Origin of the sequence: Trichococcus sp. K1Tr (assembly GCF_028309625.1) — a bacterium.
In the GTDB taxonomy this organism is placed as follows: domain Bacteria; phylum Bacillota; class Bacilli; order Lactobacillales; family Aerococcaceae; genus Trichococcus.
Map to the genome: position 1 here is coordinate 1 of NZ_JAQMHR010000004.1, position 203,360 is coordinate 203,360.

The 203,360-nt window shown below is 46.5% G+C and carries 181 protein-coding genes, 1 tRNA gene, 2 rRNA genes, 2 pseudogenes, 2 riboswitches and 3 other annotated features; of the genes and pseudogenes, 109 read left to right on the forward strand and 77 right to left on the reverse strand.

Translation table 11 applies throughout. The features are described 5' to 3' along the window. The 20 genes from PH235_RS08395 to PH235_RS08490 all read right to left on the reverse strand — a co-directional run. Nucleotides 1-80: ribosomal RNA gene (locus PH235_RS08395) — 16S ribosomal RNA — on the reverse strand; the annotation flags it as partial. A gap of 524 nt (nt 81-604) precedes the next feature. Continuing rightward, nucleotides 605-1,138 (reverse strand): peptide-methionine (S)-S-oxide reductase MsrA, encoded by a 534-nt coding sequence (gene msrA / locus PH235_RS08400; protein WP_272161917.1) that lies wholly within the window; start codon nt 1,136-1,138, stop codon nt 605-607. Between the two features lie 83 nt (nt 1,139-1,221). After that, nucleotides 1,222-2,523 carry a serine--tRNA ligase gene (gene serS, locus PH235_RS08405; RefSeq protein WP_272161918.1) on the reverse strand — a complete coding sequence of 434 codons (1,302 nt, stop codon included), beginning with the start codon at nt 2,521-2,523 and terminating at the stop codon, nt 1,222-1,224. Nucleotides 2,524-2,575: 52 nt separating this feature from the next. Beyond that, nucleotides 2,576-2,808: a binding site (T-box leader), on the reverse strand. 98 nt (nt 2,809-2,906) lie between these two features. Further along, complete coding sequence (locus tag PH235_RS08410; protein WP_272161919.1) at nt 2,907-4,250, reverse strand: serine hydrolase; 1,344 nt, start codon at nt 4,248-4,250, stop codon at nt 2,907-2,909. A gap of 116 nt (nt 4,251-4,366) precedes the next feature. Then, nucleotides 4,367-5,506: a sensor histidine kinase gene (locus PH235_RS08415; protein ID WP_272161920.1), complete on the reverse strand. Its 1,140-nt coding sequence runs from the start codon at nt 5,504-5,506 to the stop codon at nt 4,367-4,369. A 56-nt stretch (nt 5,507-5,562) separates the two neighbouring features. Continuing rightward, on the reverse strand, nt 5,563-6,255 hold the full coding sequence (locus PH235_RS08420; RefSeq protein ID WP_106450527.1) for a response regulator transcription factor: 693 nt from the start codon (nt 6,253-6,255) through the stop codon (nt 5,563-5,565). A 180-nt stretch (nt 6,256-6,435) separates the two neighbouring features. After that, entirely contained in the window at nt 6,436-7,920 is a 1,485-nt protein-coding gene (gene guaB, locus PH235_RS08425) for an IMP dehydrogenase (protein WP_272161921.1), read from the reverse strand. Between the two features lie 270 nt (nt 7,921-8,190). Beyond that, on the reverse strand, nt 8,191-8,877 hold the full coding sequence (locus PH235_RS08430) for a DUF1129 domain-containing protein (RefSeq protein WP_272161922.1): 687 nt from the start codon (nt 8,875-8,877) through the stop codon (nt 8,191-8,193). Nucleotides 8,878-9,053: 176 nt separating this feature from the next. Further along, nucleotides 9,054-10,154 (reverse strand): redox-regulated ATPase YchF, encoded by a 1,101-nt coding sequence (gene ychF, locus PH235_RS08435; protein WP_272161923.1) that lies wholly within the window; start codon nt 10,152-10,154, stop codon nt 9,054-9,056. Between the two features lie 51 nt (nt 10,155-10,205). Beyond that, nucleotides 10,206-10,412, reverse strand: a complete 207-nt coding sequence (locus PH235_RS08440) for a DUF951 domain-containing protein (protein ID WP_086628836.1) — start codon at nt 10,410-10,412, stop codon at nt 10,206-10,208. A 37-nt stretch (nt 10,413-10,449) separates the two neighbouring features. After that, the gene (locus tag PH235_RS08445) at nt 10,450-11,343 is read right to left on the reverse strand and encodes a ParB/RepB/Spo0J family partition protein (protein WP_086986306.1); all 894 of its coding nucleotides are present in this window, start codon (nt 11,341-11,343) and stop codon (nt 10,450-10,452) included. Next, nucleotides 11,333-12,097: a ParA family protein gene (locus PH235_RS08450; RefSeq protein WP_086628685.1), complete on the reverse strand. Its 765-nt coding sequence runs from the start codon at nt 12,095-12,097 to the stop codon at nt 11,333-11,335. Before PH235_RS08450 ends, PH235_RS08445 begins: the two co-directional genes overlap by 11 nt. A gap of 315 nt (nt 12,098-12,412) precedes the next feature. Continuing rightward, nucleotides 12,413-13,129 (reverse strand): 16S rRNA (guanine(527)-N(7))-methyltransferase RsmG, encoded by a 717-nt coding sequence (rsmG, locus tag PH235_RS08455; RefSeq protein ID WP_272161924.1) that lies wholly within the window; start codon nt 13,127-13,129, stop codon nt 12,413-12,415. 135 nt (nt 13,130-13,264) lie between these two features. Further along, nucleotides 13,265-13,927 carry an HAD family hydrolase gene (locus tag PH235_RS08460; protein ID WP_272161925.1) on the reverse strand — a complete coding sequence of 221 codons (663 nt, stop codon included), beginning with the start codon at nt 13,925-13,927 and terminating at the stop codon, nt 13,265-13,267. Nucleotides 13,928-14,282: 355 nt separating this feature from the next. Beyond that, on the reverse strand, nt 14,283-15,065 hold the full coding sequence (gene thiD / locus PH235_RS08465) for a bifunctional hydroxymethylpyrimidine kinase/phosphomethylpyrimidine kinase (protein ID WP_272161926.1): 783 nt from the start codon (nt 15,063-15,065) through the stop codon (nt 14,283-14,285). A gap of 8 nt (nt 15,066-15,073) precedes the next feature. Further along, entirely contained in the window at nt 15,074-15,715 is a 642-nt protein-coding gene (locus PH235_RS08470) for an HAD family hydrolase (protein ID WP_272161927.1), read from the reverse strand. Next, complete coding sequence (gene thiE, locus PH235_RS08475) at nt 15,712-16,353, reverse strand: thiamine phosphate synthase (RefSeq protein WP_272161928.1); 642 nt, start codon at nt 16,351-16,353, stop codon at nt 15,712-15,714. The genes PH235_RS08470 and thiE overlap by 4 nt, the downstream gene beginning before the upstream one ends. Further along, a complete protein-coding gene (gene thiM, locus PH235_RS08480) occupies nt 16,340-17,164 on the reverse strand; it encodes a hydroxyethylthiazole kinase (protein WP_272161929.1) in 825 nt (274 codons plus the stop codon). Before thiM ends, thiE begins: the two co-directional genes overlap by 14 nt. A gap of 75 nt (nt 17,165-17,239) precedes the next feature. After that, nucleotides 17,240-17,346, reverse strand: a riboswitch (TPP riboswitch). A gap of 53 nt (nt 17,347-17,399) precedes the next feature. Further along, nucleotides 17,400-18,947: a prolyl oligopeptidase family serine peptidase gene (locus PH235_RS08485; protein WP_272161930.1), complete on the reverse strand. Its 1,548-nt coding sequence runs from the start codon at nt 18,945-18,947 to the stop codon at nt 17,400-17,402. Between the two features lie 166 nt (nt 18,948-19,113). Beyond that, entirely contained in the window at nt 19,114-19,962 is an 849-nt protein-coding gene (locus PH235_RS08490; protein ID WP_272161931.1) for a helix-turn-helix domain-containing protein, read from the reverse strand. A gap of 252 nt (nt 19,963-20,214) precedes the next feature. On the opposite strand from PH235_RS08490, the gene PH235_RS08495 reads away from it, so the two are divergent. Next, on the forward strand, nt 20,215-20,619 hold the full coding sequence (locus tag PH235_RS08495; RefSeq protein WP_272161933.1) for a hypothetical protein: 405 nt from the start codon (nt 20,215-20,217) through the stop codon (nt 20,617-20,619). A 72-nt stretch (nt 20,620-20,691) separates the two neighbouring features. Here PH235_RS08495 and mnmG read toward each other — a convergent pair whose 3' ends face one another. From mnmG to purE, 16 genes are all read right to left on the reverse strand, one after another. Beyond that, on the reverse strand, nt 20,692-22,587 hold the full coding sequence (gene mnmG, locus PH235_RS08500) for a tRNA uridine-5-carboxymethylaminomethyl(34) synthesis enzyme MnmG (RefSeq protein ID WP_272161934.1): 1,896 nt from the start codon (nt 22,585-22,587) through the stop codon (nt 20,692-20,694). 166 nt (nt 22,588-22,753) lie between these two features. Next, entirely contained in the window at nt 22,754-24,145 is a 1,392-nt protein-coding gene (mnmE, locus tag PH235_RS08505; RefSeq protein WP_272161935.1) for a tRNA uridine-5-carboxymethylaminomethyl(34) synthesis GTPase MnmE, read from the reverse strand. A gap of 189 nt (nt 24,146-24,334) precedes the next feature. Continuing rightward, on the reverse strand, nt 24,335-24,544 hold the full coding sequence (locus PH235_RS08510; RefSeq protein ID WP_272161936.1) for a hypothetical protein: 210 nt from the start codon (nt 24,542-24,544) through the stop codon (nt 24,335-24,337). 117 nt (nt 24,545-24,661) lie between these two features. Then, the gene (locus tag PH235_RS08515) at nt 24,662-25,651 is read right to left on the reverse strand and encodes a zinc-binding dehydrogenase (protein WP_272161937.1); all 990 of its coding nucleotides are present in this window, start codon (nt 25,649-25,651) and stop codon (nt 24,662-24,664) included. Between the two features lie 97 nt (nt 25,652-25,748). Beyond that, nucleotides 25,749-27,023 (reverse strand): phosphoribosylamine--glycine ligase, encoded by a 1,275-nt coding sequence (purD, locus tag PH235_RS08520; protein ID WP_272161938.1) that lies wholly within the window; start codon nt 27,021-27,023, stop codon nt 25,749-25,751. 202 nt (nt 27,024-27,225) lie between these two features. Next, entirely contained in the window at nt 27,226-28,767 is a 1,542-nt protein-coding gene (purH, locus tag PH235_RS08525; protein WP_272161939.1) for a bifunctional phosphoribosylaminoimidazolecarboxamide formyltransferase/IMP cyclohydrolase, read from the reverse strand. Between the two features lie 88 nt (nt 28,768-28,855). After that, nucleotides 28,856-29,428, reverse strand: a complete 573-nt coding sequence (gene purN, locus PH235_RS08530; RefSeq protein ID WP_272161940.1) for a phosphoribosylglycinamide formyltransferase — start codon at nt 29,426-29,428, stop codon at nt 28,856-28,858. Next, nucleotides 29,425-30,474 carry a phosphoribosylformylglycinamidine cyclo-ligase gene (purM, locus tag PH235_RS08535; RefSeq protein WP_272161941.1) on the reverse strand — a complete coding sequence of 350 codons (1,050 nt, stop codon included), beginning with the start codon at nt 30,472-30,474 and terminating at the stop codon, nt 29,425-29,427. Before purM ends, purN begins: the two co-directional genes overlap by 4 nt. Beyond that, entirely contained in the window at nt 30,474-31,934 is a 1,461-nt protein-coding gene (gene purF / locus PH235_RS08540) for an amidophosphoribosyltransferase (protein WP_272161942.1), read from the reverse strand. The genes purM and purF overlap by 1 nt, the downstream gene beginning before the upstream one ends. After that, the gene (gene purL / locus PH235_RS08545; protein WP_272161943.1) at nt 31,910-34,138 is read right to left on the reverse strand and encodes a phosphoribosylformylglycinamidine synthase subunit PurL; all 2,229 of its coding nucleotides are present in this window, start codon (nt 34,136-34,138) and stop codon (nt 31,910-31,912) included. The genes purF and purL overlap by 25 nt, the downstream gene beginning before the upstream one ends. After that, nucleotides 34,138-34,818 carry a phosphoribosylformylglycinamidine synthase subunit PurQ gene (purQ, locus tag PH235_RS08550; protein WP_086628702.1) on the reverse strand — a complete coding sequence of 227 codons (681 nt, stop codon included), beginning with the start codon at nt 34,816-34,818 and terminating at the stop codon, nt 34,138-34,140. The genes purL and purQ overlap by 1 nt, the downstream gene beginning before the upstream one ends. Then, on the reverse strand, nt 34,818-35,069 hold the full coding sequence (gene purS, locus PH235_RS08555) for a phosphoribosylformylglycinamidine synthase subunit PurS (protein ID WP_068562113.1): 252 nt from the start codon (nt 35,067-35,069) through the stop codon (nt 34,818-34,820). The genes purQ and purS overlap by 1 nt, the downstream gene beginning before the upstream one ends. Before the next feature lie 77 nt (nt 35,070-35,146). Further along, nucleotides 35,147-35,857 carry a phosphoribosylaminoimidazolesuccinocarboxamide synthase gene (purC, locus tag PH235_RS08560; protein WP_086986326.1) on the reverse strand — a complete coding sequence of 237 codons (711 nt, stop codon included), beginning with the start codon at nt 35,855-35,857 and terminating at the stop codon, nt 35,147-35,149. Between the two features lie 192 nt (nt 35,858-36,049). Then, entirely contained in the window at nt 36,050-37,348 is a 1,299-nt protein-coding gene (purB, locus tag PH235_RS08565; RefSeq protein ID WP_086986327.1) for an adenylosuccinate lyase, read from the reverse strand. A 1-nt stretch (nt 37,349) separates the two neighbouring features. Further along, nucleotides 37,350-38,492, reverse strand: coding sequence for a 5-(carboxyamino)imidazole ribonucleotide synthase (gene purK / locus PH235_RS08570; protein ID WP_443080860.1), 1,143 nt, complete (start codon nt 38,490-38,492; stop codon nt 37,350-37,352). Beyond that, nucleotides 38,476-38,964 carry a 5-(carboxyamino)imidazole ribonucleotide mutase gene (gene purE, locus PH235_RS08575; RefSeq protein WP_119092472.1) on the reverse strand — a complete coding sequence of 163 codons (489 nt, stop codon included), beginning with the start codon at nt 38,962-38,964 and terminating at the stop codon, nt 38,476-38,478. The genes purK and purE overlap by 17 nt, the downstream gene beginning before the upstream one ends. Nucleotides 38,965-39,343: 379 nt before the next feature. Here purE and treR point away from each other — a divergent pair, with 379 nt between their 5' ends. After that, a complete protein-coding gene (treR, locus tag PH235_RS08580) occupies nt 39,344-40,060 on the forward strand; it encodes a trehalose operon repressor (protein ID WP_272162077.1) in 717 nt (238 codons plus the stop codon). Between the two features lie 53 nt (nt 40,061-40,113). Here the strand turns inward: treR and PH235_RS08585 are convergent, their stop codons facing one another. Beyond that, the gene (locus PH235_RS08585) at nt 40,114-41,244 is read right to left on the reverse strand and encodes a GerMN domain-containing protein (protein ID WP_272161945.1); all 1,131 of its coding nucleotides are present in this window, start codon (nt 41,242-41,244) and stop codon (nt 40,114-40,116) included. Between the two features lie 182 nt (nt 41,245-41,426). Between PH235_RS08585 and PH235_RS08590 the strand changes: the two genes are divergently transcribed. After that, complete coding sequence (locus tag PH235_RS08590) at nt 41,427-42,935, forward strand: DUF438 domain-containing protein (protein WP_272161946.1); 1,509 nt, start codon at nt 41,427-41,429, stop codon at nt 42,933-42,935. A gap of 358 nt (nt 42,936-43,293) precedes the next feature. On the opposite strand, the gene treC is transcribed toward PH235_RS08590, so the two are convergent. The 7 genes from treC to rpmH all read right to left on the reverse strand — a co-directional run bounded on the left by treC (nt 43,294) and on the right by rpmH (nt 50,276). Further along, a complete protein-coding gene (gene treC, locus PH235_RS08595; RefSeq protein WP_272161947.1) occupies nt 43,294-44,949 on the reverse strand; it encodes an alpha,alpha-phosphotrehalase in 1,656 nt (551 codons plus the stop codon). A 79-nt stretch (nt 44,950-45,028) separates the two neighbouring features. Continuing rightward, entirely contained in the window at nt 45,029-46,474 is a 1,446-nt protein-coding gene (gene treP / locus PH235_RS08600) for a PTS system trehalose-specific EIIBC component (protein ID WP_272161948.1), read from the reverse strand. A 230-nt stretch (nt 46,475-46,704) separates the two neighbouring features. Continuing rightward, the gene (locus tag PH235_RS08605; RefSeq protein ID WP_272161949.1) at nt 46,705-47,712 is read right to left on the reverse strand and encodes an oxidoreductase; all 1,008 of its coding nucleotides are present in this window, start codon (nt 47,710-47,712) and stop codon (nt 46,705-46,707) included. 158 nt (nt 47,713-47,870) lie between these two features. Next, a complete protein-coding gene (gene jag, locus PH235_RS08610) occupies nt 47,871-48,674 on the reverse strand; it encodes an RNA-binding cell elongation regulator Jag/EloR (RefSeq protein WP_272161951.1) in 804 nt (267 codons plus the stop codon). Nucleotides 48,675-48,709: 35 nt separating this feature from the next. Further along, nucleotides 48,710-49,540 (reverse strand): membrane protein insertase YidC, encoded by an 831-nt coding sequence (gene yidC, locus PH235_RS08615; protein WP_086986337.1) that lies wholly within the window; start codon nt 49,538-49,540, stop codon nt 48,710-48,712. A gap of 31 nt (nt 49,541-49,571) precedes the next feature. Next, a complete protein-coding gene (gene rnpA, locus PH235_RS08620; protein ID WP_272161952.1) occupies nt 49,572-49,916 on the reverse strand; it encodes a ribonuclease P protein component in 345 nt (114 codons plus the stop codon). A gap of 225 nt (nt 49,917-50,141) precedes the next feature. Continuing rightward, a complete protein-coding gene (gene rpmH / locus PH235_RS08625; protein ID WP_072763781.1) occupies nt 50,142-50,276 on the reverse strand; it encodes a 50S ribosomal protein L34 in 135 nt (44 codons plus the stop codon). Nucleotides 50,277-50,846: 570 nt separating this feature from the next. Between rpmH and dnaA the strand changes: the two genes are divergently transcribed. From dnaA to PH235_RS08695, 14 genes are all read left to right on the forward strand, one after another. After that, nucleotides 50,847-52,178: a chromosomal replication initiator protein DnaA gene (gene dnaA / locus PH235_RS08630; protein WP_068562126.1), complete on the forward strand. Its 1,332-nt coding sequence runs from the start codon at nt 50,847-50,849 to the stop codon at nt 52,176-52,178. 177 nt (nt 52,179-52,355) lie between these two features. Continuing rightward, nucleotides 52,356-53,507, forward strand: coding sequence for a DNA polymerase III subunit beta (dnaN, locus tag PH235_RS08635; protein ID WP_272161955.1), 1,152 nt, complete (start codon nt 52,356-52,358; stop codon nt 53,505-53,507). 363 nt (nt 53,508-53,870) lie between these two features. After that, a complete protein-coding gene (gene yaaA / locus PH235_RS08640; protein WP_272161956.1) occupies nt 53,871-54,137 on the forward strand; it encodes a S4 domain-containing protein YaaA in 267 nt (88 codons plus the stop codon). Further along, nucleotides 54,134-55,255: a DNA replication/repair protein RecF gene (gene recF / locus PH235_RS08645; RefSeq protein WP_086628716.1), complete on the forward strand. Its 1,122-nt coding sequence runs from the start codon at nt 54,134-54,136 to the stop codon at nt 55,253-55,255. The genes yaaA and recF overlap by 4 nt, the downstream gene beginning before the upstream one ends. Before the next feature lie 4 nt (nt 55,256-55,259). Then, complete coding sequence (gene gyrB, locus PH235_RS08650) at nt 55,260-57,197, forward strand: DNA topoisomerase (ATP-hydrolyzing) subunit B (RefSeq protein ID WP_272161958.1); 1,938 nt, start codon at nt 55,260-55,262, stop codon at nt 57,195-57,197. Between the two features lie 54 nt (nt 57,198-57,251). Then, nucleotides 57,252-59,843 (forward strand): DNA gyrase subunit A, encoded by a 2,592-nt coding sequence (gene gyrA, locus PH235_RS08655; RefSeq protein ID WP_272162078.1) that lies wholly within the window; start codon nt 57,252-57,254, stop codon nt 59,841-59,843. Between the two features lie 215 nt (nt 59,844-60,058). After that, nucleotides 60,059-60,352, forward strand: a complete 294-nt coding sequence (gene rpsF / locus PH235_RS08660) for a 30S ribosomal protein S6 (protein ID WP_086628719.1) — start codon at nt 60,059-60,061, stop codon at nt 60,350-60,352. A 38-nt stretch (nt 60,353-60,390) separates the two neighbouring features. Continuing rightward, a complete protein-coding gene (gene ssb, locus PH235_RS08665; RefSeq protein WP_086628720.1) occupies nt 60,391-60,942 on the forward strand; it encodes a single-stranded DNA-binding protein in 552 nt (183 codons plus the stop codon). Between the two features lie 43 nt (nt 60,943-60,985). Then, nucleotides 60,986-61,228 carry a 30S ribosomal protein S18 gene (rpsR, locus tag PH235_RS08670; protein WP_068562133.1) on the forward strand — a complete coding sequence of 81 codons (243 nt, stop codon included), beginning with the start codon at nt 60,986-60,988 and terminating at the stop codon, nt 61,226-61,228. Between the two features lie 3,095 nt (nt 61,229-64,323). Beyond that, nucleotides 64,324-66,342: a DHH family phosphoesterase gene (locus PH235_RS08675; protein ID WP_086628722.1), complete on the forward strand. Its 2,019-nt coding sequence runs from the start codon at nt 64,324-64,326 to the stop codon at nt 66,340-66,342. 3 nt (nt 66,343-66,345) lie between these two features. Next, nucleotides 66,346-66,795, forward strand: coding sequence for a 50S ribosomal protein L9 (rplI, locus tag PH235_RS08680; protein WP_272161959.1), 450 nt, complete (start codon nt 66,346-66,348; stop codon nt 66,793-66,795). 280 nt (nt 66,796-67,075) lie between these two features. Continuing rightward, nucleotides 67,076-68,443, forward strand: a complete 1,368-nt coding sequence (gene dnaB, locus PH235_RS08685) for a replicative DNA helicase (RefSeq protein WP_086628724.1) — start codon at nt 67,076-67,078, stop codon at nt 68,441-68,443. A 119-nt stretch (nt 68,444-68,562) separates the two neighbouring features. After that, complete coding sequence (locus PH235_RS08690; RefSeq protein ID WP_272161960.1) at nt 68,563-69,858, forward strand: adenylosuccinate synthase; 1,296 nt, start codon at nt 68,563-68,565, stop codon at nt 69,856-69,858. 134 nt (nt 69,859-69,992) lie between these two features. Next, nucleotides 69,993-70,065 (forward strand) — tRNA-Lys (locus PH235_RS08695). A gap of 114 nt (nt 70,066-70,179) precedes the next feature. On the opposite strand, the gene PH235_RS08700 is transcribed toward PH235_RS08695, so the two are convergent. Both PH235_RS08700 and PH235_RS08705 read right to left on the reverse strand, forming a co-directional pair. Further along, the gene (locus PH235_RS08700) at nt 70,180-71,334 is read right to left on the reverse strand and encodes a site-specific integrase (RefSeq protein WP_272161961.1); all 1,155 of its coding nucleotides are present in this window, start codon (nt 71,332-71,334) and stop codon (nt 70,180-70,182) included. A gap of 63 nt (nt 71,335-71,397) precedes the next feature. Beyond that, complete coding sequence (locus PH235_RS08705; RefSeq protein ID WP_272161962.1) at nt 71,398-71,997, reverse strand: helix-turn-helix domain-containing protein; 600 nt, start codon at nt 71,995-71,997, stop codon at nt 71,398-71,400. Nucleotides 71,998-72,149: 152 nt separating this feature from the next. Here PH235_RS08705 and PH235_RS08710 point away from each other — a divergent pair, with 152 nt between their 5' ends. From PH235_RS08710 to PH235_RS08770, 13 genes are all read left to right on the forward strand, one after another. After that, nucleotides 72,150-72,341 carry a hypothetical protein gene (locus tag PH235_RS08710; RefSeq protein ID WP_272161963.1) on the forward strand — a complete coding sequence of 64 codons (192 nt, stop codon included), beginning with the start codon at nt 72,150-72,152 and terminating at the stop codon, nt 72,339-72,341. Nucleotides 72,342-72,355: 14 nt separating this feature from the next. After that, nucleotides 72,356-72,631, forward strand: coding sequence for a helix-turn-helix domain-containing protein (locus PH235_RS08715; protein ID WP_272161964.1), 276 nt, complete (start codon nt 72,356-72,358; stop codon nt 72,629-72,631). Between the two features lie 206 nt (nt 72,632-72,837). Then, on the forward strand, nt 72,838-72,975 hold the full coding sequence (locus tag PH235_RS08720; protein WP_272161965.1) for a hypothetical protein: 138 nt from the start codon (nt 72,838-72,840) through the stop codon (nt 72,973-72,975). Nucleotides 72,976-73,161: 186 nt separating this feature from the next. Further along, nucleotides 73,162-74,061: a DUF4373 domain-containing protein gene (locus tag PH235_RS08725; protein ID WP_272161966.1), complete on the forward strand. Its 900-nt coding sequence runs from the start codon at nt 73,162-73,164 to the stop codon at nt 74,059-74,061. A gap of 13 nt (nt 74,062-74,074) precedes the next feature. Then, on the forward strand, nt 74,075-74,950 hold the full coding sequence (locus tag PH235_RS08730; RefSeq protein WP_272161967.1) for an ATP-binding protein: 876 nt from the start codon (nt 74,075-74,077) through the stop codon (nt 74,948-74,950). A 159-nt stretch (nt 74,951-75,109) separates the two neighbouring features. Beyond that, on the forward strand, nt 75,110-75,913 hold the full coding sequence (locus PH235_RS08735) for a hypothetical protein (protein WP_272161968.1): 804 nt from the start codon (nt 75,110-75,112) through the stop codon (nt 75,911-75,913). An 86-nt stretch (nt 75,914-75,999) separates the two neighbouring features. Then, nucleotides 76,000-76,527: a hypothetical protein gene (locus PH235_RS08740; RefSeq protein ID WP_272161970.1), complete on the forward strand. Its 528-nt coding sequence runs from the start codon at nt 76,000-76,002 to the stop codon at nt 76,525-76,527. 332 nt (nt 76,528-76,859) lie between these two features. Continuing rightward, entirely contained in the window at nt 76,860-77,069 is a 210-nt protein-coding gene (locus tag PH235_RS08745) for a hypothetical protein (protein ID WP_272161971.1), read from the forward strand. A 66-nt stretch (nt 77,070-77,135) separates the two neighbouring features. Next, nucleotides 77,136-77,351, forward strand: coding sequence for a hypothetical protein (locus PH235_RS08750; protein WP_272161973.1), 216 nt, complete (start codon nt 77,136-77,138; stop codon nt 77,349-77,351). Between the two features lie 598 nt (nt 77,352-77,949). Further along, entirely contained in the window at nt 77,950-79,461 is a 1,512-nt protein-coding gene (locus PH235_RS08755) for a class I SAM-dependent DNA methyltransferase (protein ID WP_272161974.1), read from the forward strand. Then, nucleotides 79,451-80,719: a restriction endonuclease subunit S gene (locus tag PH235_RS08760; protein ID WP_272161975.1), complete on the forward strand. Its 1,269-nt coding sequence runs from the start codon at nt 79,451-79,453 to the stop codon at nt 80,717-80,719. The genes PH235_RS08755 and PH235_RS08760 overlap by 11 nt, the downstream gene beginning before the upstream one ends. Then, a complete protein-coding gene (locus PH235_RS08765; RefSeq protein ID WP_272161976.1) occupies nt 80,716-83,820 on the forward strand; it encodes a type I restriction endonuclease subunit R in 3,105 nt (1,034 codons plus the stop codon). The genes PH235_RS08760 and PH235_RS08765 overlap by 4 nt, the downstream gene beginning before the upstream one ends. 292 nt (nt 83,821-84,112) lie before the next feature. Beyond that, on the forward strand, nt 84,113-86,596 hold the full coding sequence (locus PH235_RS08770) for a hypothetical protein (protein ID WP_272161977.1): 2,484 nt from the start codon (nt 84,113-84,115) through the stop codon (nt 86,594-86,596). Nucleotides 86,597-86,923: 327 nt separating this feature from the next. On the opposite strand, the pseudogene PH235_RS08775 reads toward PH235_RS08770, so the two are convergent. Then, nucleotides 86,924-87,106, reverse strand: a pseudogene (locus tag PH235_RS08775) (Hsp20 family protein); the annotation flags it as partial. A 98-nt stretch (nt 87,107-87,204) separates the two neighbouring features. On the opposite strand from PH235_RS08775, the gene PH235_RS08780 reads away from it, so the two are divergent. Together PH235_RS08780 and PH235_RS08785 are read left to right on the forward strand one after the other, a co-directional pair. Beyond that, a complete protein-coding gene (locus tag PH235_RS08780) occupies nt 87,205-87,504 on the forward strand; it encodes a hypothetical protein (RefSeq protein WP_272161978.1) in 300 nt (99 codons plus the stop codon). Between the two features lie 158 nt (nt 87,505-87,662). Continuing rightward, complete coding sequence (locus PH235_RS08785) at nt 87,663-88,517, forward strand: hypothetical protein (protein WP_272161979.1); 855 nt, start codon at nt 87,663-87,665, stop codon at nt 88,515-88,517. Here the strand turns inward: PH235_RS08785 and PH235_RS08790 are convergent. From PH235_RS08790 to PH235_RS08800, 3 genes are read right to left on the reverse strand one after another with little or no spacing between them, the layout of a single operon-like run. Continuing rightward, nucleotides 88,494-89,525 (reverse strand): tyrosine-type recombinase/integrase, encoded by a 1,032-nt coding sequence (locus PH235_RS08790; protein ID WP_272161980.1) that lies wholly within the window; start codon nt 89,523-89,525, stop codon nt 88,494-88,496. The two genes, PH235_RS08785 and PH235_RS08790, sit on opposite strands and share 24 nt — an antisense overlap. After that, on the reverse strand, nt 89,515-90,489 hold the full coding sequence (locus tag PH235_RS08795; RefSeq protein ID WP_272161981.1) for a tyrosine-type recombinase/integrase: 975 nt from the start codon (nt 90,487-90,489) through the stop codon (nt 89,515-89,517). Before PH235_RS08795 ends, PH235_RS08790 begins: the two co-directional genes overlap by 11 nt. Further along, nucleotides 90,482-92,059, reverse strand: coding sequence for a tyrosine-type recombinase/integrase (locus tag PH235_RS08800; RefSeq protein WP_272161983.1), 1,578 nt, complete (start codon nt 92,057-92,059; stop codon nt 90,482-90,484). Before PH235_RS08800 ends, PH235_RS08795 begins: the two co-directional genes overlap by 8 nt. Nucleotides 92,060-92,201: 142 nt before the next feature. Here PH235_RS08800 and PH235_RS08805 point away from each other — a divergent pair, with 142 nt between their 5' ends. From PH235_RS08805 to PH235_RS08845, 9 genes are all read left to right on the forward strand, one after another. Further along, entirely contained in the window at nt 92,202-93,026 is an 825-nt protein-coding gene (locus PH235_RS08805) for a Mu transposase domain-containing protein (protein ID WP_272161984.1), read from the forward strand. A 3-nt stretch (nt 93,027-93,029) separates the two neighbouring features. Continuing rightward, entirely contained in the window at nt 93,030-93,779 is a 750-nt protein-coding gene (istB, locus tag PH235_RS08810; RefSeq protein ID WP_272161986.1) for an IS21-like element helper ATPase IstB, read from the forward strand. A gap of 28 nt (nt 93,780-93,807) precedes the next feature. Beyond that, nucleotides 93,808-94,116, forward strand: coding sequence for a hypothetical protein (locus PH235_RS08815; protein WP_272161987.1), 309 nt, complete (start codon nt 93,808-93,810; stop codon nt 94,114-94,116). 212 nt (nt 94,117-94,328) lie between these two features. Next, on the forward strand, nt 94,329-96,815 hold the full coding sequence (locus PH235_RS08820) for a sigma 54-interacting transcriptional regulator (protein WP_272161988.1): 2,487 nt from the start codon (nt 94,329-94,331) through the stop codon (nt 96,813-96,815). A 141-nt stretch (nt 96,816-96,956) separates the two neighbouring features. After that, on the forward strand, nt 96,957-97,304 hold the full coding sequence (locus PH235_RS08825) for a PTS lactose/cellobiose transporter subunit IIA (protein ID WP_272161990.1): 348 nt from the start codon (nt 96,957-96,959) through the stop codon (nt 97,302-97,304). After that, nucleotides 97,301-97,609, forward strand: coding sequence for a PTS sugar transporter subunit IIB (locus PH235_RS08830; protein WP_272161991.1), 309 nt, complete (start codon nt 97,301-97,303; stop codon nt 97,607-97,609). Before PH235_RS08825 ends, PH235_RS08830 begins: the two co-directional genes overlap by 4 nt. Before the next feature lie 16 nt (nt 97,610-97,625). Further along, nucleotides 97,626-98,930 carry a PTS sugar transporter subunit IIC gene (locus PH235_RS08835; protein WP_272161993.1) on the forward strand — a complete coding sequence of 435 codons (1,305 nt, stop codon included), beginning with the start codon at nt 97,626-97,628 and terminating at the stop codon, nt 98,928-98,930. A 179-nt stretch (nt 98,931-99,109) separates the two neighbouring features. Further along, nucleotides 99,110-100,435 carry a prolyl oligopeptidase family serine peptidase gene (locus tag PH235_RS08840; RefSeq protein WP_272161994.1) on the forward strand — a complete coding sequence of 442 codons (1,326 nt, stop codon included), beginning with the start codon at nt 99,110-99,112 and terminating at the stop codon, nt 100,433-100,435. A 182-nt stretch (nt 100,436-100,617) separates the two neighbouring features. Beyond that, nucleotides 100,618-100,797, forward strand: coding sequence for a hypothetical protein (locus PH235_RS08845; RefSeq protein WP_272161996.1), 180 nt, complete (start codon nt 100,618-100,620; stop codon nt 100,795-100,797). Nucleotides 100,798-100,803: 6 nt separating this feature from the next. On the opposite strand, the gene PH235_RS08850 is transcribed toward PH235_RS08845, so the two are convergent. Then, the gene (locus PH235_RS08850) at nt 100,804-101,112 is read right to left on the reverse strand and encodes a hypothetical protein (RefSeq protein ID WP_086628732.1); all 309 of its coding nucleotides are present in this window, start codon (nt 101,110-101,112) and stop codon (nt 100,804-100,806) included. 157 nt (nt 101,113-101,269) lie between these two features. Here PH235_RS08850 and PH235_RS08855 point away from each other — a divergent pair, with 157 nt between their 5' ends. Next, nucleotides 101,270-101,947: a type 1 glutamine amidotransferase gene (locus PH235_RS08855; protein WP_272161998.1), complete on the forward strand. Its 678-nt coding sequence runs from the start codon at nt 101,270-101,272 to the stop codon at nt 101,945-101,947. A 245-nt stretch (nt 101,948-102,192) separates the two neighbouring features. Continuing rightward, a complete protein-coding gene (locus tag PH235_RS08860) occupies nt 102,193-102,636 on the forward strand; it encodes a GNAT family N-acetyltransferase (protein ID WP_272161999.1) in 444 nt (147 codons plus the stop codon). Between the two features lie 95 nt (nt 102,637-102,731). Here the strand turns inward: PH235_RS08860 and PH235_RS08865 are convergent, their stop codons facing one another. Genes PH235_RS08865 through ribD form a run of 5 tightly spaced genes read right to left on the reverse strand, consistent with a single transcriptional unit; the run spans nt 102,732 to nt 106,895 of the window. Then, nucleotides 102,732-103,397 carry an HAD family hydrolase gene (locus PH235_RS08865; RefSeq protein ID WP_272162001.1) on the reverse strand — a complete coding sequence of 222 codons (666 nt, stop codon included), beginning with the start codon at nt 103,395-103,397 and terminating at the stop codon, nt 102,732-102,734. Between the two features lie 6 nt (nt 103,398-103,403). Further along, nucleotides 103,404-103,865: a 6,7-dimethyl-8-ribityllumazine synthase gene (gene ribH / locus PH235_RS08870; protein ID WP_086942839.1), complete on the reverse strand. Its 462-nt coding sequence runs from the start codon at nt 103,863-103,865 to the stop codon at nt 103,404-103,406. 29 nt (nt 103,866-103,894) lie between these two features. Beyond that, entirely contained in the window at nt 103,895-105,091 is a 1,197-nt protein-coding gene (locus tag PH235_RS08875; RefSeq protein ID WP_272162004.1) for a bifunctional 3,4-dihydroxy-2-butanone-4-phosphate synthase/GTP cyclohydrolase II, read from the reverse strand. A gap of 23 nt (nt 105,092-105,114) precedes the next feature. After that, nucleotides 105,115-105,768, reverse strand: coding sequence for a riboflavin synthase (locus PH235_RS08880; protein ID WP_272162006.1), 654 nt, complete (start codon nt 105,766-105,768; stop codon nt 105,115-105,117). Between the two features lie 23 nt (nt 105,769-105,791). Beyond that, nucleotides 105,792-106,895: a bifunctional diaminohydroxyphosphoribosylaminopyrimidine deaminase/5-amino-6-(5-phosphoribosylamino)uracil reductase RibD gene (gene ribD / locus PH235_RS08885; RefSeq protein ID WP_272162007.1), complete on the reverse strand. Its 1,104-nt coding sequence runs from the start codon at nt 106,893-106,895 to the stop codon at nt 105,792-105,794. Between the two features lie 201 nt (nt 106,896-107,096). After that, nucleotides 107,097-107,212, reverse strand: a riboswitch (FMN riboswitch). A 219-nt stretch (nt 107,213-107,431) separates the two neighbouring features. Between ribD and argF the strand changes: the two genes are divergently transcribed. From argF to carB, 6 genes are all read left to right on the forward strand, one after another. Further along, the gene (gene argF, locus PH235_RS08890) at nt 107,432-108,499 is read left to right on the forward strand and encodes an ornithine carbamoyltransferase (protein ID WP_443080866.1); all 1,068 of its coding nucleotides are present in this window, start codon (nt 107,432-107,434) and stop codon (nt 108,497-108,499) included. A 60-nt stretch (nt 108,500-108,559) separates the two neighbouring features. Then, nucleotides 108,560-108,786: a binding site (T-box leader), on the forward strand. Nucleotides 108,787-108,897: 111 nt separating this feature from the next. Beyond that, the gene (argC, locus tag PH235_RS08895) at nt 108,898-109,938 is read left to right on the forward strand and encodes an N-acetyl-gamma-glutamyl-phosphate reductase (RefSeq protein WP_272162010.1); all 1,041 of its coding nucleotides are present in this window, start codon (nt 108,898-108,900) and stop codon (nt 109,936-109,938) included. A gap of 31 nt (nt 109,939-109,969) precedes the next feature. After that, nucleotides 109,970-111,196, forward strand: a complete 1,227-nt coding sequence (gene argJ / locus PH235_RS08900) for a bifunctional glutamate N-acetyltransferase/amino-acid acetyltransferase ArgJ (RefSeq protein ID WP_272162011.1) — start codon at nt 109,970-109,972, stop codon at nt 111,194-111,196. Between the two features lie 7 nt (nt 111,197-111,203). Beyond that, nucleotides 111,204-112,106, forward strand: a complete 903-nt coding sequence (gene argB / locus PH235_RS08905; RefSeq protein ID WP_272162012.1) for an acetylglutamate kinase — start codon at nt 111,204-111,206, stop codon at nt 112,104-112,106. Continuing rightward, on the forward strand, nt 112,106-113,299 hold the full coding sequence (locus tag PH235_RS08910; protein ID WP_272162013.1) for an acetylornithine transaminase: 1,194 nt from the start codon (nt 112,106-112,108) through the stop codon (nt 113,297-113,299). The genes argB and PH235_RS08910 overlap by 1 nt, the downstream gene beginning before the upstream one ends. Nucleotides 113,300-113,316: 17 nt before the next feature. Further along, nucleotides 113,317-116,520: a carbamoyl-phosphate synthase large subunit gene (carB, locus tag PH235_RS08915; RefSeq protein WP_272162014.1), complete on the forward strand. Its 3,204-nt coding sequence runs from the start codon at nt 113,317-113,319 to the stop codon at nt 116,518-116,520. 75 nt (nt 116,521-116,595) lie between these two features. Here the strand turns inward: carB and PH235_RS08920 are convergent, their stop codons facing one another. Next, nucleotides 116,596-117,474, reverse strand: coding sequence for a fumarylacetoacetate hydrolase family protein (locus tag PH235_RS08920; protein WP_272162015.1), 879 nt, complete (start codon nt 117,472-117,474; stop codon nt 116,596-116,598). Between the two features lie 291 nt (nt 117,475-117,765). Between PH235_RS08920 and PH235_RS08925 the strand changes: the two genes are divergently transcribed. Together PH235_RS08925 and PH235_RS08930 are read left to right on the forward strand one after the other, a co-directional pair. Next, a complete protein-coding gene (locus PH235_RS08925) occupies nt 117,766-118,035 on the forward strand; it encodes an ACT domain-containing protein (RefSeq protein WP_272162016.1) in 270 nt (89 codons plus the stop codon). Nucleotides 118,036-118,047: 12 nt separating this feature from the next. Next, entirely contained in the window at nt 118,048-119,406 is a 1,359-nt protein-coding gene (locus PH235_RS08930; RefSeq protein ID WP_086628746.1) for a PFL family protein, read from the forward strand. Between the two features lie 325 nt (nt 119,407-119,731). Here the strand turns inward: PH235_RS08930 and PH235_RS08935 are convergent, their stop codons facing one another. Both PH235_RS08935 and PH235_RS08940 read right to left on the reverse strand, forming a co-directional pair. After that, nucleotides 119,732-121,072, reverse strand: a complete 1,341-nt coding sequence (locus PH235_RS08935) for an APC family permease (RefSeq protein ID WP_272162017.1) — start codon at nt 121,070-121,072, stop codon at nt 119,732-119,734. Between the two features lie 141 nt (nt 121,073-121,213). After that, nucleotides 121,214-122,086: a cation diffusion facilitator family transporter gene (locus PH235_RS08940; protein ID WP_272162018.1), complete on the reverse strand. Its 873-nt coding sequence runs from the start codon at nt 122,084-122,086 to the stop codon at nt 121,214-121,216. A gap of 255 nt (nt 122,087-122,341) precedes the next feature. Here PH235_RS08940 and PH235_RS08945 point away from each other — a divergent pair, with 255 nt between their 5' ends. The 5 genes from PH235_RS08945 to PH235_RS08965 all read left to right on the forward strand — a co-directional run bounded on the left by PH235_RS08945 (nt 122,342) and on the right by PH235_RS08965 (nt 127,935). After that, the gene (locus tag PH235_RS08945; RefSeq protein WP_272162019.1) at nt 122,342-123,796 is read left to right on the forward strand and encodes an amidase; all 1,455 of its coding nucleotides are present in this window, start codon (nt 122,342-122,344) and stop codon (nt 123,794-123,796) included. Between the two features lie 385 nt (nt 123,797-124,181). Continuing rightward, the gene (locus tag PH235_RS08950) at nt 124,182-124,571 is read left to right on the forward strand and encodes a MerR family transcriptional regulator (protein ID WP_272162020.1); all 390 of its coding nucleotides are present in this window, start codon (nt 124,182-124,184) and stop codon (nt 124,569-124,571) included. Nucleotides 124,572-124,616: 45 nt separating this feature from the next. Continuing rightward, complete coding sequence (gene glnA, locus PH235_RS08955) at nt 124,617-125,951, forward strand: type I glutamate--ammonia ligase (protein WP_272162021.1); 1,335 nt, start codon at nt 124,617-124,619, stop codon at nt 125,949-125,951. Between the two features lie 279 nt (nt 125,952-126,230). Further along, nucleotides 126,231-127,121 carry an ABC transporter ATP-binding protein gene (locus tag PH235_RS08960; RefSeq protein WP_272162022.1) on the forward strand — a complete coding sequence of 297 codons (891 nt, stop codon included), beginning with the start codon at nt 126,231-126,233 and terminating at the stop codon, nt 127,119-127,121. Then, nucleotides 127,114-127,935, forward strand: a complete 822-nt coding sequence (locus tag PH235_RS08965) for an ABC transporter permease subunit (protein WP_272162023.1) — start codon at nt 127,114-127,116, stop codon at nt 127,933-127,935. The genes PH235_RS08960 and PH235_RS08965 overlap by 8 nt, the downstream gene beginning before the upstream one ends. A 72-nt stretch (nt 127,936-128,007) precedes the next feature. On the opposite strand, the gene PH235_RS08970 is transcribed toward PH235_RS08965, so the two are convergent. The 4 genes from PH235_RS08970 to PH235_RS08985 form a co-directional block, all read right to left on the reverse strand. Further along, a complete protein-coding gene (locus PH235_RS08970) occupies nt 128,008-128,181 on the reverse strand; it encodes a hypothetical protein (protein ID WP_157080403.1) in 174 nt (57 codons plus the stop codon). Then, nucleotides 128,174-128,653 carry a GNAT family N-acetyltransferase gene (locus tag PH235_RS08975; RefSeq protein ID WP_272162024.1) on the reverse strand — a complete coding sequence of 160 codons (480 nt, stop codon included), beginning with the start codon at nt 128,651-128,653 and terminating at the stop codon, nt 128,174-128,176. The genes PH235_RS08970 and PH235_RS08975 overlap by 8 nt, the downstream gene beginning before the upstream one ends. 170 nt (nt 128,654-128,823) lie before the next feature. Next, on the reverse strand, nt 128,824-130,503 hold the full coding sequence (locus tag PH235_RS08980) for an ammonium transporter (RefSeq protein WP_272162025.1): 1,680 nt from the start codon (nt 130,501-130,503) through the stop codon (nt 128,824-128,826). Between the two features lie 388 nt (nt 130,504-130,891). Further along, the gene (locus tag PH235_RS08985; protein ID WP_153060389.1) at nt 130,892-131,251 is read right to left on the reverse strand and encodes a hypothetical protein; all 360 of its coding nucleotides are present in this window, start codon (nt 131,249-131,251) and stop codon (nt 130,892-130,894) included. Between the two features lie 574 nt (nt 131,252-131,825). Between PH235_RS08985 and nrdD the strand changes: the two genes are divergently transcribed. The 3 genes from nrdD (at nt 131,826) to PH235_RS09000 (ending at nt 135,901) form a co-directional block, all read left to right on the forward strand. Continuing rightward, a complete protein-coding gene (gene nrdD / locus PH235_RS08990) occupies nt 131,826-134,048 on the forward strand; it encodes an anaerobic ribonucleoside-triphosphate reductase (protein WP_272162026.1) in 2,223 nt (740 codons plus the stop codon). A 23-nt stretch (nt 134,049-134,071) separates the two neighbouring features. Then, complete coding sequence (nrdG, locus tag PH235_RS08995; RefSeq protein WP_272162027.1) at nt 134,072-134,632, forward strand: anaerobic ribonucleoside-triphosphate reductase activating protein; 561 nt, start codon at nt 134,072-134,074, stop codon at nt 134,630-134,632. A 345-nt stretch (nt 134,633-134,977) separates the two neighbouring features. Next, nucleotides 134,978-135,901, forward strand: a complete 924-nt coding sequence (locus PH235_RS09000; RefSeq protein ID WP_272162028.1) for an aldo/keto reductase — start codon at nt 134,978-134,980, stop codon at nt 135,899-135,901. Between the two features lie 75 nt (nt 135,902-135,976). On the opposite strand, the gene PH235_RS09005 is transcribed toward PH235_RS09000, so the two are convergent. From PH235_RS09005 to PH235_RS09025, 5 genes are all read right to left on the reverse strand, one after another. After that, on the reverse strand, nt 135,977-137,149 hold the full coding sequence (locus PH235_RS09005) for a hypothetical protein (RefSeq protein WP_272162029.1): 1,173 nt from the start codon (nt 137,147-137,149) through the stop codon (nt 135,977-135,979). Between the two features lie 13 nt (nt 137,150-137,162). After that, nucleotides 137,163-137,990 carry a hypothetical protein gene (locus PH235_RS09010; RefSeq protein ID WP_272162030.1) on the reverse strand — a complete coding sequence of 276 codons (828 nt, stop codon included), beginning with the start codon at nt 137,988-137,990 and terminating at the stop codon, nt 137,163-137,165. After that, entirely contained in the window at nt 137,987-138,676 is a 690-nt protein-coding gene (locus PH235_RS09015) for an ABC transporter ATP-binding protein (RefSeq protein WP_272162031.1), read from the reverse strand. Before PH235_RS09015 ends, PH235_RS09010 begins: the two co-directional genes overlap by 4 nt. After that, nucleotides 138,669-139,040 (reverse strand): GntR family transcriptional regulator, encoded by a 372-nt coding sequence (locus PH235_RS09020; RefSeq protein WP_272162032.1) that lies wholly within the window; start codon nt 139,038-139,040, stop codon nt 138,669-138,671. Before PH235_RS09020 ends, PH235_RS09015 begins: the two co-directional genes overlap by 8 nt. Nucleotides 139,041-139,195: 155 nt before the next feature. Continuing rightward, the gene (locus PH235_RS09025; protein ID WP_272162033.1) at nt 139,196-139,960 is read right to left on the reverse strand and encodes a DUF6612 family protein; all 765 of its coding nucleotides are present in this window, start codon (nt 139,958-139,960) and stop codon (nt 139,196-139,198) included. 223 nt (nt 139,961-140,183) lie between these two features. On the opposite strand from PH235_RS09025, the gene PH235_RS09030 reads away from it, so the two are divergent. From PH235_RS09030 to PH235_RS09055, 6 genes are all read left to right on the forward strand, one after another. Continuing rightward, complete coding sequence (locus tag PH235_RS09030; RefSeq protein WP_272162079.1) at nt 140,184-141,026, forward strand: AraC family transcriptional regulator; 843 nt, start codon at nt 140,184-140,186, stop codon at nt 141,024-141,026. 325 nt (nt 141,027-141,351) lie between these two features. Continuing rightward, a complete protein-coding gene (locus PH235_RS09035; protein WP_272162034.1) occupies nt 141,352-142,626 on the forward strand; it encodes an ABC transporter substrate-binding protein in 1,275 nt (424 codons plus the stop codon). Nucleotides 142,627-142,766: 140 nt separating this feature from the next. Then, nucleotides 142,767-143,633, forward strand: coding sequence for a carbohydrate ABC transporter permease (locus PH235_RS09040; RefSeq protein WP_272162080.1), 867 nt, complete (start codon nt 142,767-142,769; stop codon nt 143,631-143,633). A gap of 12 nt (nt 143,634-143,645) precedes the next feature. Beyond that, nucleotides 143,646-144,470 (forward strand): carbohydrate ABC transporter permease, encoded by an 825-nt coding sequence (locus tag PH235_RS09045; protein WP_272162035.1) that lies wholly within the window; start codon nt 143,646-143,648, stop codon nt 144,468-144,470. Nucleotides 144,471-144,647: 177 nt separating this feature from the next. Beyond that, complete coding sequence (gene gtfA / locus PH235_RS09050) at nt 144,648-146,087, forward strand: sucrose phosphorylase (RefSeq protein WP_272162036.1); 1,440 nt, start codon at nt 144,648-144,650, stop codon at nt 146,085-146,087. 25 nt (nt 146,088-146,112) lie between these two features. Beyond that, nucleotides 146,113-148,320, forward strand: coding sequence for an alpha-galactosidase (locus PH235_RS09055; RefSeq protein ID WP_272162037.1), 2,208 nt, complete (start codon nt 146,113-146,115; stop codon nt 148,318-148,320). Between the two features lie 56 nt (nt 148,321-148,376). Here PH235_RS09055 and PH235_RS09060 read toward each other — a convergent pair whose 3' ends face one another. Next, nucleotides 148,377-149,366, reverse strand: coding sequence for a VOC family protein (locus PH235_RS09060; RefSeq protein WP_272162038.1), 990 nt, complete (start codon nt 149,364-149,366; stop codon nt 148,377-148,379). Nucleotides 149,367-149,660: 294 nt separating this feature from the next. Here PH235_RS09060 and PH235_RS09065 point away from each other — a divergent pair, with 294 nt between their 5' ends. Then, on the forward strand, nt 149,661-151,142 hold the full coding sequence (locus PH235_RS09065) for an alpha-amylase (RefSeq protein ID WP_272162039.1): 1,482 nt from the start codon (nt 149,661-149,663) through the stop codon (nt 151,140-151,142). A 405-nt stretch (nt 151,143-151,547) separates the two neighbouring features. On the opposite strand, the gene PH235_RS09070 is transcribed toward PH235_RS09065, so the two are convergent. After that, a complete protein-coding gene (locus PH235_RS09070) occupies nt 151,548-152,657 on the reverse strand; it encodes an ABC transporter ATP-binding protein (RefSeq protein ID WP_272162040.1) in 1,110 nt (369 codons plus the stop codon). 346 nt (nt 152,658-153,003) lie between these two features. On the opposite strand from PH235_RS09070, the gene PH235_RS09075 reads away from it, so the two are divergent. The 11 genes from PH235_RS09075 (at nt 153,004) to PH235_RS09125 (ending at nt 162,509) form a co-directional block, all read left to right on the forward strand. Next, complete coding sequence (locus PH235_RS09075; protein WP_272162041.1) at nt 153,004-153,549, forward strand: dUTP diphosphatase; 546 nt, start codon at nt 153,004-153,006, stop codon at nt 153,547-153,549. Nucleotides 153,550-153,652: 103 nt separating this feature from the next. Continuing rightward, a complete protein-coding gene (gene radA, locus PH235_RS09080) occupies nt 153,653-155,035 on the forward strand; it encodes a DNA repair protein RadA (protein WP_272162042.1) in 1,383 nt (460 codons plus the stop codon). 26 nt (nt 155,036-155,061) lie between these two features. Next, nucleotides 155,062-156,156 (forward strand): PIN/TRAM domain-containing protein, encoded by a 1,095-nt coding sequence (locus PH235_RS09085; RefSeq protein WP_272162043.1) that lies wholly within the window; start codon nt 155,062-155,064, stop codon nt 156,154-156,156. A 48-nt stretch (nt 156,157-156,204) separates the two neighbouring features. Continuing rightward, nucleotides 156,205-157,674, forward strand: coding sequence for a glutamate--tRNA ligase (gltX, locus tag PH235_RS09090; protein WP_272162044.1), 1,470 nt, complete (start codon nt 156,205-156,207; stop codon nt 157,672-157,674). A 77-nt stretch (nt 157,675-157,751) separates the two neighbouring features. After that, a complete protein-coding gene (gene epsC / locus PH235_RS09095) occupies nt 157,752-158,270 on the forward strand; it encodes a serine O-acetyltransferase EpsC (protein WP_086628782.1) in 519 nt (172 codons plus the stop codon). Between the two features lie 87 nt (nt 158,271-158,357). Continuing rightward, complete coding sequence (cysS, locus tag PH235_RS09100) at nt 158,358-159,770, forward strand: cysteine--tRNA ligase (RefSeq protein ID WP_272162045.1); 1,413 nt, start codon at nt 158,358-158,360, stop codon at nt 159,768-159,770. After that, entirely contained in the window at nt 159,755-160,180 is a 426-nt protein-coding gene (locus tag PH235_RS09105; RefSeq protein ID WP_272162046.1) for a Mini-ribonuclease 3, read from the forward strand. Before cysS ends, PH235_RS09105 begins: the two co-directional genes overlap by 16 nt. 115 nt (nt 160,181-160,295) lie before the next feature. Then, nucleotides 160,296-161,012: a 23S rRNA (guanosine(2251)-2'-O)-methyltransferase RlmB gene (rlmB, locus tag PH235_RS09110; protein ID WP_272162081.1), complete on the forward strand. Its 717-nt coding sequence runs from the start codon at nt 160,296-160,298 to the stop codon at nt 161,010-161,012. A 43-nt stretch (nt 161,013-161,055) separates the two neighbouring features. Continuing rightward, nucleotides 161,056-161,571 (forward strand): NYN domain-containing protein, encoded by a 516-nt coding sequence (locus PH235_RS09115; RefSeq protein ID WP_272162082.1) that lies wholly within the window; start codon nt 161,056-161,058, stop codon nt 161,569-161,571. A 412-nt stretch (nt 161,572-161,983) separates the two neighbouring features. Next, on the forward strand, nt 161,984-162,217 hold the full coding sequence (locus PH235_RS09120) for a hypothetical protein (RefSeq protein ID WP_272162047.1): 234 nt from the start codon (nt 161,984-161,986) through the stop codon (nt 162,215-162,217). Then, complete coding sequence (locus PH235_RS09125; protein ID WP_272162048.1) at nt 162,198-162,509, forward strand: YbjQ family protein; 312 nt, start codon at nt 162,198-162,200, stop codon at nt 162,507-162,509. The genes PH235_RS09120 and PH235_RS09125 overlap by 20 nt, the downstream gene beginning before the upstream one ends. A gap of 379 nt (nt 162,510-162,888) precedes the next feature. On the opposite strand, the gene PH235_RS09130 is transcribed toward PH235_RS09125, so the two are convergent. Further along, nucleotides 162,889-164,040 carry an MFS transporter gene (locus PH235_RS09130; protein WP_272162049.1) on the reverse strand — a complete coding sequence of 384 codons (1,152 nt, stop codon included), beginning with the start codon at nt 164,038-164,040 and terminating at the stop codon, nt 162,889-162,891. 392 nt (nt 164,041-164,432) lie between these two features. On the opposite strand from PH235_RS09130, the gene PH235_RS09135 reads away from it, so the two are divergent. Next, the gene (locus PH235_RS09135; protein WP_272162050.1) at nt 164,433-164,867 is read left to right on the forward strand and encodes a DMT family transporter; all 435 of its coding nucleotides are present in this window, start codon (nt 164,433-164,435) and stop codon (nt 164,865-164,867) included. 233 nt (nt 164,868-165,100) lie between these two features. Further along, entirely contained in the window at nt 165,101-165,445 is a 345-nt protein-coding gene (locus PH235_RS09140; protein ID WP_272162083.1) for a DUF4143 domain-containing protein, read from the forward strand. 184 nt (nt 165,446-165,629) lie between these two features. Here the strand turns inward: PH235_RS09140 and PH235_RS09145 are convergent, their stop codons facing one another. Then, nucleotides 165,630-166,484, reverse strand: coding sequence for an aldo/keto reductase (locus PH235_RS09145; protein WP_272162051.1), 855 nt, complete (start codon nt 166,482-166,484; stop codon nt 165,630-165,632). Nucleotides 166,485-166,645: 161 nt separating this feature from the next. Continuing rightward, nucleotides 166,646-167,032, reverse strand: coding sequence for a nuclear transport factor 2 family protein (locus PH235_RS09150; RefSeq protein ID WP_272162052.1), 387 nt, complete (start codon nt 167,030-167,032; stop codon nt 166,646-166,648). 257 nt (nt 167,033-167,289) lie between these two features. Here PH235_RS09150 and PH235_RS09155 point away from each other — a divergent pair, with 257 nt between their 5' ends. Beyond that, nucleotides 167,290-167,610, forward strand: a complete 321-nt coding sequence (locus tag PH235_RS09155) for a helix-turn-helix domain-containing protein (protein WP_272162053.1) — start codon at nt 167,290-167,292, stop codon at nt 167,608-167,610. A 438-nt stretch (nt 167,611-168,048) separates the two neighbouring features. Here PH235_RS09155 and PH235_RS09160 read toward each other — a convergent pair whose 3' ends face one another. Then, nucleotides 168,049-169,002: a 1-phosphofructokinase family hexose kinase gene (locus tag PH235_RS09160; protein ID WP_272162054.1), complete on the reverse strand. Its 954-nt coding sequence runs from the start codon at nt 169,000-169,002 to the stop codon at nt 168,049-168,051. Next, nucleotides 168,999-169,760, reverse strand: coding sequence for a DeoR/GlpR family DNA-binding transcription regulator (locus PH235_RS09165; protein ID WP_272162055.1), 762 nt, complete (start codon nt 169,758-169,760; stop codon nt 168,999-169,001). The genes PH235_RS09160 and PH235_RS09165 overlap by 4 nt, the downstream gene beginning before the upstream one ends. A 357-nt stretch (nt 169,761-170,117) precedes the next feature. On the opposite strand from PH235_RS09165, the gene PH235_RS09170 reads away from it, so the two are divergent. From PH235_RS09170 to PH235_RS09195, 6 genes and pseudogenes are all read left to right on the forward strand, one after another. Then, nucleotides 170,118-170,576, forward strand: a complete 459-nt coding sequence (locus PH235_RS09170; protein ID WP_272162056.1) for a PTS sugar transporter subunit IIA — start codon at nt 170,118-170,120, stop codon at nt 170,574-170,576. 19 nt (nt 170,577-170,595) lie between these two features. Beyond that, nucleotides 170,596-170,895 carry a PTS sugar transporter subunit IIB gene (locus PH235_RS09175; RefSeq protein ID WP_272162057.1) on the forward strand — a complete coding sequence of 100 codons (300 nt, stop codon included), beginning with the start codon at nt 170,596-170,598 and terminating at the stop codon, nt 170,893-170,895. A gap of 43 nt (nt 170,896-170,938) precedes the next feature. Beyond that, nucleotides 170,939-172,330, forward strand: coding sequence for a PTS galactitol transporter subunit IIC (locus PH235_RS09180; protein WP_272162084.1), 1,392 nt, complete (start codon nt 170,939-170,941; stop codon nt 172,328-172,330). A 33-nt stretch (nt 172,331-172,363) separates the two neighbouring features. Beyond that, nucleotides 172,364-172,639 carry a hypothetical protein gene (locus PH235_RS09185; RefSeq protein WP_272162058.1) on the forward strand — a complete coding sequence of 92 codons (276 nt, stop codon included), beginning with the start codon at nt 172,364-172,366 and terminating at the stop codon, nt 172,637-172,639. 2 nt (nt 172,640-172,641) lie between these two features. Further along, on the forward strand, nt 172,642-173,394 hold the full coding sequence (locus PH235_RS09190; RefSeq protein ID WP_272162059.1) for a class II aldolase/adducin family protein: 753 nt from the start codon (nt 172,642-172,644) through the stop codon (nt 173,392-173,394). Nucleotides 173,395-173,604: 210 nt separating this feature from the next. Next, nucleotides 173,605-173,994 (forward strand): annotated as a pseudogene (locus PH235_RS09195) (kinase); the annotation flags it as partial. Between the two features lie 371 nt (nt 173,995-174,365). Here the strand turns inward: PH235_RS09195 and tnpB are convergent. Beyond that, the gene (tnpB, locus tag PH235_RS09200; RefSeq protein WP_272162060.1) at nt 174,366-175,547 is read right to left on the reverse strand and encodes an IS200/IS605 family element RNA-guided endonuclease TnpB; all 1,182 of its coding nucleotides are present in this window, start codon (nt 175,545-175,547) and stop codon (nt 174,366-174,368) included. Between the two features lie 182 nt (nt 175,548-175,729). On the opposite strand from tnpB, the gene tkt reads away from it, so the two are divergent. The 22 genes from tkt to rpoC all read left to right on the forward strand — a co-directional run bounded on the left by tkt (nt 175,730) and on the right by rpoC (nt 201,797). Beyond that, nucleotides 175,730-177,703, forward strand: a complete 1,974-nt coding sequence (gene tkt, locus PH235_RS09205) for a transketolase (protein WP_272162061.1) — start codon at nt 175,730-175,732, stop codon at nt 177,701-177,703. A gap of 92 nt (nt 177,704-177,795) precedes the next feature. Further along, a complete protein-coding gene (locus PH235_RS09210; RefSeq protein ID WP_272162062.1) occupies nt 177,796-178,512 on the forward strand; it encodes an HAD family hydrolase in 717 nt (238 codons plus the stop codon). 233 nt (nt 178,513-178,745) lie between these two features. Next, on the forward strand, nt 178,746-179,351 hold the full coding sequence (locus PH235_RS09215) for a sigma factor (protein WP_272162063.1): 606 nt from the start codon (nt 178,746-178,748) through the stop codon (nt 179,349-179,351). A 138-nt stretch (nt 179,352-179,489) separates the two neighbouring features. Beyond that, entirely contained in the window at nt 179,490-180,077 is a 588-nt protein-coding gene (locus tag PH235_RS09220) for a Gx transporter family protein (RefSeq protein WP_272162064.1), read from the forward strand. Nucleotides 180,078-180,305: 228 nt separating this feature from the next. After that, nucleotides 180,306-182,180, forward strand: coding sequence for an NAD(P)/FAD-dependent oxidoreductase (locus tag PH235_RS09225; protein WP_272162065.1), 1,875 nt, complete (start codon nt 180,306-180,308; stop codon nt 182,178-182,180). Nucleotides 182,181-182,251: 71 nt separating this feature from the next. Continuing rightward, nucleotides 182,252-182,674: a NusG domain II-containing protein gene (locus PH235_RS09230; RefSeq protein WP_272162066.1), complete on the forward strand. Its 423-nt coding sequence runs from the start codon at nt 182,252-182,254 to the stop codon at nt 182,672-182,674. Nucleotides 182,675-182,708: 34 nt separating this feature from the next. After that, on the forward strand, nt 182,709-183,689 hold the full coding sequence (locus PH235_RS09235) for a polyprenyl synthetase family protein (RefSeq protein WP_272162067.1): 981 nt from the start codon (nt 182,709-182,711) through the stop codon (nt 183,687-183,689). A gap of 209 nt (nt 183,690-183,898) precedes the next feature. Next, nucleotides 183,899-184,426: an FMN-binding protein gene (locus PH235_RS09240; protein ID WP_272162068.1), complete on the forward strand. Its 528-nt coding sequence runs from the start codon at nt 183,899-183,901 to the stop codon at nt 184,424-184,426. Nucleotides 184,427-184,540: 114 nt separating this feature from the next. Beyond that, nucleotides 184,541-185,608: an FAD:protein FMN transferase gene (locus PH235_RS09245; RefSeq protein WP_443080865.1), complete on the forward strand. Its 1,068-nt coding sequence runs from the start codon at nt 184,541-184,543 to the stop codon at nt 185,606-185,608. Between the two features lie 11 nt (nt 185,609-185,619). Beyond that, nucleotides 185,620-186,561, forward strand: coding sequence for a 1,4-dihydroxy-2-naphthoate polyprenyltransferase (gene menA, locus PH235_RS09250; RefSeq protein ID WP_272162069.1), 942 nt, complete (start codon nt 185,620-185,622; stop codon nt 186,559-186,561). Beyond that, entirely contained in the window at nt 186,558-187,040 is a 483-nt protein-coding gene (locus tag PH235_RS09255; protein ID WP_272162070.1) for a GNAT family N-acetyltransferase, read from the forward strand. The genes menA and PH235_RS09255 overlap by 4 nt, the downstream gene beginning before the upstream one ends. A 282-nt stretch (nt 187,041-187,322) precedes the next feature. Continuing rightward, nucleotides 187,323-189,497, forward strand: coding sequence for a PTS transporter subunit IIABC (locus PH235_RS09260; protein WP_272162071.1), 2,175 nt, complete (start codon nt 187,323-187,325; stop codon nt 189,495-189,497). 192 nt (nt 189,498-189,689) lie between these two features. Continuing rightward, entirely contained in the window at nt 189,690-189,842 is a 153-nt protein-coding gene (gene rpmG, locus PH235_RS09265) for a 50S ribosomal protein L33 (protein WP_072763840.1), read from the forward strand. Between the two features lie 35 nt (nt 189,843-189,877). Then, on the forward strand, nt 189,878-190,048 hold the full coding sequence (secE, locus tag PH235_RS09270) for a preprotein translocase subunit SecE (RefSeq protein WP_272162072.1): 171 nt from the start codon (nt 189,878-189,880) through the stop codon (nt 190,046-190,048). Nucleotides 190,049-190,187: 139 nt separating this feature from the next. Next, nucleotides 190,188-190,736: a transcription termination/antitermination protein NusG gene (gene nusG / locus PH235_RS09275; protein WP_086628827.1), complete on the forward strand. Its 549-nt coding sequence runs from the start codon at nt 190,188-190,190 to the stop codon at nt 190,734-190,736. 338 nt (nt 190,737-191,074) lie between these two features. Then, nucleotides 191,075-191,500, forward strand: a complete 426-nt coding sequence (gene rplK, locus PH235_RS09280; RefSeq protein WP_068562458.1) for a 50S ribosomal protein L11 — start codon at nt 191,075-191,077, stop codon at nt 191,498-191,500. 104 nt (nt 191,501-191,604) lie between these two features. Further along, nucleotides 191,605-192,294, forward strand: a complete 690-nt coding sequence (rplA, locus tag PH235_RS09285) for a 50S ribosomal protein L1 (protein ID WP_086628828.1) — start codon at nt 191,605-191,607, stop codon at nt 192,292-192,294. A 40-nt stretch (nt 192,295-192,334) separates the two neighbouring features. After that, nucleotides 192,335-192,461, forward strand: a sequence feature (ribosomal protein L10 leader region). A gap of 37 nt (nt 192,462-192,498) precedes the next feature. Continuing rightward, entirely contained in the window at nt 192,499-192,999 is a 501-nt protein-coding gene (gene rplJ, locus PH235_RS09290; protein WP_272162073.1) for a 50S ribosomal protein L10, read from the forward strand. Nucleotides 193,000-193,081: 82 nt separating this feature from the next. Then, the gene (rplL, locus tag PH235_RS09295) at nt 193,082-193,447 is read left to right on the forward strand and encodes a 50S ribosomal protein L7/L12 (RefSeq protein WP_086986651.1); all 366 of its coding nucleotides are present in this window, start codon (nt 193,082-193,084) and stop codon (nt 193,445-193,447) included. Between the two features lie 135 nt (nt 193,448-193,582). Next, complete coding sequence (locus PH235_RS09300; RefSeq protein WP_272162074.1) at nt 193,583-194,191, forward strand: class I SAM-dependent methyltransferase; 609 nt, start codon at nt 193,583-193,585, stop codon at nt 194,189-194,191. A gap of 314 nt (nt 194,192-194,505) precedes the next feature. Next, entirely contained in the window at nt 194,506-198,033 is a 3,528-nt protein-coding gene (gene rpoB / locus PH235_RS09305) for a DNA-directed RNA polymerase subunit beta (protein WP_176974279.1), read from the forward strand. 119 nt (nt 198,034-198,152) lie between these two features. Continuing rightward, complete coding sequence (rpoC, locus tag PH235_RS09310; protein ID WP_272162075.1) at nt 198,153-201,797, forward strand: DNA-directed RNA polymerase subunit beta'; 3,645 nt, start codon at nt 198,153-198,155, stop codon at nt 201,795-201,797. 233 nt (nt 201,798-202,030) lie between these two features. Here rpoC and PH235_RS09315 read toward each other — a convergent pair whose 3' ends face one another. After that, nucleotides 202,031-202,768 carry a prepilin peptidase gene (locus PH235_RS09315; RefSeq protein ID WP_272162076.1) on the reverse strand — a complete coding sequence of 246 codons (738 nt, stop codon included), beginning with the start codon at nt 202,766-202,768 and terminating at the stop codon, nt 202,031-202,033. A 512-nt stretch (nt 202,769-203,280) separates the two neighbouring features. On the opposite strand from PH235_RS09315, the gene PH235_RS09320 reads away from it, so the two are divergent. After that, nucleotides 203,281-203,360 (forward strand): 16S ribosomal RNA (locus tag PH235_RS09320); the annotation flags it as partial.

The following is a 203,360-nucleotide window of genomic DNA, read 5'->3' on the forward strand; positions in this document are numbered from 1 at the left end:
CATAGAAAAGACCGTTCGACTTGCATGTATTAGGCACGCCGCCAGCGTTCGTCCTGAGCCAGGATCAAACTCTCATGTAAATGTGGACTCTTGTACAGAAATCCTACACGTTAAGCTGATTGCTCTTAATTTTTTGCTGACTTTATGTTTGCGATACAAAGTATCGTCTTCGTTTGCTTCGACCGAAGTCTAAGCTCCTTGCACATTTGGTTCGTTCATTCTTCATTCAGTTTTCAAAGGTCTAATTGTGTCGCACGTTCTCACGTGACAACTTCTATATAATACCACTTGCGGAACCAATTTGTCAACAACTTTTTCAAAAAATGTTATTTTTGTGAATTGGCCTGAAAGTTCATACGTGCGTCAACAGCTATGGATACTTTTTACGGTTGTCCGTTTGGCCTGTCAACGAATATCAATCATACCTGTGCTAGGGCTTTTTGGCAAGTCTTTTTTGATTATTTATATTTTTTGTCGCATGCTGAAAATAAAAGGTTGCGGTAATAAGCCAATCCTGCCATTCGCAGCATAAAAAAGAAGAGCCCTACCAAAGAAATTTCTTCGGAAGGACTCTTCTTTACTATTTGTTGCCTCGGAAAGCTTTCTACTTTTTCCAATGCGATTCGATATACGAATCTCTGCCTGAATGGGAACGATACCCGTGATAATGCGCACTGCTTTTTTTGTAGAAATCCTGATGATATTCCTCCGCAGCATAAAACGGTTGAGCCGGTTCAATGGAAGTCACGATTGGTTTAGTGAATTTCCCGCTGTCCTGCAGCGCTTGTTTGGAAGCTTCTGCTATCTCTTTTTGTTCCGGTGAATGATAAAAAATAACCGGCCGATAAGAAGCACCGCGATCTACGAACTGACCCATGGCATCAGTGGGATCTGTCTGCTGCCAGTATACCTCCACTAAATCTTTGTACGGAAACAAAGCTGGATCAAATGTGATTTGGACAGCTTCCGTATGCCCGGTTGTTCCGGAACATACTTCTTCATAAGTGGGATTTTCTGTGTGGCCACCCGTGTAGCCGGAAACGACTGATTCGATGCCCGGAAGGCTATCGAACGGTTTGACCATACACCAAAAACATCCTCCGGCAAAAGTAGCTTTTTCCAATCTTGGTTCTGTCACTTTTATCATTCCTTTCGTACGCATTTTCGTCTGAAATGATTGTATCACATGACCGAAAGCTTACTCGCATATCTTGCTTGCAATCAGCGTTTGTTGCTTGCGTTTTCTTTGGTTATTTTCGTGATGCCGCCCATGTACGGAACAAGTGCATCAGGGATCGTGACGGATCCGTCTTCGTTTTGGTAATTTTCCAGAATGGCAGTCACTGTGCGGCCGACAGCCAGCCCTGAGCCATTTAACGTGTGCACAAATTCCAGTTTCCCTGTTTCTTCGTTGCGGTAACGGATTTTCGCGCGGCGGGCTTGGAATGCTTCCGTATTTGAACAAGAACTGATTTCCCGGTAGGTATCTTGAGCTGGGATAAAGACTTCTATGTCATAAGTTTTGGCTGCGGAGAAGCCCATGTCACCCGTACACAAAGTGATGGTGCGGTGCGGCAAGTTCAAGCCTCTCAGTACAGATTCAGCATCGTCCGTCATTTTTTCCAATTCTTCATAGGAAGTTTCCGGTTTGCTGAATTTCACCATCTCCACTTTATGGAACTGGTGCATCCTGATCAAGCCTCTTGTGTCGCGTCCTGCGCTTCCGGCTTCAGAACGGAATGATGGACTCATCGCCGTGAAATAGACAGGCAGTTCCGCTTCATTCATGATTTCATCGCGGTAATAGTTCGTCAAAGGAACTTCAGCTGTCGGGATCAGCGTGAAATTGCGTTCATCCGTCAACTGGAAGACATCCTCTTTGAATTTAGGGAATTGTCCGGTACCGAACATGGATGCTTCATTCGCCATGTAGGGAGGGATGATTTCCGTATAGCCATGTTCTTCGGTATGCAAGTCCAGCATATAGTTGTAGCAAGCGCGCTCCAGGCGAGCTCCCAGGCCTTTATAGAAGACAAAACGGCTTCCGGTCACTTTAGCGCCGCGTTCAAAATCCAGGATGTCCAACGCCTCGGCGATATCATAGTGGGCTTTCGGTTCGAAATCGAACGCACGTGGCGCCCCCCATCTTCTTACTTCGACGTTATCCTCTTCGTCCGCACCGACAGGAACGGAGGCATGCGGCAAGTTAGGCAATCTTGTTGCTATGTAGGTCGTCTTCTCTTCGATTTCATTCAGTTCTTCATCCAGCGCTTTGATTTTATCGCCGACTTCTTTCATTTCGGCAATCTTATCGTCGGCATTCTCTTTGTTGCGTTTCAATTGCGCAATTTCCTGGGAAACGCCATTGCGGTATTGCTTCAGGTTTTCCGTCTCAACGATTTTCTCCCGGCGTTGCGCATCCAATTCCTTGAACGTCACCAACTCTTCCGTTTTAACGCCACGCGCAGCCAACTTGTCTGCAGTGTCTTCAAATCCATCCCTCAAAAATTTTACATCCAACATACTCTTTCCTCCTCATTATGTGTACAAAAATAGCCACTCCATCCCTAGAATAATCTGGGACGAAATGGCTTTAACGTTCGCGGTACCACCCAACTTCAGCCAATCCCACATAGGTCTGGCTGCGCTTCATTGCGTTAACGGACGGATCCGGAACAATTTAGTCAATTTCTTGTTTTCATTGTTCGCTTCATGTGGGGATTCAACAGGTGAAGGGTCAGTTCTCACCGAACCACTGACTCTCTGGGGCGCTTCACATCATCTACTGGTCACATGCATGGCTTTCTCTATTCAATTAGGCTAAGATTCGATACCCTCATTTTACTGAACAAACCTTATGCTGTCAACAAAGCGACCGGTCCAAATTAGCCTGCAACTATTCCGGATCAGTCAAAAAATCCTCCGACAAAATCGGATACTGTTTGCCAAGCTTTACCAAACAGATCTCCGACAACGCGGCCGCCGCGCACAAAGATATTGGCTTTCTCCACGCTGCTTGCCACCGCGACTTTGACATCCTCGGAAGTCGTTCCGTCCAAATAGCCCAACTCGTCGCCTTCAACCGTCACAGCGACGGATCCGACTTCTGTGCCTTTTTCGATAGGCGCTTCAATCTCGCCGTCTTCATTCAGGCTCTCTTCAGCCGGTGTAAAAACAGTTGTGAGCGCCAGCTCTTCTGCGCCTTTTTCGGTAACAGTCACAAGGTCTTCGTTGTAGACTAGCCCGACTTCAGTTTGCTTCCCTTTGGCTACGGTAATCGGCTCTTGCGTGGAAACGGCATCGCCTTTCGCCGCTATAGTCGTCTTCTCGAAGGTCGAGAAGGCATAGTCCATCAAACGATCGGTTTCCGTGAAACGCTTGGTGCTCTCATCAGCGCCAATGACCACAGTGATGATCCGCATTTCATCTTGCATTGCGGTACCAGTAAAGGATGCACCGGATTCCAGCGTCGTGCCGGTCTTCAGACCGTCCACACCTTCACGGTAATAAAACATGCCAGGCAACATCACGTTGTAGCTGTGCATCATGATTTCGTCGGACGTTCCCGCTTGGAAAGCCAACTCCGGAATGGAAGTCGTCTCCAAAACTTCAGGGTAATCATCGATCAGATGATCCGCGACCATCGCGACGCCACGCGCTGTCATTTTGTTGTAGCCGTCAGCCGGAGCACCCGGATAAAGGTTTTCTTCCGCGACATCGCTGTTAGACAAGCCGGTTGCATTATAGAGCTCATAGTTTTCTACGCCCCACTCATCCAACTGGGCCTTCATCAGATCGACGAATTTCGCTTCGGAACCAGCCAAAGCTTCCGCCAACGCGATCGTCGAGCCGTTTGCGGAATAGATCAATGCGGATTGGTACAGCTCTTCCACAGAATACGTGATGTCCTGGCGCAAAGGCACATTCGAAAAATTGTAGTTCTGGCTGACTTCATAGACGTAGTCACTGACTGTGATTTGCTTGTTCCAAGTCAACTTACCTTCTTCGATGGCTTCCAGTATCAAATAGATGCTCAGCATCTTTGTCATTGAGGCTATGCCCAGCGCTTCTTCCCCGTTTTGGTTGACCAGCACTTTGTCGGTCTCGTCTTCGATAACGAAAGCGGCTTTCGCATCGACAGAAGGTTGTTCAGCAGCCAAAGCAACCGGTGCAGCAAACAGGCTGTTCGCCAATACAGCAGCAGCCGATAGTGTTCCCATAATCATTTTTTGGTTTTTTATAGTTATCATTGTTTGTAGTTATCTCCAATCAGTCATATCGTTCGCTTCATATACCCTTCTATGTTAGCGGAAATATTGGAAAAAGACAACCAAAAAAAGGAACGTACACAGAAAGCGTACGTTCCTTATTCATTGACAGGCGGAGTCTGTCTCAACGGGAGATGCAGCACGAATTTGGTTTCCGCCTCATCCGATTCCGCATAGATATACCCGCCATGAAGCGTGACGATGCTTTGGGCGATCGCCAGCCCCAACCCGGTCCCGCCGGTCTCCTTCGAACGGGAGTTTTCCACCCGATAAAAACGCCCGAACAATTCCTGCAGCGATTCCTCAGGGATGCGCTCCCCATTGTTTTTCACGGCAACGATCACCTCAGAACCGATCTTTTCCGCTTCGATGTGTACCCAAGTGCCGCCATGCGCATACTTCAGCGCATTGGAAATCAGATTGTTGAACACACGGGCCATTTTATCGACATCCATTTCGATCATCAACGGATCCGTCTTCATGATAACCTCAGTCTCCATATGGCGTTTGCGCGACTCCAGTTCATAATCCGCGACGATCTGCTCCAAAAAATTGCCGATGTTGATCGTCTTCAACAGCAGCGGAGTCGTCGGTTGACGCACTTTCGTGTATTCGAAAAGATCATCGACAAGCACCTTCATCTGCAGTGCCTTTGTGTAAGCGATATGGATATAACGCAAAGCATCCTCTTCACTCGTAAATTGCTTGTCCTCTATCAATCCCAGGTAGCCGATGATGGAAGTCAAAGGGGTGCGGATATCATGGCTGACGTTCGTGATCAATTCATCCTTCGATTGTTCAATTTTCCGTTCCTCTGCCATCGCTTGGACCGTGCTTTCCACCAGCGTATTGATGCTGTCGACAACATCAACATAGCTGCCGGCATTGTTCGTATCGATCCGATGATCAAAGTGCCCCGCTGCGATATAATGCAACTCGTCCAGAATATGCGTCAACTGCATCTGCTTGTATCTTCTGGCCAAACGCCAACCGGTGAATATGGCCGCAAAAATCGCCGCTATCCATTGGAAAACATCATCGTATATGGTCAGAAACGCATCAACTACCATCACGAATCGCCTTAATGAGGGGATTTCCCTCAAAAATGAGGGAGGGGTCGCGACCAGTCGGTTGAACATCAGCTCCATCCCGATGTAGAGCAGATAGACGATGCCGAGGGTCAAGGCCCCTTCAAAAACGAGTTCACTCAGTTCTTTTTTCTTCAACTTGTTAAACAAAGCTGCACCCTCCCGACTCAGCTGATTTTTTCAGGCCCGCCCTTATGCAGGCATGCCTACTCCCCAATCTTATAGCCTACACCCCATACTGTCTGGATGACTTTCTCGCCGCCTGTAGCCTCTTCAATTTTATCGCGAAGATGACTCACATGCACCATGACAGTTTTGGCGGATACGATGCTTTCCTGTTGCCAAACGCGTTCAAATATTTCATCGGCACTGAAGACGCGATTCGGATGGCTCGCCAATAAATGTAGGATACCGAATTCCAACGCGGTCAATTGGATGCTCTTTCCGTTCAGCGTCTTGACTTCATGGGAATCCTTCTTGATGATCAGCGGACCTATTTCGATCGAGTCCACTTCTGAAGCATCCACCTGCATATTGGTCCGGCGCAAGAGCGACTTGATGCGGGCCATTACTTCCAGTGGGTTGAATGGCTTGGAAACATAGTCGTCCGCACCTGTCGTCAAGCCTTGGATCTTATCCATGTCCGTGGATTTTGCGCTCAACATCAGAATCGGGATCGGATTATTCTGTTCCCGAAGCTCCTTCACTACCGATATGCCGTCCTTCTTCGGCATCATCACATCCAAAATGATCAGTTGGATGTCCGCGTTCTCCTCAAGTTTACGGAAAGCATCGGTTCCGTCATAGGCTTTTATCGGATCGTAGCCTTCATTTTTGCAATAGATGCTCAATAAATCCACGATTTCCCTGTCGTCATCGACGATCAACACTTTATTCATATAGGACAACCCTTTCCCCAAAATATATATTTTCTCTCATCGTACCAAATTGTTCTAAATTTTTGCTTAAGGAAGCATAAAGAAATTCCATTTTAATTATATCAGAAAGCTCCAGCAAACCGTGAACATAAGAAAAAAAGCCCGGGAACAGTGTCCCGGACATTTTGATTTCTTGCATTTTTATCTTTGGATGGAGTAGTTTGGTGCTTCTTTTGTGATTTGGATGTCATGCGGATGGGATTCGATCAATCCGGCACCGGACATCTTGATGAATTGCGCATTATCACGAAGCTCTTGCAAATTAGCTGCACCGACATAACCCATACCAGAACGGACACCGCCGAGCAATTGGAAGATGATATCGCTGGCTGCGCCTTTATAGGCTACACGACCTTCGATACCTTCCGGCACCATTTTCTTCGCTTCATTCACGCCGCCTTGGAAGTAACGGTCGCTTGAGCCTTTTTCCATCGCTGCCAGACTGCCCATACCACGGTAAGTCTTGAAACGACGGCCCTGGAAGATTTCGAATTCGCCCGGAGACTCATCCGTACCAGCCAACATGCTGCCCAGCATGACTGCGTGTCCACCGGCAGCCATCGCTTTGACGATGTCTCCCGAATACTTGATTCCGCCGTCAGCGATGATTGCTCTGCCATATTCTCTTGCTACGCTTGCAGCATCATAGATGGCTGTTATCTGAGGAACGCCGACACCAGCTACCACACGAGTCGTACAGATGGAGCCCGGTCCGATTCCGACTTTGACTACGTCGACCCCGACGTCAAAAAGTGCGCGGGTTCCTTCTGCAGTCGCTACGTTTCCGGCAATCAGGGTCGCTTCAGGGAACTGTTCGCGGATTTCTTTAATTTTGCGGATAACGCCGGCGCTGTGGCCATGCGCTGTATCAATGACGATTGCATCTGCACCTGCGTCCAATAACGCTTGGGCGCGTTCGAATGTGTCACTTGTCACACCCACTGCAGCCGCAACGATCAAACGGCCGTGTGCATCTTTTGCGGAGTTGGGAAACTCGATTACTTTTTCGATATCCTTGATCGTGATCAGGCCAGCCAAACGGCCAGTTTCATCGACTAGAGGCAGTTTTTCGATTTTGTATTTTTGCAGGATTGATTCAGCATCCTTCAAAGAAGTCCCTACAGGAGCGGTAACCAAATGTTCTTTGGTCATGACATCGCCGATCGGAACTTGGTAATCTGCGATGAAGCGCAGATCGCGGTTCGTCAAAATCCCTACCAATTTGCGCTCTTCCATATCATTAACGATAGGCACGCCGCTGATGCGGTATTTGCTCATCAGATTCTCTGCTTCCGAAACCAAGTGATCAGGAGTCAGGAAGAATGGGTCGATGATGACGCCACTTTCGGAACGTTTTACTTTGTGCACTTCTTCAGCCTGCGCTTCGATGGTCATGTTCTTGTGGATGACGCCCAAACCGCCTTGGCGAGCCATTGCGATTGCCATTGCTGCATCGGTTACAGTGTCCATACTTGCGCTCATTATAGGAATATTCAAGTGTAAATTTTTAGCTAAATCAATCGATAAATCCACATCGTTAGGTAATACATGGCTTTCAGCCGGGACTAATAATACATCATCAAAAGTAAAACCTTCTTTAGCGAATTTTGTTTCCCAATTTGACATTTTCGATGAACACTCCTTTTTATTTGTGCTGATTTTTATCATCTAAAATACCACCACCAACAACCTACGTCAAGCGCAAAGCTCCCTTTATCATACAATTCTCATATAGAAGCGTTTTTATCGAATGCTGTTGATTCACAACTGCCATAACGTTCGGAATTGGCACTTACGTTTGCATTCAGGGATTCATATACAGTTTTTTTCTGTCAATATACGAAAATAGCCGAGATACAAGTTTTATTTGCATCTCGGCCTCCACCGCTTGACGGCCTACAAAATGCCGCCCACGATATGATATTTTTTCTTCAGATATACTTTTGCGCCAAAACCTACACCAGCGATCCCAAGGTACAACCATGCAGGCAAAGCGATATTGATTGTGGCTGGAATAAGCATCATGGAAACAGTCATGATGAGCATCCAAAGCAACATAGCGGCCGTCGTCGCAAAGATGTATTTCCCGAAGCCTTTTTCACCTTTTGGTGCATCTGGATTCGGTGTGTATTTGGAGATGATGAGCATAGCGATGCCGCCTACGATAAAGTTCAGGATCAAACTGATCAGACCCATTCCGATTACGTCTTCTCCACTGTTGGTCAGCAAGGAAACGCCTGAAATCATCGCGAAAAGAGACCCCAGCAATAAGCCGCCATCCAAAGCGATCAACCAATCAGTCGAACGCACTTTCACTTCGTTGTCTGTCGGATTGACCAGAATGTTTGATGCGCACTCAGACACTGTGCCGTATAATTGGCGGGCAGTTTTACCGGTTTTTTGGGCGTCCAGCAATTCCCGCATCATTTTGCTGTAGATTTCCTCTCTGCGCCCCTCTTCCAGGTTTGCAGCTCTCAAGGTTCTGTCCAGTCCCAGCATGTATTGTTCATTTCTTTTTGTCAAACTCTGCCATAAGGCTTTGTTTTCGACCTTCATTTGTGCAACGCTCTTCGTTTCTTCCAATGGTAAATCCTCCCTTGATTACATGCGGCATCCTTTATAGAACGGTTCTGAATCCTTATAGTTGAACTCTGAAATGCAGGGGATTCCGCCTAAGTTGACATTACGTCACGGCCAAACTGCGGCCGTTCTCGTAATGTCCTCTTAGTGCTCATCCCCTCCCGCATTTCATCGTATCCTTACACGTTGAATCTGAATTCCATTACGTCGCCGTCTTGGACTACGTAGTCTTTTCCTTCAAGTCTTACTTTTCCTGCTTCTTTGGCTGCTTGCATACTGCCGTAAGCCAACAGGTCATTGTAGGAAACTGTTTCGGCACGGATGAAGCCGCGTTCGAAGTCGGAATGGATGATACCGGCTGTCTGTGGTGCTTTCATCCCTAATCTGAATGTCCAGGCACGGACTTCTTTTTCGCCTGCTGTGAAGTAAGTTCCCAGTCCAAGCAGCGTGTACGCTTTTTGGATCAGTTGATCAAGCCCGGATTGTTCGATGCCCAACTCCGCCAGGAATTCAGCTTTTTCTTCATCATCCAATTCGGCCACTTCTTCTTCGATACGGGCACAGACGGTAACGACCTCTGCGCCTTCTGTCGCTGCAAAATCACGGACAATTTTCACCATTTCATTGTCTCCGCCGGCTATTACGTCCTCTTCGGAGATGTTTGCGACATAAAGGACAGGTTTTGTCGTCAATAGGAACAGGTTTTTCACGTACACTTCTTCTTCAGGTGTGAATTCGATTGTGCGCGCGGATTTACCGGCTTCCAGCGTTTCTTTGATTTTATCCAATATCGCCAATTCGTAAACAGCATCTTTATCCTTCGTACGCGCAATTTTGCTGATGCGTGTATAGCGTTTCTCGATGGATTCCAAATCCGCGAAAATCAGTTCCAAGTTGATGGTTTCGACATCATCCAACGGATCCACTTTACCGCTGACGTGTGTGATGTTATCGTCTTCGAAACAACGCACAACATGACAGATGGCATCCACTTGACGGATGTTGGCCAAGAATTTGTTTCCTAGACCTTCCCCTTTGCTGGCGCCTTTTACGATTCCGGCGATATCCGTGAATTCAAAAGTTGTCGGGACGGTTTTTTTGGGTTTCACCAATTCTGTTAATTTATTCAAACGTTCATCGGGAACTTCGACTACTCCGACATTTGGGTCGATCGTCGCGAATGGGTAGTTTGCCGCTTCCACTCCCGCTTTGGTGATGGCGTTGAACAAAGTGGATTTCCCGACGTTCGGTAATCCTACGATTCCTGCTGTTAATGACATTTTTTCACACTCTTTCCACTTAATATTGCTAATATTTATTCCTTCAAAGACCTATTCGACAGTTTCTTCTGCCTTAGTCAGTACTTTTTTCATTTTTTTCTCGAATTCGCGGCGCGGCATCATGACCATCTGCCCGCATTTCAGGCATTTGATCCGGATATCCATACCCATTCGGATGATTTCCCATGAGTTGTTTTTGCAGGGATGCGGTTTTTTCATTTCCACCACATCATGCAATCCATAATCTTGTTGTACCAAGGCTAGATGCACCTCTTTCTGATGTCTTCGTCTATTCTTAATCGTCCAGGGAAATTTGCAGGATATCCAAAATCCGGGTCAGGTCGGCTGGAGAAAGGTATTCGATCTCGATCTTGCCTTTTTCGCCCTTGCTGGATATTTGTACGGATGTCCCGAATTTGTCCATCAAGCGTTCTTCGCTCTCTTTGATGTATACTGGCTTCGTTTCTTTTTTCTTCTTGGTTGTCTTTTTGGCGACGTCTCCGGGATTGTTCAGTTGTTGGACCAGCAATTCCAGATGTCGGACAGTGATGCCTTCTTCGGCAGCACGTTTCGCCAATTCACTGATCAACGATTCATCGTTCAAGCCTAAAAGCGTACGGGCTTGCCCCATGGAGACCAATCCCTCTTGCAGCATCCGTTTAACGTCCTGCGGCAGATTCAACAGGCGCAGGTGGTTGGCAATGTACGGACGGCTCTTGCCTAATCTTTGGGCTACATCCACTTGCGTAAGATTCAGCTTGTTCATCAATGTTTGATAGCCCTCTGCCTCTTCCAGCGGAGTCAGATCTTCCCGCTGCAGATTTTCCAGAATGGCGACTTCTATCATAGCTGTTTCGTCAAATTCACGGACGATTGCCGGGATCGTTGTTTTGCCGGCCAAACGGGACGCGCGGACGCGGCGTTCGCCTGCAATGATTTCATAGCCTTTCACGCTGGATTGGCGCAGAATGACCGGTTGGATGACGCCGTTCAGCATGATTGAGTCAGCCAATTCCCGCAAAGTCGAGTCATCGAAGGTTTTCCGCGGCTGATAAGGATTGGGACGGATCTCGTCTAAAGGGATCTCCTGTACCTTCTCTGTCTTTTCATCGATCTTCTCGATATCTTCAAAGTTGCTGAAGAGCGCATCGATGCCGCGTCCTAGCCCTTTGCTGTTTTTATTCGCCATCTGCTAACACTTCCTTTGCCAACTCAAGATAAACTTCCGCTCCTTTTGAACGGATATCATAGTCAACGATCGATTGTCCATAGCTTGGCGCTTCCGATAAGCGGACATTTCGTGGAATGATTGTCTTGTATACTTTTTCTTTGAAATATTTTTTGACCTCATCAACGACTTCGAAGCCGAGGTTCGTCCGGGCATCCAGCATCGTCAATAAGACCCCTTCCAATTTCAGGTCCTTATTGAAATGCTTCTGAACCAAGCGGAAGGTGTTCAACAGTTGGCTTAGCCCTTCCAAGGCATAGTACTCGCACTGGACCGGAATCAATACCGAATCGCTGGCGGTGAAAGCATTGATCGTCAAATGCCCCAGTGATGGCGGGCAATCGATGAAAATGAAGTCGTATTCGTCACGCAACGACTGCACTGCATCATAAAGGCGCGCCTCACGATGCGGTTGATTCGTCAACTCGATTTCAGCCCCTGCCAATTGGATGGTTGCAGGCACGACCCATAGATTTTCCCGCGAGGATTCTCTGATGACATTCTCGATGGGCTCTTGGTTCACTAATACATCATATATATCTTTTTCAACATCTGCTTTTGAAATGCCTAGTCCGCTGGTGGCGTTCCCTTGGGCATCACTATCTATCAATAACACTTTTTTGCCTAAATAGGCCAAAGAAGCTGCTAAATTGACGGTGGTCGTCGTTTTTCCGACGCCGCCTTTCTGATTTGCGACTGCAATAATCCGTGCCATCTGTTCTCCTCCACTTTCTGTCGTTCATTTGAAGCTGCTGTGCCGCCGTTCTACTTTTTTGCCTAAAAAAAGAGAAAAAACGATACCTGCGCTTTTTCTCCTACGCATTTCTTCAAAATGAATCATCATTTATCGCTCAGTATGTCTATTTATAAAAAAGGCTATAACTTTACCAGACTATTGTAACAAAAAAATTTGGAAAAATATAGGATAGATAAAACCGATGCCATAAAATCACTTTATGATCGCATCTCAAACCCAAAAAGCCCGGCCTGCCTGCAAAGAAGCAGACGGTCGGGCCGTTCCTTTTCCGACTTACAATGGATTTTTGTTCGGTGTCCCGGCTTTTCTCGGGTAGGTCTTCGGTGTTTCTTTCGTTTTCTTGATCTTCACGATGTGTCGTTCGCCTGCATCGTTCGGCAGTTCAAAAAAGATATCCTCCTCGAGTTTGCCGCCCAGAGTTGCGATGGCGCGCTCTGCATCGCGGAGCTCTTCTTCCGTACTGGCTGCTTTCATCGCGACAAAAGTACCGCCTTTTTTGGCCAAAGGCAGACACAGTTCGCTCAGGACGCTCAAGCGCGCGACCGCACGCGCCGTCACCACATCGAATTGGGCACGGAATTTCTTGTTTTGTCCAAAAGTCTCCGCACGGTCATGGAAGCAGGAAACACCCGTCAAACCCAGTTCGGCAACCAACGTTTCCAGGAAAGTGATTCGTTTGTTTAATGAGTCCACGATCGTCACCTGCAATTTAGGGAAGGCGATCTTGAGGGGGATGCTCGGGAAACCGGCACCAGCACCCACATCGCAAAGCGTGACTTCTTCTTCAGTGAAATCCATATGGAATCCCAATGAAATGGAGTCATAGAAATGCTTCAGATAGACTTCGTCCGGCTCGGTGATGGCCGTCAGGTTGATTTTTTCGTTCCATTCGCGCAATAGGCGCAAATAGGTTGCGTATTGTTCGAGTTGCGTTTCATTCAAAAGGATCCCTTTTTCGGCAAGGGCCTCGGCAAATTGTTCTGGATTCATAATGTTTCCTTTCATCATTGGCTTCGTCTGTTTTTCTACCTCTCTACTTTATCCTGAAAGAGCGGTCTGTACAAGGGCTAAATCAACTTTAAAGCCGCCGTCCCGAATGAAGGACAGCGGCTTTTTCCAATCTATTTAAGCATCCAGCAAGTTTGCAAGAATGATTTCCAGTTCGACGAAGGAGTTGGCGATACGATCTGGATGTTCCGCGCGCAAGGTTTGGGCGGAACTTCCTCCCCAGGTGATGCCGACTGTCTTTATGCCTGCCATTTTACCCATCTGCATGTCATAGATGGTATCACCGATCATCACGGTTTCTTCTTTAGCCATCGGGATTTTCTCCCAAGCGGTGAAGATGCCTTCCGGATTCGGTTTGTGCTGGTTCATGTTGTCCAGTCCGATGACGACTTCCATCAGATCCAAAAGGTCCACTGCAGCAAGACTCCTCAGCAAAGCTTTGGTTGCTTTGTTGGAAATCACGCCGAGATGGTGTCCGTTCCCTTTCAGTTCCATTAAGGACTCCCGCGATAAATCGTATGGTTCCAACAGCATATTTTCATATTTTTCGTATTTGTCCCAAAAGACTTCCATCAGCTTATCCAGCTCGACCGGAGAGAGTGCATGTTTCTTCAGATAGCCGATAAACTTCACAAAATGGGGCTTTCCTCTATCCTCACGCAGTTGCTCAGGGGTTGGAACGGGATAGCCGAAATGTTCAAATGTATCCATTGTAGCCATTTCGCTAATTTTGCATGTTTCCGCCAAGGTACCGTCAAAATCGAATAATAGTAATCCCATCTTCCATCTTCCCTTCGATCGCAAATATGAACCGGATGCGGACAATAGAGTGTACTCTACTTTTGGCGCAGGAGTTCAAAAATTCCGAATGTTCACTATAATCAAAATTATAGCAAACAAAAACGACAGAATAATGAGGTTTTATTTAGAATTTGGAAAGAATTCCCTAGTTTTCGTTTTGTTTATTCCTCTATTTCCGAACGTTAGGATATAAAACCTTTGTTAATGTACTTGATTTTACCATCCAGTTTTTATCCATTGCTGTCTCTCCCTTTGGATAATGGCAATTGACGGAATATCAAAATTTGCGAAAGCCTAAAAAAGAAAACAAGCGCACTCGCGCCTGTTTTCTTTTTTAGTTGATGCGGTAAGCGTGATTGAGAGGGCCGCTGCCCTTGCCCAGGTCCAGTCCGTCACGCAGCGCGCCGGTGATGTAGGCTTTGGCTTGGCGGATGCTCTCTTCCATTCCGTGGCCTAAAGCCAGATTCGCTGCGATGGCTGAGGAAAGTGTGCAGCCGGTGCCGTGCGTATTCGGGTTTTCGATCCGTTCCGACTTGAACCAACTCACTTTTCCATCCATAAAGAGCAGATCGTCGGCGCTGTCCCTCAGATGGCCGCCTTTCAGGAGCACACTGGTTCCCGCTACTGAAGCGATGCGCTCCGCTGCAGCCAGCATGTCCGCCTTCGTCTCGATTTTGACGCCGCTCAGCACCTCTCCTTCCGGCACATTCGGGGTGATCACATCAGCCAACGGCAACAACAGCGTCCGCAAAGCCTGACTGGCATCGTCCTGCATTAGGCTACTGCCGCTTGTGGCCACCATGACCGGATCCACGACGATGTTTTCTGCTTTGTATTCGACCAGCTTCTCCGCGATGACTTTGATGATCGCGGCATTCGACACCATGCCGATCTTCACCGCATCCGGCCGGATATCCTTGAAGACGCAATCCAACTGCTGCGCCACAAATTCGGGCGTCACTTCCATGATTCCGGCCACGCCTGTCGTATTCTGCGCCGTCAGCGCCGTGATCACGCTCATCCCATAGACTTTATGCGCCATCATCGTCTTCAGGTCCGCTTGGATCCCCGCTCCGCCGCTGCTGTCCGACCCGGCGATCGTCAATACTGTTTTCATGTTTTTGCTCATCCTTTCCAATCCGAAAATGAATAGATGTACTGCTCCGTCAATGCTTCGATGCGCTCCCTATCCTGTGCCGCCGTCTCATCATAGACGCCGACTACCCGGAAACCGGCTGATGTTGCCGTTTCAATGGCATGCAGGGCATCCTCAAAGATGACGGTCTTCGTGAGGGGAGCCCCGAGATGTTCGAACGCCCGCTGAAAAATGAGCGGATTGTCTTTGCCCGTCTTTACTTCACTGCTGGTCAGGATAGTGCTGAAATATTCCCGGATGCCCAAACGCTCCAAGGCGCTCTCGGCCAAATTTCTTTCGGTAGCGGTGGCGATGCACATTTTCACATTCTGCTCCTGCAATGTCTGCAGGCATTCCGCTGCGCCGGCTTTAAGTGGGACTTCATAACGGTAAAGATCCGCAATCAGCGTTTCAATTTCCCCAATGATTGTCTCTTCATCTTCGTGCAATCCGTAGGCCGTTCGAAAATGTTGTGCGGTTTGCTGCAGGCTCATCGTCTTCAACGCATCCTGCAGACCCGGAGCCGGCTGCACCTTTTTCTGAAGCAAATAATTTTCTCCCAATCCTTGCCAAATCGGCATGGAATCCAGCAACGTCCCGTCCAGATCGAAGATGGCTGCTTCCAGTTTCATGGTTGCACCATCGCTTCGGCTAACGGGCGCAGCCTCTTCACTGCCGCGGTTATGTCAGGCTGCGCAAAGATGGCGGATACGACGGCAACCCCATCGATACCGCTGCCTTTCAGGTTGAGGATATTCCCTTCAGCAATGCCTCCGATCCCAACAACGGGTATGCTCACCGCTTGGCAGATCTGTTGCAGCGTTTCGATCGACAGCGTGTTGACATCCAGCTTCGTCGCTGTACCGTAGATGGCACCGACACCCAGATAATCGGCCCCGTTCCGTTCCGCCGTCAGCGCCTCTTCAACAGAATGGGCAGAAACGCCCAAGATTTTCCCCTCGCCGATCCGGCTGCGGACGTCTCCCGCCTGCATATCGCTCTGCCCCACATGAACGCCGTCCGCATCCAGCGCCAAGGCTACATCGACCGCATCATTGATGATGAAAGGAACGCGGTGGCGTTTGGCCACGGCCTGCAGTTCCTTGCCTAGGGATACAAAGGCATCGAAATCCAATTCCTTCTCGCGCAATTGCACAACGGTAACGCCCGCCTGGATGGCTTCTTCAAGCTGTTCCGCCAAGGACGCGTTCCCCAGCCATTGGCGATCGGTCACCGCGTAAAGCAGCAAATCGTTCTTATCTACTCTCAATTTTAGCGCCCCCTTCCAGTATTTCGGCCGACATGTTGCTGATTTCATCGATAATGTAGCTGCGGTAGGATGAAGTCCCTGCGGCATTGCGGATCATCCTTTCGTAAGCCAGCTCGCCGCTGACCCCCATCAGGCATACCGCTGCCGCGGTGGCATCCAGCAACTGCTCCGGGTTGGCTCCGCAATAGGCTGCAATCAATGCTGACAGCATGCAGCCGGTTCCGGACACCTTCGCCATCTGCGGATGCCCGTTGCGGATGATATAGGCTTTGTCCCGATCCGCGACGATATCGATCGCTCCGGTGATCGCGACGACCGCATCATTCCGGTAGGCCAATCGTTTGGCGAACGCGACCGTTGCCTCGAGCGTCTCCTCGGTCACGGCATCGCTGATGTCGGCATCGACGCCTTTCGTTGTGCCGCTGCCGGAATGGATCGTCTTCATTTCCGAAATGTTCCCTTTAATCACGGTGAAGGCAATGTCCTCCAGCAACCTGAATGTCGCTGCGGTCCTGAAAGGGGATGCCCCCGCACCGACCGGATCCAAAACGACAGGATGGGAGAACGCATTGGCTTGGCGCCCCGCCAGCAGCATGGACTCCACGGCTCGGCTGTTCAGTGTCCCGATGTTCAGATTCAAGGCGGCGCAGATGCTTGTGATGTCCGCGACTTCCTCGGGGGCATCCGCCATGATCGGGGACCCTCCGGCTGCCAAGAGGACATTGGCGACATCATTGACGGTGACATAATTGGTGATGCAGTGGACCAGCGGTGTCTGTCGCTGGACATTTTCGAATAGCGTTTTGAACATGGGGTACCTCCAAATAGTTTGTTTGATGCGACAAAAAAGCGGGAAATGTCCGAATAGGCATTTCCCGCTGAATAGAATCATTCAATGTTATTTCCCTACGTTGGCATTATCCAAATCAGGTAATAGGTCGAAGTTGATTACTTCCTCTCAGCCTGCTGACACAAGCTCCCTTTTTTCGTATGCAGTTATGCCATCATCTTAGCATATGCGCCATCCTTACTCAAGGATGATTTTTTTATTTCGATTGATCGTTCAGCCATTCAAAAATATTTGTATAAGTGGTTTCGCCGACTGTCGCTGCCGCCGCGCCGCCTCCGTTAGCATTGCTTGCTTCGAAGCCAAACGTTTCAGCGTCAGTCGAAGCAACGATCGCCTCTTTGTCCTGAACGCCCGTCACTTGGTTGTTGAACAAGTAGATCCAGGAGAAGTGGCCTAAGTAAGTAGTGCCCGGGCTGTCCGTTCCTTCAACCGTTTCAAAGTAGGAAACCCAAGTGTTTTCCGCTCCGGCTTTGACTAGTGCCTGGTAAGTAGGCAGCATGTAATTCATAGGCACGACAACCGGATCATCCGCGGATTGGACCAACCAGATCGGCAGGTCTTTGATCGCCTGGATTTTTTCTTCTGTGAACCAAACTTGCTCGGTCTTCACAAAACTCGATGTTCCGGTAGCTTCAGCATTCATTTTCACGTAGGTGCCATCGCTGTTGCGCTCGTATTCATAATAAGCATACGCCTCGCAGACGGGATAAGCTGCAGCAAAATAGGCAGGGTATTGGATGACCATGTTCATGGTCATGTAGCCGCCGTTCGAGCAACCGCCCAGATAGATGCGGTCGGTATCGACATCCGGATGCGCAGCGACATAATCATCGATCGTATCCATCAAGATTTCGGTGTATCGGGAGATGCCGCTACCGTTCCCGTTCGTTCCATCCCCTTCATCCATCCAATAGGTAGGCGCTTGGACAGCCAGAACGTACGCACCAGTCACGTCATCGGTTTGGAAGTAGGACTGGATTTCCTCTTTTGCCAATGCGGACACTTCATTTCCAAGGATGGCGATGTCGGGATCGGTTCCGCCTTCACCTTGACCGTGCAGCCAAATGACCAACGGATTCGCTTCCCCTTCGGCAAGTTCTTCCGGCTCATAAGCAGCTGTCGAAAGTATCAATTCCTCTTCTTGATCTGTCATCGGATTCACGTAGGTGCCGCTGAAAGTCCCTCTGGCCGTAAATAAGTCGGTATCAGGGGAGATGCGGTTGTTAACGGCATCCTCCGTGATGCTCAAAGAGTAGTCCTCATCCTCGATCGTGATCGAAGGCGCAGCGATTGCGACTTCATAAGCTGGGGACCACTCATTCATCGATGTCGTCGTATTGTAGGTGAACGGGGATCCGACCACGCTGAAGGTTTCATCATTAAACCCGGTCTCCATATCGATTGCGATGAAGTTTGAATTTTCCTGCGGGTTCCCGTTCTCATCGGATGTGTAGACGTCCGTAACCGTGCGTTCCGCCCCCGCTGTCATGACCTGCCAGCCCCTAGGATCAACACTGTCGACCGCATCCTCCAACTCGATGATGAGCTTCGGTACACCCGGCCCTCCTTCATACCCCTTCACATAGATGCTGGTCTTCACGACGCCAGCGTAAGCAGCGGCCGCTTGTACACTTTCTTGTTGGGCTGAATCCTGTTGATCCGCCGATTCTCCGGAACCGCAACTGGCAAGCAAGCCTGCCGTTATCCCTAATGTTAAAATCGTGCTGAATGTCTTACGTCTCATTCCCTAATCCCTCCATATCCCTTTTTTCGTCCAAACAGGCAATACCCCACCCATCATAAAGCGGTTTCATTCCAATCAGAGCTAAACGGGTAGCGCTTCCCCTACTTGTTATTTTAGGGAATTTCCGGCAGAAAAAGGGGCGATTTGTGCCAGCATTATGGGCAGTTTATACCTTGTTCTCATCCCGATAACGTTTCGGCGTCATGCCATATTTGTTTTTGAAAGCCGACGAAAAGGATTTTTGATTCGGGAATCCACAGGCGTCTACGACATAGCGGATATTTTTGTCGGTGAACATCAACAGTTTCACCGCTTTATTCAGGCGTTGTTCGACAATATAGCTGTGGATGGTGCTGCCGGTTTCCTTTTTGAACAATCTGCACAGATGCGTATAAGAGAGATGGAAGGCCGCTGCCAATTTATCGACCGCCAGATCTTTGTCCAGATTCTCGTCGATGTGTTCTGTTATGGCAGAAATCAGCGGCAACGAAGCGATGCCTCTGCTCTTATCCGTTTTCGGGACAGAAAAGTACCTATCCAGAAGAAAGAGGATCTGGTACAACATCCCTTTCAGCAAAAGCGTGGCTTTGACGGCGCCGGCGCTTTCCATAACGACAAAATACCGGTCCAGCAAGCCGCGCAGTTCAGCCAGCTTCTCTCTTTGCAGCTCCGTATAGCCAGTCCGATTCGTCAAACGGAAGCTTTTGTTATCGTAATCGGGTATCTCGGATTTGATGAAGGCATACGGGAAAATGAGCGACAAAGCCTTCGTCTTGTTGTGATCATCCCAGATGGAATGGACTTCATTCGAATTTACGACGAGGATGTCGCCGGCATTCGTTTCGTGGACGGTCCCATCGATCGTGAATTCGCTGATCTTGCCGGACATCGTGTAGCTGATTTCCAATGATTTGTGCCAATGGGCAAGGACACCGGAATCCGTTCTTTCATTGTGAAAAATATAGAACACGGGGAGTTCCGGATCCGATTCGATGATTTCATGATGATAACGCATCTGCTGCCTCCTATCCTTCTTGATTCGTTTCCAGAAGACGCTTGCACTTCTAAAACTCAAGCTCCATTATACTATATTTTTTAATGGGCAATTTGCCAATCTAATTCATTATCCATTCTCAACGGGCATTTTATTGAGAGTATTTCATAAAAAAATACACTGGAAACTGTCATCATACATATCACGTTAATAAACATGTTGTGATATAGTAAACATATATCATTAGAAACAGAGGTAAGGGGCTGATTGGAAATGAATTTTTTTAAAAATAATGTAGTTTCCGTAATGTATGTATTTTTGTTGAGCACTCTATTTATGCCTTGGATTCTGGTTCCAGATCCAGTAACGTTAACCGTTCTGCCTGTAACAGGTTTTCGCTTCCTTTCAGATAATTTTCTGATGCTGATATTTGTGTTTTTAATTATCTTTACCTATATTTTTTCACTCAAATCTAAAGGTCTGAACATCCTGATTTTGTTAGAACTAGAACTCATCTTTCTGGCAGCACTTTTGTCGGCACCTGCTGTTACCCAGGGATTGGCCTTTTTTTCAGGAGTGAAATATGGATATTTTATCATGTTAATCATTTTGATCACTCTTTCTTTTTACAACTACCTATTCATTACAAAACATATTCAGAAAAGAGCGAATGGTTAGTCCATCCTTTTTAGATCAGAGCAAAAAAAGAAGCAGAACGCCTGTTGCTATAGGCTTTCTGCTTCTTTAATTTTACTCTGAAACTTTAGCGATTTTCCCTTGGGTCACGTAGACCATCAAAACGGAAATGTCGGCTGGGTTGACGCCGCTGATCCGGCTTGCTTGGGCAATCGTTTCCGGTTGGATTTTCTTCAAGTTCTGTTTGGCTTCGTTGGCGATTCCGTTGATCGCATCGTAATCGATGTTCGCAGGGATGCGCTTTTCTTCCATTTTCTTCAGTTTGTCCACTTTTTCGGCGGCTTTCTTGATGTAGCCTGCATATTTGATCTGCACTTCCACTTGTTTGATGACTTCTTTCGGCAATGCTACTTCAAACGGTGCAAAAGCGATCAGACCTTCATACTTCAATTCAGGACGCTTCAAAATATCCGCAAACAAAATGCCGTCCTTCAGAGGAGCGGAGTTTTGTTCCGCAAGGAAAGCCTGCAGTTCTTCAGTCGGTTTCAGGCGGGTGCTTTCAAGGCGAGCGATTTCTTTTTCGACGGCCTGTTTTTTCTTCAGGAATGACTCATAGCGTTCTTCCGTCACCAAACCGATTTCACGGCTCATTTCGGTCAAGCGGAAGTCGGCATTGTCATGGCGAAGCAACAGACGGTACTCGGCGCGTGAAGTCAACAGGCGATACGGTTCCATTGTTCCTTTGGTGACCAAATCATCGATCATGACGCCAATGTAGCCATCGCTGCGTTTCAGGATCATTGGTTCTTTCCCTTGCACAGCCAAAGCGGCATTGATGCCGGCGACGATGCCTTGTCCGGCAGCTTCTTCATAACCGGATGTGCCGTTCGTTTGGCCGGCAGTAAACAAGTTCTTCACCAATTTTGTCTCCAAGGAAAGACGCAACTGATGCGGTTTTACAACATCGTATTCGATGGCATAGCCTGTCCGCATCATTTGGGCATTTTCCATCCCCGGTACAGAACGGATCAAATCAAGCTGAACATCCTCCGGCAATGAGGTGGACAAGCCCTGCACATAAACTTCTTCGTTTTCGCGGCCTTCAGGCTCAAGGAAGAGCTGATGGCGCGGCTTGTCGCTGAAACGGACGATTTTATCTTCGATTGATGGGCAATAACGTGCCCCTACACCTTCCACGATACCCGTGAACATCGGCGCGCGGTGGAGATTATCGCGGATTATTTCATGGCTTTCCGGACTCGTATAAGTCAGCCAGCAGGATAATTGATCTTTCAGATAGTCTTCATCTTTGGAAAGGAAGCTGAAATGGTTCGGTTCAAGGTCACCAGGTTGTTCCTCAGTTTTGGAATAATCGATGCTCGAAGCCATCACCCGCGGCGGCGTGCCGGTTTTGAAGCGCGCCAATTCAAATCCCAGATCAAGTAGATTTTCGGATAACTTAATGGATGGCTGCGAGTTGTTCGGTCCGGATGAATAAACCAAATCCCCGATGATGATTTTGCCTCGGGAAGAGGTTCCAGCTGTGATGACGACAGCCCCGGCGCGGTAAACAGCGCCCGTATGCGTCACTACGCCCTTGACTTCACCGTCTTCCACGATCAATTCCTCAACGATGGCTTGCTTCAACAGCAGGTTCTCCTGTTTTTCAATGGTGTGCTTCATGTGGTGGGCATAGTCATCCTTATCCGCTTGTGCGCGCAACGCTTGGACGGCAGGACCTTTCCCTGTGTTCAGCATACGCATTTGGATATACGTTTTATCGATATTGCGTCCCATTTCGCCGCCTAATGCATCGATTTCTCTCACGACGACACCTTTCGCAGGCCCGCCGATGGATGGGTTGCAGGGCATAAAGGCAACCATGTTCAAATCGATCGTAACCAGCATCGTGCTGCATCCCATCCGCGCAGCGGCAAGCGCCGCTTCGGATCCGGCATGTCCGGCTCCTACAACAATCACATCAAAACTTCCAGCTTCAAATCTGTTCATTTTTCCATTCCTTTCGTTTGTGCTATCTATTTGTTATTATCGTTTTAGTTGAACTCTGAATTCCAGAAATCTCCGCCTAAGTTGCTAACCACACACGGACAAAAAGCGTCCGCTTTGTGGTTAGCCTCTTAGTGCTCGATTTCTACCCGGGATTCATCGTATCCTGTTATTTTCCTAAGCAGAATTGTGTGAATAGTTGGGTGAGGAGTTCGTCCTGGACGCTGTCGCCGGTGATTTCTCCGAGGAGGTCCCAGCAACGGGTAAAGTCGATTTGGACGAGGTCGATCGGCATGCCTGATTCGATGCCGCTCAGCACTTCATCCAGCGAATCCATCGCATCGTTCAAGAGCGCGATGTGGCGTACGTTGGATACATAGGTTGCATCCTTCTCGCCGGTTTCCCCTGAGAAGAACATCTTCGTGATCTGGTTTTCCAGTTGGTCCAGGCCGGTTTCGCTCAGCATCGATGTTTCGATGATTCTTTCAGGATCGCTCCAAGGTTCCAACTCACCGGTTGTCATCTTGGCTTCCAGATCCATTTTGTTCATAAGGATGATGCGGTTCATGTCCTTCGTGTCTTCCAGAAGCTGCTTGTCCTCTTCCGTCAGCCCTTCGTTCTGGTTGATCAACAGAAGAATCAGATCGGCTTCGGCCAAGGCTTTGCGGCTGCGTTCGACTCCGATCTTTTCCACGACATCATCCGTTTCGCGGATGCCCGCAGTGTCGATCAGCTTCAAAGGAACGCCTCTGACGTTTACGTATTCCTCGATCGTATCGCGGGTGGTACCGGCGATGTCGGTCACGATGGCTTTCTCTTCGCGCAACAGGCGGTTCAGCAGACTGGATTTGCCTACGTTCGGGCGACCGATGATGGCTGTCTGAAGGCCTTCGCGCAGGATTTTCCCTTGCTTAGCGGTATCCAACAAGTGCTGGATGTGTCCGCGCACTTCAATGGTACGTTCCTTCAACAGCTTCGTCGTCACTTCCTCGACGTCATCGTATTCCGGGTAGTCGATATTCACTTCGACTTCAGCCAATGTGTTCAGGATGATCTGACGGATATCCCGGATCATGCCGGACAATTTGCCGTCCAACTGATGCAGGGCCACATTCATTGCACGATCGGTTTTGGCACGGATTAAGTCCATGACCGCTTCGGCCTGCGACAAATCGATCCGGCCGTTCAGGAAGGCGCGCTTCGTAAATTCCCCGGGCTCCGCCATGCGGGCGCCGTTCTGGAGGATTGTCTGCAGAATCCGGTTGACGCTCACGACACCGCCGTGGCAGTTGATTTCCACGACATCTTCGCGGGTGAACGTCTTCGGTCCATGCATGACGGAAACCATGACCTCGTCGATCATGTCGCCTGTGCGCGGATCATAAAGGTGACCGTAATTGATGGTGTGTGTGGAGACGTCAGCCAAGTGCTTCGTACCGGATCGGTATAAGGCATCGGCTATCTGGATTGCTTGATCTCCGCTCAAACGTACGATTCCGATGGCCCCTTCTCCAGGCGGCGTCGAAATGGCGGCGATGGTATCAAATTCATTTGTAATCATTCATTGTCGTCCTTTCTTGGTTGTTTCAGCGTACAAAAAAAGCGCCCACTCCTCCCCTTCGTTCTAGCGGGAGGAAAAGCACTTTGACTGCAGTTCACTTTGGATATTCTTTTCAGCTTACTATAAATAGATTTCTAGCCGATTATACAAGCAATGCTGGCGCAATGCAAGCATTTAATCAACGGCTATTTATTTCATCATCAGGTAGGCCGTACTCAACAAACCTCCGACCACCAACAGGATGATGACGTTACGGATGTATTTTTTCCTGTCTACCTGGACGCGTAAATGGATATGCATCAAATCCATCAGACCCAACACAATGATCATCACCACACCCACAAATCCTACGATCAAAGTAATCATCGATGCAATGAACAACAACTCACTGACGTTCATGGAGAGCCTCCTCAAATAATAAGCGATAAACTTCTGAAACAGCATACCAAGTATAGCATAGCGTTTTGAGGAGATGCTGCTTACCCGCCGGAATTATTTTGTACGTTTTGTTGCAATTCAACCGATCTGCAAGGCGATTTTCCCCGTCTGTTCGGCATTTTCCAGCCGCAGGAAGGCCGCTTTGAACTCTTCTGCCGGATAAACGGCGTCCACTACCGGATGGAGATCATGTTCCTCAACAAAACGGATCATCGCTTCATATTCTTCAAAACTGCCCATCGTCGAACCTTTGAGCGTGTACTGTCCGTAAAAGAATTTCCGCAGATCGAAGGTGACCAGATCACCCGTCGATGAGCCGAAAGTCACGATAGTGCCGCCTCTGCGCACCGCATCCAGCGATTTGTCGAAAGTGGCTGCTCCGACCGATTCGATGACCACGTCCACTTTTCCGCCGATTCCTTCGACCCAATCCTCATCGTGCAGCAAGCCTTTTTCGGCTCCGTGCTGCAGCGACATTCCCAATTTTTCTTGGGAACGGGAAGTGACGTACACTATCGCTCCAGCTGCCTTGGCGAATTGCAGCAGATAGTTGGCTACTCCGCCGCCGATGCCTGGGATCAGGACTTTCATGCCTTCCGATACTCCGCCTTTTGTGAATAAGGCGCGGTAAGCTGTCAAAGCGGACAGGGACAGGACGCCTGCTTCTTCCCAAGACAGATGGGCCGGTTTATGGACAGCATTCTCTTCGGAAACAACGATTTCCTCCGCCATCGCCCCCTGCTCCGAACTCCCGAGGATCGTGAAGGTTTCAGGAGCCGTGTCGCTGTTCTTGCGCCAACCGCTGCCGGGATAAAGCATCACTTCATCACCGATTTTGAAACGCGTCACCTCTGCTCCGACAGCCACAACGACACCGGCAGCATCCGAGCCGATGACAACCGGATGCTTCTCATGGACTTGGCTCAAGGCAAAAAGGTCGCGATGATTCAGTCCGGCCGCCTTGACCTTTATTTTTATCTCGGAAGATCCTGCCGGTTGTTCCGCACGCTCTTCCCATTTCAAACCTTCCAAACCAACTTTTCCGCTGTGAATCAATGTTTTCACCATATCGATCACTCCTCAAATGGATAGTTCTGTCAGATTCAGTATAACTTTTCAGGGCAGAAATACAAAGAGGGAGACCCGAAGCCTCCCCCTCACCTTGCTATTTTTCCGTAAAACGGATCGCTTTTGCTCCGATATCGGAACGATAGAACGTATGCGCAATCGGATTTTCACTCAAGTAACGGTAAGCTTTGTCCTGCGCGGCCTGCAGCGTTTCGCCTTGGCCAGCGATCAACAGGATACGACCGCCGTTTGACAATAGTCCTTGTTCGCCAGCCTTCACGCCTGCTGCATAGACGATGCAATCCCCATTTTCCGTATCCAGATCAGGCAACGGGATGTCTTTCATCGGCGCTTCCGGATAGCCTTCAGCGGCAACAACAACACCTAAAGTGTAACGATCGGTATACATTTCGATGACCGGATCTTTTCCGTTCAGGATGTCATCGATGACTTGCGCCAAATCGGATGCCATCTGATTCATGATCACCTGTGTTTCCGGATCGCCGAAACGGGCATTGAATTCGATGACGCGCAACCCTTTGGCGGTGATCATCAAGCCGGCATACACAACTCCCTTGAACGGGATGCCCTCAGCCACCATCGCCTCTACAGTCGGTTTTACGACCGTATCCAGCACTTCTTGAATCATAGCTTCGGATACTTGCGGTACTGGGGAATAAGCGCCCATGCCGCCCGTATTAGGTCCTTTATCGCCATCATAGGCGCGTTTGTGGTCTTGTGCGACGCCTGAATAGTAATACTTCGCACCATTCGCCAGCGCGAACAACGAGAATTCTTCCCCTTCAAGATACTCTTCAATGACGACTTTCGGCTTGCCGGCTGCATATTTACCCTGCAGGAGCATGTCGTTCAGCGCATCAAGAGCCTCCGTCATCGTCATCGCGACAACGACGCCTTTTCCGGCTGCCAGACCGTCCGCCTTGATGACGATTGGAACACCATTGGCTTCCACGTAAGCAACCGCTGCTTCATAGTCTTCGAATGTCTCATAGGCTGCAGTTGGGATGCCGTATTTTTTCATCAGGTCTTTTGCGAACTGCTTGGAGCATTCCAAGTCGGCCGCTTTTTTGCTGGGTCCGAAGACTTTCAGGCCAGCCGCTTCAAATACATCCGTTACCCCTTCAAACAAAGGAATTTCCGGTCCGACGAAAGTCCAAGCGATGTTGTTGTCTTTGACGAATTGAACCAATCCTTGATGGTCGTTTTCCGCAATGTCGACTAACGTGATGCCGTCCTGGGACATCCCTGGGTTGCCTTTGGCGCAGTAAACAGTCTCCACCAACGGGCTTTGAGTTAATTTTTTAGCGATGGCATGCTCGCGTCCGCCACTGCCGATTACAAGAAGTTTCATCTTTGAGATCCTCCAACCTTTTATATGAAGCTTGATATTGCTGAACTGGTGCTTTTTTAATCGAGTTCTGAATCACATCTTTTTAGTCGAGTTCTGAATCCCAGAAATCTCCGCCTAAGCTGTCAACTGCACACGGGCAAAAAGCGCCCGCTTTGCAGTTGCCTTCTTAGTGCTCGATTTCTACCATGGGATTCATCACATCTTAGTGTCTGAAGTGTCTTACGCTTGTTTTCAGCATCGTGATGCCGTATTTGTTTGCCATTTCGATCGAATCTTGGTCCTTGATGCTGCCGCCTGGTTGGACGATCGCTTTGATGCCATGTTTGGCAGCATATTCCACGCTGTCGTTCATCGGGAAGAAAGCGTCACTCGCCAATACAGCGCCTTCGATGGCGTTGGCTGCTTCAGCTTGCTCGATTGCGATTTTGACGGATCCGACACGGTTCATCTGGCCTGCGCCGATGCCGACTGTCTGTTTGCTGTTTGCCAATACGATGGCATTGCTCTTCACGTGTTTAACGACTTTCCAGGCGAAATCCATTGCTTTCATTTCGTCTTCAGTCGGTTGACGTTCGGTCATGACTTCCCAATTAGCAGGTACGTCTTCAGTGTTGATGTCCTGCGTCTGTTCCAACATGCCGCCCAATACGGAGACGAATTCTTTTCCGCCTGCTTTTGCAGCCGAGAAATCCAAAGTCATGATGCGGACATTTTTCTTCTTGAATAAAATGGCTAGAGCCGCTTCCGTAAAGCTAGGTGCCAAAACGATTTCCAGGAACATGCTGTTCAGTTTTTCAGCAGTCGCCACATCCAAAGGACGGTTCGCAACCACAATGCCGCCGAATATGGAGACAGGATCAGCTGCATAGCAACGATCGAAGGCTGCATCGATGTCGTCTGCGATACCGACGCCGCATGGATTCATGTGCTTGACGGCAACCACAGCGGGCTCATCGAATTCGCGGGCGATACGGATGGCCGCATCAGCATCTTTGATGTTGTTGTAGGACAATTCTTTTCCGTGCAATTGGATTGCGCTCGCGATCGAGAATGGTACAGCCAATGGTTCTTGGTAGAAAGTCGCCGTTTGGTGGCCGTTTTCTCCGTAACGTAGGCTCTGCTTCAGATCATAAGTCAAAGTCAATTTTTCAGGTTCGGTTTCGCCGACCACATTGGTCAAGTATTGCGCGATCAAAGCATCGTAGCTGGCTGTATGACGGAACACTTTTGCAGCCAAAGCTTGGCGCGTCTCGAAAGTTGTTTCGCCTGCAGCTTCCAATTCGGCAAGGACTTTTGCATAGTCGATCGGATCGGTCAAAACAGTTACGCTCGCGTAGTTCTTAGCCGCGCTGCGGAGCATGCTTGGGCCGCCGATATCGATGTTTTCAATGGCATCAGCCAAAGTCACGTCGTTTTTGCTGATTGTTTCTTTGAATGGGTACAGGTTGACGACAACGAAATCGATTGGTGCAATATTGTGCTCTTTCATGGCTTCCATATGGTCCGCAAGATCACGTCTGCCCAAAAGTCCGCCATGGATCAGTGGGTGCAACGTTTTTACGCGGCCGTCCATCATTTCAGGAAAGCCGGTTACATCCTCTACGGAAATAGTAGGTACGCCTGCCTCTTCCAAAGCCTTCTTCGTTCCGCCAGTTGAGATGATTTCGATTCCTTTTGCTGCTAATGCCTGCGCAAATGCTACAACGCCTGTTTTATCTGAAACACTGATCAATGCTCTTGTCACTGTGTGTCACTCCTTAAATTTATGATGGATTAATGCGGTTCTAACAAAAGGAAGGACTTCCGCAATCGCGGAGTCCTCATCCATTTTGTTAGCCTTTATTCTTTTGAGCCAATTGCTGGATCACTTGCGGGAAAATCCGGTGCTCCACTTGATGGATACGGGTCTCCAAAGTCTCCAGCGTATCCTCCGGAAGGATCGCCACTTTTTCTTGAGCGATGATTGGGCCGGTATCGACCCCTTCATCAACGAAATGGACAGTGACGCCGGTCTCCGGAACGCCTGCTTCGAAAGCGTCCTGGATGCCATGCCGACCCGGGAAATCCGGCAGCAAGGACGGGTGGATGTTGACGATGCGGTCGGCGTAGGCCGTCAATAAAGTCGGTCCAACAATCCGCATATAGCCGGCCAGTACGACCAAGTCGACCTTTTCTTCAGCCAGATGCTTCAAAATTTCATTTTCGTAGGCGACCCGATCCTCGAAGCCTTTCGGCGTAAAGGAGATCACCGGGATATTGTATTGTTTGGCGCGCTCGATCGCATAGGCTTTCGGCTTGTCGCAGAACAGGAAAGCGATTGTCGCATCCACTTCGCCTGACACGATGGCTTCGGCGATGGCTTGAAAATTCGAGCCGTTTCCTGAAGCAAAGACAGCTATCCTCATGCTTGAGCCTCTTTCAGGATAACCTCTTTTTCTGATGTTTTTGCAGCCACGGATCCGATCACGTAGGCTTTTTCATCGTTCTCAGTCAGAACGCCCAGCACTTCCGTCAAGTTTTCGGGAGCGACCGCCAACACCATGCCGATGCCCATGTTGAAGATTTCGTACATTTCAAGAGCCGGAATCTTGCCGATTCTTTCCATCACTTGGAAGATCGGCAAGACAGGCCAGCTGCCTAATTGGATTTCCGCTTGGACGTTCTCAGGAAGCATACGCGGCACGTTTTCGACGAAGCCGCCGCCTGTGATGTGGGCAACGCCATGCAACAGCTTTTTTTTGATCAACGGCAATAGAGCATTCACGTAGATTCTTGTAGGCGTCAATAAAACGTCGCCCAATTCTTGGTCTTCGATGCCTTCCACTTTGTCGGCCAATTTGTAGTCATTGTCCTTGAAGAAGATTTTGCGCACCAAAGAGTAGCCGTTCGAATGGATACCTGATGAAGGCAACCCAACCAACACATCGCCTTCTTTGATCAAGGCAGGTGTCAACAAAGCATCTTTTTCCGCAATCCCTACCGTAAACCCAGCCAGATCGAAATCTTCCGGATCGTACATATCAGGCATTTCAGCTGTTTCTCCGCCGATCAGGGCAGCACCGGCTTGGACGCAGCCTTCAGCTACGCCAGCAACGATCTGCTCCAATTTTTCCGGACGGTTTTTGCCGACAGCTACATAATCCAAGAAATAAAGAGGTTCTGCACCTTGCGCTACGACATCGTTGACGCACATTGCGACACAATCGATCCCGATTGTATCGAATTTTCCGGCTTCGATGGCCAGCATCAGCTTCGTGCCGACACCGTCCGTACCCGATACAAGCACAGGTTTTTTGTAGTTCAATTCAGAAAGGTCAAAGTTTCCGCCGAATCCGCCGACTTCGCCAAAAACGCCTGGACGTTTCGTGCGGTCGATGTGTTTCTTGATGCGGCTTACTGTTTCATAACCGGCTGTGACATCCACACCCGCTTTTGCATATGCGTTTTCCATCAAACTTGTCCTCCCTTTAGATTCTCTTTTTGAATAGCTGTCATATTGTTCACGTAATCCGCTTCATAGTCATAAAGCCCAGTCGGGTAGACCCCGTTGAAACTGTCCATGCACAAGCCTGAATACGGCATATCAAATTTCAAACCGATTGAATCGATCAGACCTTCTTGGCTAAGGAAAGCCAAGCTGTCCGCACCGATATATTCACAGATTTCATCGACCGTCATTTTGGCAGCGATCAGTTCGGCTGACTTGCTGATGTCGATTCCGTAGAAACTTGGGTAGATCAAAGGCGGGGAAGAGATGCGGACATGCACTTCTTTCGCTCCCGCTTCTTTCAACAAAGTCACGATGCGTTTGCTGGTCGTCCCGCGCACGATGGAATCGTCCACCATGACTACGCTCTTGCCTTGGACAACCCCTTTTACGGCGGACAACTTCATTTTTACGCCCAATTCGCGCAGCTCCTGCGTCGGTTGGATAAACGTTCGTCCGACATACTGATTCTTGATCAATCCCATTTCGTAAGGTGTTCCGCTCTCTTCCGCGAATCCGCTCGCTGCTGACAAGGAAGAGTTGGGCACACCGATGACGATATCGGCTGTCACTGCAGGTGCTTCGATGGCTAAACGCGTTCCCATCCGTTTGCGCGCAGTATGCACGTTCACGCCGGCAATATTGGAATCCGGACGCGCGAAGTAGATATACTCCATCGCAGCGATGGAGATGGTTGTATCGTCGGTATATTTTTCGATCGTCAAGCCATTGTCGTCAATGATCGCCAGTTCGCCGGCGTTGACGTTGCGGACAAAATCAGCGCCGATCGTATCGATGGCACACGTTTCGCTGGCCATCACATACGCGCCATTCGGCAATTGGCCGATGACAAGCGGACGGAATGAATTCGGATCGACGGCACCGAACATTTTCTCTTCGGTCAAAAGGATATAAGTGAACCCGCCTTTAACCTGATTCAAGCTCTCTTTGATTTTTTCGATCAAGCTGTCTTTCTGGCTGCGTCTGATCAGATGCATCAGAACTTCCGTATCCGAAGTCGAATGGAAGATGGCGCCATTTTCCTCAAGATTGCGGCGCAATGATTTGGCATTGACCAAGTTGCCGTTGTGGCAAATGGCGATGTCCATATCATAGAAATGGTACAAAAACGGCTGCACATTCTCTATGCTGTTCTGTCCGGAAGTGGAGTAACGCACATGCCCGATGGCACGGTTACCGGTTAACCTCTGCAGATCATTTTCGTCCTTGAACACTTCGCTGATCAGACCAAGATTGCGGTGCACCAACAGTTTTCCTTCATCACATGAAACTATCCCTGCACCCTCTTGTCCGCGGTGCTGCAAGCTGTGCAAACCGAAGTAAGTCAACTGGCTGGCATTGTCGTCTCCCCAAATGCCGAATACGCCACATTCTTCGTTTAAGCTTTTTGTTTCAGCAAGCATGGAATAGCCTCCTCCCATTTCGTTTGTACTTCTTTCACGTCTAAATTGATTGTTTCGTTCTCGGCAGCGATTTTTGCGACAGCGTCAGCAGTCACTGTTCCGATTTGTGCAGCAGCTGATCCGAAGATCGCTTCCACAGCGGCAACATTTTCAGGTTTCACGGTCAGGATGAAGCGTGATTGCGTTTCGCTGAACAACAACGTTTTATCCATGGCAACCGTTACGTCAAAACCTAGGCCAGTGTCAAAGACGCTCTCCATCAAGCCGACAGCCAAGCCGCCTTCTGATAAGTCATGCGCGCTTGCGATCAGACCAGCTTTGATTGCTTTCAGCACATTCGCTTGGTTCTCTTTTTCGACAGCCAAATCAAAGTCCATCAGTTTTCCTTCGATTTTGCCCAATTCCATTTTTTGCAGTTCGGAACCGTTGAAGTCCGCTTTTGTAGCGCCGATCAGGACAATGCGGTCGCTGGCAGTTTTGAAGGCTTGCGTTGTGATGTGCGCAAGATCCTCGATCAGACCGACCATACCGATCATCGGTGTCGGATAAACGGCCACGCCATCGGTTTCATTGTAAAGGGAAACGTTCCCTGAGATGACAGGCGTATCCAATTGGCGGCAAGCTTCAGAGATACCGTCTGCGGAAGTGCTTAATTCCCAGAAAATTTCTGGCTTATCAGGATTTCCGTAGTTCAAGCAGTCTGTGATCGCCAATGGTTTTCCGCCGCTGGCAACGATATTGCGGGCAGCTTCAGCGACAGCGATCTGTCCGCCGATTTCCGGATTCAAATACAGGTAACGGCCATTGCAGTCCGTTGTCATTGCGATCGCTTTTTTTGTGCCGCGGACGCGGACAACTGCAGCATCGCTTCCTGGTCCTACGACCGTGCTGGTGCGGACCATGGAATCATATGTGTCATAGACGCTCTTCTTGGAAGCCAGCGTCGCTTGTTGCAATAAAGCCACTAAGGTGTCCTGCGCTGATGTGAAGACAGGTTTGTAGTCTTCCATAGCTGCGAATTCAGCGATGCGGGCAGGCACTGCAGTCGGTTTGTAGTAGACCGGTGCATCTTCAGCCAAAGCATCAACCGGAAGTTCAGCCACCACTTTGCCTGCATGGGATAGACGGTACATGCCATCATCGGTAACTTCACCGATCACGACTGCATCCAATTCATATTTTTTGAACAGGTCGACGATGCGTTGCTCTTCGCCCTTCTTGATGCACAACAGCATACGCTCCTGCGACTCGGAAAGCATCATTTCGTAAGGTGTCATTTCTGTTTCGCGCTGCGGAACATCATCAAGGTTCAAAAGCAAGCCGCTGCCTGCTTTTGAAGCCATTTCCGAGCTGGAAGAGACCAAACCGGCAGCACCCATATCCTGGATACCGATCAAAGCGTCGGAGTAGTCATAAATGCATTCCAAACAAGCTTCCATCAATAATTTTTCCATGAACGGATCGCCTACTTGGACAGCCGAACGTTGCGCTTCTTCCTCTTCCTTGAATTCTTCGGAAGCGAAAGTGGCGCCATGGATACCATCGCGGCCAGTTTTTGCACCCACGTACATGATCGAGTTGCCGACTCCGGCAGCTTGACCTTTTTGCATATCTTTTTGATCGATCAAGCCGACGCACATTGCGTTGACTAACGGATTGCCTTTGTAGCAAGGGTCGAATACCGTTTCGCCGCCGACAGTCGGAATGCCGATACAGTTGCCGTAACCGCTGATGCCGGCAACGACTTCTTCGAAGATGTGTTTCGTGCGGTCATTGTCCAATTCGCCGAAACGCAAAGAGTCCAGGATCGCAATCGGGCGTGCGCCCATGCTGAAGATGTCACGGATGATTCCGCCGACACCGGTAGCTGCGCCTTCATAAGGCTCGATAGCTGATGGGTGGTTGTGGCTTTCCGCTTTGAAAACGACAGCTTGGCCGTCGCCGATATCCACGATACCAGCGCCTTCACCAGGTCCTTGCAATACTTGCGGGCCGGTAGTAGGGAATTTTCTCAGGACGGGTTTTGAATTTTTATAAGAACAGTGTTCGCTCCACATAACGGCAAACAGGCCAGTTTCAGTATAATTCGGCAAACGATGCAAAATTTTATCGCAGATTGTGCCGTACTCTTCGTCTGTCAGACCCCATTCACGATAAATTTTGGATTCTTTTACTTGTTCTGGCGTTGGTTCTAAAAATGCCATTATTTGTTCAGCTCCTTCTTATAATTTTCAACCATGGATTGGAACAGGCGCAGGCCATCCGCTGATCCCAGCAAAGCTTCGACAGCACGCTCCGGGTGAGGCATCATGCCTAGGACGTTGCCTTTTTTGTTGATGATGCCGGCGATGTCTTCGATGCTTCCGTTCGGGTTGCCGTTGGCATAAGTGAATACGATTTGGTTATTGGCTTTCAGGTCCGCCAAAGTCTCTGCATCGCAGAAGTAGTTTCCTTCACCATGCGCGATCGGAACAGAGATGATTTCGCCTTCTTTATAGAGGGAAGTGAATTGCGTATCAGCATTCACGACTTTAAGATCCTGCGGTTTGCAGACAAACTTCAAGGTATCATTGCGGCGTAAAGCACCAGGCAATAAGCCAGCTTCAGCCAAAATCTGGAATCCATTACACGTGCCGAATACAGGTTTGCCTTCTTCAGCGAAACGGACAACTTCGCTCATAATGTTCGCAAAGCGGGCAATCGCACCTGTACGCAAGTAATCGCCATAAGTGAATCCGCCGGGCAATAGGACAGCATCGAAACCTTCAAGACTTGTTTCATAATGTTGCACATACTCTGCATCTTCTCCAAGAATATCTTTAATGGCTGCATACATATCTAAATCACAGTTAGATCCAGGAAAAACGATGACAGCGAATTTCATTAAGCTTCAACCTCCTGGATTTCATAACGGTAAGTTTCCATAACCACGTTAGCCAGCAACTTGTCGCAAATCTCTTCGATGACTTGTTCAACGTTCTCTTCATCTTTGGATACTTGGATTTCAAAATATTTTCCGATGCGGATATCTTCGATTGTTGGGTAGCCCATACGGTGGACGGCACCCTTCACGGCTTCTCCTTGCGGGTCCAATACTGAGTCTTTATACGTTACATACACGGTTACTTTATACATGTCCAAATTCCTCGCTTTTGTTTTTTTATTTTTTGTTTTTTTTGTTTTTGTTTATTCGTTGGTTGCATTCCGATGGCTTACATTTTGTTCAGGCGGTCCAACACTTCTACGTAGACCGGGATCAGATCTCCCAAGTCACGGCGGTAGATGTCTTTATCCAAGTGTTCGTTCGTTTCGATATCCCAAAGGCGGCATGTATCCGGTGAAATTTCATCAGCCAGGATGATTTCTCCCTCAGCTGTCTTGCCGAATTCGATTTTGAAATCGATCAGGCGGATGCCGATTGCCTTGAACATCTCGATTAAGGCTGCATTGATTTTCAGCGCTTGCTGCTTGATTTCAGCAACTTCTTCTTCAGTTGCCGCTCCCAGAACTTGTACATGGGCATCATTGATGAAAGGATCATTGAGTGCATCGTCTTTGTAATAGAACTCCAAAACAGGGAACGGCAAATCGATGCCTTCCTCCATGCCGAAACGTTTCGCAAAGCTTCCTGCGGATACATTACGGACAACCACTTCCAATGGGAACATATTGACTCTTTTTACTGATTGTTCGGTTTCTGATAGTTCTTGGATGTAATGGCTTGCGATTCCCTTTTCAGCCAGATACTCGAAGATGCGGCCGGTGATCTGGTTGTTGAGTCTGCCTTTGCCCTCGATAGTGTCCTTCTTTACGCCGTTTAATGCGGTAGCCTGATTTAGGTATTCTGCCCAAAGGACATTTTCCTGATCTGTAGCGTACATCTTTTTAGCTTTCCCAGTATAAAGCAATTCTTTTCTTTCCATCGTTCCCGTCCCTTTCTAAATCCGAACATTAATTTGTATAAACGCCTAATTCATTCGTTTATATTGTATCATCTGCCACCCGCTTGTCAATGGAATTTTCATGAAAATTGAAATAAATTCCGGTTTTTCTTCAATGATTTCAAGGCATCCGGTGGACAGAAAAAGGCCGGAACCGTAGTCCCAGCCTTTCCATCAGTCGCCTAAACCAAGTCTTTCGAATACTTCGTCGACGTGACTCAAGTGATAGTTATAGTTGAAGGCATCCGCGATGTCTTCTTTCGTTAATTTTGCCATAATGACTTCATCCGCTTCCACCAATGGACGGAAATCGGTCTGATTATCCCATGAAAGGGCAGTCTTCGGCTGTACCAAGTCATAAGCTTCTTCACGGCTCATGCCTTTGTCGATCAATTTCAACAGCACGCGTTGGCTATAGATCAAGCCGAAAGTCGCATTCATGTTGCGGAGCATATTCTCAGGGAACACCGTCAAGTTCTTGATGATGTTCGCAAAACGGTTCAATTGGTAGTTCAACAATGTCGTTGCGTCAGGAAGGATGATCCGTTCCGCTGAAGAGTGGGAAATATCGCGTTCATGCCATAAGCCTACATTCTCGTAAGCAGTGACCATGTAGCCGCGGATGACGCGGGCAAGGCCTACCATATTTTCGGAACCGATCGGATTGCGCTTGTGCGGCATAGCGGAAGAACCTTTTTGGCCCTTCGCGAAGAATTCTTCCACTTCACGGGTTTCCGATTTCTGCAATCCGCGGATTTCAGTAGCGAAACGCTCGATGCTTGTCGCAATCAAAGCGATTGTCGCCATGTATTCGGCATGCAGATCGCGCGGCAGAACCTGCGTCGAAATTTCTTGCGGTCTTGTGCCCAATTTTTCGCAGACGTACTCCTCCACGAATGGCGGGATGTTTGCGAAAGTCCCGACAGCCCCGCTGATTTTTCCGGCTTCAACGCCTTTAGCTGCATGCTCAAAGCGCTCGATGTTGCGTTTCATTTCCGAATACATCGTAGCCAGCTTCAGTCCGAATGTCGTAGGTTCCGCATGCACACCATGCGTACGGCCCATGCAGACAGTCTTTTTATGTTCTTTCGCTTTTTCGCCGATGATTTCCAGCATGTTCTGCAGATCCTTACGTAGGATATCGTTGGCTTGTTTCAATTGGTAGCCGTAGGCAGTATCAACCACATCGGTACTCGTAAGGCCATAGTGGACCCATTTTCTTTCTTCTCCCAAAGATTCGGAAACGGCGCGTGTGAACGCCACTACATCATGTCTGGTCTCTTTTTCGATTTCAAGGATACGGTCGATGTCAAAAGTTGCATTCGCGCGGATTTTAGCAACGTCTTCCGCAGGGATTTCACCTAGGGCAGCCCAAGCTTCATCAGCCAGGATTTCGACCTCTAACCAGCATTTGTAACGATTGTATTCGGACCAAACTTCAGCCATCTCAGGGCGTGTATAACGTGTAATCATTTTAAATTGTTCCTCCGTTCCAGATTCGGGTGTTGTCTATTTCTGTTAAGGTTGCTTCTTGATCATCCGTCAAAATGGTGATATGCCCCATTTTTCTGTCTGTGCGTGATTCCGCTTTACCATAGTAATGGAAAAACCAATCCGCTTTTTCTTCCCGTAGCGCGATCGTGCCTTCCATATGTTGTCCAAGGATATTGACCATGATGGCAGGCGACAATTGACGCGCTGTCGGCATCGGCAATCCGGCGACTGCTTGGATATGGGCATCAAATTGGGAAACGTTCATTGCTTCGATTGTGTAATGGCCCGAATTATGCGGACGCGGCGCCAACTCATTGATGAAGATCGTGTCATCCGCTGCCAGGAACATTTCGATGCCAAGCGTACCCACCAACTGCAGCGCATCAGCGATTTGTAGGGCAGCTTTGTTTGCTTTTTCGGCTACCGCAGGCGTGACGCGGGCCGGCACGATCGATTCGTGCAGAATATTATTGATATGGATATTTTCGGAAACCGGGAATACCGTAGCTTCGCCTTTTTGATTGCGTACGATCATGACCGAAAGCTCTTTGGTGAACGGAACCCAGGCCTCCAAAACGCAGATGCCGTCCACTGCCAGCTTCATGGCTTCCTCTTTTTCGGCTTCCGATTTCAGGACAACCTGTCCCTTACCATCATACCCGAAACGGGTCGTTTTTAAAACACTCGGATAGCCGATTTTAGCGATGGCTGCATCCAGTTGTTCCGCATTTTCAACTACCGCGAATTGCGCGATCGATACCCCCGCGGATTGAAGGAATTCCTTCTCCTTGATGCGGTCCTGCGTGGTCGTCAAAATTCCGCTGCCTTGCGGAATGCTGGACAGTGTTTCCACTTCCTGCAGCGCTGCCGCATCGATGTTCTCAAATTCGAATGTCACGACATCGGATTTTTCGGCCAATTCGCGCAAAGCCACCGCGTCAGCGTATGCCGCCTGGATGTGCCAATCCGCTACTTGGGCTGCCGGGCAATTTTCTCCCGGATCCAAAATCCCGACGGTGAATCCCATCCGCTTCGCGGACTGAGCCAGCATGCGCCCTAATTGCCCTCCGCCGATGATGCCGATTACGTCATTTGGTTTCAGTACTTTATACAAGGTCTTCACTGCTTTCCAATACTTTTTGTTTTAAATCTTCGCGTCTCTTTTCCAATTGATCGGCCAAATCTTGATTTTCGATCGAAAGGATCTGCACGGCCAGCAGACCGGCATTGATTGCCCCTGCTTTGCCGATGGCTACCGTCGCAACCGGAACACCGCCGGGCATCTGGACGATGGACAACAAGGAGTCCATTCCGCTCAATGCGCGCGATTGGACTGGAACACCGATGACCGGAAGCGTCGTTTTCGCAGCGATCATACCCGGAAGGTGCGCTGCGCCGCCTGCGCCGGCAATGATGACTTTCGTTCCCGCAGCCCGTGCTTGTTCAGCAAAGGTGAACATCAGATCCGGTGTCCGGTGAGCCGAAACGACCTTCTTTTCATAAGCGATGCCGAATTCATCCAGTATCAAGCAAGCTTCTTTCATAGTTTCCCAGTCAGAAGTACTACCCATTACGACAGAAACAATCGTATTCATCCATTTTTCCCCCATTATCAATTTTTCATTTTTAATATAGCACATCATCTCTCATTATTCCAAACGTTTTTGGGAACATATGGCATTTTCGTTCGGAAATAATCTGTTTTGATTCCATTCCGGACAACCGATGGCCGCATTTCACATTAAAAAAACCCCTGTTTTTTTATTCAAAAATCAACCCTTCCCCACCATAAATGGCAATAATATGATAAAATGATGATATGCAAACCCTTCCAATTTAAAAAATTACTGATTTCCTTTTTATTTCTGTTCTTATCCTATAGAATAAAATGGAATAATATTATTAAACATGATTTTTTCAACTTACTTATTTAATTTGCAACAAACCCATCTGCTCACAGGAGGAACGATGATCATGAATAAATTCTTCGATATCTATATGGATTTGAGAAAAAAAATTGAGCATGCAGAATTCGAAACCGGATCCCTGTTGCCCAGCGAAAAGACCCTGTCGGACCATTATAAGGTTTCACGGGAAACGATCAGAAAGGCTTTGGCGCTATTGCTGGAAGGTGGCTATATCCAGAAGAAGCAGGGCAAAGGTTCGATCGTGCTGGACATCAGACGGTTCAATTTCCCCGTTTCCGGGCTGACCAGTTTCAAAGAGCTGCAGGATTCCCAACAAATCCCGAATGAAACGATCGTCATCAAGAACAAGCTCGAGATCATTCCGGAATTCCTGGCTGATGATCTGAAAGTGGATCCCGGCCGCGAAGTGATTTCCCTTATCCGGTTGCGCAAGATTGCCGGGGAAGTCGTCATCATGGATAAAGACTACATCTTCCATGACATCATCGAACAAATCCCTTCCGAGGCTGCCGAAAATTCCATCTACGCGTACTTGGAGAATGAATTGGGCCTGAATATCGCTTATGCCAAAAAGGAATTCGTCGTAGAGGCGGCGACTCGGGAAGATCACAAGCTGATGGATCTGAAGGATGACACACACGTCGTCGTCGTCAAGAGTGAAGTCTATCTGGAAGACACCCGTCTGTTCCAGTACACAGAGTCGCGCCATCGTCTGGACCGCTTCCGCTTCGTCGAGTTCGCCCGCAGAAAACACAGCCTATAAAAAAAGATGAAGCCAAACCGGCTTCATCTTTTTTTTGCTAATGTAAGAGTTGGTCACTCGTTGACATTCGTATAATCAACGGTGAAATAGGCACCCTCGGCCATCAGGATATGGCCTGATTCATATGGGTTCCCGGCCACGGTCAGGTAGACTTCCTGGACACCATAATATTCCCCGATTGTATTGACGACTGCCTGCAAAATCAGGGATTCAGCCGATGTCCCGGCATTCATCTCAGAAACGAATTCCTGCGAGAAGTCCACATAGACACGCCCGTCGTCACTCAAAGACAAGCTGTTGATGGAGACATTCGGTCCGATCAGACTTCCTCCTGGTGCATCCGGCACGTTCTTCAACGCCTCCGCCAGAATGGTGCGGGTAATGTCATTGGTCGCATAGGATAAGGCAACACTTGTTGCATCCAATCCCATCAGATCGCTGTCCGGATAGAAAACGTGCAACTGTTGCGTTTCCGGAACGTTCTCGTTGCGGGCTTCCAGACTGGAAGAGACACTCATATCATCCCCAAGATCCGTGACCCGTTTCACCAAGCCCATATCCTTTACGTAGTAATCCTTGGTAGTGGAGGCTTCATAAGTCGTCGTCACTTCAAGCGCTTCGAAATTGCCCATCGGTGTTTCAATCTGGGCAGTCAGATTCGTGATTTCGGAAGGGACTCCGCTCGCATTCATCCAACTGTTTCCGACTTCCAAAGGCTCCTTCAACAGAATATCCAACTGGTTTGCCGCATCGCCGCTTGCTGTTTTTTCAAGCATATTTTCCCTGAAGTAGGTCTCCGGACGCGTGAATACTTCCCTGAGTTCCCCGTCAGCGAGTTCCAATACCGTCACGATTTGAGTGCCGCCGTTGTTGGAAGTGATCTGCATCCGGTTGCCTTCGATGTATTGTGGGTAGACCGTGAAAGAGGCGTACTCATTCCCTTCACCCAAATATTTTGTGAATACGGATGCGCTGAACGGATAATAAGCCTCGATTGTCGCTGCGTCTACAGGTTCGGAAGAGGACGAAGAAGCCGATCCGCTGTCTGTCGAACTGGACATGGAAGAGGACACACTGCTGACAGCCGAAGAATCGGATGAGGAATCGGATCCTCCAAAGAGACTGCAAGAAGCTAATAGGGGCACCAATAACGCTACCATCAGGTTCGAAACTTTCTTTCTCATATTTTTTTCCCACCTTCTGCCTTAGTTGTCTTCATTATATCACAACCGCTTTCTAAGGCATTGCCCTAACTATCGCTGCAACGCACGAATGCTGTGGCACTAAGCAACTCCTTTCAAGTATAATGAAGCCAGCACGAAACTAAACGAAATATTTCACAATTTAAAATAGAGGTGGAAAACTTATGAAAGAAATCAGTTTGAACGATACAGTCTATAATCTGGTGAAGCAGTACCCTGAAATCAGGGAAGTCATCATCAGCCTAGGCTTCGAACCCTTGCGCAGCGACAAGATGCTGAATACCGCCGGCCGGATCATGACCATCGGGAAGGCTCTCAAACGCAACGATGTGCCGGAGGAGACATTCGTCGAAATGCTGGCAAACAACGGCTTCAGCGTGAAGGAATTGGCGCCGTCACCGGCAGCAGTTGCTCCAAGCGAACCGGCAGAGCCCGCCGCTCCAACCGGGGGAATTGCCCGCATGGGTTCAGCGGAATTCCAGGAGCGCCAGGACATCCTGCAGAGCCTTATCCTGCGCTTGCATAAAGGAGAGGACTGGGATGCGGTGCAAGCCGACTTCAAGAAACATTTCACGGGCGTCAGCGCCTACGAGATTTCCGTCATGGAGCAAGGCTTGATGGGCAAAGGGATAGACGCCGAAGACATCCAACGCCTCTGCAACGTGCATGCATCGCTCTTCGGCGGATCCATCGAAGCGGTTTACACCACTTCAGCGGAACAGCAGCATGCCGGGCATCCGATCCAAGTTATGAAACTTGAAAATTTGGCCATCGAAAACACGCTGGAAAAGGTCAGCAAATTACTGGCCGTCTACCTTGAAACGCAGGAACCGAGCCTGAAGGCAGGCATCCAGAAACAATTGGCGTTGCTCGGCGAATTCGACAAGCATTACGCCCGCAAGGAATACGCCATCTTCCCGATCATGGAGAACAAAGGCATCACTGCACCGCCGAAAGTCATGTGGGGTGTCGATGACGATATCCGCGCCATGTATAAGGCCTTCAAAACCCTTCTGCAAAACGAGGACTTCACTGCGATTCCCAAAGCATTCTCCGACCTGAAATACGAAATGACGGAGATGATCACGAAGGAAGAAGACATCCTCCTGCCGATGATCATCGACATCTTCAATGAGGACCACTGGCTGCAGATCGCCAAGGAGTCCGAAGAGATCGGCTACTGCATCGTCAAACCGGAAGCAAAATGGGTGCCGGAACGTTCCATTCCCGAGGATGTTTCACATGAAACACTGACGACTGAAGCGAATCCTTACATCAATTTTCAAACCGGACACCTGACGCCGCATCAATTGGAAAAGATGCTGAACAACATCCCTTTGGAATTGACTTTTGTGGATGCGGACAACATCGTGCGCTACTACAATGACAACGGCGAAGAAAAATTCTTCAAGCGCACCAGCAGCGCAATCGGCCGCGATGTCATGAACTGCCATCCGCCGAAGAGCCTGCCGATCGTCACAAAGCTGCTCGCCGACCTGAAATCGGGCGCGAAAGAAAGCGAATCGATGTGGTTCCGCGCGATGGGTAAATTCATCCTGGTCACCTACCGCGCCGTCAGGGATGACGACGGCAGCTATATGGGGACTCTTGAATACGTGCAGGACATCCAACCGATCATCGATCTTGACGGCGAGAAGCGGACACTTTCCTAAGCCGCCGTCCCGGAAAGGATTGCCGAAATAAACAAATGCAAGCTGTCTCTTTTGAGGCAGCTTTTTTCGGCGGCAAGGAACTTTCTGTCTGTGTGTCAGCCGCTCGCTCTTCATTCGCCTGAATCTTCCCCCCTCCTCCGGCGAGCAGAGGCCCCGCCGGAGTTCGCCCAACATTCTCTCCTGTCAGCTCCGGCGAGGGCAGCTTCGCCTGAGGACACGCCACTGACCATCAGTGTGTTCCGGTGACCGCACGCTTCGCCGGAAGTCAGGTCAGCTGCTGCACCTCATCTCCGACGAGCACACCCCACCCAAAAAGAAGGGCCATCCCCCAAAAAAAGGAGACGGCCTTTCTTGCTGTTTATTTGGTTATCCTGAAAGCGATGGTTTCGTACGGCTTCAGCGTGAAGGATGGCATAAGCTGTCTTTCACCGTAGTTGCCGGCCAGGAAACTGCTGACCTTGTTTGCCCATTCTTCCGGTACGCTGATCGTGTACTCGCCGGCATAGAAATGATTCAGGACAAGCACTTTTTCCTGCTCGTTCTCCCTGATGTAGGCGAACACTTCCGGATCGTCAAACAGGATACCCTCGTAGGAACCGTCCACAATGACTGCATGCTCTTTGCGGATACGGATCAACGCTTGGTAGTAACGGAAAATTTTGCCCTCAGCGAGTTCTTTTTCGACGTTCACTTCCGGATAATTGGCCGCGACCTGTAGCCAAGGTTCGCCGGTCGTAAAGCCTGCGTGCGGGCTGCTGTCCCATTGCATCGGCGTCCGGCTGTTGTCGCGGGATTTTTGCTTGATGATGCGCATGGCCTCCTGATGCGTCAACCCGGCAAGTTTCAGATCGCGGTAGGCATTGTGCGACTCGATATCGCGATAAACGCTGATGTCGTCATAATCTGGATTCGTCATGCCGATTTCCTCGCCCTGATAGATGTAAGGCGTGCCCCGCAACAGATGAATCGTTTGCGCCAGCATGGAGGCTGTTTCGAAAGGATAACGGATCGGATCGCCGAAGCGGCTGTTGGCGCGCGGCTGATCATGATTGTTCCAGAACAGCGCATTCCAGCCTTTCCCGTCCGACATTCCTGCCTGCCACTCATTCAAAATCCGCTTCAGTTCAAGAAAATCAAAGGGATGATCCGTCCATTTTTCACCATCTTTGTAGTCGACCTTCAGATGGTGGAAGCTGAAGATCATCGACAATTCGTTCCTGTCCGGATTCGAATAAAGGATTCCGTTTTCGACAGTGGTCGAAGACATCTCACCGACCGTGATGATATCCTCCAGCGTGCCGAATGATGCCTGGTTCAGCTCATGGATATAGTCATGGACGATCGGACGATCCGTGTAGAGGCTCTTTTCGTTGCTTCCTTCACTGTCGACCAACGCGACATCCTTGCCGATGAGATTCAATACATCGAAGCGGAAACCCTTGATGCCCTTTTCCAACCAAAAATTGACGACTTTCTGCAGTTCCTGCCGCACTTTCGGGTTGCGCCAGTTCAGATCCGCTTGCGTGACATCAAACAGATGCAGATAGTACTTGCCGGTGTCCCCGAATGGCGCCCACGCCTCCCCGCCGAATTTCGAACTCCAATTGGTCGGCAGGCTGCCGTCTGCTTTCGGATCGCGGATGATGTAATAATCCTGGTACTCTTCGTCACCGGCCAATGCTTTCTGGAACCACTCATGCGTGATCGACGTATGGTTGAATACCATGTCGAACATGATTTCGATGCCATGCTGCTTCAGCTTCCGGATCAGTTCTTCAAAGTCTGCCATCGTGCCGAAAACAGGATCGATGGCATAATAATCAGTGATGTCATACCCGTTGTCCATTTGCGGGGATACGAAGATCGGATTCATCCAGATCATATCGATGCCCAGTTCCGCCAAATAAGCCACTTTGCTGATGATCCCTTGGATATCACCGATGCCGTTGCCGTCGGAGTCCTTGAATGATTTTGGATAAAGCTGATAGATCACTTTTTTTTGAAAGTCTTTCATTGTAAAGCCTCCTGTCTTTTCACTATGACTGAAGGCAAAAAGCTTCACTAACAGCTTTTTGCCTTCAGTAATTCACTTTTTATTTTTGAGTTTGGATAACCGGTGCGTCCTCGACTTCGCCTTTAGGAGCGAAAAGTTGTTTCTTGTCGAATACAATCGTCAACAGGAACGGCACGACGATCGCGATGGCCATACATACGATGAACATTGCCATCGAATCGGTCTGGATGCTGAGGAAACCGGGAATCCCGCCGACTCCGATACTGTTCGCCATGACGTTGAAGGTCGTAGCCACCAAACCGGCGATCCCGGATCCGATCATCGCTGCAACGAACGGATAGATGTATTTGATGTTGATGCCGAACATGGCCGGCTCGGTTACGCCCAAGTAGCAGGAGATGGCGGCCGGGATGGAAACCTGTTCCTCTTTTTCATTCCCTCTGTGCAGGAAGATGATCGCCATAACGGCCGATCCTTGTGCGATATTCGAAAGGGCGATCATCGGCCACAGGTTCGTGCCACCGAAATCGGCGATCAGCTGCAAGTCGATGGCATTGGACATATGGTGAAGCCCCGTGATGACGAGCGGCGAATACAGCGTACCGAAGAACAGACCGAACAGCCATCTGAAGTCCCCTGTCAATCCGGCATAGACGACTTCGGAAACCCATTGGCCGATTGTCCAACCGATAGGCCCCAGCACGGTATGCGCGATGATGACAGTAGGAACCAAGGCCAACAATGGAACAACAATCATCGAAATGTACTGCGGAATCCATTTACGCAGCCAAATTTCCAAGTAGGCCAACACAAACCCAGCCAACATGGCCGGAATGACTTGCGCTTGATAGCCGATTTTGTTGATTGTGAAAGCACCGAAATCCCAGAATGGAATCTGTTCCGCCCCGGCGACACCATAGGCATTCAATAATTGCGGTGATACCAATGTAATCCCGAGAACGATACCCAGAATTTGCGTAGTGCCCATTTTTTTCGTGATGCTCCAAGTGATGCCGACTGGCAAGAAGTGGAAAATCGCTTCACCGATCAGCCAAAGGAAATCATTGACGCCTGTCCAGAACTGAGAATTGGAAACGATCGTGCCGTTGGCGAAATTGATCCCTTCAAGTACGTTTCGGAACCCTAGGATAAGACCCCCTACTACGATGGCCGGAATCAGCGGCGTAAAGATTTCCGCTAACACAGCCATGGCCCGCTGCACGACATTCTGATTCTGCTTGGCTGCCGCTTTTGCTTCATCCTTCGAGACGCCCTCTTTACCGGATACCTTCGCGAACTCGTTATAAAATTGTGGCACTTCATTACCGATGATGACCTGAAATTGTCCTGCTTGGGTGAAGGTTCCTTTTACTGCGGGTATGTCTTCGATTTTCTTGATGTTGGCGGCAGCCGGATCATTCAGAACGAAACGCATCCGAGTGGCACAGTGACTGACTGCAGAAATATTATCGGGGCCTCCGATATGTTCCAGCAAATCTTTTGCATCTTTGTTGAAATCTACCATTTTTTCTCCTCCTAAACTTGTATATACATGTTCCTGACATTTCTATTTTACCGCGAAAAATTTTATATTGCAAACGTTTTCCATCTGCTGTATTTTTACTTGTATAGACAAGTTGCCCATTTTCCGTATTTTATGAAGCGTTAACAAGCTGGACAACACCCTTAAAAAAAAACGACAAAAGAATCGGATGGTGCCTGATTCCTTGCCGTTTTTTGATTATGCCAAGCCGATCATATTCCTTGTTTCACTTTCACCAACGTACGCCCATGCATCTTTCCGTCCATGATTTTCCCGAAAGCCGCTGGTAAATCTTCCAGCGTGATTTCCTGTTCGACCAGCAAATCAAGATTTTCCGGCTTCAGATCGCTTGCCATACGCCCCCAAAGCTTGATGCGTTCAGCGTAAGGATGGTTCACTGAATCGATCCCCACAAGTTTGACGCCCCTCAGGATAAACGGCAGCACGGTCGCTTCGAATGCGATTCCGCCGGCATTTCCGCTCAAAGCCAGACAGCCGCCGTAATGCAGCTGCGCCAGCAAATCAGGCAGCAGCGGACCGCCGACAGGATCGACGATCGCCGCCCAACGTTGCTGTGCCAATGGCCGCTTCTTCTCCAGCGCCACTTCATCAGGATGGAGAACCGCTTCAGCACCGAGTCCCTTCAGGTAATCCATGCAGTCCGCTTTTTTGCGGGACACAGCTTCGACCGTATACCCTAGACGCTTCAACATAGCGATCGCCATGCCGCCGACACCGCCGGAAGCCCCTGTCACCAAAACACTCCCCGTTTGCAGCTGGATGCCTTGCTTCTCCAAGGCATCCACTGATTCCGCCGCTGTGTACCCGGCCGTTCCGATGATCATCGCTTCCTTCAGGCTCAACCCTTCCGGCAACGGAACGACCCAGGCTGCAGGGACCCGGGCATATTGGCTGAATCCGCCGAAATGACTCACACCTAAACCGTAGCCAGTCACGATCACCTTATCCCCTGCCTGGAAAGTTGGATCGAGCGATTCCACAACCACGCCGCTCAGATCAATCCCCAAAATAATAGGATAGTTGCGGATGACCCCGCTTTTCGGATTGGTTCCGGCCAGCCCGTCCTTGTAGTTGACGCTCGAATAGTGCACTTCGATCAGCACCTCCCCATCAGGCAAGTCCTCTTTGTTGAATGTTCTGACGCTAGTTTCCACTTTCGCATCTATATTTTCCGCCCATAAAGCCTTGAACTCTTCCATAAGCCATTCCCCTCTTTTCTGCTTGTATTTTCTTAAGTTTAGTCCATCTTCCCATAATTTGCGACCTCTTCCCCGCAACCCACAGGAAAAAAGAGCCAAATAAAAAAACCTTCTCCGGGAATCAAGCTGCCCCCTGGTGAAGGTTTTATGATATTCGATTAGTCCGCTATCTCAACAACCAAATAACGATGCGGCTCTTTGCCCTCGGAATGGGTTTTGATGCGTTTGTTCTGGCTCAAGCGCGCATGGATCTGTTTTCTTTCAAAAGCAGGCAGCGGCTCAAGGAACACGGGCTGTCTCGTTTTGATGACGCGTTCCGCAGTACGGTCGGCGATGCTTTCCAATACGGCAGCTCTGCGCTCACGGTAGTCCCCGACATTCACGATCACGGACAGGCGGCGACGCACATAGCGTTGCACCAGCGCTTGCGCCAATATCTGGAGAGCATTGACGATTTTTCCGTATTTGCCGATCAATAGCCCTGGCTTTTCGCTTTCCATCTGGAAAATCAGCATATTGTTCTTCTCTTCGACCGTCACGATCGCAGGAGCCCCGTATGCTTCAGCTACCGAAGTAAGATACTCGGTCACTGCGGCAATCGCTTCATCACGGCCGGATTCTTCATCATCATCGGACTCATCGGAAGAAATCAGTCTATCGATCTCAGGTTGATCAGCCAATATCTTTTCCGCAGTTTCCGGATAATCCTCTTCAAGATCTTCTACGATATCTTCGACTGTCTCTTCGATTTCGGCTAATTGGATATCGCCTGCTTCATCAAAGTCCCTGATTTCTTTGAGCGTGATTTCCACGACTGCCTCTTTTTGTCCGAATCCAAAAATCCCTTTTTTACCTTCAGAGATTACGACGATATCGGCTTCATGGCTGTCTACGCCCAACAAATCCAGACCTTTGCGGATCGCTTTATCAACGGTCGTATCTTTCGCAATTACTTTATCCATAATAGAATGTCATCCTTTCCTACTTCAAAGTATAACTAGTTTTTCTTTTTCTTTTTAGGATTTTGAGCTTTCTTCAATGCTTTTTCGCGCGCTTTTATTTCTGCTTCCGCTTGTTCGCGCTCGCGGATGGCCTTGTATGGGTTGTTCAGCATCAAGGTCTGACCGACCGAGAAGGCATTACTTGCTACCCAGTACAATGACAAGGCGCTCGGGAAGTTGATACCCATCATCAAAATCATGATCGGCATCGTGTAAGTCATCGATTTTGTCGCGGAATTCGCTTCCGTCTGTGACATCATCGTCAATTTGCTTGTGGCATACGTCAGGATCGCAGCCACTACCGGCAGAATGAAGAATGGATCGCGTTCTCCCAAGTTCATCCATAGGAAGCTGCCGCTCTTCAAAATTTCAGTCCGGCTGATTGCTTGGTACAACGCCATCAATACGGGCATCTGAACCAAAACAGGCAAACAACCCATATAAGGATTCACATCGTTATCTGCATACAGCTTGGAAACTTCCTTCTGCAGATGTTCTTGCGTTTCCCGATCTTTAGAGGCATATTTCGCCTGCAACGCTTTTATCTGCGGTTGAACAGCCGACATTTTTTTCGTGCTCTTCGTCTGGAAATGATTGAGCGGCAACAGGATAACCCGGATGATGATCGTGAAGGCAATGATTCCTAGGCCATAATTACTGAAAAATAGATCGGACAACCACACGATCATGTTGGAGAAATTAAAGACAACATAACGATCCCAAAAACCGGCACTTTCTGAGGTGATGGGTTCCGTTCCACACGCTGATAAAACCATCATAACAGCAAATAAGCTGAGTGTAAAAAGTAATCGCTTACGCTTTGACAAGAGAACTCCTCCTTAATAGGAATAATATAGTTTATTTGTTTTTCAAAAGGTTGGAAAGCTTAAGGACATGGACCAGACTCTTCTTGACTTCCGCAGCCGACATTTCAGCAACCGGTTTGCGTGCAATCACGATGAAGTCAATATCCTGAACCAAATCTGCCTTCAATTCCGTGAGTGCCTGGCGGATTTTTCTTTTGACGGCGTTCCGCACCACGGCATTGCCGATTTTTTTGCCGACGGACAAACCGACCCGAAAATGCGGTTGCCACTTTTTGTCGAGCACATAGATCACGAATTGGCGGTTCGCTTTGGACACACCATTATGAAATACTTTCTGAAATTCTTTTTCTTTCTTAACACGAAAAGATTTCCTCATGTTCTTCCCTCAAATCTGCAATCATAACATGCAAAAAAAATCTCCCCCAAATGGAGAAAAACAGAAAAATTTCTCTCTCCGTTATCATCACAAATACGAACCCACTCCCGAGGCATTGCTGCTTTCGGTTCTGTTGGACACATTTGTCATACTCTCCATTTAAGAAAGACATTTTTGCATTTTTCGAAATACTTAAAAAAAAAGACCACTGAAACGGTCAGTGATCTATGCAGAGATAACTTTTCTGCCTTTAGCGCGTCTTCTTGCTAATACTCTACGGCCGTTTTTTGTGCTCATACGTTTACGGAAACCATGAACGGATTGACGGTGACGTTTTTTAGGTTGGTATGTTCTTTTCATTGATCTTTACACCTCCTGATAAACTATCTTTCAAATAGGTTATATTTCACTGTTTAGACAGTCCATTAACATTATAAAGAGACAGAATGTGACCTGTCAAGTAAAATTGGTTCATTTTATTGAACTCACTGAGATATAATAGCACAAAACATTAAAAGATAAAACACCTTTCTTGAAAAAAATTTGATTCTCATCAAAATAAAATTATCCACAACCTTTTTTTTAATACACAATGCCACGGGATAACTCCTGCAGCCCCCTTGATCGCTAACACCTTCGACCCGATTTATCCACATTCATACAGCGTGTGTACTTCTCCCGAAACCCCACCTGAAAAACCTGTGTAAAAGTGTATCAAACGTTGTAACAATCAACGTTTCGAAAACAAACTACTCCACAACGGACCGTGGACAACTGCTTTGCCTACAAAGTTTGTCCACACCCTCTCCAAGCCTGTGGACAACTATTTATACACCGGTTGATTGTTTTATTCACAGCTGAAAAGAGTTGTGGAAAACTTTTTGATATAATGCTAAAATAAAAAGGACTCACTAAAAGGAGGTGTCCCATTTGGATGACATCTATTCATTATGGCGTTATCTGCAAGAAAAATTTCAAGAATCACTGTCCAAAGTCAGCTACGATACTTGGATAGACAGCGCAGTCCCGGTCCGACTGACTGATACGAATATCATCATCGAAGTTCCCTCTTCTTTACATAAAGATTATTGGCAAAATAATTTGATGAGCAGAATTGTCGAAGGCATCTATGAATTCAGCGGCAAAGAACTGACTCCCATTTTTATGATCAAGAATGAGGAAATGCCTGATATTGCAAAACCGACCATCAAACGCACCAACAACAATCGTCTCTTTAAGGATGCCCAACTGAACAGCAAGTATACCTTTGACACCTTTGTTATAGGAAAAGGAAACCAGATGGCTCACGCTGCCGCCCTCGTCGTGGCGGAGGAACCCGGCACAATCTACAACCCGCTCTTCTTCTATGGAGGCGTCGGCTTAGGCAAGACCCATTTGATGCACGCCATCGGCCATCAAATGCTGCAACTGCGGCCAACCGCACGGGTAAAATACGTCAGCAGCGAAACGTTCGCCAATGATTTCATCAACTCCATCCAGAATCGGACGCAGGAGCAATTCCGTAATGAATACCGCAGCGTCGACTTACTGATGGTCGATGATATTCAATTTTTTGCCGACAAAGAAGGAACGCAGGAAGAGTTCTTCCATACTTTCAATGCGCTTTACGATGAACGCAAACAGATTGTGCTGACGAGCGATCGCTTGCCGAACGAAATCCCTAAACTGCAGGAACGGCTTGTCTCCCGTTTTGCTTGGGGCTTATCGGTTGATATCACGCCGCCCGATCTGGAGACGCGCATCGCCATTCTGCGCAAAAAAGCCAACAGCGAGCGCCTGGAAATTCCCGATGACACCCTCAGCTACATCGCAGGGCAGATAGATTCCAACATCCGGGAATTGGAAGGCGCCCTCGTCCGGGTACAAGCCTATTCAGCGATACAAGGGACCGACATCACCACCAGTCTGGCAGCGGACGCTCTGAAGAGCATCATGCCTTCCGAAAAACCAAAAGCTTTATCCATCTATGCCATCCAGCAAGCGGTAGGGAAATATTACCATGTGACCGTCGAGGAATTGAAAGGCAAGAAGCGCACCAAAGGGATTGTGGTGCCAAGACAAATCGCCATGTATCTTTCCCGGGTGATGACGGACAATTCCTTGCCGAAAATCGGTTCCGAATTCGGCGGCAAGGATCACACAACCGTCATTCACGCCCATGACAAGATTGCCCTTTCCGTAAAAAAAGACCCTGTTCTGCAACGCGAAATCGAGACGATCCAAAACAGTCTGAAAAAATGATCCTCTCGCGCATTGTGGATAAGCCAATAAATAAGACGGCATTTACGAACACGTTATCCACAGGTGGAAAACTATTGGTTTTGTCAGCATCTTTCACTTATCCACAGTATGAACAGGCCCTACTACTATTACTAATATTATTTAATTTATATTAATAACCATCGGAGGTCCCTTATTATGAAATTTTCCATTAATCGTCAGGTTTTGATCAAACACTTATCTGACGTACAAAGAGCTATTTCCAGCAGAACAACAATCCCTATTTTGACAGGGGTAAAAATCAGTGCTGATGAAAATGGGATCGTATTGAGCGGAAGCGACTCGGATATTTCCATCGAAACGCTGATTCCTGTGTCGGAAGAGAATAACCAGATCGAAATCCACTCACAAGGCGGCATTGTCCTGCCGGCTCGTTTCTTCAGCGAAATCGTAAAAAAATTAGCTGATGAAAAAATCACGATTGAAGTCAAAGATCATTTCCAGACAAACATCACTTCTGCAAAAGCATCTTTCACCATCAACGGAATCGATGTAAACAACTATCCGAATTTCCCGGTCATCGATTCGAATGAAGTCATCACCTTACCGACTGCTTTATTCAAACAAGTGATCCAGCATACGGTAATCGCAACATCGACACAGGAAAGCCGTCCGATCTTGACTGGGGTGAACATGACCATCCAAAATGGGAAATTGACAGCTGTCGCTACGGACAGCCATCGTTTAAGCCAGCGCGTCATCTCGATCGCGGCTCCGGAATCACAGCTAGAAAAAACCTACAATGTCATCATTCCCGGAAAAAGCTTGGTGGAGCTCTCACGGATCGTTGAGAATCAAGCGACCATCGAAATGATGATCACGGAGAACCAAGTCCTTTTCAAAGCCGAAAATGTTTATTTCTACTCGCGCTTGCTGGAAGGCTACTATCCGGATACAAACCGTTTGATTCCGGCCAGCTCCAGCACACAGATCGTCTTGAATGCCTATGATTTGCTGCAGGCTACCGACCGTGCCTCCCTGCTTTCGCATGAAGGAAAAAACAACGTCGTCAAACTGTCCATCGATGCAAACAAAGTCGAGTTATCTGGAAACTCTCCTGAAGTCGGCAATGTGGAAGAATCCTTGGCTTATGAGTCCGCCAGTGGCGATCCGCTGATCATTTCCTTCAATCCTGATTACATGAAGGATGCGCTGCGCACATTCGGCCAACAGGATGTCCAAGTCAATTTCACTTCGGCTGTACGCCCATTCACGGTCGTGCCGGCGGATCGTGAAGACGATAACGATAATTCGTTCATCCAACTGATCACGCCTGTAAGGACCTATTGATCCGAAAGATATAATCCAAAAAGCAAGGAGACGATCCGATCGTTTTCTTGCTTTTTGCTTATCTAAAAATGAAAGCGCTCGGACCAGCCGTTTTTTCCATAGGAAGAAAGTCCGCATCCGCTCCGTTTGTTCAGCTAAAGATAAAATGACCGAAAAACGCGAATTTTAAATTTATAAGCCTATAGACGCTTTCGTTTGGATATAGCTAATTTGTATTGTTTTCGGAAAAAATTGAAATAAGGGCCTTTTTTTTCGCGAAAATTTGAAATTGATCAAAAAAAATAGTATAATAAACATATTAATTAGCATCATTGCGTGGATTTTATTTTCCACGCTTATTTTATTGGAAAATAGGTGAATTTCTTGAAAAATATTGTGAATATTGATGCAGAGTTCATTACTCTTGGTCAACTACTGAAACATGTCAATCTGATTTCCAGCGGCGGTATGGCCAAATGGTTCCTTTCAGAATATGTGGTGTATGTAGACAACGAAAAAGAAGACCGCAGAGGCCGCAAATTATTTCCCGGTACGATGATCGACATCCCTGGTGAAGGCACTTTCTTCATCCAGTCAACAAAATCGGATAAAGAAGAGGCTGAGCAAGACAACCGTGAGTCCGAAGCATGATCCTGAAAGAAGTGACGCTGCAAAATTTTCGGAATTATCCGTCTCTTTCCGTGTCCTTTTCAGATGGCATCAATGTCTTTTTGGGTGAGAATGCGCAAGGCAAAACCAATCTCATGGAAGCAATCTATGCATTGGCTTTGGCAAGGAGTCCGCGCACGTCAAACGAAAAAGAAATGATCCGTTGGCAAGAAGATTCCGCCAAGATAACCGGCAAAATCCAAAAAAGGGTTTCTACGTTCCCTTTGGAAATCATTTTTTCCAAAAAAGGCAAGATTGCCAAAGTCAATCACCTGGAACAAAAAAAGCTGAGCCAATACATCGGCCAACTGAACGTCGTGCTGTTCGCCCCGGAAGACTTGAATTTAGTCAAGGGTGCGCCTGCCAACCGCAGAAAATTCCTGGATATGGAGCTGGGCCAGATGAATCCGGTCTACCTGCATGATCTTGTGCAATATCAGCGGATACTGAAGCAACGGAATCTTTATTTGAAGCAGTTGGTGACCGGTAAAGCCAAGGATGAAGTCTATTTGGATGTGCTGACTGAGCAATTGGCCATTTTGGGTGCCGATCTGTTGGTCTACCGTCTGCAGTTCATCAAAAAATTGGAAGCCTGGGCCCAACCGCTGCACAAAGAGATTTCTTTGGAGCGGGAAGAACTGACGATCGCCTACAAGTCCAACATCGAGTTGTCTGATGAGATGGATAAGGACGCTCTTTTTTTGAAACTGATGGAAGCGTTCCGCCAAGGGAAAAGCCGGGAAAGAGATCAGGCGGTCACCCTTTTCGGTCCGCACCGCGATGACCTGATTTTTCAGGTGAACGGGCGCAATGTCCAAAACTACGGCTCTCAAGGGCAGCAAAGAACGACTGTCCTCAGTCTCAAATTGGCGGAGATCGAATGCATGAATGAGGTCCTGGGGGAGTATCCGATCCTGTTGCTGGATGATGTCCTGTCCGAATTGGATGATGAACGCCAGACCCATCTGCTGAAAGCGATCGAGAAGAAGGTCCAGACCTTTTTGACGACAACCAGTTTGGATGGCATAAAAAAGAATAAGATAGACGAACCGACTATCTACCATATAAAAAACGGTGAAGTAGAAATGGAAGGTGTGTAACAGAATGGCAGAAAACGAAATGAACAAAGCTGAACGAGCAAAAGAATACGATGCCAGTCAGATCCAGGTCCTGGAAGGACTGGAAGCAGTCCGCAAACGTCCTGGGATGTACATCGGCTCCACCAGTGGCGCGGGTCTGCACCATTTGGTCTGGGAAATCGTGGATAATTCCATCGATGAAGCGCTAGCCGGCTTTGCGACAAAAATTGAAATAATAATCGAAAAAGACAACAGCGTAACTGTAACCGATAATGGCCGTGGTATTCCAGTCGATATCCAAGCGAAGACTGGCCGCCCCGCTGTAGAAACTGTCTTCACTGTTCTTCATGCAGGCGGCAAATTCGGCGGTGGAGGCTACAAAGTTTCAGGTGGTCTCCATGGTGTTGGTGCTTCGGTCGTGAATGCCTTGTCTTCTGAATTGACCGTAAACGTTTATAAAAACAATAAAATTTACACCCAAACGTTCGTACGCGGAGACATCACATCCGATTTGACCATCACAGGAGATACCGATAAGCATGGTACGGAGGTCCGTTTCCTGCCTGATCCGGAAATTTTCAAGGAAACGATTGTCTTTGATTTTGAAAAACTGGCGGTACGTGTCAGGGAATTGGCTTTCTTGAACAAAGGATTGAACATTTCCATCGCGGATAAACGCCCAGAAGAACCTATGGAACAAGAATATTATTACGAAGGCGGAATCAAGAGTTACGTCGAATTCCTGAACCGCAACAAAAAAGTCATTTTCGAAGAACCCATCTACATCGAAGGCGAGCAGGACGATATTCAAGTTGAAGTAGCGATGCAATATACGGATGGCTATCATACAAACTTTCTGAGTTTCGCCAATAATATCCATACTTACGAAGGCGGAACCCACGAATCCGGTGCAAAGACCGCTTTGACCCGTGTCATCAATGACTATGCGAAACGCAATAAGATCATCAAGGAAAATGAAGAGAATCTGACCGGGGAAGATGTGCGTGAAGGCCTTACCCTTGTCCTCTCCATCAAGCACCCGGATCCGCAGTTCGAAGGACAGACCAAGACAAAATTGGGCAATTCAGAAGCGCGTACCATCACCGACCGACTTTTTTCAGCGTACTTTGATAAATTCCTGATGGAAAACCCGCAAGTCGCCCGTCAGATTGTCGAAAAAGGTATGTTGGCTGCCCGCGCACGTTTAGCAGCCAAAAGAGCCCGTGAAGTGACCCGCAAGAAGAGTGGATTGGAAATCAGTAATCTGCCCGGTAAATTGGCCGATTGCTCCAGCAAAAATCCAGCAGAATCCGAAATATTCATCGTCGAAGGAGACTCAGCCGGAGGTTCGGCAAAACAAGGCCGCTCCCGTTTCTTCCAGGCAATCCTGCCGATCCGAGGGAAGATTTTGAATGTAGAAAAAGCATCCATCGACAAAATCCTCGCCAATGAAGAGATCCGTTCGCTGTTTACGGCGATGGGGACCGGCTTCGGCGGAGACTTCGATGTTTCCAAAGCGCGCTATCATAAATTGGTCATCATGACCGATGCCGATGTCGATGGTGCCCACATCCGTACGTTGCTGTTGACGCTTTTCTATCGCTACATGCGTCCTTTGGTTGAAGCAGGATATGTGTATATCGCACAACCACCTTTGTATCAAGTTAAGCAAGGCAAAAAAGAGAAGTATCTCGATACCGATCAGGAGCTGGAAGAGTACTTGGCATCCATCCCTGACTCGCCAAAACCAAGCATCCAACGCTATAAAGGGCTTGGAGAAATGGATGCGGAACAATTATGGGATACGACCATGAACCCTGAAAACCGTCACTTCCTGCAGGTGACCGTCGATGACGCCGTCAAAGCTGACGAAACATTGAATATGCTTATGGGGGATCATGTAGAACCAAGAAGGAACTTCATCGAAGAAAATGCGGTTTACGTGAAGAACTTGGATATCTAAAAGGGGGTTGGAAATTAAATGTCTGATGAAATTGAAAAAGTAAATGATCAAGCCATGGAACAAAGGGAATTAAGCCATGAAATGGAAACTTCATTCCTGGAATATGCCATGAGCGTTATCGTAGCCAGGGCTTTGCCTGACGTCCGTGACGGACTCAAGCCGGTCCATCGCCGGATTCTTTACGGCATGAGCGAACTGGGCGTTACGCCTGATAAAGCACACAAAAAATCCGCACGTATCGTCGGGGACGTAATGGGTAAGTACCATCCCCACGGTGACAGTGCCATCTATGAATCCATGGTGCGTATGTCCCAGGATTTCAGTTACCGTTATCCGTTGGTCGATGGACACGGAAACTTCGGCTCCATTGATGGAGACAGCGCCGCAGCAATGCGTTACACCGAAGCCCGGATGTCAAAAATCGCCTTGGAAATGCTGCGCGACCTCAACAAAGATACAGTCGATTACCACGACAACTATGACGGTTCCGAAACTGAGCCGGATGTATTGCCAGCCCGCTTCCCTAACCTGCTGGTGAATGGTGCTTCCGGTATCGCTGTTGGGATGGCGACAAATATCCCGCCGCACAACCTGACGGAAGTCATTTCCGCCCTGCATATTCTGATGAATGATCCGGAGGCGACGACTGCCGATTTGATGGAGGCCGTTCCCGGCCCCGATTTCCCTACAGGCGGTATCGTCATGGGCAAATCAGGGATCAGAAAAGCTTATGAAACGGGCAAAGGCTCCATCATTGTCCGCGGACGTGTAGAAGTCGAAATCCTGAAAAACGGCAAAGAACGCATCATCATTTCGGAATTGCCTTACATGGTCAACAAAGCGAAATTGGTCGAACGGATTGCTGAATTGGCCCGCGACAAACGGATCGAAGGCATAACCGACTTGGCGGATGAGTCCGACCGCGACGGCATGCGTGTTGTCATCGATGTCCGCAAAGATGTCAGCGCCGGCGTCATTCTGAATAATCTGTACAAATTGACGCCGCTCCAATCCTCATTCGGCTTCAATATGCTGGCGATCGTAAAAGGCATCCCGAAAGTGCTGGGACTCAAGCAGATTCTGGTCCACTACCTGGAACACCAAGAAGAAGTCATCCGCAGAAGAGCCGCATTCGACAAACGAAAAGCGGAAGCCCGTGCGCATATCTTGGCCGGCTTGCGGATCGCTTTGGATCATATCGATGAAATCGTAGCGATTCTGCGCGGTTCAACCAATGGCGATGCAGCCAAACAAATCTTCATCGACAAATACGGCCTTTCCGACAAACAAGCGCAAGCCATTTTGGATATGCGTTTGGTGCGTCTGACCGGTTTGGAAAGAGAAAAAGTTGAAGCGGAATATGATGCACTGATGGCTTTGATTGCTGATTTGACTGATATTTTAGCGAATGAGCAGCGTGTCTTCGACATCATCTATACGGAATTACTTGAAATCCAAGAAAAATTCGGCGACAAACGCCGCACGGAACTTTTGGTCGGAGAAGTATTGTCGCTTGAGGATGAAGACTTGATCGAAGAGGAAGACATCGTCCTGACTTTGACTCATAACGGCTACATCAAACGTTTGCCAAACAGCGAATTCAGAGCCCAAAAACGCGGCGGACGCGGTGTCCAAGGCATGGGCATCCATGATGATGATTTCATCGAAACACTGATTTCGGCATCGACGCACGATGTGTTGTTGTACTTCTCGAACCAAGGGAAAGTATACAAAACAAAAGGCTATGAAGTGCCTGAATACGGCCGCCAGGCAAAAGGTTTGCCGATCATCAACTTGCTGAACTTGGATGCCAACGAAAAAATCCAAGCCATCATCAACGTCAAAGGCGGCCCGCAAGACGGGGATTACTTGTTCTTCACGACGCGGATGGGTACCGTCAAACGGACATCCGCTACGGAATTCCAGAATATCCGTCAAAGCGGTCTGCGCGCAATCAATCTGAAGGATGAGGATGAGCTGATCAAAGTATCCTTGACTGACGGCAACCAGAACATCATCATCGGAACGCACTTCGGCTACTCCGTAAGCTTTGATGAAAAGGACGTCCGTGATATGGGCAGGACCGCTACCGGTGTCCGCGGCGTGAAATTAAGAGGAGATGACTACGTTGTCGGCATGGATGTGCTGAAACACGAGTCGGAAGTTCTGATCATCACGGAAAATGGTTACGGCAAACGTACGGCAGCCGATGAGTATGCCATCAAAGGACGCGGCGGTAAAGGGGTCAAAACAGCCAACATCACTGAGAAAAACGGTAAATTGGTAGGCTTGACGACTGTCTCCGGTGATGAAGACATCATGATCATCACGGACAAAGGCGTCATGATCCGTTTCCATGCGGATGCCATTTCCCAAACAGGCCGTGCCACTCTGGGCGTACGCTTGATCAAGCTTGATGGCGAAGCTATTGTATCGACAATGGCAAAAGTTGAGCGCGAAGAGGATGAAGAAGCTGTTGCTCCCCTGGATACAGCCTTGCTTCCAGAAGGCGAAAAAAACGCCTCAGAAGTGGCTGATGCTACTGAACAGGCAAATACACCAGATACAGCGGAAACATCCGAAATAGCCGATAAATTGAGTAATTTCGCAGATGAACTGTTGGATGAAGAAGATTCGGAAGAATAAAACTTCGATACTAAAGCTAATAGAGTTAAAACGGAGGAAACTGTCCTGGGGCGGTTTCCTCCGTTTTTGTTCGCCCTCTTTCAAGGCGGCTGAAAAAAAGACTTGCCATAAAAAATGGAATATGGTACAATCTTTAGATGTGAGTAATCCTGAAAAGGTACTCTCCTTGCTCTTACAAAAGTAAGGGCCAAAGTCCACAAGGAGGTGACAGTCAAATGAGCAATTACGAAATCAACTACATTATCCGTCCTAACATCGAAGAAGAAGCTAAAGCAGAATTGATCGCACGTTTCGATTCTATTTTAACTGATAATGGCGCTGAAGTTATTGAATCAAAAGACTGGGCGAAACGCCGTTTAGCTTATGAAATCAAAGATTTTCGTGAAGGTATCTACCATATCGTGAAAATTTCTGCTTCAGATGCTAAAGCAATCGACGAATTCGACCGTCTAGCAAAGATCAATAGCGATATCATTCGCCACATCGTTGTTAAAGTAGAAACTAAGTAAAGTGTTCCACGTGAAACATTTTGAAAGGAGTAAGATGAATGATTAATAATGTTGTCTTAGTCGGCAGACTTACAAAAGATGTTGATTTACGCTATACATCCAGCGGCACAGCAGTCGGAACCTTCGCTCTTGCAGTAAACAGACAGTTTACTAACCAAGCAGGAGAAAGAGAAGCTGACTTCATCAATTGTGTCATTTGGAGAAAATCTGCAGAGAATTTCGCGAATTTCACTCGTAAAGGCTCTTTAGTCGGTATCACTGGCCGAATCCAAACAAGGAATTATGATAATCAACAAGGACAGCGCGTATACGTGACTGAAGTCGTTGCAGATAATTTCACATTGTTGGAATCGAAAACAACTACCGAACAAAGACCGAGAGAGACTGGCGCAGCTTCTTCAAATCAAGCAGCTCCGAGTGCAAACTTCGGATCAAGCAAATCTTTTGAATCTAACCAAAACCAAGGACAGTATAATAATCAATACTCTTCTCCGAAACAAAACGGTTTTTCTGATTTTAACTCAACTGCTGATCCGTTTTCATCAAACGGAGAATCAATTGACATTTCAGATGATGATTTACCGTTCTAGTCTTTAGGACAGAATGGTTAGTTTAGGAAAAGGAGGAATTGACATGGCATTTCAACGTAACAGCAGAGGCGGACGCAAACGTAAGAAAGTTTGTTATTTCTGTGCTAACCACATTGATCATGTAGATTACAAAGAGACTGATTTATTGAAACGTTATATATCTGAAAAAGGTAAAATTTTACCTCGTCGTGTAACAGGTACATGCGCTAAACATCAAAGAACTTTGACTGTATCTATCAAACGTTCTCGTATCATGGCTCTTATGCCATTTACATTAGCAGAATAATATTAAGGGAGTCGCTTCCTTCCAGGAGCGCTCCTTTTTTTGTACCCAAAAATACTTATTGGACACGGACACACCGCACCCGGTATCACCCACTCCCCTTTCCCCTCTTTCAGGTACAATTTTTTTGGACGCGCCCTATCCGTTTCTGTTGAATGATCGTATGCGCAGGTGAAGCAAACTGCTTGCTGCATCTTTCTGAGTGTCTCCTCTCATGTCTCCTTCGGGCATCACTAAATCAGCTAAGGATACATTATTTTTATCCGTCTGCCTGATTGGATCGTTCCCCTAAGCTCTCCCACAATTTGTTGCCCATCTCGGGTACACTGAACAGCCGAGTTGAAAACTCAACACCAAGGATTCTGCTTCATCTAAATGCCCTCCCCTGCTCTTCAGGTTAGCAGAAAGACTCCTACATATTTTTTCCTTAACCGCTGGCTGGTGCACTGGCTGGATATTCTCCATCGAGGTATAAGGCTAGGCACTATAATGCTCGAATCGGGTCATTCTACCCCTGTGAGAACGAATTAGGCTTAGACTTTGGGCAAATACTTCATACAAGAATGCAGATGCTGTCAGAAGCTTAAATCTAGCCGATTTGAACAAAGCAAAATCGCCAGCAGTAAAATATTCCACGTGGAACATTTTACTGCTGGTTTTGATGCACAATAAGTTCCTGATTGTTTTTGCAAAAAATTTTTTAGGAAGTAACGCTCTCTATAATTAAAAGTAGGATTGCTAAATGAGCATCATTTGCGGTTCTATGCCATGCCATTGCTTGACGTGTACGCTTCATTCATAGAGAAAAAATTTCCGGAAGCAGGAAGAAATGAGTTGTCGGGGAATGCCTAAAACATATAATCCAGTAAAAGTATGATCCTCCCTTCCATCACCCGTTCTGTGGTTATCCCGATCAGCAAATAGATACAATGGTATAAGGCCTGCAGGTGGGTGGATGGGAAAAATTAGCAAGAATGAATGAGCCAGAAAAATAGTGAATCGGCATCAAGGGGGGAATGCATAAGCCCGCTTCACACAAATTTAAAATCAGACGCGGATACCCGAGACCGAAACCAGACAACATAAAGCAGCGACAGACCGCCCCTTTCATCTTAATCGCCATAAAACAGACAAGGATACGCCAAGAAATCAGATTATTTCCATTATATATTGCAGAGAATCTGAGGCCTTAGCATCAGGAGCTATCAAACTTTAGTGAGCCAAAAGTTGCCGGGTGTGCATATATATACATAGCCGTAGAACTTATTAGTGGATCCAGATGATCAGGTCTCGGCCTGAAAAAAGTGCACACGCAATTCTACAGTAAGGACAGGTATCCTATCCAAAGATAAGCATAGATCGACACTATTCGAAATATGTCAGCTTCACAGTCGCAGGTTTTCGTTCAGACGGTATGGTATATTCCTGCGATGCCACCGAAGTTCAACCATGGATTAACAAAAATTCTTCAAGAAATAAGCAAGCAATGATTCACTCAGGCTAATCGAAACTACTCGAGTTAAGGGATACTTTTTCTACGAATTGAGTAATTTGTACCTTCTAAAAGACGAGAAAGAGAAAGCCTCCTCACACCAGTACATCCCCATAAGAGGGTTGTGCGATTGCGCTGCATCAAAATTTAAGTCACGTGCTGGAAGAGCAAAAGACTCTCTTTTGCATACTATATTAATGAGATGGTTTCATAGACGCAGAATTGAGGTTACTGGAAAGGATCTTAAAGTTGTACACAGGCTGATTATTTTTTTACAATTATCCACAAAAGAATATGACGATGATTCCGGAACTTATTGGACATTCAAAAAAATAGGATGTGGAAAACTTTTTTCTGAACTTTATCCACAGAGGGTTCTTACTGAGGTCAACCGGCTTCGGTTATGTATTTGCAAACGAGCAGGAACGACTAAATGTCGGATATAAGGGGAACTTTTTCAAAATTCAGCTGTTTTCATTAAAATGATAGTAAATTCATCCAAAATAAAGGGCATCATTTCATTAATACATCAATCAAACAAATGTTCAGACGGACATAAAGAATTCGAAGTAACTTCCCAGACTTATGCACAGGATGTCCACAGGCATTCGACAGCAAAAAAGGTGTCATAAATAGTATCAGGATAATAAGTTATCAACAAAGTCATTTTATGACAGAAATCCTATTGTATCAAGGCTATAAAGTACTATTTGATTTAGTTATACACAGGCGAATGACGAAAAATGTGCATAACTAAAAAGGTTAGGGATGGTTTGAGTTATCCACAAGAACAGGAGCTGCTACAGGGGAAGAAAATTGAGAGAAGATAGAGAGGCTGAAAATCCATTTTCAAGCAAGAAAATCGATTATGCAGATTATATGAAAAAACAGGAAAACATCGTATAGCTAGATTATTCAAATTATTAGTGAAATAGTAATAGAAGTCACCAAAAAAATCGTTTTCCGTAAAAAAGCTAACAGAATAATAAGTTGAAAGAGAGCGAGGTTATGCTGAAAAAAATAGCGACAGAAGAGATCAAATCGAAAAGACAACATGAGCGAGCATAAAAGTTCCACGTGGAACATCGTTTAAGAAATAAACGTACACAGGATTTGAAGATGAATTGAAGAGGGCAATCAATAAATGTTCCACGTGGAACTATTGAAGGGGATAGTAGAGGAAATCGCAACCAACTGATAACTATAATAATAATTACATTCGGGTCGAAAATGGTAACTATTTTGAGAGATAGATTTTCACGGCGGCCAAATCAATTACCCTTCCAAAATGCAGCATTATAATCCAATCCAGCCGATGGCGTAATGAAGACTGGACCGGTGGAAACGTTTGGACCATCCATTATAGACCAAATATATATTTTGAGGAAATTACATTTTTCAATGCCTAAATAGATGAATAACCTTTCGAGAACAGAAAATCTGCTTTCCGGAATACGAACATTATCCAGAGGAAATGTTTCACGTGAAACATTCAATTTGACGTTGAGTTGTCAACTAATCCCGTCAGAAAGGGCATTATAGCTATTATTATCTGAATATGTTAAAATGTACGAGTGCAAATTGTAGGTTCAGTAAAGGAGCTATCATGAAAATAAAGGAAAAGTTAAAGAATCTTCCTCACTTCATAAAGGCTGACAAGATTAAGGTTCCTTTCCTGATTATCGTGTTCTTATTGCTGGTGATTGTTGTTTTGACTTTCATTGCAGATTGGAAAATCGGTATTGGAATTACGCTCTTATGCGTTGGAATTGTTGGGTTCATCAGTTATTCTTCGGAGTATTTGATTGATGAGACAAATCAATACATATCTGACTTATCTTATCGAATCAAAAAAGGTGAACAAGAGGCTTTAATTAAAATGCCTATTGGGATACTTCTATATAATAAGCAAGAAGAAATCCAATGGATGAACCCATATTTAATAAAGTATTTTGGCAAGAAAGATACACTGGGCAGAAAGCTGAAAGTGGTTGATGAAGAATTATATCAGCTTTTTAAAGAATCACAGGATTATGTGATACGCCGTGTGAAATGGGGAGATCATTATTTTGATATGATCATTCAAGAGGATATTGGCGTCATTTATTTGATGGACATAACAGAATATGCCAAAATTGAAGAGAAGTACAAAGACGAAAAATTTGTTTTTGGGAATATCATTGTCGACAATTATGATGAGGCTGTTCAATCCATGAACGATCGTAAGCGATCGAATGTAAACAACTATCTGACGAATCAACTCACAAATTGGGCAAACATGAATAATGTCTTTCTGAAACGAGTGGATGATGACCGCTTCATAGCATTGACCAATATGCGAGCATTAAAGAAAATCGAAGAGAACAATTTTGATATCATAAATCAAATAAGGGAAAGAACCTACAAGCAAAATTTTCCGTTGACATTGAGCATGGGTTTCTCATATGAGAAAACTTTTGAGCAAACCAATTTTAAAGAAGTCGCTAAAATGGCGCAGTCGAATATTGATTTAGCCTTGGCAAGAGGTGGCGATCAGGTTGTTGTGAGGGCCGAAAATGAAGATGCCCGTTTCTATGGCGGTAAAACGAACCCAATGGAAAAACGGACCCGTATCCGTGCGAGAATGATCAGCCAGGCTTTGGAAGAGCTCATTATCCATGCCGATAAAGTGATCATCATGGGTCATAGTTACCCGGATATGGACGTCATCGGTTCCTGTTTAGGAATCCGCCGCATTTCTCAGATGAACAATCGGGAAGCCTGGATAGTATTGGATCCGCAACAATTTTCCAATGATGTGAACCGGATCATGCAGGAGATAGACAAAGATCCGTTGATTGCGAAGCGGATCATATCGCCTGAGCAAGCAATGGCATTGGTGACGCCGCAGACGCTTATCGTGATGGTCGATGTCCATCGCCCATCCATGACGCCGGCACCCGGGCTGTTGAATCTGTCCAAAAAAATAGTCGTCTTGGATCATCACAGACGCGGACAAGAGTTTCCAAAAGATTCTGTTTTGGTCTATATGGAACCTTATGCGTCCTCCACATCGGAATTGATCGCTGAGTTGTTCGAATATCAATCCAATGAGATGGATGCCATCAATAAGATAGAAGCAACTGCTATGTTGGCGGGGATTATCGTCGATACCCGCAACTTCAGTTTGAGAACCGGATCAAGGACTTTTGATGCTGCCAGTTATCTGCAGTCTAATGGGGCCGATACCGTACTGATCCAGAAATCACTGAAAGAGGACTTGGATACTTATCTGTTGCGCAGTCATTTGTTGCAGACAATGGAATTTGTGAATGGTAACCTGGCAATCGTCCATGGGGAAGATGAAAAAATCTATGACACGGTCGTCGCTGCTCAAACAGCCGATACGATGTTGTCGATGGAAGCGGTAGATGCTTCATTTGTCGTCACAAAACGCCAGGACGGCAGAGTCGGAATCAGCGCCAGAAGTCTGGGTCAATACAATGTGCAGACAGTCATGGAAAAATTAGGCGGCGGCGGACATTTATCCAATGCAGCTACTCAGATTGAAAATACGACAGTCCATGAAGTTGTTGAGAAACTGAAAGCAGTCATAAATCCAGAAAAAATCAAGGAAGGGGAATAATAAATGAAAGTTGTTTTTTTAGAAGACGTTAAAGGTAAAGGTAAAAAAGGGGAAGTCAAAGATGTTGCGGATGGCTACGCTAATTTCCTGATCAAAAACCGCAAGGCTGAAGAAGCGAACGCCGGTACTATTTCCGCATTGAAAGGCCAAAAGAAGGCTGAAGAGAAGAAGCAGGCTGAGGAGTTGGCAGCAGCCCAAGAATTGAAAGCACTGCTGGAGAATGATGAATCAATCATCAAATTGTCCGCAAAAATTGGCGAAGATGGTCGTTTGTTCGGTTCCATAACAACGAAACAGGTTGCTGAAGCATTGCAAAAGCAACATAATGTTAAATTGGATAAACGAAAAATTGAATTAGAAAATCCTATCCGCGCATTGGGTTTCACAAAAATGCCCGTAAAAATTCATCCGGAAGTGACAGCGATGTTGACTGTCCAAGTGACGGAAGGGTAATAATTTTCCAAATACAAACGAAAGACAGGGATACCGATCTCTGTCTTTTCGTTTGTTTATGAGGATCACTGAGGCAACCCCTATAATATAGAAGAAAATAAATCTGACAGCCTTATTAAGGCGGATAGCCCCAGCAGAATTTTTGACAAAAGGGAACGAACGTTCGTATTTCTGAATTGTAAATGTGGCTGATTTAGGATACAATAAGGAAGCAAAAGACGAGGTAGCCAGGAATGATTTCCTCGTCCGAATGAAAAAACCTAAAGGGTGAAAATATAAAATGGAAGATACACTTCAAGATCGCATACCCCCTCATAGTATAGAAGCAGAGCAATCCGTTCTGGGTTCCATTTTTTTGGATCCTGAAACGGTTGTGAATGTTTTAGAATACCTTGAATCATCTGATTTTTACAGAAAAAATCATCAGATTATTTTTGATGCGATTTTGCAATTGAACAATCGGAATGAAGCGATAGACGTCGTCACCATCTCGAATGAGTTGGATACGAAGAATCAGCTTGAAAATGCTGGTGGTATGGAGTATTTGGCCGAATTGGCGGTTGCGGTACCCACTTCAGCCAACGTGGAATATTACGCCAAGATAGTGGAAGAGAAATCGATCTTGCGCAATCTGATCCGATCGGCTACAGAAATCGTCCGCAAAGGCTATGAAGAGGGTGATGAACTCGCCGTCATGCTGGACAGCGCCGAACAGAACATCCTTCAGGTATCCGAACGGAGAAACCGATCCGGCTTCATCCGCATATCGGATGTCGTTTCGGCATCGCTGCAGAACATCGAATCGTTGGCTCAACGAAGCGACGACGTGACAGGGGTGCCAACAGGCTACATCGCCTTGGACAAAATGACGGCGGGCCTCCAGAAAGAAGAGCTGATCATTCTGGCAGCGCGTCCGGCCGTAGGTAAGACCGCTTTTGCGTTGAACATCGCGCAGAATGTCGCAACCAAGGCGGATCAGGTAGTCGCCATCTTCAGTTTGGAGATGGGGGCGGAGTCATTGGTCAACCGGATGCTGTGTGCGGAAGGGAACATCGATGCCGGCCACTTGAGGACAGGGCAGCTTTCTGAAGATGAGTGGTCCAACCTGATCATGGCGATGGGGACGCTTGGGCAGTCCAAGATCTTCATAGATGATACGCCGGGGATCCGGATTGCGGAAATCAGGGCAAAAAGCCGTCGTTTGCTGCAGGAGCAGGGGAAACTGGGTCTCATCGTGATCGACTATCTGCAGCTGATTGAAGGGAATAACCGCGAAAGCCGCCAACAGGAAGTTTCTGATATTTCGCGTCAATTGAAGAAATTGGCGAAGGAACTGAAAGTACCGGTAATCGCCCTTTCCCAATTGTCCCGTGGCGTGGAGCAAAGGCAAGACAAGCGTCCGGTATTGAGCGATATCCGTGAATCGGGATCGATCGAGCAGGATGCGGATATCGTTGCTTTCCTGTACCGTGATGATTATTACGAACGTGAAGGCGGCGAAGAATCGGAACGGGATGAGCAGGAGAACAATGTCGTTGAGGTCATCATCGAAAAAAACCGGAGCGGGGCGCGGGGAACCGTAAAGCTCCTGTTCAAAAAGGAATTCAATAAATTTTCTTCGATGAGCTATATGCCGGAAATTAGTTGATGATATTGGACAAATTGTTCAGAAATGAGCGCTTTTATTTGATTCTTTATTGAAAGACATAGGTAATATTGGTAAACTAGCATAGTGTTATGAATAAATAAGATGAGGTGGAGTAAATAATGACTTCAGTAGTAGTTGTTGGGACTCAATGGGGAGACGAAGGTAAAGGGAAGATTACAGATTTCCTTAGTGAGAATGCAGAAGTAATCGCTAGATATCAAGGCGGAGACAATGCTGGCCACACAATCCAGTTTGATGGCGTTACATACAAATTGCACTTAATTCCATCCGGCATTTTTTATCCAGAAAAAATCAGTGTAATCGGAAACGGCGTAGTAGTGAATCCGAAATCATTGATCAAAGAATTGGCATATTTGAAAGATCACGGCATCAACACGGATAACCTACGTATTTCCGACCGTGCCCACGTCATTTTGCCTTATCATATTCAATTGGATCAGCTTCAGGAAGATTCAAAAGGCGAAAACAAAATCGGTACGACGATCAAAGGTATCGGGCCAGCTTACATGGATAAAGCAGCGCGTGTCGGTATCCGTGTAGCTGATTTGTTGGACAAAGAGATCTTTGAAGAGCGCCTGAAGATCAACTTGGAAGAAAAGAATCGTCAGTTCACAAAAATGTTCGATTCTGTAGAAATCAAATTCGAAGATATTTTTGAAGAGTATTACCAATATGGTCAAGAACTCAAAAAATATGTTTGTGATACATCCGTTATCTTGAACGATGTATTGGATGCAGGCAAACGTGTCCTATTTGAAGGCGCACAAGGGGTTATGCTGGATATCGACCAAGGTACTTATCCATTCGTTACTTCTTCCAACCCGGTTGCTGGTGGCGTAACCATCGGTAGCGGTGTGGGCCCTACCAAGATCGATAAAGTTGTCGGTGTCTGCAAGGCTTACACTTCCCGTGTCGGCGATGGCCCGTTCCCAACTGAATTGTTCGATGAAGTAGGAAGCCAAATCCGCGAAGTCGGTCGTGAATACGGCACAACGACTGGCAGACCGCGCCGTATCGGCTGGTTCGACGCAGTTGTTATGCGTCATTCAAAACGCGTTTCAGGCATCACTAACCTATGCTTGAACTCAATCGATGTTTTGAGCGGCTTGGAAACAGTTAAAATCTGTACTGCCTACAAAAACGCTGAAGGTGAATTGATTTACCATTATCCAGCAAGCTTGAAGGAATTGGCTCAGTGTACGCCTGTTTATGAAGAACTGCCAGGCTGGAGCGAAGACATCACTGGTTGCCGCACATTGGAAGAACTTCCTGAAAATGCACGCAACTATGTCCGTCGCGTTCAAGAAACAGTTGGCGTTCGCATTTCCACTTTCTCAGTGGGACCTGACCGCAACCAAACGAACGTATTGGAAAACGTTTGGGCAACTATCTAAGACAGTAATGAATATAAAAAAGAGTCCGCATCCGGAGATACTATCCGGAAGTGGACTCTTTTTTTCGTGAAGTAATTGCATTTTATTGAAAAGGAGAGTAAAATAATATTTATTACGTGATCAGCACGTGATAGGGGTAATTAGCTCAGTTGGTAGAGCAGCTGACTCTTAATCAGCGGGTCGGGGGTTCAAACCCCTCATTACCCATACATTATTATTTTAGAAGCCTTGGAAACATTGATGGAGAGCGATTCCTGATATGTCCCAAGGCTCTTTTTTTTTTTTTCACTCAGAAAAGCACTCAGAATAGATAAATACACGTTAAAAACCAACGTAGGCGGCGAATTTTTCGGCGCTTTTTTCTTTGGCTTTTTTGGTGACATGGGTATAAATATTCATGGTTGTTTTAATGTCCGAGTGGCCTAAACGCTCTTTCACTTCCTGGATCGGTAGACCAGCCTCAAACAATAAGCTGCAATGAGTATGCCGTAACCCATGAACCGTGATAGTTTTCAAATCATGCTTCTTGATGATTTTATTAATCCGATTGGTGACGGTGGCATGCTGCATATACTCATTTTTGTAGGTGGTAAATACCACTTGCGTAGGAGCCATAGTATTAAAGCCAAGTTTCAAATATTCTTTGGATTGTTCTTTGCGCCATTCTTTAAGAATTTTCAGGGTAACTTCATCAATGGCAATGGTACGCACACTAGTTTTTGTTTTTGGTGTTTGAATAATCAGACTATTATTTTCTCCCCTAGCCAGTGTTTTATTCACGGTAACTGTACCCCTTACAAAATCTATATCCTTCCATTGTAAGGCTAATGCTTCACCTTTACGGAATCCAGTGAAGGCCAGTAAGCGAAATAGTGCATACCACCGCATATAACCGTCCTCTTTGATGCAACTCAGGAAGTTCTGAAGCTCTTCTTTATTGTAGAAGTTTTCAACTTTTTCCCCATCAACTATTTCTTTACGTTTGGGCATAATGATTTTACGCATAGGATTCTCACGGATCAAATCTAAAGAAATCGCATAATCCAATACCCTGGTAACGTAATTCTTCATGATTCTGTATTTTGCTAAGGAATTGCACCACTCATTGACCTTTTTTTGACAGAAAGTAACCGTAATTTTTTCGGCTCTCAAGTGGCCAAAAGCTGGCAAGATGTGATGCTTGAATAACTCTTGTGTTTTAACGTAGGTGCTTTCCTTTACAGTATCCTTGTAAGCCACATCGAACCATAGCTCATAGAGTTCCGCAAACGTATTATAGTTGGCTTTCTGGTAGCCTCGCTCTTCAAATTCAACCTTCAAGCGCGACAAGGCAAGCTCAGCCTCTTTTTTGGATGCGAATCCCTGACGGGTTACGTTTATTTCCGTTCCCGTTTCCGGGTTCATGCCCAGATAGGCTTTAATTTTGTAGTAGGTTTTACCATCTTTTTTCTTGTATTTTGTAATTTTATTAGCCATATTATTTCCTCTTTCCAACGCAGGCAGCGGTTTTCAAGAGGTGCCGGGAAACCCGACATTATATTATTTTTTGTTTCTATTTTTTTGAATTCCAATTACAAGGTACTCCAATGCTTTCACTTCTTCATTAGATAGTGGTTGTCCATCTAACTCGATTGCAATCTTTCTAATATCTACTTCAGGACCTAAAAACTTTCCGGACAATGATTTTTCAATAGTAGTCTGCACTTCTTCATTTTTTTTGAAGTAATTAAGAACGTTATTTAAGTTGACAGTTTTATTGGCTGTGTCTAACTTCCCATTCCATTCGGAAATAGCATTTGCTTGACTCGTCAACTTAGAAAGTAGAATATTTCCTTCAGTTAGTTGGCTGCTTTTTGCTTCCAAATCGCTTAAGGTTTTACTACTTTCATCTAATAAAATCCGATTATTCATCTCTTTTTTTATTTCATCTTGTTCAGCTATCGAATCGGTTAGCCCGCTTAATAATTTACTTACAATTGAATCAGTCGGAAGGCTTTTACCATTTTCAAGCTGAGATAGATATGATTGTGAAACACCGGTAACCTTTGATAGTTCTACCATAGTCATCTTTTTCTTCTTCCTAATTTCCCTAAGATAATTAGCAAAATGAATTTCATTCATGACATCCCAACCTTTCATTTAAATTCATCTATATAATATCACAGAAAAAGTGATATTAATACAAAAACAATAAAAAGTATTATTACTTGCGATATCACAATTAAAATGATAACATGAAGTCATGAAAAAATATCGCAGTTTAAGCGATATTTAGAAGGGAGGTAATAATTATGAGGAAACAAGCGAATCAGGAAATTAGAACTCTGATGAAGGAGAAGAATCTTTATCAGTGGCAAGTGGCGGTTGAACTAGGAATTTCTGATGTGGCTTTAGTCCGGTGGCTTAGATTACCGCTTTCTTCTGATAAAGAAGATGAAGTGATGAAGGCAATCAATGCAGCAGCGGCTAAACAAAACACATAGAGAGGAGGACAAGTATGGCAGAGTTAAAAATACCACTACCCGACACGCTGCAGGACGAACTGAAGATAATGATTCTGAACGCGGCAACACAAGCAATTGATGAGGCGGTAAAGCGTGTAATGATAAGTAAAGATTGGATGACCATCAAGGATATCCAATCTCTAATGAACGTATCGGCCAACACCGTCTCCTCATGGATCAGAATGGGCCTACCGGTTTCGGTAGTAGGGCAAAAAAAATTTATAAATCGGGACAACTTAAATGCCTTTTTAGCGAAGCATGAAAAATAACCGCAAGCGCAGGCAGCGTAAAAAAACGCCAAAAGGGAATACGAGTTGAGTGCTTTTCTGAGTGGAAAGTATGTTTTTATTGATAAATAGCTTTTAAAAATTGGCTTGACTGGGTTTTAAATAAATCGGGTTGCGGTTGTATAAAACTTGAACCTGAAGGGAGGTGATGAATAAAATTCAATTCCAACAGAAAAGGAGGGGAAATATTGAACAAACAAGAAGAAACTTTACAGCGTGTTAAGGGAAATTTATATAAATTTCCTGAATCACTCCTGGCGCAACATGTTTTGCACAACAATCTTGTACCATTGGTTAAGCTGATTGAAAAATGTGCAAAAAAATAGCCTTGTATTCTTGAGCGGCAAACTCGACACAAGGCAGACGATATAAGAAGGATGAAACGGCTTCTTTATTTCTATTATACATGAAAATAGTAAATATATAGAGAAAAAATTAAAAATGAAGTCGTTGTGCGGGTTGAAGATACAGTAATATGCAAACTTTTCAAGAGTAGGTAGGAGGTGAATCGTGTGGCTCGACCCATAAAAAACGGCTTATCCTATTTCCCATTAGATGTAGATGCCGATTATGCCGATAAAATCCAGTTGATAGAGGGGCTTTATGGTCCGATAGGATTCGCAACGGTGATCAAGTTATACATGAAAATATACAGTTCCGGCTATTACTATCCATGGGAAGAAAAGGAACAAATTTTATTAGCTAAACGTGTGGGAATAGAAGTTAATACATTGAATAACATAGTGCTCGATTGCATTAAATATGAGTTATTCCATGAAAAACTATTTTCTGAATACAAAATACTGACTAGTGAAGGCATTCAGAATAGATTTTTCATTGCCGTGGGAAAGCGAAAACGTGGTGTTGTGTACCGTGAGTACCTCCTCATAAACGAGCGAGAATTGAAAGACATGTGTCCCTCAATGACCATAGAGAGCATTATTCAAGGGAAAACTGAAGTTATTCAGGAAATAACCCCGGTTATTCAAGAATCTGGTACACAAAGTAAAGTAAATAAAATAAAAGAAAAGAAAAGAAAAATAAAGGGTGCTACATCGAATCAAGATTCGATTGAAGAATGTTTCCAGGAAATTTGGAAGCTGTATCCGAAGAAAACCATGCGGAAGGAAGCTCTTGCAGTTTTTAATAAAGAGATGGGCAAGGGAACGGATCCGGATATTATCAAAAAAGGCATTGAAAACTATCTGCGGGATTTGAAAGCTAACCCTTGGAAGAAGCCCATGGACGGCGGCCGATGGTTTCAAAAAGAGCGGTGGGAGGATGAATATCAAACATCCCCGTACCAGAAGCCGGAAGATGATAAAGAAATTATGCGCATTGAAGAAATTGCGAAAGCAAGGGCGGATAGTTATCTGGACAAACCAGTTGATGAAAGGGAATTGCCATTTTGAGGAGGTAAGGGAAATGAATGTACAAAAAATTATCGGTAATAAAAGGGAGAGCGAGAGAGTGATGCTTGACCATCTGAAGATATTCGTTGATGAATATTGTACCGCTGGAGATAATCCGGGAATCCATTCAAATACATTTCAAAAAATCAAGGACCTTAAAACAGATGAGATTTATTGCCCAAAATGCAAATTGGAAAGTAGAAATAACCAAGTCTCCCTTGCAGAAACACAAGCTAGTTTTCAGTGGGAGGGCAATACGAAAAAGCGATACCTGGAAAGGTATTCCATCTTTGGTGGACAGTCATTTCTGGGAAAAGGTTTTAAGGGGTTTGACACCAACGGGAAAGCTGAGGTGGATGTAAAAAAACAAGCAATGGATATAAGTAAGGGGATAGCCAACGGCAAGATTATGAATTGTCTCCTTACAGGCCGGCCAGGTACAGGAAAATCACATATTAGCTATTCTATGCTAGTCAATATCAATAAACTGTCAGCTGAATATAGGGAGCAGCTTTCTTGCGTATTCGTAGATTTCACGACAGTACTACAATTGATAAAAGCTTCATATAGCAATGTGGCAGCTGATAAAAAGACAGCTGATTATTATCTCAATCTCATGAAAAATGCTGATGTTCTATGCATTGATGATCTAGGGACCTCAGAAGGGAGCGTTGATACTGATAAGCAAGCAACAAGGCACACGTACGAAGTTTTGTTCCAAGTACTCGATGCAAGGGAAGGGACAAAGAGCACAATTATCACCACCAATCTAACTTATGGACAATTGAAGGCAGTCTATGATGAACGGATTGTTTCGCGGCTATCCACGAACCTAAATATATTAGATTTTTCATTGATAAACGATAAGCGCCCGGGATTCGGTTTCTAGGAGATAGAGCAACTATCGAAATTAAGGGGCATTTCCGAGCCTTTAACCCTGGCGTATATAAGTTATCGATGTGAAACAGGCTATCCCAAATTGGAAGTTTTTAGTTCATAAGGTAACACATAATTAAATTAAATTTTAACAAAATAGGAGGATAAAAAAATGATTAATGGAAATAAAATTATACCTGAAGAGAATGCCGCTAAGCTACTGGAGGCAACGTATAAATTTTTAATGGACAAAAAAAGACCGTATGAAACCCTGGAACCTCAAAAAATTACATTTACTGTTCATAATTTTCAAGAGACTGAAACATGTCCGGCACCTGGGGTATTTTTGGGAGTAGATATGCTTGATGGGCCTGAGGACTGGGGGTATCAGCATCAGCGTTGGCACAATAAATATGATTATGGCCAATTGCCACTCCTTCTTCCGATAGAAGAATTTCAAATTTTCAAAATTGGGAAAACGTATACCGCAAAAGCAGTTAGAAAAACAACAAAAAGTAACAGCATCCCTTACGTTTATTATGAAATCTTTGATGTGGAAGACACCGGGGATACCCTAAAAGAATTTCCTATTGAAAAAGAAAAAAGAATTGGGGTGCCGTATTCATTTGTATTTCGTGTTAATGAAATTTTGGAACAGGGAGAGCATTGGGGATATTGTGATGCCCCCATCCCTTTGATAAAAGCTGAAATATTGGAATTTCATTCCGAGTATCCTACTGCTCCTGACTTAGATCTCGTCGAAGAAATTAAAATTTTCGATCACCTTCTGTTAGACAAACTAAACGTAGGGCAAATATACTGTGCACGCGCATTTAGTGATAACGACGCCCCTTATTATAGGGGTGATAACCCAGATGAGGATATCCAATGTTTTTATTTCTATCTGCGGCTTCAAGAAATGCCTTTAAGATTACAAGAAGATAACCTCAATAAATTTCTTCGTGCACTTCAATAGGTTAAAAGAATAAGGACGAAGGGGGAAGGCACTAGTTGTTTTCCCTATTCTTTTGGGCGTTTTCAGATTGAAAGGGGGGGCGGCGCATGGATCAATTTGATATTTGCATGATTCATAAAATGGGGACGGAGATAAAAGGGAGTGGCCCTATTGACGGGGTTAACTATAAAATGGACTATTCGGAGAGTAAAGGCGCTATGGAATTTGACGGATGGTGCATAAGGATAGAAAGCACACCTTGCAATTACGGAGGGCAAAGGCCGTGGTTTATATGTCCCTATTGCGAAAAACGCAAGAGGAAGCTTAATTGGGCGAATCATGAGCTTATATGCCGAAGTTGCCTGAACTATGGATATTATTGCTTGAACCGGACAAAAACGGATTATCATTACTATTACATGATGGCAAAAAAAATCTGTTTAAAGCTCGATCCTCATTTTGAATGGGAAGGCGGCCGGATAGGATGCGGCGTATTTCCAAGCAAGAAAAAGGGAATGCATTGGAAAACCTACCAAAATTTGCGGAACAGGTACCGCGAATATATGGATAAAGGCGATAGGTTGATTTCTGATAGAGTGGGTGCAATAATCAGAAATAGCCCTTTTAAAAGATAGAAAATGATAATGTCTTCCGAATATTATTTTCCATTTTTACAGTGTAGAGAGTAGCTTTAGCGAGCTGCTCTTTTTTTTTTGCTTTGGCAATAGGGCAGTCCATTCCTAGATATAGATATTGCAGCATCACATCGTTGGGCACGTTAAGCTATGAACGTTTTGAATAAGAATGGGTGTATAATTAACTTAAAGAAGTTAGCTCGTATGAATCAAAATAATGGAGACAAGACGGAGAAGATAGTTCAATGCCAAGGAGCAAAAATAGGAGAGATACGCACGGTCGTGGGAAGAGAGAAAGCGGCACTAATTGACCAATAGGAGGCGGTGAAAGCATGAATACCTACATACCGGATTTGTGGATAAAGCATCCAGAAAACAAAGAGCAGATCGAAAAATTGGTTCGGGAATACGATGCCATAAACTATACGGATATCTTGCAAAGCGAAGAGGATGGGTTGGAGAGAAGGGCAAAAACAACAATCATCGTCCAAAAATTGTACGAAATAGGTGAAATAGAAATTGCTGCCATGTTGAGGATGTAACTTTTATTTGAAAAAGGCATGTGTGAAGTCGAACCTCAAGCGGCAATAAAAGGAAGATGTGAAATAATGAGAAAGACAAAATATTACATAACGACGATGCGAAATGGGAAAAATGTCCTTTTGCAACATGGCGGCTGGATGTATAAATATGTCCCGGAACGCAAAGCTTGGGAAGTATCTGATTTTTGGTACGACGAAATCGTCATGAACGCCTTCACGGATTTCGAGGAAATCGACAAGGGACGCGCCGACGCGATAATCGCAAATGAGGGCGCTTTTTAAAATTTAATAACAAGATCAAGTATCTATTTAAAAAATAGGTACTTTTTTTATGCGCAAAATAAGGGGGAAGTCGTAGACCACGACGGTATTAAACAGGGGAGCAGAACTACAGTTAGCATCCGTATTACAGAAATAGGCAAAAAAGCGCCCACTAGGACGTTTTTCGTCATAGTGGGAAAGGAGAATGGGGTGACCGTAAAAGAGGGGGTAACGTATGGGTATCGGCGATAAACAGCATTAGAATTGTGAGGGTCTATGTTGTGGACCTAGGTAACCACCAAACAGGCGTAGTCATCTGATGGCACAAGCATTTCTGCTGAAGGGAGCGTGGTCCAAATATCTACCTGATGTCGATTTTTTATTATCAGGAACTATGAAAGATGCAGTGAATAAGGAGAACGGAGTAAATATGTGGCCTACCCATTGTAAAATAGTCTCATGAGAAATTTTAATTTCTGATATAGCATTAATAAATAATCAAATTTGATATAATATAATTAAATTTTATACGTTAAAAGTAATTCCATAAGGGAAGAGCAATTCATTTGATAAAAAATAATAAAATATTACTAATCGAAGAGGAAAAGGTGATTTTTAGATGGCAAGTGCAGCTTTGGGAATTGAAGAAAAATTATGGTTAATGGCGGATAAACTTCGTGGGAGTATGGATTCATCTGAATATAAAAATGTAGTACTAGGACTTTTATTCTTGAAATACATTTCGGATGCTTTTGAAGAGAAACATCAAGAATTGTTACAAGATGAATATGCAGATGAAGAGGACCGCGATGAATATTTAGCGGATAATATTTTCTGGGTCCCGAAAGAAGCAAGATGGGGATACATTAACCGAAATTCCAAAAAGCCTGAAATTGGACAAATCATTGATCACGCGATGCTTATGATTGAGAAGGAAAACCCAGCTCTAAAGAATGTGTTACCTAAAACTTATTCTAGATACGACTTGGATAAAACCCTTTTGGGAGAGCTAATCGATCAATTCACGTTTAAAGTTGGTGATACAACAAGCCAAGAACAGGATATATTGGGGCGTGTTTATGAATACTTCCTGAGTAAGTTTGCAAGTGCTGAAGGTAAGGGTGGGGGAGAATTCTACACACCTCGAAACGTTGTGCAATTATTAGTTGAAATGCTTGAACCCTATAGTGGGCGAGTTTATGACCCTTGTTGTGGATCCGGAGGCATGTTTATACAGTCAGAGAAGTTTGTGAAAGAACACCAGGGAAATATCGGTAATTTATCCATTTACGGACAAGAATCAAATCCAACTACTTGGAAATTAGCAAAAATGAATTTAGCTATTCGTGGTATTGACGGAGATTTGGGACCAAACAACGGAGATACATTCCATAACGATCTACATAACGGTCTGAAAGCAGACTACATTCTTGCAAATCCACCATTTAATATAAAAGACTGGGGTGGAGAGCGTTTAACGGACGATAAGCGTTGGAAATATGGTGTACCACCAACAGGTAACGCAAACTATGCGTGGATTCAACATATGGTTTCGAAACTAGCCCCTTCTGGTACTGCAGGATTTGTATTAGCAAATGGCTCTATGTCGACCAATACATCGGCTGAATTGGAAATTCGTAAAAAGTTAATCGAGGATGATATTGTGGAATGCATTGTAACTTTACCAGGACAATTATTTTATTCGACTCAAATCCCCGTATGTCTATGGTTTGTGACAAAAAATAAAGAACGTCAAGGGAGAAAGGGAGAAATCTTATTCATTGATGCTCGCCAAAAGGGCGCAATGGTTGACCGAACACATAAAGAATTCTCGGATGAAGATATTAATGAAATTACATCAATATTCCATGCTTGGAGAGGAACGAATGAAGAAATATACGAAAATATTGCAGGTTTTTGTAAGACTGCTAATTTAGAAGAAGTTCAGAAATATGATTATATCTTAACGCCTGGGCGCTATGTTGGACTAGAAGATGCCGAAGAAGACGTAGAACCGTTTGATGAAAAAATGACACGTCTTAAAGAAGAACTTGCTGAGCTATTTAACCAATCTCATCACCTCGAAGGAGATATTAAAAAAAGGTTGGAGGCGATAGGTTATGGGTTCTAATACATGGAGGAAAGTTCTCTTAGGAGATGCTTTTGAACTAATTCCAGGGTATGCATTTAAAAGCTCTAGTTTTATTGAACTCGGAATTCCCGTACTTAAAATTAAAAATATAAAGCCTATTAATTTAAAATATGATGAACTCGCATATGTCGACCCTCATTTTTTAGAGACTAAAGATAAATACCTCGCAGTTCATGGAGATTTGCTTATTTCGATGACCGGAAACAGAATCGATGGAACACCCTTAACGTGGGTAGGAAAAGTATCATACTTTAATAAAGATGAAAAATACTTAGTTAATCAGCGAGTTGGCATTTTAAGAAAAAAGTCTGAAGAATATGATAGTAAATATTTTGCATATTTGCTTAGCACAAATGAAATGCAGTACCATTTTATTTCAATTGCGACAAGTTCCGGTGGACAGGCTAATATTTCACCCGATCAAATCAAAAATGTTACACTTTTAGTCCCTCCGTTAACTGAACAAAAAGCCATTGCAGATACTCTTTCGTGTTTCGATAACAAAATCGAACTCAATAACCGCAGCAACAAAAACCTTGAAGAAATCGCACAAGCTATTTTTAAACACTGGTTTGTTGATTTTGAATTTCCTGATGAGAGCGGTAATCCATATAAATCAAGTGATGGTAAGATGGGGCAAAGCGAATTAGGGGAAATACCGGAAGGATGGGGAATTTGTAATTTAGAGGATATTGCCGAGGTAGTAATGGGACAATCTCCAAAGAGTGATACATACAATAATGATAATATAGGGTTGCCGTTAATTAATGGAGCAAGCGACTTTAAAAAAGGTTACATCAACCCATTAAAATATACTTCAGATCCAAGGAAAAAATCTCAGCCAGGAGATTATGTTTTTGGAGTCAGAGCAACTGTTGGAAATGTAACGTATATAGATAAAGAATATGCACTTGGGCGAGGTGTTGGAATTGCTAGAAGTAAGATGAAATCGCTAAATGAATTCTTATATTTCGTATTAGTCAAAGGAATAAATTATTTAGAGTCAACCGCAACGGGGAGTGTCTATATTAACTTATCCAAAGATGATTTTAGATCTATGAGAATAATATCTCCTCCAAATAGTTTAATAAATGATTTTCATAGAATTACGATAAGTATTTTTGAAGAAATTAATTTAAAGTACAAGGAAAATTTAAATTTGCAAGAGCTACGGGATACTTTACTACCAAAGCTAATTTCAGGAGAAATTGAATTACCTGTTGAAGAGGGGGTATGACATTGAACGAGTACAGCTTTTTAGAAGACGATTTGGAACAAGCTTCTTTAGAATGGTTGGAGGAAATTGGCTATGAAGTGCACAATGGCTCTGAACTTGCTTCGGATGGCGTAAAAAGTGAACGGGAAGATTTCAGTGAGGTAGTGTTAAAGAATCGTTTGAAATTTGCTTTACAACGCATCAATGATGTTTCTGATGAGGTCATTGATGAAGCAATTCGGAAGATTACGATTCCCCAGAATCCGCAAATGCTTGTCAATAATCGTGCTTTCCACAAGATGGTAACTGACGGTATAGACATTGCGACTAGGGAAGATAATCGCAATGTAACTAAGAAAGTATGGTTATTTGACTTTGAGCATCCACAGAACAATGAATTTTTAGCGGTGAACCAATTCACGGTGATAGAAGGAAAGGAAAATAAACGTCCAGATGTCATTTTGTTCATTAACGGCCTTCCTTTGGTCATTTTTGAATTGAAGAGTTCTACAAATGAAAAAGTTGGGACTACGGAGGCCTATAATCAATTCCAGACCTATAAACAATCAATTCCTAGTTTGTTTAACTTCAATGAAGTCCTGATTATTTCAGATGGCTGGAATGCTAAGGCCGGGACTATATCATCCAATGAAGAGCGTTTTATGACCTGGCGAACAACGGATGGTGCAGCTGAGGCAAAGACTGCGCAGGCACAACTGGAAGTTTTAATTAAAGGCATGTGCAGACCTGATGTTATCTTGGACCTGATACGCGACTTTATTGTATTCAAGGATGATGGAGAACACATTATCAAGATTTTGGCCGCCTATCACCAATATTATGCGGTAAAAAAAGCGGTAGATGAAACCAAGCGCGCGGTTGCGATGAACGGAGATCAAAAAATTGGGGTTGTTTGGCATACGCAGGGATCAGGGAAAAGTCTCTCAATGGTTTTCTATGCCGGAGAACTAATACAGGCATTAGATAATCCGACAATTGTAGTAGTGACGGACCGTAATGACTTAGATGAGCAACTGTTCGCGACCTTTGGACAATCAAGCGACATCTTGAGGCAAACGCCAAAAAAAGCAGATAGTAGGGGAGAGTTGCGCAGCTTATTGAGTGTGCAGTCAGGTGGTGTCGTCTTTACGACGATGCAGAAGTTTAATCCCGAAGAAAATGAAGGTCAGATGCCAGCATTAACCGAGCGTCGTAATGTAATCGTTATAGCGGATGAGGCGCATCGTTCCCAATATGGCTTCTCTGGACAAATTAATTATGACAACGACGAAAGTAACGTAAATTATGGTTATGCCAAGCATTTAAGAGATGCTTTGCCAAATGCCTCTTATATCGGATTTACGGGTACACCGATTGCGAGTGCCGATAAAAATACACAGGCTGTTTTTGGGCATTATATCGACGTTTACGATATGACCCAAGCCGTTAAGGACGGCGCAACGGTAAAAATTTATTATGAAAGTCGAATTATACCGCTTAATCTTCCAGAGGGAGTTCAAGTGGATGATATTGTAGAAGATATTATTGAAGAACAGGATGCCGATTACCAAACAAAAACGAAGCAAAAATGGAGCCGCCTAGAAGCAGTAGCAGGGGCACAAAGCCGCTTGAAGACGTTTGCTCAGGATTTTATTGAACACTTTGAAACGCGACAAAAGGCGATGTTCGGGAAATCAATGATTGTGGTTATGTCCCGCAGGATTGCTATTGAACTCTATAAAGAAATAATTGCGTTACGGCCCGAATGGCATTCGGATGATGACAATAAAGGTGTTATTAAAATTGTCATGACAGGAACTTCAAGCGATCCTTTGGAGTGGCAACCATTCATCGGTAATAAAAGCCGTAGAGAAAACTTAGCAAAACGCATGAAAGACAATGAAGACCCCTTAAAAATCGTTATCGTCCGCGATATGTGGCTGACAGGCTTTGATGTGCCAGCCTTGAATACGATGTACATAGATAAACCGATGAAAGGTCATAATCTGATGCAAGCAATCGCTCGTGTGAACCGTGTATTCAAAGATAAGCCGGGTGGATTGATTGTCGATTATATCGGTATCGCTGAGAGCTTAAAAGAGGCCTTGCAAGAATATACAACAGATGACCGCAAACAAGCAGGTATCGATACTCAAGTGGCCGTTGACTTGATGTTAGAAAAATATGATTTGATTCAAGAGATGCTCTATAAACACAATTATTCTGATTTCCAATCCGAGAAACAGTCCATACGTTTCAAAGTATTGAATGAAACCGTTGACTTTATTTTGGCATTAGGCAAAGAGGAAAGAAAACGTTTTTTGGATTTGGTGACGGAACTATCTAAAGCCTACGCCCTTTGCGCAATGGAAGAAGAATCGAAAGAACTAAATGCTGAAATTGGATTCCTTAAAGCAGTAAAAGCAGGGTTAATTAAGATTATCAGCCCAGGGGATAAGCCAAAACTATCCCAAAAAGAAGTAGACAGTCGCATTCAACAAATGTTATCGAAATCGATTATTTCAGAAGGTGTAGTGGATATATATGAATCATTAGGCCTGGAAAACCCTGATATCTCTATCCTTTCCGATGAATTTTTGGCGGATGTCAGAGCTTTACCGCAAAAAAATATCGCAGTGCTCTTGTTGGAGCGTTTGTTGAGAGGAAAGGTCAAGTCCGTCCAAAGAATGAACGTCGTCCAAGCTAAGAAATACTCAGAGATGCTGAAAAATTCCATTGATAAATACAATAAACGCAGCATCCAAACTTCCAAAGTTATTGAAGAATTGATTGAAATCGCCAAAGAGATGCGCAAAGCGGCAGAGCGAGGAGAGGACTTAGGGCTTAGCCAAGATGAAGTTGCCTTTTATGATGCGCTTGCGGATCATATGACCGCCAAAGAAGTATTGGGCGATGAAACACTCCGTGCAATCGCACATGAACTGACTAAAGTAATTAAAGAAAATATGACGATTGACTGGAATAGAAAAGAGTCCGCCAGAGCAAAAATGCGGATTACCGTAAGAAAATTGTTAAGGAAATACGGATATCCGCCAGACTTAGCAAAAATGGCTGTGGAGACAGTTGTGAAGCAGGCTGAGTTGATGGCGGGGAATATATAATGGATTTATATTTGAAATATAAAGATTAAAGAAATGAGCGGATTATTATTACCGTTTTATCAAATTTGCTGATAAATCATTCTCAGCAGCTTTGAAAATAAATTTATAGAAGTTGAATCAAATTTTTTGACCTATATTCGTTATCATAACAGGGTAATGCCTAGAATAGTTATAAGGTTTAATAACTATTCTAGGCATCACCTAATCTGTGAAAGAAAAATTCAACTTACATATACTTTTATGATGTACTTCTAATGTATATATCAATAAAGAAATCTGAAAGGATAAATCTATGAGTAAAGGAAAGAAAAAAGAGTTATACATAGTTATTTTTCTACTTATGATGAGTTTAATTTCTATGTTAGTTGACTTAGACCTAATAGTCCCTTTAAAAACAATAAATATTTCTGATGATCGAATTAATGAAATTATGTTATACATTTTTTCTGTACAAGCCTCGGTTGCAATTCTGGGAATAGCATTATTAGCATTGCTTTCAGAAGGATCCAAAGAAAAAAAATATGGAATTTATATATCCGATTATATTATGAATAAACGACCTTACATATTTAAACATAAATATATTATTATTTTTCAACTGTGCTTAATATTATTTGGATATTTGTTTCTATTATTTGAGTGGCTTAATTTGCTTGTTGCTTCCCTTGTTATCAGTATAACGCTTACAATTTTAATGACATTTTCAATTTTCGATTTATTTATAGATAGAAAAACAATTCATAAAAATATAAAAAATTATTGTATTTATCACTTTGATTGTCCTCCAACAAACAAGTTATTAGAAAATAAAATTCAAATACTAGAAGGATTAAATAATGAATTAATAAGCCTATCAAATGAGAATAAGATTCTTCAGTTACAAGAGAGTTTTTCACTATACGTGGAAATTTTTAAAATATTAATATCTAAAAACAGTGAAGAAGATATATTATTATTTGAAAAATACTTTGCGAATGGATCTAAAGCACTCTTGTTAACTCAAGATTCAAATGTTATATCAGAAGTGTTGAAGAATATCATTCAATTGTATCAACTGCATAACAATACGGAGAATAACAAAATTGATAAACTAAGACTATTTTATGAGATTGATGAACATATATACAAGTCTTTATCTAGCGTTAATGAGAGAGTTTTGTTAGATGAGAATATACTATTGTATTTACATAAAGAGATATATTTGAACGAAAAAAACGCATCTCAAAAAAATAAATCTGATGAAAATATTGTGAGTCGATATGCAAATAATATATATTTTCATTTATTAATGGATAATATAATAACTGAGAAAAATCAGAATTCAGAGTTTATAATTTATATGAAAAAACGTTTATATCAAACTATATTTTTTCATAAAATAGAAAACGAAATGCAACTCAATGAAGTTTTGAATTATACAAAATTATTAATAGACAAGAGCGAAATTAATGTTTTAGAAGAAACGCTAATAAAAAATATAAGGGATAATAGAGAAGATACAAAGTACAACTTAACTTATTTTTTCAAAGTTATGATTTATTTTTATTATATTATAGAAAAAGAGAATATCTCAGATGCCTATTTTATTGAAATTAAGGAAAATATTAGTACTCTCATTCATAATAACAGAACTATCATTTCAGCATATTTAGAGGAAATAGATTCAACCGACTTTGATTTTTTACAGTTAATCACTGACATAGATACAAGTTCTTTTTCCTGGGAATATTTTCCAGATAATGGTGAGGCAAAGTGGATGATGTATAGTTCAGTCTGTAAGGAGTTTATTGTATTCTACATTCTTTCAAAGAATTGGGATAAAGATAAGATTACAAGTGAATTAGAAAAAATTATCAATAATAATTCATTTTCATATTACAATTCATATCTAGGAAACAATAAAATCAAAACAAAAGAATCATATAGAAAGTTTTGTCAAAATTTTTATTATAATCATGGCCTCCAGGGTGATGAAAATATGCTGGAGGAAAAAATTGAAATTTTACAAAGTGCCCTCAATGATATTTATAGAAATCAAATAATCGAAAAGGGTAATCAAATTCCAACAACTATAGAAGATGAAAATAATTTCAGGCAACATATCACAGAGAAAGTAAAAGCTGGTTTAAGTTATATAATGAGTCCATTTGAAAAAAATATGTCAGATTACAAATCATCGAAAGATGTAGTAATCTACAGAGAAAATATTAGACTTGATCTTCTGAATGAATACACTGAAATTGATACATATGCAATAATTAGTTTTGTGACTAAATTGATTGATGTAATCCGTGAAAGCCTATTGATAGATTCTGTAAAACGAGATGACAACACTATGTTAGATATATTTTTAAATTTAATAGAGAACCTTGGCTTTCAAGTTGATACACTAATAGGCTATAGAGATTTTTTCTTTAATTTCAATAAGGAAAATGAGTTTAATAATTTTGAAATGGGGATACAGCATAAAATAAAGTTTAAAGGCGGACAAAATTTACTTTTTGCACTCGACCATAGTAAATTGTTTTTAGATGTATGTAACCTAGATATTTCCTTAAACAACCCAAATACTGAAGAAATATTAAATAAGTTAGATAAAAATGATGAAGGCCAGTTTTTATTTCATGAGACCAATGACATTTTTCTCCCGTTTGAAAAAGAACAGCTCATAAACCACTTGAATAAAACTCAACGTGAGTTAGTAATAGCAATTGATTTTAATTACAAGACTTTAGGAGATAAAATTGGGGTAGTGTTAGATACTAATAAAAGATAAATGTGAGTCAGTATGGGTTAATATTTTTTTATTAATACAAAAAAAGACCTCTCGAAATGAGAAGTCATAAACCGCTGCCTTGCATTTACATTAGTATCAAAAAGCACTCAGAAATACACTCAGAATGGTTAGATATAAAAAATAGGGCCTTTGAGTAGCATTAATATTTCTTCTATAATATATATCTGTTTTTTGAACAAGTTTGATTTGAGTTGTTTAGCCGATTCCTAAACCCTCATTACCCATACAGCATCATTTTAGAAGCCTTGGAAACATTGATGGAGAGCGATTCCTGATATATTCCAGGGCTCTTTTTTGTTTTGTGCATTATTGAATTTCAATTTTATGGACAGCAGGTAAAGTTCCTTTTGTTTTTTTTTCTAAAGTGACGGTTAAAACACCATTCTCATAAGCGGCAGACACAGCATCCTTTTTGACATTTTTCAAAACATATTGACGTTTGTAATGTTTGCTTGAGCGCTCCCGACGAATGTATTTCTTTTCGTCGTCTTTTTCTTCTCTGGATACTTCATTTTTTTGTTACGCCATCAACAAAATATGGTACGATTGTCATTAGAATGGAAACGTTTGCCAAGGGGTGATGATTTTTGCAGAGGATTGAAAAAGTGCTCGAGGCATTGGGCATGCTTTACGAGGAGAAGAAGCAGGGCATAACGGCCGAGGAAATCGCCTATAGATTGAAAAGCGACAGAAGCAATATTTCGCGTGATCTGAATCAGCTGTATAAGGAAAAACGCTGCTACAAAGAAAAAACCAGACCGGTACGTTTTTTCCCATGCACACGCAAGGTGCCCCAACAGGCTACGGCACCGAAGGAAACGCCTAAAATCGTGGACATGGATAACTTCCTGAAGAAGAATCCCAGCCTTTTCCATCAGATCGAGTGATTACGGCATCTAAAATGTACCACCTCTGCAATAATTTTTACCAGGCTCGGCAAAGAAATGTACCACTAAATGCGAAGCAGTTTACCACAAATACCTCTTGTATAATGTAGGTGCACACCTTAGGGTGTGACATTTACTTTACAGGAGGTATTTTTTATATGTTTCATTATCGAAGGATACTAGAAATGAATGGTGAGAGGATCAGTATTCGCAGTATAGCTGCAGCAAACGGAAACTCTCGTCAAAAAGTTACAGAGATAATCAGGAGGGCTGAGGAGAAAGGGATAGTAGTGCCACTATCAGAAGAAATGACCGATCAGTGGTTAGGAGAATTCTTGTTTCCAGAAAAGCAATTGGAGGCTAAAGGAAGACATTTGCCTGACTTCAATAAGGTTCACAAAGAACTCGCGAAACCAAACGTAACCTTAACACTTCTTCACAATGAATACGAAACGGAGTGCCGGATAAGCGGGAAAATCCCTTATGCTTATCGCTCATTTTGCGATTACTATAATGCATTTGCGAGAAAGTATAAGGCTACCATGCGCATCCGTCGGAAGCCCGGAGAAATTATGGAAGTGGATTGGGCGGGGTCTACCGCTTATGTCGTAGATCGAGATACTGGAGAAAAAATAAAAGCTTATGTATTTGTGGCGGCATTACCATGCAGCCAATTGGCTTATGCGGAAGCATTCTTAACGATGAAATCAGTGTCTTGGATTGCGGCACATAATCATGCGTTTGAATACTATGGCGGTTCAACCGATATAATTGTCCCGGATAATTTAAAAACGGGTGTCAAAAGGAACGAAGGCATCGACGTAATCCTTAATGAATCTTATCGAGAGTTAGGGGAACACTACGGTTCTATTATTTTACCTGCGCGAGTTTCCACACCGAAGGATTATCCTCAAACTCAGATTATCCTCAAAAAAGCCACAGACTGCTCTAGTTATCGAGAGGGCTTTGTGGCTTTTGAGGATAATAATCTAGTTCAATCCACAAAATTCTAAAAGATATTCTTCCTTGCCTTTCCACTTTTTCTGTTGCTTTAAATTTGGGATGTCTTGCACTGACTCCAATGCATTTTTAATAGTTTCGCCGTCGGCGTACGAATAAACTGATGTGGTCTCTAAGCTTTTATGTCCCAGAAAATCCTTGATGTAAGAAATTGGAATACCCTCCTTATACATTGCCATCGCGATACTATGCCGTAACATATGAGCATGAAGATTAATTGGGAAACTAGGATCTCCATTGTATGCAAGACGCGCGTACTTTTTCAAAAAATGATCAACCGTTCCTGGTTTCATCTGGGTGTGCATTGAATCATGGATTGTATAAAATAAAAAATCAGACTTATCCGAGTGATTATGGAATTCATTTAAATATGCCTCTAAATGCTTTATTGTAGCCTTCAGTAATGGAACATAACGAGTTTTGTGCCCCTTCCCTTGAATTCTGAGCTGAACAGAATGATCCCCATAAACTATGGAATCGCACGTAAGGCTAAGAAGTTCTTGTAGGCGTGCACCGGTCTCATACGCAAAAATCATGAAAAAACGATCTCGTCTGCCTAACTTCGTTGTGGCATCAGGTGCCAAAAATAAATTTTTTATTTGAGCTTGGTTGAGATATTCTATGCACTCTTTTTTTGATGCTCTGAAAGTATGGATACTACAAACTTCCAAATAAATGGGCGTTAATTCAATATGTTCTTCACTACAGAACTTCAGAAACGATTTGATAGCAGCTAACCGGAGGTTGAGGGTCTGATAAGAACAGTTGCGTGAATCTTTAAGCCACATGAGATAGCCATATATATTACTTCTGCTAAAGCAGGAAAAATCCATTGAATCAAAGCTGATCCCTTTTTCGTCTGAAAAATATTTCCTCAATAGTTTCAAGGATTGTTTATAGGCACGTACAGTCTTGTCGCTAAAATTACGCCTTGTAACTAAGTAATCTGTCAAGAAATCTCGTAATAATTGGTAGAACTGCATTTTTTTATCAGTACTCATCATATACCTCCGGTATTATGTCATCGTTAATACTAGATAATCTTTCTTCAATTTCAGGATAAAACGATTCTACGAGAGTAAGATAGTAGTCTGTTTCTGTAAAATGCGAATGTCCCATATACTCACTTAAATATGGGTAAAGACCTGTGACATTCTCATTCTCTCTGACCCAAGAGTTTAGTCTGTGTACAGCGTACGTGTGTCTAAGATCATGAACTCTTGGTGAATTCCCTGTTACCAATTGCGCTTCGGGGAGATTATCCCAGAATTCATGAAACCAATGATCAATAGTACTTTTGTTATAAAATTCTCCATTTATATTTGGAAAGAATGCTTGTCGCATCGGGAAAATTTCTTCTATATTTTGGTTATATTCTCTACACACCTCTAAAAGATCCGGGCTCATAAATAATATTCTTGCTTTCCAACCTTTCGACTCCCGAATCAAAATCTGTCCGTTCGTTAAGTTAACATCGGTAATGTTCAACAGTCTGGCTTCGGAAGACCTCAGTCCACAACAATACAACAAGCGAAATAGTACAGGAATAACATAACAGCGTGTAGGGGAAAAAGGAGAAACGGGACAACTATCAATTGCATGAAAAAAGGCCTGTAATTCTTTTGTAGTAAAAATATGAGCTTCATATTGGAGCTGTTTATTAGGGATGTTCCCAGGGAGGATGTACGCTGCATGCCCAATGGCATGTAAATATTTACCAAATTGTCGGATAGGCGTAATCCGTCTTAAAAGGCCATTAGGATGTTCATTTGGTTTGTAGTGTATCCATTTATCGACAATCTCTTTTGTTAAAGACTCTATATCTGGAAAATATTCAAAAACCATGTCATCGAAATGGTATAGAATTCGTGCTGATGATTGATAAGGGAACCCAACAGATTGCTTTTGAGCAATAAAGGTTTCTAAATGCGGACCTAATCTGCTTTTAAAGATATGCTCACTCAAATTTATCCTCTCCCCAATGTATTTTCCCAATTTCTGAAAGATCTAAAGCACACATACGCAGCATAGATTCTTCGAGAGAGATATAAGGTTTGTCTGATTCTTTTGAAGTATGCCCAAGAATATCTGTTACGACCTGATGAGGAACCTTAGCTGAAAGTAAACGATGAGTTAGTGTATAACGAAATAGATGCAAACCTTTGGTTTTGCCATTTACTGGTTGGATTTTTAATTTATTCAGGAGTTTTGAACAAAAAGGATAAGCAGATGAGATTTTATTGTAGGGAGCTTGCTTTCTTAAAAAGATGTAGGGGTAATCTATACGCGGATGGCGTTCATGTAAGATGTATTCCATGAGGGCATTACCGATCTCAGGTAATAGGGGAAAAATGATTGATTCACCAGTCTTTTGCTGGACTACATACAGTTTTTCCTTATTCCAATCAATGCTTTGAAGGGTTAAGTTGCAGACGTCTGAGTCCCTTAGGCCGAAACGTAGAGCGAGTAATATTATGGCTTTGGTTCGCATGGATTCCTGCTCTAGTTGCTCAATCAAGCGCCGCTCATCTTCTACAGACAGATAGGCTGAGACATTGCCTTTTTGAATAAATCTGCTCATGATAACATTTGAAAGATTATAATCGGTAACGTTGTTCTCAAACAAAAAGGTTAAGAGGCTTCTTAATATCGGCAATATAGTGGCCATACTTCTTTTATTGCAGATGGTTGAAAATGACGCGATGATCAATTGGGTTTCTTCATAAGATAATCCGGCTAATTCTTCAATTGTTTGTATTTCTGCCAATGATAAGGTTTTACGGAAAACATAGTCGTACAGATTAATTGTAGCTTTACTAAGGTTTTTTTCACTTAATGTGTTGATATAAATGGTGCGGAGTTCTTCTAAATCGTGATCCGTAAAAGACAAATTTTGTTGAATAGGTTTCCAGTTAAATGTACCTGTGTCAGCGACTTCCAAAAGAACATGTGCAGCCTTTCTGTTCATTTTCCATTTCCACTCATTCATTAAGCATTTACTTCGTAATCCATTTATTTCAGAAATATACTGTTGTAATACTTCGCTGGCATAGATGCCTGCGTTTTGTTTATTAAAATAGTCGCGTATATCTAGCCAAGAGTGTTTATATTGTCCTATTGTAGATGATGATAATTTCAAGCCCCTCATTTCTAATTCAGACTTTATAATCAAGTGATCGATTGTAATCTGAATTGATATGGGGTAGCTCACATCTTTGAAAAAATCCTTCGTTTCATCTTCCGTCGGAAGAGAGCTTCTGTTAAATGGATTTCCGCGCTCATCTTTGGCATGAGTGCCGGCATAATAATCTACTAATTTAACGCATTGCCTATGTCTCGAACTTCTTTCCTTGGAATTTCTGTCATCTTCAATAAAAGCATCATAAAGTTTCTGGCATGGAACAGTGATATTCATTTTAGATGCCATTTGCGATAATTGGTTGCAATAAAAATGTAGCGACTCGAAAGATGAAGATGCAAGTTGAGGTTTTCTCTCTGTCAAAACAACGCTGATTATTTCTTCCAGTTTTTCCATCTCTAGTCCTCCTCATACTATAATCGATCAGTCAAAGAATACCACCAATGGAAAATATTATCTTCAAAAAAGCCACAGGCATCTCTAGTGAAAGAGCTTGTCCTATGGCTTTTTGAAGATAATCTGAGTTTGAGGATAATCCTTGTTATATTCAATTGAAAATAACAAGGATAAAGCTAGTGTTGAAGGCAGTGTTGGTGTTATCTCTACTTGGATTATAGCTGCCTTACGCAATACTCATTGTTTTACGATTGAAGATTTAAATCATGAAATCCGAAAGAAGCTACAAGAATTTAATGAACGACCGTTCACTAAGAAACCAGGATCCAGAATCAGTGCCTTCGAGGAAGAAGAAAAATTCGCACTTAACCCTCTTCCACTGGCACCTTATAAGATGTCTGTCTGGAAAAAAGCAAAGGTTCAACTAAACTACCACGTCTCGGTTGAAAGCATGTTTTATTCCGTCCCATACGAATACATTCAACAAAATATAGATATCAGGATGACAGAGAATCTAATTGAACTATATTTTAATTCTATGCGAATCGCAACACATAAACGTCTACACGGGAAATTTGGACAGTACTCGACCGTAAGAGACCACATGCCTGATAACCACAAAATGTACGTTGATCATACCCCAGAATCGTCCATAGAATGGGGTGAAACCGTCGGTTCTTCAACAGTCAAGGTTGTTCAATACCTTTTGGATCATTATCAAAATGAAAAACAAGCGTTAAAGTCCATCATGTCTCTAAAGAGCTTTGGTAAAAAATATTCAAAAGAGGAAATAGAATCGGCCTGTTCCACAGCGTTAAATTTAGCTTCTTCGCCTTCTGTTAAAAGTATCCAGACCATTCTAAAGAACAATAAGCAGAAGAATGCAACCAACCAATCAAATACTGAATCTACTAGCACGCAGACGCACGGATTCACTCGTGGCGCGTCCTATTTTGGAGGGAAATAATATATGTTAAATGAGCAAACATCAGCTAAGTTAGCTGAATTAAAACTTTCAGGAATGCTTGAATCCTATCATGAGCAGATGACCAATAAAGATTATCAATCAATGAGCTTTGAAGATCGCTTCAACCTTATGGTTGATTTGGAGTATTCTCGACGAAAAAATAACAAACTACAACGGCTGATTAAAGCAGCAAACTTTAGAAATTCGACTGCCAGCATTGAAGATATCGAATATCATACGGACCGTAATCTAGATAAAAACCTTATCTTAAAACTAGCCAGTGGAATCTACCTGGAGGATCATCATAACCTCATTTTGATGGGTGCTTCGGGGAATGGGAAAACGTATATCGCCAACGCCTTTGGAATGCAGGCCTGCCGGCAACACTACAATGTGAAATACATCCGCCTCCCTGAATTACTAGATGAATTAACCATCTCTAAGAATCAAGCAGACGGCAGCTTCAGAAAAATAATCAATAAATATAAAAAAGTTCAGCTACTCATCATCGATGAATGGCTGTTAACAGATCTTTCGTTAGAAAATTCGACCTTCCTGTTGGAAATAATCGAATCCCGGCTTAAAACAGCATCAACCATTTTCTGTTCACAGTTCCATCCAGAAGGATGGCACGCAAAACTAGGAAATCCACAAATCGCTGATGCCATTTTAGATAGGATTATCCATGATTCTTATCAAATTCTCGTGGATGGAAAAGTTTCTATGCGTGAACGCCATGGTATCCACAACTAGTTTTCAAATAAAAGGAGGTTCAAAGAATATGAGTTATGATGATGAAACTGAAGATTATTATGAAATGTTAGACAAGCAATTTGAGGAGGATGAACTTATTTCCTTCATAGTAGCCTTATTTGAATATTCTACTGAATTGGAAGAACAGGTCGTCGCACTAAGACGTACAGTAAATGAATTATCGAATAAAGAACGTCTCCCGTTTCCTGATTTAGAGGGAGATATCTATCAAGTGTTTGATGATTTTTCAGCATACAGAAAGTACCAAACCCTTATCGAAGAACGTATTGGATGGAATAAAAATCACCCTATTTCGGAGACAATGAAATGGCTATAGTAACTCCACTCATGATGTCGTCTAAGTTTTGTAGGTAGAAATTGATCAGAGATCAATAAAGAGTCGCTCCTGAATCATATGGAGTGGCTCTTTGTTGACCTTAAGGTCATTATTTGTTGTTTGCGCCATTTGAAGTGGTAAACGCTTTGCATTTACTGGTACAATTCTATGCACTTACTGGTAAAAATTAATGCATTAGTGGTACATTTTCAATGCTGTATTCAATCGAGCAAGGGAAAGCGGCCATCCTGTATCCAGGGGACGGTATGCATATGCTGTTGCTGGGCGAAACCGGCGTCGGCAAGTCTTTGTTTGCCGATTTGCTGCACAAATACGGCATCCAATCGGGGAAGTTGGCGGATTCGTCCCCCTTCATCCAGTTCAATTGCGCCGATTATGCCCATAACCCGCAGTTGTTGATGAGCCAGCTTTTTGGCCATGCAAAAGGGGCTTATACGGGTGCGGAAACAAATAAGACGGGGCTTCTCGAGAAGGCGAACGGAGGCATCCTTTTTTTGGATGAAATCCACCGCTTGCCGATCGAAGGGCAGGAGATGCTGTTCACCTACATCGACCGCGGTGTTTTCCGGCCGCTCGGTGAATCCGAAAAGGATCACCATGCCAATGTTCTGATAATCGGAGCGACGACCGAAAAGAAGGACACGCTTCTTAAGACATTCATCCGCAGACTGCCGATCATCATCGATCTGCCGAGTTTGAGGGAAAGGTCGATCGAGGAACGCCATCAGCTGTTCGATGCGTTCGTTCAGCAGGAAGTCAATCAATTGGGAGTGCCGATGTATTTCAGCAAAAATGCGCTGAAAGCCTTTTTGCATTACAAATGCGAATTGAATATCGGGCAATTCAAAGCGGATATCCGGATCGCTTTCGCGAAAAGTTATGCCCGTTTCTTGGCAGTCAAAGAAAATTATCTGAAAGTCAGCAGCAAAGATCTGCCGGATTATATCCGGGCGGGTCTGCTCAGCAATGCGGACCACCGTCAGATGTGGTCGAAATACGAAGGGACGAACCGACAGGCAATCCAATATCTTCCCTCCGACAATACCATTCCGGAAGTGAACAGCGAGCCGAGCGAAAGCACCATTTATCGGGAAATGAATACACGCTACCGGGAATTGGAGCAGAAAAAAGCCAGTGCGGATGAGATCCAAAAAGCGATGGAGCACGATCTGAAGACTTACTTCAAGTTGACTGGAGAAAAGGAACAACGCTTCTGCAACAAGGAAAATCTGATTGCGCTTGTGCCTGACAATATCATCAAGGAACTGGAAAAAATCCTCCGCCATGTCACGATCAAGACCGGCAAAGTGATGAGCGATAAGGTGTTCCAGATGATGGCGATCCATATCTACAACCTTGTGAAGCGAAGCCAACAGGATCATGTGCTGAAAAACGACATGCATGAAGCGATCATCGATAAGTATCCGGAGATGTACGGCGTTGCGAAAGAATGCATGGCCATTTTGGAAGCGGATCTGGGTGTGCGTATTCCGGAAGAGGAAGCGAGCTACTTTATCATGTTCCTGACCCACGATGAAATGGATGCATTCGAAAGATTGGCGAAAGTGCAGGTCATCGTGATTGCGCACGGATCAGGGATTGCGTCGGCGCTTTGCGACACAGCGAATCAACTCCTGAACCATGAGGGAGCCATCGGGATCAATGCGCGCTTGGATGAGGAGCCCCGGCAAGTTTTCGAAAGACTGGTCCGTTACATCAAAAACCATCAGATTTCGGATGACATCCTGCTGCTGGTGGATATGGGGAGTCTGACGACTTTTGCTGGGGAATTGGAAAAACTGTTCCCCTTGAAGGCGAAGTCCATCCCATTGGTTAGCACCATGCATGTCCTCGAAGCCAGCAGAAAAGCGATGATCGGCTGCAGTCTGCGTGAGGTTTATGTCGAAACCCTGAAGGTGAACGACTATATGGCCATTTATCAGGACAGGAAAGAAGTGGAGCAGGTGCAGAAGCCGAAAGTGCGGCCGCAAGCCACCGATTCGTTCCATTTCAGACCGTTGGCGATCATTTCGATCTGCCTGACCGGCGAGGGGACGGCCGTAACGATCCGGGACATCATCCGCAAGGAAATTTCCTTTGATGAGAAGGAAATCACGATTGTGCCGATCAACCTGGTCGGCAAGGAGAGCATTTATGCGCGCCTTCAGGAATTGACGAAGGAATACGAGATTATTTGTGTCATCAGCACCTTTGCGATCAAAACGGAGTATCCGACCTTTGAACTGTACACGGTCATGAACCGGGCGGGATTGCAACGGATTCAGGACTGCATCGACGAAATCTATACGTATCGTTCGATTAAGGAAACGATCCTGAAGTATTACGACATGCCCGAAATAGAGGAGCTGCTGTCCAGCATTTATCGCTTCAATGATGAAGTGAATGAAATGATGAGCCCTTCCCTGTTCGTGAGCGATAAGATTGGCCTTTCTTTCCATATCATCGGCATGCTGCGAAAAATCAAGCGCCAGGAACAGATCCCGCATTTTGAAAAAGGCATGGTTTCCTTTCCGCAGGACAAATACATCGTTCCGAAAATCAAGAATCTTTTCCTGGATTATTTCCGGGAGCATCTGGAGATGATCAACGAAGACATGCTGAACCATGTCGCCTACGCTTATCTGGCCCGAAGTGTGTCCTATATAGCGAACAGCTGACACACAACTTCATAATTTAAAAAAATCTGTGTCGTTTTGGCGACACAGATTTTTTTGTTGCGCGATACGGTGCGCTTCATGTGTGTTGGCACGGTTTTTGCATATCTATAAATGAAAGGATAAAGGACAGGAGGGATTCATTTGGAAGACGAGGAGAAAATCATCATGCAGCTGATCATCCATGGGGGAGATGCCCGCGCGTACAGCATGAAAGCCATCCAAGCTGCCGAAAAGGGCGAGTTTATGGAAGCCGACAAACTGATGGGGGAGGCAAGGACTTCCTTGAACAAGGCGCATGACCTGCAGACTACGATCATCCAAGAAGAAATCAGAGGAAAACCGACCAACACTACGCTTCTGATGGTCCACGCACAGGATCATGTGATGAATGCCATGACCGTGAGGGATCTGGCGCAGCACCTGATCCAACTGAGGGAAGAAGTCCATTTGTTCCATACACAAAAAGTGAGCCAGGAGGAGATTGCATGACACTTTCGATTATGTTGGCCTGTGCGGGAGGTTTCTCGACCAGCATGTTGGTTGAACGGATGAAGGATGCGGCAAAAGAAAGAGGGATGGAGGTTAATATCGATGCAACGGCGGAGGGAAAAGTGGATAAACTGATCCAGAATATCGACATTCTCCTGCTGGGCCCGCAAGTCGGTTATATGGAGGAAAGCTTCAAAAAGAAATACAGTGGCCATCCGGTCGCGATCGCAACGATTCCATCGATGGATTACGGCATGATGAACGGCAAAAAAGTATTGGCGGATGCTTTGAGTTTATTAAATTAATAGGGGGCTGAAAAGAATGGCTGATTTTTCAAATGTGCAAATGAGTTTACAACGTGGTGCGGGTGCGATCCAAAACAACAAATACATCAGTGCCATCACGAATGGTCTGATGTCGGCGATGCCGATCACGATCGTGGGTGCCATGGGGAGTCTCGTGAACAGTTTCCCGGTTCAAGGGTACCAGGATTTTTTGGTCAATACCGGATTGAAAGCGATTACGGTCATTCCTTCCGAAATCACGACCAACCTTTTGGCCATCTATGTTGTTTATTTGATCGCTGCGAAATTTGCCGAGTCCTATGACATCGACGGTACGCCGGCAGGGATGCTTGCCTTAATGAGCTTTCTAATCGTTACACCTTTCAATTATTCCGAAGCGAACACATTGGCCTCGCTGCCCGCTACCTGGATGGGCGCACCGGGACTGTTTACTGCCTTTCTTGTCGCGTTATTGTCCGCGAAAGTTTATACCATTTTTAAAATTAAAGGCTGGGTCATCAAGATGCCTGACGGCGTACCGCCTACCGTATCCAAATCATTCTCCGGTCTGGTGCCTGGCTTGGTGCTGGCAGTCCTTGCAATGGTCATCCGCTACGTGATGACATTGACTGCCTATGCCGATATCCATTCGTTCATCTTTTCAGTAGTGGCTGCACCATTGACCAAACTGGGCGGAAGCTTCACGGCACTGTTGGTTGCGATGTTTGCGGCACAGATTTTGTGGTTGGTCGGTGTACACGGCGCAATGGTCGTCTACAGTGTATTCATGCCGATCTGGACACCGCTGGGTACCGAAAACTTGGCAGCGTACAACGCTGGCCTGGAAATCCCGAATATCGTTTCCGGAAGCATGTTCGGGATGGTCGTATTCATGGGTTCAGGCGCTACCTTAGGTTTGGCGATGGCGATGCTGCGGGCAAGATCGGAGCAATACCGTGTTCTCGGCAAATTGAGCTTGATACCGAACATCTGCGGCATCAATGAACCAATCATCTTCGGGATGCCGATCATCATGAACTTCACTTTGGCTATCCCATTCATCCTTGTGCCTTTGATCATCGCAGTTACTTCCTATCTTGGCATGCTGACAGGCATCCTGCCTTACCTGCCGGGTATCGCGGTACCGCTGGGTGTTCCGGTCATCATCAACGGATTGATGGCAGGTGGCTGGAGATGGGCTATCTATCAAGCACTTATGATCGCTGTGAGCTATTTCGTCTATCTGCCGTTCTTCAAGGTCATGGATAAAGCCGCTTATAAGCAAGAAGTGGAAGCACAACAGCAAACGGAAGCAACTGAATTGGACAACGCTTTAGTCTGATAAGCGAAAGATACTGGGGAAACAAGATGATAAGAAACGCAGCAAAAAAGATTCGTTCCACTGGTACAAGAAGATCATCGCTTCAAACGGGGCCGATCTGGACTGAATACCTGGAGCGGATGCACTGTTTTCTGTAAGTCTTCAATGAAAAAACATAAATAGATCGGGAGGAAAAAAATATGATGAGTAGAGTGAAAAAAATGGCTAAAGTAACGGCATTGAGCGCAGTGGTTTTGGGAGGGTTGTTTGCGACAGCCGATCCGGTTTCAGCAAAAGAGTTGAAGACGCAGCCTTCTTCCTATGAAACGGTCATCGAAGTGAAGGACTGGGGCGCAACCGTGACGAAGATCATCGTGGACTTGGGCAGACCGGTTCCGCAGGGATCCGTGACGACGGATACATTCAGCGTCAATGTCTCAAGAAGCGACAGCCGTTTGAATCCCTCCTTGCTGGGTGAGGGCATCGTGAACGTCACCAATGCCTACGTGGCCGATAAAGACGGCAATCCGGCCGTTCAGACAGGCAAATATGCGGTACTGGAAATGGAATACGGTCCGACTTTGGCTCTGAGCTCTGCTTTGAACTATCAGGTCGCTACCGGCCGCAATGATTGGACGACGAACGCATACACCATCATGCAGCAGACGGCAATCGAAACGCCTGCGGGCTCCGTATCCGGTCTGGTCGTCACCGAATTTGCCGGAACAACCAAAGAAATCATCGAAGATTTCGAAACCGGCGCATCGACCTTTGACGGTGTTACATTGACTTATGCTGACTACAGCCCGGCGCAGGACAACCAAGAAAATCCATTGATCATCTGGCTGCATGGCGGCGGGGAAGGCGGAACGGATGCGACAATCCCGTTGGCTGCAAACAAAGCGACTGCTTTGGCTACGGATGAGATCCAGTCCTACTTCGATGGGGCCTATGTCTTGGCTCCGCAGACACCGACTTATTGGATGGACGGCATCGGCGGAAGAGCAGACGGCACTTCCAAATACGAAGATGCTTTGATGGCGCTGATCGAAGAGTACGTCGCCAACAATCCGGATGTCGATACGGACCGGATCTATATCGGCGGACCGTCCAATGGTGGCTACATGACGATGCTGATGGCGCGTGATTACCCTGGCTACTTTGCTGCCGCTTTCCCTGTCTGCGAAGGTTTGAATGATGTTTTGATCTCGGATGCGGACATCCAGAATCTGGCGCAAACACCGATCTGGTTCACTGCCGCCGCAAACGACATGGTGCTGCCTCCAGCAATCAATACGTTGCCTACCTACGACCGTTTGTTGGCCGCTGATGCAGATGTTTACTTGACCTTGTTTGACAATGTCGAGGACACTTCCGGTCTGTACACAAATGCGGACGGCACGCCTTATCAATACAATGGCCATTTCTCTTGGGTATATGTCCACAACAACGAAGTGTCGACAGTGATCGACGGAACAGAGATCACATTGATGCAATGGCTGTCCGAACAGTCCTTGAACGACTGATCTATTTGATGCAGCTTTTATAAAACGAACAGCCTCCGGAAGTCCGTATGATGCGGATTTCCGGAGGCTGTTTTTGTGTTGTTCCGATGAGGCAATTAGTTTTTATAAAAAAGAATAAAAATATCCCGAAATATTCGGGTGGAATATTGTATGATAGTGAAAACTGCAGGGGAGGAATCGTGATGGTTGAACTGGATCGGTTGGTCAAATTGCTCGTCGAGAAGATGCTGCGTTCGTCCAAAAAACCGGAACCAAGCGGAAGTGGAACCGACGAGGGAAACGCAGCCGAGCCTAAGCTCCCAGAGAGCATCTTGGAGGATGCAGCCAAAGACGAAACGGACGAAAAAATGCCTGAAGGATGATTCCCTTCAGACATATTGGAGCAGTTCGTCATAATACAGTTTCGTGATCAATTCCCGATCGGCCGTAGTGGGTTTGTCGATGTAGATGACGTATTCGGCATCCCAGGTATAGGCGGATGTGCCTTCCAGAAACGGGTTTTCTACTGGCGTTTCGGTTTCCAGCTCGGCGATGAGGACGGCGATGTAGTCTTCACTTTCGGTTTCGTCATGGAAGTCGAAGTCGTCGCTAGTCTCGATGTAGAGTTTGTAGGCTTTATTCGGGTGCTCGGCTTTGAATTTTTGGATGATCGCAATTTCTTTGTCCAGATTTCTCATGGTACTTGCTCCCTTCGGAAATGGCTTTGGATCAAGTGTTTTCTATAGGTCTATCATAACATTCTCTCCTTGCATCTGCACTCAATAACACGGGATGGATGACTGTTGTGGGCTCATATATTATGATGGGAATAACTAATTTTAAGGAGGGATCAGCATGGGAATCGCAATTTTGCAGCACGTGGATTTTGAAGGGCCGGCGGAAATCGAGAATTGGTGTCGGCAGACCGGCACAGAATACAGGATATACCGCCTATTTCTGGGGGAGGCTTTACCGAAAGCGGAGGAAACGGATTTTCTTGTGATATTGGGCGGTCCCATGAGCATCTTGGATGACCTGCCTTGGTTGGAAGAGGAGCGGCAACTTATCCGTACTTTCATTAGCCAGGGCAAGCCGGTCTTCGGTGTCTGTCTGGGCGGACAGCAGATCGCCAAAGCTTTGGGGGCTGACATTTTTCAGGGGGAATTCCGGGAAGCGGGCTGGCTGCCAATCCGCACGATGAACTCGGAAACGCTAGGTGAACTGTCTGAGGAACTGGTCGTGTTCCATTGGCACGGGGAGCAATTCGGCTTGCCGGAAGGAGCGGAGCGCCTGTTCACAAGCGATGTCTGTCTGAATCAGGGCTTTGTCTATAAAGGTAATGTGATCGGCCTGCAATTCCATTTCGAATCCACACAGGAGAGCGTCGAAAGCATTCTCCAGAACGATGTGGCCTTCTTGGACGGCACCGCCTATACGCAGACGGCAGCGGAAATTCGGAGCTATCCGATACCCGCGAGCAACCGGCAGCTGCTTTATCGATTGTTGGATCGGTTGAATCGGAATTTCCGGTGAAAGAGTGATTCGTCGGTTGTTCGTTATGGGCTTCCGTGCGAACAGCCGAGGAATCATCAGTGTGTTTGCTGATAACCATCCTCGCTTTTGCGAACTGCAAATGAATCACGTTTATGTCTGCTGTTATGAAGCCAGTCTCCCGAGAAAAGTCGACGATACGGACTTTCATCTACATTTCAAGCTGTTGGACCGGTTGAGTTTTGAAACGTCTACTATTACTGTTTAAAAATGGAGGGATAGATAGCATGGATATTCGAATCGCAGTAGAAGATGACCGACAGGCAATTCTTGCATGTGTGGACGATGCCTATGGAATGTATATTGACAGAATTGGAAAAAAGCCCGCCCCCATGCTTGCGGATTATGCAGAACTCATTTCAAAAAGCTTGGTCTATGTAGCTACGGATAAGGATCAAATACAAGGCCTCATCGTGCTGCTTTTGAAAGAAAACTACTTATTGATAGAAAATGTGGCAGTCCGCAACCTTTTCCAAGGGCAGGGTATTGGCCGCAGACTGATTGAATTTGCGTTTACGTCAGCTAAAGAGGCCGGTACGCAAGAAGTCCGTCTGTATACGAACGAGTTGATGAGTGAAAATCTTTTGTACTATGCTAAACTCGGCTTTATCCAATTAAATCGCTCTACAGAAGATGGTTACAGACGTGTACATATGTCAAAGTCTTTGTGATTAGATGCAGCCACTAATTGATAAAATAGAGCCCAACATAAAAAGGCCTCAGAACCCTCATATGAAGGATTCTGTCGCCTTTTTGTCTGTTACTGTTACAGCAAGTCGTTCAATTCGCGGATATCGTCTATCTGTGCATCCGCCGAGTCCAGTTCTCCGGGGAAGCCGAAGCCGTAGCGGCAGCCTACTGTGCTGACGGGATGATGTTCGGCGACCTCGATGTCCTGGAAACGGTCGCCCACAATCAGGTAGCCGCCAGGAAACACAGCTCGGATTGATTCGAAAATTTCATATTTGGGGATGAAGCTGAAATCTTCGGTGCAGTACATGCCGTCGAAGTATCGGTCCAACCCGAAGCTTTCCCGGTGCGCTTCCATGTAGGCCCGGCTACAGTTGCTCAAGAAGACCAAGCGGTAGCCTTTCTCCTTCAATGCCTGCAAGGTTTCCAGAGCGCCCTCGTAAAGGATGACCTGCCCGGTTTGGGCTTTTTCCAGCAGGATCTGGCCGATCATTTTTGAGGCCTTCGATCGGACTTCCTCATCCAGGTCGGGCATGAAATTTTCCCACATCGCTTTGCTGCTGTAGCCCAGCCACTTCGTGATTTCCGCATCCGCCCAATCTCTTGGCGCGGCGTGGCCGGCTTCAACGAGGTAAGCATAGGCTTGTTTGAAAGCGTGGATGTAATTCTTGGTGCTATCATGGAGGGTGCCGTCATAGTCAAGGATGATAGTGCGGACCTCTTTGAACATTAGTTTTTCCATAAACTTTTATAAATTCTTAAGCAGGTTGGCCATTTCGATGGCGGATACGGCACAATCGTAGCCTTTGTTGCCCGCTTTCGTGCCGGCGCGCTCAATGGCTTGTTCAATCGTGTCGGTCGTCAGGACGCCGAAGATGACTGGAACACCCGTACTCATGGAGGCAGTCGCTACGCCTTTAGATACCTCGGAACAGACGTAATCGAAATGCGCCGTTGCGCCCTTGATGACGGCGCCCAAAGTGATGACAGCATCATATTTTCCGGAAGCCGCCATTTTTTGCGCTACCAATGGGATTTCGTATGCGCCCGGTACCCATGCCAAGTCGATGGCATCTTCAGCCACGCCATGGCGTTTCAGACCGTCCAAAGCACCGCCCACCAATTTCGAGCCGATGAATTCGTTGAATCGTGCTACCACGATCGCGATTTTTAAATCCTGTGCAATTAATTGTCCTTCGATGATGTTCATTTTGTTTTCCTCCTGTTTGGTTGTTTTTTTTATAAATCCAAGTAATGCCCCATCTTTTGTTTCTTTGTTTCCATATAACGCTGTGTTTCGCCGAAAATCTCCAGTTGGATCGGAATCCGCTCGGTGATCTTCACACCGTGCTTTTTGAATCCTTCTATCTTAAGCGGGTTGTTCGTCAGCAGCTGGATTTCTTTCACGCCCAAGTCCTGCAGCATTTCGTCGGCCATGTAGTATTCGCGCAAATCGCTGGGGAATCCCAACATCAGGTTGGCGTCGACCGTATCATAGCCTTGGTCCTGCAAGGCATAAGCATGGATTTTGTTGACGAGGCCGATGCCGCGTCCTTCCTGGCGCAAGTAGACCAAGACCCCGCGCCCTGCCTCGGCGATCTGCTTCATGGCCGCGTCCAATTGTTGGCCGCAGTCGCAGCGTTTCGATCCGAAGACATCGCCGGTCAAGCATTCGGAATGGATGCGCACCAGAACGGGTTCTTCTGTCGTGACATCTCCCATGACCAAGGCAACGTGATGCTCATCCGCGTCGATTTTGCTCACGTAAGTGTAGATGTCGAACTCACCGTATTTAGTGGGCAGTTTTGCCTGACCTTCGCGCTTGTAAAGCTGTTCATTCTCCTTGCGGTAGGCGATCAGGTCGGCGATCGTGCCGATCTTCAGGTCATGCTCTTTGGCGAAAGTGATCAGTTCGTCTGTGCGCATCATCGTGCCGTCATCGGCCATGATTTCGCAGCAGAGTCCTGCCGGCTTCAAACCGGCCAAACGCGCCAAATCGACGGTGGCTTCGGTGTGGCCGTTGCGCGCGAGTACGCCGTTGTCCACTGCCTTCAGCGGGAAAATGTGGCCGGGTCGGCGGAAATCCTCGGGCTGTGCGTCATCCTCCACTGCCTTCAAGACGGTCAAAGAGCGTTCGAAAGCTGAGATGCCGGTGGTTGTCTCGACATGGTCGATGGCGACGGTGAAGGCTGTCCCGTGATTATCGGTGTTGCGGTCCACCATCGGAGTCAGCACCAGTTTTTCGGTGAGTGTCCGATCCATCGGCATGCAGATCAAGCCTTTCGCGTAGATGGCCATGAAATTGATGTTTTCCGGAGTCGCGAATTCCGCTGCGCAGATCAGATCGCCTTCATTTTCGCGGTCCTCATCATCGACCAGCACAATGATTTTGCCGGCTTTGATGTCCGCGATGATTTCTTCAGATGTATTGAACATGTATGTTTCCCTCCTTATTTCTTTCAGAAAAAGCCGTTCTCTTGCAAGAAAGCTTCAGATAGGTTGCTTTGTTTTGTTTGTGTTTTAGGGCTCAGGCCCAGCAGTTTTTCCACGTATTTGCCGATGATGTCGCACTCCAGATTGACCGTATCGCCCAACTTCTTCTCAAGCAGGATCGTCTCTGCTCCGGTGTGGGGAATGATGGATACCTGGAACGATTGGCTGTCGACTGTAGCGACCGTCAGGCTGACGCCGTCGATGGCGATCGAGCCTTTTTCGATGATGTAGCGGAGCAGCTCGGGGCCGGCTGAGATGGTGATCCAGACAGCATTATCGTCCTTGCGGTATTCCTTGATCGATCCGGTGCCGTCGATGTGCCCGCTGACGATGTGCCCGCCCAGGCGGGTATCGAGCTGCAGTGCCCGTTCCAGATTGACGCGGCCGCCCATCTGCAGGGCGCCAAGGTTTGAGCGCTGCAGCGTTTCCGGCATGACGTCCGCATCGAAGGAATCCTTATGGAGCTTCGTGACCGTCAGGCAGACGCCGTTGGTGGAAATGCTGTCGCCGATTTTTGTCCCGATGAGCACTTTTTTTCCGCCGACAGTCACGACGGAAGATTTTTGGCCATGGCGGATACCTTTCAAGGTGCCGACTTCTTCGATGATTCCAGTAAACATGAATTTCCTCCCACTTTCCTCTATTATTCGTTCTTGGAAATGTAGCCTTCCAAGAGGATGTCTTCCCCGACGGTGCTGGCCTTCAGTTCGATCACGCTGAAAGCTTGGCTCAGCTTCTCGATGCCATCTCCGCCGACTGGTGTTTTTGCCGTTTCTCCCCCAATCAGTTTTGGGGCGATGTATACCTGCACCTTATCAACGATGCCTGCCTGCAGTGCGGAAAAGTTCAGGGTTGCGCCGCCTTCCAGGAGGATGCTGTCGATGCCGCGTTCCCCGAGGGCTCCCATCAGCACCTTCAGGTCGGTCCGGCCGTCCTTGGCGGGTACGGTCACAACCTCGATGCCGGCTTCTTCGAGCAAGGCTGCCTTGCTGCGGTCCGCCCGTTCTGTCGTTGCGATGATAGTCTTGGCCGTGTCCTGATTTTGGAGCACTTTTGCTTCCAGCGGGATGCACAAGGTGCTGTCGACAATGATCCGCACCGGATTTTTTCCTCCCGGAATGCGGGAAGTCAATTGCGGATCATCCATGATGACTGTCTGGACACCAACCATGATGCCGGTGAGGGCGCTGCGCAGTTGATGCACGCGTTCCCTTGCAGCAGGGCCGGTGATCCATTGCGATTCGCCGGTCCGGGTCGCGATTTTCCCGTCCAAAGACATCGCTGCTTTCATGATGACGAAGGGCTCTTTTTTTACTATGTATTTCATGAATATTTCATTCAAACGGCTGCTTTCTTCGGCCAGGACGCCTGTCACCACTTCGATGCCGGCATCCTGCAGTTTCTTGACGCCGCGTCCGGAAACCAACGGATTCGGATCCAAAGCCGCGATGACGACCCGCCCAATCTTCTTTTCGATGATCTTGTCAGAGCAGGGCGGCGTTTTTCCGTAATGGGAGCAGGGTTCCAAAGTCACGTAGATGGTCGCGCCCGCCACATCTTCCGTTGCCAAGCGGAACGCGTTCACTTCAGCATGGCCTTCGCCGATTTTTTCATGGTAGCCGGATCCAATGATGCGTCCGTCCTTGACGATGATGGCGCCGACCATCGGATTTGGTGCTACGGCCCCGCGACCTTTCTCGGCAAGTTCCAGAGCCATTTGCATAAAGTGTGTATCTTTATCTTGCATCTTTTCGTGCCTCCCTTTTCCAAAATAAAGAGCCCTGAACAGTTCTGCTTCAGGGCTCGACAAAGGAAGGCCAGCTAAATAAAGCCAAAAAATCCCTGGGTATAGACTACACCCAGGGATTGACGTTCCGATTCATGAACGGATGGCGCGAAAACGTTTTTTGTATGACAAATAAACGCAGCGTGCCATTCGATAAATGGTTTTTGTCTTCTTTCATCCAGACTCTGACTGTCGGCTTCGGAATTTAACCGAATCTGCCTTAACGGCTCGTGGGCTTTACCACCGGTAGGGATTTTCACCCGTCCCTGAAGACTATTCAATTAAGCTGTCTCTAGGATAATCCCAATCCGTGATAATGTCAAATACAATTTTTAACAAACAAATGTTCAGCGGCGGACGGGTTGCCGAAGCGACAAAGGCCAGTATTTTGCGCAAGGAACCAAGCTGTATTCTATGTATAGGATTAAAATAAAGTTTGTAATTCATTAGAATTGGGTATAAAATGAGTCCAATAATAGTTGCATCATGACTCGGAAATGATCGTTCGCAAGAACGACAGTGAGAATACAATTAAAAGGGGATGGCAGAATTTGGAACAAGTATTTCAAGGAAGAAGCTTATTGGCAGAAAAAGATTTCACTCGGGAAGAATTGGAGTATCTGATTGATTTTTCGGCGCATCTGAAGGATATGAAGAAACGAAATATTCCGCACCGTTATCTGGAAGGCAAAAACATCTGCCTTTTGTTCGAAAAAGCATCCACCCGTACCAGAGCCGCTTTTACAGTAGCTGCCATCGATCTTGGGGCGCATCCTGAATACCTGGGGAAAAATGATATCCAATTGGGCAAAAAGGAATCCGTTGAAGACACCGCTAAAGTGCTCGGCAGCATGTTCGACGGCATCGAATTCCGCGGATTCAGCCAAAAAACCGTCGAAGATTTGGCGAAATATGCTGGCGTACCGGTATGGAATGGCTTGACCGATGACTGGCATCCGACTCAAATGATCGCCGATTTCCTGACGGTCAAAGAGCATTTCGGCAAGCTGGCCGGACTTAAGTTGGTCTATGTCGGAGATGGACGCAACAATGTCGCCAACAGCCTCTTGGTTACCGGCGCTATCCTTGGTGTGCACGTCACGATCTGCGCGCCGGAATCGCTGTTCCCGACCGAAGAATTGGTTGAGATGGCACAGAAATTCGCTGAAAAGAGCGGCAGCAAAATCGAAATCACAGCCGATGTGGCCAAAGGCGTAAAAGCGGCTGATGTCCTTTACACCGATGTATGGGTATCGATGGGCGAAGAGGATAAGTTCGAGGAGCGTATCGAATTGTTGACGCCTTATCAGATCAATATGGAGATGATTGAAAAGACCGGCAATGATGATGTGATCATGCTGCACTGCCTGCCGGCTTTCCATGATACAAAAACGCAATATGGCCAGGAAATCGCGGAAACATTCGGTATGCGTGAGATGGAAGTGACCGATGGCGCCTTCCGCAGCAAGCACGGTCTTCAGTTTGAACAGGCCGAAAATCGCATGCATTCCATCAAGGCGATCATGGCTGCGACCTTAGGAAATTTATTTATTCCAAAAGTTTGATTGACAAAGTGAAAAACAGATGATAAATTTAATGCAAATGTCAAACAACATCTAACACAAACAAAAACTTTGACAAGAAGAGTAATCCATTTGCACAGTGAAGCGAACCTTGGAGGGTGAAAGCAAGGTCAACCGCGATGGATGAAAAGGAACTTTGAGTTGATAAGCTGAATGTGAACCATAAAGTTTAATCCGGTTGCCCCGTTATCGCAAAAGTAGCAATACTTGAGTCCAGCCTGCGCGCATGCTGGAAAATAAGGGTGGCACCACGAACTTTCGTCCCTATACTGAATCTATTTGATTTGGTATAGGCACGGAAGTTTTTTTGTATATATGCAAGTATTTGTAAGACGGGCTCGGCCTGTTTTACAACAAATAAAAAAAGGGGGATGGGAAGTATGATTCATGTCAGTATCATTGGAGCAACAGGTTACACGGGGGTGGAATTAGTCCGATTATTGGGATTGCGCGAGGATGTGGTCTTGGATCATCTGACCTCCCGCACGTACGCGGGTCAAAAGATCCAGCATCTTTTTCCGCACTTGTTGGGTAATGTCGATCACACCTGCGAAGAATTGGATCTGGAACAGGTGACGACCGACAGCGATGTGATCTTTGTGGCCCTGCCGCATGGACACGCGTTGCCGATAGCCAAAAAAGCCAAAGAAAAAGGCAAAAAGGTCATCGATCTTGGGGCCGATTTCCGGTTGAAGGATGCAGCGGTTTACGAAGAATGGTACAAAGTCCCGCACACCGAGCCTGAACTTTTGGAGGAAGCCGTATACGGTCTGCCTGAATGGGACCGCGAGGCGATCAAGGATGCAACAGTCATCGCGAATCCGGGGTGCTTTGTTACCAGCATCCTCTTGGGCTTGATGCCGCTGATGAAAAAAGGCTGGGTCGTGCCGAACAGCATCGTTTGCGATTCCAAATCCGGTACATCCGGAGCAGGCCGCGCTGGTAACGTAGCGAACCTCTTCACTGAGGTGGAAAGCAGCTTCAAAGCTTATGGGGTAGCGCATCACCGCCACACACCGGAAATCGAGCAGCTGTTGACGCAGATGGCCGGCACGGATACGATGATCCAATTTACGCCGCATCTGGTGCCGATGAGCCGAGGCATCCTCAGCACCATCTATGCGACGGTCACTGGGGGACATACAGCGGACGAAATCCAGGCCCTTTTTGAGGAAGCTTACGCAGATGAACCGTTTGTGCAGGTTCTGCCTGTGGGCATGTGGCCGATGACGAAATCGGTAAAAGGCACAAATAACTGCCAATTGGGTGTCACCTACGACGAACGCACAGGCCGGGTCATCATCGTGTCGGTCATCGACAACTTGATGAAGGGTGCTGCCGGCCAAGCCGTGCAAAACATGAACCTGATGTTCGGACTTGCCGAAACGACAGGATTACAGATGATAGGGCTTTTCCCGTAATAACGGAAGACTGAAGGAGGAAACGGACGAAATGATAAAGAAATTACATAAAAGCGGTGTGACTGCCGCTGCAGGTGTGCAAGCCGCAGGGATCCACGCGGGTTTCAAGAAACGCAAAAAGGACATGGCACTGCTGTATTTCCCTGATGGGGCGACAGTTGCGGGCGTCTTTACCAAAAATAAAGTCAAAGCGGCTCCGGTCCAGTATGATCAACAGGCCCTGCAGCAAAATGACCGCTTCAAGGCGATCCTGATCAACAGCGGCAACGCGAACGCTTGTACAGGCAAACAAGGCAAAGCCGATGTGGAAGAGACCGTGAAACTCCTTTCGACAGAACTGAATATCCAACCGGAAGAGGTGTTGGTGTCTTCGACAGGCGTCATCGGAATGTTCATGAACATGGAGACAATGAAAAAAGGGGTCAAGGCAATCACACCGGAAGTTTCCGAATTTGGCGGCGCTGCAGCCAGCAAGGCGATCATGACGACGGATACGGTTCCGAAAGAAGTCAGCTTCACCTTTGAAATCGCCGGCAAGACGGCTACCATCGGCGGCATGGTCAAGGGATCCGGGATGATCCATCCGAACCTTGGCACGATGCTGGGCTACATCACAACCGATGTCGCAATCAGCCAAACAGCTTTACATGCGATGTTACTGAAAGCCGCTGATGCGACCTTCAACCACGCTACCATCGACGGGGACACGAGCACGAACGATTCCGTCTTTGTCGCTGCTACCGGCAAACTCGACAATCCGCTGATCGCTTCTGCTGACGATGCAGGCTATGCCGAAGTGGAAGCGGCTGTCCTGACCATCTGCTCCCAATTGGCGCAGCTGTTGGTCAAGGACGGCGAAGGGGCGACAAAATTTGTCGAGGTCCTGGTTTCTGGCGCAAAAACAATGGCTGATGCGGTTTCAATCGGCAAATCGGTCGCGACTTCCAGTCTCGTGAAAACGGCGATGTTCGGCGAGGATGCCAACTGGGGCCGGGTCATCACGGCAGCCGGTTATGCGGAAACGGAATACTTCGATGCCGACGTGATCGACATCGCCTTCTCAAGCAAGAATGGCGAAATCAAGCTTTGCGAAGCGGGGATGGGTGTCGTCTTCGATGAAGAACTTGCGAAAAAAATACTGAAAGCAGATGAAATCAATATTTTGATCGACCTGCATCTGGGAACAGAAGCCGCCAGTACGTGGACATGCGACTTCTCTTACGACTATGTGAAAATAAATGCGGATTACAGGAGCTGAGAGCGGGATGAAGATGAACAAGAGCAATTGTGAAAAAGCCGAAATGCTTGTCGAAGTACTGCCTTACGTCAACCGTTTCCGCGATAAGATCATCGTCATCAAATACGGCGGCAATGCCATGATCAATGAAGAACTGAAAAAAGCCGTTATGCAGGATTTGTTGTTGATGAAATCGGTGGGCATGCACCCTATCCTCGTCCATGGCGGCGGGCCGGCCATCAACGATATGCTCAAAAAGCTGAAGGTCGAGAGCCACTTCGAACAGGGGCTGCGTGTGACAGACAAAGAGACGATGGAAATCGTCGAAATGGTGTTGGCGGGCAAAGTCAACAAGGATATCGTCGGCACTCTGAACCAGCTCGGCGGCAAAGGCATCGGCTTGTCAGGGAAGGACGGCAATCTGATACTGGCGCGCAAAAAATATCTGGAAAAGAACGGCGAAAAAATCGACATCGGCTATGTGGGCGAAGTGGAAGAAGTAAACAAGGAAATGCTGGATTCACTCATCTACAGCGGCTATATCCCGATCATTTCCTCCATCGGGATGGGCAAGGATGGTATGAGCTACAATATCAACGCCGATTATGTAGCCGGCGCTATAGCGAAAGCCGTTCAAGCAAACAAATTCATCCTGCTGACCGATGTGGAAGGGATTTTCCGCGATTACCATGATAAGGATTCCCTCATCTCGCGGATCACGCTCGAAGAGATCGAAGCATTGGAAGCGGATGGCGTCATCTCAGGCGGAATGGTGCCGAAGGTTGACTGCTGCATCGACGCATTGCGAGGCGGTGTGGACGGAGCGCACATCATCGATGGCCGTTTGCGCCACTCGATTTTGTTGGAAGTGTTTTTCGACGAAGGGATCGGCACGATGATCGATCGTGAGAAGGAAGGGGTACTGGAATAATGAATGAAGAGATAAAAACAAAAGGGCAAGCCTACTTGATGAATACTTTCAACCGCGGAGCCATCTGTATGGTCGAAGGACAAGGCAGCTACCTGAAGGATGCGGACGGCAAGCAATATTTGGATTTCCTGGCAGGCATCGCCGTGAACGCGTTAGGACATAATCATCCGAAAGTGACGGCTGCGATAGCGGAACAGGCGGCTAAACTGGTCCACTGCTCGAACTTTTATTGGATCGAGCCGCAAGTGCAGTTGGCGGAAAAACTGATCACGAATTCCGTTTTGGATAAGGTCTTTTTCGGCAACAGCGGCGCGGAAGCGAATGAAGGGGCCATCAAATTGGCGCGCAAATACGGACGCGAAGTCCACGGCGAAGGCTGTTACGAAATCATCACTGCGGATAATTCCTTCCACGGCCGTACGATGGCGACGTTGACGGCGACCGGACAAAAGCAATTCCATAAAGATTACGATCCGTTCCTGGAAGGTTTCCACTACGTTCCTTTCAATGACTTTGAGGCTTTGGCTGCCAAAGTTACGGAAAAGACATGCGCGATCCTTTTGGAGCCGATCCAAGGCGAAGGCGGCGTCTACGTGGGCGATCAAGCCTACCTGGAGCAAGTGCGTGCGCTCTGTGATGAAAAAGATATCCTGTTGATCTTTGATGAAGTCCAAACTGGGATGGGCCGCACCGGCAAGCTGTTCGCCTACGAAGTCTACGGCGTGGAACCGGATGTCATGACTTTGGCGAAGGCTTTGGGCAATGGCGTTCCGATCGGCGCGTTGTTGGCGAAGGATTTTGTCGCTTCCCACTTCAAACCGGGTGATCATGGTTCGACTTTCGGCGGCAATCCGCTGGTCTGTGCGGCAGCTTTCGCAACCATTCAAGCGATCGAAGACGAGAATATCCTGGCGAATGTAAATGAGATGGGCAGCTATTTCGAAGAGAAATTAGTGGCATTCAAGGAAAAATATGACTTTATCCTCGATGTGCGCGGCAAAGGCTTGCTGCTCGGGATGGAACTGGCGATGAAGGGAGCCGACATCGTCGCGAAGTGCATGGAAAAAGGCGTCATCATCAACTGCACGCATGATACGGTATTGCGTTTCCTTCCGCCGCTGAATGTCACGAGCACGGAAATCGACAAGGCTGTTGCAGTGATGGATGAAGTTTTTCAAACAATTGAAGCATAGAGAAAGGACGGCAAAGCATGCCTAAACGCACAGATATCAAGACGATCCTCGTGATCGGCTCGGGACCTATCATCATCGGCCAAGCCGCAGAATTTGACTATGCCGGTACGCAAGCATGCTTGGCCTTAAGGGAAGAAGGATACAAAGTCATCCTGGTCAACTCCAACCCAGCCACAATCATGACTGACGTTGAGATCGCTGATAAAGTCTATATGGAGCCACTGACGCTGGAGTTCATCGCGAACATCATCCGCAAAGAGCGCCCGGATGCCCTCTTGCCGACATTGGGCGGCCAAACTGGTCTGAATATGGCGGTGGAACTGGATGAAGCCGGCATTCTGGAGGAGTACAAGGTCGAGTTGCTTGGCACGAAACTGACTTCCATCCAACAAGCGGAAGACCGCGATCTGTTCCGCCAATTGATGGCGGAATTGAATCAGCCGGTTCCGGAAAGCGACATCGTCCATACTGTAGACGAAGCGCTTCGCTTCGCGGCGGAAATCGGATATCCTCTGATTGTCCGTCCCGCCTTCACAATGGGCGGCACCGGTGGCGGCATCTGCCACAATGAAGCTGACCTGCGCGAAATCGTGGCGAACGGTTTGCGCTACTCACCCGTGACGCAATGCCTGTTGGAGAAATCGATCGCCGGCTTCAAGGAAATCGAGTACGAAGTGATGCGCGACAGCAACGACAATGCGATCGTCGTCTGCAATATGGAAAACATCGATCCGGTCGGCGTCCACACGGGCGATTCCATCGTCGTGGCGCCTTCCCAAACCTTATCCGATAAAGAGTACCACATGCTGCGTGATGTCTCCCTGCAGATCATCCGCGCCCTGAAAATCGAAGGCGGCTGCAATGTCCAGTTGGCATTGGATCCTTACTCGTTCGACTACTACATCATCGAAGTGAACCCGCGCGTCAGCCGTTCTTCGGCTTTGGCGAGTAAAGCGACCGGTTACCCGATCGCGAAGATGGCGGCGAAGATCGCTGTCGGCTTGACTTTGGATGAAATGAAGAACCCGGTAACCGGCACATCCTATGCGGCTTTCGAGCCGGCTTTGGATTACATCGTATCCAAAATCCCGCGTTTCCCGTTCGATAAATTCGAAAAGGGCGACCGCACCCTCGGCACACAGATGAAAGCGACAGGCGAAGTCATGGCCATGGGCCATACGTTCGAGGAATCGATGCTGAAAGCCGTCCGTTCTTTGGAATACGGCGTCAACCATCTGGCATTGCCGAAAGACCAAGGCCAGACCGTGACGATGGAAGAAATCGAACAGAACATCCGTGTCGCTTGCGACGAACGTCTTTTCTATCTGGGAGAAGCATTGCGCCGCGGCGTGACACCGGAAACAATCCATGAATGGAGCGAAATCGACTACTTCTTCCTGTACAAATTCAAGCACATCATCGACTTGGAGAAGGAAGTGGCAGCAGCCGAACCGAAAGACCTGGAAATCCTGCGCGAAGCGAAGAAATACGGCTTCAGCGACGAAATCATCGCGGAATTGTGGGGCATGGCTTCGGAAGACATTTATGCGTTGCGCAAAGCCAACGGTATCGTCCCTGTCTTCAAGATGGTGGATACGTGTGCGGGCGAATTCGAATCCTTCACACCGTACTTCTACAGCACGTATGAGATGGAACAAGAATCCTTCCCGAGCGACCGCGAAAAAGTCATCGTCTTAGGTTCCGGTCCGATCCGCATCGGCCAAGGGGTCGAGTTCGACTACGCGACTGTGCATGCAGTCTGGGCAATCCAGGAAGCCGGCTATGAAGCGATCGTCGTCAACAACAACCCGGAAACCGTTTCGACAGACTTCTCGATCTCCGACAAGCTGTATTTCGAACCCTTGACCGAAGAAGACGTGATGGCCATCATCGACCTGGAACAACCGCTGGGCGTCGTTGTGCAGTTCGGTGGCCAAACGGCCATCAACCTGGCCGACAAATTGGTGAAACACGGCGTCAAGATCCTGGGCACGAGCCTGGAAGATCTGGACCGCGCCGAAGACCGCAAACTGTTCGAACAGTTATTGCGCGACTTGGATATCCCGCAAGCACCCGGCAAAACAGCCGTGACCGTTGAAGAAGCGGTCGCAGTTGCCGACGAAATCGGCTATCCGGTCTTGGTGCGTCCGTCCTACGTATTGGGCGGCCGGGCGATGCAGATCGTCTACAACCAAGCCGACCTTGAGAAATACATGCGCGAAGCGGTCGTGGCCAGTCCTGAACGTCCGGTCCTGGTCGATCATTACCTGATCGGACAAGAGTTGGAAGTCGATGCGATCTGCGACGGCGAAACCGTCCTGATCCCGGGCATCATGGAACACATCGAACGCGCCGGCGTCCACTCGGGCGACTCGATCGCGGTTTACCCGCCGCAAAACCTTTCACCTGAACTGATCCAAACGATCGAAGACTATACGATCCGCGTGGCGCAAGGGTTGAACACCATCGGTTTGGTGAACATCCAGTTTGTCATCAGCGAAGGCGTCGTCTACATCATCGAAGTGAACCCGCGCGCGAGCCGGACGATCCCGTTCCTGAGCAAAGTGACCGGCATCCCGATGGCGAACTTGGCGATGCAAGGCATCCTGGGCATCAAACTGAAAGATCAAGGCTACCGGACCGGTCTGGTTCCGTCAAAATCCGGCGTATATGTGAAGATGCCGGTCTTCAGTTTCAACAAACTGAAGAAAGTCGACACCGTATTGGGCCCGGAAATGAAGTCCACAGGGGAGATCATCGGCAAGGATGTCGTCCTTTCCAAAGCGCTGTACAAAGCTTTCCGTGCCGCCAATATCGAGATTCCCGAGTACGGCACGGCTTTGCTGACGATTGCCGACAAGGATAAGCAGGAAATGCTGCCGCTGGCCAAACGCTTGGTTGCAGTCGGCTATCGACTGCTTGCAACAAAGGGCACGGGACAAGCTTTGCTGGATGCGCAAGTGCCTGTCACGATCCTCCAAAATGGCGAAGCGAAAAGGGAAAATATCCTGAAACGCATGCATGAGGGAGAAATCCAGTTCATCATCAATACCATGACCGAAGGCAAGACCGAGGAAACCGACGGCTATTTCATCCGCCGCGAAGCAGCGGACAACAATTTGCCGTGCCTGACCTCATTGGATACGGCTGGGGCGTTGCTGCAGGCGATGGAAATGATGCATTTCCAATTGCAGGCAGTCGGGACCGAACCAGCTTTTTAAACAAAATCATTTCAGCAAAGAAAAGGCCGCCGTATTATCCTGATCAGGATAATGCGGCGGTCTTTTGGATGGTTTCTATCGGAAAGTATTCACCAATGTCCCGATGCCTTCGATGGTGGATTCGATGACATCGCCTGGTTTCAGCCAGACTTGTTCCTCTTCGGGATAACCGAGGATGACCCCATCCGGTGTGCCGGTGAAGATGATGTCGCCGGGTTCCAAGGAAAAGTGTTGGGAAATGTAGGAAACGATCGTCGCGATGTCAAAAATAAGGTGCTTCGTGTTGCTGTTCTGGCGAACCTCGCCGTTCAATTTAAGGGAAATGGCCAGATTTGTCGGATCGACCTCATCGGCAGTCACGTAGACCGGTCCGAGCGGCGCAAATTTATCCGGGGACTTTCCTAATAACCATTGCGGCGAGCCTTTTTGCCAGTCACGCGCGGTTACGTCATTGCCGATTGTGTAGCCCGCGACATGGTCAAGAGCCTCTTCCGGGGAGACGCAATACGCTTTTTTGCCGATGACGGCCACCAGTTCGACTTCGTAATCGACCTTGCTGGTGTTCACCGGAATCGGAATGCCTTCTTTATGGGCAGCCAAAGCGCTCGTGAATTTGCTGAAGACAAGCGGCTTTTTCGGGGCTTCACTTTTCGTTTCCGCGACATGGGCGGCATAGTTCTTGCCGATGCAGAGGATTTTGCCGGGACGGGAGAGGATGGGCAGGAAAGTGACTTCATCCAGTGATACATAGTAGGCTGGATCCGTCAGCGTGTCCGCTTGGGCCAGAATGGCGTCCAGTTGGGCAGCTTGCTCCGGATCCTTCAACACATCGTCTATATAGGAAGGAAAAGGCAGCGATAAAGCCGCAGCCGCTTTTGCGGCGTTCAGGAAACCGCGCTCCGTCTTGATGCCGATGCGGCTTTGGCCGTCTTCTGAGAAATGAATCAATTGCATTGGGAAAACCTCCTTGATATTGGATTGAAACTTGCTTATATCCAGTGTAGCAATTATTCCCAAAAAACGATAGATTTAATGCGAAATCTGCAACAATTTTCGTGTTTCGGGAAAGAACACTGAAAAATATGATTAGAGAGCGGTTACTGTTTTCCGTTTTCCAAAAAAACAGTAGGTATTCCCTTTATATGTGATAGAATAGGAACAGAAATTTTTTAATTGGATTTTCATATTGGCGTAAAATGGTATAATGGACTCAACAAAAAATTAAAGAAGCAGGGGCGAAAAAAGATGAGAGCAATCATGACCGTAACAGGTAAAGACCATACCGGAATCGTAGCGAGCGTATCGGTGGAATTGGCGCGTCTGGGCGTAAATATCTTGGATATCTCACAGACCATCATGGAGGAATACTTCACCATGATTTTGATGGTCGAATTGAATGAAGCAAATAATTCAGTCAGAGAAGTAAAAGAAGCGATGAAAAAAGTTGAAGAAGAACAAGGCTTGGTCATCCGTTTACAGGCAGAAGACACATTCCATGCAATGCATCGGATCTAGGGGGACATTTGAATGTTAAGAACTGACAATATCTTGGACACCATCCGAATGTTCGAAGAGGACAATCTGGATATCCGTACCATCACCATGGGGATTTCTTTATTGGACTGCATCGACAGCGATGGCGAAAAAGCTCGTGAAAGAATATACAAAAAAATCACCACCAAAGCGAAGAACCTGGTCAGCGTAGCGCAGGAAATCGAAGATACGTACGGCGTTCCGATCACGAACAAACGGATTTCGGTGACACCGATCGCCTTGATTGCCGGCGCAAGCGATGACACGGACTATGTGGCATACGCAAAAACGTTGGATGCTGCGGCGAAGGAAGTCGGTGTCGACTTCATCGGCGGATTCTCTGCATTGGTCGAAAAAGGCTACAACAAAGGCGACAAAATCCTGATTGATTCGATTCCGGAAGCTCTGGCAGTGACGGATAAGGTCTGCAGTTCCGTCAATATCGGCTCCACAAAAGCCGGCATCAACATGGACGCTGTGAAATTGATGGGTGAAATCGTGCTTGCAACGGCTGAAAAAACGGCCGACAGAAACGGCTTCGGCTGCGCAAAATTGGTTGTTTTCGCAAACTCGGTAGGCGATAATCCGTTCATGGCGGGTGCTTATCATGGCGTTGAGGAAGCGGATTGTGAAATCCACGTCGGCATCTCCGGTCCTGGTGTCGTCAAACGTGCTTTGGAAAAAGTAAAAGGCGAACCGATGGACATCGTTGCCGATACAATCAAGAAAGCAGCCTTCCAGATTACCCGCATGGGTCAATTGGTCGGGAACATCGCTTCCCAAAAATTGGGCGTGCCCTTCGGTATTGTCGACTTGGCTTTGGCTCCGACACCTGCAGTCGGAGACTCGGTCGGGGAAATCCTTGAAGAATTTGGTTTGGGTGTAGTCGGTACGCACGGAACAGTCGCTGCTCTAGCTGTATTGAATGATGCAGTCAAAAAGGGTGGCGTAATGGCATGTAGTCACGTTGGTGGCTTGTCCGGCTCTTTCATCCCTGTATCTGAGGATCACCGCATGATTGATGCTGCGGCAGCAAACCAAATCAGTTTGGATATGTTGCTGGCGATGACTGCCATCTGCTCGGTTGGTTTGGATATGATCGCCATCCCTGGTGACACACCTGCAACAACGATTGCAGCGATGATTGCGGATGAAGCGGCCATCGGAGTCCAAAACAACAAAACGACAGCTGTCCGCGTGATTCCGGCAATCGGCTGTGGTGTGGGTGATTTCGTTGAATTCGGCGGCCTGCTTGGACGCGCTCCGGTAATGCCGGTCCACAAAGAAAGCTCGGCTGACTTCATCAACCGCGGCGGACGCAGCCCGGCACCGATCCACTCATTCAAAAACTAAATGCACTCAAAAAGTGGAGCTGTCCCGTCGCGGGGCAGCTCCACTTTTTTGATTCCCTAGGGCAGTTTGAGCGTTAGCTCCGGCGAGGGTGGGCTTCACCGGAGTTCGGCCAACATTTAGTCTGCGTCCTCCGGCGAGCAAGGCCTCGCAGGAGGACACCCTGATGGTCGTCTCCCTTCTCCGGGGAGCGGCATCCTGGCCGGAGCTGGTGCTCTATTCCACCTTCCACCGCCCTCCATCGACGCCGGACCGGAGCGGATGCCATCCACATGCTAAGACAACGAAGAAAGGCTGCCCCGCAAAAGGAGACAGCCTTTCATTATTGTTATGCCGTAATTTTTTTCTCGTAGTATTTATAGCCGATGAAGCAAACTGCGAAGCAGAACAGGATGAAAATCGGCACATAAGTCGGATTGGACACGATGCCGCCGATCAGAATGATGGCGGAGCCCATGATCGCGAATACCGGGGTGATCGAACCGAAGAAAGAGCTGGTGATGACACCTTCTTTTTTCATGCTGATGACTTTCAGATAAAGGATGACATAAGTCATATAACTGAAGACAATCGCGATTTCGCTGACATCTCCGCCACCGAGAATCCCGGATTTTTGGGTCAAATAGTGCAACAACATCCATACAAAGGATACCGCAAAGGCAATTTGTGCGGCTGCCGGAGACAGTTGGCTCTTCGGATCGATCCGTTTTACCTTAGAACTGTTCGGCAGCATGTTTTTTTCTGCCAGTGCTTGCGGCAAACGCAGGATACCCATGATTACGCCATTCGTTACGCCCAGGATAGCGATCAATACAAAGGAAAGAATGATGCTGCCGCCACGTTCGCCCAGCAAGGAAATGCCGATGGTTGTGGTGGCCTCATCGCCCACTGCCAAGATGTATTCGGAGCCGGCGATGGAGACCAAGCCGCTGAAATAGGTCAAATAGATGGCCAACACCACCAATGGCCCGATGGTCAACGCCAATGGCATCGTCCGTTTGGGGTTTTTTACTTCATGCGTGATGTTTGTCGCGATGGTCCAACCATCGTAGGAGAAGGCCATCGGCGCCAGTGCAGCCAACCAGCCCCAGCCCACGTTCGTGATCGGAACCGCCAATTCAGGAGGAACGATCGGAGCCGGTTCTTTCCAGAAAATGCCGACGATAGCGACGGCAATCAGCGGAATCAGTTTCATGATGGTGGCTAGATTTTGGAAATAGCCGCCCAATCTGAGCGAAAAATAATTCAATAAGAAGAAGAAGGCCATGTAGCCCGTCCCGATCAGTGTTTGTGTTTCCAATGTGTTCGGCAAGCCCAACAACATGCAGGTGTAAATGCCGGATACCCAGCTCACGACGACGATGATTGTCGGCAAGTAAACGAACAATTGGAACCAGCCGAACGCGCTCGCTGCTTTATCGGAGATGAACTCCTCGAAATAAGCGACGACGCCGCCGGTTCTTTCGGTCCGGTTAGCCAGTTGCGTCAAGGTGATGCTTCCGAAAATGATGCTGAATGCACCGATACAGAAAACCAAAATCCCTAATGCTACGTTTCCTCCGGTCGCTCCCAAAATGTCATCGGCTTTGAAAAAAATCCCTGATCCGACGCAGATGCCGACGATCATGGATACTGCAGTGAATAAGCCGTAATGTTTCTCTTCTTTCATAAATCCTCCCAATAGATGTATTTTTTCCAAAAAAAAAAGACGGACAGATCTTGATGACAGCTGCGTCCGCCAAAATAATCTGTATAAATCCGTCTGCTATTATACCATCAAAATGACGTCCGGCCTATAAAACTTGTAACATCAATGCGTCAAAGGTTCTACGTGGACATCTGTTTCGAAAACATTGAATGCCGTGCGCAAGCGCTCCTCGACTTCTTCCGTGATTTCATGGCTGCGCAGCACTGTCAGCTCCGCATCCAGCAGAATGGTCACATCAACATAGACATTTGCTCCATAGCTGCGTGCGGCGATGGTCGTCACTTGCTGGACATCAGGAATTTCGAGGATGGCCTGTCGGTATTCGGCCAAATAATTCGTTTCAAAACCATCGGACAGGGAGAAGGCGCTCTCGCGGAAAATATCGATTGCAGTCTTGATGATGACGATGCCCACGATGACGGCCATGACACCGTCCAACCAGTACAGCCCGAAAATGGAGCCGAAAATGGCGATCGCGGCGGCAAAGCTGGTCAAGGCATCACTCAGGTTGTCTTTGGCGGAAGCCGCCAAGCCGATGCTGTTGATGCGGTTTGCAAGTCGGTTGTTGAATATGTAGACACCAATCATGATAAACCCGGCAATCAAGGCGGTAACACCGGACAGCACATCTGGAGTGGTGAACTCTCCGCCTGTCAGTTTCGAAAAACTTGAGAAGAGCACCTGCAGGCCGACCAAAAGCATGATGAAGGAAGTGGCGAGGCTTGCTATCGTTTCCGCTTTCCAGTGGCCATAAGGGTGATCCTCATCAGCCGGACGGCGGGCGATTCGCAAGCCGATCATGACAGCGACGGTGGAAATGACATCCGTGAAATTGTTCAGTCCATCGGCACTCAGCGCGGCCGAGCCGAAGGCATTTCCGATGAAGAGTTTTGCGAAAGAGAGAGTGACATAGGCAACCATGCTGAGTCGTGCGCCCTGTTCCGCCAATTTTAAGTCCTTATATCTTTCGTTCATCGCGTCCTGCTCCATTTCCTATGAATTCTCATCTGATCCGTCTGTTTTTGTACACTTCCCAAAATTGGTACAATAGAAGGATTCTACTATATTTCAGTTTGGTTGTCATTAAAAACGATTGGGAAATACTATCGGCAGCTTGGCGAATAGTCAAGGTATCAGGAATGGGAAGGCAAAGCAACCGGCAAACCGTTGCCTTTTTTTGGCGAGCAACCTACAATGGAAGAAAATGTGAAACTGAGAAGGAGGCTTTTTATGGATCGCCAGAAAGATGCCCTGTACTACACCGGACTTTTAAAAACGAAGAAGGTATCCCCCGAAGAATTGATTGTGGATGCCTTCAAAAAGATAGAGGAAGAAAATCCCCGCTGCAATGCCGTCGTGCATACACGGATGGAAAAAGCGCTGCATGAAGCCAGGACACGGGATTTCGGGAACACCTTATTCGGCGGCGTGCCGATACTTATCAAGGATCTGGGTCAGGACCTTGCCGGGGAGCCGTCGACATCAGGATCGCGGTTGCTGAAGGATTATGTCGCTCCCCGCACCAGTCATTTTGTTGAAGCAATCGAGAAGGCCGGCTTCATCGTCATCGGTCAGACGAGCACACCCGAATTCGGGTTCAAGAACATCACGGATGCCTTCATCCATGGTCCGGCCAGAAATCCCTTCAATCCGGACCATTCTCCGGGTGGATCCAGCGGAGGTGCGGCAGCGGCTGTAGCGGCGGATATGGTGGCCATCGCCACCGCCAGTGATGGGGGCGGCTCAATCAGGATTCCGGCCTCCTTCACTGGCTTGGTGGGATTGAAACCGACAAGAGGAAGGACACCGGTGGGGCCGGGATCTTATCGCGGCTGGCAAGGCGCATCAATCAGCTTCGCCTTGACGAAGACGGTAAGGGATACAGCGATGATGCTGGATGCTTTGCAGACTGTCCAGGCGGCAGCGCCTTTCCAGACCCCTTTATTCCCGGGGAGCCATTTCCAGGAACTTCAATCCGGAAAGCGGCGCAAGTTCCGGATCGCCTATTCATTGGAATCGCCGGTGAAATCCGTAGTCAGCGCGGACGCAAAGCGGGCTGTACTCCAAACCGTGGCAGCGCTGGAAGAGTTGGGCTACGAGGTGGAAGAAAAAACACCCGACATCGACGGCATCCGTTTGATGGAGGCCTACTACGCGATGAATGGAGCCGAAACGGAGGCCATGCTGAGAGGCTTTGCCGCGAAACTGGGGCGCCCATTGACGGCCAATGACATGGAATTGGTTTCCTGGTCCCTCTATCAGTACGGCCGGACGATCTCCGGAGGCGACTACTCCTTGGCTTTGGGACTTTGGGACCAAGCTGCGGCCACGATGGATCAGTTCCATGGGAATTATGATCTGCTGCTGCAGCCGACTACGGCAGCGAGTGCTCCTCTGATCGATTATTCTTTCCAAAGCGAAGAACTGAAGGAGCGGATGCGCAGGTCGGATCTGCTGTCGGCAGCGGACAGGAAAGAGATTGTCTGGACCATGTTTGAAGAGAGCCTGGGTGTGACCCCGTTCACGCAACAAGCGAATTTGACCGGGCTGCCTGCCATCAGTCTGCCGGTGTACCGCACAGCTGCTGGATTGCCTTTGGGGGTGCAGTTCACGGCCCCGAAAGGGAAAGAGGAGTGGCTGTTGGACATCGCTGCGGTAGTGGAGAGAGCTGGCTTGTTCATGTGATTTGAGGCATCGATAAGAACCACAATGCTCTATCTTCATTGGCTGCATGACTCACATTTTTTTTTAATATTTTTTTCGTTAATGCGCCCTTTTTTTATTTCCATGCGAGGAAATTGGCCTATCAAGGGGAGATGAAATGCCTTTCAAATGTTATTCTGACAAGGGTTTACATCCATGTGAGAAAATGTCACAAACGATGTTAAGGTAGCATTGACTTGTATGAGAATTTGGAGTATTCTTGTTGTATTAAATGACTCAATTAATTGCTAGGAAATACGATTAATTGCTGAAAAGAATTACCTTTTTCTCAACAGGCGCTAACTCCTGAAGAAAAAGTATACATCTGTGGTTCACTCAACTCAGAAGCTTCGATGGAGGGGTTGGCATGAAAGAAAAAGAGCTACGACGTTCGATGGCTGTTTTCACCATCGGAACGGTCATGCAGCTGACGGATCTGACAGCACGGCAGATTCGCTATTACGAAGAGCAAGAACTCGTTCATCCTAAGCGGACAGACACCAATCGCCGGATGTTTTCATTGAACGACGTCGATCGTTTGCTGGAAGTCAAAGACTATTTGGCTGAAGGGTTGAACATCACTGCAATCAAACGGATGTACAGTACCGAAAGACTGAAAAAGCAGCAAGAAGAGGAGCTTGAGAACAAGCACAAAAACTTGACAGATGAAGATGTCCGTCGCATCCTCTACAAAGAAATACTCAACGCAAGTGGATTTAACCCTGGGGATTCAAGTAAACCTTGGGGAAGATTATAAAAACAAAAAAAACAAACAAAGCATAGTCAAGGAGAGGGAATACAAATGCCAAAATTTACTAGAGAAGAAATCATCGCATCAGCAAAGAAGGATAATGTCCGTTACCTGCGTTTAATGTTCACTGACATCTTAGGAACAATCAAAAACGTGGAAGTTCCTATCAGCCAGCTAGAAAAAGTATTAGACAACAAAATGATGTTCGACGGTTCTTCCATCGAAGGTTTTGTACGTATCGAAGAAAGTGATATGTACTTGTACCCAGATTTGGATACATGGTTAGTATTCCCATGGGGCACTGAACAAGGCAAAGTTGCACGTCTAATCTGTGATATCTATATGCCAAGTGGCGAACCATTTGCGGGAGATCCGCGTAACAACTTGAAGCGTGCTCTTAAAGAAATGGAAGACTTGGGCTTCACTGAATTCAACTTGGGACCTGAACCTGAATTCTTCCTGTTCAAATTGGATGAAAAAGGCAACCCTACCCTTAGCTTGAACGACCAAGGTGGATACTTCGACTTGGCTCCTACTGACTTGGGCGAAAACTGCCGTCGTGACATTGTTTTGGAATTAGAAGCTTTAGGTTTCGAAATCGAAGCAAGCCACCACGAAGTTGCACCAGGACAACACGAAATCGACTGGAAATACGCAAATGCTGTTGAAGCTTGCGACAACATCCAAACGTTCAAACTGATTGTTAAGACTGTAGCCCGCAAACATGGCTTGCATGCAACGTTCATGCCTAAACCAGTATTCGGAATCAACGGATCCGGAATGCACTTCAACATGTCTTTATTCAACGAAAACGGCAATGCTTTCTACGACAAAAACGATGATCGTCAATTAAGCGAAACAGCTTACCAATTCATCGCTGGTCTGATCAAACATGCTCGCGGCTTTACTGCTGTCTGCAACCCAATCGTTAACTCATACAAACGTTTGGTTCCTGGTTATGAAGCGCCTGTATACATCGCATGGAGCGGAAGAAACCGTTCACCGCTGATCCGTATCCCAGAATCACGCGGCATGTCCACTCGTGTTGAATTGCGTAGCGTTGACCCAGCTGCTAACCCATACTTGGCTTTAGCTGCATTATTGGCTGCAGGTCTTGACGGCGTGAAGAACAAATTGGAAGCTCCAGCTCCAATCGACCGCAACATCTACCAAATGTCAGCTGAAGACCGTTACGAAAACGGAATTTTGGACTTGCCTACAACATTGCAAGAAGCTCTTGAAGAGTTTTCCAAAAATCCATTATTGGTTGGCGCATTAGGCGACCACATCAGCAACAATTTCGTCGAATCAAAAGAAATCGAAGTAATGTCTTACATCCAACAAGTAACAGAGTGGGAAAGAGAACAATACTTGAATATGTACTAAGAGCGAGATGAATCCTGCTCTAGAAATCGAGCACTAAGAGGACTAACACAAAGAGGACGCTTTTTGTCCTCGTGTGTTAGTCAGCTTAGGCACAGATTTCTGGGATTCAGAACGCGTTTACGAAGAGTGTGATGATTCACGCACTTCCCCAAAAGGCCGAGACAAATTTGTCTCGGTCTTTTGTCTCGTTCGGGGAAGAAAAAACGTGCTGGTGCTGTAAACTTCAACCGAGAAAACGTATAATGGATATATGTAAAGTTCTTCAGAGGAGGGGTCACCGTGGAAGCAATCGAAATGGAAGGTTTGACAAAAATTTACCGCAAGCGTGCAGCTTTGGACAATATCCACCTTACAGTGGAACAAGGTGAACGGTTCGGCTTCATCGGACCGAACGGAGCCGGGAAGTCCACAACCATCAAGCTGTTGCTTGATTTCATAAAGCCGAGCAAAGGAAGTGCCAGGATTTTCGGATTGGATGCCCAGAAAGATTCCGAGAGCCTGAAACGCATCATCGGGTACGTTCCGAGCGATGTGCATTATTACAGCAATCTGACTGTAGAAGAAATTTTGATGATGACGGGGAAATTCCATCATATCCGGAACATAAAGGAAATGATGGCGTATTATGTGGAACGCTTCGCATTGGAGCCAAAAAAGAAAATGAAGGACCTCTCTTTGGGGAATCGGAAAAAAGTCGCAATCGTGAACAGTCTGATTTTCAATCCGGAGCTTTTGATTTTGGATGAGCCTACGAATGGGCTGGATCCTTTGATGCAGCATCGTTTATTTGAAGAGCTGAACCACCAAAACAAGGAAGGTGCTACCATCTTCATTTCTACGCATAACCTACCGGAGGTGGAAGCGTTTTGTACGCGTACGGCCTTCATTCGTGAAGGTAAAATCATTTCCGTGGAAGATATGGCATCCGGTTATCAACCTGGGAAAGTGGTGACCCTGACCGGTTCAGCCCTCGGAACGGAGGATTTCGAATCCAAAGGGTACCGTGTCCTTTCCAGGACAGACCGGGTCGTTTCGTTGTTGTACAAGGACAATGTGAAACAGATCCTGGCCGATATGGCGCCTCTGGATTTGGAGGATATCGAAATCCGCAATCAGAATCTGGAGGAAAAATTCATGACCCTATACGGTGGAGGTGAATCCCATGAATAGCATCCGATTGGAGTGGAAACAAGAACGCGGCGGGTTATTCGTATGGCTTTTCTTTATGGTCCTGATTATGGGGATGATGATGGCCATGTTTCCCATTATGGCGAATCAAGGGATGGAGGATATCCTGACGACCAAGCTCGATGCGATGCCTCCGGAGATGCTGGAAGCCTTCTCGCTCACGAACGGAGCAAGCTTGCTGCAGGCTACCGGATTCTTTGCCTACATCTTTCAGTATCTCTTTTTGGCTGCCTGCATTTTTGCAACGATGAAAGGGGCCCAAGCGCTGATCAAGGAAGAGACGAACGGCACGATTGAGTATCTGTATGCCCAGCCAATCAGCAGAAAAGCCATTGTCACGAGCAAGTATATCGCCAATTTGGTGCTGCTGATGATCTTTTGGATTGTCTTGTATGGAGCAGCTTTGCTGTTCATCTATCTGTTCAAGGAGGATGGAGCCGATTTTGTGGAAATCATAAAAGATATCACGCTGATTTTCGGCGCGGAGTCGTTGGTATTATTGTTCTTTTATTCAATCGGCTTCCTTTTCTCAACGTTCATCGCGAGCAGCCGTTCAACAAGCGGAGTCGCGTTGTTGCTGGTTTTCGGCACGTACATGATCGGCCTTGTCTCGAAGATGGTTGATGACTATGAATTTCTGCGTGTTTTGTCGCCGATCGAATACGCACATCCAGCGGCATTGCTGGAAGAGGGGATTTCCTGGGAGTATATGGTCATCTGCATCATCGGAAGCTTGCTGGTATTGGGTCTAAGCTATCTCATCTACGGCAGAAAAGATTTGCGGATCCAGGTTTAGTGTTATAGGTCGTTTAGATGGTCCTGAATTAATCAAAATAAAAAAGCCCGCGCTGGGCTTTTTTATTTTGGATTAACCGAATGTCATGAACATTACTGCGGCGACGATCAGGGCGTAGGACAATTTCTCCAGGTTTTTCTTTGTGATCGGGTTCAGGCCTTTGTCGTAGCGTGTCTGGTACATGATCCAGACGTTGATTCCTATGCTGATGATGCCTAGTATGCTGGCTGTAAGATATTTATTCACGATGTTCCTCCTGTTGGTTTTTACTTTCCGTTTGAGTGTTCTGCGAATCAATGATCATGTCGATATGCGGGATATCATCCTCCAGGTAGATATCCGATACGGGCCGGAATCCGAATGAGGCATAAAAATCCTGCAGGTAGGCTTGTGCTTGCGCGTGGATCGCTAGTCCGGGGAAATGCATCTTTGCATACTCCAGCACGACCTGCATCAATTCCTGGCCATAGCCATGGGTGCGTTCGCCTTGCGGGACAAGAACGCGTCCGATGCGCACATTATCTAATTCCGGGATCATCCGGGAATAGGCCAACAGCCTATCTTCCGCCTGCTTCCAGAAGTGGATGCTGACGAGGTCGGTATCATCCACCTCTTGATAGGGGCAATTCTGCTCCACGACGAAAACAGCGACCCGCTCTTTATAGATCAGATGCAATTCCCTCGCCGTCAGTTCTTCAAAAGGTTTGATGACCCACATGTATATTTTCCTCCTCATCGATCGGTGGAGAGCCACCATCATAGTCCTTATTATAGCAAAGCGCAGGCAAACAAAAAACCTGGAAATGGTTTGCTGCAAAGAAATAAAGCCAAGTAGCGCGTCTCGCAGTGAGACGGCTCCTTGGCTTTATTTAGTGTTCGTTACTCGCTTTAATAATATTTCAGGGCAGCTGGGCCTGAATCACTGTTGCTGATGCGGAAGGCATCGGCAACAGGGGAAACGAAGACTTTACCGTCACCGACATGACCCGTGTATAAAGCGCGGCGGGCAGCACGGATGACTTCTTCGACAGGCACCTCGCTGATGATCGTTTCGATGCGGACTTTCGGTAAAAGATTGCCCTCAGCCTTCGCTCCACGATAGAAGGTTTGTTGGCCTTTTTGGAGCCCGTAACCATGCACGGATGTGACTGTCATGCCGGTTACGCCGATAGCGTTCAATTCCGCTTTCAGACGCTCCAGTTTATCCGGATTAGCGATGATTTCCACTTTATTCATCGTGTAGCCTGAATCAGCCAATTTGAAGGCTCCAACTTTACTCAAATCCACTTCTTGGATAGCAGGGATTTCTGCAGGTTTGTTGCTGTCTGTTACATAATCTTCGAATGCAGTCGTTGCGACAAAGTCATGGTAGCTTGAAGTCAAGCCATGCTCAGCGACGTCCATGCCGACGATTTCTTCTTCAGCAGTAACGCGGAGACCCATTGTCTTTTGGATGACCTTGAAGACTACGTACATGGAACCGGCTGTGTAGGCTGCCACAGAAGCGACACCCAAAGCTTGGACCCCCAGCATGTTGAATCCACCACCGTACAATAATCCGCCATCTGTTGCGAAAACACCGACTAAGATTGTTCCCAATGCACCATTCACGCCGTGTACACTGAATGCACCGACAGGATCATCGAACTTCAATTTTTGATCGACGAATTCAACAGCAAGGACGATGGCAAAGCCGGCGATTAATCCGATGGCGATAGCGCCGAAAGGAGATACGACCGCACAACCTGCAGTAATGGCTACAAGACCTGCCAATGAACCGTTCAGTGTCATGGAAACATCGGGCTTACCATATTTCTTCCAAGTGAATAAGAGAGTGACCAGAGTAGCTGAGACTGCGGATAAGTTTGTATTCAAGAAGATAGTACCGATCAAGGCAAGTGTTTCGTCGCCGGTTGCCGCAACGGTTGAAGCTCCGTTGAACCCGAACCATGCGAACCATAGGATGAATACGCCTAGTGCACCGATTGTCAGGTTGTGTCCAGGAATGACTTGTGCTTTACCATCTTTATATTTTCCGATACGTGGACCGACTACGGCAGCTCCGACAAGAGCAGCAACGCCACCTACCATATGCACGGCTGTAGATCCGGCAAAGTCGATGAAGCCCATTTGAGCTAACCAGCCGCCGCCCCAGATCCAGTGACCTGAGATAGGGTAGATCAACAAGGAGATGATGAAAGAGTACACGAGATAAGAGCTGAATTTTGTCCGTTCCGCAACAGCTCCGGATACGATAGTGGCTGCAGTTGCCGCGAATACGTTTTGGAACATGAAATGTACGGTTCCAGGAATGGTGGAATCAAGTCCTTCCATAAATAAAGCAGGAGTTCCGATGATGCCGGCGATATCGTCCCCGAACATGATGCTGTATCCGATGAGGAAGAATCCCAACGATCCGAGCACAAAGTCCATGAGGTTTTTCATGATGATGTTCGCCGCGTTCTTGGCGCGAGTGAATCCCGTCTCGACCATTGCGAAACCGGCTTGCATAAAGAATACCAATACCGTTCCCAGCAAGGTCCATAATGTATCTACTGATGAAAACATAAATTATTCCTCCTTTTGTTTTAGCATAGTCTTAGTGTATAGAAATAATTTTATTGGTGCTATATCCTGCTTACGCTCCATGTCAGATTATATAACATAGTTGTTAAAGCAACGTTTGCAAGCGTTTAAATGTCAATTCGATGAGAGATTTAATATAAAATCTCATCGAATTGCAGTAATGTTGGATGTGGTTGTGTTTTTTTGGTCAATATGATTAAAATAAATCTAACATGGGAGAGTAGGGAATATGTCGGATGTTAGAATCACTGACAAGAAAGAGGTCACATTGGCAGGGATATCCGGCAAAAAGTGAAATTTCACAACAAAAAGCCGTAAAGGGAACATGATCACATGCGCCCTTTACGGCTTTTGGTATTTTCGGTATCTTCTAAAAGTTGATGATCCAGTCCATTTCCGATAATTCAATCAATGGCAACTCGATCGCTTCCTCTTTTAGTGCCTTCTCGAACCCTTCTATGGAAAAAGGGCCTTTTACAGATTCAATTCTTCTATCGACAATAAAATATTCGAATGCTTCATTATGTTCTTTTTCAAGAATGATAAATTCATCGGTCCAATTCAATCGTGTAATGTAGCCCTGGATGCTTCCAGTCGGGTAGCGATAAGATGAAGGCAGATGGAAAAGGTTTTGCCAAGAAGCGCACTGTCTCAAAAATAGGTCTTCTCCGACCGGTATTCTAAATTTAGCAATTTTGGATATTTCAGGCAACATTCTATTTTTCCACACTAGCATTTCCCCCCTTTTTCTCTGCTCATTCTTTTGACATCCCTGCGGCATAAAACCGGATAATGGATCCGAAAAAAAGAATGAATCGCTTACATTTGTGACAAGTCATAGTATAACCGCTTTTATTTCCAAAGTACAGCAGATTCTATTGATTTTATGTACTTTATATGTTTTTTAACATTTTTTTAATATTAGGGGCATTGTTCGGAAATCAAAACGGATTGACTGGGTTTGTTTGGCTATTGTTTCTGTTCTAGCTATGTAAGTGGGAGTCTGCTAAGGAAACAGCAAACAATTCATTTTCAGGGCATTTTCTTATTGACCAACAGGCCGAAATGTGTCTGCCTGCCCTAGACGGAATTTGGTTTGAAACACTATATATTGTGGTGGAAATTTGCGTGTGGATGATATATAGTATATAAAGAGAATCGAAACAGAGTCTACTTTAAGTGGAGGCATCCAACTTGAGAAGCGCGTCCCGCAAGGAAAGCTTGCTCATTTTGTAACGACCTCTTACTTTTTATTAGCTTTTTTTGCATGTTCGGTTAATTTTTAACTAAGGAGTGGGAAAAATATGGCTTCATTACCAACGGATTTCTTGAATGAAAGCACGAATCTTCAAGTCGATGACGCAGAGGTGAATATCCAAGTGTTGAAGGCGGATGGACGGGTTGTGCCTTTTCATGCCAAGAAAATATACAAAGCGATCAAGAAAGCGGAGCGTTTCTTGTCTGAACAGAACGAAGCGGCTGCAGATTACGATGTGGATGCTGTCGTGGCATTGGTCGTAGACAAACTGATTGCGTCAGAAACGGAAAGTGTTTCGACAGATGATATCCATGATCAAGTTGAAGCGACGCTTGCCGAAATGGGAAATCTGCCGTTAGCGGAAGCCTACAATACCTACAAATTGACGAAAAAAGTCAAAAAGCTGCAACAACAGGACATCGAATTGCGCATCCAAAGTCTGATGAATGCCGATCAGAGCATCGTCAATGAGAATGCCAACAAGGACAGCCGCGTCTTCAATACGATCCGTGACTTGACGGCAGGGGTGGCTGCGAAAGCAATCGGACTGAGAATGTTGCCGAAACACGTTTCCAACGCCCATATGAAAGGCGATATCCATTATCATGACCTGGATTACCAGCCATATTCACCGATGACGAACTGTGTCCTGATCGATTTCCAGAATATGCTTCGTGAAGGTTTCAAAATCGGCAACGCCGAAGTGGACAGCCCGCGTTCAGTCAACACGGCGACTGCCCAAATGGCACAGATTTTTGCGAACGTCGCTTCCAGCCAATACGGCGGCTGCAGCGCAGACCGTGTCGACGAAGTGTTGGCACCATACGCACGCCTGAACTATGAGAAGCATCTGGAAACAGCTAAGGATTGGGTGGATGGCGAAGCGAAACAGATCGCTTATGCCGAAGAAAAAACCCGCAAAGACATCTACGATGCTATGCAAAGCCTGGAGTACGAAATCAACACACTCTACACTTCAAACGGACAAACACCATTCACCACACTCGGATTCGGTTTGGGGACGGATTGGTTTGCGCGCGAAATCCAAAAAGCCGTCCTGCAAGTGCGCATCAAAGGATTGGGCAAAGAAAGACGCACAGCGATCTTCCCGAAATTGATCTTCGCTTTGAAAAAAGGCACAAACTTGGAGACGCAAGATCCAAACTATGACATCAAACAATTAGCCATCACTTGCGCCACCAAACGGATGTATCCGGATGTGCTGATGTACGATAAAATCGTTGAATTGACAGGCAGTTTCAAGACACCGATGGGTTGCCGGTCCTTCCTGCAGGGATGGAAAGACGAAAACGGAAACGAAGTTAATTCCGGTCGGATGAATCTTGGGGTCGTGACGTTGAACATCCCGAGAATCGCCTTGGAGTCGGAAGGGAATCCGGAAGCTTTCTGGAACATCTTTGAGGAACGCTTGGCGATCTGTAAGGATGCGCTTGTCTACCGTGTCGAGCGCACCAAAGAAGCGACGCCTACGAACGCGCCGATCCTGTACCAGCACGGGGCCTTCGGGAAACGTCTGGGCGAAACGGATCAGGTCGATGAATTATTCAAAAACAAACGTGCGACCGTCTCTTTGGGCTACATCGGGCTTTATGAAGCGGCGACCGTCTTTTACGGAGGAGATTGGGAAACGAATCCCGAAGCAAAAGCTTTCACTTTGGACATCGTCAAGAAGATGAAGGAAAAAACGGATGCTTGGGGCAACCAATACGGTTATCATTTCAGCGTTTATTCGACTCCAAGCGAAAGCTTGACAGATCGCTTCTGCAGCATGGACACAGAGAAATTCGGCATCATTTCCGACATTACAGATAAGGAATACTACACAAACAGCTTCCATTACGATGTCCGCAAGAATCCGAATCCTTTCGAGAAAATCGCCTTCGAAATGGAATATCCGCAATATTGCTCAGGCGGCTTTATCCATTATTGCGAATACCCGAACCTGCAGCAAAATCCGAAAGCGTTGGAAACAGTCTGGGATTTCGCCTACGACAAAGTCGGCTATCTGGGAACGAACACGCCGATCGACCACTGCTTGGAGTGCGGTTTCGAAGGGGACTTCAATCCGACCGAGCGCGGGTTCCAATGCCCGGAATGCGGCAATACCGATCCGCAGACATGCGACGTCGTAAAACGCACATGCGGTTATCTCGGCAACCCACAGATCCGTCCGATGGTGAAAGGTCGCCATAAAGAAATTTCGGCCCGCGTCAAACATCTGCATGCGGATTGCAAGTCAGAACAGTAATCAGAACAGTTAGGTGATGTGAAGTGAAAAACCCGCAACCGCAAGAATGGTTGGCAGAAACATACAGCAAAGACAAAGTGGCGGACTACAAGCCGTTCAACTTTGTCGACGGCGAAGGCGTGCGCTGCAGCATCTATCTGAGCGGTTGCCTGTTCGCCTGCGAAGGCTGCTACAACAAGATTGTCCAAAACTTCGACTACGGGATTGCGTACACCGACGAGTTGGAGGAACAGATCATGGCCGATCTGCGTCAGCCTTATGTGCAAGGATTGACGCTTTTGGGCGGCGAACCTTTCCTCAACACGAAGGTCGCACTGCGGCTTGCGCAGCGGATCAGGGCAGAGTTCGGCCGGACCAAGGACATCTGGGGCTGGACCGGTTACTACTGGGACGAATTGGCTTCAGAATCCGAGGATAAGCAGGAATTGCTGCGCTTGATGGATGTGCTCGTCGATGGCCGCTTTGAACTGTCCAAACGCGATCTGACATTGAAATTCCGCGGCAGCTCCAACCAGACTATCGTTGATGTACAAAAATCGCTGGAAGCCGGAGAAAAGGTTCTCTGGGCCAATGCGTATTCTTGAATGTAAAAAAACAGATAGTGCCGTCTCGCTTCGAGGCAGCACTATCTGTTTTTTTGCGCCTATCCCGTATCGGAGTGGCGGTCGTAGTTATGAAGAAGCAGAAAAGATGGATACACCCGAGTTATCCATCTTTTAGCATGGCTTGGAGCCTAAAACGATGGATATCTTACGTTTATCCATCTTATATGGCTTGCGCGGGGCTTAAAAAGATGGATAAATTCACTATATTCATCTTTTCAGGCCCCTGCGGGGAGGCGCTTCAGTTCACATGAAGACACCAAAAATGCTATACTGAATTTATTGAAACGTTTTCAAGAAAATCCAAAATGAAAGCTGGTATGACAATTGAAAAAAATAAACATCGGCAATTCAGGACTTTTAGCATCAGAAATTTCGCTTGGCATCATGCGCATGAACGCTTTGACGCATGAAGAGGCAACAACGGTCATCCGCACGGCAGTGGACAACGGTATCGATTATTTCGATCATGCGGATATTTACGGCAGAGGAACTTCAGAGGAAATTTTCGGAAAAGCCTTCAAGGAACTCGGCATCGCGAGGGACAGCGTGATGCTGCAGACGAAGTGCGGTATCATTCCGGGTGTTATGTTCGATTTCTCCAAAGAACACATCATCGCATCAGTGGAGGGCAGCCTGAAACGCCTCCAGACCGATTATGTGGACGCTTTGCTTTTGCATCGGCCGGATACTTTGATGGAACCGGAGGAAGTTGCGGAAGCCTTTGATGAACTGCAAAAGTCAGGGAAAGTGCGCCACTTCGGCGTCAGCAACCAAAATCCGATGCAAGTCGAATTATTGAAGAAAGTTGTCACACAACCATTATTGATCAATCAATTGCAACTGAGTCTGACGCATGCACCGATGATCGATGCCGGCTTCAACGTGAATATGGTGAACAATCCATCATTCATGCATGACGGATCCGTCCTGGAATACAGCCGGATATCGGACATGACGATCCAACCATGGTCGCCTTTCCAAGTCGGAAACGGGAAAAAGGGGCTGTTCTTCGATCATCCCGATTATGTGGAGTTGAATGAAAAAATCGAAGCGATGGCCGAGGACAAAGGCGTATCGCGTGAAGCAATTGCAATCGCTTGGTTGCTGCGTCACCCTGCCAAAATGCAGCCGATCGTCGGCAGCATGAATCCGGAGCGCATCGCGGCCATCTGTAAAGCTTCCGATGTGGCGTTGAGCCGCACCGAGTGGTATGACCTCTACAAGGCTGCCGGCAAAAAATTGCCTTAAACAAAGGCAACATCAGTTAATAGAGAAAGAAAAAAGAGCAAGACTCCATTAGGAATCTTGTTCTTTTTTGTTGGTTTATGGTTCGTAGACAATCCTATCGAAGTAGAGCATGTCGATTTCTTTTGCGTCGGCGAATGAACTGGTTATTTCTCCGCTGTAAAGCATTTCACCGGTCGCGACAGCGAATGCCGCCACCTGCGCATTCCGGTCAGGTTCCAGATAAGACTGTGTCAGTATCGCCTGGTTGCCAGAAACAAAAATCTGCCAATCGGTATCGAGGCTGCGTTTCCATTCAGCGGTACCCTGAAGCGGGATGCTGCCCAACACCTCATCCTGCATAAGGTCAAGAGCTTGGAGCGTCCAATCACCGTCTGCTTGATTCAACTGATAGAAGATGCCGTCCTCGATCGCATAGGACAAGGAATCATTCGGAAAATCCTGGGCGTTGGTAAGATCGGTCCATTGCTTCATATCCCAGTCGTAGCGCTTGAAGGCTGTTGAGATAACCGACGGCACATATTCGGTTGCTTCCAAATCGGTCTCTTCGGTCCGGACCGCGACGAAGAGAGCTTTTTGATCATCCTGTGTCAAAATTTCTGCCGAAATGCTCTGGTAGCCGGAGAAACCGTCAGGCATCTCGAAGACAAAGTGCTCTTCCAATGAGCCGCTGGTCGGGTCATAGATCACGATATCGCTGCCGAGATAATCGGAGTAGTTCCCGTAACGACTGTATTCGATGATCACTTTGCCGTCCAGAAAGAAAGTGCGGCTCACGGAATAATAAGTCTTTTGCGTTTTTTCCGGATAGGCAAGCAGCATTTCCGACACGGTTCCGCTCACTTTATCCAAGATTTCCAATGAAAATCCATCAGTTTCTTCTACTGCATAATACAAATCGTTTTCCGTCTCTGCATAATTTCCTGAGAAGGAACTCTTGCCGCGCATAAAGGAACGGTAGTCGGCACGCCATGCCAGTACGGCGCTGTCTGCGTAATCCTGAAAGAACGCATCCTGTCGTTGCGTTTCGGAATGGCGCAAGCCGGAGTTGTCGAAGCTGAGCGCAATTGTTTCCCACTGATTGCTGGCCGTCCCGTAATAGGTCAAGCCTTCCAATGCTGCATCGTCACCGGAAGTTGTCTCGATATCGATGCGCAAAGAATCTTTCTTTGCCGAAAGCGGCTGGGCATAGAACCCCCCGAGAACGACAAGCAGGAGGAGGCTCAGCAATAAAATCGTTTGTTTTCTCATTTTTGTCCTCCTTCTATACGCTGATGCGTTTTTCAAGCAACCGATAATTCGCCCATGTCCCGGACAGGAAGAAAACCAGGCTCACGGCAATCATCACCCAATATTTTTCTTCCGCATACAGGCGCGTCGTGATGCCGGTACGCAAGAAGAGAACCATCGCGGCAAAGAGGCCGACTGCGAGAATACCCGCCAAGAAAACACCTTTCCAACGTCCGCTCAAGTGCATCAGGATGAACGTGTATCCTAAAGTGAGCGCTGCATACCCGGCACTGTAATACAGAAGGTAATTGGAAAAGAGGCTTGGCAAAGCCAATGATAGTGGAGAAGCGTTAGTCGCTGCCATCTGCAAAGGAATCTCCAAGTAGATGTCCGCCGGAATGAGTCCGGAAAAGACCAACCGCTCAAGATACAAAAGCCCGATTTGCCAAACTTGCAGTCCCGTAATCAGCAGCCAAATGGTCGCGAATTTCGCTGCATACACAGCAAAACGGCTGCCCGGCAGGCTGAGCAAACGGAAAGAGAAACGATTTTTCCCAGTCCAATCCTGATACCAGATGAAAACGGCATAGAAGAGCAGACCGAAGACGGCCGTCATGATCGAAAAAACAAAGAATGAATTGCTTGTCACAGCCGCAATCGTTAGGTTCCCAAAATCCTGCAGATATTGTTCGGACATTGCCGCGTAGCCTTGTTGTCGATAGTTTTCATACCCATCTTTCCAGAAATGGTATTCGTGGAAGACCGCATAAGCCTGTAAAGCCGTCACAAAAGCCAACAGGAAGCCATAGAACCGTTTCGCGCGATTCCATTCAAATGTCCATAGTTCCATAAATTTTTTCATGGCTGATACACCTCCCGCATCACATCGATGATCGCTTTTCCTTCGGTTTTCCGGATGTCTTCTGCATAAAAATCTTTGGCGACGCGGCCGTTGCGCAGCATGACGATCCGATCCAGCAACATTTCGACCTCATCCAGGTGGTGGGTGGCGATGAGAACGCCCTTGTCCGTCACGAATTTGCTGGTGAAGACCTCAAGGATATCCTCCCGGGCAAAGACATCGATGCCGGAAAAAGGTTCATCCATCAAATAGTAATCCGCGTCCAGGGAAAGCCCCAGCAAGAAATTCACTTTTGCGCTGTTCCCTTTGGATAGATTTTTCAGCTGCAGATTCGGTTCCAAACGGAAGAACGAAAGCAACTCATCCGCTTTAGTGGTATTCCAATTCGGGTAGTAAGTAGCCATGAACTGCATCGATTCCGTAATCGTCATCCAACGGGGCATCGTCAGCGAGTCAGGGATATAGGAAATTGTTTCATACAGTTGCTGCTGGATGTCCTCCCCGTCGATCGTTACCGAGCCGTTATTGCGCGGAACGAGACCCATGATGCAATTCATGAGGGTGGTTTTTCCGGTACCATTCATTCCCGTCAGGCAAGTCACTTCGTTTTTTTTGATGGTAAAGCTGACATCTTCCAAAATTGCTCGTTTTCCATATTTTTTTTCCAAGTTCTTGATTTCAATCATTGGGGTCTACCTCCTTCAAGCGCGTTTTGATCAAGTTCAGGACTGCCTCATCTTCCAGTCCGATTGTTCGTACCGTTTCGATGAATGCCTGCAGGGCATCTTCCAGTGTCTCTTGCCTTAATGTCTGGATCTTCGATTGACTGTCCGTTATTTTGCTGAGAGAATTTCCATCTGTATAAATCAAACCAAGCCCCTCCATTTCCTTATAGGCACGCTGTACGGTATTCGGATTCACCTTCAATTGTGCAGCCAGTTCCCGGCGCGAGGGTATTTCCTGACCCGGCTGGAAATCACCGCTGACGATTTTCTGTTTGTGCATTTCGATAATCTGTTCATAGACCGGACTTCTTTTGTCAAAAATCACTTTTCCCACCTGCCTTTTCCGATCAAGTGTATTAAGTGATTAATACGCTTGGGGTAAAAAATATATGTATAGGTGTATTATATGGATAATACACTCGCAAGTCAACCATCACCATGAAGACAGGCGTTGGTTGACTTACTGATGGAATTTTTTTATCAAAATGAGGAATCCGCCGTCTCGGCAGTCGTATCTACGGCATCAAAATCAGGCACAGTCTTCAATTTTTTCGCTTGATCGTACAGGTCGAACTCGCCGGTCAGTTCCGTCGTGACAATGGTTTTCTGATCAGCGCGCGTGACCGTGGAATGGTAGGAGAATGCGGTCAGATAGAAGGTTTCCGCATCCAGGCGGATAGCGATTTCGTAATCGGTCTGCTCGGACGGCAAGGTCTGGAACAGGTAGTTGATCTCTTTGTTCATCGCATCGTCGCTGCCGGAAAAGCTCAGTAAATACTCATCCCCTTCCAGTTCAAGGGTGCCGTATTCTTCAATGATTTGGCTCAGTTCGATAAACGTCTCCAGCGGATAGACCTGCAGACTGGCCAACGGGACATCGGGGGTGGCATAAGCCGTCCAATCGCCATCGTCGGTCCGGTTGTAGCCCACTTCAGGGGTCACATAGAACTCGGATTTGGTGGCGGGATAATCGCTGTTTTTGTCGATTCGCTTTCCGTAACCGGTCTTTTCTTCCGGGAACAGCGTCGCATCGGCGGTTGTGTACTGCTCGTTCACTGCTGTAACGCCATTCAGGTCCTCTTTGGTGGTCGTTGTCGTCAACGCAACGAACTGGTGATAGCTTTCGAGGTCAGCGGAACGGTTGACCAGGTTCTGCATGACTTCTTCCCCCGGCAGAGCGGTTCCGCAGGCGGAAAGCAGGAAGAGCGGAAGGAACAACAGCGCGGAAAGGATGATTTTTTTCAAGGGTGGTGCCTCCAAATCTATAGTAAAGGTTATGGGATTAGTCAGTTTATTTGGGATCTGCCCGATGCGGGCAATCTTTTCTCATTGTACAAGAGAATGTGTGATTGCGAAAGGGCGGAATTTTATGCGGGAGGAAAGCTACGGATAAAGACGTGGGTTTGCTATAGCAAGGAGACCATTCTATAATGAGAGCAACAGTTTTAAGAGGAATAAGACCGAGGTGATGAAAATGGATGAGGATTTTTTTAAAGAAGAAATCTATTATAGAGATCTTTATTACACAACCAAAGGAAAAGAGGAGTGTGCCCCCAACCATAGTTTCGGACCAACTGTCCGGGAATATTTTTTGATCCATATCATTATGAAGGGCAAGGGATACTTCGAGATTGGCAACAGCCGGTTCAACCTGAAAGAAGGCCAATTTTTCATCATCTATCCGAACGTGATAACCTATTATCAAGCGGATGAAGAGGATCCTTGGGAATATTACTGGATCGGCATGCAAGGCGAGCAGTTGGAGGCCTTGCTGGAGGCCATCGGATTCCGGGTTTCGCATCCGGTGGGGAATGTGAAAAATTTCGGCCAAGTAAAAGAGATGATGCAGGAAATCATGGCGGCCAATCCATTCGATATCTTGTCGCGGCTGCGGTTGCAAGGGCAATTGTACCTTCTGTTGAGCCTGTTGGGGCACGATCTGAACGGCACCGAAATCAAACAGATCGAGAAAATCAACAAAGGTGTCGAATATACAAAAAGGGCGCTTGAAATCATTAAAGACAGGTATCGGGATGTCGATTTTCAGATCGGTGACATCAGCCGGGAACTATCTTTGAACGATTCCTACTTGACTTCGGTTTTCCATAAAACGACAAACCGGACACCGCATGAATATTTGATCGAGTTCCGTATTTTCAAAAGCCGTGAATATCTGGAAACGACGGATCTCAGCATTGCCGAGATCGCCGAGAAGGTCGGCTACAAAAATCCTTTGAGCTTCACGCGCATCTTCAAAAGCAAGATGGAGATGTCTCCGAGGGCTTATGTAAAGAAAGTCAAAACGAAATAGCGTACCAAGGCAATCTGGACGATAAAGATCGGCCACTTGGCACCGCTGCTAAGCCGGTTCCGGTCAGGTCCGGTTTTTTTGCTTTAAGGGCAAGGCTTTGAGAGCATACATATCGATAATATAGAAATCAACAAAAAAGCATGTTTTTGTATGGGTGAATATCTATCGGACGCATCTTATATTTGGTATTATAAGGACATCAAAACAAGTAAACGTTTACAAAACGATTGTTTTTGAACAGTTCAGGCGCAATTTTTCTAGGGTCCAATAGTTTCTTTGTTTTAAAATATACAATTTTATAGATAAACGAAAAGGTGGAGAAGAGATGTTAAAGAATTGGAAGAAAGTATCATTGGCTACAGTATTGTTATCAGGACTTGTTTTAGGTGCGTGCGGAAACGGTTCCGAAGAGGGAAGCGATTCTGGTGATGTGACCATCACTTACGGTATCTGGGATAAAATCCAACAACCGGGCATGGAAGCGATAGCGGAAGCTTTCGAAGCGGAAAATCCGGGCATAGACGTAAATGTTGAAGTGACACCTTGGGATCAATATTGGACCAAATTGGAAGCCGGCGCACAAGGCGGCAGCATGCCGGATGTCTTCTGGATGCATTCCAATGAGATCGCGAAATACACGACTGGCGGCGTCCTGATGGATTTGTCGGAAACCTACGCAAACAGCGAATTGACTTCGTTGGATCATTTCCCGGAAGAATTGGTCGACCTGTATTCTGCTGACGATGCGCTCTACGGTATCCCGAAAGATTACGACACGATCGCGCTCTGGTACAACAAAACGCTGTTCGACGCAGCGGGTGTTGCCTATCCGGATGAAACTTGGACTTGGGACACGATGTTGGCAGCCGCTCAAACGTTGAACGATCCAGACAACGGCGTATACGGCATCTTGGCTCCTTTGAACAGACAAGAAGGCTACCACAACTTCATCTTCCAGAACGGCGGCTACGTATTGTCCGATGACAAGACCGAATCCGGTTTCCGTTTGGACGAAACGATCGAAGCCGTGCAATGGTATGCGGATCTGAGCGTGAAACATGGCGTATCACCGACCCAAAGCCAATTTGCTGAAAACACAAACTTGTCCTTCTTCCAATCAGGACGCGGCGCGATGGGCTTCTTCGGCTCTTGGATGACAGGTGAGATGGCGAACAATGACTATACGGCTGCCAATGCCGATGTAGCGCCATTACCGCAAGGAAAACAAGCGGGAACAATATTCAATGGCTTGGCGAACTCCGTTGCGGCTTCAACTGAAAATGAAGAAGCAGCCTTGAAATTCGTCGAATTCCTGGGAACAGAGGAAGCGATGCGTCTGCAAGGCGAGAACGGCGCGGCTATCCCTGCTTATGAAGGAACAGAAGAGACATTCGTAAAAGCGTACAGCCAATTCAATATGCAGGTCTATGTGGACCAAATGGAAAATGCATACATCAAGCCTTACTCAGCAGAAACAGCTCGTTGGGAAGATGTCGAAAACAATGCTTTGATGCCTGTATTTGACGGTACAGCGACTGTTAAAGATGTGGCTGCAGACATCGTCGCTGGTGTTGAAGAAGTCTTGGCTAACGAAAAATAATAAAATAGAAGGCCGCTTATGGGGAACACTCCCATAAGTGGCTTTCAATATATATAGAGGTGAAAGTGATGAAATCGGATATAGCAATCCCTAAAGAAAAAACGCTCCGCACCGTGACCGCAAAGGAACGCAAAAGAAAAATGGCACTGTGGGGCTGGTTTTTTATCGCTCCAACATTTATCGGGCTTTTGATCCTGAACGTCATTCCGTTGTTCCAGTCACTTTACATGAGTTTCCAGAATGTGAGTACATTCGGCACCTCGACTTTTGTCGGGATGGACAACTACCTGCAGATGCTGCAAGATCCTGAATTCTGGCAATCATTGAAAAATACCTTCTTCTACGCCGCCATCCAAGTGCCCATCACGATGATCCTGTCGCTGTTCTTTGCGGTATTGATGAACACGAAGATAAAAGCGGTCGGACTGTACCGTACCATCTTCTTCCTGCCGATGATCGCCGCTCCGGCAGCCGTGGCCATGGTTTGGCGCTGGTTGTTCAATTCGGAATACGGCTTGCTGAATGCGGTGCTGGATAAACTCGGTTATTCCGGGAACATCTTATGGATCACCGATCCGGAAGTGGCGATCTGGTCCATCATCATCGTCGGAATCTGGACGAATGTCGGCTACAACATGATCCTGCTCTTAGCGGGTCTGAAGGAAATACCCAAAGAATATTATGAAGCGGCCGTCGTCGATGGCGCCGGACCTTTGAAACAATTCTTCGCGATCACGTTACCGTTGCTTTCGCCGCAACTGTTTTTCGTTTCCGTAACGAGTGTCATCAGTGCCCTGCAGGTGTTCGATGTCATCTTCATGATGTTCGACCGCACCAACCTGGCGCTAAAGAGTACGCAATCGCTCGTGTACATGTTCTTCAATGAATCATTCGTGCTCAATGACAAAGGCTACGGCTCGGCTGTCGCCATCTCATTGGTTCTTATCATCATGGCGATCACCGGCATTCAGCTGTTGGCGCAGAAAAAATGGGTCACCTACGATTAGGAGTGAATAAATATGAAGATAAAAATGAATAAAACGACAGCACTGATCCACATCGTGCTGATCATCGGCTCCTTGCTGATGGTCGTGCCGTTCTTATGGATGGTCCTGACTTCAGGGAAAACAATCAGCGAATCCACACAAATACCGCCGCAAATTTTCCCGGGAGTGTTTCAAGTCGAGAACTATCGGGCGGTATGGGATTCCTTGCCATTCGTCAGTTTCTATATCAATACAGGATTGATGATTGCCCTCAGGGTATTGACCTCGACGCTCTTCAGCGCCATGGCAGCCTTTGCAGTTGCGAAACTGTCCTTCCCAGGAAAGAATCTGTTTTTCGCCATCGTGCTGACACAGATGATGATCCCTTCGCAGATTTATCTGACACCGCAATATTTGTTGGTTCAGAACCTGGGGCTGCTGAACACAATCTCCGCTTTGGTCATCCCAGGCATCGTCTCCGCTTTCGGAACTTTCCTGCTGCGCCAATTTTTCATAAAATTGCCTGATGAACTGATGGAAGCCGCAACGATTGATGGTGCGACGACCTGGCAAGTATTCTACCGCATCTATATGCCGTTGGCGCGTTCCGGCTTGGTGGCCTTGGGGATCTTCACGTCGCTCTTTGCCTTCAAAGACTTGATGTGGCCGTTGGTCGTCAACATGTCCCAGGATAAAATGACGCTGTCGGCTGGATTGGCCAGCCTGCAAGGGCAATTCACGACCAATTATCCGCAGCTGATGGCCGGTTCGGTCATCGCGATCATCCCGATGATCATCCTTTACATCATATTCCAAAAACAATTCATCGAAGGCATCGCCACAACCGGCGGAAAGTAAGGAAAAGAGGACCAAGCCCGCTCTGCCTCGAAAGAAATTTAGGAAATCTGGCCCTGAATGAGCATCGCAGAGCGCAATGGGTCAGATTTGTCTAATTTCCGAGAGGCAGGCTTGGTCCGCTAGACATCACCAATAAAAGACGCAATTTAATGATATTCGAAAAAGAGGTAACCGAAAATGAAAATCAAAAACGAAGCGATGCTGATCACTTATCCGGACAGTCTGGGCAATAACCTGAAGGATCTGGAATACGTGCTGGACACCCATCTGAAAGGGGTCGTCGGGGGCGTGCATATCCTGCCGTTCTTCCCATCATCCGGCGACCGCGGCTTTTCGCCGATGGACTACACCAAAGTGGATGAGCAATTCGGCGGCTGGGATGACATCAAACGCATCAGCGAAAAATACTACATGATGTACGAGTTCATGCTGAACCACATTTCCGCACAATCACCCTATTACCTGGACTTTCTGGAGAAAAAAGAAGAGTCTCCCTACAAGGACTTCTTCATCCGCTACAACGACTATTGGCCGGAGAACCGTCCGACTGAAGCGGACATCGATCTGATCTATAAACGCAAACCTAAAGCGCCTTTCGTGGACGCCCATTTCAAGGACGGCACGACGGAAAAAGTCTGGTGCACGTTCTCGGAAGAGCAGATTGATCTGAACGTGAAGACCGAAGCGACGCGCCAATTCATCAAGGATACCTTGAGTTTTCTGGCGGACAAAGGGGCTTCGATCATCCGCTTGGACGCGTTCGCCTATGCCATCAAGGAATTGGATACGAACTGCTTCTTCGTGGAACCCGAAATCTGGGAGATGCTGGAATACGCAGTGGAAATCCTGAAACCTTATGACGTGACGGTACTTCCCGAAATCCATGAGCACTACACGATCCAACAAAAAATCGCGGATAAAGGCTTTCCGGTCTATGATTTCGCCTTGCCGATGCTCGTGCTGCACGCACTTTACAGCGGCAAAGCTGAGAAGCTGCTGCACTGGTTGGAAATCTGCCCGCGCAACCAGTTCACGACCTTGGACACGCATGACGGCATCGGTGTCGTCGATGTGAAGGATCTGCTTACCCAGGAAGAAGTGGACTTCGCGGTTGAAGCCCTTTACGAAAAGGGCGCCAACCTGAAACGGATCTACAGCTCGGAAGCCTACAACAACTTGGACATCTACCAGATCAACTGCACGTACTATTCGGCTTTGGGCAACAACGATGCCGCCTATCTATTGGCGCGGGCGATCCAGTGCTTCACTCCGGGGATTCCGCAGATCTATTACGTAGGCTTGCTGGCCGGCGAAAACGATCTGGAACTGCTGGAGAACAGTAAGGAAGGCCGCAACATCAACAGGCACTACTACAGCCTTGATGAAATCGGGCAGGAAATCGAGCGGCCGGTCGTAAAAGACCTCTTCCATTTGCTGACTTTCCGCAACACGGCCAAAGCTTTTGACGGAAATTTAGAGATAACCAAGATAAACGACGGCGCCTTCACTTTAACGTGGGCCCTTGGCGAAGAGGCGGCCAGCCTGACGGTCGACCTGCCTACAAATACATTCTCGATCCTTCACCGGACTGCAGCAGGGGAAAAACAAATATTTTAGCCAAAATGAATAGAGCCAAGGAGTGATGACTGTGACGATAACATTTGATGAAAAAAAGAAATACTTCCACCTGCAGAACGAATCAGTGAGCTATGTGATTGCACTGGAAGAAGAAAAATACGTTTCCCATCAGTATTGGGGAAAGAAACTCAACAGTTTTTCCCAAGTGGCTGACTATCCGCGCCAAGACAATGCCTTTGCACCAAATCCATCCGAGGTGCCCGGCCGCGTGTTTTCGTTGGCGACCTTGCCGCAGGAATTCCCGGGCAACGGCAGCGGCGATTTCCGCGAATCGGCCTTCGAATGCCTGTACCCCGATCAAACGACCGTCAGCCTGTTGACTTACAAGAGCCATGAAATAGTGGCGGGCAAGCAGCCGCTGCATGGCTTGCCGCAGACGTACGAAACGAAGGAAGAACCGGCGGAAACGTTGTTGCTGACCTTGGAGGATACCGTCACGAAGGTGGAGGTCGTATTGAGCTACACCTTGTTCAAGGACTATCCGGTGCTGACGCGCTCGGCCAGTTTCCGCAACAACGGGGCTGCGGATATCCATCTGAACAAAGCTTTGAGCATGTCCATCGATTTCCCGGATGACGCTTTCGATATGATCCAATTACCGGGTGCCTGGGGAAGGGAACGCCAAATCGTGCGCACGCCGCTTGTCCGCGGCATCCATACGCTCGACAGCAAGCGCGGGACCACGAGCCATGCTTACCAGCCGTTCGTGGCTTTAGCCGAGAAAACGGCGACGGAAGACCAGGGAGCGGTTTACGGATTCCATTTCGTCTACAGCGGCGAATTCAGGGCCAATGTCGAAGTCGACACCTATTCGCAAACGCGCGTCCAGATGGGCATCAATCCGGTCCATTTCCAATGGCGTTTGCCTGTCGGAGAGACGTTCCAAACGCCGGAAGTCGTGCTGGCTTACAGCGAAAACGGCCTGAACGGCTTGTCGCAAACGCTGCATCCGTTCTACCAGAAGCATCTCGTGCGGGGCGAGCATCAATTTTCGGAACGGCCGGTCCTCATCAACAACTGGGAAGGCACCTACTTCGATTTCACAGCCGAGAAGATCGAGGCGATGGCCGATGAAGCGGCCGCTTTGGGAGTCGAGCTGTTCGTGCTGGACGACGGTTGGTTCGGCAAGCGGGATGACGACTATTCCTCGCTGGGGGATTGGCATGTTCACACCGCGAAATTGCCGGCTGGATTGAAGCAACTCGCAGAGAACATCAAGTCGAAGGGCATGCTCTTCGGTCTGTGGTTCGAACCGGAAATGATCTCCGAGGACAGCGAGCTTTACCGCGCCCATCCGGATTGGTGCATCCACACGCCCGGCAGGGAAAAATCACTGGGCCGCAGCCAATACGTGGTCGATTTCAGCCGCAAGGAAGTCCGCGACAATATCCTGGCGCAGATGATGCTGATCCTGGATGAAGTGCCGATCGACTACATCAAATGGGACTACAACCGCAACATGACCGAAATCGGGACTGCTGCTCCAGGCGCTTTGCCGGGGGAAGTGCTGCACAAATACATGTTGGGCCTTTATGAGGTGATGGAAGCACTGGTGACGAAATATCCGCACATCCTCTTCGAAAGCTGCTCAGGCGGCGGCGGGCGTTACGACCCGGGTATCCTCTACTATATGCCGCAGACTTGGACAAGCGATAACACCGATGCGGTGGCCCGTCTGGAAATCCAGTACGGTACCAGCCTCGTCATGCCGATCTCGAGCATGGGTTCGCACGTATCCGCCATCCCGAATCACCAGGTGCACCGCATGACTTCGATGAAGATGCGCGGGGATGTGGCGATGGCCGGCAATCTGGGCTACGAACTGGACGTCACGACGCTTTCCGAAGCAGAGAAACAGGAAATGAAGGAGCAGATCAGCTTCTACAAGGAACACCGCGGACTTGTCCAATACGGTGTCTTCCACCGCATCCTCAGTCCTTTCGAAACGCAGAACGAGGCCGCTTGGATCTTCGTGAGTCCCGAGCAGGGCGAGGCGCTCTATTTCTACTACCGGGTTCTCGACCGGGCCAACCTGAAGAAGAAAAAAGTGCTGTTCAAAGGCTTGGACACTACTAAATTCTACACCGTCAGCGGGTATGAAGGGGCAATCGGCGGGGATGAGCTGATGAACCGAGGGCTTTATCTGAAGAATGCCCTGCAAGGGGATTACCAAAGCGTCTGTTTGGTGCTGAAGGAAACACAATCTGTATAAAAAGCAAAAAAAAAGCAGAAGGCTGTCTCGAAAATGAGATAGCTTCTGTTTTTTTGTCAGTCCAAATATTCTTTTTCGAAAGTCTTCGTGCTGCGCACGGTGTCGAATTGGCGGACCAATCCTTCTATCTCTTCGCGGGAATCACGGAATTTAGGCGGCAAGGCCAATCGTTCGCCCAGTGTCTCGTAAGGCTCTTCATCATCGATGAATCCGGGGCCTTCCGTCGCAAATTCGAAGAGGATGCCCTGCGCGATATTGGCGTAGAGCGATTCGAAGTAGAAGCGGTCGACATAGCCGGAGATCGGGAAACGGTAAGCGCTCATATGTTCGATCCATTCTTCCAAATCTTTGCGGTCCTTCACGCGGAAAGCCATGTGGTGGACGCTGCCGAAACCTTGTTTGGATTGACCCATTGAAGCGTTGTGCTCCACAATCATGCGGCCGCCGTTTCCGCCGTCGCCCACTTCGAAGAGATGGACGTCGCCATCGGAAGCGGCATGGCGGAAGCCCAATACGGACTCCACTACTTGCTTGTAGAAATTGAAATCAGCGATGCGGACGAAAATCGGTCCCAACCCGCGGATGCCGAATTCATTCGGAACCGGGCCTTTTTGCCACGGGATTCCGGGAGCCACGCCGGCATCCGACTCATCGGAAACCAACTGGTAGAGCTGCTCGTCAAAATCCTGGAAGTCGAGCACCCGGCGGCCGAACTGCTCATAGATACCGGAATGCGTGACGTTGTATTTGTCGAAGCGTTTGATCCAGTAATCCAGCGCCTCATCTGAAGGGACGCGCAGACCGGTCTTGAAGATTTCGTTGGTCCCTCTGACGGCTTTCGGGATGCCCGGGAAGTCGAAGAAAGTCATGTCCGTTCCGGCGCTACCGCGGTCATCGGCGAAGAAAAGGTGATAAGTCTGGATGTCGTCCTGGTTGACGGTTTTTTTGACCAAGCGCATGCCTAAGATATTCGTGAAGAAGTCATAGTTCTTTTCGGCGCTGCTTGTGATGGCGGTGACGTGGTGGATTCCTCTTAGTGTGTTCATGGGTCGGTTCCTCATTTCATTGTGTATTCTGTTTCGTATATTCCTAATTCGAGATATATGTAGACAAAAAAAGAAATCAGCAATCAGCTAACTTAATGTCAGTATACCGGGGCCCGATTCAAGATGCAAGCATTTTGCCCCACCAAGAAGAAAGCGGCGCTCGGGAGGCGGGAGGCGTCACAAAAGGCAAATGTAGGAGAAGCGTGTATAATGAGAAGAGCGAAAAGCATTTTGTAGACTACAACAAATCTAGAATGAACGAAAGGCAGTGAGCGAATGGCTGGAAATGGATTGATGATGCAATATTTTGAATGGTATTTGGATGATGATGGTCAATTATGGAATCGCCTGAAGGAGGATGCAAAACATCTGAAGGAACTGGGCATTACGGCTGTCTGGACTCCTCCGGCCTACAAAGCGACAGGGACGAACGATACAGGCTACGGCGTCTACGATCTCTATGATTTAGGTGAATTCGACCAAAAAGGGGCCGTCCGCACAAAATACGGAACCAAGGAAGAGTACTTGGCTGCAATCGAAGCCTTGCATGCGGAAGGACTCGCCGTCTATGCTGACGTCGTCCTGAACCACAAAGCCGGCGCTGATGAAACGGAACGCTTCCTTGCTTATGAAGTGGATCCCGACAACCGTCAGGAAAAGCAGACAAAATCATACGAAATCGAAGGCTGGACGAAATTCACGTTCCCGGGCCGCGGTGACAAATATTCCGACTTCAAATGGTCATGGGAACATTTCACCGGAACGGACTTTAATAACGAAAACGGCAAAGAAGCCATCTACATGATCAAGGGCTTTGAAAAAGGCTGGACGGAAAACGAGAGTGTAGACAGCGAATACGGCAATTATGATTATTTGATGTATGCCGATATCGACTACGGCCACCCCGCAGTCGTCGAAGAAGTCAAAAAATGGGCGGACTGGTACATCAAGGAAACCGGCGTCGACGGCTTCCGCCTGGATGCCATCAAACACATCAATGACCATTTCGTGCAAGAGTTCGTTGAGACGATCCGCGCACAGCATGGCGATGATTTTTATGTGGTCGGCGAATATTGGAAGTACCGTTATGGGACAATCAAGGAATACTTGGAAGCGACCGACTTCTCTTTGGATCTGTTCGATGTCCCTTTGCACCAGAATTTCCACGTCGCATCCCAGCAAGGCAAGGATTACGATCTGCGTGAATTGTTCAAGGAAACGCTGGTCGCCAAAAATCCGACCCATGCGGTCACGTTTGTCGACAACCACGATTCGCAACCGGGTCAAGCCCTGCAGTCCTTTGTCGAGCCTTGGTTCAAACCGTTGGCATACGGCGTGACGCTCTTGCGCGAACAAGGATTTCCGTGCCTATTCTACGGCGATTACTACGGCATCAAAGGTGCGAATCCGATCGACGGCCAACAAACGTTCCTGGATAAACTGCTCTATCTGCGCGCGAACCATGCTTACGGCGAACAACGCGACTACTTCGACCACAGCAACTGCGTCGGCTGGACCCGTCTCGGGAATGAGGAGCATCCGTACGGTTTGGCGGCAGTCATTTCCAACAGTGAAGAAGGATTCAAGGATATGTATGTAGGCGAACAATATGCCGGACAGACCTTCGCGGACTATACAGGCAACCGTGAAGACAGGGTCGAAATCGCTGAGGACGGCAATGGGCGTTTCCCTGTCAAAGCCGGTTCGATTTCGGTCTGGGTGAAGGACGGCATCTCTCCGGAGCAAGCCTTCGATGCGAATGCGGTGGAAGGGTAACTTTTTTCCGAACAACTGCGGGCGAATAGATTGAAGCTAAAACAATAACCCAATAATGAAGGAGGTGTCTCATGGAGGCACCTCCTTCATTCTTCATTATGTGGTCGAGAGCGCTCTTGTCCCGTGAAGGGAGGCTTCGCTGGAGTTCGGCCCACATTCTGCTGGTGTCCTCCGATGAAGGCTGTTTCGTCGTAGTTGAATGCGACTATTGCCGGTGTGCTCCGGTCGGAAGGTCCTTCACCGGAGCTGCGCCCGCATTCATTCCAGCGCCCTCCTCCAGCCAAAACACGCAAATACATGCATAAGAAAAAGGCTGTCCTCAATGTGAGCGACAGCCTTTTTCTATGGGGGGGAGGGTAGGTTAGAACTGGAAAGCGTAATTAAGGTGATGCCGCCATCCTCTGGTTAAGGAATGGTGATCACATCTTGGGATTGCTTGTCGAAGAAGTGGGACTTGTTCATGTTGAAGGCCAAATCAATGACCTCGCCTGGCGAATGGAAATCGCGTGCGTCCACACGGGAAATGAATTCTGTTCCGCCGACTTTACTGTAAAGCATGGTTTCAGCACCCAATAATTCGGATACGACCACTTCCGCTTTGACAGCCCAAGTCGGGTTGGTATCAAGAACGATCTGCTCACTTTGGATATCTTCCGGACGGATGCCGAAAGTCAATTCTTTGCCGTTGTAGCCTTTATCTTCCAAGACTCTGCGTTTTCCGGCCGGCAAGGTCAATTTAAGACCTTCACCGTTCGTGATGACGCCATCCTGCAACGTTACGTTGAAGAAGTTCATGGCAGGCGAGCCGATGAATCCGGCTACGAAGACGTTCACTGGTGTATCGTAGACTTCTTTCGGGCTGCCGATCTGTTGCACAAAGCCATCCTTCATGATGACGATACGATCCGCCATGGTCATCGCTTCGGTTTGGTCATGGGTTACGTAGATGGTTGTCGTGTTCAGGCGACGGTGCAATTTTGCGATTTCAGCACGCATGGCCACACGCAATTTTGCGTCCAAGTTTGATAACGGCTCATCCATCAGGAAGACTTTTGCGTCACGCACGATTGCGCGACCCAAGGCGACACGCTGTCTTTGACCACCGGACAGAGCTGCCGGTTTGCGGTCCAAGTATTCCGTCAAGCCCAGGATGTCCGCTGCATTATCAACACGTTTTTTGATTTCATCTTTGCTGTACTTTCTCAGTTTCAGACCGAAAGCCATATTGTCGAATACGGTCATATGCGGGTAGAGTGCATAGTTCTGGAACACCATCGCGATATCGCGGTCTTTCGGTGCCACATCGTTCATGACAGTATCGCCGATGACCAATTCGCCTTCCGAAATATCTTCTAGGCCAGCAATCATACGCAGCGTCGTTGACTTTCCGCAACCGGAAGGACCGACAAAGACGATGAATTCGCGATCTTTGATTTGTAAGTTGAAATCTGTCACTGAGTAATTAGGGGAATTGTCATATTTTTTGTGGATGCTGTTCAATTGGATCTCTACCATGTATTTGTACCTGCCTTTTGATTTTTTTTGGCTTTCTTTTATGTCCTTATCTTATTTGAAAGCGGATTCCATGACCACGGGAAACTGCCCAAAAAGAAAGCCGATTTTTTGTGCACAATGCCGAAGGCGCTTTCTTGGCGTGGGGAGCTTTTAGAAAAACCTCAGGAATAGGTCATGAAAAAGTCTCAATTCATTGCTATAGTTTACACAGCGCTCGCCCGAAAGCATTAAGAAAGGGCAAGCACACAACTAAACCGTGAAAAACAGCCGTTGTTTTGGTAAAATGGTTCTTTGATACGTGAAAGAGCGATACAGAGATACTAGAGAGAAAAAGGGGTTTTGATCCATGAACAAAAGAGGGTTTGAAGTCATCAGCAGTTATGCCGATAAAAACATCCAATTACCCAAGCGTGCAACGAAACACGCAGCGGGATACGATTTTGAGGCAGCCGAAGAAATCGTCTTGCCGGCGATCTGGAAGACGGTCGTGCAAAGTGCGGGATCGCATCTTACGGAAATCTTCAACAGCGACAAGGATGAGGCGCTCGAAAAGAAAGAGCAGCTTTTGCGTCCGCTTTTGGTGCCTACCGGGATCAAAGCCTACATGCAGGATGACGAATATTTGCAATTGACGAACCGTTCCAGCAATCCGCTGAAAAATTTCATCGTGCTGCCGAACGGCGTGGGCATTGTCGATGCGGATTATTACAATAACGAAGGCAATGAAGGACACATCTACTTCCAATTCCTGAATTTCGGCTTGCGCGACAAAGTGATCAGCAAGGGTGATCGCATCGGCCAGGGCATCTTCCTACAGTTCCTGAAAGCTGACCAGGATGAAGCAGAAGGAACGGAACGCACAGGCGGTTTCGGCTCGTCAGGACAAGCCTAAAAAGAAAAACCAAATCCACGGGTATTTGCGTATTGTTATACGTAGAATAGGCTTTTTGTGATAAAATAAGATAAGTTGGTTCATACTTGAAGGAGAGATTCATTTGGCAAAAAAAAATGCAGTGAAATACGTTTGTCAGGCTTGCGGGTACGAGTCGCCGAAATGGCTGGGACGTTGCCCGAACTGCAACACTTGGAACCAAATGGAGGAAGAACGGGAAGCGACGAAAGCAGTGAAGCAGCAGCAGCGTTCCAATTTCAGCGGGAACGTACCTGAAGCGATCGCCATCCAGGACATCAAAACCGAAAATCTGCCGCGCGTCAAAACGCAGATGGAAGAAGTCAACCATGTGTTGGGCGGAGGAATCGTGCCCGGTTCGCTGATTTTGATCGGGGGCGACCCCGGCATCGGCAAGTCCACTTTGCTGCTGCAGGTTTCGGCGCAGATCAACCAGGGTGGTCACCGCGTTCTTTATATCTCCGGAGAGGAAAGTGCGAGTCAGATCAAATTGCGGGCGGAACGGCTGGGGGTCAAGGGTACCGACTTCTACATCTACCCGGAAACGGATGTCGACGCGATCCGCAGCACGATTGAGCGGATTAAGCCGGAATTCGTCATCGTGGACTCGATCCAGACGATGATCCATCCGGACATCACGAGCACGGCCGGCAGCGTAACGCAAGTGCGTGAATGCACCGCCGAATTCATGCGGATCGCAAAGAACAACGACATCGCGATTTTCATCGTCGGACACGTGACGAAGGAAGGCGCCATCGCAGGGCCGCGGATGCTGGAGCATATGGTGGATACAGTGCTGTATTTTGAAGGCGACCGGCATCATGCCTTCAGGATCCTGCGCGCTGTCAAAAACCGTTTCGGATCGACCGACGAAATCGGCGTTTTCGAGATGATCGAAGGCGGTCTGCGCGAGGTGCGGAATCCTTCCGAGCTGTTCCTGGAAGAGCGGCTCGCCGGCGCTTCCGGATCGGCAGTCGTTGCGTCGCTCGAGGGCACGCGCCCGATTTTGGCCGAGATCCAATGCCTGATCACGCCGACGGTCTTCGGGAATGCCCGCCGGACTGCAAGCGGCTTGGACTACAACCGGGTTTCGCTGATCATGGCCGTACTGGAAAAACGGGCGGGCTTGCTGCTGCAGAACCAGGATGCCTACTTCAAATCGACAGGCGGCGTGAAGCTGGATGAGCCAGCCATCGACTTGGCCGTGGCGGTCAGCATCGCTTCAAGCTATTGGGACACCGAGACTTCCGCGACAGAGTGCTTTATCGGCGAAATCGGCCTGACCGGGGAAATCCGCCGGGTGAGCCGGATCGAGCAACGCGTCAACGAAGCTGAAAAATTGGGCTTCACGAAGGTGTATCTGCCGAAGAACAATATGGCCGGCTGGAAGCACCCGAAAGGCATCCAAATCGTTCCCGTCGCAACGCTTCAAGAAACGCTGCGCAAAGTATTTCCGAATAAAAATTGATGACAGAAGGAAAGAGAGGGAAGCCTTTGAAACGGAAAATCATTACGGCCGTCTTCCTGATGGTGGGCGGCAGCGCTGGTATTACAGCACTGCCTTACCTGTGGGAATTAGCGGGCATACGAAACAATCTTTTCAACAATGTTTTTGTTAATTTTGGGGTTGGAGCACTTATATTTTATTTATTGTCATTTTTATTGATGAAATTGATTTTGGACGTCATCCAAAAGATAGAGAATTATTTCAGCACCTTATCGGTGAGCTACATGCTGTTCGGTTCGATCGGAACGATCATCGGGCTGGTGTTGGCTTGGCTGATCGGCATCCCGTTGACATCACTGAGGATTCCGGTCATCAACGATGTGCTGCCGGCTATCCTGTCCTTGATCCTGGCCTATCTGGGCTTCCGCGTGGGGACTACTCGGATTGAAGAATTCCGTAAACTGTTCGCAGCGAAACCGAAAAAGCAGGAAGAAACGCAGATGCTTGACCGCAAAGCGGATGATACCTTCCGCAAATACAAGATTTTGGATACGAGTGTCATCATCGACGGGCGCATCTACGACATCGCCAAAACCGGCTTCCTGGAAGGCGTCATCGTCATCCCGAACTTCGTCTTGCGCGAACTGCAGTATATCGCTGACTCCTCCGACAGCCTGAAGCGCGTAAGGGGCAGACGGGGATTGGATATCCTGAACAAACTCCAAAAAGAAGAAGATATCGTCGTGGAAAGCTACGATGGTGAATTCGAAGAGATTCCCGAAGTCGACAGCAAGCTGATCCGTTTGGCGAAACTGATCGACGGCATCGTCATCACGAACGACTATAACCTGAACAAAGTCTGCGAGTTCCAGAATGTGCCGGTATTGAACATCAATGCCTTGGCAAATGCCGTGAAGCCGGTCGTCATACCCGGTGAATACATGGTCGTCACCGTCATCAAAGTCGGAACGGAACGTAATCAAGGTGTGGCCTATCTGGATGACGGCACGATGATCGTCGTCGAAGAGGGACAGCATTACATGAACGAGACGATCGAAGTCGTCGTCACGAGCGCCTTGCAGACAGCTGCCGGCCGCATGATCTTCGCGAAGCCTGCGCATTCACAAAAAGGCATCAAATAGGAAATCCAGCACGACATAACCAGCTCCACAGAAAAGGGGATACTTCATATGACAAAGAAAATCCGCGTACGTTATGCACCAAGCCCAACCGGTAACCTGCATATCGGAAACGCCCGTACCGCATTGTTCAACTATCTGTTTGCCCGCCATAACGACGGCGAGTTCATCATCCGCACGGAAGATACGGACCTAAAACGCAACCTTGAACACGGCGAAGAAAGCCAACTGAAAAACTTGGCATGGTTAGGGATGGACTGGGATGAAGGTCCGGACAAACCAGGCAAATTCGGACCGTACCGTCAATCCGAAAGACAGCATATCTACGATCCGTTGGTCGATCAACTGCTTCTGTCCAACCGCGCCTACAAGTGCTACTGCAACGAGGAAGAGTTGGAAACGGAGCGCGAACAGCAAAGAGCACGCGGCGAAATGCCTCATTACAGCGGCAAATGTGCAAACTTGACGCCTTCCCAACAAGCTGAAAAAGAAGCACAAGGCATCACACCGGTCATCCGTTTCCGTGTGCCGATCGAAAACACTTATACATTCGATGACATCGTCAAAGGACCGATCACATTCGAAGCCAGCAGCGTCGGCGGGGACTACATCATCCGCAAACGCGACGGCTTCCCGACCTATAATTTTGCAGTTGCCGTGGACGATCACATGATGGCCATCACCCACGTCCTGCGCGGGGATGACCACATCGCCAATACACCGAAACAAATGATGATCTATGAAGCCTTCGATTGGAAAATACCTACTTTCGGACACATGACGTTGATCATCAACAGCGAAACAGGCAAAAAATTGAGTAAACGCGATGAAACGATCCTGCAGTTCATCGAACAATACAAAGACTTGGGCTACCTGCCGGAAGCGATGTTCAACTTCATCACGCTGCTGGGCTGGTCACCTGTCGGAGAAGACGAAATCTTCTCGAAAGACGATCTGATCAAGATGTTCGATCCGGAACGCCTGAGCAAATCACCTGCTGCCTTCGACCAGAAGAAACTGGAATGGATCAACAACCAGTACATGAAGAGCGCCGACCTGGACACAATCGTAACTTTGGCCGCGCCTCACTTGGTGGCTGCCGGCAAATTGCCGGAAAACCCAAGCGAAGCCGACAACGAATACGCGAAAAAACTGATCGGTCTTTATCACGAGCAAATGAGCTATGCCGCTGAGATCGTTTCCCTGTCGGAAATGTTCTTCGCTGATGAACTCAGCCTGGACGCAGAAGCGCAGGAAATATTGGCTGCCGAAACAGCGCCGACCGTGCTTGCCGCGTTCAAAGAGCAATTGCTTGCCATCGAGCCGTTCGAAGAAGCAGAAATCCTGGGCGCCATCAAGGCGGTCCAAAAGGAAACCAAAATCAAAGGCAAGAACCTGTTCATGGCCATCCGTGTCGCCGTCAGCGGCCAAATGCACGGGCCTGAAATCGGCAAGACCATCGAAGTGCTGGGCAGAGAAAAGAGCTTGGCCCACCTGAACAGCGTTTTGGAAAAGATGTAGGACCGACAAAAAAGTATAGCAAAAATGAGCTTATTCTATATAATAGATGGATAATCCAAAAAGGAGCATGAAATGACTTGAATAGATTACGCGAAACAATTCAAACCATAAAAGATCATGATCCGGCCGCGAGGAGTACGTTGGAAGTCGTTCTGACGTACCCGGGGTTACATGCCATCCTTATATATGATATCGCTCATTTTTTTTATAAGCGAAAATGGTATACCTTCAGCCGGGTGATTTCGCATCTCGGGCGTTTCTTAACCGGGATCGAAATCCATCCCGGAGCGACGATCGGACATCGCTTGTTCATCGACCACGGCATGGGGATCGTCATCGGGGAAACAGCCGAAGTCGGCGATGATGTCATGATTTACCATGGCGTGACGCTGGGCGGCACCGGGAAAGACACCGGCAAGCGCCATCCCACGATCGGGAACAATGTCCTCTTGTCCGCCCATGTGCAGGTGCTGGGGCCGATCAAAATCGGCGACAATGCCAAAATCGGGGCATCCGCAGTCGTCGTCAGCGAAATTCCGCCTGATGTCACAGCGGTCGGTATACCCGCAAAGATCGTTCGTTACCACAAGCTGTAAGAAAACAAAAAATCCAGAAATCAACAGAATGAGTAGCAAACAAAAAAGGGCATCAGCCCTTTTTTCGAAGCTGGAAAGGAGTGCGCAATGTTAAAAATCTACAATACCCTGACGCGCGAAAAAGAAGAGTTCCAACCGATCCAAAAGAATAAGGTGGGCATGTACGTCTGCGGTCCGACCGTCTACAACTACATCCACATCGGCAACGCGCGCAGCACTGTGGCTTTCGATACCGTCCGCCGCTATCTGGAATACCGCGGCTATGACGTGAATTTCGTTTCGAACTTCACCGACGTGGACGACAAAATCATCCGCGCCGCAAAAGAGCTGGGCATTTCCGCGAAGGAAGTCGCTGAAAAGTTCATCGCAGCCTTCTATGAAGATACCGCCGCGCTGCACGTCGAAAAAGCGACGCTGAATCCGCGCGTGATGGAAAACATCCCGGAAATTATCGCCTTCATCGGCGAACTGATCGAAAAAGGTTACGCCTATGCGGCCGACGGGGACGTCTATTACCGCACCGGCAAGTTCAAGGATTACGGCAAATTGAGCGATCAGTCGATCAAGGACTTGATTGTCGGCGCCAGCGAACGCTTGGATGCTGAAGAGAACATCAAGAAAGAGGATCAGCTCGATTTCGCGCTTTGGAAAGAAGCGAAGCCGGATGAAGTCTCTTGGGAATCGCCTTGGGGTCCGGGACGCCCGGGCTGGCATATCGAATGCTCCGTGATGGCGACCAAATACTTGGGCGACACCATCGATATCCATGGCGGCGGCCATGACCTGACTTTCCCGCATCACGAAAACGAAATCGCGCAGAGTGAGGCCAAAACCGGCAAAACCTTCGCGAACTACTGGATGCACAACGGCTTCGTCACGATCGGCGAAGATGCTGAGAAGATGAGCAAGTCGCTCGGGAACTTCGTGACGGTGCATGATATCCTGAAGGAAGTCGATCCGCAGGTACTGCGTTTCTTCCTCGGAACAGCGCACTACCGCCGTCCTGTAAAATACAGCGAAAAAGCCATCGAAGAAGCCAAAATAAACCTGGATAAGGTCAAAATCGCCTATCAGAACGCCCATTACCGCCTGCAGGATGCCGTTGCGGCACTGCCGGACGATGCCGAAAAATTGGCTTTGTTCCAGAATCTGCAGGAACAGTTCGTTACCGAAATGGACGACGATTTCCAGGCGGATAACGCCATGACGATCGTTTACCAGTTCGCCAAAGAATTGAACATCTACGCAGAAGGTGAAGCTGTTTCTGAAGCGGTCATCACCAAAGCACTTGCTTTATACAAAGCGATGGTCGGCGTCTTCGGCGTCGTGCTGGAGGAAGAGGCTTTGTTGGATGATGATATCCAAACGCTGATTGATGAACGGACACAAGCACGAACAGACAAAAATTTCGCCCGCAGTGATGAAATCCGTGATTACCTGAAAGATCAGGGCATCATCCTGGATGACACTTCGCAGGGCACCAGATGGAGAAGAGCATAGTGACAGAACAAAATTGGAGCTTATTGAACGGTCTTGCCTTGGCGTATGTCGGCGATGCCGCTTATGAGACCTATATCAGAACGCATTTATTAGAAAAAGGACACACCAAACCAAACCAGCTCCACCGTCGGGCGACTTTTTTCGTTTCGGCTAAAGCCCAAGCGAAGCTGATGCACGCGTTGCTTGCCAAAGAGGGCTTCCTGAGCGAAGAAGAAGTGGATATGTACCGTCGCGGCCGCAACAGCAAGAGCCATACGATCGCCAAAAATGCGGACGTAACGACCTACCGCATCGCGACCGGTTTCGAGTCGTTGATGGGCTATCTGCATCTTTCCGGGCAAGTGGCACGGCTTGAAGAGTTGATCCGTTGGTGTATCCAAGAAGTCGAGGAAAATAATTATGAAAAATAAACCGAACCGCGCGTTCAAAGACACCCGCAATGCCCCGAAAAAAGGCAGACCGGAACCAAAACCAAAACGACGCGATGACGAAGAAAAAGAAACACCCGAAAACGAAGACTTCGTGATGGGACGCCACCCGATACTGGAATTGCTGCGCTCCGATCGCGACGTCAACAAACTGTTCATCCAAGACGGATTGGGCGGAGAAAAATTGGGCGACATCATCAAGCTGGCGAAGGACCGCAAGATCCAGATCCAAGCGGTGCCGAAGTCCAAGCTGGACACGTTGTCCGACAATGCCGTCCATCAAGGCGTCATCGCCGCTACGGCCGCTTTCCAGTATGCCGTACTCGATGATCTGTTCGAAGCGGCTGCCGCTAAGAACGAAGATCCTTTCTTCATCATCCTAGATGGTGTCGAGGATCCGCATAACCTTGGTTCCGTGCTGCGTACCGCGGATGCCTGCGGTGCCCACGGAGTCATCATTCCGAAGCGCCGCGCAGTCGGCTTGACGGCGACCGTCGCCAAAGCATCTACAGGCGCCATCGAACATGTGCCGGTCGTGCGCGTCACGAATCTGCACCGTACCGTCGAAGAACTGAAGGAACGCGGTGTCTGGATCTACGCCACCGATATGTCCGGGCAGGATTACCGCCAGTGGGACACAACCTTGCCGTTGGCCATGATCATCGGCAACGAAGGCAAAGGCATCTCGCGTCTGTTGAAGGAATCCGCTGACGGCCTATTGACCATCCCGATGGTCGGCCATGTCCAGAGCCTGAACGCCGGCGTCGCAGCCGGACTGATGATGTACGAAGTTTTCCGCAAACGCCACGTTTGATCTGCAACGTCTGCGTACCAGAAGAAGCGAGGTGACGGCCATGTTGAAGAAAGAAATCCTGATAGTGGACGGCTACAATATGATCGGCGCCTGGCCGGAACTGGTGAAGCTGAAGAACCAGGACCTCATCGAAGAGGCCAGGGATCAACTGCTGCAGGCGCTGTCCGATTATCAAAGCTATGAAGGGAATGAAGTCTGGTGCGTCTTCGACGCCCAGTTCGTACCCGGCATCACGAAAGAATACTCCAAGTACCGCGTGAAGGTCATCTTCACCGCACAAGGGGAGACCGCCGACACCTATATCGAAGGCGTCGTCAAGAAGCTGCGCAACGTGCTGACCGAAGTCTACGTCGCCACCAGCGACCTGGCCGAACAGCAGCTCGTCTTCTCGAAAGGCGCCCAGCGCATCTCCGCCATGGAACTCTACAAGGACATCAAGCGCTCCAAAAAAGCCTTGGAGACCGAAAGCCGCCGCTTCCGCGACCAACGCCAGCGCGGCACCTGGTCGGATGAGCAACTGGAGACCCTGCGGGAGATCTACAAGGATATGGTGGATTGAAGACATCCTGATAATATGAATGCAAAGAAGAGGTCATCTCGTTTTCGAGGCGACCTCTTCTTTGTGGAATTGAATTTACAATAGCGGCCCCGAAATCCGTCCTCAACTCCGGAGAAGGGACCGCCCACCGGAGTCAGTACCCCACAATAAGCCTTAACTTCTGTGAAGGCGGCGTCATCGGAGTATACAAGCAAAATATGGGCCAAACTCGGGCCACAACGTGGGAAATTCTATTTGGCATCATCGTATGTCTGGGAAAGGGGAAATGAGAGGTACGCATGCAGAATTACAGGAACTGCTGACGACACCCTGTAACAGAAGCGGTGTATATTGGATATGTTCGCTTTGGGTGAGGTATACTGTATAGAGGATTTAAATAATTTTTCGAAGATGCAGAAAGTGGGTAATGCTATTGAAAAAACAAACGAAAAAAATGATTGCCCCAATAGTGATTACAGTTTTAGTTATTTCCTATTTTATGTTCTACATGTGGCTGGGGCTGGCTAGTTCTGGTGACATCCCTTTGCTGATGAAAATACTACTGATCGTTGTCCCTAGCGGATTAATTGTGCTAATGGTGTACCTGTTAATCGAAAGAGTGAATGAAATCAAGGAGGATGATGACGATGATCTTAGTAAATACTGATTATATAAGCGGAAAAGAATTTGAAATGTTAGGACTAGTTAAGGGAAGTACGATTCAGTCGAAAAACTTAGGGCGCGATATTTCACAAGGGCTTAAAACGCTAATTGGTGGAGAGCTCAAAGCCTATAACGAAATGATGAATGAGGCCAGGGCTATAGCAACAAAGCGTATGGTTGAGGAAGCGACTGCGTTAGAGGCGGATGCAGTTGTAAACATTCGGTATGCTTCCTCTGCAATCATGCAAGGCGCAGCTGAAGTGATTACATATGGGACCGCTGTTAAATTTAAATAAAACATCATAGGAACGTATATTTTTGGTAATCATGCCGAAGGAGTTATCAATTTTCTCTACAGGTTACTTTCAGGAACGCAAATGACAGCTTTCATTTGCGTTCTTTTTTGATGCGTTCGACAATTACCTGTCGAACGCCATCAAATTCACCGATCCCGGCTGCGGCCTGTACAAGAGGAAATTTCTCAAATAGGTCGCCTGCATTCGGCAATTTTGGCCGACCACTCTCCAGATGCACACTCTAAAGTAATAATAGTGAGCACCACATCGGCTTCCGCTGCTCAAATAAGCTATAAGAATAGCCAAAAAAGGCAGGAACTTACCCGATTGTGGGAAGTTTCTGCCTTTTTCTTGTCCTTACGATATTTTCAGATAAGGCTCAAGGATATTTCTTAATCGAAACCATTTGCATCAATACGAGCGCCAAACTCGTCAGCAGGGCGACAAAAACAATGCTCTGGATGCCGCTGAAGGTGATGACGATGGCGGCCAGACTGGAGCCGATTGCGCCGCCCAACTGGATCAAAGAGCTGTTGATGCTGATCATAAAGCTTGATCTGTTTCCGGTCGCTTGGGCGATACCGGTGTTGAGCTGGAGGCCGGTGAACCAGGCGCTCATCAGCCACACGATGGCGAAGAGCACGCTTAACCATTTGACCGGTTGGAAGACAAGAATCAGCAGCATCGCTGCCGTTTGGAGCGCTGCCCCAAGCATCAGAGACTTGGCGTATCCGATGGCATCCGATACATGCCCGCCGATCAGATTGCCTGTGAAACTGGCGATACCCAGGAGAACCAATATCAGGCTCATCATCGGTTCGATGGAAGGGAAGAGCAGCAACAAGTAAGGGGTGACATACGTGTAGAACGCGCCGTAGCCCATAAACATGGACAACGTAAAGGCAAGCAGCAATAAGGTTTTTCCGTCCTTGAAAAACTGCAGCTCGTTTTTCAGATCCAGCTTTGTGGCTGCGTGATCCGCTTTCGGCAAATATTTCATGAAATAGACGAGAGACAACAGCATCATGCCGTTCAATATCCAAAAAATGCTGCGCCAATCCAAAATGGATGACAAGGCGCGCGTCAACGGGATGCCGATTACAAGCGCCAAGGAACTCCCCATGAAGTAGAAAGCCATGGAGCGGCCCTGTCTTTCTTTGGGGGAAAGTGCCACGACCGTCGAAACGGCCAGCACACCATAGCTGTTGGCGGAAATCCCCATGAGGAGCCGGATAATCAGCATCTGCACAAAACTTTGGGCATAGATAAGTGCGAAGGTCATCAAAATTGTTGCAAACAACATGATTTTCAGCATCCTGCTACGTTCGATCTTCCGGAACAGGATCAAGGTAATGGGCACCCCAAATGCAGCCCCATAGGAATACATTGTGTTCAACAGGCCGGAATCAGCCACCGAGATGCCCAGCGAAAGTGCGACCTTATCCAAAATGCCGCTGAACACAAAAGCCGTCATGGCAAGCACAAAGCTCATCACAGTGAAGACCAGCAAAGTAAGATTTGTTTTCTTCATTTCATTCTCCTTCGGACAGGGATTTCCATCCACTGTTTGTTTGCGGTTACAAAAAAACTAGGCCAGAAATTCGGAAAGTCTTATCGCACCTAAACATATTATACAGGTTAAACTTAACTTCAAGGCAAGCGCTTTTTGGAAATACTTTCTCTGGGTACACCACGATTCGGACTTGAATGAACCCCATATACACCCAACGTGGATTGCACACCAAATTGGGGAATGGTAAAATGATACAGGCTTCTGTCTAGCTGAAATCCAGCTCCACGTTTACTGGCGTTCTGCTTCAAAACGTTTATACGGGAGCGACTTATTTCGGAAATTAGTTAAACAGATCCATAGCTCCAACTTATGTAATCGTAAGAATCACAATGGATAAGGGGTTGCGGTTTATGAAAATACTATTTCCGTTATTAGCCATCATTGGCGGTATAGCTGTCGCTATTCAAGGTCAAATTAATGGGGGTTTAGGGAAAAAAGTAGGCGTGTTTGAAGCTTCGTTTGTTTCGTTTGCTATCGGAACACTAGCTTTATTGTTTGCCGTCCTGTTTTTTGGCAAAGGCAATTTGTTGGTTTTGTCAACAGTTCCAAAATGGCAGCTGTTCGGAGGTCTTTTGGGAGTCATATACCTCACCATTTCGATATTCGTGATACCTAAAATAGGTGTCGCCCCTACTTTTGTTTCTATTATTGCCGGCCAGATCATCATGGGTGCAATTATTGACCACTTTGGCTTGTTTGGTGGAGTCCGTAGTCCAATTGACATACAAAAAATCGGCGCAATCATGCTGTTGTTCATCTCACTTTATTTATTTAACCGCCAATGATAAAGAAGAAGCGATCGTCCCCTTGCGGAGCGGTCGCTTCTTTGGCTTGCACGCAGACTTTTTGGCGGAATATCGGCGCAGCACAGTCTGTTCCTTCGAGAACCGCTGACATTAAAGTTGGAATCGACAAATTTGTAAAATTGGATTGTCAAAAATGTAAAATTGAAACGGAAAATTTGTAAAAATGAATTTGCAAAAACGTAAAATTGAGAGCTACAAAAACGTAAAATTGAATCGGAAAACTCCATCCCAATTTAGCAAAAGCGCCAAAGCATTTCATGCTTGATCCCGCGATTGCATTGAGCCTACTTGGGGTGAGTCGCGAACAGCTTGAAACCTACAAAGTGCCCAAGCACGTCGGGAAATTCAATCAAACGTTGATAGGTCAACTATTAGAATCACTCGTGTACCAGAGCCTGATTATTTATGCCGATGCAAACGATGCACAGCTGTATCATTTTCGGGATGCAAAAGACCAGTATGTAGAGCACTTAAACTGGTTTGAGGATACAGTGAAGGATGAATTCCAAGTTACCAAGGTATTGCTGAATACAGGACCTTACGCATACACGAGATAATCGGATAGGGTTCATGTGATTCCGATTGCGATGCTGGGCGTTTAATTGATGTGGGAAAAACACGCGCTGCTTATAGTGAAATAGGGATCAAAAAAGACCCGCATCCGTGTCTGTTTTGATCCCTGTTTGTGCAATTGTAATGCTCATATATCTTTGTGCTCATCGTTCCGTTTGTCGCATCCAATTACGCTTGCTTATTGTAATTCATGCGTGTCAGCAAGAATATATGGTGCATCCATTTTGGTAGATTGAAGAAGCGTTTACCTTTGTCAATTTGGGCGATTTGCTCCAAGTCAGCTGGTGTCAGTTCAAAATCAAAAATATCCAGATTACTGTCTATGTGAGCCGAGTTTTTAGAACCTGGAATGACAATATTTCCTGTTTGGACATGCCAATGCAGGATGATTTGAACAACGGATTTATTGTATTTACTTGCCAATTCTGTAAAGATGGGTTCGGCAAGCAAGTCTTTGTCAGCTGAGCCAAGTGGATACCAAGCTTCAAGCGCAATATTGTCCTTAGCAAGTTTTGCTTTTAAATCTTTTTGTTGGAAATAAGGGTGGCATTCCACCTGCACAACAGCAGGTTTGATGGTTCCTTCAGCCAGCACCTTATCCAATTCAGTTCCTGTAAAGTTAGAAAGACCAATGACCTTAATTTTCCCAGTACTTACAGCCTCTTCCATAGCTTTCCAAGCGCCTAGATAATCCCCTACTGGTTGATGCAACAGCATGAGATCAAGGTAATCGACGCCTAAACGGTTCAGGGTATCCTCAATGGCTTGCTTCGCTTTTTCATATTTATATTCTGTCGGCCAGATTTTGGAGGTCAGGAAAATCTCGCTTCGATTGATGCCTGATTTTTCAATAGCACGACCAACAGCTTTTTCATTCATGTAAATATTTGCCGTATCAATCAATTGATACCCTTTTTTTAAGGCATGTTCCACGGAACGTTCTGCATCTGTTGGACGGATCCGATAAGTCCCGATCCCAAGGGTTGGAATAATCTCATTATTATTTAAAGTTGTATATCTCATTGTATCCTCCTTATTTAGTAAAAGCGCCGCTATTTTTCAAAAAAAGCGGGAGCATAGTGTAAATGTATTCTTGAAAGTAAAAATTGGTCTTTTGCGCATCTCCTCTACATAGTTTAACACTTTCGCAGTAACAAATAGTATCGGTAGTCAATCCGAACCTGTCACATTCTGTAAGTATCCAAATCAGTTGCTACCCGTGTATAGGTTTCGGCAACTAATTTCCAGCCATCTTCAGTCTTTGTGAAGACTTCCGAGATGACAAAAGGATTTTGTACTTCATTTCCCCTTATCGCGGCTGTTAAGATCATTTTTTTGAAAATAATGGCGGTGCTGCCGTAATCCTCAACGTATTCTTCTGCAACATCAGCCGCTTTGAAAATAAAAATTTTTTCGTTAAAGACTTCCATTTCCCCTGCCTTATCAAAAGTGATTCCCATATGAACAAAGCGTGCGTTGTCAGCAATGAATCCTGCAACTGCGGTCATATCATTTGCTAGCTTTGCATCCCAAATCTGTGTTGAAATGCGTTGAACATCGTGTGTTGTCATAATCATTCTCCCCTATCATTAATAAGTGTAATCAGGAATCAAGAGTTACATGTATTCTTGATTGTATTGATAAGCCTATTCTAAACCGTGGAGTCAGGACCATAGCAAGTGTTTCACTTATTAATATATTTCTTGCCTTGAGGGGGGTTACACTTTCAATCTCTGTAACGTCTTTGTAAGTAGAGACCAAGATAGCGATTCACCTTCATGGTGTCAGCGGTACGGTCGAAACAAACAAAAGGAAAGCAGGGAGAATGATGGACAAGACAACACAGGTAATTGATGTACTTTCGATGGGGTATGGAACTGTTCCTATAAGCGTTATGAGTGACCGGAAGCTGACGGTCGAGGCGAAGGCAATCTATGCGTACTTTGCCGCATGCATCGGGGCCGGGGACACAAGCTTCCCCACGGTCGGCAAAATCAGCAAGGATCTCAACATGTGCGAGGACCGATTCCGAAAGCATCAGAAAAACTTGATTGAAAGAGGATATCTGACAATCCGAAAAAATGCAGCGGCAAACGGAAGATATAGCACGAACGTGTATGTGATTCAGGAACGGGTTGCCAACGGATAAAATCAAACATAAAAGGACTGTCTTAACCAAAAATGGCTTAAGGGAGTCCTTTTTTGTATATTGATGGAATACTGCTATACATTACCAATTGGAGTCTAATGGGAGGGATTTTCAAATATCTAAAGAAAATACTGTACCTCCATCAGATAACTTTTCTAGACAATAGGTGGAGGCCATCCACAAATAAGAAATCATCATTGAACAGAAGAAAGTCTACGTCCAGATCACCGACACTGGCTGCGTTGTGAATCTGTTGAAGGGCTCGATCACCGTTGAAAGTAGACTGGGGAAGGGACTAAGATGATAGTGGAGATGCCGAAACATTAAAATGTACAGACTACAGTTAGAAAATAACTATGAAAAAATATAATTTAGAAAAACGACGAAAATCAATCATGGATTACCGTCGTTTCTGTGATTTTTTTCAGAAAGATATAATCAGCAAATATTTTTTACTTCAATCTGATCCATGAAAATCTCTACGTCTGTTTTATTGATTACACCCACTTCAGCATGTTGAGCATTAGACATTCCGCAAGCCATGGAATACTTTAATGTATCGACAATTGAATACTTCTGTTCAAGAGCGTATGCAAAACCGCCTACCGTAGCATCCCCAGAACCTGTAGGATTAATAATTTTAATTTTTGGAATAGTAACATCGTAGTATTTATCACCGGCTTTGAAAAGAGCACCTTCAGAACCACATGAAATCATTATGTACTCAATTCCATCGAATAGTTCATTAGACAGTTCCTTAATAGCGACTTCTTTCGAAGAAATTGATTTACCCAATAGTTCCCCTAGCTCATGGATATTTGGCTTAATAAAAGTCGGCTTAAAACCGTGACTGTCCAGTAACGACAGCAACTGCTCACCAGAGATATCCATAAGCACTGGGATAGTGGGATTTATTTCGGATCTGATATATTTCAAAAGGTCTTTATATAGATGTTTGTTGCTGGAATTTACAGAACCATTGATAGTGATCACTGATGCGTTTTCTTTTTCTAGTTTGTCTTTAATTTCGTTCATAAGGTTAAAGGCTAATTCGTCGCTGACCTTGGGACCGCTTTCAATGAGTTCGGTATGCACATTACCATCATGCATAACAGTAATGGCTCGTCTTGTTTCTTCGGGGACAGATAGCATCATTAATTCAAATAAGTTTTCTGCTTTTAGGTCTCTTCCTACTAAATCCCCGAGATCCCCGCCAAGAAATCCTGACAATATTACTTTTGAACCAGAGAGAGATGCTGTTCTACCAGCGTTGATACCTTTACCGCCAATAGATTTCTTTGGCGTTAGGAATCTATTGACTCTTCCCAGGGAGAATTGGTCAATAAAATAAGCGTGATCAAGTGATGGATTCATCGTTACTGTAATTATCATTTTACATGCTCCTTTAAAATTGTAGTGTATTGGCTATAGTGATTTAAGGTATCGTCTGAAATCTTCTCATCAGTAATAAGATAATCAAATTCACTTAAATTATAAAATGTGTAGATATCGGATACATCAAGTTTTGAGCTATCAGCAACAATACATTTTATTTTTGCTTTTGCTAAAGCCGCGATTTGAACAGATCCTTCAACAAATTGAGCGGTGGTTACATTGTTATCTACTATTCCATTAGTTGCAGCGAATGCAATGTCGATGTTTAAGTTCTCGAATGATTTTACTGCAACTTCACCAACAAATTCCTCTGTTACATGCGAAAACTCTCCACCTGTAAGAATAATTCGATAATCGGTGTTTTCTTTTAAATACATAAAAGCGATCAAACTATTTGTAATAAAAAATAAATTTTTACGATTAATTAATTGAAGTGCATACAAAATCGTAGTTCCAGCCCCAACAAAAACTGTTGAATTATCTTTGATGATTTCATTCATCACTTTTCCGATATATTTTTTTTCTTCTATATTAGCGTATATTTTTTCTTGCGTACTGAGTTCTTTTTTTTCTGAACTGAGTTTTTCTGCTCCACCGTATAATTTTTTTAGTTTATTTTCTTTCGCTAATTCAGTAACATCTCGGCGAATTGTCATTTCTGAGACTTCTAGCTGAGTCGCAATTTCTACAATAGTTAAGTATGAGGTTTCATCCAATAGATGTAGAATTCTATTTTGCCGTTCTTTTTTTAACATCGAGGTTCCTTCTTTCTAATAAATGCGTGTTCGACTTTGTTCTAAACGTTTGCTTTATCTTATTATATAGATACTGTGTTGCTTTTTCAATAGCGAATTAAAGAGTTTTTGTTCTTTTTACATAGAAAAGGGTATTTATATTGTAAATGACTGTTAATCTTTTGTTGTAAACGAAAAAAGATGATCAGAAGAATAACAAAATAAAAAAAAAATAATCAAAAAATGGAAAAATAAAAAAGAAAACGTTGACAATCTCTTTATAAGCGATATATACTAAGCGTGTAAAACAAAGTTAAACTTTTTAGAACTAAAGAATAACATTGTAAAACAAAAACAGAAGGTATGAGAGGTGCGGGAATGAGTTACAAGGACATGTTTGATTTAGATTTGGTAGATTTAAATGTAAATGGTTCTACTGAAGATGAGGTATTTGCAATTGTTGCGGATCGCTTAAGAGAGTTAGGTATGGTAAACGATGATTATTTGAAAGGGATAGCTTCACGAGAACGGGAATTTCCTACGGGATTGATTACTCAGCATTTAAATATTGCACTACCCCATTCTGATCCAGAATACGTTAATAGGCCATTCATTTTCATTGCACGATTGAATAATGATATTACATTTAAGCAAATGGGTGACAATCAAGAGATGCCGGTCAAAGATTTGTTCTTTCTAGGAATTAAAAATGGAAAAGATCAGGTCGGATTACTCCAAGCATTTATGAACTTATTCATGAATAAAACATTTGTTGAACAATACCGAGTAGCTGTATCATCCAAAGATGTGTATAAATTATTTGTTGAAAATATCTAACTAATAGGAGGTTGTTATTATGAAAAAAAGATTAATTGTAGCATGTGGTAGTGGAGTAGCTACGAGTCAGACAATAGCAAGCAAGATTGCAAGTATGTTTGAGGATGATGGGATTAGTTTTTCAGTCGACGCAGTAGATTATAAATCTATTCAAAGTGAATTACCGTCGACAGGTATCTATGTATATGTGGCTCAACCAGATGAAGACGTATTAGAGAAAGCGGAGGAATTAGGAATAGCGGTTTTTCCGGGAATTCCATTTTTAACTGGTATGGGTGTTGAGAACGTATATTCGCAGATTTGTGAGTTAGTAAAATAAAAGATAGTTATAAACTAAGAAAATGGAAAGAGGGTATTTGGAAATGCAAATCTTTCAAGATGTTGTTAATTATATTTTAGGTTTAGGTTCGGCGGTTTTTGTGCCACTCATTATCTTATTACTAGGCTTACTCGCAGGTATGAAATTTAAGAAAGCCTTTGTCTCAGCTTTGACTTTAGGTATCGCATTCAGTGGGATGTCCATGGTTATTGGATACATGTCTAACGCGGTGAGTCCTGCATCAGAAGCATTGGCTACAAATACCGGAATTAATCTTCCTGCTCTTGATTTGGGCTGGACTGGTGCTGCGAGTATTACTTGGTCATGGGCATATGCATTTGTATTTTTCGCAGTCACTATCGGTGTTAACTTTGTGATGCTGGCCCTTAACTGGACGAAAACTCTGAACGTAGATATGTGGAATGTATGGGGCAAAGCGTTGACTGCTTATCTGGTTTATTATATTTCGGGAAGCCTTGTAGCTGGATTCATTACAGCAGGGATCCAAGTAGTTCTTGAACTTAAACTAGGGGATATGTTCCAAAAACATATTCAAGATTTAACGGGCATTCCTTTAGTAACTGTAACTCACTTTATGACTTCAGCTGCAGTATTGTTGTTGCCGCTGAATATGTTGATGGATAAAATTCCATTCTTCAATAAACGTGCAGACACTAATGCATTGAAGAAAAAGATTGGTATATTCTCTGAAAACTCTGTAATGGGCTTTATTATCGGATTAGGTCTTGGTTTTGCAGCGGCGTATGGGGTCTCTGGTTCTCTAAACTTGGCAATCCAAGTTGCTACCGCTTTAGCGCTGTTCCCAATGATTTCAAAATTATTTATGCAGTCGCTTTCTCCATTGGCGGATGCAATGTCTGAGTTTATTAAAAAGAGATTTAAGGATCGTGAAGTATACATTGGATTAGACTGGCCGATATTAGCGGGTAGATCAGAAGTGTGGGTGACAGCAATTCTATTGGTTCCTGTGTTCATCGGATATTCAATCATTCTACCAGGAAATCAAGTATTGCCATTAGCGGGAATCATCAACTATTCAATTGCTGTAGGTGGATTATTGCTAACTGGTGGCAACTTGGCGCGTATGCTCGTTCTAGGTGTCATTTCAATGCCGATCTATTTGTATAGCGCTACTTATCTAGCTCCTGTTTTAAGTGGATTAGCAGAAGAAACTGGGGCGGTTGAAGGCTTTAAAAAAGGACAATTGATTACATGGTCATCAATTGAAGGGCCGGAGTTCCGTATCCTGTTTGCGGAGGCATTCAATAGGAATGTACTTGCGATAGCTGGATGTGTTCTGTTCCTTGGACTATTCTTCTTATTAAACAGATATATGAACAATGCGAAAGTTCCTAGTGAACGCTACGTTGAAGAAACTGAAACATTAAGTGAAGCGGTAAGTAGTAATTCCTGAGGTTAATAAAATATAGAGGTGGGGGCAATTCGATTGGGTTATAAAAGTAGCGAAAAAGAGAAACTAAAATGGACTGTACTATTATTTTTAGCAGGTGCTCTATTTTTAGTGTCACTTTCAACACAGTTGTATGCAATAAATATAATCGTTATAGGGTTGTCTCTTCATATCTATAGAAATGGGAGTTCGATCTTATTCAGAGAGTACGAAGAAAGACAAAATAAAAAGCTAGAAGATGTCAAATTAGTTCGGGAAGCTACTCAAACTGTTTTAGAATCCAATAGAATATTTAAAAAAACGGGGGAATGAAAATGTCTGATGGACGTATGTTATTTGAGAGAGAGCGCCAAGATATGGCAAAAATTATTAAGGTGATCTTTCAACGTAAAAATACAAATGTTGCAGGTGGAAACTTCTCATTTAAAACAACTGATGAGTTTGGTAAAGAATACATCATCATGACACCAACGATGATGTCGGAAGCATATCTTGGAGAAGTTTCAGCAGCACAGGTGCTAGTTGTGGAGCCCCATACACGGAAAATAATTGATGGCGTTGGTAGCTTGACGCGTGAAATAAACATGCATGAAGCGGTCTATGATGCAAATCCAGAAATTAAAGCAGTACTACATGCGCATGCCCCAAATGCAATGTTTTGGGCTACGAGTGGCATTCCCATGCCTAACTTAACGGAAGCAACACAAAAAATTGGACCTGTTTACGTTATGGATTTTGAGCCGAATTGTTCAGAAGAATTAGCTGATTTAACTAGTGGATTTATTAGAGCGAATGACTTGTCGTTGCCGCATATGCTGCTTTTGGATAGTCATGGTGTTTTAATTAATGCGAAAGGTAAGACTGGTAGTGAAGCAATTCACAAAGCCCTTCAAATTTTAGACACAGTGGAATGGAATGCAGAAATTGCATATAAGCAAGCAATATTCCAAGCGCTAGGAATTATGGATGGATTCTACTCGAAAGGTTCTAAAGTAGGAACTATAGAGGATCTAAAGAATAAAGTTTCTATATATAACAAAGCAAAAGTTGCAGCTGGAGGAGACTAATCAAATTGCTAAACATCTGTTAAAATAGTTATTTTATCAATGACTCTCTAAATGGAATGCACAGGGCTAAATCAAAACGAGGAGGTAAAACTCTAGTTTTTGATTTAGCCTTTTTTCTGGAGTGGCTAAACAGAGACGTAAGTTTAAAGGAATGAGTGCAATCTTAGTGGGAGTGTGTAAGAGAAATCAGAGTCAAGTGGAATGAAACAAATGGCCGCAGGCAAACGATTCATTTTATCGGAATATCCGTTCTCCAATAAGCAACGCTCTAACCTAGAAAGTTTAGCAAACAAATATTCATATAAAGTGATAACAATCAGACTGGTGGCCGACTTTGACGCTTTATGGGCCAGAAGAAAAGTGCGGGACATCGAAAATGATCGGCATTTGAGTCACATCATGTCGCACTATCATTTTGGAGATGTTCTGGAGGATCGTTCAAAAGCAGACAGTCTGATTACGGAGGAAGAATTCAGGAACATTATTGAAGCGCGACAATACAATGAGTTTTCGTTAGGCGAGTTGCATGAGTATGATGTGTCTGATTTTTCTAAAGTAGACTATACAGATTTGCTAGAAAAATTGAGAGAACTTTCCTGAAGTGTCAATACATGAAACTAGTAAGCTCTAACTTAAACAATCCATAGGTCTGCTGAGCACCATCAGATATGAAAAAATTATCAAACCAAAGCGGTACGTTCAATAAATGATATCCGCCACGTCTTGCACGGCGGATATCATTTATTGATTTTATGAAGATGAGAAGGTTGCTGAGTGGAGCTCGTTCGTATCCGTTAAATAATTATTAAAAGAAAACAAATAGAGTATCTCAATCAGGAACGTTGATGGTTCCAGGTTGGATACTCTTTTTTAAAAAGGATGAGTGAAAAAATGTTTGAAACAATAGATGCAAAAGCGTTGAACTACCCCCACCTACGCTATCGCTTAGATGTGGGGGATTCTTAGGAACATCACTCTATCGAGCGATTATTGACTAAGCTACCCCCGTAGCTTCCTACGGTTAGAAGCCTCAAGGCTTCATTTTTTAGATTTACACTTGCGTTCAGATCCCGGTCATGGTGAGCATTACATTGTGGGCAAACCCAGTCCCGGACAGAAGTATTCTTCACGTCTTTGTTTTGATAGCCACAGCACGAACAGAGTTGGCTGGAAGGGAAGTTCCGGGCAACGGCAACGACTTGCTTGCCGTACCACTTTGACTTGTATTCCAGCATCGTCCGAAACTGCGCCCATGATGCTTCCGCTATCCCTTTGGAAAACTTTTTGTTTTTCATCATGCCGGATACATGCAGATCTTCGATGCCGATGACGTCGTGGTTTTTGACGATTTCAGTCGAAATCTTTTGCAGGTAATCGGTTCTTGCGTTACTGATTCGTTCATGGATCCGGGCGACTTTGACGCGCTGTTTCTGGTAGTTTTTCGATTCGGACAGTTTTCGTCCTTCATTTTTGGCCTGCTCTGCCCGCCGGGAAAGGATTTTTTGTTCCTTAGCGAGCTTTTGCTCCAGTTTGTGGAAAAACCGCGGGTTCTCATAGACTGACTCGTCTGAAACGACCGCAAAATCCTTCAATCCGACATCGACACCGCAAGCGGAACCCGTTTTCGGCAATAGTTCAATATCGGTTTCGACCAAAATGGAAATATAATAGTTGCCCGAAGGATTTCGTCGGATGGTCGCGCTCATAATTCTTCCGTCCACTTCTTTGGACTTGGCGAATTTGACCAGTCCCAACTTGGGCAGTTTCAGTTTGTTCCCCACTACAGCGATATTTCCATTTGTCTGCTTGGTTGTGTAGGACTGGATCGGGTTCCGTTTGCTCTTGAAACGCGGCGCCTTGTTCTGCTTTCTGAAAAAACGATTGAAAGAGTCGCTGAGGTTCCGCAGAGCTGACTGCAGGGCGATGCTATCGACTTCTTGCAGCCAAAGCGTCTCCGATTCTTTTTTCAGCAACGTCAATTTTGCCGAGCAGGCGGAGTAATTCAAGCCCGCTCCCGTCTCCTCATAAGTTTTGTTCCATTCGGACAGGAAGCGATTGAACACGAAACGAGAACAGCCGATAGTCTTCCCAATTAGGATCTGTTGCTCCTGATTGGGGTAGATTCGGAACTTATAGTTTTTGTGGATCCTCACTATCATTCGCCTCCTCATACAACACATTATACGCGAACATACGTTCTTTGTCGAATGGGAGGTCCATCGTTAATGGTAAGAATTTCTCGAAAAATTAGACTGACGCCTACCGCCATTCGTCTCCCGCCTAGTCATTGGCTATGCCCTTTTCATTCCTAGAGGTGGGAGTCTTCTGGCAGAAAATGATAAACACAATCCGTACCTTAAGTATCGATGCAGTAGAAGCAGCCAACTCAGGACACCCGGGCTTGCCTATGGGCGCTGCCCCAATGGCCTACGTACTTTGGTCCAAATTTTTAAAAATCAATCCGCTCACATCCAGAAATTGGACGGACCGGGACAGGTTTGTGCTATCGGCTGGACATGGTTCCGCGATGTTGTACAGCCTGCTGCATTTGTCCGGCTATCAAGTTTCGATAGAGGATCTGAAACAATTCCGCCAGTGGGGTTCAAAGACACCTGGGCATCCGGAAATCCATCATACGGATGGTGTCGAAGCGACTACCGGCCCGTTAGGCCAAGGGCTAGCGATGGCCGTCGGAATGGCAATGGCAGAAGCCCATCTGGCAGCTGCATATAATAAGCAGGACTTTCCAATCGTCGACCATTACACGTACGGTCTGTGCGGTGATGGGGATTTGATGGAGGGCATCTCCCATGAGGCGTCCTCGTTGGCTGGTCACCTCAAGTTGGGCAAATTGATCGTACTGTACGATTCAAATGATATCTCATTGGATGGGCCGACTGATAAATCCTTTACAGAAAATGTGGGTAAAAGATTTGAAGCATACGACTGGCAGCATATTTTGGTGAAAGATGGCAACGATCTAGATGCCATCTACGCGGCCATCGAGACTGCCAAAGCAGAAACGGACAAACCGACGTTGATCGAAGTGAAGACAGTCATTGGTTATGGTTCCATCAGTCAAGGTACTTCCAAAGTACATGGATCTCCGTTAGGCAAAGAGGATGCTGAAAACGTCAAAGCCTTTTATGGGTTTGAGAAGGACAAAAAATTCGAGGTAGCCGCGGAAGTGCAAGAACACTTCCGGAATGAGATAGTCGTCAAAGGGGAAAAGGCGCAAAAAGAATGGGAAGCGTTATTCGCTAAGTATCAAGCGGCTTATCCTGAATTGGCCGAACAGTATGTAGTTGCCCACTCAAGTGAACTGCCGCAGAATTGGGACAAGGATCTCCCTGTATATGAGGTCGGTTCGAGTGCGGCGAGCAGGGTCACCAGCAAAGAGACCATCCAAGCATTGGCAAAAACGATACCGTTTTTATGGGGAGGATCCGCGGATCTGTCTTCGTCGAACAACACAATGGTAGCCGGCGCAGCCGATTTTGAGCCGAAACAGTTTGCAGGACGCAATATCTGGTTCGGTGTGCGCGAGTTCGCCATGGCCGCTGCCATGAATGGGATCCAATTGCATGGCGGAACAAAAGTTTACGGCGGAACATTTTTCGTATTCCTAGACTATCTGAAAGCCGCCGTACGCCTGAGTGCTATCCAAAAAGTCCCGGTTACCTACGTAATGACCCATGATTCCGTGGCGGTCGGGGAAGACGGCCCTACCCATGAGCCAATCGAACAACTGGCAAGCTTGCGCTGCGTGCCAAACGTCCATGTCATCAGACCGGCCGATGGAAACGAGACAGTCGCAGCGTGGAAAATCGCGATGCAGTCGAAAGAGACACCTACCGTCTTGGTGCTGAGCCGACAAAACCTGCCGGTCATTCCGCAAACGAAGGAACTGGCTGAGGCCGGTGTCGCAAAAGGCGGCTACGTGCTCTCCAAACAACAGGGCGAAAAACCGGAAGGTATCCTGATCGCAACCGGATCGGAAGTGAACCTTGCGATCAAAGCCCAGATCAGCCTGCGGGAACAAGGGAAGGACGTCTCTGTCGTGTCCATCCCAAGCTTCGATCTGTTCAACCGCCAGTCGCCGGAATATAAAGAATCCGTGTTGCCGAAAGACGTGAAGAAGCGCGTGTCGGTTGAGATGGGATCCAGCTTCGGTTGGGAACGCTACGTAGGGGATCATGGTGCTATAATTGCAATCGATACATTTGGAGCCAGCGCACCTGGTGAGACGGTCATCAGAGAATATGGTTTTACTGTCGAACGCGTCGTTTCTGTTTTTAATACGTTGTAGGAAAGAGAAAGGGATAAGACTCGATGGAGTTTTGTCCCTTTTTGTTCTATTGTTAAGATAAATGAACTACACAAAAGGGGAGGATCATAAAGATGGTGAAAACATTCATATTCGATGTCGATGATACATTGTATGACCAATTGGAACCCTTCAGACGGGCTTTTCAAAAGCATTTTAGCCGGTTTGAGGATGAAGTGAAGATAGAAGAACTGTATAAGCTGAGCAGGAAATACAGCGATGAGGCTTTTGAATCGACAGGCTATGAAATCACAAACATGAGAAAGATGCACATTTACCGCATCTCAAAGGCTTTCGAGCAGCTCGGCATCCGGATAAGCGATGAGGAAGCATTGCAATTCCAATTGGACTACGAAGCATTTCAGAACGAAATCAAACTGATCGAAGAGATTCCGCAGATTTTTGAACTGCTGCTCCAAAGAGGCGCCAACCTCGGCATTATCACAAACGGTGCCAACGAAAACCAATTCAGGAAAATCAATCAATTGGGTCTCGACAAATGGATCGCTCCCGAAAATATGCTAGTTTCCGAAGGCGCCGGCGTCTCAAAACCCAGTAAAGAAATCTTCGAAGCAATGGAAAGAAGAATGGTTTTCGCGAAAAATGACGTATATTACATTGGAGACAATTTCGATAATGATGTAATTGGGGCAACTGCGGCTGGCTGGAAGACAATCTGGGTTAATTTCCGGAACCACAAAAGAACCGCCCAGGAAGTTTCAGCAACTTATGTGGTGGAACAACCAAAGGACTTGTTGCGATTGGTGGATGGACTTACGAGAGGACTGTAGGATATTAAGGTGATTGATATCACTACCACGTACCTGCTCAATCAGAGAGGGAGCATACGGGAATTATTATGGATTTCAAAGTTTTAAAATATGGGAACGAAATTTAGTGAATAAAAAATCAAACAAATGTTTGACAGCGCTTTCTTTATGGGTATAATAGGTGTTAGGCAATATATCATGGATTTCCTGAGGTGCCTGATGCATTGCCAAAATATAAATGGGGGGATTAAATAATGAATGAAGAAATGGAACTATCGGAACACAGCCCAGAACAATTGGTGGTACTGATCCAACAAGGGCATCCTATGTACTTTGAAGAACTTTTTAATAGGTTTTTGCCTTTAGTCAAAAAGTTCAACAAAGCTTATTACTTACGTTTTTTGGAACAAGAGGATTTTTGGCAAGAAGCCCGTATAGTGTTGCATAAGGCTGTTCAGTCTTATGTTCCCGAAAAAGGCCTGCAGTTTGCGAGTTTCTACAAATTAACCCTGAAGCACCATATTTTCAGTATGATCAGGAAAGAAAGCGCCGTAAAGAGAAAGATTGACAAAGGCGCGGTGTCTTTGGATGCAATTCTGGAAAATCAATACAGCAACCATACGGAACATTCGTTTGAAGGCGTCGTTTCGATGAACTTCTCTCCTGAAGAGATCGTGATGGTGAAGGAAAGTGCATCGGGTTACTTTGAAATTCTGTCTGATTTCGAGCAAGCTGTGTTCATTCGTTTCATCAATGGATCGGATTTTCTGACCATCGCCGATGATCTGGACTGCGAGGTGACTTCTATTAAGAATGCCTATGATAGATGCCACCGGAAAATGAAACGTTTGTTAGATTGATATCCGAATAATGCCCCACCGGGAATCATTTCCGTTGGGGCATTATTTCTTTTCCCAAAAAACCAGGTCCGCAGTTCATTTCTTTGGCTCAATTGTGCTACACTTTAAGTACGAATTTTAATAAGCAAGGACCTAACTATGAATAAAAATAAACGTTTGATCTATATTTCATTATTGGCTGCGCAGGGTGTGGTCATCACGATGCTGGAGCGGGCGATTCCGTTTCCGTTCGCGTTTGCGCCGGGTGCGAAGCTGGGTTTGGCGAACATCATTACATTATTGGCGATCTTTACGCTGCCTTATAAGGACAGTCTGAAGGTCGTGTGGATGCGGTTGTTGATCTCGACGTTGTTGGGTGGGACGTTATCTACCTTCCTTTACAGTTTTGCGGGGGCTTTTTTGAGTTATGGTGGGATGCTTTTGGTCCGACTTTTGGGTCCGAAGCGGGTCAGCATGATCGGCATCAGTGCTGCCGGCGGGATTCTGCATAATGTCGGCCAGCTGGCGATGGCAAGTCTGATTGCGCAATCGTTCAGTGTGATGCTCTACTTGCCGATCCTTTCCATTACCGGAATCTTCTCGGGGATCGCGGTCGGGGTGGCGGCGAATTACTTGTTGGAGCACGTTTCGACGATCCGACAATTCCAATCGGAGGAGGCCACTAAAAGTAAATTGACGAAAGCGTGGTATGAGGCTTCACTGGTTTATCGGAAAGAGCATGACTAACATTTTATTGCGGTAACCTCTCTATTGCGAAAGGTTTTACGACGCTGCGTGAGGAAGAAAACAAGGTGAAAAAGATGAAAATATGCTCATAGAGGAACTTTTTCATACTACTTTCAGGTTTTGCATGGACAATTATTCACAAATACACTATACTTATAAATGTGGTTATTTTAAATAAGTGATTAGGCGCAGGGATGCGCTGAACATAGATAAAAAGGAGACTGCCAAATGAGTAAAAAGAATATTGTGGTTGTGGGAGCAGGTTTCGCCGGTGTGGCCGCCGCGAAGAAATTGTCCCGACATTTCAAGAAAAATCCGGATGTCTTGATCACCTTGATCGACAAACATTCCTACCAAACGTACATGACCGAGTTGCATGAGGTGGCAGCGGGACGTGTGCAGCCCGATGCGATCCAATACGATCTGCAACGTCTGTTCAGCCGTAACAGAAACGTGGATATCATTACGGATGAAGTGACCCATGTGGACCGTGAAGCGAAAGTGGTCACGACCAGCAGCCACAGCTTCAACTATGACTACCTGATCCTGGCGATGGGCGGAGAACCGAATACGTTCAACGTCCCAGGTGTCGATGAGAATGGTTTCACGATGTGGTCATGGGAAGATGCGAACAAAATTCGCCGTCATATCCAGGACACAGTCGAAGCTGCTTCAAATGAACACAATGATGAAAAACGCAAAGCAATGTTGACTGCTGTAGTCAGCGGAGCTGGTTTTACCGGTGTGGAACTTGTCGGCGACCTGATGGAATGGAAAGACCAATTGGCTAGAGCCAACAAATTGGATCCGGCTGAATTCAGTCTTTATCTGGTTGAAGCTGCACCGCAGATTCTGGGTGTCGTTACCGAAAAGGAACAACAAAAAGCTGAGAAATATATGCGCAAGCAAGGCATCCAGATCATCAAAGGCAATGGGGTCGCAAACGTCCAGAAGGAAAGTGTTGAGTTGTCTGACGGAACGATCATTCCGACACACACACTGATTTGGACGGCAGGTGTAAAAGCCAACACGGACGCAGCTGCTTACGGCATCGAGCAAGCAAGAGCGGGCCGTTTGGTAGCCAATAAATACATGGAGGCGAAAGATTCCGAAGGCGTCTATCTGGCAGGGGACTTGGTCTACTACGAAGAGCCCGACAAAGATAACGCGCCGGTTCCGCAGATCGTTCAGTCCGCGGAACAAACGGGACACACAGCAGCAGCCAACATCATCGCTTCTATCGAAGGAACAGAGAAGCACGAACACAAAGGCACGTATCAAGGGTTCATGATTTCGATCGGTTCCCGTTACGGCGTTGCCTACTTGATGGACAAAATCCATTTGAGCGGCTTCATAGCGATGCTGGTGAAACACATGGTGAACTTGTTCTACTTCATGACGATCGGTTCAGGTTATTATTTCGTACAATACATTTACCATGAATTCTTCCATATCAAAGAAAAACGCAACATCTTCCGCGGTCACTTGTCCCGTTTGGGTAATGTGCTTTGGGCACTGCCATTGCGTGTCTTCTACGGCAGCATGTGGACGTGGGAAGCGCTCAAGAAGATTTTCGGCCTGTACGGCACGACTTCTTGGTTCGGCGATGAGATCGTCCTGCCTTTCGCTTGGCTGAAGGAAGCGACGACCGGTGCATCCGAAGCAGTAGCCGAAACAGCTGCAGAGAGTCTTCCGGTGTTCGGTTTGAGCTATGCGTATGGTGAAGAACCGATGATGGTCTTCAAAGAAGCACCTGAGTGGTTCAACAGCATCATGCAAGTCATGATCCCGAACGTGGAAATGGCTTTGTTCTTCCAGAAATTCATGACGATCGTCGAGTTGCTGATCGGTTTGGCGATCATCGCAGGCTTGTTCACTTTCTTGGCGAATGCCGCAACGATCGCATTGGTGATCTCGTTCGCCTTATCCGGTATGTTCTACTGGGTGAACATGTGGTTCGTTCCGGTGGCCATCGCTTTGATGAACGGTTCCGGCAGAGCCTTCGGGTTGGACTACTATGTGATTCCGTGGATCCAGAAGAAACTTGACAACTGGTGGTATGGTAAGACAAAATCAATCTATAGACCGGGTGTCGGTCAATAATAACGATCTAACAGGGTTAAGGTGGGGAGACTTGCCTTAGCCCTTTTCTTTTCAGAAGAGAGGGACGGGAAATGAGAAAATACCTGAAAATGATCCGCAGAGGCGATCTGCTCATCATCCTTTTTTTGATGGCGGCTTCCTTCCTGCCGTTGGGAGTCTTCTCCTATCATCAAGCCAACGCTGAGAGCGCGGATAACATCGCGGTCATCAGTGTGGACGGCAATGTGGTGAAGGAATTTGTCCTGAAGGATGACGGCAAGACGGAAATCTATGTCTATAAGGATGACCATGGGCATGAGAACGTGATTGTGCGGGAAGGGGCCCAAATCCGGATTGCTTCAGCCGATTGCGACGACCAATTGTGTGTCCGCATGGGCGCGAAGGATGGCATCGGGGAGACAATCATGTGTCTGCCGAACCGTGTGCTAGTGGAGGTGCGGGGTGCCCAAGGGACAACCGCTGACGATGAAGAGGCCCTCGACATCATCTCCTGACAAATACTTAAGGGCAGAACAAAAGGAGTTCAGTATGAAAATTCATTCGATGTGGGACCAGTATCCGCTGTTGCAAGCGGAATTGGTCGCCACCAATGAGCTGTTGGAAAAAAATATAACGCTCAAAAACCAGGCGGTCAGGGAAGCGATCCTTGCCAGGCTGCTTTCGGGCGGGAAAATGCTGCGACCAGCCTATTGCCTGTTGTTTTCGTACTATTCCCCGCAACGGGATGCGGAACGGGCGCAGGCGATCGCGGCTGCGGTGGAGCTGTTGCATACGGCGACGTTGATGCATGATGACGTGATCGATGAAGCCGGCACCCGCCGAGGCCAGGAGACGATGAACCGGGCATTCGGCAATCAAATTGCCGTCTATTCGGGGGATTACCTCTTCACGGTCTGCTTCCGCTTGCTGTCCGATTATGCCGGCGATGCGGCTGTGCTGAAGATCGACACGAACGGGATGGAAAGCATCCTGATCGGCGAGCTGAACCAGATGGATATGCGCTACAATCCGGACATGCGCATGCGCGATTATTTGCGGCAGATCCAAGGCAAGACGGCCCAGCTCTTCGCCTTGAGCTGCTATGCCGGTGCTTATGGAGCGGATGAGGACGAGAAGTTGGCCCAGCTGGCCTATCGGATCGGCCACAATATCGGCATGGCCTTCCAGGTCATGGATGATGTATTGGATTACACGCAGGACGATAAGACCCTGGGCAAGCCAGCTCTGAGCGACTTCCGCAACGGCATCTACACAGCGCCTGTGCTGTACGCGATGCAAGCCGAGCGCAAAGCCTTCGCTTCGTATATCGCCAAAGGGGCGGATGTGACCGCTGAGGAGCTCGCTGAGATCCATGGGTTGGTGGAACGCTATGGCGGCAATCGCGCTGCACAGGCCTTGGCCAAAAAGTACACGACGAAAGCGCTGAAGCTGATCAAAAAATTGCCGAACCATCCCGTAAAGGAAACGCTAACGAAATTAACTGAGCAATTGCTTTATCGCAATATGTAGCAAAGCCTCTACTACGCGGTATGCGGATTGATAGCATCTCATTTTAAGATAAAACATTAGAAAATAATGGTTTTTTGTTAAATATACAGATTTTATTTGGCTAAAGATGTAACAAATGGTATGATAAGTAAGTGGATAGATATAGGAGGCTTGTGATTGGCATCACATATCTAACCGCTACCATAAAAAAGAACAGGGTGGGATAGATTATGGAATTAAAGAAAACGTTATCTACGGCAACTCTTTTGCTGGCATCAACTTTTGTATTAGCAGCTTGCGGCGGAGCCGACACGGAAACTGAATCCTCAGATATGGCTTCATCCGAAGTTGTAGTTGAGTCTTCTTCAGAAGCGGCAGCTGAATTGCAGGACGGCACTTACACATTGGTTGAAAAGAACTTCGACACTCGTGGCTGGAAAACTGAATTCTCGATCACTGTCGTGGACGGCAAAATCACGGAATCTGCATATGAGAACGTGAACGAAGCTGGCGAGAAGAAATCTGAAGATGCTGAGTACCAAGCGAACATGGTAGCAAAAGCTGGCGTGGGTCCTGCTGATTACTTCCCAGCATTGAATAACCAGTTAGTTGAAAAACAAGATCCAGAAGCAGTAGAGGTCGTTACTGGCGCTACAGGTTCTTCTGATACTTTCAAAAAGTACGCTCCAATGTTAGTTGAAGCAGCAGAAGCTGGCGACACAACTCTGATCGAAATCGACAACGTAGTCGAAGAATAAGCTGTTTTTCCACTTTTTTAGGTGGATTCAGCAAGAAAAAAGATTATCATAGACAGGTAGGGACAGCGTTCTTGTTCCTGCCTGTCTTTTTAAATGTGGATACGGGGTGATCAGATGAAAAAATATATGAACAAGGTCGGCCTGGCGGGTCTCTTGTCAGCGGCACTCCTCCTCGGGGGCTGCGGTAATAGCGACACACAGCAAGAAACGGTGATACGGAAAGAACCGTATGAGAAAACGGAGTTCCTGATGGGGACCTATGTGACGGTGCGCGTCTATGACGAAGGCAAAGAGGCTGTTCTGGAAGAAGCCTTCGACCGTGTGGCGGAACTGGCCGATAAGATCACCGTGAATGAGCCCGGGTCGGAAATCGATGCAGTCAATGCCGCGGGAGGGAAGGAAGCAGTGGAGCTGTCGGAGGATGTCTATCCATTAGTGCAGAGTGCTTATGAATACAGCGAGGCTTCCGATGGGGATTTTGACCTGTCAATCGGGCCGATCACCGAACTGTGGCACATCGGCTTCGAAGACGCCAGAAAGCCCGAGCAGAGCGAAATCGATGCAGCGCTGACTTTGGTCGATTACGAGCGCGTTGTGCTGGATGATTCTGCGCAGACCGTCCAATTGGCGGATGCAGGCATGCTGTTGGACCTCGGCGCCATCGCCAAGGGCTACATTACCGACGAAGTGAAAGAACTGTTGGTGGAGCAGGGTGTGACGACTGCCATCATCGACCTTGGCGGCAACGTCTATGTGCTTGGAGGTTCGCCGTTGCGTGAAGGGGAGTCCTGGAACGTAGGCATCCAGGATCCGTTGGCAGCGCGCGGGGAGACGATCGGCAAGACCAAGCAAAAGGACCGTTCGATCGTGACTTCAGGCATCTATGAACGCTACATCGAAGTGGATGGCGTCAGCTACCACCATCTGATGGATCCGGAAACGGGCTATCCGTTCGATAACGACATCGCCGGCGTTTCGATCCTGTCCGATAAATCGATCGATGGGGATGCGCTCTCGACGCTTGTCTTCGGTCTCGGAATGGAAGCGGGTCTGGCCTACGTCAATGAACGCGAGGATATCGAAGCCGTTTTTGTCACAAAGGACAAAAAAGTCTACGTTTCGGATGGGCTGGCGGATAATTTTGAACTGACGAACGACGATTACGTTTGGGAAAATGAATAGGGGTGAATGAAATGAATGTACCTGTATTTTTGGAATTTGTGGAAATCAAGACCAAGTTGGCCAGTTTGTTTCCGTTTGTGTTGGGGACTTTATTTACGCTCTACCATTTCGGCAGCATCAATGCGCTGAACACGATTCTGTTCTTCATCGCAATGGTCGTTTTTGACATGGCGACGACCGCCATCAACAACACGATGGACTACGTGAAGGCGAAGAATCTGGTTTACCGCGACGAGGAAAATATCCTCGGAAAAGCGGGGATCTCCGTCAAGAAAGCTGCGACGATCATTGTTTCGATGATTGCGTTCGCGGCGCTGCTCGGATTGATCCTGACGGCGCGGACCAATCTGTTGCTGTTGGTGATCGGGGCGCTCTGCTTTGCGATCGGGATCCTGTATACGTTCGGACCGTTCCCGATTTCCCGGATGCCTTTGGGTGAAGTGGCCTCGGGACTGACGATGGGCTTCGGCATCTTTTTCATCGCCGTGTTCGTGAACGTGCCGGCCGGAACGTTGGCATCGCTTCTGTTGCAGTGGCCGAACTTTACGTTGGAGGGGAACAGCGCGAATCTGCTGATCATCCTGCTGCAGTCGGCTCCGCTTGTATTCAGCATCGCCAACATCATGCTGGCGAACAATATTTGCGACTATGAAACGGATATTTCCAATCACCGTTACACGCTGACTTTCTACATCGGTAAGCCGATCGCCGTGCGCTTGTATGCTTGGCTGTATTACGGCGCATTCGCCGCGACGACAATTTCGGTGCTGTTCGGGATCTATCCGGTCTGGATGCTGTTCATCTGGGCGATCTTCCCGATCATCCAGCGCAACATCACCCGCTTCAAAGCCAAACAGGACAAAGCGACGACTTTCGATCTGGCGATCAAGAATCTGATCCTCTATCACGGTTTGGAGATCATTCTGCTGATCGTGTCGCTTATCCTGAAATGATCACGATCAGACACGGAGCCCCTGCGGATGAGTTATTTCTGAAGGAAATGACTTATCAGGCGATCTATTCGCCCAAAGGCGGGGGCTTTTTGCCGCGGAAGGTATTGGAAGAACCGGCAATCCGACGCTACCATGCGGACTTCGGCAGAGAAGGCGATTTGGCCTTTGTGGCGCTATCCGATGGTGAAGCGGTCGGGGCGGTGTGGATCCGTTTTGCGACGACTGACCAAAAAGGCTACGGTTTCGTCCGCGCAGATGTGCCGGAACTCACGCTTGCAGTGCTGCCGGCTTTCCGCGGGCGCGGCATCGGGAAGGCGCTGCTGGAGCGGATGCTGACGCAGCTGAAGGCAACAGGCTTGGCGGCGGTCTCCTTGAGTGTGGCCCGCTCCAACACGGTGCGCAAGCTCTATGAGCGCTATGGATTCCGAATCGTGAAAAAACAGCGAAACTCTTGCACAATGTTGCTGGAATTAACATGACTATACAATGAAACGTTTTCATAAAGGCGTTCTCAAAAAAGCTTTTAAAATTGTGTACGAAATGTTACTTCTTGCTTTTAATGAAAAGCCAGTTACGTTATAATGGCTATGGATTCGAAGTGTTTTTTCTTTCGGAATCTTCATTTATTGACCAAGAAAGCGCTATATTCATCCCCTGCATTTTCCGTCCGCTTAAATAAAGAGAACGAGGTCAGTTGCAACCGGAGCGGGTCCGCCTGTTCCGCAGCGTAATTTTCCTTGTCCGTATTTGGAGGATTAAAAATGAAGGACAAACTTTTTGGTGTTTTGCAGCGTGTTGGACGTTCGTTCATGTTGCCAATCGCCATTTTACCAGTAGCCGGACTCTTTTTGGGTATCGGTGGGTCATTTACTAATGCTACGACACTAGAAACATATGGTTTAACGGAACTGATGGGTCAAGGGACATTCATTTATGATGTATTGAACGTAATGAACCAGGCCGGATCGGTTGTCTTTGGCAACTTGCCGTTGATCTTCGCTGTCGGCTGTGCCATCGGTATGGCGAAAGCTGAAAAAGCGACTGCATCTTTGGCGGCTGTCATCGCCTTCCTGATCATGCATTCATCCATCGGCGCTATGATCGTAGCCCGTGGCGGCGCAGATCAGTTCATCGAAGGATCAATCTCAAACGTATTGGGTATCGAGTCATTGCAAATGGGTGTTTTTGGAGGTATGATCGTCGGTTTGGGTGTTGCTGCACTTCATAATCGCTTTTATAAAATTCAATTACCAGCTGCTCTTTCATTCTTTGAAGGCACTCGTTTTGTTCCGATCATTTCATCAATCGTCTACTTGTTCGTAGGTATCCTGATGGTTTACATCTGGCCGCCAGTGCAAGAAGGCATCAATGCGATCGGTGCTTTGGTACAAGGTTCCGGTTACGCTGGAACATGGCTCTATGGTTTCATGGAGCGTGCGTTGATTCCTTTCGGTCTGCACCACGTGTTCTACTTGCCTTTCTGGCAAACAGCAGTTGGCGGAACGATGGAAGTTGGCGGAAAAGTGGTCGAAGGTGCACAAAACATCTTCTTCGCGCAATTGGCTGATCCTGACACAACTATCTTCAGCGTTGCCGCTACACGTTTCATGTCAGGTAAATTCCCGTTGATGATCTTCGGTTTGCCTGGTGCTGCTTTAGCGATGTATCGCACAGCTAAACCAGAAAAAAGAAAAGAAGCCGGCGGACTTTTGTTGTCTGCTGCCTTGACTTCCATGCTTACAGGTATCACTGAGCCATTGGAATTCACATTCTTGTTTGTTGCTACACCATTGTATGTCATCCACTCAATTTTGGCCGGTGCTGCTTACATGCTGATGCATATGTTCAGCGTAGGTGTCGGTATGACTTTCTCGGGCGGATTTATCGATATGTTCTTGTACGGTATCCTGCAAGGGAATGCCAAAACGAACTGGATCTGGATCGTCATCATCGGTCTTGTTTACTTCGTAGTCTACTACTTCCTGTTCTCATTCTTGATCAAGAAGTTCAACTACAAGACTCCGGGTCGTGAAGATGATTCAACTGAAGTGAAACTATATACACGTGCTGACATGAATGCGAAAGCGCAAGAAGGCGCTGCAGACGTTGCCTCAATCGTGAAAAACGAAACGGATGAAATGTCCGCTTCCATCATTTATGGTCTGGGTGGCGCAGCGAACATCGTGGACGTCGACAGCTGTGCGACACGTCTGCGTACAACTGTAGCAAACGGAGATTTGGTTGATGCGGAATTATTGAAGGGCACGGGAGCATCCGGCGTCATCCATAAAGGAAACGGCGTTCAAGTTGTTTACGGACCGAAAGTTTCTAACATCAAATCAAACCTGGAAGAATTCATTGAAAGCGGCAGTGCCGCAAAACTGCCTTCGAAAGAAGACTATTATGGTCTGAAGGCTGTTGAAAAAACAGAAGAAAAAGCAACAGAAAAAGCAGCAGCACCTGCTGCTGAAGCAAAAGCGACAGTTGCCACTACTTTACGTTCGCCTATCGCGGGTATCGCCATTCCATTGACGCAAGTGGACGACGCTGCCTTCGCTAGTGAAGCGTTGGGTAAAGGGATCGCAATCGAACCTGCAGTCGGTGAAGTTGTTTCGCCGATCAACGGCAAAGTCGTCATGGTTTTCGACACGAAGCATGCTATCGGTCTTGAATCGGACGAAGGTGTTGAAATCTTGATCCATATCGGATTGGATACAGTCAATCTGAAGGGTGAAGGTTTCACCACTTATGTTAAGGCTGGGGATTTTGTTGAAATCGGAGATAAATTGGTTGATTTCGATATCGATTTCATCAAAGCTTCCGGTTACAAGACAACTACTCCTATGGTAATCACAAACACTTTCAATTATAAAAACATTGAAGTTGTTGCAGAAGGTACTGTAGATCTTGGCGATGCAATCGTTACAGTTCAATAAGAAGTAAGATTCAACGCGGATAAGGTAATGCAGAAATGAATAGCGCAACAAAAAGGTTTCCGGTCTCAGATCCGGAGACCTTTTTGTATTTCTGGGCGTATCCGCAAAAATAAAAAGGTTGACTATTTGAGGCAAGCGCTCTAATATTAGCTTGTATTGTGTACACAAATAGAGAGAAAATAGGTGAGCGACATGGCTATAAGAAAAGCCGCATTAGCCTGTACCGTATGTGGATCAAGGAACTACACCATCACACCTACTGAAAAAGGTCGTACAGAACGTTTGGAAGTCAAGAAATTTTGCCGGTACTGCGGAAAGCATACCTTGCACAAAGAAACGAAATAAAGACGAAACTGGCAACATATAGTAGGAGGATAAGCATGAAATTTCTGAAGAGCGTAGCGGATGAAATGAAGCAAGTGACTTGGCCGACTGGTAAGGAATTAGCAAAATATACAAATACGGTAGTCGTTACAACCATTCTATTCGGAATATTTTTTGCCGTAGTAGATTTTGGGATCACAGAGGCAATGGATTTAATCTTAAATTAAAAGAAGATTTGTAGCCATACGGTCTTCGTGATGCTATAATGTTAACGCCGTACAGAAGGAACCTTTCAAAGACAGGAAGGTTTTTTTGTTTACAAAAAACGAAGTCAAATAAAAATCCACCAAGAAAGAAGATGCAGAAATGGAAACGATCGAAAACGAAAAACAATGGTATGTGTTGCACACTTATTCAGGCTATGAGAACAAAGTGAAACTGAACATCGAATCGCGTGCGCAAAGCATGAACATGGAAGACCATATCTTCCGCGTCGTTATCCCGGAAGAAGAGCAAGTAGAAGTGAAGGACGGCAAAGAGAAGGCGACTACGCAAAAAACCTTCCCTGGTTACGTATTGGTTGAAATGATCATGTCTGATGAAGCGTGGTTCGTTGTCCGTAATACACCAGGCGTTACCGGTTTCGTCGGATCGCATGGAGCAGGAAGCAAGCCGTCCGCTTTATTGAATGAGGAAATCGAAGTCATTCTGAAGCGCATGGGCATGAGCACACGCATGCATGACGTGAAATTCGAAAAAGGCGAGCCTGTCACCATCACCGATGGCGCATTCAATGGCTTGTCAGGGTTCGTTGAAGAAGTGGACAGCGAAAAAGGCAAGCTGAAAGTCATGATCGAAATGTTCGGCCGCGAAACGATTGCCGAACTCGATTACGACCAAGTGGATAAAGGATAGTAAAAGCGGAACGGGTTCGTCCAGCCCTGAAAGAAATTTAGGAAATCGTGCCGACTGAGCATCGTAGAGCGCAATAGGTACGATTTATCTAATTTCCGAAGGGCTAACCCGTGAAGCTAGCCATCGCTTTAAGAGGATAGACTATTTTTCAAACTTGTAGATCACCTAAGGTGATGCGCTAAAACTGTTAGAAAAATTTAGATGTTAGCTAAAAAACTATTGCATTAATTTGGGTGTACTGATATAATATATCGGTACGTTCAGGCGTATGGATTGAGTGGGAGGGGAAATCTTAACCCCATTAAACCACATCACGAACAATCAAGGAGGTATGTCTCGTGGCTAAAAAAGTTGTTAAATTAGTTAAGTTACAAATTCCTGCAGGTAAAGCATCTCCTGCTCCACCAGTAGGTCCAGCTTTGGGTCAAGCACAAGTAAACATCATGGGATTCTGTAAAGAATTCAATGCACGTACAGCTGACCAAGCAGGTATGATCATTCCCGTTGTCATTTCTGTATATGAAGATCGTTCATTCACCTTCATTACTAAAACTCCTCCAGCTCCAGTATTACTGAAAAAAGCTGCAGGTATCGAATCAGGCTCAGGCGAACCGAACAAGAAAAAAGTTGGTACCGTAACACGTGACCAAGTTAAAGAAATCGCTGAAACAAAAATGGTAGACTTAAATGCAGCAGACGTAGAAGCTGCTATGCGTATGGTCGAAGGTACTGCCCGTTCAATGGGTATTACAGTTCAAGACTAATTCAAAAGGCAGCTTCTCATGTGGCCTTCCGAACGCTCGTTAGACGTTTTTGGCCACACGTGGGAGGTTAATCCGTTAAAACCACAATCTAGGAGGAAAATTCAATGGCTAAAAAAAGTAAAAAATTCCAAGATGCTGCCAAAAAAGTGGATTCTACTAAATCATATTCAGTAGAAGAAGCAGTAGCATTAGCGAAAGAAGTCGATTTTGCAAAATTCGACGCAACTGTTGAGGTCGCTTACCGTTTAGGGATCGACACTCGTAAAAATGACCAACAAATCCGTGGAGCAGTCGTGCTTCCAAACGGAACTGGTAAAACACAACGCGTTTTAGTATTCGCTAAAGGCGAAAAAGCTAAAGAAGCTGAAGCTGCTGGTGCAGACTACGTAGGCGACGCAGACATGGTTCAAAAAATCCAAGGCGGATGGTTTGACTTTGATGTTGTTGTTGCAACTCCTGACATGATGGGTGAAGTTGGACGTTTGGGTCGTGTATTGGGACCTAAAGGCTTGATGCCAAACCCTAAAACAGGTACTGTAACAATGGACGTAACAAAAGCTATTGACGAAATCAAAGCTGGTAAAGTTACATACCGTGCTGACAAAGCTGGTAACATCCACGTTCCTATCGGTAAAGTATCATTCGACGATGCTAAATTGTTGGAAAACTTCCGTACAATCCACGATGTAATCGTGAAAGCTAAACCAGCAACTGCTAAAGGCCAATACGTTAAAAATGTAAGTGTAACAACTACATTTGGACCTGGCGTTAAAGTGGACGCAAGCTCTTTATAAAAAAACCTTGACCTGAACGACTATCTTTGGTATAGTCGTTGAGGTTAATATATGCTTACCGAAGACAGCAGGGGGTGCGAGCCTTAATATACCTGCCGAGGAAGAATCCAATGAGATATTTATGGATCCTCTATGTCTAGGTGACATAGAGTTTTTTGTTTTTACAAGAAATTCTATCATAAAATCCAGGGGGTGAAATATAAGATGAGTGAAGCTGCTATTGCAAAAAAACAACTGTTGGTTGAAGAACTAACAACAAAAATCCAAGAATCCGCATCTGTAGTCGTTGTTGATTATTTAGGTCTTACTGTTGAACAGGTGACTGAATTAAGAAAACAATTGCGTGAAGCTGGCGTAGAAATGAAAGTTATCAAAAACTCTCTAATGATACGTGCTGCTGTCGCTGCAGGTTTGGAAGGAATGGAAAGCATTTTCAAAGGACCTACTGCTGTTGCATTCAGTTCTGAAGATGTTGTTGCTCCAGCCAAAATCATGGCTGAATTCGCAAAAACTGCTGAAAAACTAGAAATCAAAGGTGGTATCGTTGAAGGTAACGTTTCTTCTAAAGGAGAAATCGAAGCTTTGGCAAAACTACCAAACCGCGAAGGTATGCTTTCTATGTTACTTTCAGTACTACAAGCTCCAGTCCGCAACTTTGCGTTGGCTATTAAAGCTGTATCTGAGAAAGACGGCGCAGCTGCATAATCTGCAGTTCTGCTGAAGAATCAAACACAAGCTTCCTTTTGGAGGCACAAAAAAACTTAAACCAAAAACGGAGGAACACAAAATGTCATTAAACATCGAAGCAATCATTGCTGACATCAAAGTAGCAACAGTTTTAGAATTAAACGACTTAGTAAAAGCTATCGAAGAAGAATTCGGCGTAACAGCTGCAGCTCCAGTAGCAGCAGCAGGTGCAGTAGCAGCAGCTGAAGAAGAGCAAACTGAATTCAACGTTGAATTAACTTCAACTGGCGATTCAAAAATCAAAGTAATCAAAGTTGTACGTGAAGCTACAGGCCTAGGCTTGAAAGAAGCTAAAGCTCTAGTTGACGGCGCTCCTGGCGTTATCAAAGAAGCTGTATCTAAAGAAGATGCTGAAGCATTGAAAGCTCAATTAGAAGAAGTTGGCGCTTCTGTAACAATTAAATAATCTTTTTCCAAAAGATTGTTTCTACAGAAACACAATTCTTGATTGTGTAAATAGACTAGCCAGGATAAGCAATTATCCTGGCTTTTCTTATATTTTCCGTGCAGTATCGGACTTCCGTCAGAAGGAGTTGGAAATATGTCAAATCATTACTACACAAAGAACCCTGAAACCGAAAGCAAGGAAACTTCCTGGACGTTTCCTTTGCGGGATCGCGAATTCCGTTTCATCTCGGACAGCGGTGTCTTCTCCAAAAAAACGGTCGACTTCGGTTCGCGCTTGTTGATCGAAAGCTTCCGCTTGAATGAGGAAGTGGCCGGGGATATTCTGGATGTCGGCTGCGGCTACGGTCCGATGGGGCTTGCGCTCGCGCATGCTTATCCTGCCAGACTGGTGGAGATGGTGGACGTAAACGAACGGGCCTTGTCTTTGGCGCGCAGAAATGCGGAAGCCAACAACATCCGCAATGTGAAAGTCTACGAATCGAATACCTACGACCAAGTGCCTGAAGGAAGGCAATTCGCTGCAATCGTCAGCAATCCGCCGATCCGCGCCGGGAAACAGGTCGTCCATCGCATCCTGTCGGAAGCACACACGCATCTCTTGCCGGGTGGCACGCTGACTGTGGTCATCCAAAAGAAGCAAGGCGCGCCGAGTGCTGAACAGAAAATGCTGGATGTCTTCGGGAATGTCGAAGTCATCGCCCGCGACAAAGGATATTGGATCATCCAATCGGTCAGGGCTTAATGCGCGTCCCGGATCGCTCCGGATGCGGGCAGAAGGCTGTTGACAAATGAAAGCCATGTGTGTAGAATAGTAAGGTAATATAGACGCATAAGATAATTCAGAAAACGCGACTGAAATATTGTCCAGACGCGCTTTTCGAGGCAGAAAACAAAAGAAAGAGTAATTTTCTCAGAAATTGCAACCTTCTTTTGGTTTTTTTTTGCCAAAAAAACGTTGCGGAATGTATATGTAACAAAAACGTAACACTTGTTGCGAAACTGCAACATAAGAGTGTGTTGTCGCTAAATGTCTAAATTTAAGTAGGGGTGAAGAAGTTGTTAGGGCATAATGAAAAATTCGGGAAACAACGTACCCGCAGAAGTTATTCGCGTATCAGTGAAGTGTTAGAGCTTCCTAACCTGATTGAGATTCAATCGGATTCTTATGAATGGTTCCTGGAAACAGGGATCAAAGAGATGTTCAAGGACATCACGCCGATCGAAGATCACACAGGGAACTTAGCATTGGAATTTGTCGACTATGAATTCCATGATCCAAAATACACTGTTTCAGAAGCACGTGCACATGATGCCAACTACTCGGCACCGATTTATGTAAAACTGCGTTTGATCAACAAAGAAACAGGCGAAATCAAAGACCAGGAAGTTTTCTTCGGTGATTTCCCATTAATGACAGACATGGGTACCTTCATCATCAACGGAGCGGAACGTGTTATCGTCTCCCAATTGGTTCGTTCTCCAGGCGTTTATTTCCATAACAAGATGGATAAAAACGGAAAAGAAAGCTTCGGAAACACATTGATTCCTAACCGTGGCGCATGGTTGGAGTATGAGACAGATGCGAAAGACATCTCTTACGTCCGTATCGACCGCACCAGAAAAATCCCGTTGACCGTTTTGGTCCGCGCATTGGGCTTCGGTTCGGATGATCAGATTCTTGAAATCTTCGGCGACCACGAAAGCTTACGTTTGACTATGGAAAAAGACGTGCATAAAAACGCATCGGACTCCAGAACAGAAGAAGCGTTGAAAGACGTCTACGAGAGACTTCGTCCAGGCGAACCGAAAACTGCCGACAGCTCGCGTAACTTGCTGAATGCCCGTTTCTTCGACCCAAGAAGATACGATATGGCTCCTGTTGGACGCTATAAAGTAAACAAAAAATTGAATGTCAAAACACGCTTGTACAACCAGATATTGGCTGAAACATTGGTCGATCCTGAAACAGGCGAAATCATCGCCGAAAAAGGGACTGAATTGGACCGCGGCATGATGGAACGCTTAACGCCTTATTTGGATAACGGCTTGAACCAAGTGACGTTATATCCTTCTGATGATGGCGTTGTGACTGATCCTGTCGTTATGCAAGTGGTGAAAGTCTACTCTAAGAAAGACCCTGAGAAAGTCATCAACATCATCGGGAATTCCGAAATTGCTGACGATATCAAACATCTGACGACTGCCGACATCTTTGCTTCCATGAACTACTTCTTCAACCTTACTGAAGGATTGGGAACAACGGATGACATCGACCACTTGGGTAACAGACGTATCCGTTCAGTCGGAGAGTTGTTGCAGAACCAATTCCGTATCGGTTTGTCACGGATGGAGCGTGTCGTGCGCGAAAGAATGTCCATCCAGGATGTTTCTACCGTAACGCCGCAACAATTGATCAACATCCGCCCAGTAGTGGCTGCAATCAAAGAATTCTTTGGTTCTTCCCAATTGTCACAGTTCATGGACCAAACGAATCCATTGGGCGAATTGACGCACAAACGTCGTCTTTCAGCCTTAGGACCCGGCGGTTTGACGAGAGACCGTGCCGGCTATGAAGTCCGAGACGTTCACTATTCCCACTATGGCCGTATGTGTCCGATCGAAACGCCTGAGGGCCCGAATATCGGACTGATCAACAGCTTGTCCAGTTATGCAAAAATCAACAAATATGGCTTCATCGAAACACCTTACCGTCGTGTCGACTGGAACACGCATAAAGTTACCAATATCATCGACTACTTGACCGCTGACGAAGAAGATAACTTCACCGTTGCGCAAGCCAACTCGGTCCTATTGGAAGACGGAAGCTTCGCCAACAATATCGTCATGGCCCGTTATATCCATGACAACTTGGAAGTTCCGATCGAACGCGTCGATTACATGGACGTTTCTCCGAAACAAGTAGTTGCTGTCGCTACAGCCTGCATTCCGTTCTTGGAAAACGATGACTCCAACCGTGCTTTGATGGGTGCCAACATGCAACGTCAAGCTGTTCCGTTGATCAACCCGCAAGCACCGTTCGTCGGTACCGGGATGGAATACAAAGCCGCTCATGACTCAGGCGCAGCCCTGTTGTGCCAGAATGATGGTGTGGTTGAATACGTGGATGCCAAAGAAATCCGTGTCCGTCGCGACAATGGTGCTTTGGATAAATACGAAATCATCAAGTTCCAACGTTCCAACTCAGGAACTTGCTATAACCAACGTCCGATCGTAGCTTTGGGAGACCGTGTCGATGTCGGCGAGACATTAGCGGATGGCCCATCTATGGAAAAAGGCGAAATGGCTCTTGGACAGAACGTTTTGGTTGCCTTCATGACTTGGGAAGGTTACAACTACGAGGATGCTGTTATCATGAACGAACGTCTTGTGCGTGATGATGTGTACACTTCTATCCATATCGAAGAATACGAATCAGAAGCACGTGATACGAAGCTTGGACCTGAAGAAATCACCCGCGAATTGCCTAACGTCGGCGAAGATGCTTTGAAAGATCTTGACGAACGCGGCATCATCCGCATCGGTGCGGAAGTCAAAGACGGGGATATCCTGGTCGGTAAAGTCACTCCTAAAGGGATGACGGAACTGTCTGCGGAAGAGCGTCTGTTGCATGCGATCTTCGGTGAAAAAGCCCGCGAAGTACGCGATACATCGCTACGTGTTCCTCACGGCGGCGGCGGTATCGTCCACGATGTGAAGATCTTTACCCGTGAAGCAGGGGATGAATTGTCACCTGGCGTGAATCTGTTGGTGCGTGTCTATATCGTTCAAAAACGTAAGATCAACGAAGGGGATAAAATGGCCGGACGTCATGGTAACAAAGGGGTTGTATCCCGTATCATGCCTGAAGAAGATATGCCATACATGCCAGACGGTACTCCTGTTGACATCATGTTGAACCCTCTAGGGGTACCATCGCGTATGAACATCGGACAAGTATTGGAACTTCACTTAGGTATGGCTGCCCGTTCATTAGGCATCTACGTCGCATCTCCAGTATTCGATGGTGCGGATGAAGATGACGTTTGGGGTACTGTAGCTGAAGCTGGTATGGCGAATGATGCCAAAACAATCCTTTATGATGGCCGTACAGGTCAACCATTCGATAACCGTGTATCAGTCGGCGTCATGTACTATCTGAAACTGTCCCACATGGTCGATGATAAATTGCATGCTCGTTCAACTGGACCATACTCTCTAGTTACGCAACAACCGTTGGGTGGTAAAGCTCAGTTCGGTGGACAACGTTTCGGAGAGATGGAAGTTTGGGCACTGGAAGCTTATGGTGCTGCCTATACATTGCAAGAAATCTTGACATACAAATCAGATGATGTTGTCGGTCGTGTGAAAACATACGAAGCGATCGTCAAAGGCGAAACAATTCCTCGTCCAGGTGTACCTGAATCATTCCGCGTATTGGTGAAAGAATTGCAAGCACTTGGATTGGATATGAAAGTGCTTGATGAAGCAGAAGAAGAAATCGAATTGCGCGACATGGACGAAGAAGACGATGTTGTGAATATGGAAAGATTAAATAAACAATCTGAAGCAATGAAGAGAGACTAATTCGTGTTCCCGGGCGCTGCTGAAGCGTTCGGGTGCATGTTTGATCAAAGCGCATTGCCTCGCGAGAAACGCAGATAGAGCATTTTGGGCAGCTCAAAGAATAAAGGGAGGTTGGCCCCTTGATAGACGTTAATAAATTTGAAAGTATGCAAATCTCTTTGGCTTCTCCTGATAAGATCCGTAGCTGGTCTTACGGGGAAGTTAAAAAACCAGAAACAATCAACTACAGAACACTGAAACCTGAAAAAGAAGGTTTGTTCTGTGAGAGAATTTTTGGACCGCAAAAGGACTGGAAATGTTCATGTGGTAAATACAATGGTATCCGTTACAAAGGGATCGTTTGCGATCGCTGTGGCGTTGAAGTAACCCGCGCTAAGGTCCGTCGTGAAAGAATGGGCCATATCGAATTGGCTGCTCCTGTAACCCATGTATGGTACTTCAAAGGGATTCCTAGCCGTATGGGACTTGTATTGGATATGAGCCCGCGCGCATTGGAAGAAATCATTTACTTCGCTTCATACGTTGTCATCGAACCAGGTGACACTGTGTTGGAATCGAAACAGTTGCTGACGGAAAGAGAATACCGTGACAAACGGGCGCAATTCGGAAACAGTTTCCATGCGGCCATGGGTGCTGAAGCCATCAAGCAATTGCTTGATCGCGTCGATGTCGATACTGAATGTGAACAATTAAAAGAAGACTTGAAATCCGCGACTGGACAAAAACGTACGCGTGCAATCCGTCGTTTGGACATCTTGGATGCTTTCCGTTCTTCAGGAAACAAACCTAGCTGGATGATCATGGATGTAATCCCGGTTATCCCTCCAGATTTGCGTCCGATGGTTCAATTGGAAGGCGGCCGTTTCGCAACAAGTGACTTGAACGACCTTTACCGTCGTGTCATCAACCGTAACAACCGTCTGAAACGCTTGTTGGACCTGAACGCACCGAACATCATCGTTCAGAATGAAAAACGCATGCTGCAGGAAGCTGTCGATGCTTTGATCGATAACGGTCGTCGTGGCCGTCCTGTAACAGGACCAGGTAACCGTCCATTGAAATCACTTTCGCACATGTTGAAAGGGAAACAAGGGCGTTTCCGTCAAAACTTGCTGGGTAAACGTGTCGATTACTCCGGACGTTCTGTAATCGTAGTTGGACCTTTCCTGAAAATGTACCAATGCGGCTTGCCGAAGGAAATGGCGATCGAGTTGTTCAAACCGTTCTTGATGAAAGAATTGGTTGCCCGTGATATCGCAAGCAACATCAAAAATGCAAAACGCAAAATCGACCGTATGGACGATGATGTATGGGATGTATTGGAAGATGTCATCAGAGAACATCCAGTATTGCTGAACCGCGCACCGACGCTTCACCGTTTGGGTATCCAAGCGTTTGAACCGGTACTTGTCGAAGGTAAAGCGATCCGTCTTCACCCATTGGTATGTGAAGCCTACAACGCCGATTTCGATGGTGACCAAATGGCCGTCCACGTACCGCTGGGCGAAGAAGCACAAGCAGAAGCGCGTCTATTGATGCTGGCTGCACAGAACATTTTGAATCCGAAAGATGGTAAACCAGTCGTAACACCATCCCAGGATATGGTCTTGGGTAACTATTACCTGACTCTGGAAGAAATAAATAAAGTCGGCGAAGGAATGATCTTCTCCAATGCCGAAGAAGCTGGGCTTGCTTATGAAGGTGGCTTTGTCCATCTGCATACAAGAGTAGCGATCAGCACGAATTCGTTGCCTAAGAAACCATGGACAGAGTGGCAAAGAGGCCGTCTGTTGGTAACGACAGTCGGTAAGATCTTCTTCAACGAAATCATGCCTCATGAATTCCCGTACCTGAATGAACCGACCCAATTCAACTTGGATGTTGCGACTCCGGATAAATATTTTGCCGAACCCGGCGAAGATATCCCGGCGTTCATCAAAAATCAAGAAATTGTCGGACCGTTCAAGAAGAAATACCTTGGAAACATCATTGCTGCCGTATTCAAGAAGTTCCAAGTAACGGAAACTTCGAAGATGCTGGATAAAATGAAGGACCTGGGTTACAAAATCTCGACTCGTGCAGGTATCACTGTAGGGATCGCCGATATCTTGGTATTGGAATCCAAAGCGGAGATCTTGGAAAGAGCCCACAAAAAAGTCGATAACATCATGAAACAATTCCGTCGTGGTCTGATCACTGATGACGAAAGATACACCAGCGTCATCATGACCTGGAACATGGCTAAAGACGAAATCCAAGTCGAACTGATGAAGACATTGGGACAAGAAAACCCGATCTTCATGATGAGTGATTCCGGAGCCCGTGGTAACATCTCCAACTTTACCCAGTTGGCGGGTATGCGTGGTCTGATGGCCGCTCCAAACGGTAAGATCATGGAATTGCCGATCACTTCGAACTTCCGTGAAGGACTAAGCGTTTTGGAAATGTTTATCTCTACCCATGGAGCTCGTAAAGGTATGACCGATACAGCCTTGAAGACAGCCGATTCAGGTTACCTGACTCGTCGTCTGGTTGATGTGGCGCAAGATGTCATCATCCGTGAAGACGATTGCGGAACCGATCGTGGTCTGATAGTCCGTTCCATCCGAGAAGGCAATGAAGTCATTGAGGACTTGGAAGAGCGTCTGATTGGCCGTTATGCTCAAAAAACAGTTATCCATCCAGAGAACGGCAACGTTCTTGCTGTGCATAACCAATTGATCACAGAAGATATGGCGAAAGAAATCATTGATGCCGGTATCCAAGAAGTGACGATCCGTTCCGTATTCACGTGCCACACGAGACACGGCGTCTGCAAACGTTGCTACGGCCGTAACTTGGCTACTGGTTCAAATGTTGAGGTCGGTGAAGCAGTCGGTACGATCGCTGCCCAATCAATCGGTGAGCCGGGTACTCAATTGACCATGCGTACATTCCATACGGGTGGGGTTGCCGGAGACGATATCACACAAGGTTTGCCGCGTATCCAAGAAATCTTTGAAGCGCGTAATCCGAAAGGGCAAGCTATCATCACAGAAGTTACAGGGGAAGTTGTCTCCATTGATGAAAGCGCGTCTGATCGTTCCAAAGAAGTAACAGTCAAAGGTATCACGGATACAAGAACGTATACGATCCCTTACACTGCACGTACGAAAGTGGCTGAAGGCGACATCGTTCACCGTGGTGATCCATTGACTGAAGGATCCATCGAGCCTAAGAGCTTGCTGCGCGTCCGCGACGTACTGTCTGTTGAGACTTACTTGCTGCGCGAAGTTCAGAAAGTATACCGTATGCAAGGGGTAGAAATCGGCGACAAGCATATCGAAGTTATGGTCCGTCAAATGTTGCGTAAAGTCCGCGTTATGGATCCGGGTTCAACAGATATCCTGCCAGGTACACTGATGGATATCTCAGATTTCGAAGACCGTAACCGTTCTGTCATCAACGCTGGGGAAGTTCCAGCAACAGCCCGTCCAGTCCTGTTGGGGATCACAAAAGCGTCATTGGAAACAAACAGCTTCTTGTCTGCTGCTTCCTTCCAAGAAACGACTCGTGTCTTGACGGATGCTGCGATCCGCGGCAAGAAAGACTCCTTATTGGGTCTTAAAGAGAATGTTATCATCGGTAAGATCATCCCTGCTGGTACAGGTATGGCCCGCTACCGTAAGATGGAGCCGAAAGCCGTTGAAGCTGAAAGTGAGAGCGTCTATAGCATCACTGACACAGCCGAAACAGGTTCAAACCTATCTGACTACAAAGCGTAAAAAGATGAACGCCCCGGAAAAGCAAATTGCTTTTCTAGGGCGTTTTTTTGTTGTTTGGTGGTATAAGTGTCGGGACTCGAGTTCGAGTTTGGGGACAGAATTCCCCGCCAATGTGGTTTCGGCGGTTTTTCTGACTGTGATTTGAGCTGATTTTCCCCGTCAAAATGGTTTTGACGGGTTATTTCTGAGCATAAATGCAATCCCCATATAGAATCAAAGGAGTTGTCCGGGTGTTAACGAACCAGTAGCAGTTGCGCAAAGTGCACCACGACAGCAGAAGTGGCGAGGAAGGGCCCGAAAGGCAATCTGCGTTGTAAGGAGCGGCCTTTCGCCATGTGGGTGTGCAGAAAATAGGATCCTGCGGAGAAACTGGCCAACAGGATGATGAACAAGGTGGGCTCCAATCCGAAAGTGAGGCTCAAGATCGAAAGCAGTTTGACATCGCCGCCCCCGATTCCGTCCGGAAGAGCGAGGCTTGTGAAAAACAACAAGCAAAAAATCACAAAGAAACTGATGAAGGCTGCCGGCCAATCCGCAACCGGAAGCACGGCTTGGCGAAACACGACACCAAACAACAATAAGAGCTGGAAGCGATCGGGAATCAACAGATAGAGATAGTCGGCGATCGCGATGACCAGCAGCAGCGAAAACACAAAAGCGAGAGCAAGCAACTGCAGCATGTCTGTTGCGTAGAAATAATAGAGCAGGCATGCCACGAAACCGGAAATGAGTTCCGAAGTGACGTACAGCGCATCTATTTTTGCGGCGCAGTATGCACACTTCCCGCGGTGGGACACGTAAGAAAAAATCGGAAAAAGATCTTTGGTCTGCAGCGTATGCTGACAATGGACACAGTGGGAACGTGTGGTTGTGAAGTTTTCTTTGATGGGGATGCGCGTTCCCAGGACGGTAAAGAAAGATCCGAAAATGGCTCCGAAATAAAAGATGGATACGTAAGCAACGATGGTCAAAACAATTCCTCCTTGGCGAACAAACTGACTATAATATCCGCAACTAGTCTGTGGAATCTTTTTGTCTGCGGATTCGAAAAACATTTGGTAGCTCATTTTTAAAAACATTCCTTTTATTGTTGACAGGGCGTCCGTCAGATGGTAGACTGTTTAAGTTGTCAAATTAATCTTTTGTCCCGATAGAAAATAGTTGTTGACAGATGATTCTGGGTTTGATAATATATAAGAGTTGCTACTGCAGTTCAAAAAACGTTTAAAATATCTTCAAAAAATATTTCAAAAAGACGTTGACAACGAGCTGGTCAAGTGGTATTATAAATAAGCAATCACGTAACACGTGATACACGATTGACCTTTGAAAACTGAATAAAGAATGAACGAACCAAATGTGCAAGGAGCTTAGACTTCGGTCGAAGCAAACGAAGACGATACGTAGTATCGCAAACATAAAGTCAGCAAAACAACAAGAGCAATCAGCTTAACGTGTAGGATTTCTGTACAAGAGTCCACATTTACATGAGAGTTTGATCCTGGCTCAGGACGAACGCTGGCGGCGTGCCTAATACATGCAAGTCGAACGGTCTTTTCTATG

Excerpts from the sequence above, each read along its gene's own strand:
- jag (WP_272161951.1), bottom strand. The coding sequence starts at position 48,674 with ATGGATAAAGTAATTGCGAAAGATACGACCGTTGATAAAGCGATCCGC.
- nrdD (WP_272162026.1), top strand. The coding sequence starts at position 131,826 with ATGGCTTCATTACCAACGGATTTCTTGAATGAAAGCACGAATCTTCAA.
- purE (WP_119092472.1), bottom strand. The coding sequence starts at position 38,964 with ATGAATACGATTGTTTCTGTCGTAATGGGTAGTACTTCTGACTGGGAA.
- PH235_RS08865 (WP_272162001.1), bottom strand. The coding sequence starts at position 103,397 with ATGGAAAAACTAATGTTCAAAGAGGTCCGCACTATCATCCTTGACTAT.
- PH235_RS09005 (WP_272162029.1), bottom strand. The coding sequence starts at position 137,149 with ATGAGAAAACAAACGATTTTATTGCTGAGCCTCCTCCTGCTTGTCGTT.
- rpsF (WP_086628719.1), top strand. The coding sequence starts at position 60,059 with ATGAGCAATTACGAAATCAACTACATTATCCGTCCTAACATCGAAGAA.
- PH235_RS08690 (WP_272161960.1), top strand. The coding sequence starts at position 68,563 with ATGACTTCAGTAGTAGTTGTTGGGACTCAATGGGGAGACGAAGGTAAA.
- PH235_RS09160 (WP_272162054.1), bottom strand. The coding sequence starts at position 169,002 with ATGATAATTACAGTAACGATGAATCCATCACTTGATCACGCTTATTTT.
- PH235_RS08605 (WP_272161949.1), bottom strand. The coding sequence starts at position 47,712 with ATGGAAGAGTTCAAGGCTTTATGGGCGGAAAATATAGATGCGAAAGTG.
- PH235_RS08715 (WP_272161964.1), top strand. The coding sequence starts at position 72,356 with ATGGCAGAGTTAAAAATACCACTACCCGACACGCTGCAGGACGAACTG.
- PH235_RS08585 (WP_272161945.1), bottom strand. The coding sequence starts at position 41,244 with ATGAGAAAGAAAGTTTCGAACCTGATGGTAGCGTTATTGGTGCCCCTA.
- ssb (WP_086628720.1), top strand. The coding sequence starts at position 60,391 with ATGATTAATAATGTTGTCTTAGTCGGCAGACTTACAAAAGATGTTGAT.
- PH235_RS08800 (WP_272161983.1), bottom strand. The coding sequence starts at position 92,059 with ATGGAAAAACTGGAAGAAATAATCAGCGTTGTTTTGACAGAGAGAAAA.
- PH235_RS09135 (WP_272162050.1), top strand. The coding sequence starts at position 164,433 with ATGAAAATACTATTTCCGTTATTAGCCATCATTGGCGGTATAGCTGTC.
- PH235_RS08945 (WP_272162019.1), top strand. The coding sequence starts at position 122,342 with ATGGATCGCCAGAAAGATGCCCTGTACTACACCGGACTTTTAAAAACG.
- PH235_RS08840 (WP_272161994.1), top strand. The coding sequence starts at position 99,110 with ATGATGAGTAGAGTGAAAAAAATGGCTAAAGTAACGGCATTGAGCGCA.
- secE (WP_272162072.1), top strand. The coding sequence starts at position 189,878 with ATGAAATTTCTGAAGAGCGTAGCGGATGAAATGAAGCAAGTGACTTGG.
- PH235_RS08730 (WP_272161967.1), top strand. The coding sequence starts at position 74,075 with ATGAATGTACAAAAAATTATCGGTAATAAAAGGGAGAGCGAGAGAGTG.
- PH235_RS08765 (WP_272161976.1), top strand. The coding sequence starts at position 80,716 with ATGACATTGAACGAGTACAGCTTTTTAGAAGACGATTTGGAACAAGCT.
- PH235_RS08935 (WP_272162017.1), bottom strand. The coding sequence starts at position 121,072 with ATGAAAGAAGAGAAACATTACGGCTTATTCACTGCAGTATCCATGATC.
- purC (WP_086986326.1), bottom strand. The coding sequence starts at position 35,857 with ATGGAAAGAAAAGAATTGCTTTATACTGGGAAAGCTAAAAAGATGTAC.
- mnmE (WP_272161935.1), bottom strand. The coding sequence starts at position 24,145 with ATGATTACAAATGAATTTGATACCATCGCCGCCATTTCGACGCCGCCT.
- purB (WP_086986327.1), bottom strand. The coding sequence starts at position 37,348 with ATGATTACACGTTATACACGCCCTGAGATGGCTGAAGTTTGGTCCGAA.
- PH235_RS08410 (WP_272161919.1), bottom strand. The coding sequence starts at position 4,250 with ATGATAACTATAAAAAACCAAAAAATGATTATGGGAACACTATCGGCT.
- PH235_RS09075 (WP_272162041.1), top strand. The coding sequence starts at position 153,004 with ATGAACAAAAGAGGGTTTGAAGTCATCAGCAGTTATGCCGATAAAAAC.
- rpsR (WP_068562133.1), top strand. The coding sequence starts at position 60,986 with ATGGCATTTCAACGTAACAGCAGAGGCGGACGCAAACGTAAGAAAGTT.
- PH235_RS08855 (WP_272161998.1), top strand. The coding sequence starts at position 101,270 with ATGGGAATCGCAATTTTGCAGCACGTGGATTTTGAAGGGCCGGCGGAA.
- PH235_RS08675 (WP_086628722.1), top strand. The coding sequence starts at position 64,324 with ATGAAAATAAAGGAAAAGTTAAAGAATCTTCCTCACTTCATAAAGGCT.
- PH235_RS08860 (WP_272161999.1), top strand. The coding sequence starts at position 102,193 with ATGGATATTCGAATCGCAGTAGAAGATGACCGACAGGCAATTCTTGCA.
- serS (WP_272161918.1), bottom strand. The coding sequence starts at position 2,523 with ATGTTGGATGTAAAATTTTTGAGGGATGGATTTGAAGACACTGCAGAC.
- argJ (WP_272162011.1), top strand. The coding sequence starts at position 109,970 with ATGATAAAGAAATTACATAAAAGCGGTGTGACTGCCGCTGCAGGTGTG.
- PH235_RS08750 (WP_272161973.1), top strand. The coding sequence starts at position 77,136 with ATGAGAAAGACAAAATATTACATAACGACGATGCGAAATGGGAAAAAT.
- ychF (WP_272161923.1), bottom strand. The coding sequence starts at position 10,154 with ATGTCATTAACAGCAGGAATCGTAGGATTACCGAACGTCGGGAAATCC.
- purD (WP_272161938.1), bottom strand. The coding sequence starts at position 27,023 with ATGAAACTTCTTGTAATCGGCAGTGGCGGACGCGAGCATGCCATCGCT.
- rsmG (WP_272161924.1), bottom strand. The coding sequence starts at position 13,129 with ATGAATCCAGAACAATTTGCCGAGGCCCTTGCCGAAAAAGGGATCCTT.
- PH235_RS08815 (WP_272161987.1), top strand. The coding sequence starts at position 93,808 with ATGAGTTATGATGATGAAACTGAAGATTATTATGAAATGTTAGACAAG.
- PH235_RS09125 (WP_272162048.1), top strand. The coding sequence starts at position 162,198 with ATGATCTTAGTAAATACTGATTATATAAGCGGAAAAGAATTTGAAATG.
- purQ (WP_086628702.1), bottom strand. The coding sequence starts at position 34,818 with ATGAAATTCGCTGTCATCGTTTTTCCTGGATCTAACTGTGATTTAGAT.
- PH235_RS09225 (WP_272162065.1), top strand. The coding sequence starts at position 180,306 with ATGAGTAAAAAGAATATTGTGGTTGTGGGAGCAGGTTTCGCCGGTGTG.
- PH235_RS08830 (WP_272161991.1), top strand. The coding sequence starts at position 97,301 with ATGACACTTTCGATTATGTTGGCCTGTGCGGGAGGTTTCTCGACCAGC.
- PH235_RS09210 (WP_272162062.1), top strand. The coding sequence starts at position 177,796 with ATGGTGAAAACATTCATATTCGATGTCGATGATACATTGTATGACCAA.
- rplI (WP_272161959.1), top strand. The coding sequence starts at position 66,346 with ATGAAAGTTGTTTTTTTAGAAGACGTTAAAGGTAAAGGTAAAAAAGGG.
- PH235_RS09260 (WP_272162071.1), top strand. The coding sequence starts at position 187,323 with ATGAAGGACAAACTTTTTGGTGTTTTGCAGCGTGTTGGACGTTCGTTC.
- PH235_RS08965 (WP_272162023.1), top strand. The coding sequence starts at position 127,114 with ATGAATAGCATCCGATTGGAGTGGAAACAAGAACGCGGCGGGTTATTC.
- PH235_RS08755 (WP_272161974.1), top strand. The coding sequence starts at position 77,950 with ATGGCAAGTGCAGCTTTGGGAATTGAAGAAAAATTATGGTTAATGGCG.
- rlmB (WP_272162081.1), top strand. The coding sequence starts at position 160,296 with ATGGGACGCCACCCGATACTGGAATTGCTGCGCTCCGATCGCGACGTC.
- PH235_RS08470 (WP_272161927.1), bottom strand. The coding sequence starts at position 15,715 with ATGAAACTGGAAGCAGCCATCTTCGATCTGGACGGGACGTTGCTGGAT.
- PH235_RS08950 (WP_272162020.1), top strand. The coding sequence starts at position 124,182 with ATGAAAGAAAAAGAGCTACGACGTTCGATGGCTGTTTTCACCATCGGA.
- PH235_RS08760 (WP_272161975.1), top strand. The coding sequence starts at position 79,451 with ATGGGTTCTAATACATGGAGGAAAGTTCTCTTAGGAGATGCTTTTGAA.
- PH235_RS09130 (WP_272162049.1), bottom strand. The coding sequence starts at position 164,040 with ATGAAGAAAACAAATCTTACTTTGCTGGTCTTCACTGTGATGAGCTTT.
- PH235_RS08980 (WP_272162025.1), bottom strand. The coding sequence starts at position 130,503 with ATGTTTTCATCAGTAGATACATTATGGACCTTGCTGGGAACGGTATTG.
- purS (WP_068562113.1), bottom strand. The coding sequence starts at position 35,069 with ATGTATAAAGTAACCGTGTATGTAACGTATAAAGACTCAGTATTGGAC.
- PH235_RS09145 (WP_272162051.1), bottom strand. The coding sequence starts at position 166,484 with ATGAGATATACAACTTTAAATAATAATGAGATTATTCCAACCCTTGGG.
- PH235_RS09220 (WP_272162064.1), top strand. The coding sequence starts at position 179,490 with ATGAATAAAAATAAACGTTTGATCTATATTTCATTATTGGCTGCGCAG.
- PH235_RS08700 (WP_272161961.1), bottom strand. The coding sequence starts at position 71,334 with ATGGCTAATAAAATTACAAAATACAAGAAAAAAGATGGTAAAACCTAC.
- gtfA (WP_272162036.1), top strand. The coding sequence starts at position 144,648 with ATGAAAATCAAAAACGAAGCGATGCTGATCACTTATCCGGACAGTCTG.
- rplA (WP_086628828.1), top strand. The coding sequence starts at position 191,605 with ATGGCTAAAAAAAGTAAAAAATTCCAAGATGCTGCCAAAAAAGTGGAT.
- PH235_RS09155 (WP_272162053.1), top strand. The coding sequence starts at position 167,290 with ATGGACAAGACAACACAGGTAATTGATGTACTTTCGATGGGGTATGGA.
- PH235_RS08485 (WP_272161930.1), bottom strand. The coding sequence starts at position 18,947 with ATGAGACGTAAGACATTCAGCACGATTTTAACATTAGGGATAACGGCA.
- gyrB (WP_272161958.1), top strand. The coding sequence starts at position 55,260 with ATGGCAGAAAACGAAATGAACAAAGCTGAACGAGCAAAAGAATACGAT.
- purM (WP_272161941.1), bottom strand. The coding sequence starts at position 30,474 with ATGGAAAACGCATATGCAAAAGCGGGTGTGGATGTCACAGCCGGTTAT.
- PH235_RS09105 (WP_272162046.1), top strand. The coding sequence starts at position 159,755 with ATGGAGAAGAGCATAGTGACAGAACAAAATTGGAGCTTATTGAACGGT.
- PH235_RS08845 (WP_272161996.1), top strand. The coding sequence starts at position 100,618 with ATGGTTGAACTGGATCGGTTGGTCAAATTGCTCGTCGAGAAGATGCTG.
- dnaN (WP_272161955.1), top strand. The coding sequence starts at position 52,356 with ATGAAATTTTCCATTAATCGTCAGGTTTTGATCAAACACTTATCTGAC.
- PH235_RS09035 (WP_272162034.1), top strand. The coding sequence starts at position 141,352 with ATGTTAAAGAATTGGAAGAAAGTATCATTGGCTACAGTATTGTTATCA.
- PH235_RS08785 (WP_272161979.1), top strand. The coding sequence starts at position 87,663 with ATGTTTCATTATCGAAGGATACTAGAAATGAATGGTGAGAGGATCAGT.
- PH235_RS08510 (WP_272161936.1), bottom strand. The coding sequence starts at position 24,544 with ATGAACGTCAGTGAGTTGTTGTTCATTGCATCGATGATTACTTTGATC.
- PH235_RS08420 (WP_106450527.1), bottom strand. The coding sequence starts at position 6,255 with ATGAATAAAGTGTTGATCGTCGATGACGACAGGGAAATCGTGGATTTA.
- PH235_RS09030 (WP_272162079.1), top strand. The coding sequence starts at position 140,184 with ATGAAAATGGATGAGGATTTTTTTAAAGAAGAAATCTATTATAGAGAT.
- rplJ (WP_272162073.1), top strand. The coding sequence starts at position 192,499 with ATGAGTGAAGCTGCTATTGCAAAAAAACAACTGTTGGTTGAAGAACTA.
- rpmH (WP_072763781.1), bottom strand. The coding sequence starts at position 50,276 with ATGAAAAGAACATACCAACCTAAAAAACGTCACCGTCAATCCGTTCAT.
- dnaB (WP_086628724.1), top strand. The coding sequence starts at position 67,076 with ATGGAAGATACACTTCAAGATCGCATACCCCCTCATAGTATAGAAGCA.
- tkt (WP_272162061.1), top strand. The coding sequence starts at position 175,730 with ATGATAAACACAATCCGTACCTTAAGTATCGATGCAGTAGAAGCAGCC.
- PH235_RS08740 (WP_272161970.1), top strand. The coding sequence starts at position 76,000 with ATGGATCAATTTGATATTTGCATGATTCATAAAATGGGGACGGAGATA.
- PH235_RS08735 (WP_272161968.1), top strand. The coding sequence starts at position 75,110 with ATGATTAATGGAAATAAAATTATACCTGAAGAGAATGCCGCTAAGCTA.
- argF (WP_443080866.1), top strand. The coding sequence starts at position 107,432 with ATGATCGTTCGCAAGAACGACAGTGAGAATACAATTAAAAGGGGATGG.
- PH235_RS08910 (WP_272162013.1), top strand. The coding sequence starts at position 112,106 with ATGAATGAAGAGATAAAAACAAAAGGGCAAGCCTACTTGATGAATACT.
- PH235_RS09170 (WP_272162056.1), top strand. The coding sequence starts at position 170,118 with ATGAGTTACAAGGACATGTTTGATTTAGATTTGGTAGATTTAAATGTA.
- PH235_RS08880 (WP_272162006.1), bottom strand. The coding sequence starts at position 105,768 with ATGTTTACTGGAATCATCGAAGAAGTCGGCACCTTGAAAGGTATCCGC.
- guaB (WP_272161921.1), bottom strand. The coding sequence starts at position 7,920 with ATGTCAAATTGGGAAACAAAATTCGCTAAAGAAGGTTTTACTTTTGAT.
- PH235_RS09055 (WP_272162037.1), top strand. The coding sequence starts at position 146,113 with ATGACTGTGACGATAACATTTGATGAAAAAAAGAAATACTTCCACCTG.
- PH235_RS08450 (WP_086628685.1), bottom strand. The coding sequence starts at position 12,097 with ATGGCACGGATTATTGCAGTCGCAAATCAGAAAGGCGGCGTCGGAAAA.
- argC (WP_272162010.1), top strand. The coding sequence starts at position 108,898 with ATGATTCATGTCAGTATCATTGGAGCAACAGGTTACACGGGGGTGGAA.
- PH235_RS09150 (WP_272162052.1), bottom strand. The coding sequence starts at position 167,032 with ATGACAACACACGATGTTCAACGCATTTCAACACAGATTTGGGATGCA.
- PH235_RS09255 (WP_272162070.1), top strand. The coding sequence starts at position 186,558 with ATGATCACGATCAGACACGGAGCCCCTGCGGATGAGTTATTTCTGAAG.
- PH235_RS08850 (WP_086628732.1), bottom strand. The coding sequence starts at position 101,112 with ATGAGAAATCTGGACAAAGAAATTGCGATCATCCAAAAATTCAAAGCC.
- PH235_RS09215 (WP_272162063.1), top strand. The coding sequence starts at position 178,746 with ATGAATGAAGAAATGGAACTATCGGAACACAGCCCAGAACAATTGGTG.
- thiD (WP_272161926.1), bottom strand. The coding sequence starts at position 15,065 with ATGAAAACAGTATTGACGATCGCCGGGTCGGACAGCAGCGGCGGAGCG.
- menA (WP_272162069.1), top strand. The coding sequence starts at position 185,620 with ATGAATGTACCTGTATTTTTGGAATTTGTGGAAATCAAGACCAAGTTG.
- PH235_RS08835 (WP_272161993.1), top strand. The coding sequence starts at position 97,626 with ATGGCTGATTTTTCAAATGTGCAAATGAGTTTACAACGTGGTGCGGGT.
- PH235_RS09245 (WP_443080865.1), top strand. The coding sequence starts at position 184,541 with ATGAAAAAATATATGAACAAGGTCGGCCTGGCGGGTCTCTTGTCAGCG.
- PH235_RS08940 (WP_272162018.1), bottom strand. The coding sequence starts at position 122,086 with ATGAACGAAAGATATAAGGACTTAAAATTGGCGGAACAGGGCGCACGA.
- PH235_RS09180 (WP_272162084.1), top strand. The coding sequence starts at position 170,939 with ATGCAAATCTTTCAAGATGTTGTTAATTATATTTTAGGTTTAGGTTCG.
- PH235_RS08515 (WP_272161937.1), bottom strand. The coding sequence starts at position 25,651 with ATGGTGAAAACATTGATTCACAGCGGAAAAGTTGGTTTGGAAGGTTTG.
- PH235_RS09015 (WP_272162031.1), bottom strand. The coding sequence starts at position 138,676 with ATGATTGAAATCAAGAACTTGGAAAAAAAATATGGAAAACGAGCAATT.
- rplL (WP_086986651.1), top strand. The coding sequence starts at position 193,082 with ATGTCATTAAACATCGAAGCAATCATTGCTGACATCAAAGTAGCAACA.
- PH235_RS09060 (WP_272162038.1), bottom strand. The coding sequence starts at position 149,366 with ATGAACACACTAAGAGGAATCCACCACGTCACCGCCATCACAAGCAGC.
- treC (WP_272161947.1), bottom strand. The coding sequence starts at position 44,949 with ATGAAAGACTTTCAAAAAAAAGTGATCTATCAGCTTTATCCAAAATCA.
- PH235_RS08790 (WP_272161980.1), bottom strand. The coding sequence starts at position 89,525 with ATGAGTACTGATAAAAAAATGCAGTTCTACCAATTATTACGAGATTTC.
- recF (WP_086628716.1), top strand. The coding sequence starts at position 54,134 with ATGATCCTGAAAGAAGTGACGCTGCAAAATTTTCGGAATTATCCGTCT.
- carB (WP_272162014.1), top strand. The coding sequence starts at position 113,317 with ATGCCTAAACGCACAGATATCAAGACGATCCTCGTGATCGGCTCGGGA.
- PH235_RS09190 (WP_272162059.1), top strand. The coding sequence starts at position 172,642 with ATGTCTGATGGACGTATGTTATTTGAGAGAGAGCGCCAAGATATGGCA.
- purN (WP_272161940.1), bottom strand. The coding sequence starts at position 29,428 with ATGAGGATAGCTGTCTTTGCTTCAGGAAACGGCTCGAATTTTCAAGCC.
- PH235_RS09065 (WP_272162039.1), top strand. The coding sequence starts at position 149,661 with ATGATGCAATATTTTGAATGGTATTTGGATGATGATGGTCAATTATGG.
- cysS (WP_272162045.1), top strand. The coding sequence starts at position 158,358 with ATGTTAAAAATCTACAATACCCTGACGCGCGAAAAAGAAGAGTTCCAA.
- PH235_RS09230 (WP_272162066.1), top strand. The coding sequence starts at position 182,252 with ATGAGAAAATACCTGAAAATGATCCGCAGAGGCGATCTGCTCATCATC.
- PH235_RS09165 (WP_272162055.1), bottom strand. The coding sequence starts at position 169,760 with ATGTTAAAAAAAGAACGGCAAAATAGAATTCTACATCTATTGGATGAA.
- treR (WP_272162077.1), top strand. The coding sequence starts at position 39,344 with ATGAATAAATTCTTCGATATCTATATGGATTTGAGAAAAAAAATTGAG.
- PH235_RS08460 (WP_272161925.1), bottom strand. The coding sequence starts at position 13,927 with ATGGGATTACTATTATTCGATTTTGACGGTACCTTGGCGGAAACATGC.
- PH235_RS08925 (WP_272162016.1), top strand. The coding sequence starts at position 117,766 with ATGAGAGCAATCATGACCGTAACAGGTAAAGACCATACCGGAATCGTA.
- rnpA (WP_272161952.1), bottom strand. The coding sequence starts at position 49,916 with ATGAGGAAATCTTTTCGTGTTAAGAAAGAAAAAGAATTTCAGAAAGTA.
- PH235_RS08975 (WP_272162024.1), bottom strand. The coding sequence starts at position 128,653 with ATGTGGGTCATCAAACCTTTTGAAGAACTGACGGCGAGGGAATTGCAT.
- PH235_RS09240 (WP_272162068.1), top strand. The coding sequence starts at position 183,899 with ATGGAATTAAAGAAAACGTTATCTACGGCAACTCTTTTGCTGGCATCA.
- PH235_RS09175 (WP_272162057.1), top strand. The coding sequence starts at position 170,596 with ATGAAAAAAAGATTAATTGTAGCATGTGGTAGTGGAGTAGCTACGAGT.
- PH235_RS08495 (WP_272161933.1), top strand. The coding sequence starts at position 20,215 with ATGAATTTTTTTAAAAATAATGTAGTTTCCGTAATGTATGTATTTTTG.
- PH235_RS08705 (WP_272161962.1), bottom strand. The coding sequence starts at position 71,997 with ATGAAAGGTTGGGATGTCATGAATGAAATTCATTTTGCTAATTATCTT.
- glnA (WP_272162021.1), top strand. The coding sequence starts at position 124,617 with ATGCCAAAATTTACTAGAGAAGAAATCATCGCATCAGCAAAGAAGGAT.
- PH235_RS08875 (WP_272162004.1), bottom strand. The coding sequence starts at position 105,091 with ATGTTCAATACATCTGAAGAAATCATCGCGGACATCAAAGCCGGCAAA.
- PH235_RS08820 (WP_272161988.1), top strand. The coding sequence starts at position 94,329 with ATGCTGTATTCAATCGAGCAAGGGAAAGCGGCCATCCTGTATCCAGGG.
- treP (WP_272161948.1), bottom strand. The coding sequence starts at position 46,474 with ATGGTAGATTTCAACAAAGATGCAAAAGATTTGCTGGAACATATCGGA.
- thiM (WP_272161929.1), bottom strand. The coding sequence starts at position 17,164 with ATGTTCAAAACGCTATTCGAAAATGTCCAGCGACAGACACCGCTGGTC.
- purF (WP_272161942.1), bottom strand. The coding sequence starts at position 31,934 with ATGCTTGCTGAAACAAAAAGCTTAAACGAAGAATGTGGCGTATTCGGC.
- PH235_RS09300 (WP_272162074.1), top strand. The coding sequence starts at position 193,583 with ATGTCAAATCATTACTACACAAAGAACCCTGAAACCGAAAGCAAGGAA.
- PH235_RS08710 (WP_272161963.1), top strand. The coding sequence starts at position 72,150 with ATGAGGAAACAAGCGAATCAGGAAATTAGAACTCTGATGAAGGAGAAG.
- PH235_RS09045 (WP_272162035.1), top strand. The coding sequence starts at position 143,646 with ATGAAGATAAAAATGAATAAAACGACAGCACTGATCCACATCGTGCTG.
- PH235_RS08920 (WP_272162015.1), bottom strand. The coding sequence starts at position 117,474 with ATGCAATTGATTCATTTCTCAGAAGACGGCCAAAGCCGCATCGGCATC.
- PH235_RS09040 (WP_272162080.1), top strand. The coding sequence starts at position 142,767 with ATGGCACTGTGGGGCTGGTTTTTTATCGCTCCAACATTTATCGGGCTT.
- PH235_RS08445 (WP_086986306.1), bottom strand. The coding sequence starts at position 11,343 with ATGGCGAATAAAAACAGCAAAGGGCTAGGACGCGGCATCGATGCGCTC.
- gyrA (WP_272162078.1), top strand. The coding sequence starts at position 57,252 with ATGGAACAAAGGGAATTAAGCCATGAAATGGAAACTTCATTCCTGGAA.
- PH235_RS08590 (WP_272161946.1), top strand. The coding sequence starts at position 41,427 with ATGAAAGAAATCAGTTTGAACGATACAGTCTATAATCTGGTGAAGCAG.
- rpmG (WP_072763840.1), top strand. The coding sequence starts at position 189,690 with ATGGCTATAAGAAAAGCCGCATTAGCCTGTACCGTATGTGGATCAAGG.
- PH235_RS09070 (WP_272162040.1), bottom strand. The coding sequence starts at position 152,657 with ATGGTAGAGATCCAATTGAACAGCATCCACAAAAAATATGACAATTCC.
- gltX (WP_272162044.1), top strand. The coding sequence starts at position 156,205 with ATGACAAAGAAAATCCGCGTACGTTATGCACCAAGCCCAACCGGTAAC.
- PH235_RS09235 (WP_272162067.1), top strand. The coding sequence starts at position 182,709 with ATGAAAATTCATTCGATGTGGGACCAGTATCCGCTGTTGCAAGCGGAA.
- ribD (WP_272162007.1), bottom strand. The coding sequence starts at position 106,895 with ATGCAAGATAAAGATACACACTTTATGCAAATGGCTCTGGAACTTGCC.
- PH235_RS08930 (WP_086628746.1), top strand. The coding sequence starts at position 118,048 with ATGTTAAGAACTGACAATATCTTGGACACCATCCGAATGTTCGAAGAG.
- istB (WP_272161986.1), top strand. The coding sequence starts at position 93,030 with ATGTTAAATGAGCAAACATCAGCTAAGTTAGCTGAATTAAAACTTTCA.
- mnmG (WP_272161934.1), bottom strand. The coding sequence starts at position 22,587 with ATGAACAGATTTGAAGCTGGAAGTTTTGATGTGATTGTTGTAGGAGCC.
- ribH (WP_086942839.1), bottom strand. The coding sequence starts at position 103,865 with ATGAACATCATCGAAGGACAATTAATTGCACAGGATTTAAAAATCGCG.
- PH235_RS08490 (WP_272161931.1), bottom strand. The coding sequence starts at position 19,962 with ATGCGTTATCATCATGAAATCATCGAATCGGATCCGGAACTCCCCGTG.
- argB (WP_272162012.1), top strand. The coding sequence starts at position 111,204 with ATGAAGATGAACAAGAGCAATTGTGAAAAAGCCGAAATGCTTGTCGAA.
- nusG (WP_086628827.1), top strand. The coding sequence starts at position 190,188 with ATGGAAACGATCGAAAACGAAAAACAATGGTATGTGTTGCACACTTAT.
- PH235_RS08770 (WP_272161977.1), top strand. The coding sequence starts at position 84,113 with ATGAGTAAAGGAAAGAAAAAAGAGTTATACATAGTTATTTTTCTACTT.
- PH235_RS08745 (WP_272161971.1), top strand. The coding sequence starts at position 76,860 with ATGAATACCTACATACCGGATTTGTGGATAAAGCATCCAGAAAACAAA.
- purL (WP_272161943.1), bottom strand. The coding sequence starts at position 34,138 with ATGGCATTTTTAGAACCAACGCCAGAACAAGTAAAAGAATCCAAAATT.
- PH235_RS09010 (WP_272162030.1), bottom strand. The coding sequence starts at position 137,990 with ATGAAAAAATTTATGGAACTATGGACATTTGAATGGAATCGCGCGAAA.